General features: G+C 62.4%; 199 protein-coding genes, 5 tRNA genes, 1 other RNA gene and 2 pseudogenes (2 of these 207 cut by a window edge). 76 read left to right on the top strand and 131 right to left on the bottom strand.

Features of this window, described 5'->3' with window-relative positions; all coding sequences use genetic code 11:
- The 4 genes and pseudogenes from ATN37_RS16305 to ATN37_RS16290 form a co-directional block, all read right to left on the bottom strand.
- Window positions 1-1,375, bottom strand: a pseudogene (locus tag ATN37_RS16305) (multicopper oxidase family protein); it reaches 435 nt to the left of the window's first position.
- Window positions 1,376-1,463: 88 nt separating this feature from the next.
- On the bottom strand, window positions 1,464-3,020 hold the full coding sequence (locus ATN37_RS16300) for a hypothetical protein (protein ID WP_064443011.1): 1,557 nt from the start codon (window positions 3,018-3,020) through the stop codon (window positions 1,464-1,466).
- Window positions 3,017-9,127, bottom strand: coding sequence for a type I polyketide synthase (locus ATN37_RS16295; RefSeq protein WP_218695387.1), 6,111 nt, complete (start codon window positions 9,125-9,127; stop codon window positions 3,017-3,019). Before ATN37_RS16295 ends, ATN37_RS16300 begins: the two co-directional genes overlap by 4 nt.
- A 677-nt stretch (window positions 9,128-9,804) precedes the next feature.
- Complete coding sequence (locus ATN37_RS16290) at window positions 9,805-12,024, bottom strand: DNA polymerase III subunit gamma and tau (RefSeq protein ID WP_218695386.1); 2,220 nt, start codon at window positions 12,022-12,024, stop codon at window positions 9,805-9,807.
- 162 nt (window positions 12,025-12,186) lie between these two features.
- On the opposite strand from ATN37_RS16290, the gene ATN37_RS16285 reads away from it, so the two are divergent.
- On the top strand, window positions 12,187-13,500 hold the full coding sequence (locus ATN37_RS16285; RefSeq protein WP_003943791.1) for an ammonium transporter: 1,314 nt from the start codon (window positions 12,187-12,189) through the stop codon (window positions 13,498-13,500).
- Between the two features lie 6 nt (window positions 13,501-13,506).
- On the opposite strand, the gene ATN37_RS16280 is transcribed toward ATN37_RS16285, so the two are convergent.
- The 7 genes from ATN37_RS16280 to ATN37_RS16250 all read right to left on the bottom strand — a co-directional run bounded on the left by ATN37_RS16280 (window position 13,507) and on the right by ATN37_RS16250 (window position 20,560).
- Window positions 13,507-13,878, bottom strand: a complete 372-nt coding sequence (locus tag ATN37_RS16280; protein ID WP_020905896.1) for a carboxymuconolactone decarboxylase family protein — start codon at window positions 13,876-13,878, stop codon at window positions 13,507-13,509.
- An 8-nt stretch (window positions 13,879-13,886) separates the two neighbouring features.
- Entirely contained in the window at window positions 13,887-15,476 is a 1,590-nt protein-coding gene (locus tag ATN37_RS16275; protein WP_218695385.1) for a long-chain fatty acid--CoA ligase, read from the bottom strand.
- Window positions 15,469-16,092, bottom strand: a complete 624-nt coding sequence (locus ATN37_RS16270; RefSeq protein WP_042447831.1) for an alpha/beta hydrolase — start codon at window positions 16,090-16,092, stop codon at window positions 15,469-15,471. The genes ATN37_RS16275 and ATN37_RS16270 overlap by 8 nt, the downstream gene beginning before the upstream one ends.
- On the bottom strand, window positions 16,092-17,453 hold the full coding sequence (locus ATN37_RS16265) for an MFS transporter (protein ID WP_218695384.1): 1,362 nt from the start codon (window positions 17,451-17,453) through the stop codon (window positions 16,092-16,094). Before ATN37_RS16265 ends, ATN37_RS16270 begins: the two co-directional genes overlap by 1 nt.
- A gap of 97 nt (window positions 17,454-17,550) precedes the next feature.
- Complete coding sequence (locus ATN37_RS16260; protein ID WP_218695383.1) at window positions 17,551-18,603, bottom strand: 3-keto-5-aminohexanoate cleavage protein; 1,053 nt, start codon at window positions 18,601-18,603, stop codon at window positions 17,551-17,553.
- A gap of 52 nt (window positions 18,604-18,655) precedes the next feature.
- Entirely contained in the window at window positions 18,656-19,555 is a 900-nt protein-coding gene (locus tag ATN37_RS16255; protein ID WP_007731564.1) for a TauD/TfdA family dioxygenase, read from the bottom strand.
- Between the two features lie 30 nt (window positions 19,556-19,585).
- Entirely contained in the window at window positions 19,586-20,560 is a 975-nt protein-coding gene (locus tag ATN37_RS16250) for a quinone oxidoreductase (RefSeq protein ID WP_003943928.1), read from the bottom strand.
- Between the two features lie 200 nt (window positions 20,561-20,760).
- Here ATN37_RS16250 and ATN37_RS16245 point away from each other — a divergent pair, with 200 nt between their 5' ends.
- Window positions 20,761-21,765 (top strand): AraC family transcriptional regulator, encoded by a 1,005-nt coding sequence (locus ATN37_RS16245; RefSeq protein ID WP_007731570.1) that lies wholly within the window; start codon window positions 20,761-20,763, stop codon window positions 21,763-21,765.
- On the opposite strand, the gene ATN37_RS16240 is transcribed toward ATN37_RS16245, so the two are convergent.
- Complete coding sequence (locus ATN37_RS16240; protein WP_308125218.1) at window positions 21,758-22,804, bottom strand: putative sulfate exporter family transporter; 1,047 nt, start codon at window positions 22,802-22,804, stop codon at window positions 21,758-21,760. The two genes, ATN37_RS16245 and ATN37_RS16240, sit on opposite strands and share 8 nt — an antisense overlap.
- A gap of 101 nt (window positions 22,805-22,905) precedes the next feature.
- Between ATN37_RS16240 and ATN37_RS16235 the strand changes: the two genes are divergently transcribed.
- The gene (locus ATN37_RS16235) at window positions 22,906-23,814 is read left to right on the top strand and encodes a LysR family transcriptional regulator (RefSeq protein WP_218695382.1); all 909 of its coding nucleotides are present in this window, start codon (window positions 22,906-22,908) and stop codon (window positions 23,812-23,814) included.
- 7 nt (window positions 23,815-23,821) lie between these two features.
- Here the strand turns inward: ATN37_RS16235 and ATN37_RS16230 are convergent, their stop codons facing one another.
- The 4 genes from ATN37_RS16230 to ffs form a co-directional block, all read right to left on the bottom strand.
- Window positions 23,822-24,403 (bottom strand): HhH-GPD-type base excision DNA repair protein, encoded by a 582-nt coding sequence (locus tag ATN37_RS16230; RefSeq protein WP_003943868.1) that lies wholly within the window; start codon window positions 24,401-24,403, stop codon window positions 23,822-23,824.
- Window positions 24,404-24,421: 18 nt separating this feature from the next.
- Window positions 24,422-25,777, bottom strand: coding sequence for a glycosyltransferase 87 family protein (locus ATN37_RS16225; protein WP_058227079.1), 1,356 nt, complete (start codon window positions 25,775-25,777; stop codon window positions 24,422-24,424).
- Between the two features lie 98 nt (window positions 25,778-25,875).
- The gene (locus ATN37_RS16220) at window positions 25,876-27,168 is read right to left on the bottom strand and encodes an aminotransferase class I/II-fold pyridoxal phosphate-dependent enzyme (protein WP_003943985.1); all 1,293 of its coding nucleotides are present in this window, start codon (window positions 27,166-27,168) and stop codon (window positions 25,876-25,878) included.
- 41 nt (window positions 27,169-27,209) lie between these two features.
- Window positions 27,210-27,309, bottom strand: an RNA gene (ffs, locus tag ATN37_RS16215) — signal recognition particle sRNA small type.
- Window positions 27,310-27,445: 136 nt separating this feature from the next.
- Between ffs and ATN37_RS16210 the strand changes: the two genes are divergently transcribed.
- From ATN37_RS16210 to ATN37_RS16200, 3 genes are all read left to right on the top strand, one after another.
- Window positions 27,446-27,533: transfer RNA gene (locus tag ATN37_RS16210), tRNA-Ser, on the top strand.
- Between the two features lie 532 nt (window positions 27,534-28,065).
- Window positions 28,066-29,157: a Fic family protein gene (locus ATN37_RS16205; RefSeq protein ID WP_223304519.1), complete on the top strand. Its 1,092-nt coding sequence runs from the start codon at window positions 28,066-28,068 to the stop codon at window positions 29,155-29,157.
- A 354-nt stretch (window positions 29,158-29,511) separates the two neighbouring features.
- On the top strand, window positions 29,512-30,330 hold the full coding sequence (locus ATN37_RS16200; protein ID WP_081557239.1) for a pentapeptide repeat-containing protein: 819 nt from the start codon (window positions 29,512-29,514) through the stop codon (window positions 30,328-30,330).
- Between the two features lie 35 nt (window positions 30,331-30,365).
- Here the strand turns inward: ATN37_RS16200 and ATN37_RS16195 are convergent, their stop codons facing one another.
- The gene (locus tag ATN37_RS16195) at window positions 30,366-30,674 is read right to left on the bottom strand and encodes a DUF6191 domain-containing protein (RefSeq protein WP_081557238.1); all 309 of its coding nucleotides are present in this window, start codon (window positions 30,672-30,674) and stop codon (window positions 30,366-30,368) included.
- A gap of 134 nt (window positions 30,675-30,808) precedes the next feature.
- Here ATN37_RS16195 and ATN37_RS16190 point away from each other — a divergent pair, with 134 nt between their 5' ends.
- Both ATN37_RS16190 and ATN37_RS16185 read left to right on the top strand, forming a co-directional pair.
- Entirely contained in the window at window positions 30,809-31,480 is a 672-nt protein-coding gene (locus ATN37_RS16190) for a response regulator transcription factor (RefSeq protein WP_007731581.1), read from the top strand.
- Between the two features lie 39 nt (window positions 31,481-31,519).
- On the top strand, window positions 31,520-32,299 hold the full coding sequence (locus ATN37_RS16185; protein ID WP_003943809.1) for a helix-turn-helix domain-containing protein: 780 nt from the start codon (window positions 31,520-31,522) through the stop codon (window positions 32,297-32,299).
- Between the two features lie 22 nt (window positions 32,300-32,321).
- Here ATN37_RS16185 and ATN37_RS16180 read toward each other — a convergent pair whose 3' ends face one another.
- Complete coding sequence (locus ATN37_RS16180; RefSeq protein WP_030535736.1) at window positions 32,322-33,611, bottom strand: MFS transporter; 1,290 nt, start codon at window positions 33,609-33,611, stop codon at window positions 32,322-32,324.
- Between the two features lie 26 nt (window positions 33,612-33,637).
- Window positions 33,638-34,825, bottom strand: a complete 1,188-nt coding sequence (argE, locus tag ATN37_RS16175; protein WP_030535737.1) for an acetylornithine deacetylase — start codon at window positions 34,823-34,825, stop codon at window positions 33,638-33,640.
- Between the two features lie 111 nt (window positions 34,826-34,936).
- Between argE and ATN37_RS16170 the strand changes: the two genes are divergently transcribed.
- The 5 genes from ATN37_RS16170 to ATN37_RS16150 all read left to right on the top strand — a co-directional run bounded on the left by ATN37_RS16170 (window position 34,937) and on the right by ATN37_RS16150 (window position 39,170).
- A complete protein-coding gene (locus ATN37_RS16170) occupies window positions 34,937-36,004 on the top strand; it encodes an Lrp/AsnC family transcriptional regulator (RefSeq protein ID WP_064073653.1) in 1,068 nt (355 codons plus the stop codon).
- 51 nt (window positions 36,005-36,055) lie between these two features.
- The gene (locus tag ATN37_RS16165; protein WP_081557237.1) at window positions 36,056-36,616 is read left to right on the top strand and encodes a TIGR03086 family metal-binding protein; all 561 of its coding nucleotides are present in this window, start codon (window positions 36,056-36,058) and stop codon (window positions 36,614-36,616) included.
- A 51-nt stretch (window positions 36,617-36,667) separates the two neighbouring features.
- Window positions 36,668-37,276: a TetR/AcrR family transcriptional regulator gene (locus tag ATN37_RS16160; RefSeq protein ID WP_019746515.1), complete on the top strand. Its 609-nt coding sequence runs from the start codon at window positions 36,668-36,670 to the stop codon at window positions 37,274-37,276.
- Between the two features lies 1 nt (window position 37,277).
- On the top strand, window positions 37,278-38,174 hold the full coding sequence (gene gluQRS / locus ATN37_RS16155) for a tRNA glutamyl-Q(34) synthetase GluQRS (protein WP_064687952.1): 897 nt from the start codon (window positions 37,278-37,280) through the stop codon (window positions 38,172-38,174).
- Between the two features lie 255 nt (window positions 38,175-38,429).
- The gene (locus tag ATN37_RS16150) at window positions 38,430-39,170 is read left to right on the top strand and encodes an EAL domain-containing protein (protein WP_063315222.1); all 741 of its coding nucleotides are present in this window, start codon (window positions 38,430-38,432) and stop codon (window positions 39,168-39,170) included.
- Window positions 39,171-39,198: 28 nt separating this feature from the next.
- Here the strand turns inward: ATN37_RS16150 and ATN37_RS16145 are convergent, their stop codons facing one another.
- Entirely contained in the window at window positions 39,199-39,852 is a 654-nt protein-coding gene (locus ATN37_RS16145) for a DUF4190 domain-containing protein (protein ID WP_064687953.1), read from the bottom strand.
- A 130-nt stretch (window positions 39,853-39,982) separates the two neighbouring features.
- Between ATN37_RS16145 and ATN37_RS16140 the strand changes: the two genes are divergently transcribed.
- Together ATN37_RS16140 and ATN37_RS16135 are read left to right on the top strand one after the other, a co-directional pair.
- On the top strand, window positions 39,983-40,945 hold the full coding sequence (locus ATN37_RS16140; RefSeq protein WP_080552802.1) for a proline-rich domain-containing protein: 963 nt from the start codon (window positions 39,983-39,985) through the stop codon (window positions 40,943-40,945).
- 118 nt (window positions 40,946-41,063) lie between these two features.
- On the top strand, window positions 41,064-41,798 hold the full coding sequence (locus ATN37_RS16135; protein WP_030535741.1) for a queuosine precursor transporter: 735 nt from the start codon (window positions 41,064-41,066) through the stop codon (window positions 41,796-41,798).
- Here the strand turns inward: ATN37_RS16135 and tgt are convergent.
- Entirely contained in the window at window positions 41,789-43,078 is a 1,290-nt protein-coding gene (gene tgt / locus ATN37_RS16130; RefSeq protein WP_030535742.1) for a tRNA guanosine(34) transglycosylase Tgt, read from the bottom strand. The genes ATN37_RS16135 and tgt overlap by 10 nt on opposite strands.
- 191 nt (window positions 43,079-43,269) lie before the next feature.
- Between tgt and ATN37_RS16125 the strand changes: the two genes are divergently transcribed.
- The 5 genes from ATN37_RS16125 (at window position 43,270) to ATN37_RS16105 (ending at window position 50,052) form a co-directional block, all read left to right on the top strand.
- Window positions 43,270-44,061, top strand: a complete 792-nt coding sequence (locus tag ATN37_RS16125) for an enoyl-CoA hydratase/isomerase family protein (RefSeq protein ID WP_020723626.1) — start codon at window positions 43,270-43,272, stop codon at window positions 44,059-44,061.
- Between the two features lie 26 nt (window positions 44,062-44,087).
- Window positions 44,088-45,059 (top strand): ABC transporter substrate-binding protein, encoded by a 972-nt coding sequence (locus ATN37_RS16120; protein WP_007731596.1) that lies wholly within the window; start codon window positions 44,088-44,090, stop codon window positions 45,057-45,059.
- Between the two features lie 119 nt (window positions 45,060-45,178).
- Window positions 45,179-47,515, top strand: coding sequence for a CoA transferase (locus ATN37_RS33000; RefSeq protein WP_308125217.1), 2,337 nt, complete (start codon window positions 45,179-45,181; stop codon window positions 47,513-47,515).
- A 50-nt stretch (window positions 47,516-47,565) separates the two neighbouring features.
- Window positions 47,566-48,513 carry a zinc-binding alcohol dehydrogenase family protein gene (locus ATN37_RS16110; protein ID WP_007731598.1) on the top strand — a complete coding sequence of 316 codons (948 nt, stop codon included), beginning with the start codon at window positions 47,566-47,568 and terminating at the stop codon, window positions 48,511-48,513.
- Between the two features lie 15 nt (window positions 48,514-48,528).
- Window positions 48,529-50,052 (top strand): AMP-binding protein, encoded by a 1,524-nt coding sequence (locus ATN37_RS16105; RefSeq protein ID WP_081557235.1) that lies wholly within the window; start codon window positions 48,529-48,531, stop codon window positions 50,050-50,052.
- An 11-nt stretch (window positions 50,053-50,063) separates the two neighbouring features.
- On the opposite strand, the gene ATN37_RS16100 is transcribed toward ATN37_RS16105, so the two are convergent.
- The 15 genes from ATN37_RS16100 to ATN37_RS16030 form a co-directional block, all read right to left on the bottom strand.
- Window positions 50,064-50,966: an IclR family transcriptional regulator gene (locus ATN37_RS16100; protein WP_007731601.1), complete on the bottom strand. Its 903-nt coding sequence runs from the start codon at window positions 50,964-50,966 to the stop codon at window positions 50,064-50,066.
- A 167-nt stretch (window positions 50,967-51,133) separates the two neighbouring features.
- Window positions 51,134-51,958 carry an alpha/beta fold hydrolase gene (locus ATN37_RS16095; protein ID WP_007731603.1) on the bottom strand — a complete coding sequence of 275 codons (825 nt, stop codon included), beginning with the start codon at window positions 51,956-51,958 and terminating at the stop codon, window positions 51,134-51,136.
- On the bottom strand, window positions 51,958-52,278 hold the full coding sequence (locus tag ATN37_RS16090; RefSeq protein WP_007731605.1) for a DUF362 domain-containing protein: 321 nt from the start codon (window positions 52,276-52,278) through the stop codon (window positions 51,958-51,960). The genes ATN37_RS16095 and ATN37_RS16090 overlap by 1 nt, the downstream gene beginning before the upstream one ends.
- A 3-nt stretch (window positions 52,279-52,281) precedes the next feature.
- Entirely contained in the window at window positions 52,282-53,292 is a 1,011-nt protein-coding gene (locus ATN37_RS16085) for an NAD(P)/FAD-dependent oxidoreductase (protein ID WP_050655582.1), read from the bottom strand.
- Between the two features lie 150 nt (window positions 53,293-53,442).
- Window positions 53,443-54,228: a class II aldolase/adducin family protein gene (locus ATN37_RS16080; protein ID WP_054188628.1), complete on the bottom strand. Its 786-nt coding sequence runs from the start codon at window positions 54,226-54,228 to the stop codon at window positions 53,443-53,445.
- A 13-nt stretch (window positions 54,229-54,241) separates the two neighbouring features.
- Window positions 54,242-55,078, bottom strand: coding sequence for an ABC transporter permease (locus ATN37_RS16075; RefSeq protein ID WP_019746502.1), 837 nt, complete (start codon window positions 55,076-55,078; stop codon window positions 54,242-54,244).
- The gene (locus ATN37_RS16070; protein ID WP_007731623.1) at window positions 55,075-55,938 is read right to left on the bottom strand and encodes an ABC transporter ATP-binding protein; all 864 of its coding nucleotides are present in this window, start codon (window positions 55,936-55,938) and stop codon (window positions 55,075-55,077) included. The genes ATN37_RS16075 and ATN37_RS16070 overlap by 4 nt, the downstream gene beginning before the upstream one ends.
- Window positions 55,935-56,918 (bottom strand): ABC transporter substrate-binding protein, encoded by a 984-nt coding sequence (locus tag ATN37_RS16065; protein WP_081557234.1) that lies wholly within the window; start codon window positions 56,916-56,918, stop codon window positions 55,935-55,937. The genes ATN37_RS16070 and ATN37_RS16065 overlap by 4 nt, the downstream gene beginning before the upstream one ends.
- A 187-nt stretch (window positions 56,919-57,105) precedes the next feature.
- Window positions 57,106-58,062: an NAD(P)-dependent oxidoreductase gene (locus tag ATN37_RS16060; RefSeq protein ID WP_019746501.1), complete on the bottom strand. Its 957-nt coding sequence runs from the start codon at window positions 58,060-58,062 to the stop codon at window positions 57,106-57,108.
- A gap of 109 nt (window positions 58,063-58,171) precedes the next feature.
- Complete coding sequence (locus ATN37_RS16055) at window positions 58,172-59,044, bottom strand: alpha/beta fold hydrolase (protein WP_019746500.1); 873 nt, start codon at window positions 59,042-59,044, stop codon at window positions 58,172-58,174.
- 30 nt (window positions 59,045-59,074) lie between these two features.
- The gene (locus ATN37_RS16050; protein ID WP_007731630.1) at window positions 59,075-60,031 is read right to left on the bottom strand and encodes a 3-(2,3-dihydroxyphenyl)propionate dioxygenase; all 957 of its coding nucleotides are present in this window, start codon (window positions 60,029-60,031) and stop codon (window positions 59,075-59,077) included.
- Entirely contained in the window at window positions 60,031-61,374 is a 1,344-nt protein-coding gene (locus tag ATN37_RS16045; RefSeq protein ID WP_007731632.1) for a M20 family metallopeptidase, read from the bottom strand. Before ATN37_RS16045 ends, ATN37_RS16050 begins: the two co-directional genes overlap by 1 nt.
- A 122-nt stretch (window positions 61,375-61,496) precedes the next feature.
- Complete coding sequence (locus ATN37_RS16040; RefSeq protein ID WP_081557233.1) at window positions 61,497-62,786, bottom strand: Rieske 2Fe-2S domain-containing protein; 1,290 nt, start codon at window positions 62,784-62,786, stop codon at window positions 61,497-61,499.
- A gap of 81 nt (window positions 62,787-62,867) precedes the next feature.
- Complete coding sequence (locus ATN37_RS16035) at window positions 62,868-63,266, bottom strand: hypothetical protein (RefSeq protein ID WP_021332874.1); 399 nt, start codon at window positions 63,264-63,266, stop codon at window positions 62,868-62,870.
- The gene (locus ATN37_RS16030; protein WP_064073558.1) at window positions 63,263-63,748 is read right to left on the bottom strand and encodes a MaoC family dehydratase N-terminal domain-containing protein; all 486 of its coding nucleotides are present in this window, start codon (window positions 63,746-63,748) and stop codon (window positions 63,263-63,265) included. Before ATN37_RS16030 ends, ATN37_RS16035 begins: the two co-directional genes overlap by 4 nt.
- A 101-nt stretch (window positions 63,749-63,849) precedes the next feature.
- On the opposite strand from ATN37_RS16030, the gene ATN37_RS16025 reads away from it, so the two are divergent.
- Together ATN37_RS16025 and ATN37_RS16020 are read left to right on the top strand one after the other, a co-directional pair.
- Complete coding sequence (locus tag ATN37_RS16025) at window positions 63,850-64,701, top strand: alpha/beta fold hydrolase (protein WP_007731641.1); 852 nt, start codon at window positions 63,850-63,852, stop codon at window positions 64,699-64,701.
- Between the two features lie 7 nt (window positions 64,702-64,708).
- Window positions 64,709-65,890 (top strand): multidrug effflux MFS transporter, encoded by a 1,182-nt coding sequence (locus ATN37_RS16020; protein ID WP_058038203.1) that lies wholly within the window; start codon window positions 64,709-64,711, stop codon window positions 65,888-65,890.
- A gap of 5 nt (window positions 65,891-65,895) precedes the next feature.
- Here the strand turns inward: ATN37_RS16020 and ATN37_RS16015 are convergent, their stop codons facing one another.
- The 5 genes from ATN37_RS16015 to ATN37_RS15995 all read right to left on the bottom strand — a co-directional run bounded on the left by ATN37_RS16015 (window position 65,896) and on the right by ATN37_RS15995 (window position 73,541).
- Window positions 65,896-66,639, bottom strand: coding sequence for an IclR family transcriptional regulator (locus tag ATN37_RS16015; protein WP_007731643.1), 744 nt, complete (start codon window positions 66,637-66,639; stop codon window positions 65,896-65,898).
- A gap of 70 nt (window positions 66,640-66,709) precedes the next feature.
- Window positions 66,710-68,641 carry an ABC transporter ATP-binding protein gene (locus tag ATN37_RS16010; RefSeq protein ID WP_165638734.1) on the bottom strand — a complete coding sequence of 644 codons (1,932 nt, stop codon included), beginning with the start codon at window positions 68,639-68,641 and terminating at the stop codon, window positions 66,710-66,712.
- Window positions 68,638-70,371 (bottom strand): ABC transporter ATP-binding protein, encoded by a 1,734-nt coding sequence (locus ATN37_RS16005; protein ID WP_054188631.1) that lies wholly within the window; start codon window positions 70,369-70,371, stop codon window positions 68,638-68,640. The genes ATN37_RS16010 and ATN37_RS16005 overlap by 4 nt, the downstream gene beginning before the upstream one ends.
- Window positions 70,372-70,485: 114 nt before the next feature.
- The gene (locus ATN37_RS16000) at window positions 70,486-72,840 is read right to left on the bottom strand and encodes an MMPL family transporter (protein ID WP_042447716.1); all 2,355 of its coding nucleotides are present in this window, start codon (window positions 72,838-72,840) and stop codon (window positions 70,486-70,488) included.
- A gap of 71 nt (window positions 72,841-72,911) precedes the next feature.
- Complete coding sequence (locus ATN37_RS15995; protein ID WP_007731646.1) at window positions 72,912-73,541, bottom strand: TetR/AcrR family transcriptional regulator; 630 nt, start codon at window positions 73,539-73,541, stop codon at window positions 72,912-72,914.
- Between the two features lie 250 nt (window positions 73,542-73,791).
- Here ATN37_RS15995 and ATN37_RS15990 point away from each other — a divergent pair, with 250 nt between their 5' ends.
- A complete protein-coding gene (locus ATN37_RS15990; RefSeq protein ID WP_020968182.1) occupies window positions 73,792-74,901 on the top strand; it encodes a GGDEF domain-containing protein in 1,110 nt (369 codons plus the stop codon).
- Between the two features lie 12 nt (window positions 74,902-74,913).
- Here ATN37_RS15990 and ATN37_RS15985 read toward each other — a convergent pair whose 3' ends face one another.
- On the bottom strand, window positions 74,914-75,369 hold the full coding sequence (locus tag ATN37_RS15985; protein WP_003943908.1) for an Rrf2 family transcriptional regulator: 456 nt from the start codon (window positions 75,367-75,369) through the stop codon (window positions 74,914-74,916).
- A gap of 128 nt (window positions 75,370-75,497) precedes the next feature.
- Here ATN37_RS15985 and ATN37_RS15980 point away from each other — a divergent pair, with 128 nt between their 5' ends.
- Window positions 75,498-76,439, top strand: coding sequence for a sterol desaturase family protein (locus ATN37_RS15980; protein ID WP_047271543.1), 942 nt, complete (start codon window positions 75,498-75,500; stop codon window positions 76,437-76,439).
- Here the strand turns inward: ATN37_RS15980 and ATN37_RS15975 are convergent.
- From ATN37_RS15975 to ATN37_RS15965, 3 genes are all read right to left on the bottom strand, one after another.
- A complete protein-coding gene (locus tag ATN37_RS15975; protein ID WP_050655588.1) occupies window positions 76,405-76,743 on the bottom strand; it encodes a DUF202 domain-containing protein in 339 nt (112 codons plus the stop codon). The two genes, ATN37_RS15980 and ATN37_RS15975, sit on opposite strands and share 35 nt — an antisense overlap.
- Window positions 76,744-77,094, bottom strand: a complete 351-nt coding sequence (locus tag ATN37_RS15970; RefSeq protein ID WP_003943804.1) for a YidH family protein — start codon at window positions 77,092-77,094, stop codon at window positions 76,744-76,746. It lies immediately after the preceding gene.
- Between the two features lie 123 nt (window positions 77,095-77,217).
- Window positions 77,218-77,901, bottom strand: a complete 684-nt coding sequence (locus tag ATN37_RS15965; RefSeq protein WP_064073560.1) for a YceI family protein — start codon at window positions 77,899-77,901, stop codon at window positions 77,218-77,220.
- Window positions 77,902-78,146: 245 nt separating this feature from the next.
- Here ATN37_RS15965 and ATN37_RS15960 point away from each other — a divergent pair, with 245 nt between their 5' ends.
- Entirely contained in the window at window positions 78,147-78,320 is a 174-nt protein-coding gene (locus tag ATN37_RS15960) for a hypothetical protein (RefSeq protein ID WP_003943953.1), read from the top strand.
- A 98-nt stretch (window positions 78,321-78,418) separates the two neighbouring features.
- Window positions 78,419-79,906, top strand: coding sequence for a DUF1254 domain-containing protein (locus ATN37_RS15955; protein ID WP_256933305.1), 1,488 nt, complete (start codon window positions 78,419-78,421; stop codon window positions 79,904-79,906).
- A 52-nt stretch (window positions 79,907-79,958) separates the two neighbouring features.
- On the opposite strand, the gene ATN37_RS15950 is transcribed toward ATN37_RS15955, so the two are convergent.
- From ATN37_RS15950 to ATN37_RS15935, 4 genes are all read right to left on the bottom strand, one after another.
- A tRNA-Ser gene (locus tag ATN37_RS15950) sits at window positions 79,959-80,049 on the bottom strand.
- A 56-nt stretch (window positions 80,050-80,105) separates the two neighbouring features.
- Complete coding sequence (locus ATN37_RS15945) at window positions 80,106-80,297, bottom strand: CsbD family protein (protein ID WP_003943869.1); 192 nt, start codon at window positions 80,295-80,297, stop codon at window positions 80,106-80,108.
- Window positions 80,298-80,435: 138 nt separating this feature from the next.
- Entirely contained in the window at window positions 80,436-80,897 is a 462-nt protein-coding gene (locus ATN37_RS15940) for a nucleoside deaminase (protein ID WP_003943976.1), read from the bottom strand.
- A complete protein-coding gene (locus ATN37_RS15935) occupies window positions 80,898-81,437 on the bottom strand; it encodes a tRNA adenosine deaminase-associated protein (protein ID WP_003943823.1) in 540 nt (179 codons plus the stop codon). It abuts the gene before it with no gap.
- 48 nt (window positions 81,438-81,485) lie between these two features.
- On the opposite strand from ATN37_RS15935, the gene ATN37_RS15930 reads away from it, so the two are divergent.
- Complete coding sequence (locus ATN37_RS15930) at window positions 81,486-82,460, top strand: prephenate dehydrogenase (protein ID WP_063315232.1); 975 nt, start codon at window positions 81,486-81,488, stop codon at window positions 82,458-82,460.
- A gap of 26 nt (window positions 82,461-82,486) precedes the next feature.
- Here ATN37_RS15930 and ATN37_RS15925 read toward each other — a convergent pair whose 3' ends face one another.
- The gene (locus tag ATN37_RS15925; RefSeq protein ID WP_073512852.1) at window positions 82,487-83,074 is read right to left on the bottom strand and encodes a putative glycolipid-binding domain-containing protein; all 588 of its coding nucleotides are present in this window, start codon (window positions 83,072-83,074) and stop codon (window positions 82,487-82,489) included.
- 238 nt (window positions 83,075-83,312) lie between these two features.
- Here ATN37_RS15925 and ATN37_RS15920 point away from each other — a divergent pair, with 238 nt between their 5' ends.
- The 5 genes from ATN37_RS15920 (at window position 83,313) to ATN37_RS15900 (ending at window position 87,754) form a co-directional block, all read left to right on the top strand.
- The gene (locus tag ATN37_RS15920) at window positions 83,313-84,458 is read left to right on the top strand and encodes a DNA cytosine methyltransferase (RefSeq protein WP_030535749.1); all 1,146 of its coding nucleotides are present in this window, start codon (window positions 83,313-83,315) and stop codon (window positions 84,456-84,458) included.
- Window positions 84,455-85,315: a hypothetical protein gene (locus ATN37_RS15915; protein ID WP_003943911.1), complete on the top strand. Its 861-nt coding sequence runs from the start codon at window positions 84,455-84,457 to the stop codon at window positions 85,313-85,315. Before ATN37_RS15920 ends, ATN37_RS15915 begins: the two co-directional genes overlap by 4 nt.
- Window positions 85,316-85,325: 10 nt before the next feature.
- Window positions 85,326-85,730 carry a very short patch repair endonuclease gene (locus tag ATN37_RS15910; RefSeq protein WP_030535751.1) on the top strand — a complete coding sequence of 135 codons (405 nt, stop codon included), beginning with the start codon at window positions 85,326-85,328 and terminating at the stop codon, window positions 85,728-85,730.
- A gap of 10 nt (window positions 85,731-85,740) precedes the next feature.
- Window positions 85,741-86,430, top strand: a complete 690-nt coding sequence (locus tag ATN37_RS15905) for a DUF998 domain-containing protein (RefSeq protein WP_073512854.1) — start codon at window positions 85,741-85,743, stop codon at window positions 86,428-86,430.
- A gap of 79 nt (window positions 86,431-86,509) precedes the next feature.
- Window positions 86,510-87,754: a S9 family peptidase gene (locus ATN37_RS15900; RefSeq protein WP_218695379.1), complete on the top strand. Its 1,245-nt coding sequence runs from the start codon at window positions 86,510-86,512 to the stop codon at window positions 87,752-87,754.
- A 1-nt stretch (window position 87,755) separates the two neighbouring features.
- Here the strand turns inward: ATN37_RS15900 and ATN37_RS15895 are convergent, their stop codons facing one another.
- Entirely contained in the window at window positions 87,756-88,934 is a 1,179-nt protein-coding gene (locus ATN37_RS15895; protein WP_073512856.1) for a cation:proton antiporter, read from the bottom strand.
- Between the two features lie 357 nt (window positions 88,935-89,291).
- Between ATN37_RS15895 and ATN37_RS15890 the strand changes: the two genes are divergently transcribed.
- The gene (locus ATN37_RS15890; protein ID WP_051720817.1) at window positions 89,292-89,846 is read left to right on the top strand and encodes a DUF4352 domain-containing protein; all 555 of its coding nucleotides are present in this window, start codon (window positions 89,292-89,294) and stop codon (window positions 89,844-89,846) included.
- Window positions 89,847-89,932: 86 nt separating this feature from the next.
- Here the strand turns inward: ATN37_RS15890 and ATN37_RS15885 are convergent, their stop codons facing one another.
- The 9 genes from ATN37_RS15885 to ATN37_RS15845 form a co-directional block, all read right to left on the bottom strand.
- The gene (locus ATN37_RS15885) at window positions 89,933-90,562 is read right to left on the bottom strand and encodes a pyridoxamine 5'-phosphate oxidase family protein (RefSeq protein WP_042447707.1); all 630 of its coding nucleotides are present in this window, start codon (window positions 90,560-90,562) and stop codon (window positions 89,933-89,935) included.
- A complete protein-coding gene (locus tag ATN37_RS15880; protein WP_030535756.1) occupies window positions 90,559-91,374 on the bottom strand; it encodes an ABC transporter ATP-binding protein in 816 nt (271 codons plus the stop codon). The genes ATN37_RS15885 and ATN37_RS15880 overlap by 4 nt, the downstream gene beginning before the upstream one ends.
- Window positions 91,371-92,423 carry an iron chelate uptake ABC transporter family permease subunit gene (locus ATN37_RS15875; RefSeq protein ID WP_218695378.1) on the bottom strand — a complete coding sequence of 351 codons (1,053 nt, stop codon included), beginning with the start codon at window positions 92,421-92,423 and terminating at the stop codon, window positions 91,371-91,373. The genes ATN37_RS15880 and ATN37_RS15875 overlap by 4 nt, the downstream gene beginning before the upstream one ends.
- Window positions 92,420-93,463, bottom strand: coding sequence for an iron ABC transporter permease (locus tag ATN37_RS15870; RefSeq protein WP_218695377.1), 1,044 nt, complete (start codon window positions 93,461-93,463; stop codon window positions 92,420-92,422). Before ATN37_RS15870 ends, ATN37_RS15875 begins: the two co-directional genes overlap by 4 nt.
- Window positions 93,460-94,494, bottom strand: a complete 1,035-nt coding sequence (locus ATN37_RS15865; protein WP_218695376.1) for an iron-siderophore ABC transporter substrate-binding protein — start codon at window positions 94,492-94,494, stop codon at window positions 93,460-93,462. Before ATN37_RS15865 ends, ATN37_RS15870 begins: the two co-directional genes overlap by 4 nt.
- Before the next feature lie 156 nt (window positions 94,495-94,650).
- Entirely contained in the window at window positions 94,651-95,568 is a 918-nt protein-coding gene (locus tag ATN37_RS15860) for an AraC family transcriptional regulator (protein WP_218695375.1), read from the bottom strand.
- A gap of 46 nt (window positions 95,569-95,614) precedes the next feature.
- Window positions 95,615-95,687: transfer RNA gene (locus ATN37_RS15855), tRNA-Arg, on the bottom strand.
- Between the two features lie 82 nt (window positions 95,688-95,769).
- Window positions 95,770-95,861: transfer RNA gene (locus tag ATN37_RS15850), tRNA-Ser, on the bottom strand.
- Window positions 95,862-95,957: 96 nt separating this feature from the next.
- Window positions 95,958-96,677, bottom strand: a complete 720-nt coding sequence (locus ATN37_RS15845) for a dienelactone hydrolase family protein (protein ID WP_003943860.1) — start codon at window positions 96,675-96,677, stop codon at window positions 95,958-95,960.
- Between the two features lie 61 nt (window positions 96,678-96,738).
- Between ATN37_RS15845 and hisC the strand changes: the two genes are divergently transcribed.
- The 3 genes from hisC (at window position 96,739) to ATN37_RS15830 (ending at window position 100,517) form a co-directional block, all read left to right on the top strand.
- Entirely contained in the window at window positions 96,739-97,815 is a 1,077-nt protein-coding gene (hisC, locus tag ATN37_RS15840; RefSeq protein WP_007731684.1) for a histidinol-phosphate transaminase, read from the top strand.
- A gap of 100 nt (window positions 97,816-97,915) precedes the next feature.
- Window positions 97,916-99,610 (top strand): bifunctional UDP-sugar hydrolase/5'-nucleotidase, encoded by a 1,695-nt coding sequence (locus tag ATN37_RS15835; RefSeq protein WP_218695374.1) that lies wholly within the window; start codon window positions 97,916-97,918, stop codon window positions 99,608-99,610.
- 37 nt (window positions 99,611-99,647) lie between these two features.
- Complete coding sequence (locus ATN37_RS15830) at window positions 99,648-100,517, top strand: MYG1 family protein (protein WP_047271521.1); 870 nt, start codon at window positions 99,648-99,650, stop codon at window positions 100,515-100,517.
- Between the two features lie 8 nt (window positions 100,518-100,525).
- Here the strand turns inward: ATN37_RS15830 and ATN37_RS15825 are convergent, their stop codons facing one another.
- Window positions 100,526-101,536, bottom strand: coding sequence for an alpha/beta hydrolase family protein (locus ATN37_RS15825; protein ID WP_256933304.1), 1,011 nt, complete (start codon window positions 101,534-101,536; stop codon window positions 100,526-100,528).
- A gap of 399 nt (window positions 101,537-101,935) precedes the next feature.
- Here ATN37_RS15825 and ATN37_RS15820 point away from each other — a divergent pair, with 399 nt between their 5' ends.
- The 4 genes from ATN37_RS15820 to ATN37_RS15805 all read left to right on the top strand — a co-directional run bounded on the left by ATN37_RS15820 (window position 101,936) and on the right by ATN37_RS15805 (window position 105,049).
- Window positions 101,936-102,556 (top strand): LysE family translocator, encoded by a 621-nt coding sequence (locus tag ATN37_RS15820; protein WP_007731691.1) that lies wholly within the window; start codon window positions 101,936-101,938, stop codon window positions 102,554-102,556.
- Between the two features lie 25 nt (window positions 102,557-102,581).
- A complete protein-coding gene (locus ATN37_RS15815; RefSeq protein ID WP_165638725.1) occupies window positions 102,582-102,986 on the top strand; it encodes a DUF4259 domain-containing protein in 405 nt (134 codons plus the stop codon).
- Window positions 102,987-103,146: 160 nt separating this feature from the next.
- Window positions 103,147-104,355, top strand: coding sequence for an aspartate transaminase (locus ATN37_RS15810; RefSeq protein ID WP_218695373.1), 1,209 nt, complete (start codon window positions 103,147-103,149; stop codon window positions 104,353-104,355).
- Window positions 104,356-104,380: 25 nt separating this feature from the next.
- Window positions 104,381-105,049, top strand: coding sequence for a 4-carboxy-4-hydroxy-2-oxoadipate aldolase/oxaloacetate decarboxylase (locus ATN37_RS15805; RefSeq protein ID WP_007731695.1), 669 nt, complete (start codon window positions 104,381-104,383; stop codon window positions 105,047-105,049).
- 59 nt (window positions 105,050-105,108) lie between these two features.
- On the opposite strand, the gene ATN37_RS15800 is transcribed toward ATN37_RS15805, so the two are convergent.
- The 6 genes from ATN37_RS15800 to ATN37_RS15775 form a co-directional block, all read right to left on the bottom strand.
- Window positions 105,109-106,152, bottom strand: coding sequence for an L-idonate 5-dehydrogenase (locus tag ATN37_RS15800; RefSeq protein WP_030535776.1), 1,044 nt, complete (start codon window positions 106,150-106,152; stop codon window positions 105,109-105,111).
- Window positions 106,153-106,163: 11 nt separating this feature from the next.
- Complete coding sequence (locus ATN37_RS15795) at window positions 106,164-106,919, bottom strand: SDR family oxidoreductase (RefSeq protein WP_218695372.1); 756 nt, start codon at window positions 106,917-106,919, stop codon at window positions 106,164-106,166.
- Window positions 106,920-107,014: 95 nt separating this feature from the next.
- Window positions 107,015-108,349 carry an MFS transporter gene (locus tag ATN37_RS15790; RefSeq protein ID WP_047271513.1) on the bottom strand — a complete coding sequence of 445 codons (1,335 nt, stop codon included), beginning with the start codon at window positions 108,347-108,349 and terminating at the stop codon, window positions 107,015-107,017.
- Window positions 108,346-109,419 carry a biotin-dependent carboxyltransferase family protein gene (locus ATN37_RS15785; RefSeq protein WP_047271511.1) on the bottom strand — a complete coding sequence of 358 codons (1,074 nt, stop codon included), beginning with the start codon at window positions 109,417-109,419 and terminating at the stop codon, window positions 108,346-108,348. Before ATN37_RS15785 ends, ATN37_RS15790 begins: the two co-directional genes overlap by 4 nt.
- Entirely contained in the window at window positions 109,412-110,119 is a 708-nt protein-coding gene (locus ATN37_RS15780) for an allophanate hydrolase subunit 1 (protein WP_172403470.1), read from the bottom strand. Before ATN37_RS15780 ends, ATN37_RS15785 begins: the two co-directional genes overlap by 8 nt.
- The gene (locus ATN37_RS15775; RefSeq protein ID WP_007731705.1) at window positions 110,116-110,919 is read right to left on the bottom strand and encodes a LamB/YcsF family protein; all 804 of its coding nucleotides are present in this window, start codon (window positions 110,917-110,919) and stop codon (window positions 110,116-110,118) included. Before ATN37_RS15775 ends, ATN37_RS15780 begins: the two co-directional genes overlap by 4 nt.
- Before the next feature lie 191 nt (window positions 110,920-111,110).
- Between ATN37_RS15775 and nac the strand changes: the two genes are divergently transcribed.
- Window positions 111,111-112,034 (top strand): nitrogen assimilation transcriptional regulator NAC, encoded by a 924-nt coding sequence (nac, locus tag ATN37_RS15770; RefSeq protein ID WP_030535780.1) that lies wholly within the window; start codon window positions 111,111-111,113, stop codon window positions 112,032-112,034.
- On the opposite strand, the gene ATN37_RS15765 is transcribed toward nac, so the two are convergent.
- The 20 genes and pseudogenes from ATN37_RS15765 to ATN37_RS15670 form a co-directional block, all read right to left on the bottom strand.
- On the bottom strand, window positions 112,028-112,954 hold the full coding sequence (locus tag ATN37_RS15765; RefSeq protein ID WP_030535781.1) for a D-isomer specific 2-hydroxyacid dehydrogenase family protein: 927 nt from the start codon (window positions 112,952-112,954) through the stop codon (window positions 112,028-112,030). The two genes, nac and ATN37_RS15765, sit on opposite strands and share 7 nt — an antisense overlap.
- A 45-nt stretch (window positions 112,955-112,999) precedes the next feature.
- Window positions 113,000-113,782 (bottom strand): SDR family oxidoreductase, encoded by a 783-nt coding sequence (locus tag ATN37_RS15760; RefSeq protein WP_007731708.1) that lies wholly within the window; start codon window positions 113,780-113,782, stop codon window positions 113,000-113,002.
- Window positions 113,779-114,300: a gluconokinase gene (locus ATN37_RS15755; RefSeq protein ID WP_030535782.1), complete on the bottom strand. Its 522-nt coding sequence runs from the start codon at window positions 114,298-114,300 to the stop codon at window positions 113,779-113,781. The genes ATN37_RS15760 and ATN37_RS15755 overlap by 4 nt, the downstream gene beginning before the upstream one ends.
- Window positions 114,301-114,404: 104 nt before the next feature.
- Window positions 114,405-115,448, bottom strand: a complete 1,044-nt coding sequence (yut, locus tag ATN37_RS15750; protein ID WP_218695371.1) for an urea transporter — start codon at window positions 115,446-115,448, stop codon at window positions 114,405-114,407.
- 34 nt (window positions 115,449-115,482) lie between these two features.
- On the bottom strand, window positions 115,483-116,430 hold the full coding sequence (locus tag ATN37_RS15745; protein ID WP_218695370.1) for an urease accessory protein UreD: 948 nt from the start codon (window positions 116,428-116,430) through the stop codon (window positions 115,483-115,485).
- Window positions 116,427-117,068 carry an urease accessory protein UreG gene (gene ureG, locus ATN37_RS15740; protein ID WP_003943822.1) on the bottom strand — a complete coding sequence of 214 codons (642 nt, stop codon included), beginning with the start codon at window positions 117,066-117,068 and terminating at the stop codon, window positions 116,427-116,429. Before ureG ends, ATN37_RS15745 begins: the two co-directional genes overlap by 4 nt.
- A 10-nt stretch (window positions 117,069-117,078) precedes the next feature.
- A complete protein-coding gene (locus ATN37_RS15735) occupies window positions 117,079-117,792 on the bottom strand; it encodes an urease accessory protein UreF (RefSeq protein WP_042921156.1) in 714 nt (237 codons plus the stop codon).
- The gene (gene ureE, locus ATN37_RS15730; RefSeq protein WP_007731715.1) at window positions 117,776-118,423 is read right to left on the bottom strand and encodes an urease accessory protein UreE; all 648 of its coding nucleotides are present in this window, start codon (window positions 118,421-118,423) and stop codon (window positions 117,776-117,778) included. The genes ATN37_RS15735 and ureE overlap by 17 nt, the downstream gene beginning before the upstream one ends.
- A gap of 9 nt (window positions 118,424-118,432) precedes the next feature.
- Complete coding sequence (locus ATN37_RS15725) at window positions 118,433-120,151, bottom strand: urease subunit alpha (protein ID WP_003943847.1); 1,719 nt, start codon at window positions 120,149-120,151, stop codon at window positions 118,433-118,435.
- A 35-nt stretch (window positions 120,152-120,186) separates the two neighbouring features.
- Window positions 120,187-120,624: an urease subunit beta gene (locus tag ATN37_RS15720; protein ID WP_003943812.1), complete on the bottom strand. Its 438-nt coding sequence runs from the start codon at window positions 120,622-120,624 to the stop codon at window positions 120,187-120,189.
- A 29-nt stretch (window positions 120,625-120,653) separates the two neighbouring features.
- Window positions 120,654-120,956 carry an urease subunit gamma gene (locus ATN37_RS15715; protein WP_007731718.1) on the bottom strand — a complete coding sequence of 101 codons (303 nt, stop codon included), beginning with the start codon at window positions 120,954-120,956 and terminating at the stop codon, window positions 120,654-120,656.
- Between the two features lie 51 nt (window positions 120,957-121,007).
- Window positions 121,008-122,693 (bottom strand): ammonium transporter, encoded by a 1,686-nt coding sequence (gene amt / locus ATN37_RS15710; RefSeq protein WP_218695369.1) that lies wholly within the window; start codon window positions 122,691-122,693, stop codon window positions 121,008-121,010.
- Window positions 122,694-123,262: 569 nt separating this feature from the next.
- Complete coding sequence (locus ATN37_RS15705; protein ID WP_209448258.1) at window positions 123,263-124,258, bottom strand: squalene cyclase; 996 nt, start codon at window positions 124,256-124,258, stop codon at window positions 123,263-123,265.
- A 92-nt stretch (window positions 124,259-124,350) separates the two neighbouring features.
- Window positions 124,351-124,590: pseudogene (locus ATN37_RS15700) on the bottom strand (hypothetical protein); the annotation flags it as partial.
- Window positions 124,591-124,920: 330 nt separating this feature from the next.
- Complete coding sequence (locus ATN37_RS15695) at window positions 124,921-125,598, bottom strand: SMI1/KNR4 family protein (RefSeq protein WP_007731739.1); 678 nt, start codon at window positions 125,596-125,598, stop codon at window positions 124,921-124,923.
- A 1,022-nt stretch (window positions 125,599-126,620) separates the two neighbouring features.
- Window positions 126,621-128,789, bottom strand: coding sequence for a hypothetical protein (locus ATN37_RS15690; RefSeq protein ID WP_209448257.1), 2,169 nt, complete (start codon window positions 128,787-128,789; stop codon window positions 126,621-126,623).
- A complete protein-coding gene (locus tag ATN37_RS15685; protein WP_020968151.1) occupies window positions 128,786-129,124 on the bottom strand; it encodes a hypothetical protein in 339 nt (112 codons plus the stop codon). The genes ATN37_RS15690 and ATN37_RS15685 overlap by 4 nt, the downstream gene beginning before the upstream one ends.
- Before the next feature lie 62 nt (window positions 129,125-129,186).
- A complete protein-coding gene (locus tag ATN37_RS15680; RefSeq protein WP_209448256.1) occupies window positions 129,187-129,579 on the bottom strand; it encodes a hypothetical protein in 393 nt (130 codons plus the stop codon).
- Between the two features lie 90 nt (window positions 129,580-129,669).
- On the bottom strand, window positions 129,670-130,353 hold the full coding sequence (locus ATN37_RS15675) for an MspA family porin (protein WP_020968149.1): 684 nt from the start codon (window positions 130,351-130,353) through the stop codon (window positions 129,670-129,672).
- 590 nt (window positions 130,354-130,943) lie between these two features.
- Window positions 130,944-131,795, bottom strand: a complete 852-nt coding sequence (locus tag ATN37_RS15670) for a glycoside hydrolase family 43 protein (RefSeq protein WP_223257880.1) — start codon at window positions 131,793-131,795, stop codon at window positions 130,944-130,946.
- A 251-nt stretch (window positions 131,796-132,046) separates the two neighbouring features.
- Here ATN37_RS15670 and ATN37_RS15665 point away from each other — a divergent pair, with 251 nt between their 5' ends.
- Window positions 132,047-132,541, top strand: coding sequence for a DUF1877 family protein (locus tag ATN37_RS15665; RefSeq protein WP_209448255.1), 495 nt, complete (start codon window positions 132,047-132,049; stop codon window positions 132,539-132,541).
- A gap of 81 nt (window positions 132,542-132,622) precedes the next feature.
- Here ATN37_RS15665 and ATN37_RS15660 read toward each other — a convergent pair.
- The 3 genes from ATN37_RS15660 to ATN37_RS15650 form a co-directional block, all read right to left on the bottom strand.
- A tRNA-Ser gene (locus ATN37_RS15660) sits at window positions 132,623-132,712 on the bottom strand.
- Window positions 132,713-132,762: 50 nt separating this feature from the next.
- A complete protein-coding gene (locus ATN37_RS15655; RefSeq protein WP_020968140.1) occupies window positions 132,763-133,188 on the bottom strand; it encodes a MarR family winged helix-turn-helix transcriptional regulator in 426 nt (141 codons plus the stop codon).
- A 128-nt stretch (window positions 133,189-133,316) separates the two neighbouring features.
- Window positions 133,317-134,555: a lactate 2-monooxygenase gene (locus ATN37_RS15650; RefSeq protein ID WP_003943926.1), complete on the bottom strand. Its 1,239-nt coding sequence runs from the start codon at window positions 134,553-134,555 to the stop codon at window positions 133,317-133,319.
- Here ATN37_RS15650 and ATN37_RS15645 point away from each other — a divergent pair.
- Window positions 134,554-135,543, top strand: a complete 990-nt coding sequence (locus ATN37_RS15645; RefSeq protein WP_007731765.1) for an NAD(P)H-quinone oxidoreductase — start codon at window positions 134,554-134,556, stop codon at window positions 135,541-135,543. The two genes, ATN37_RS15650 and ATN37_RS15645, sit on opposite strands and share 2 nt — an antisense overlap.
- A gap of 15 nt (window positions 135,544-135,558) precedes the next feature.
- Here ATN37_RS15645 and ATN37_RS15640 read toward each other — a convergent pair whose 3' ends face one another.
- A complete protein-coding gene (locus ATN37_RS15640; protein WP_007731767.1) occupies window positions 135,559-136,761 on the bottom strand; it encodes a cysteine desulfurase-like protein in 1,203 nt (400 codons plus the stop codon).
- Window positions 136,762-136,893: 132 nt separating this feature from the next.
- Here ATN37_RS15640 and ATN37_RS15635 point away from each other — a divergent pair, with 132 nt between their 5' ends.
- From ATN37_RS15635 to ATN37_RS15610, 6 genes are all read left to right on the top strand, one after another.
- A complete protein-coding gene (locus tag ATN37_RS15635; RefSeq protein WP_083057908.1) occupies window positions 136,894-137,463 on the top strand; it encodes a bacterial proteasome activator family protein in 570 nt (189 codons plus the stop codon).
- Between the two features lie 64 nt (window positions 137,464-137,527).
- Complete coding sequence (locus tag ATN37_RS15630) at window positions 137,528-138,400, top strand: ABC transporter permease (protein WP_019746445.1); 873 nt, start codon at window positions 137,528-137,530, stop codon at window positions 138,398-138,400.
- Window positions 138,401-138,409: 9 nt separating this feature from the next.
- The gene (locus ATN37_RS15625) at window positions 138,410-139,216 is read left to right on the top strand and encodes an ABC transporter ATP-binding protein (RefSeq protein ID WP_007731776.1); all 807 of its coding nucleotides are present in this window, start codon (window positions 138,410-138,412) and stop codon (window positions 139,214-139,216) included.
- Window positions 139,213-140,109, top strand: coding sequence for a glycosyltransferase (locus ATN37_RS15620; RefSeq protein ID WP_007731778.1), 897 nt, complete (start codon window positions 139,213-139,215; stop codon window positions 140,107-140,109). The genes ATN37_RS15625 and ATN37_RS15620 overlap by 4 nt, the downstream gene beginning before the upstream one ends.
- Window positions 140,110-140,306: 197 nt before the next feature.
- The gene (rsgA, locus tag ATN37_RS15615) at window positions 140,307-141,377 is read left to right on the top strand and encodes a ribosome small subunit-dependent GTPase A (protein ID WP_218695368.1); all 1,071 of its coding nucleotides are present in this window, start codon (window positions 140,307-140,309) and stop codon (window positions 141,375-141,377) included.
- 46 nt (window positions 141,378-141,423) lie between these two features.
- Window positions 141,424-142,251, top strand: coding sequence for a TylF/MycF/NovP-related O-methyltransferase (locus ATN37_RS15610; protein ID WP_020968135.1), 828 nt, complete (start codon window positions 141,424-141,426; stop codon window positions 142,249-142,251).
- A 3-nt stretch (window positions 142,252-142,254) separates the two neighbouring features.
- On the opposite strand, the gene ATN37_RS15605 is transcribed toward ATN37_RS15610, so the two are convergent.
- Window positions 142,255-144,120: a glycosyltransferase gene (locus ATN37_RS15605; RefSeq protein ID WP_218695425.1), complete on the bottom strand. Its 1,866-nt coding sequence runs from the start codon at window positions 144,118-144,120 to the stop codon at window positions 142,255-142,257.
- 68 nt (window positions 144,121-144,188) lie between these two features.
- On the bottom strand, window positions 144,189-144,998 hold the full coding sequence (locus ATN37_RS15600; RefSeq protein ID WP_151097602.1) for a glycosyltransferase: 810 nt from the start codon (window positions 144,996-144,998) through the stop codon (window positions 144,189-144,191).
- A gap of 145 nt (window positions 144,999-145,143) precedes the next feature.
- On the opposite strand from ATN37_RS15600, the gene ATN37_RS15595 reads away from it, so the two are divergent.
- The gene (locus tag ATN37_RS15595) at window positions 145,144-147,354 is read left to right on the top strand and encodes a hypothetical protein (protein ID WP_218695367.1); all 2,211 of its coding nucleotides are present in this window, start codon (window positions 145,144-145,146) and stop codon (window positions 147,352-147,354) included.
- On the opposite strand, the gene ATN37_RS15590 is transcribed toward ATN37_RS15595, so the two are convergent.
- Together ATN37_RS15590 and ATN37_RS15585 are read right to left on the bottom strand one after the other, a co-directional pair.
- The gene (locus ATN37_RS15590) at window positions 147,309-148,289 is read right to left on the bottom strand and encodes a Gfo/Idh/MocA family protein (protein WP_063315249.1); all 981 of its coding nucleotides are present in this window, start codon (window positions 148,287-148,289) and stop codon (window positions 147,309-147,311) included. The genes ATN37_RS15595 and ATN37_RS15590 overlap by 46 nt on opposite strands.
- Before the next feature lie 3 nt (window positions 148,290-148,292).
- Window positions 148,293-149,393, bottom strand: a complete 1,101-nt coding sequence (locus ATN37_RS15585) for a DegT/DnrJ/EryC1/StrS aminotransferase family protein (RefSeq protein WP_042950324.1) — start codon at window positions 149,391-149,393, stop codon at window positions 148,293-148,295.
- A gap of 107 nt (window positions 149,394-149,500) precedes the next feature.
- Here ATN37_RS15585 and ATN37_RS15580 point away from each other — a divergent pair, with 107 nt between their 5' ends.
- Both ATN37_RS15580 and ATN37_RS15575 read left to right on the top strand, forming a co-directional pair.
- Window positions 149,501-150,220, top strand: a complete 720-nt coding sequence (locus tag ATN37_RS15580) for a DapH/DapD/GlmU-related protein (RefSeq protein ID WP_218695366.1) — start codon at window positions 149,501-149,503, stop codon at window positions 150,218-150,220.
- 58 nt (window positions 150,221-150,278) lie between these two features.
- Window positions 150,279-151,298: a lysylphosphatidylglycerol synthase transmembrane domain-containing protein gene (locus tag ATN37_RS15575; protein WP_151097593.1), complete on the top strand. Its 1,020-nt coding sequence runs from the start codon at window positions 150,279-150,281 to the stop codon at window positions 151,296-151,298.
- Window positions 151,299-151,305: 7 nt separating this feature from the next.
- Here the strand turns inward: ATN37_RS15575 and rfbB are convergent, their stop codons facing one another.
- Window positions 151,306-152,307, bottom strand: coding sequence for a dTDP-glucose 4,6-dehydratase (gene rfbB / locus ATN37_RS15570; RefSeq protein ID WP_063315250.1), 1,002 nt, complete (start codon window positions 152,305-152,307; stop codon window positions 151,306-151,308).
- A 96-nt stretch (window positions 152,308-152,403) separates the two neighbouring features.
- On the opposite strand from rfbB, the gene rfbA reads away from it, so the two are divergent.
- The 4 genes from rfbA to ATN37_RS15550 are packed head-to-tail and all read left to right on the top strand — an operon-like array spanning window position 152,404 to window position 155,924.
- Window positions 152,404-153,279: a glucose-1-phosphate thymidylyltransferase RfbA gene (gene rfbA / locus ATN37_RS15565; protein WP_042447804.1), complete on the top strand. Its 876-nt coding sequence runs from the start codon at window positions 152,404-152,406 to the stop codon at window positions 153,277-153,279.
- Between the two features lies 1 nt (window position 153,280).
- Window positions 153,281-153,886, top strand: coding sequence for a dTDP-4-dehydrorhamnose 3,5-epimerase family protein (locus ATN37_RS15560; RefSeq protein ID WP_042921219.1), 606 nt, complete (start codon window positions 153,281-153,283; stop codon window positions 153,884-153,886).
- Window positions 153,887-153,937: 51 nt separating this feature from the next.
- Window positions 153,938-155,029, top strand: coding sequence for a S1C family serine protease (locus ATN37_RS15555; RefSeq protein WP_218695365.1), 1,092 nt, complete (start codon window positions 153,938-153,940; stop codon window positions 155,027-155,029).
- 34 nt (window positions 155,030-155,063) lie between these two features.
- Window positions 155,064-155,924, top strand: a complete 861-nt coding sequence (locus ATN37_RS15550) for a RimK family alpha-L-glutamate ligase (protein ID WP_218695364.1) — start codon at window positions 155,064-155,066, stop codon at window positions 155,922-155,924.
- Here the strand turns inward: ATN37_RS15550 and ATN37_RS15545 are convergent.
- Genes ATN37_RS15545 through ATN37_RS15530 form a run of 4 tightly spaced genes read right to left on the bottom strand, consistent with a single transcriptional unit; the run spans window position 155,913 to window position 160,469 of the window.
- Window positions 155,913-157,460, bottom strand: a complete 1,548-nt coding sequence (locus ATN37_RS15545; RefSeq protein ID WP_058038043.1) for an AMP-binding protein — start codon at window positions 157,458-157,460, stop codon at window positions 155,913-155,915. The two genes, ATN37_RS15550 and ATN37_RS15545, sit on opposite strands and share 12 nt — an antisense overlap.
- Window positions 157,457-158,695 (bottom strand): thiolase family protein, encoded by a 1,239-nt coding sequence (locus tag ATN37_RS15540; RefSeq protein WP_030535807.1) that lies wholly within the window; start codon window positions 158,693-158,695, stop codon window positions 157,457-157,459. Before ATN37_RS15540 ends, ATN37_RS15545 begins: the two co-directional genes overlap by 4 nt.
- The gene (locus ATN37_RS15535; RefSeq protein ID WP_218695363.1) at window positions 158,692-159,624 is read right to left on the bottom strand and encodes a fumarylacetoacetate hydrolase family protein; all 933 of its coding nucleotides are present in this window, start codon (window positions 159,622-159,624) and stop codon (window positions 158,692-158,694) included. Before ATN37_RS15535 ends, ATN37_RS15540 begins: the two co-directional genes overlap by 4 nt.
- A gap of 53 nt (window positions 159,625-159,677) precedes the next feature.
- Window positions 159,678-160,469, bottom strand: coding sequence for a cyclase family protein (locus ATN37_RS15530; RefSeq protein ID WP_051649531.1), 792 nt, complete (start codon window positions 160,467-160,469; stop codon window positions 159,678-159,680).
- A 209-nt stretch (window positions 160,470-160,678) separates the two neighbouring features.
- On the opposite strand from ATN37_RS15530, the gene ATN37_RS15525 reads away from it, so the two are divergent.
- Window positions 160,679-161,287 carry a TetR/AcrR family transcriptional regulator gene (locus tag ATN37_RS15525; RefSeq protein WP_158170230.1) on the top strand — a complete coding sequence of 203 codons (609 nt, stop codon included), beginning with the start codon at window positions 160,679-160,681 and terminating at the stop codon, window positions 161,285-161,287.
- 13 nt (window positions 161,288-161,300) lie between these two features.
- Here the strand turns inward: ATN37_RS15525 and ATN37_RS15520 are convergent, their stop codons facing one another.
- Genes ATN37_RS15520 through ATN37_RS15510 form a run of 3 tightly spaced genes read right to left on the bottom strand, consistent with a single transcriptional unit; the run spans window position 161,301 to window position 163,743 of the window.
- Window positions 161,301-162,284, bottom strand: coding sequence for an alpha/beta hydrolase (locus ATN37_RS15520; protein WP_218695362.1), 984 nt, complete (start codon window positions 162,282-162,284; stop codon window positions 161,301-161,303).
- A gap of 19 nt (window positions 162,285-162,303) precedes the next feature.
- Window positions 162,304-163,212 (bottom strand): PIN domain-containing protein, encoded by a 909-nt coding sequence (locus ATN37_RS15515; protein WP_054188654.1) that lies wholly within the window; start codon window positions 163,210-163,212, stop codon window positions 162,304-162,306.
- 54 nt (window positions 163,213-163,266) lie between these two features.
- Window positions 163,267-163,743 (bottom strand): GtrA family protein, encoded by a 477-nt coding sequence (locus tag ATN37_RS15510; protein WP_078377459.1) that lies wholly within the window; start codon window positions 163,741-163,743, stop codon window positions 163,267-163,269.
- A gap of 63 nt (window positions 163,744-163,806) precedes the next feature.
- Between ATN37_RS15510 and ATN37_RS15505 the strand changes: the two genes are divergently transcribed.
- The 5 genes from ATN37_RS15505 (at window position 163,807) to ATN37_RS15485 (ending at window position 169,356) form a co-directional block, all read left to right on the top strand.
- Window positions 163,807-165,240 carry an FAD-binding oxidoreductase gene (locus ATN37_RS15505; RefSeq protein ID WP_217018238.1) on the top strand — a complete coding sequence of 478 codons (1,434 nt, stop codon included), beginning with the start codon at window positions 163,807-163,809 and terminating at the stop codon, window positions 165,238-165,240.
- Complete coding sequence (locus ATN37_RS15500) at window positions 165,237-165,998, top strand: decaprenylphospho-beta-D-erythro-pentofuranosid-2-ulose 2-reductase (RefSeq protein WP_007731800.1); 762 nt, start codon at window positions 165,237-165,239, stop codon at window positions 165,996-165,998. Before ATN37_RS15505 ends, ATN37_RS15500 begins: the two co-directional genes overlap by 4 nt.
- Before the next feature lie 90 nt (window positions 165,999-166,088).
- Window positions 166,089-167,942, top strand: coding sequence for a galactan 5-O-arabinofuranosyltransferase (locus ATN37_RS15495; protein WP_256933335.1), 1,854 nt, complete (start codon window positions 166,089-166,091; stop codon window positions 167,940-167,942).
- 73 nt (window positions 167,943-168,015) lie between these two features.
- Entirely contained in the window at window positions 168,016-168,624 is a 609-nt protein-coding gene (locus ATN37_RS15490; protein ID WP_099696815.1) for a TetR/AcrR family transcriptional regulator, read from the top strand.
- Between the two features lie 99 nt (window positions 168,625-168,723).
- On the top strand, window positions 168,724-169,356 hold the full coding sequence (locus tag ATN37_RS15485; protein ID WP_202022615.1) for a hypothetical protein: 633 nt from the start codon (window positions 168,724-168,726) through the stop codon (window positions 169,354-169,356).
- A 21-nt stretch (window positions 169,357-169,377) separates the two neighbouring features.
- On the opposite strand, the gene ATN37_RS15480 is transcribed toward ATN37_RS15485, so the two are convergent.
- The gene (locus ATN37_RS15480; protein WP_037126068.1) at window positions 169,378-170,067 is read right to left on the bottom strand and encodes an MspA family porin; all 690 of its coding nucleotides are present in this window, start codon (window positions 170,065-170,067) and stop codon (window positions 169,378-169,380) included.
- A gap of 316 nt (window positions 170,068-170,383) precedes the next feature.
- Between ATN37_RS15480 and ATN37_RS15475 the strand changes: the two genes are divergently transcribed.
- Entirely contained in the window at window positions 170,384-172,216 is a 1,833-nt protein-coding gene (locus ATN37_RS15475) for a hypothetical protein (protein ID WP_063315256.1), read from the top strand.
- Window positions 172,217-172,225: 9 nt separating this feature from the next.
- Here ATN37_RS15475 and map read toward each other — a convergent pair whose 3' ends face one another.
- The gene (map, locus tag ATN37_RS15470; RefSeq protein ID WP_029537381.1) at window positions 172,226-172,990 is read right to left on the bottom strand and encodes a type I methionyl aminopeptidase; all 765 of its coding nucleotides are present in this window, start codon (window positions 172,988-172,990) and stop codon (window positions 172,226-172,228) included.
- Window positions 172,991-173,039: 49 nt separating this feature from the next.
- Between map and ATN37_RS15465 the strand changes: the two genes are divergently transcribed.
- The 3 genes from ATN37_RS15465 to ATN37_RS15455 all read left to right on the top strand — a co-directional run bounded on the left by ATN37_RS15465 (window position 173,040) and on the right by ATN37_RS15455 (window position 180,022).
- Entirely contained in the window at window positions 173,040-173,309 is a 270-nt protein-coding gene (locus ATN37_RS15465) for a helix-turn-helix domain-containing protein (RefSeq protein ID WP_003943854.1), read from the top strand.
- Between the two features lie 82 nt (window positions 173,310-173,391).
- Entirely contained in the window at window positions 173,392-176,646 is a 3,255-nt protein-coding gene (locus ATN37_RS15460) for an arabinosyltransferase domain-containing protein (protein ID WP_218695424.1), read from the top strand.
- A gap of 73 nt (window positions 176,647-176,719) precedes the next feature.
- Window positions 176,720-180,022, top strand: a complete 3,303-nt coding sequence (locus ATN37_RS15455) for an arabinosyltransferase domain-containing protein (protein WP_063315258.1) — start codon at window positions 176,720-176,722, stop codon at window positions 180,020-180,022.
- Here the strand turns inward: ATN37_RS15455 and ATN37_RS15450 are convergent.
- Window positions 180,019-180,969 (bottom strand): DMT family transporter, encoded by a 951-nt coding sequence (locus tag ATN37_RS15450; RefSeq protein WP_218695361.1) that lies wholly within the window; start codon window positions 180,967-180,969, stop codon window positions 180,019-180,021. The genes ATN37_RS15455 and ATN37_RS15450 overlap by 4 nt on opposite strands.
- Before the next feature lie 73 nt (window positions 180,970-181,042).
- On the opposite strand from ATN37_RS15450, the gene ATN37_RS15445 reads away from it, so the two are divergent.
- On the top strand, window positions 181,043-181,954 hold the full coding sequence (locus ATN37_RS15445) for a LysR family transcriptional regulator (protein WP_007731813.1): 912 nt from the start codon (window positions 181,043-181,045) through the stop codon (window positions 181,952-181,954).
- Here ATN37_RS15445 and ATN37_RS15440 read toward each other — a convergent pair.
- The 17 genes from ATN37_RS15440 to ATN37_RS15360 form a co-directional block, all read right to left on the bottom strand.
- Window positions 181,951-183,492, bottom strand: coding sequence for an acyl-CoA carboxylase subunit beta (locus tag ATN37_RS15440; protein ID WP_218695360.1), 1,542 nt, complete (start codon window positions 183,490-183,492; stop codon window positions 181,951-181,953). The genes ATN37_RS15445 and ATN37_RS15440 overlap by 4 nt on opposite strands.
- Entirely contained in the window at window positions 183,489-188,432 is a 4,944-nt protein-coding gene (gene pks13 / locus ATN37_RS15435) for a polyketide synthase Pks13 (protein WP_218695359.1), read from the bottom strand. The genes ATN37_RS15440 and pks13 overlap by 4 nt, the downstream gene beginning before the upstream one ends.
- Window positions 188,433-188,469: 37 nt before the next feature.
- A complete protein-coding gene (fadD32, locus tag ATN37_RS15430; RefSeq protein WP_003943899.1) occupies window positions 188,470-190,359 on the bottom strand; it encodes a long-chain-fatty-acid--AMP ligase FadD32 in 1,890 nt (629 codons plus the stop codon).
- Between the two features lie 182 nt (window positions 190,360-190,541).
- Window positions 190,542-191,537 carry an LLM class F420-dependent oxidoreductase gene (locus tag ATN37_RS15425; protein ID WP_007731815.1) on the bottom strand — a complete coding sequence of 332 codons (996 nt, stop codon included), beginning with the start codon at window positions 191,535-191,537 and terminating at the stop codon, window positions 190,542-190,544.
- Window positions 191,538-191,742: 205 nt separating this feature from the next.
- Window positions 191,743-192,696, bottom strand: a complete 954-nt coding sequence (locus ATN37_RS15420; protein ID WP_003943848.1) for a cutinase family protein — start codon at window positions 192,694-192,696, stop codon at window positions 191,743-191,745.
- A gap of 9 nt (window positions 192,697-192,705) precedes the next feature.
- Entirely contained in the window at window positions 192,706-193,257 is a 552-nt protein-coding gene (locus ATN37_RS15415) for a DUF732 domain-containing protein (protein ID WP_003943980.1), read from the bottom strand.
- 106 nt (window positions 193,258-193,363) lie between these two features.
- The gene (locus ATN37_RS15410) at window positions 193,364-195,247 is read right to left on the bottom strand and encodes an alpha/beta hydrolase-fold protein (RefSeq protein WP_003943922.1); all 1,884 of its coding nucleotides are present in this window, start codon (window positions 195,245-195,247) and stop codon (window positions 193,364-193,366) included.
- 252 nt (window positions 195,248-195,499) lie between these two features.
- On the bottom strand, window positions 195,500-196,510 hold the full coding sequence (locus ATN37_RS15405) for an alpha/beta hydrolase family protein (RefSeq protein WP_007731818.1): 1,011 nt from the start codon (window positions 196,508-196,510) through the stop codon (window positions 195,500-195,502).
- A gap of 331 nt (window positions 196,511-196,841) precedes the next feature.
- Window positions 196,842-198,761, bottom strand: coding sequence for a flagellar motor control protein ZomB (gene zomB / locus ATN37_RS15400; RefSeq protein ID WP_308125215.1), 1,920 nt, complete (start codon window positions 198,759-198,761; stop codon window positions 196,842-196,844).
- Window positions 198,739-199,644, bottom strand: coding sequence for a decaprenyl-phosphate phosphoribosyltransferase (locus ATN37_RS15395; protein ID WP_003943808.1), 906 nt, complete (start codon window positions 199,642-199,644; stop codon window positions 198,739-198,741). The genes zomB and ATN37_RS15395 overlap by 23 nt, the downstream gene beginning before the upstream one ends.
- Window positions 199,641-200,174 (bottom strand): phosphatase PAP2 family protein, encoded by a 534-nt coding sequence (locus tag ATN37_RS15390; protein ID WP_003943893.1) that lies wholly within the window; start codon window positions 200,172-200,174, stop codon window positions 199,641-199,643. The genes ATN37_RS15395 and ATN37_RS15390 overlap by 4 nt, the downstream gene beginning before the upstream one ends.
- On the bottom strand, window positions 200,155-202,068 hold the full coding sequence (locus ATN37_RS15385) for a glycosyltransferase (protein ID WP_007731821.1): 1,914 nt from the start codon (window positions 202,066-202,068) through the stop codon (window positions 200,155-200,157). The genes ATN37_RS15390 and ATN37_RS15385 overlap by 20 nt, the downstream gene beginning before the upstream one ends.
- Entirely contained in the window at window positions 202,065-203,279 is a 1,215-nt protein-coding gene (gene glf, locus ATN37_RS15380; RefSeq protein ID WP_063315967.1) for a UDP-galactopyranose mutase, read from the bottom strand. Before glf ends, ATN37_RS15385 begins: the two co-directional genes overlap by 4 nt.
- 69 nt (window positions 203,280-203,348) lie before the next feature.
- Window positions 203,349-204,272 (bottom strand): MBL fold metallo-hydrolase, encoded by a 924-nt coding sequence (locus ATN37_RS15375; RefSeq protein ID WP_064687987.1) that lies wholly within the window; start codon window positions 204,270-204,272, stop codon window positions 203,349-203,351.
- 110 nt (window positions 204,273-204,382) lie between these two features.
- Entirely contained in the window at window positions 204,383-205,534 is a 1,152-nt protein-coding gene (locus tag ATN37_RS15370; protein WP_007731824.1) for an acyl-CoA dehydrogenase family protein, read from the bottom strand.
- Window positions 205,535-205,536: 2 nt separating this feature from the next.
- The gene (locus ATN37_RS15365; RefSeq protein WP_007731825.1) at window positions 205,537-206,718 is read right to left on the bottom strand and encodes a thiolase family protein; all 1,182 of its coding nucleotides are present in this window, start codon (window positions 206,716-206,718) and stop codon (window positions 205,537-205,539) included.
- 90 nt (window positions 206,719-206,808) lie between these two features.
- Entirely contained in the window at window positions 206,809-208,218 is a 1,410-nt protein-coding gene (locus ATN37_RS15360) for an amino acid permease (protein ID WP_064442963.1), read from the bottom strand.
- 171 nt (window positions 208,219-208,389) lie between these two features.
- Between ATN37_RS15360 and ATN37_RS15355 the strand changes: the two genes are divergently transcribed.
- Entirely contained in the window at window positions 208,390-209,883 is a 1,494-nt protein-coding gene (locus ATN37_RS15355) for a PucR family transcriptional regulator (RefSeq protein WP_003943944.1), read from the top strand.
- 102 nt (window positions 209,884-209,985) lie between these two features.
- Here ATN37_RS15355 and ATN37_RS15350 read toward each other — a convergent pair whose 3' ends face one another.
- On the bottom strand, window positions 209,986-211,548 hold the full coding sequence (locus ATN37_RS15350) for a SpoIID/LytB domain-containing protein (RefSeq protein ID WP_165638713.1): 1,563 nt from the start codon (window positions 211,546-211,548) through the stop codon (window positions 209,986-209,988).
- 331 nt (window positions 211,549-211,879) lie between these two features.
- On the opposite strand from ATN37_RS15350, the gene ATN37_RS15345 reads away from it, so the two are divergent.
- Complete coding sequence (locus tag ATN37_RS15345; RefSeq protein WP_058038053.1) at window positions 211,880-213,853, top strand: N-acetylmuramoyl-L-alanine amidase; 1,974 nt, start codon at window positions 211,880-211,882, stop codon at window positions 213,851-213,853.
- 37 nt (window positions 213,854-213,890) lie between these two features.
- On the opposite strand, the gene ATN37_RS15340 is transcribed toward ATN37_RS15345, so the two are convergent.
- From ATN37_RS15340 to ATN37_RS15330, 3 genes are read right to left on the bottom strand one after another with little or no spacing between them, the layout of a single operon-like run.
- Window positions 213,891-214,712 carry a Cof-type HAD-IIB family hydrolase gene (locus ATN37_RS15340; RefSeq protein WP_037131235.1) on the bottom strand — a complete coding sequence of 274 codons (822 nt, stop codon included), beginning with the start codon at window positions 214,710-214,712 and terminating at the stop codon, window positions 213,891-213,893.
- 53 nt (window positions 214,713-214,765) lie between these two features.
- Window positions 214,766-215,500: a 1-acyl-sn-glycerol-3-phosphate acyltransferase gene (locus tag ATN37_RS15335; protein WP_058038054.1), complete on the bottom strand. Its 735-nt coding sequence runs from the start codon at window positions 215,498-215,500 to the stop codon at window positions 214,766-214,768.
- A gap of 3 nt (window positions 215,501-215,503) precedes the next feature.
- Window positions 215,504-216,259, bottom strand: a complete 756-nt coding sequence (locus ATN37_RS15330; protein ID WP_003943903.1) for a 1-acyl-sn-glycerol-3-phosphate acyltransferase — start codon at window positions 216,257-216,259, stop codon at window positions 215,504-215,506.
- Window positions 216,260-216,352: 93 nt separating this feature from the next.
- On the opposite strand from ATN37_RS15330, the gene ATN37_RS15325 reads away from it, so the two are divergent.
- The gene (locus ATN37_RS15325; RefSeq protein ID WP_083057949.1) at window positions 216,353-217,192 is read left to right on the top strand and encodes a hypothetical protein; all 840 of its coding nucleotides are present in this window, start codon (window positions 216,353-216,355) and stop codon (window positions 217,190-217,192) included.
- A 10-nt stretch (window positions 217,193-217,202) separates the two neighbouring features.
- On the opposite strand, the gene ATN37_RS15320 is transcribed toward ATN37_RS15325, so the two are convergent.
- From ATN37_RS15320 to ATN37_RS15305, 4 genes are all read right to left on the bottom strand, one after another.
- The gene (locus tag ATN37_RS15320; protein WP_165638711.1) at window positions 217,203-220,385 is read right to left on the bottom strand and encodes an Ig-like domain-containing protein; all 3,183 of its coding nucleotides are present in this window, start codon (window positions 220,383-220,385) and stop codon (window positions 217,203-217,205) included.
- A 252-nt stretch (window positions 220,386-220,637) separates the two neighbouring features.
- Window positions 220,638-224,144 carry an Ig-like domain-containing protein gene (locus ATN37_RS15315; protein WP_242692525.1) on the bottom strand — a complete coding sequence of 1,169 codons (3,507 nt, stop codon included), beginning with the start codon at window positions 224,142-224,144 and terminating at the stop codon, window positions 220,638-220,640.
- Between the two features lie 363 nt (window positions 224,145-224,507).
- A complete protein-coding gene (gene serS / locus ATN37_RS15310) occupies window positions 224,508-225,761 on the bottom strand; it encodes a serine--tRNA ligase (RefSeq protein WP_007736032.1) in 1,254 nt (417 codons plus the stop codon).
- A 65-nt stretch (window positions 225,762-225,826) separates the two neighbouring features.
- Window positions 225,827-226,222: an ankyrin repeat domain-containing protein gene (locus ATN37_RS15305; protein WP_003945404.1), complete on the bottom strand. Its 396-nt coding sequence runs from the start codon at window positions 226,220-226,222 to the stop codon at window positions 225,827-225,829.
- Window positions 226,223-226,292: 70 nt separating this feature from the next.
- Here ATN37_RS15305 and ATN37_RS15300 point away from each other — a divergent pair, with 70 nt between their 5' ends.
- The 6 genes from ATN37_RS15300 to ATN37_RS15275 all read left to right on the top strand — a co-directional run.
- Window positions 226,293-227,399, top strand: a complete 1,107-nt coding sequence (locus ATN37_RS15300; RefSeq protein ID WP_003945397.1) for a septum formation family protein — start codon at window positions 226,293-226,295, stop codon at window positions 227,397-227,399.
- Window positions 227,400-227,402: 3 nt separating this feature from the next.
- Window positions 227,403-227,753: a metallopeptidase family protein gene (locus ATN37_RS15295; RefSeq protein WP_007736028.1), complete on the top strand. Its 351-nt coding sequence runs from the start codon at window positions 227,403-227,405 to the stop codon at window positions 227,751-227,753.
- Window positions 227,754-227,886: 133 nt separating this feature from the next.
- Complete coding sequence (locus ATN37_RS15290) at window positions 227,887-228,186, top strand: PE domain-containing protein (protein ID WP_063315263.1); 300 nt, start codon at window positions 227,887-227,889, stop codon at window positions 228,184-228,186.
- Between the two features lie 60 nt (window positions 228,187-228,246).
- Window positions 228,247-229,500, top strand: coding sequence for a PPE domain-containing protein (locus ATN37_RS15285; RefSeq protein ID WP_218695358.1), 1,254 nt, complete (start codon window positions 228,247-228,249; stop codon window positions 229,498-229,500).
- Window positions 229,500-230,318 carry an ESX secretion-associated protein EspG gene (locus ATN37_RS15280; protein ID WP_218695357.1) on the top strand — a complete coding sequence of 273 codons (819 nt, stop codon included), beginning with the start codon at window positions 229,500-229,502 and terminating at the stop codon, window positions 230,316-230,318. Before ATN37_RS15285 ends, ATN37_RS15280 begins: the two co-directional genes overlap by 1 nt.
- A gap of 40 nt (window positions 230,319-230,358) precedes the next feature.
- On the top strand, window positions 230,359-230,686 hold the beginning of the coding sequence (locus ATN37_RS15275) for an acyltransferase family protein (protein WP_218695356.1). It continues 1,775 nt past the right edge of the window; the window shows 328 of its 2,103 coding nt (coding positions 1-328); the start codon lies at window positions 230,359-230,361; its stop codon lies beyond the right edge, outside the window.

The raw sequence follows: 230,686 nt of genomic DNA, 5'->3' as shown, positions 1-230,686 counted from the left end.
GCGTGGTGTTGACGATGTTCCACTGCTCGACGGTGCCTTGCCGCGGCCTCTCGACGTCCGTGGTGCTGAACGTCAGGTTGTTCAACGTCATCTGAGCCGGTGGATTCCGCAGTTCCAGTTGCTGGCTCACCGTCACCGTGCGAATTACCGTCGGCTGCTCCAACGGGGCGAGAACGTCACGTTGCCGGCGCCCACCGCGCAGTTGCGACGGAACACCACCGGTGAATCCGCGCCTGGCGTCACCGCGGAACCGGCAGAACAGCGGCATAGTCACTTCACCGATGACAGCGGCGGGTAGCGGGGGCGCCTCGTCGTTGCGAAGCTCCACCGTCGAACCCTCCGACAGTCCGGTGAAATCGACGAGGAGGTCGTACCGCTCCCCCGGTGCGCAGCGGAAGGCATTGACCGCGACGGGTGCGTCGAGCATTCCGGCGTCGTTGCCGATGACCCAGAACGTCATCATGTTCGAGAAGTGAAGATTCCACACACTTGCCGACGCCGCATTGACGATGCGGAAGCGGTAAAGGCCCCGAGCCACAGACAGTTCCGGCCACACCTTGCCGTTGACCAAGCCGACGTCGCCCACCGCGCCGCCTTCCCACGATCCTTCCGGGATCAAGATGGTGGATCGGCCGTTCTGGGCGCCTGTCGGCGTGAAGATCTTCTCCTGCAGGATCAACGGGATCTCGAATTCCTCGGCCGGCAACCCCAACGGATTTCCCAGTTCGCCGGTGTCGAATTCATCCCTGATCAGATAGTTGCCGATCAGACCGGCGTAGACGTTGAGCCGGGTGATGCCCATCGCGTGATCGTGATACCAGAGGTGGGCGGCTTCCTGACCGTGCAAAAAGTGATGCATCGCAGCCTGTCCCGGCATCACCAGCAGTTCCGGGTGGCCGTCGCTCTCAGGTGAAGTGACTCCACCGTGCAAGTGCAACGACGTCGGCGGGTGCGCACGAAAGTCGGCCTGCATTCCGTGCAGCGTCATATCCATGTCCGCTGCCAACGGATGTCCGGTCAGATCGTTCTCGAACGTCAACATGATCGGCTCGCCGGAATGCGCCTCGACGGTAGGGCCCAGATAACCGCCACCGATCTCTCCGCTGCGGTACGACAGTGCTGGGGACGAGGGAAAATCCCGATGAAAGGCATGTTGCCCCACTTGCGCTGTCAGTGTGATCTCGTTTCCGGAAAGCGTTGACAACGAATGTAGTTCGTCACAGAACGGCTCGAACTCCGGCGAATGAAAAATCAACGGAGACTCGATATCCACACTCCCCGCCGGAGCAGCACCTGCCTTTGCACCCAAAGCAACAGCCGCTGTGCCGACTACCGACCCTTTCAGAACCGATCTTCTGGAAACCCCGATACCCATACATTCCCCTCCCCATCGAAACGGGTTGCGTTCTCCCGCAAGGAAAACGCAACCCGTCTCTCCACTTCGATCTCGGAAAATCCCCCGTCTACTTTCCGTCGATCGCCTCCAGCACCGAATCGATCAGCGACTGTGGAAGTTTCGACGGCGGAGAGATTTCCAGTTCTCCCGGAGCGCCCGGCATCGTCCAGACAGTTCTGTGCCGAGCGATCGCGAGCTTCTCCCGTGATCCGTCCTCATTGACCTTGAAGTACTCGAACTCGAGGTCGATCCCCCTCTCGTAGAGGGCAGACAAGGACATCGTGACCAGGACGTCGTCGAACGGCATGACCTCGCGCAGATGCTCAACCCTGGTGTGCACACAACGAAGTTCCCCGAGAGCGCCTCTGGCCGCCATGGCCTCACGCTGAGAACGGACCAGGAACTTGTCCCGAACCCTCGACTGCCAGATGTAATAGTTGCCGAAGTAGATGTTGCCCACGACGTTTCCGTCCTGCAACGTCGTCGAGAACACCTCGGATTCGAGCAGGTACGGATTGCGCGGCACCATCGGAGCCGAGCGGATCACGGAACCACGATCGACGTTCTTCGGTTCGGTGGGAACAGCGATGTTCTTCGTCCCCGTCGGAATCGTCATCGGCTCGATGAAATCGTGGAAGTACTGCGGCATCGGCCGTGCCGCCACCACACCGTGGGAGAGGATTTCCACCCACGTCGTCTGCATCGCACTCCACCCGATGTGAGTGCGCGTCTCGCCGTCGACCCGGGACCATTCGACATGCAGATTGGTGGTTGCCCGATCCGGACCGGTGAGTTCGGTGATCCAGATCGTCCCCTCGACAATGTCGTCGGTGTACAGGTTCGCATCGATGAACACCTCGGAGTTGTTGGTCACCATGCCCCAACGACCCGTCGCCATGTCCTCCACGATCTGCTTCGAGATCGGTCCGGTTCCCCTCTCTCGCAAAGCGCCCAACCACAGCGCGAAGCTCGCGAACCCCACTGATCCACCGACGTTGCACGCGTCCCGGAACCCGACGGGGAACCGGATCGTCACCGCCGGATAGCCGCTCCGGGCCACCACATGCACGTCGGAGCCGTAGGCCATCGGATCGAACTGCGCGAGAGACTTCGCCGACAACGGGCCGGAGTCGAACTGTGGTGCCGAGTCCTGCGCCGGTTCTTCCGCATCCTCCTCATGAGTCACAAACGCGAGAATCCGCTCCTCGTTGTCCGTCAACAGAGCTGGAAAAGTCAGAACCACCACGCTTCCGTCTGCGCCGCCGCGGAAGGTCACTGCGTCGTCCTCCCTGGCGCCCATCGCCAGAGAAACCGACATCTGCCCCGTGGCCTTTCGGATCGCCTCGGCCGCCGCCCACAGCCTGGTTCCCGCACGATCGAGTGATTCGCCGCCTGCGATCAACTCGTCCAGCAGCGGAATCCGCGCCGAACCCAGAAGCGCCTTCCACTGCACGGCGGTTCGGGAGCGAATCGGTTCGATGTCACACCCCTGAGGCCAGTCGCCGGCCGAACTGAGTGACTTGCTGCCGTCGTGCGAGAGCGAGACATCCACAGAGGGCGGAATATCACCGACGACGACGGGCTTTCCGGTTTCCTGCCATTCGATGGCAAAGGCATTACTCATTTGATCACCACATCCTCATCGAGATGAATGTTCACGGCCGCCTCGGCGATCGGTTTCTCCTGCTCGTGGCGTTCCGACTTGGTCAACTCGTGAATCCCCGGGGTATGCGCGACCACAACCCGCGGGCTCTTCACTCCCAACGCCCGGCTGTGTTGCGCGAGCTTGTCGAGAATGATCTGTGCGTCGCGCGCAGTCGGATTCGCGATTTCCTCAGCCGTAGGACGGCTTTCGTCGTGGGAGAGAATCTGGGAGCGATATCCCTCGAGCTGCATCACCACTCGTCCGTCCTTCACCACCGCCACGTCGGCTTGCATGTGGGTCACTGTCTGCACCTTGTCGTAGGCGTACGCGGTGAACGAACGAGCCTCGAATCGTCCGTCGTACATGTCGATTCGCGCAATGTTGACCGGAAGGCAGATCTCCCGCGGAACCATGATCTGGCCCGATTGGAGCAGGGAATCGAGGAAGTAGGGATCACCGAGGAGGTGCTGCCTACGGTCGGCTCGCGAAATAGCGCTGAAGAGGATGTGCTCGGAATCGAGGCTCGAGATCTCTTCGAGTCGGCGGAAATCTCCCTCCTGGAACAGCAACCACGAGTAGAGATCGTCCAACGGATCGATGTCGAGCACCGGTCGCGGCAACTCCTTCTCGAACTCCGGCAGTGTTTCGTCCAGCCCGAAGATGAAGTCGGCCGAGAAATGGGGCCGTCCGTACCCGGTCCGTTCGGTGCCGATCGTGACATGCACCCGCGTTCCTGCAGCATCACGATCCTGCTCCACGACGCTTGCCTTGATCTCGACTCTGGTGCCCTCGACCGTGTCGACGACGATCGGTCGATCCAGCTTGATGTCGTCGATGCGGACGCGGCCCAGAGTCACGCGTCCGGTGACATAGGCCGCCGCCTGCGACATCGCCTCGAGCCCGAACACCGTCGGAAGCAGCGCCGATCCCTTCCAGACATGGTCGAGGACAAAAGGATCTGCCGAGGTGGACAACGTCGTCCGGGTAACCAGTTCTACCTGCGGCTCGAAGGTCACCACTTGGTCGATGTAGCGCGACACCGCCGGCAGAGCCGGTGCTGCCGGTGCCCAGGTGTCCAGACCGCCGAGTCGACTGGTCACGACGATACGACTTGTCTCGGGTCCGCTGTCGACCAGGCGAAGGAAATGATCCACTCCCGCAGCCGTCGAAATCGGCATGACACCCATCTTCGCGAGGTGGTTGACACTGCCCATGCGGGCGCCCATTCCGGTCTCTCCCCACACGCTGTACGCGAGCGAGAACGTCCGAGTCTTCGGGTGCCCGGCGGCATACCGCATCACCATTTCGTCGAGAAGCTCGTTTCCGTATGCATACCAGCTGTTTCCGGGCATACCTGTGAATCCGATGATGGAAGAGAAGCCCACGAACAGCTTCAGGTCACGATCAGCGAGCGCTTCGACGAAGTTGGCTGCGCCCAGGACCTTAGGTGCAACCTCCTTGAAAGCCGCAGCGCTGTCGACTCTCTCGAACCGCCGCGGAACATTCGCCCCCGCACCGTGGACAAACCCGGTGATCGGCCCAACCTCGACCTCGATCTGGGCGACGACGCCGGCCACCGCCGCAGCATCCGTGACGTTGCAGCGATAGTAGTGAGCGCTCAAACCGGCAGACGTGAAGTCCGCAAGAGTGGAAGCGATTTCGTCACCCGCTTGTCGCTGAGAGCTTCCGATCAGCACTAGTTCGGCGCCTGTCTTTCGGCCGAGAGCCAGAGCGCATTGCGCCATGATGCCTTTCGCGCCACCGGTCACGACCACTACATCCGAACTTCCCAACCCGCTCTCGCGGACGGTGTAGTCGCTCGAGGCGAGAACCCGCGGTTGCAGTGCCGTGCGTCCCATCTCGGTGTCGTAAGTCGCGAACACATAGGATGCAACCGAATCCAACTCGGAGACGACGGTGGTTGCCACCACCGCGTCCGCAGTCGAGCCGTCGAATCCTATGACGCGGACATCCAGTTCGGGGCGCTCGTGATGCACCGAAGCGGCAAAAGCCGCCGCACTCGGTACCGGCGCCGGATTGCCCAACTCGACATCGGTGAACTGAATCACTGCCAATGTGGTTCGTGCGCCTGCACTTTGCTGTGCCGGAACCATCTTGTGCATGTGTTCGATCCCACTGCGCAAGCCGATTTCGGTGACGGAATCATCGGTCATGCGTGGCATTACGGCAACCACGTGCTGCGCATTCGCAGGAGCGCCGTCGGAGAATGTGCGAATGTCGACCTGAGCACCACGCCCTCGTAGTTCGGATTCCAACCTTCCGACCAAACCGGCGTCGTCACCGATGACGACAAACGTCGTGTCCGTGAGGTCTCGGACTCCGTGCAACGCTGTCTCGCTCCGAACCTTTTCCAGAGTGTAATCGCGAACCCAGGTGAAGCTGTCGGCTGATATACCCTTTGCCTTCATCGGCAGCGCCCGCGCAACCGGCTGCTGCTGCCCCGACTTCTCTTTCGCGGATCGATCGAGCACTTCGATCAGTTCACCCAGGCTGACGTTGACGAGTTCGGCCGGATCCAGATCACCCTGAACACCCAATCGCGTTGCCACAGTTGCTATCGCATCGGCAGCCTTGATCGAGTCCATGTTCAGGTCGTCGAGCAGGTGGAGATCCACATCGAGAGACTCCACCGGAAATCCGGTGTCCTCCGCGATTACCTCGAGCAGTATTCGCGACACGTCCGACTGCACCGAACTCGCTGCTGGAACGGCAGAACCGGAATTCGGTGATGCCGCAAGGATCAGCGATGCTGCTTCTCCGATGGTGGCGTTGGCCAACTCGGCAGGGTCGAGGTCGACAACCTCGAACTGATGCGCAACCTTCGAAATAGCCTCTGCCGCACTGATCGAGTCGAGATTCAGATCATCGAGCAGACGCAGATCCGTCGTGATCGACTCGGCGGGGAATCCCGTCGTATCGGCGAGGATCCTGATCAGCTCACTTTCCACGGACCCAGCGCCCGCGACAGCCGGCTCTTCGACTACCGGAGCCGAAACCGGCGAAGGAGCTTTCGCTGCCACGGATTCGTGGCCGTTGGTGACTGCCCGCGAAGTCGGAGCAGATGGAGAAGACGGAGAAGTCGCTCCACTGCCTACATCAGCACGAATCACGTCGACGAGGAAGGTCCCGCGTCGGCTCAGGTAATCGGCCAGCGCCGCAGCCGGATCCCCGCCGGACGTACCAAGTACGAGCGGTTCGGGAGCAGAGGTAACCGTCAGCTTCGCCTCGGCCAGGTTCTCGATGAACACCTTCTGATCGGCAGGAACGAATTCGCGCACGAACCGGCCGTCGAAAAGTTCGTTCCATCGGACCTGAGCGCCGTGTACGTACATCGCGGCCAGTGCGACATTGAAGTCCTCGTCGCGTCCGGACTTGGACGCAACGGGGAAGCAGCGCACGCCGTCGGTCCCATTGATCGCCTTGGTGAGCCCGGTCAGCACACGGCCGGGACCGACCTCGACGAGCAGGTCCACGTCCTGCGAGATTCCACTTACCGTCTTGACCCAGTCGACCGGTGAGACAACCTGTTTGGTGACCAATTCGCGAAGTGCCAGTGGCGTCTGTACGCGTTTCCCTTCGACGCAGGAATACACGGGGCAAGTCAGCGAATCGACTTGCTCGTCAACGGGCGCAGTGGACTTCAGCTCCCGCTCGGCCTCGTTCATCATCTCGGAGTGGAAAGCATTCGACACGGCAAGCGCCTGAGCCGACACTCCGCGCGTCTTCGCGATGGCAACCACATCGTCGACCGCGTCTTTGGTGCCCGAAACCACTGTCTGTGTAGGCGTATTCAGATTCGCGACGGTCGCGTAACCCTTTGTTTCCGCGATGATCGCCTCAGCCGTCGATCGGTCGCAGGTCAGGCTCGCCATCGCGCCGTTTCCACCACCACTGACAGCCATGGCCGCACCCTTCGCCGCAGCCAAGGTGATCAGCGTCTTCTGGTCGTAAGCTCCTGCCGCGTAGAGCGCGGTCAACTCGCCGAGACTGTGGCCGGCGACAGCACTGGGTGTGACACCCAATCGGCGGAGGTACTCGAACCAGAGCAGCGAAGCCAAAGCGACGGCAGGCTGGGTGAACTGCGTCTGGGCGAGATCCCGCTTCCACTTCGCCAATTCCGCAGCGTCAGCGCTCTTGACCGGGTTCCGCAGAATTCGAGGCGTGATCGCCTCCGCTCCAACTCCCTCCAACCAGCCGTCCGCCTCGGTCGCCAGTTCGCGTGCCCACTCGAAGCGCTCGATCAGCACGCGCGCCATCTCTAGTTGTTGGGATCCCTGTCCCGGGAACAGGAATCCGATGTCGTGGTGGACGGCGTTCGAGATCGAGATCTCGTTGCTCACGACCTTCACCTGACCGGATGCAGGAGCGGAGTTCTCGCAGATCACGGCAAGCTGACGCATGCGTTCGGCCAACTGCGCGGGACGTCCGGCCACCACTGCGGCACGGAAGGGCGCGGTCGGCGAGATCACTCGAGAGAGTTTCGCCGAAAAGTCCAGCAGCTCGGCAACACTCAACGGAACCGCCAGATCTGCAACATCCCGCGCTCGGGTCGCCAAGTCCACCGCGGAATCTGCAGAAAGTACGAAAACCTCGGTGTCCTGATACGACGCCATCATCGTGCGGACGTCTTGCGAGGGTGTCAGCTTGCTGGATGGTGCATCAGCCGATTCGATCGCGACGTGGCAGTTGATACCGCCGAAACCCATGGCTTGCGCACCGGCACGCATCTTCTCGGACGGATCTCTGATCTCACCGTTGACGAGCGGAAAGAGTGCCGGCGCTTCGGTTCCGAACGCCGGGTTCGGGTCGGTGCAACCGGCGAGCGGCGGAAGGATTCGTTGATTGACGGCCATGGTCGCCTTGATCAGCGCAAGGATGCCCGACGCCGCCTTCGTATGCCCGATCAACGACTTCAGTGACGTCATGCCGATGCTACGAGCCTCGACCGGCCCGTCCGTCTGAGCGGCCTGCTGGACGCCGGCCAGTTCGACGGGGTCTCCGACGGGAGTACCAGTTCCGTGTCCTTCGACGAAGGCAACCTCGCTGGCCGCGAATCCCGCTCGCGAGTATGCGCGACGGATCATCTCGGCCTGAGTTTCGGCGCGGGGCTTGGTGATTCCACCCTTGCCATCGGTGGAGATGCCCCAGCCGCGAATCGTCGCGTACACGTAGTCGCCGTCCGCCCTGGCGTCCTCGAGTCGTTTCAAGGCCACGAATCCGCAACCTTCACCCGGGATGAATCCGCTTCGGCTTGCGTCGTACACGTTCATGTCGCCACGGGTCAGTGCACCCAAACGGGCGAATCCCACCAGTTCCAAAGGATCCAAGCTGACGTCGACTCCCCCTGCCAAGACGAAGTCGGCCGCGCCGGACGCCAGCTTTTCGGCTGCAGTCGCCACCGCGAGCATTCCGGACGCGCACGCACCGTCCACGACGTACCCGCCGCCGTTGAAGTCGAGATAATTGCAGATCCGGCCGGCAATCGTATTCGACAACATGCCGGCGAGAGTGTCTTCACTCGGCTCCACCAATGGGCCCTTGTAGACATCTTCCATCGTCTCGGCGAGAGCATCAGCGACGGAACTGTCCAACTGGCGCGCTTCGGCTGCCACAGCGAGTGCGCGCTTGACGTAAGGCCAACGCAAACGCATCGACCACATCCGGGATTCTTCACCGGTGAGGGAGTTGCCGACGATTGCGGCGCTGCGTCCAGTGGGTACCGATCCTCGGCTGTAGCCCGCGTCCGTCAAAGCCCCGAGTGCTGTTTCCAGAGCCAACCAGTGTGTGAGATCTGTCGACTTGAAGGTCCGCTCCGGTATCCGGCGACCGACCCAGTCGAATTCGAAACCATCCATGAACGCGCCGCGATCGGCGTATGTCTTGTCGACGTCGTCAGGGCTCGCGCTCCAGTAGTCGTCGAGGGACATCCGTGACTCCGGAAACTTTCGGAATTGCATCCGACGCGCGAGGACGTTCTCCCAAAATCCTTGCAGATCATGTGCACCGGGGGACCACATGCTCATCCCGACTATCGCAATCGCAGGATTAGTTGAATCTTCAGTCATCTTACACTTCCTATTTTCGCGCGCATCCACGGGAGACTCAATCGACCGAAGACTAACCACGCCCTCATCGGTGTGTAAAACGCAGATTCACCTCAAGGCATAAACAAATAACAAAGGTTGTTCGGCGCAATGAACGTGTTTCAGCAATTTAACAGCAATCGAGAGTTAGCTGTAACTCGGAGTTACTTATTTGCTTCGTAACCGGTCATGCTCCTGCTTGAACATCCGTACCGGATCCCGGTTTCACGGTCGCCATTTTCTCGCGATCGGCAAATATTCAGTTGAATATGCACCGAAATGCCGCAATGCCGAATATGTGGCCAATTCGCCGAATGTCCCAAATTGGTCGATCCCCGCAAATCAAACATCCGACAACTATCAATCTGAACATTCGTGACACACCGAAATTTAACAGCAGCACTCGAATGCCCATCAGACAACGAGAAATTCCAGATATTCTTCGGCGACCATCGTCCGAATCGACGTTTCGTTACACCGGAACTGAGCGAACGAATGTGCCAGCAAACCAGCCACATACAATTCAGCTTTGCGAGGCCGAGCCGGCGCGCTTTCGAGACGCGCGCGCACAAAGGGAACGGCACTTATAACAATTCGATCACACAGTTGTGCAGCTGGATTCCGACAGCTGTTTCACGCACACGGACCGACTCGGCAACTCAGCTTTCGAGGCGGCGAGCTCCGAGGACGTCCTTGAGGAGTTCCTTTGCAACATCCTCGGGATCACGTCTGGCAGTCGGATCAGCGGGCTCAGCCGCCTCCGCAAACATCTCGTCCTCGTCCTCCGGCGTTGCAGGCGGAGGAGTTGCCTCGTAGTCGACCTCAGGAGCAGGGGCCGGTCCAGGGTCTTCCGGATAGTCGGGGGCCTCGGGCGGCGGAATGTCGTCCGAATCTCCGCGCTGGGGCTGCGGGGCCTTGGGCGTCTGCGCTGCGCGCTCCTGACTGGGCCGCGAGAAGCGGGGCGCAGCGGCAGGGCGGCTCGGAGCTTCTGTCGCCTTGGTTGCGCTCGATACTGTCGGCGCTGTAGGCGCACCTTCTTGATACTCGACTTGCCAAGTGCCACCGAACATTTCGGCAAGGACCTCGCAAATGACCGCCGCGTTGTGCGGTTGCGTCACACGAGCACCCAGGACCGGTGAGCCGTGAGCGATGACAACGACATGTCCACGCACGTCGTGAACCGTCGCAGCGGACAGCATGGCCGGAAGAACCTTGTTTCGTTCACCGACCTTGTTGCGCAAGGTGTTCCACGATTCACGGAGAGTCTCGACTGTGGGGCCTGCCGAGACCGGCGCAGCTTCGGCAACCGCCGGCTCGTCGAACTCGGGCTCGGGCTCGGGCTCGTAGTCGGGTTCCGGCTCGGCAAGCCCGATCAGCTCTTCCGCCTCGACAGAAGCAGTAACCTGTGGTTCAACCACAGGAGCTTCAACTATTGGAGCTTCGGCAACCGGAGCTTCAACCACCGGAGCTTCGGCAACCGGCGGTTCCACGATCTCGACAGTGGGAGTCTCGACGACGGGAACTGCCGCTACCGGAGGTTCGACGACAGGAGCCTCCACAACCGGCGGCGCCGCAGCTGGAGCAGGCGCGGCTGGTTCCGGCCGTGCCTCAGGCTCGGCCTTGCGTTGAGAGGGCCGTTGGAACTTGGAAGCAATCTCCGGTTCGAGCGGCGGCACGGTGGGTGCCGGCGTTGCTGCCGCGCGAGGAGCAGCCGCGACTCCGGCAGCCGGAATACCTTGTTCCAGGCGCTCCAGCCGCTGCAATACAGCTGACTCGGTGTCGGAGGCCGACGGCAGCAGCATTCGCGCGCACATCACTTCGAGCAGCAGCCGCGGCGCCGTCGCACCACGCATTTCGCTGAGTCCGGCATGGACAGTTTCGGCGAAGCGGGTGAGCGTGGCCGGGCCGACTCGTTGAATCTGCTCACGCATCGTGACCAGCTCCGCTTCCGGAGCGTCGACCAATCCTCGTTCGCTGGCGTCGGAAACAGCCTGCATCAAGATGAGATCACGCAGGCGCTCGAGAAGATCGAGCGCGAATCGGCGTGGATCGTGACCGGCGTCCATCACGCGATCGACAGTGCCGAACAACGCGGCCCCGTCACTGGCAGACAGGGCGTCTACTGCTTCGTCGATGAGCGCGACGTCGGTGACTCCGAGAAGAGAGAGCGCGCGCGGATACGTGACACCTTCTTCTCCTGCGCCCGCGAGCAGCTGATCGAGGACACTCAACGAGTCACGAGGGGAACCGCCGCCGGCCTTGATGACCAGTGGATACACCGCAGGCTCGACCGGTACGCCCTCCTGGGCGCAGATCTTTTCCAGGAGTCCGCGCATGGTCGACGGCGCCAACAGGCGGAACGGGTAATGGTGTGTACGCGAACGGATGGTCGGGAGAACCTTTTCCGGTTCCGTCGTCGCAAAGATGAAGATGAGGTGTTCCGGCGGCTCTTCGACGATCTTGAGCAGCGCATTGAAACCCGCCGCCGTCACCATGTGTGCCTCGTCGATGATGAAGACGCGGTAGCGAGATGCGGCGGGTGCGTGGAACGCCTTGTCCCGGAGTTCTCGGGTGTCGTCGACGCCACCGTGACTTGCGGCGTCGAGTTCCGTCACATCCAGGTTGCCTGTGCCGCCCGGGCCCAGCGAAACGCACGAGTCGCACACGTTGCACGGCGTCGACGTCGGTCCCTGCTCACAGTTCAGCGAACGCGCCAGGATTCGCGCCGACGACGTCTTTCCGCAGCCGCGCGGGCCGGAAAACAGGTAGGCATGGTTGATGCGTCCGGTGTCGAGGGCCGTGCTGAGCGGTGCGGTGACATGCTCCTGCCCCACCACCTCGGCGAAGGACGCGGGTCGATACTTCCGGTACAGGGCCACGCGCAAAGACTACCGGCGACCCACGACAGGTGGTCCGGTGCGGGTGCAACGCCGACTTCTCCCGAAACATGTTCGCAACACAATCGCAGTGCGGAGGAAACCGCACGCACTCATCGTGGGTTCCGTGCACGCGGGCTGGTCCGCGTGCGTGAGGAGAAAACTGTGCCCGCCACCATCGATGCCGGAGCGACTGCCTGGTTGCTCGTCAGCACTGCACTCGTACTTCTGATGACGCCAGGACTCGCACTGTTCTACGGCGGCATGGTCCGCTCGACGGGCGTACTCAACATGATCATGATGAGTTTCGTCTCGATCGCACTCGTCACGGTTGCGTGGTTGTTCGTGGGCTACAGCCTCGTGTTCGGCGACGATCACGGTGGCATCATCGGCGGACTCGAGCACATCGGCATGGCGGGCATCGACCCGTCGACGGTGCACGGGAATGTCCCGGAAGTGTTGTTCGCAACCTTCCAATTGACGTTCGCAATCCTTACTGCAGCGCTCATCAGTGGTGCGATCGCCGACCGCGCGAAGTTCTCCGCCTGGATGATCTTCGTCCCCATCTGGTCCTTGCTCGTCTATGTCCCCGTCGCTCACTGGGTGTGGAATCCGCAGGGATGGCTCGCCCAGATGGGCGCACTCGACTACGCCGGTGGCCTCGTGGTCGAAATCGTGTCCGGAGCGTCGGGTCTGGCATTGGCACTGGTCCTCGGCCAGCGGATGGGTTTCAAGGCCGAGTCGATGCGTCCGCACAACCTGCCGTTCGTCCTGCTCGGCGTAGGCCTGCTCTGGTTCGGTTGGTTCGGATTCAACGCCGGCTCGGCCCTTGCGGCCGACGGTATGGCCTCGCAGATCTTCCTCAACACACTCGTCGCCGGTTGCACCGGACTACTCGGCTGGCTGTTCGTCGAGCAGAATCGTGACGGACACCCCACCACGTTCGGCGCAGCTTCGGGCGTCGTCGCCGGTCTGGTCGCGATCACCCCGTCGTGCGGAACGGTGAACATGTTCGGTGCGCTCGTCATCGGTCTGATCGCCGGCATCGTCTGCTCGTACGCCGTGGGATGGAAGCACAAGCTCGGCTACGACGACTCCCTCGACGTCGTCGGCGTGCACCTCGTCGGCGGAATCGTCGGCTCGTTGCTGATCGGACTCCTCGCGACGGCCGTGATGACGGGCGGTCCGGAAGGTTTGTTCTTCGGCGGTGGATTCGCGCAGTTGGGCAAGCAGTTCGTCGGCGTCGTCGTGGTCGCGCTCTATGCCTTCGGTGTGACCTACGGTCTCGGAAAGCTCATCGACAAGACCTTCGGCTTCCGCATTTCGCGTGAAGACGAGGCCCGCGGAATCGACGTTGCCCTGCACGCGGAGTCGGCCTACGAGCACGGAGTACTCGGCCACGGTCCGATCGGCGGACAGAACCCGAGCCCGTTCCTCCAGCGTCAGCGGGAGGAACGGGAGAACCGCGAGCGGGACTGACCGCCCTCACCGGTTCGCGATTTCCTCCATCAGGATCGGAACGCCGACATTGCAGGAATGAATCCCGACGACGGTGGTCAGTTTCAGCACCTCGAGAATCTCCTTCGGGGTCACTCCCATGTCGAGCGCGGCGCGAATATGGCGTCGTACGCCGGGTGCGTACATGTGTGTGCTCGCCGCATCGACGGCTATGCACAGCAACTGGATCACCTGAGGTGACAGCACCCCGCTGTTCCAGGGCTGCATCGCTGTCTTCATGTACAGCTCGGTCCACTCGGGATCCAGCTCCGAAAGTCCGTCCCACAACGGATTCCAGCCACCCGAATCCTTCATGGCCTGGGTCACGGGAAAAGCTTCACTTGCTCGAACGTCAGTCATCGATCTCCTCAGACCATCGAAAATGCTTGATTCAGTTCACGTTTGAGAATCTTTCCGGTTGCCGTCATCGGCAGCGACGGCACGAACTCGATGCGACGCGGATATTTGTAGGCGGCCATCTGTTCCCGCGTCCATTCCACGAGATCCGATTCGGAGATCTCTTCACTCGGCTCTCGGATCACGAACGCGACAACTTCTTCGCCGAGGCTCGAGTCCGGCACCCCGACGACGGCGACGAGTGAGACGGCTGGGTGAGTGAGCAGAACCTCTTCGATTTCGCGTGGGTAGACGTTGAATCCGCCCCGCACGATCATGTCCTTCGCGCGATCGACGATGTAGTAATTTCCGTCGGTATCGACCCGTGCCAAATCCCCGGTGCGAAACCATCCGTCGCGCATGACTTCCGCCGTCGCCTCGGGTCGGTTGAAATAGCCCTTCATGACGTTGTGCCCGCGAATGGCCAACTCCCCCAATTCATCGGGGCCGGCGATCGTGTGCCAAGAGTCGTCGACAAGCCGCGCTTCGACGCCCCAGATCGGCACGCCGATCGAACCGGGCCGGGGGTCGCTCTCCGGGTCACTGAACAAGGCCAGCGGAGAGGTCTCGGACAACCCGTACCCTTCGAGGATCTGAACACCGAAGCGTTCCCTGAACTGTGTCAAGATTTCGACGGGAAGCGCTGCACCACCGGAGATCGCGCACCGCATGTTCTGTGCAACGGTCTCGATATCCACCCCGGATTTCACTACCTCCTCCAGCACGCCGAGCAGTCCCCAATACATGGTCGGGACGCCCGCGAAGACCGAGATCTTTTCGCGTTCCATGATCTCGAGTGCCGCGGTCGCATCGAAGCGCGGCATCAACACCAAGGTGGCACCGACGCAGATTCCCGCATTCATGGTCACTGTCTGGCCGAACGAGTGGAACAACGGCAAAGTCAGGAGATAACGCTCATGCATGGACGGAACGCTCTCGAACAACCGGTTGGTCGACAGTGCATTCAAGACCATGTTGCAGTGAGTGAGTTCGGCGCCCTTGGGCTTTCCGGTCGTGCCGCTGGTGTAGAGAATGACCGCGGTGTCCATCGGTTCACGAACAACCGCGGCTGCAGGCGTTTCCGTGCCGGACACGGATGCCAGTGCTTCGCCTAGAGTCTCGACTCCGAGGATCGACGACGGTGCACCCGACTCGGCGCTGATCACGATCAGGGCCGAACAGGTCTCGCTCTGCTCGAACCCGGCGATGGCGTACTCAGCGATCGGCAATTCGGGACTTCCCTCGAAACAGAAGTACAGCTTTGCTTCCGAATCAGCCAGGTGATAGGCGATTTCGCGCCCCTTGAGCAGAATGTTCAGAGGAACGACGACGCCGCCGGCCTTGAGAATGCCGTAGTAGACGATCGGGAACTCGAGAACGTTCGGGCAGGACAACGCCACCTTGTCACCTGGCTCGACACCCCGCGAGACGAGCAGATGGGCGATGCGATTCGCGTAGGCGTCGAACTGCGCATACGTCAGCCTCGCTTCCCCGAGAACCAGCGCATCCCGTTCCGGGTATCGCCGGGCCGAATCTTCCAGCAGAGCAGCAAGATCAAGCACGACTGTGTTCCTCCTGCGCCTCGGAATCCGTGGCATGAGACGAGGCGGCGTGCGACACCGACTCGAGCAGTTCCAACACCAACGATTCCGCCCGCGGCCAATACCCGTATCCGGACGCCGGATTGAGGTGTCCGACCTCGCCCAGATCCAGCAACCGACTCCCCCATCCTTCAGCCAAACCCACAACTCGGCGATACCCGGCGAGCGGATCGTTCCGACTCGCCGCGACCGTGCTCGGAAACGGCAGACGCTGACGCGGTATCGGTAGCCACCCGTGACGGTCGAGATCTTCGAGAGACGGATAGGACTCGGGCAGCGGAAGTTCGAGATCCGCCGGCGTGACCAGAAGTGCGCCCGCAACCTCTCGATGATGCGCCCTCGCCCAGTGAGCAACTGTCATGACTCCGGCGCTGTGCCCGACCAGGACCACCGGCCCGCAGACACTTGTCAGCACCTCGTTCAATGCCGCAACCCGCGCATCGCGGCTGAGCTTGTCGGTCTCGAGGGGAGGAACCGTCAGAACGTTGTCGAGCCTGCGCGCGAGGTGAGTCTGCCAATGATCTTCGACATGATCCCGCAGACCGGGAACCATTACTACCGTAGTTGATTCATTCATCATGAGCTCCGAACGTCTGTTACTTCAGTGGCGCCGGGGATCTCGGGCCGATTCTGCAACGTCGCCAGCCGCCTCATCCCGGCGGGATAGGCACGCTTGCCGGCTACCAACGCGAGGGCCGCGACGACATAGATGAAGGGCGAAAGCTGTAGAGCGCCGAGAAGACCCAGGTGATCGGCGAGGATGCCGACAACGAAGGGACCGAGCGCCAGCCCGAGAAGGTTGTTGGCGACGGTGAGCGTTCCCATGGCCGACGCTCGAATCGAGTGATGGGTAAGGTTCGCGACCATAGCTGCCGTCGGCCCCGACGAACCGGCGGAGAAGAATGCACCGATACCGAGCAACACGAGTTGTGCTGTCCCCGTGCCTAACCGGAGCCCGATGCTCAGCGTCACCAACGAGATGGCGCAGTAGACAATGGCGGTGGTCCATTTTCGCGCCGAATCGTCGCGGCTGAATCTATCTGTGATGAAACCGCAGACCACCATCCCGCTTCCGACCAGGAGGACGAACACGGAAGCCGTGACGCCGGCCTTGTCCGGGGCCAAATCGTAGTAACGATTGAAGAAGCTCGGCAACCACGCCAGAAGTACAGCGGCGGTGAACATCTGGAGACCACCACCGATGTAGGCGAACAACACGGCGGGATTGGTGAACAGCGAGGACACCGGCGCACGAAAACCGTCGTGTCTCACCGCTTCCCCGGCGGCATCCGGCGCGGCCTCGACGGCGTAAGCGGTGAGCTTCTTCTCGGTGACGAGGGCACGGAAGAGCGCGACCAGAATCAGACCGAAGATCGCCATGGCGGCAAAAGACCACCGCCAACTGAACTGGACTGCGATGAACCCACCGATTGCCACACCGATGACCGAACCGAACGATCCACCGGCCATGAAGGCACCTGCAAGAGCTGCGTGCACGCGGGGCGCAAACACACTGAGGACCACGGCGATACCCACGCTGCCGTACGCCGCTTCACCGACACCGACCAGGAACCGGGCGCCCAACATCTGTTCGTAGGTCTGAGCGATTGCGCACAGCAACGTCGCGACACTCCACAACACCGCCATCAAGATCAAGCTCTTGACGCGGCCCCAGCGGTCCGCGAGCAGCGACAACGGGAACGTCAACAGCCCGACCATCAATGCCACCACGCTGCTCAGGGAGGCGAGGTGCGAATCGGAGAGATCCCAGTCCGCTTTCAGGATCGGGAAGACTGCACTGAGCACCTGCCTCGACATGTAGTCCGAGAGCAGAAGACCGAAAGCCAGGGCGAAAACGATCCACGGGTATAACTTTCGTCGTCCGCCGATTCCGAGCGCGGTGTCCACACGTGGCGTGGCGGGAGCTTGCAGTCCCATGACTCTCCTAGGAAGTACTCGAGGTAGACGGGGGGATTCGGGGGTACGAACCGTCGCGGTTCGTACCCCCGGAACTGTTGTACGAGAGGGTGCGAACTCAGGCGTGCTGCGTGAATCCCGGCTGGCCGATCCGGCGGTTGGGCGCGTAACCCAGCTTCGCCAACGTCTCGTCGGTGTCGGCATACGTCTCACCGATCCGGTAGATGTCCCGAGCTTCCTTCGCGGTAGCCACCTCGCGGCCCAATTCGCCTGCAATGCGCACCAACTGCTCGATCTGCTGCACCGACGTCATCTTCTCGCCCTTGCGGCCCCAGATGGTGTCCTCGTTGCCGCAGCGAGCGTGCAAGCCCATCGCGATGGCCATCGTGTTCACCGGCAGGACGCTACGCATCAGCGTTTCCAGCGTCAGGCACGCACCGTCGGGAACACGCTGGACGAAGTTCATCATGTTGTACGGGTTGGGTCCGTCGAAGCCGCCGCCGATTGCGACCCACGTGAGGTTGACCGGACCCGTGTAGATGCCGCGTCGGATCAACCGCTCCACCGTTTCGAGCTGCGGAATACTGGACAACTGGAAATGCGGCTGGATTCCGGCGGCCTGCAACCGGCGCAGGTGCTCTGCCACCCACTCCGGACCGGCGGGCACAGTCATTTCCCGATACGTATCGGCCAATTCCGGACGCTGCATCGACGTACCCGCGATGTCGTCGTCGGTCATCAGTTCCATGATGTTCATCTGGCTGGTATTGATCGCGATCGTCACCTGATCGGGAGCCGGCTCCAATTCCGCCAGCATGTGACGCACGTCGTCGGACAACCACTTCGCATCGGCACCTTCCCCCTCCGGGGCAAACGAAATCGACCCGCCGACCTGCAGAATCATCTCGGGAACGGCCTCACGCAAGCGACCGAGAAGCTCGTTGAACTTCGACAGACGCTTCGAGCCCTTGCCGTCGAGTTCACGCACGTGGATGTGGAGAACTGTGGCACCGGCGTTGAAACAGTCGACGGCTTGCTGGACGTGCTCGTCCATCGACAGAGGGAGGTCTTCTGCAAAATCGTCCGGCTCCCACTCCGGTCCGTAGGGAGCAACGGTGATGACAAGCTTGTCCTGGGTTTCGGGGAACAGTGAATCGTCGTGGAAATGCATAGCGTGACTCCGATCGAGTGAATGAATTTATCTTCGGGGCTGGGAAGAGAGATCAGAACGGTGCGTCGCCGATGATTCCGGCGCGCTCCATCTTTCGAACCGCGGGCCAGTAGTCCTGCACCGCGTAATGCTGTGTCGAACGGTTGTCCCAGATCGCGACGCTGTTTTCGGTCCAACGCCACCGAACCTGGTACTCGGGAATCTGAGCCTGGCTCGCCAGGTAAGTGAGCAGATTCCCGGCGCCGGGGGCGTAATCGATTCCATAGCGGACGTTCTCGGGCGTGTGATAGTTCACGAGGTGTGTGGCGAACGAATTGACGAAGAGAATCTTCTCGCCGGTCTCCGGATGTGTTCGTACCACGGGATGTTCGGCGTCGGGAAAGCGTTCCTTCAGCTGGTGCCGCTGTTCGATCGGCATCCGAGCGCCGAAGGTCGACTCGATACTGTGCCTGGCACGCAGATCCTTGATCTGCTCCTTGACCCGCGCCGGCAGATTCTCGTAGGCGAGTGCCATGTTCACCCAAATCGTGTCGCCGCCGACAGGAGGTGTTTCCACACAACGCAATACACATCCCATGGGCGGGTTAACGCGCCAGGTGGCGTCGCAGTGATATGCATTCTCGAAATGCTCCGGCGGGCTGTCCAGATCCTTGTAGATGCGGACCAGGCCCGGGTGGTCGGGGTCGCTGCCCAGAGCCGGATGATCCTCGAGTTCACCGAATCGCTGGGCAAGTTCTACGTGCTCGGCTTTGGAGAAGGTCTGGTCGCGAAAGAACAGAACCTTGTGTTCGAGCAACAATGCCTTGATTTCGGCGAAGAGTGCATCATCTCGCGCGACCTCGCCGAGATCCACCCCGGACAACTCTGCCCCGATCGAACAGGTCAATTTCTCGACGCGGATCGTATTCCTCGACGAGGGAAGGTTTTCTGTGAGCGTTGCGGTGTTGGTCATGACAATTCCTCTGGGAAGTGCTGTTTCGGTTCAGACGGAGAAGACGGAGGAACCGATACTGCGACCGGACTCCATGTCGTGGTGCGCACGCACCGCATCTTCGAGGGGGTACCGCTGGTTGATCTCGATCTTGATTCGCCCGGACTCGACGTGTGAGAACAGTTCGCCCGCCAGTTCGGCACGTTCTTCGGGATCCGCGATGTAATCGGCGAGAGCCGGACGTGTGAGGAAGAGTGATCCCTTGACTGCCAACTGCATTGCCTGAATCGGCGGAGTCGGTCCGGACGCCGTTCCGAAGCACACCAGCAGCCCCCGCCTGGCAAGGCAATCGAGAGAGATGTCGAACGTGGATTGCCCGATACTGTCGTAGACAACCGGCACGCCGACGCCCCCGGTGATCTCCTTGACACGCGCGACGACGTCCTCGCGGGTGTAGATGACGACTTCATCGCACCCGTGAGCTCGGGCAACGCTCGCCTTCTCGTCGCTCGACACCGTTCCGATCACTTTGATTCCCAACAGTTTTGCCCACTGGGTGAAGATCAGTCCAACCCCGCCCGCCGCAGCATGTAGCAACACGGTGTCTCCCGCTTTCAACGGGTAGATGCGACGCAGAAGGTAGGCGGCAGTCAGTCCTCGCATGGTCATGGCGGCCGCGGTGTCGAAGGCGATGCCGTCGGGTAGCGCGATCAGGTCGGACGACGCCATGATCCGCTCGGTGGCGTACGCACCCAGCGGACTGCCGGTGTAGGTCACACGGTCCCCCACTGCAAAATCGACTACTCCCTCGCCGATCTCTTCGACCACACCGGCGCCCTCGACGCCCATCCCGGCAGGCAATTGCGCAGGATAGAGGCCACTTCGAAAGTAGGTGTCGGCGAAGTTCAACCCCACCGCTTCATGACGAACCCGAACCTCTCCAGCGCCCGGTCGTCCTACCTCGATCTCTTCCCAACGCATGACGGACGGTGTGCCGATCTCGTGGAACCGAATGGCGTTTGCCATCAATGCTCTCCAATTCTGTGGGCGGGCTCGACTCGATTACGGTCGAGCTGTATTCGTACGCAACAACTTCCAGAAGTCGGTGCTCGGCTTCGTGGTCGTGCCGAACTGATGTGAACAAAACTATGTGAGATCCGGCTCACATGCTTAACTTGACGAGACACACAACACAACATTTCGGGACATCGAGTAAAGGGGGCCCTATGAAGCCACTCGCCCGCTACGCGTCACTGAACCGATACGTCGACCTGTGCCGAACAGTGGACGTGGACGCTGTGGCCCTCATGAGAAGTGTCGGCCTGAGCCCGGCAAGCCTGGCGAACCCCGACCAATGGGTACCGGCCGCCTCCATCGCATCGCTCCTGGAGCGATCGGCAGCGGAGTCCGGACACGAAGACTTCGGGCTTCTACTCGCCGGCCTGCGTCGACTGTCCAATCTCGGCCCCCTCAGCTTGGTCATCAGGGAAGAACCAGACGTCAGGAGCGCACTCGACGTATTGATGCGATACGAGCACACGTACAACGAGTCATTACGCATTCGATTGAACGAGGTCAACGGACTCGCCACCCTGCGAATCTCGCTCGAGGTCGGCGAACCGGTCGACACCAGACAGAGCGTCGAACTCGCAGTCGGCGCGACACTGCAGATCCTGCGGAGTTTCCTGGGTTCTCGATGGCAACCGGTCAGCGTGGGATTCACGCACAATGCCCCGAAAGACACGAGCACGCATCGGCGAATCCTCGGCGAGACGGTGGAATTCGATCACGAGTTCACCGGCATCGTTTTCTTCGCCGCCGACCTGGATGCGGCTAACCAACTTTCCGACGAGTTACTCCGGCCGTACGCTCGCCAGTTCCTCGACTCACTTCCCGCATCGGAAACCTCCGATACCCTCAGCCGCACCAAGGAATTGATCGAAGTTCTGCTTCCGACCGGCCGCTGCTCTGTCGAGCAGGTGGCACGCAGTCTCGGATTCGACCGGCGGACACTGCACCGTCATCTCGCCGAATCCGGAGATACGTTCACGGCCGTTCTCAATTCGGTTCGAAGCTCCCTCGCGGAACGATTTGTCTCCAACCCTCGCTATTCGTTGACCGAAGTGGCTGTGCACCTAGGGTTTTCGACGCAGGGTAGTTTCTCGCGCTGGTTTCGCACTCAGTTCTCGATGAGCCCGAGCGCGTGGCGGACTCAGCGCTCGATCAGCTGACCAGCACGACTCCGACGTAGGCGATCGTTGCCACCCACACAGTGGAAATCGCGGCCAGCACGAATGGCCGGGCGCCAACTCCACGAATGACGCTCAACCGCACCCCCAGCCCGAGTGCGAACATCGCGGCGGCCAACAGCGCCGTCTGCACCGTCTTCGCCAGCCCCAGAAGCTCATCCGGCAAGATGCCCGTGGAGCGCAAGCCCATGCAGCCGATGAATGCCACGACGAACAACGGAATCAGCGGGGGACGCTTGGCGGCAGTGCTGTCGACCATCCTGCGTTGCCGGATACTCAGAAACGCCATGACCGGCGCCAACATCAACACGCGCGCAAGTTTAATCACGGTCGCGACGCCCAACGCGGTGGCGCCGAGAGCGCTGCCGGCAGCCACCACTTGCGCCACTTCGTGGATCGACCCACCGGCCCACATGCCTGCACCGACCTCGTTCATACCGAAAGCGTTGGCCAACAGTGGGATTGTCGGAATCATCAGAGTTCCGAAAATCACCACCAACGCAACAGCGGTGAGCAACTCTTCCTCTCGTGCATTCACCACACCGTCCGCAGCAGCCACGGCGGCAGCGCCACAGATCGAGAAGCCGCAGGCAATCAGAATTCTCTGCGACCAACTCAATCCGAGAAGTTTTCCGGCATACATGGTCCCGGCGATACCGAGGAACACAATCGCCACCACAACAGCGATCACTCCCCAGCCCAAACCGACGATGTCGGAGAACATCAATTGCAGCCCGAGCAGAGCGATACCCACCCGAAGTAGCCGCTTCGCCGAGAATGCCAGGCCAGGTTGGAATTTCGCCGGCAAAGAGACGGTATTCGCCAACACCGCACCCGCCACGATCGCAATCAGCAACGGACTCACGGCGGAGGTGAACCGACCGGCTATCAGCGCGACCGTGGCCCCCAAGGCGCACAACGCAACTCCGGGCACCAATGCAGCCACACTGGACCACCGTCGTACTTCTGACGAAGGGGCGACTGCGGGTTTCTCGGCCACGGACTTCACATCACGGTTCACTCATCCAGCGTCCTTGAGCCACCATCGCTCCGGTAGGGCGATTTCTACCATCACGGCATATCAAATCGATATGAACGTGAAGTTCGGTATAGCCTGTTTGCATGACCAGACGGTGGCCCGACCTCACCACTCTCGAGCTACTCATCGGCATCGATGATCACGGAAGTCTCAGTGCGGCAAGCCGTTCAGCAAACATTGCGCAGCCGAATGCCAGCCGCGCCGTCAAAGCACTCGAGCGGCAGCTCGGGATGCCACTCATACACCGAAGGTCGACGGGGGCGGCTTTGACTCCGCAGGGGACCGTAATCGTCCACTGGGCGCGCCGCGTCCTCGCCAACTCGAGGCAGCTTCTCGACGTCGCCGAAGGGATGCGGACCGAACGATCCGCGGAATTGACCGTGTGTGCCAGCATGACCGTCGCCGAACATCTGATTCCGGCCTGGCTCGGTATCTTTCGGTCACTACATCCTGGTGTCACCGTCCACCTTCAGGTCTACAACTCGACCCGCGTCCTCGAGGCTGTCGAGGTGGGAATGTGCGACCTCGGATTCGTCGAGTCACCGACCGTTCCGAAGAGCCTGTCCAGCGTCACCGTCGCGCGTGACTCGCTGGTCGTGGTCGTTCATCCGGATCATCCATGGGCGCGTCGACGAAAGCCGCTGACCGTCGCCGAACTGGCAGCGACGCCGCTGCTGGTGCGCGAGCCCGGATCGGGAACCAGAACGACTCTCGAGCTGGCGTTACACGAATACGAGCGCGGTGCACCGTTGTTGGAACTGGGTAGTTCGGCCGCGATTCGAACCAGCGTGCTCGGTGGCGTCGGCCCGGCGGTACTGAGCACGCTGGCCGTCGAGGACCAGGTGAAGCAGGGAGAACTTCGGGTCGTAGCCGTCGAAGGCTTGGAACTCGACCGATCCCTGCGTGCAGTGTGGCGCCCGCCGCGTCAGCTCGAGGGCCCCGCAGGCGACCTGATGAAAGTAGTGCGTGCCAGCGGGTCCCGGAAGTCCTGAAAGCGGCTTACTTCTTGTCGGCCTTCGCTGCTGCCTTTGCGGCCTTCTTGAACTCGCGGACCTCGAGCAAAGACTGTTCGTCGACCACGTCTGCAATCGAGCGCCTCGAACCTTCGAGCCCGTAGTCGCCGGCCGCTTGGCGCCAACCTTTCGGCTCGACGCCGATCTGTTTTCCGAGCAACGCCAGGAAGATCCGGGCTTTCTGATCCCCGTAACCGGGTAGGGCTTTGAGCCGCTTCAGCACTTCCTTGCCGTCGGGATTTCCCGAAGTCCAGATCGCCGCGGTGTCGCCGTCGTAGTTCTCGACGATGAACTGGCACATGAGCTGGATACGCTCACCCATCGACTTGGGGAATCGGTGCACAGCCGGAGGCTCGGCACAGACGGCGATGAACTCGTCGGTGTCCATGTCGGCGATACGCCTGACGTCGATACCGCTGAGCCGATCCGCCAGCTTCTTCGGACCGAGGAAGGCCGTTTCCATCGGAACCTGTTGATCGAGAAGCATTCCGATCAACAACGCCAACGGGTCCTCGGCGAGGAGAGCATCAGCTTCGGGGTCACCGACAAGGTTCAGTTGAAGTGCCATGAGTCCGATACTGCCACGTCAGACGGCAGTTGTGACCGGCGCCGACGCATCCGGGGCCGGAATCTTCCACTTCTTCCAGCCGAACAGAACCAACGTCGAGACCGCGGCAAGCGTGAAGACCCAGAGGTAGACGCCGACGGTCGGAATCCGCAGATACTCGGGCGGCACGAACATGAACAAGCCCATTCCGATGAAGCGATCCGTACCCGGAATGACCGACGGGTCCCACCAGGTGTGAGACCAGTTCAAGACCGGGAGCAGGAAAACGAACGGCGCCACCCACGCCCAGCGCTTCTTCGACACCATCGCGTAGTGCGCGGCGAGGACGACCAGCGGGACGAACCACACCCAGTGATGGCCCCACGAGAACGGCGAGACAGTGGTCGCAGTCAACCCCGTCATGGTGAGGCCGAGCAATTTCTGGCCGTGGCGGTGAGCAATCCACGCGGCACCGAGTCCGAGGCATACCGCTAGCGCACTGAAGACTAGGACCAGGACCCGCGACGGCGTCGGAGTGTGAGTGAGCTGAGCGATCAGACCGGACACGGACTGGTTGCTCGGAGCATCCGTCGGTCCGACGCGTTCGCTGTCGACAAGAGTGCCGGTCCAGTACTTGTACGCATCGTTGTAGATCACGACGAAGCCGATCGCAACGGTCGCAGCGAACGTCACGACGGCCGTCACCAACGCACGCCATTGACGAGTGATGAAAAGGTACGCCCAGAAGAAGGCCGGAGTGAGCTTCACGCCGGCGGCGATGCCTGCCCCGATTCCTCGGAGCCGACTCTTCTCGTCCCGACCGAGGTCCCACACGATCAAGAGCAGCAGGAAGATGTTGATCTGCCCGAGCCAGAGCGTCGTACGTATCGGTTCCATGAACAGAAAGATCGTCGTCGCCAACGCACTCACGGCGTACGCCTTCACGTCGAGCCGATAACCGAGGTACTTCCAGCACAACAAGATCACTGCGAACAACGCAGCGATGTTCAAACCCGTCCACACAACAATCGCCTGTTTGAACGAGAGCACCGCCCACACCGTGAACAGCAAAGCCGCAAACGGGGTGTACGTGAACATCATTCCGTCCAGGACTGGCCCGTCGTACAACGGAAGGCCCTGAACCACAACGCTGCCGCCGTGGCGGTAGACGTCGAGATCGAGGAAATTTTCGAAGATCCCCCAGTACCGCGTATTCATCGGCACGGCGAAAAGAACCATCAGCACGGACGCGACTGCCAGAACACCGAGTACAGAGAATCCGAGAACACCGACACGGAGGGTGCGTCGCGGTATGTCAGCTTCGATGACCGACTCTGATTTCGCGGTGTGCGCCTCGAAAGAAGGCCCATCCGAAGCGTTGATCGCGCCCGTCACTACAACCTCCGGGATTTACACCCTATGTCGGGAATTGATGCTCCGAACGGTACAAGACAAGACCGAAAAGTACCGACCGGGCACGCCGCTTCGAGAACTCAGATCTCGGAGAGACGCGATTCGGTAGCTGCGAGCAGAACACACGTAGCCACGCCGTCCATGGCAACTTCGAGTTCAGCCTTGGACGGGAAGCTCGGGGCCAACCGGATGTTCCGGTCATCCGGATCCGTGCTGTACGGGAAAGCCGACCCGGCAGCGGTGAGCGCGATACCCGCGTTCTTCGCCAGTTCGATGACCCGCTTGGCCGTGCCGTCGACCACGTCGAGGCTGATGAAGTATCCGCCCTTCGGCTCGGTCCAAGACGCGACCTTCGATGCACCGAGACGATCCTCGAGGATCCGCAGTACGAGCTCGAACTTGGGCGCGAGGAACGCGCGATGCTTCTCCATGTGCGCACGAACGCCGTCGGCATTGCCGAAGAAACGCAGGTGGCGAAGCTGATTGACCTTGTCCGGTCCGATGCTCTTCTTGCCCAGGAACTTCTGGTACCAGGCAAGGTTTTCCGCCGAGCTACCGAAGAAGCTCACACCAGCGCCGGCGAAAGTGATCTTGGACGTCGACGCGAACACGAGCGGACGGTTGGGGTGTCCGGCCTCCGCTGCCATCGAGAGAATGTCGTAGGAAGGCGCAGTCTCGCCGACAAGCGGATGTACGGCGTACGCGTTGTCCCAGTACAGGCGGAAGTCGGGCGCGGCCGTCGGCATCGACGCGAGCGTACGGACAATTTCTTCGGAGTACACGGCACCGGTGGGGTTCGCGTAAACCGGAACCGCCCACATGCCCTTGATCTGCGGATCTGACGCAACAAGTTCGGCGATCTTGACGACATCCGGGCCGTCGTGGTTCATCGGCACCGCGATCATCTCGATGCCGAGGGACTCGGTGATCGCGAAGTGGCGGTCGTAGCCCGGTGCCGGGCAGAGAAACTTGATCTTCTCTTCCTGTGCCCACGGCCGGGCCGAATCCGGTGTGCCATGAAGCAGTGAGAACACGACGTTGTCGTGCATGATCTCGAGGCTCGCGTTGTTTCCGGCGAGAAGGTTCGCAACGGGGATACCCAGCAGCTCGCCGAAGATGGCGCGCAGTTCCGGCAGACCGGTGAGTCCGCCGTAGTTACGGCAGTCGGTGCCGCTTCCGTCACGGAAATCACCGTCGCCGGGCAGCGTCAGCAGCTCTGCGGAAAGGTCGAGTTGTTCCGGGGAAGGCTTACCGCGGGTCAGATCGAGTGCGAGCTTCTGCGCCTGGAGCTGCGTGTACTTCGCGCTCTGGCTCTCATGCTCGGAGGTGAGTTCTTCATGGCTCATCAACCCGATCTGGGTTTGGATAGGCATCCGGAGCGGCCTTTCACCGACGAGGCGGGGTCGGGTATGTGAAAAAATAGAGGACCCCGCGCACCCGGCAGAGCCCGTTGACCCTTGCTGCCTTCCGGCCCTGGGGGAGTTCACAGGATGCGCGCCGCGCGGGATCCAATGAACAGTGTAGACGGCTTTCTCCGGCCGCTGCACACCACCTACCGGGGCCGAGATGCAAACCTCGAGTTCCACCGGTTCTTCGCAGGTCAGGTACCCGTTTAACGCTTCGCGCCCGCAATTGGGTATGCTGCTCCACGGAGGATTCGCCTAGTGGCCTATGGCGCTCGCCTGGAACGCGGGTTGGGTTAACGCCCTCAGGGGTTCAAATCCCCTATCCTCCGCCAAAGGAACCCCTGTGAACTGCTGAGAAGCGGTTCACAGGGGTTCTTTTCTGTCCTCATGCAACGAGTAATGCAACAGGGTCTCGGTTCAGCTCGATGTTCTGCGAGCTCAGACGGTCTGCCGACTCGTGGTGGTTTCGATCCCGCAGCGCGCCGAATCGGAATGCTGCTGCGTGATTTCGAGTGGCCCGCCGATGGCCCGAACCCGATTCGGGAAGCTATGGCCACATCTGCTCCTGCAGCCCGCGTTGGTCATGAAATGACACCCGCGCCGCAAGTCTTATTTATCCAGATCCCATTCTGGATAAGATAGGCATGGAAAGCAAGGCGGCAATATAGCGTGGATACAGGGAGAGACCAGATGGCGTACAGGACGTTGAAATCGATCTTTCACCAACGAGATCGTGCTGGTGCCGATGCTGAGGAGCGAGCGCGACGCGATTCTCCCGCCGCCGTCCACTGGGACCTACTGATCGGCGAACACTCGACGTTCGCACTGATGACACCCGAAGTCGCAGCGCTGATCGAACGGATCATGAGCTTCGAGCCGAAGATCCGGGCTGAGTGGAACGGGCTGCCGGCCCTCGCGCGCACCCACTACCTGCATCGCATGGTGATCGACGAGATCCAGGCAACGAACGAGATCGAACAGGTCCGCTCAACCCGGAAGGAGATCAGCGAGGCAATCGAGATGGTGTGGGCGGAGCAACCCCTCGCGAACAAGCGGTTCGCCGAGATGGCGCGGCTCTATCTCAATATCGGCAACGACCAGGCCGAGAGTCCGCAGACGCTCGACGACATCCGAGACGTCTACGACGCGGTAACTCGGGGCGAGATTCGCGACGAGGACGCCCCCGATGGGAAGCGGTTCCGGCAAGGGCCAGTATCGATCACGTCAGGAATCAAGGTCGTGCACACCGGTGTGGTACCCGAGTCAGCGATCGACGACGCGCTGACCCTCATGCTGAGCCAGGGGGGCGACGACTCGATTCCACGACTGATCAGGGCAGTGGTCGCGCACTTCATCTTCGAGTACACGCACCCGTTCTACGACGGCAACGGCCGAACCGGACGCTACCTTCTCGCGCTGGACCTTCGACAGGTGTTGGCTCCGTATGCGAGCCTGGCATTGTCGGCGACCGTCGCCGACAACAAGGATCGTTACTACAAAGCATTCTCTGACGCGGAGAATCCATTGAACCGCGGAGATCTGACGCCCTACCTGATCGATATGCTGGAGATCATCGCCGAGGCGCAACATCGACTGCTGCTCGACCTCTCCGAGAGGCGGCATAAGATCGACACACTCGAGGCGCGTATCCGCGTTCTGGTGGAGGATGAGGAATTTCCGCTGAACTTGGGACTCGATCGCGAGTCGACGCCGCCGGTTGATAGCAACCACATCGGCGCAGTCCTGTTCACCCTGGGTCAGGCCCACTGCTTCGAGGCGAACCGCGCCATCAAGTTGAACACCCTGGTCGAGGTGGTGGGTCGATCCAGCCAGTTCGCCCGCCCGCGACTTCAGCGCCTGGACGATGCCGGGATCATTGAGACGGTTACGAAGAGACCGCTGCGCTTCCGGCTCACGGCACGGGGGGTATCGCTCCTCGATCTGGATGGGGCGTGATTTTCGCCAGGTCGCAGATGGGCTAGGTGGCGATTGGGCGCACGATCGACGTTTCCATTCCCACTCGCGAATGGAGTGCAGTGGCCGCAACATTTGTGGTCTTCGTCGGCGCACTGGTTCTGCCGCCGGGTACCGCACGACGATTGGTTGCAGCGAGCTGGGCCGTCCACCCGATTTTCGACCTACTTCACGAGCGTGGTCCAGAATCACGTCTGCCGGATTGGTACCCCGCAATTGCGCGGGATACGACCTCGGAGCCGCTGGACTTCTTGCTGCCGAACCACGCAATTTCGTTTGACAGACTCACAAACCCGAGGACAGACTTTCCGTCCAACCCAACCATCGGGAGTACGCGTGATTGCCGGCCAGACCAATCTGCTCGCAGATTGCAGCAGTTGCTTCGGTCTGTGCTGCGTCGCACTCCCCTTTTCCAAGTCCTCCGACTTCGCGACCAACAAGAATGCCGGCGCCCCCTGCAAGAACCTGCAGCAGGATTTCCGTTGCGGCATTCACACCGGATTGCGAAAGAAGGGCTTCACCGGTTGCACCGTCTACGACTGTTTCGGTGCGGGACAGAAGGTTTCACAGCAGACCTACGACGGCGTCAGCTGGCGTGATGCCCCGGAGACCGCGTCAGACATGTTCGAAACCTTCCCTGTCATACGCCAGTTGCACGAACTGCTCTGGTATCTCGCCGAAGCCCGCTCGCTGAAGCAAACCCACTCGATACGAAAGGAACTCGACGCTGCACTCGCAGAGACGGAAAGCCTGACCAACGGCACACCTTCGCAGATTCAAACCGTCGACGTCTCAGCACACCGAGCGGCAGTCAACACACTGCTCTTGCAGACGAGTAACCTTGTGCGCTCACCGATCTCAACCAAGAAGGGTCGAAAACTCGACCACCGCGGCGCAGACCTCATCGGCGCCAAATTTCGTGGTTCCGATCTACGTGGGGCCAACTTTCGCGGGAGTTACCTGATCGGTGCAGACCTCCGCGACTGCGAACTCGATCGAGCCGATCTGATCGGTGCAGACTTGCGCGGCACCGACATTCGCGGCGCAAAACTCCGCGGCAGTATCTTTCTCACGCAGTTCCAGATCAACGCGGCGATCGGCGATTCGGCTACCACGCTGCCCGATTCACTGACCCGCCCCAGCCACTGGGCCTGAACCCGACTGTCAACTCCGTCGACTGTTGACGACTGTCAACTCCGTCGACGGAGAACGACCTTGTTAGCTTCCGGATCGACAGACACCCACGGCGGGTCACCGTCCGTTCCGTCCTCACGATGCATAAATGCGCTCTGACGCTGTTCGAATTCATGATGCTTGGACCCCTGAAACAGGGCAGCAACCTCTTCGAAGCCCGCGGCCGAGACCGGACGAGTCGTACGTCCCCGAGTCCACGGCAGTGCCCGGCCGCCGGTGAGCCGGTTCCAGAGAGTCTCGGCGAAAGCGAACAGGACCAGCAGCACGAGCAAGCCTTGCAGCGTCAACGCGAACAGAGTGCCCATGAAAGAAGTCTAGCGACGAACGCCCCCGGTCCCCTCGACTTCCGATCGGCCGCCCTATGTCTGGTCCCGCGGTCGATGATCTGCCACAATGCAAGCTGTTACGACTAGTAACACCTTCGGGGGGAGGATTTCACGTGAGCTTGATACTTGCAGCTACCGATCGTTCGGAGCTTGCCCAGACGCTTGGTACCGAATTAATACATTTCGGGCACCAGATACAGCTCGTCCGCACCGGGCGCCGCCTACTCGATGACCTGGACACCGACAGTTTCGATATCGCCGTGATCGATCTCCTTCTGCCGGACATCGACGGCTACGAGATCGCACGGCAGATCCGCTTGCGCAGTTCGATGCCGATCATGATGCTGGTGGATACCTACGAGGACATCGACGAAGCACCACATCGCGCTGTCTCGGACTTTGTGCTGAACCCGATCGATTCTCACGCGCTCGATCTTCGGGTCACCGCAATCCTTCGTGAAACCGCACATCCCGCCCCCGGCAAACACCAACGTCACGGTGACCTGCTCCTCGATCGACGTGCGATGACGGCGACGATGGGCGGAAAGCTGCTGGTCCTCAGTCGGACCGAGTGGCGGGTACTCCTGGAGCTGTCGACCGAGCCTGGGCGCGTGTACTCACGTGATCACCTGATCCGAAACGTGTGGGGTTCCGACCACGAAAGGACGCGTGTAGTCGACGCAACCATTCTCAGCCTGCGGTCCAAACTCGAATCCGATCCCGCGAAACCGAAGTACATCAAAACCATCAGGGGATTCGGATACCGCTTCGGCCCGGTCGACTGAAGTCGCCTTCGTGTCGGTGCCGCTCGATAAGCTCTCGTCATGGGTTGGTACACACCACAATCGGTCGCCCCGGATCTCTCCGACATCCTGGTGTGTGGCTGGACGGCGTGCGCAGAAGGAGAACACCTCCTCGTGCCCGATGCTTGCATGGACGTGCTGTGGATACGCGGCGTCGGCATACGCGTCTGTGGCCCCGAAACCGCTGCATGGTCATTCACTCTTCCGCCCGGAACACGCTCCGTGGGTGTTCGATTCCGCCCTGGATCGGCATCGCCGATGTTGCGAACCTCGGCGTCCGAGCTTCGGGATTCTCGCGCCGATCTCAGCGATGTAACCGACGCACGCACGGAACGAATACTGTTGAACCGCTTGGAAAATTCCGAAGACCACGAACAGGTCTCCATCCTCGAAAGCGCTGTTCGGAGTTGGGTAAGTTCGAGTTTCCGTCACGATCCGGTGATCAACCACGTTCGCACCGCACTGTCCGAACATTCGTGGAATGTCAGCTCTCTCGCCGACGCGGCGGCACTGACTTCGCGCCAACTCCAACGTCGATGCAACGACGCCTTCGGATACGGCCCGGCAACGCTGCGCTCGATCCTGCGCCTCCAGCGCTTCATGGCGCTCGCTCGCAGTCGACCCGCACTGGGACTCGCTGAATCCGCCGCCCACTGCGGATTCAGCGATCAGGCCCACTTGACCCGTGAATGCCGCCGAATCTCGTCGCTGACCCCGGCGGCTCTACTCCGCACCCAAGCCCCCGACTGGCACGGGTCGGATACCGTTGTCGCGCTGGCGGAGGGAGACGCGGTCGCGTAATCCCGACCGCGCTCCCCCGCCGTCACTTCTGGCTGAAAAGCGTCCTTGCCGACCACAGCCCACCGAGGGAAAGAACTGCGACCGTCATGTAGTAGTAACTGGGGGCGTCGAGCGAGCCTGTTGTACTGATCAACCAGGTCAAGACCAACGGCGCGATTCCGCCGAGCAAAGTCACTCCGAGGTTGTACGACAATGACATTCCGGTAGCCCGGATCTCTGCCGGGAACAGCGAACTCATCAGGGCGGGCAAGGGACCGAAGGCAAACGCCATGATGACACCCAGGACCGAAACAACCAGGACGAGGGTCAGAGTCGACGGGTGATCGACCATCAATTTGAAGAGCGGCCAGGCCAAGACGATTGCCGCAACGGCGGCCCAGGTCATAACTCTCGCCGGTCCGACCCGGTCTGCAAGATGCCCGATCAACGGCACGGTGATCAAGGTGACCAGTCCGGCGACGATGCCGCCGAGATAGCCGGCCGAGGCGGAAACTCCGAGGTTCTTCACGGCAAACGTCGGCATGTACAAGATGAGGTAGATCGAGATAGTCGCGACGCCCACTACTGCGGCACCGGTCAGCACCCGGCCGAGATGCCTGGTCAGCGTCGTCTTCAGCGGAGCCCTTTCCGGAACGCTCGTCTTGAAATCGTCCGTTTCGTCAAGCTTGGCACGGATGTAGAGTCCGACCGGCCCGACGATGATGCCGAAGAAGAACGGAACGCGCCAGCCCCACGAGTAGAGCGCTTCATGCGAAAGGTGAGTGTTGAGCACGTATCCGAACAGCGATGCCAGGAAAACCGAGGCACCCTGGCTGGCAACTTGCCAGGAAGAGTAGAACGCCTTCTTGTGTGGCGCAGTCTCCACGAGGAAGGTTGTAGCAGTACCGAATTCACCGCCGGCGGAGAATCCTTGAATGAGACGTGAGACAAGGATGACGACGCCGGCCCACGGTCCGATCATCGAGGTCGTCGGCGCCACGGCCATGATGAGCGTGCCGATCATCATCAGCATCATCGTCAACGTCAAGGCGTTCTTGCGCCCGCGACGATCGGCGTAGCTACCGAGAACCATCCCGCCAAGCGGCCGGATGACGTACGAGATCGCGAACGTCGCGAACGTCAGTATCAAACCGAGCGTGTTGTCGCCGCCGGGAAAGAAATTATGGGCGATCACCACTGCGAATGATGCGTAGACGATGACGTCGAACCATTCGAGCGCAGCGCCGAGCGAACTGCTGATCACCGCCTTGCGAGCAGCGGCCAGGCGTTCCGGGGTGACTGTTCCGGAGGTTGGCGTAGTTGCCGTGGACATGGTTTTCCTTAGGGGGTCAGGGTGGGTCAGGCGCGGGCGTGAGCGATGACGTTCCGAACGAACTGCTCGCACTGTGCCAATTGGTCAAGTGTCACGTACTCGTCAGGTGCATGCGCCTGAGTGATGCTTCCCGGCCCACACACGACAGTGGGGATACCGATAGTCGCGAACATCCCGGCCTCGGTGGCGTACGCGACCTTTTCGTCCGAGGCCCGACCACCCCATTGTTCGACCAGTGCGGCCGCCGAAGCATTCGCATCCGTCTCCAGGGGAGGAACCGAGGCCGACACGTGCATCGTCACGGAGGCTGACGGGTTTTCCTCCTGCATCAGGTTTTCGATCCGATTCGCCTCGGCGGCAAAGCGTTCGAGCAAATCTGCGGCGCCAGCTGAGCTGATGCTCCTGAATTCGAAAGTGATGGAGCAATCCTCGGGGACAGTGTTCACTGCGATCCCGCCGGATACGAGATTGACCGAACACGTCGTCCAGGCCACGTCGAATGCGTCGTCGTACGGGCCGGACGCACGGAGCTCGTCGGCCGCGCTTCTGACGAATCGAATCAACTCCGCGCCGTATTCGATCGCGTTGACTCCTTGCGGAGTAAGCGACGAGTGCGCCGAAACACCATGCAGATCAACACGTATGACGTTCATCGACTTGTGTGCGCGAATGACCCGCATCTCCGACGGCTCTCCGACGACGCACACATCAGGGCACAGGTTCCGGGAAACAACCTCCTCGACCAACCCGGCCGCACCGATGCAGCCGACTTCCTCGTCGTAGGAGAATGCAAAGTGAATAGGCTTCGCCAGCGGCCGAGCAACGATGTCGGGGATCGCAGCGACGACGATCCCGATGAACGACTTCATGTCGCACGTGCCACGTCCGTACAGGCTTCCGTCGCGAACGTCGGGCGCGAAAGGGTCGCTACTCCAGTCTTGATCGTCGACCGGCACTACGTCTGTATGGCCGGAGAACATCACACCGCCGGCAGTACTTCCGTCAGGAGGAGTGAACGTTGCCAACAAGTTGAGCTTCGTTCCCTCGTCATCGGCAACAAGTACCGGCTCGACCCCATGGCGACGTAGTTCCGCCGCAATGAGATCGATCAACGGTCGATTGCTCACGGCACTCGTCGTATCGATTCCGATGAGGCGTTGCACCCACTCGAGGCTTCTCTCTGTCGGAACAGCGGGCAACGTGGTCGATGACATCTGGTTTCTCCTTTCACAGCATGAACGCGGTGGGCACTCGCCACCGCGTTCTGCCCTTCGAGCATGAATGAAGTGATCCCAGACACAATGAAGATGCACGATACTTGCACCATGATCGAAGAAACGCAGGATTCCGCCGTACTGGACGACGTCGACCTCGCCCTGATCAATTGCCTGCAACTCGACCCGCGAGCGTCGTGGCGCACGGTTGGCGACGCGCTCAAAGTGGATCCGGTTACCGTGGCTCGCCGCTGGCAGCGGTTACAGGATTCCGGCACCGCCTGGGTCTCTGCCAGGGCAACCGGCCATGGCCGTCCGGAGTCGTGTCTGGCTTTTGTCGAAGTCGACTGCACGACTTCGAACGCGTTGACGATTGCAGAACGACTTGCCCGCTGGCCGCACGTACTGAGCGTCGAACACACAAGCGGCCCAGGCGACTTGACACTTCTCGTCGAGGTCAGAGACATGGCTTTCCTGTCGCGCTTCCTGCTTCGGTCGCTCGCGTCGGTACCCGGGATCGTCAGTTCGCGTGCACACCTCGTCACCGAGGTCTTCGCGATCGGAGACGACTGGAAATTGCAGGTACTCGATGCCGCGCAGCGAGCGACGATGACAGACCGGCCTGTGCGATACAAATACGCGCCGACGGATCAGCGCCATCACGGGAAGACGTTCGACGCTGTCGACCGCCAATTGATATTGAAACTGGGTGAGGACGGTCGATCGTCGATTGCCGAGCTCACGGTCGGTACCGGCCTCAGCGAAAGTACGGTCAGGCGGCGACTTGCCGAATTGACGTCGCGCAACCAGATCGTGTTCCGCTGCGACGTGTCTCTGCCACTGTCCGGCTGGCCCCTCGTGACCTGGGTGTGGGGATATGTCGATCCCACGGACCGGTCGACGATTCGTGCCCTGGTGGAGCGAGTGCCGGGAACGCGGGTGTGCATGCGGATATCCGGTGGACGCGCCAACACACTGCTCGCGATCGCCGCACACTCCCTTCGCGAAACTCCCATTACCGAAGTACAACTCGCACAAGAGGCACCGGGCCTGGTGGTGCTGAACAGGTCAGTGGTGCTGCGATCGATGAAGAGGGTGGGCCGACTTCTCGACGACGAGGGCAAGAGTGCCGGGGTCGTACCGATGGACATCTGGGCGGAAGCCCCGGAGATCGAGTGAATGTCCGAAATAATCAATCACGATGCGCTGTGGCGGTGAAGGATTGTTGTCATGACTTCAACAGAGATCTCCCCCGCCCAGCGTTATCGGGATCTGGCTGCCGGATTCACGGCCCGGATCGACGCCGTACCCGCCGACCGCTGGGACGACGATTCCCCCTGCGAGGGCTGGACCGCCCGCGACGTGGTGAGACACGTGCTCGACAGCGAACGAGACATGGTCAAGGTAGTCGGCCTGGAATTGGCACCCGGTCCGTCGGTCGACGACGACCCGTCGGCAGCCTGGGCGGCCGTCCGCAATTCGATGCAGGAAATTCTGGACGATCCGGCAAAGTCCACCCTGGAATACGACGGACACTTCGACAGGACCAACCTCGGGGCCACGGTCGAGGGGTTCTTGTGTTTCGATCTGGTCATCCACGGTTGGGACCTCGCGGCCGCAACCGGCACCGATACGACGATGCGAGACGCGGACGTGGAGTGGGTGTCGGAGATCGCCGCGGGCCTGGGCGAGTCGATCCGCATGAGCGGTGTGTGCGGCCCGGAAATACAGGTTCCGGACAACGCTGACAAAGCGACGAAACTCCTTGCCTTCCTCGGCCGGAAGGCGTGAAAAAGCACCCCTGACGTGGGCATTACTTCCATACGCATGTAATGTCGCGGTATGCCGGAACGCCGAAAATCCTCCACGAGTCCAGACCTGCTTGCGGCGGCATTGTTCGATGTCGCCGCGGAATCCGGACTGGAAAATGCCAGCGTTCGCGAGGTCGCAAAACGGGCGGGTGTCTCGATCGGCGCAGTGCAACATCATTTCTCGACCAAGGACGAGATGTTCGCATTCGCACTGCGAACACTCGTCGATCGATTGTTGACGCGACTGGCCGAATCGTCCGCCGACGCAGACCCGCATACCGCCCTGTTCCAGGCGCTCTCGCAACTCCTGCCCCTCGACGAGCAACGCACGCGTGAGGCGCATGTGCTCGCCGCGTTTGCCGTGCGCGCCGCAACCAGTGAGTCACTCTCCGAAATTCGCCGGACAACCCTGTTCACAATCCGCACCGGCATCTCGACAGTTCTGATCGGCATCGGAACTCCGGAAGCGGAAACCAGAGCGGCACTTCTGCTTTCAACCGTCAATGGATTGGCACTCGACGCACTCGGAAGCCCCGCCATGTATCCGCCGCAGTACCTCGATCACGCTTTGGAAACCCAGATCCGCCTCACCCTGCACGACGCCGAGAACCCGCTCGCCTCCGTCGGGCTCGCCAGCTGACGTGGAAGGAGCAGGACGCTTCGCGCCGAGCCCGTCTGGCGATCTCCATCTGGGAAACCTCCGAACCGCCCTCTTGGCTTGGCTTTTCGCCCGCACCAGCGGGCGCGACTTCCTCATTCGGGTAGAGGATCTCGACCGTGTCCGCCCCGGCGCGATGGAACGACAACTCGACGATCTGCGCAGGCTCGGCCTCACGTGGGACGGCCCAGTCGTATTGCAGTCACACCGTCTTCCCTTGTACCACAAGGCTATCGACCAATTGCGCGAGCGTGACCTGACCTATCCCTGCTTCTGCACACGCAAGGAGATCCTGCAGGCACCATCAGCGCCCCATGCTCCAGACGGCGCCTACCCCGGCACGTGTCGGAACCTTTCGGAGGCCGAACGCGCCGAGAAATCGGCAAGTGGCCGATCTCCCGCGCTGAGGCTACGGGCCGGCATCGACTCGTTCACCGTCCATGACGAACTGTTCGGCGAGGTGACGGGACCAGTCGACGACGTCGTCCTGCTCCGCGGAGACGGGGTGCCCGCTTACAACCTTGCCGTTGTCGTCGACGACGGTGCACAGAACATCGACCAGGTGGTTCGCGGCGACGACCTCCTGACCTCGGCTCCACGTCAGGCATACCTTGCCCGGCTGCTCGACATCGAACCACCGTCGTACGCCCACGTTCCTCTTGCCTTGAACAGTGAAGGCAAGCGACTCGCGAAGCGCGACGGCGCAGTGACTCTGGCAGATCAACTCGAGGCCGGACGCAGTGCCGAGCAGGTTCTGACGATGATCGCGTCGAGCATCGGTCTCGCCGAACCCGGCGAGGTTGTCACACCACCCCAATTGGCGGATCGATTCGACTCTCGCAAGATCCCCCGGACCCCGTGGATTTTCCCGGCGCAGTAAGTGACGTATCAATCGGTGCCTCGTCGGAACAAAACTACGATTGTCCGATATGACAAAGCCGTCCGCAATAGCTATTCGTTGGCAATTCTCGAATAGTGAAGTACGGTCGAGACTGGCGAAGGAAATTCAGGGCGAGTTGTTCCTGCAAAACCACGCCCGGGATCTGAACCTGGAATCCGACCACAGTACCCACTTGCAGCATCCACGCTGACACGCACGTGCGGCACGGGCGACTCAGGACGAAAAGGAATACGCATGGTCCGCGAGCTTCGCGAGGCACTCGACGACCATCAATTCGAGGTGTTGTATCAACCCCAGGTCAATCTGAACTCGTCAGCAATTATCAGCTATGAAGCTCTTTTGCGTTGGCGCCATCCGCTGCGAGGGTTGATCGAACCTCAAGATTTCATGCGCTCCGCCGAATCCTCTGGGCTCATCATTCCCATCGGGCTACAAGCTCTGGAAATGATTTGTGCCCAAACAGCGTCGTGGCCTGAGCACATGATGGTCGCGGTCAACTTTTCACCTCGCCAACTCGCTACCCCGCACGCCGCTCACGAGATCCTCGGAGCCCTCGACAGTTCACAAACGCCACTGAGCAGAATAATCGTGGAAGTCACCGAACTCGGCGTCGTAGGCCGGCATGCCGCCGAGACTCTTCACGTCTTGCACAACGAGGGAATTCGAATCGCGCTGGATGATTTCGGGGCGGGCTTCGCGTCTTTCTCCGCATTGTCGGAATTGCCGCTCGACATTCTCAAGATCGACCAATCCTTGACCTGGGCCGTCAGCGCAGCGGGTCGTGCTGGAGACCGTGCCTTCATGGTCATGGAGTCCATCGCCGACATCGCTCGGAAGCTAGGGCTTGATTCGATCGCAGAGGGCGTCGAAACCGCGGAACACGCAGCCAACGTCTTGCGGGCCGGCTGCGACATGGGCCAGGGCTATTACTTCGGCAAGCCACTTCCTGCGTCGTCCATCGTCACTCCCGTGTGAGCGCTCGCCACTTCAGCACGACGACACTTCAGTACGACGACGATGCACTCGATATGAGTGCGACCACGAGAATCACGGCAAAAATTGCCAAGAAGGCCGCGCCGACCGCAATTCCGGCTATCGCAAGCCCGCGCCCCTGTTGACCTGTCTGCTTGATCTGATTGAGCGCGACAATTCCCAGAATGATTCCGACGATTCCGCCGAGACTGTAGAAGCAACCACCCGCAAGCGATACAACCAGCGATGCAATTGCGAGACCATTGGTGCCGACCGGCTGCATCGGCGGTGCGTACCCACCCGCGAATTGATTCGGTTGACCGTACGGGTTCGGAGGTTGGCCGTACTGAGGCTGTCCGTATTGAGCCTGTCCGTATTGTCCGGGTTGCTGATATTGATTCTGCTGATATTGATTCTGCGGTCCGAAATTCTGCGGCGGCAGGTACGGGTTCGGTTCACCGATTCCGCCCGGCTGGGGGTTATTACCGGGCGGGTTGTACGACGGCGGTGGATAACCCGGGTACTGCTCGTTGGGAGTGGTATATCCGGGAACTTCAGGTGAAGACTGCGTTTCGGACGGGGACACGCCGTACCCCTCAGGAGGCAGGCTCGGAAATTCTCCGTACCCAGGTTTTGCCTGGTAATCGCTCGAAGAATCGTCGTTGTTGCCCCCGGAACTCGTCATACAACGCAGCCTAAACCACAGGTGACCTCCGAATCCAAGTGAGCAGATGTCATCCACATCGCTCTTTGATCCCAGTAGGGTCATATCCACTGTCACACTCGAGCGCGATATTTACGACTGAGGGGAACACATGACAACCGGTGGGTACGACCCCAACCAGAATCCAGAAGGCGGGAAGCAATTCCCACCCCAGGATCCATATGGCCAGCAGGGAACACCTCCTCCCGGAAGTTACCCACCACCCGCAGGCCCCCCGCAGGGAGGTAGCTACCCGCCCCCTCAGGGCGGAAACTTCCCGCCCCCTCAGGGTGGCAACTACCCGCCGCCTCCGCAGGGTGGAAGCTATCCCCCTCCCGGTGGCAACTACCCACCGCCTGGTGGGTACCCGCCTCCTCCCGGGGGCGGCAACTTCCCGCCGCCGCCCGCCAATGACTACGGCGCAGGATTCGGTGGACCACAGCTTTCCGTGGGTGCCGCGCTGAATTACGGCTGGGAACGCTTCAAGAACAATGCGTTGACGTGGATCGGCATCACTGTTGTCGCGGGCCTGATTTCGTTTGGCATCAACCTGTTGTTCGGGGGCTTCGACTTCTCGACCGACGGGTCGACTTCGGTGTCGGCGTTGAGCATCATAGGCGGATTGGTCTCGATCGTCGTCAGCATTCTGATCCAGGCTGCCTACGTTCGAGGTGCCCTTCATGAAGTCGACGGCAACAAGCCGGCTTTCGGTTCCTTCTTCCAATTCTCGAACATCGGCGCCGTTATTCTGGCGAGCATCTTGGTCGGGTTCGCGGTAGCGATCGGCCTCGTCCTGCTGATCATTCCGGGCATCGTCATCGCATTCCTGACCTATTTCACGTTGCAGTTCGTGATCGATCAGGATCAGGATCCCGTCACCGCAATCAAGTCGAGCGCCAGCGTCATCTCGAAGAATGTCGGCCCACTGCTTCTCCTGGCACTCGCGGCAATCGGCATCAACCTCGTTGGCGCACTGCTCTGCGGTCTCGGATTGCTGGTCACCGGACCGGTCACTCTCATCGCAGGCACCTATGCGTATCGCGTCATCACAGGACGCTTCGTAGCAGCACTCTGACGAGGCTTCACCCCATCACCGAAGGCCCTGCGGTTCCACGTGAAACCGCAGGGCCTTCGGTGTGTTCTGCGCAACTGGACGGTCGCCAACTCGCATCCGAGCGCCTTGTGGTGCTTGGATGACGGACGTGACAGCTCAGGATCAGCAAGACGAATCGACCCACGAAACCAAATTTGCGCACGTCAGCCGGGGTTATTACCCGACGATCGTCGCGCTCTTCACCGCAACGCTGCTGATCTCGAACGTGGCGGCGACCAAGGGGGTCGCCTTCTTTGCGGATTCCGACTTCTCGCTCGGTCCCTTGCAGATTCTGCCCATCATCACCGATGGTGGATTCTTCTTGTTCCCGCTCGCCTACGTCCTCGGTGACGTGCTCAGCGAGGTCTACGGCTTCAAAGCGACCCGACGCGCGATCTACCTGGGCTTCGGCGCACTGATTCTTGCCGCTGCGTGCTTCTGGATTGCAGTGCAACTCCCGTCGGCAGAGTTCTACGAGAACCAGGCCGCCCTCGAAACCGTGGTCGGTGTCATTCCCCGGCTACTGGTCGCGGGCTTGGCCGCCTACCTCGTCGGACAGCTACTGAACTCACTGGTTCTGGTCATGATGAAAAAGCGCATGCAGGAGAAGCATCTGTGGGCGCGGCTGATCGGCTCGACCGTCGTCGGCGAATTCGCCGATACCCTCATCTTCTGTTCCATCGCGGCCGGTGTCATCGGCATCAGCACATGGGAAGACTTCATCAACTACGTGCTGGTCGGCTTCCTGTGGAAGACGCTTGTCGAGGTTCTGGTCATGCCGATCACCTACCGCGTCATCGCATACGTGAAGAAGCGCGAACCGACCTACGCCTGAGGTGCAGGCGTCTTCGCCGCGTAGAACTTTCCGAGCATGTCCGCCTTGAAGTCGTGGAAATACCCACCTTCGATGCTGGCTCGGATATCGTCGACCAACTTCACGGTGAATCGCTCGTTGTGGATGGTGCAGAGCGTCGACGCGAGCATTTCCTTCGCCTTGAACAGGTGATGGATGTACGCGCGGGTGTAATTGGCGCACGTGTAGCAGTCGCACTCGTCGTCGATAGGCGTGAAGTCACGACGGAATCGGCTGGTGTTGATGTTGAACCTGCCGGAGCGGACGTAAATCGCAGCATTGCGAGCAACACGCGACGGGTTGACGCAGTCGAAGGTGTCCGCACCGTTCTCGATTGCGACGAAGAAGTCGTCCGGTTCACTGATGCCGAGCATATGACGCGGCTTGTTCTCGGGTAGTTCCTCGTTACACCAACGCACGATCGTTCCGAGGTTCTGCTTCTCGAGGGCGCCGCCGATGCCGTAGCCGTCGAAGCCGTATCCGTTCTCGCCTTCGATCGACTCGAGTCCGCGGCAGGCTTGACGTCGCAGATCTTCGTACTGCGCGCCTTGGATCACGCCGAAGAGAGCCTGATAGGGCTTGTCAGCGCGTTCGGCGGTGAGCTTCTCGTGTTCATTGATACAGCGGATCGCCCACGCCTGCGTGCGCTCGACCGATCGCTCCTGGTAGCCGCGGGTGTTGAGCAGCGTTGTGAGCTCGTCGAACGCGAACATGATGTCGGCGCCGAGCTGATGCTGGATCTGCATCGACACCTCGGGGGTGAAGCGATGCTTACTGCCGTCGAGGTGCGATTTGAACGTCACGCCCTCGTCGTCGACTGTCGCGAGACGCTCCTTGCCCTTCGCGATGACGTCGTCGGACTGCACACCGACGGCCTCCATCGCGAGCACCTTCTTGAACCCGACACCAAGCGACATGACTTGGAAGCCACCGCTGTCGGTGAAGGTGGGCCCGTCCCAGTTCATGAACTTGCCCAGCCCGCCGGCCTCGTCGACGATGTCGGGTCCCGGCTGCAAGTACAGGTGGTACGCATTGGCGAGCAACGACTGCGCACCGAGTTCCTTCATGGACTCGGGCAGCACGGCCTTGACCGTGGCCTTGGTTCCGACGGCCACGAACGACGGCGTCGCGATATCGCCGTGCGGTGTGTGGATGGTTCCGGTTCGTCCGAGCCGGTCCTCGAGCCTGGTCCCTATCGTGAAAATCGACTCGGGACGCTTGTCGACGACGGGCTCGGGCGGTGTCGGTACTGCAGAAGTCACGGGCTCAATCCTGTCACAGGAGCAAATATCGCCGTGATCACAGCGAAGAAAGTTCCTACGCGATCAGCATCCGCATTGGTCTACTGACCGAACCCGAGCGGTACCGCCGCGTGAGGGTCCCCACCATACTTCCCACTACACATCCCCCGGCTCGACCGGTTTACCCCGCCAACCCGCTGACAGGAGCTCACTTGACGAGACAGACCGGCCAGACCTACAACTTCGTCACCGTCGACGTCACAGACTCGATTGCCACCGTGACTATCGACAAACCTCCAGCCAACGCATTCAACCCCAGCATGATCGCCGAGCTTCTGGAGATACTGCCGGTACTCGCGTCGGACCAGACCGTCCGCGTCATTGTCGTGACGGGCACTGGACGGTTCTTCGTCGCCGGTGCGGACATCACCGTGATGCGCGAGCTGACGGAAGAAACTCAGCGCGCGATGCGCCCGTGGGTCGACGTACAGCGGATCCTCGAGTCGGCTCCCAAACCTGTCGTCGCGAAGATCAACGGGCACGCACTCGGCGGCGGAGCAGAACTGACGTTGGCCTGCGACTTCCGCATCATGGCGCAGTCGGCGACCATCGGCTTCCCCGAGATCGGACTTGGGCTTTTTCCGGGTGCCGGTGGCAGCCAGCGACTTCCACGCCTCATCGGGGCTCACCGAGCCAAAGTGCTCATGATCGAAGGCAAGCGCCTCAGCGCCGAGCATGCACTCGATATCGGCCTGGTCGACACCGTCGTTGCGGACGCCGACCTCGATGCGCATTGCGCTGACCTCGCACGCGAACTCGCGACGAAACCCACTGCCACCATCGGAATGATCAAACGCATTGTCGACGAGGGCATGTCGTTGCCGCTCGATCAAGCGCTGGATCTCGAATTCGAGGCAGTGCTCGACCTGATCAAGACGGACGACGCTGCTGAGGGACTTCAGTCTTTCCTCGACAAGCGGTCCCCCACCTTCACGGGACGCTGACAGCTCCCATTTACCGAGAGGCCATCATGCTCAACAAATTTCAGAAGAAATGGGTGGGCGCAGTCGCTTCTCTCGCCGCCCTGACGATCGCCGTCAGCGGATGCACCCGCCCCGCTACCGACAACTCCGCCGAAAGTGGTGGCCTGGTACGGATCGCGGTGGGTGTAGACCCGTCGTACGCCCCGATTTTCCTGGCCGACCACGAGGGCATGTTCGAGGCCGCCGGCCTCGACGTCCAGGTCATCCAGACGGAAGGCGGGGCGGCGGGCGCCCAGAACGTCGTAGCCGGAACTTCGGAACTCTCCGGCAATGCCGACTCGACGGCACTGTCCGTCATGGCCGCCAATCCGAGCCTGCGGGCGCTGGGCGTATTTCAGGAATCCGACCGGTACTTCCAGGTTGTACTGAGGAACGGCGTCGAACCGAAGTCGATCAAGACCATGGGCGTCTTCCCCGGCATCGGTCTCTACTTCACGAACCAGTACCTGGCCAGTCTCGGCATCGACCCCACGACGGTCACACTCGTGAGCACAAGCCCGCCCGAACAGCCTGCTTTGCTGGCGCGCGGTGACATCGACGGCTTCCTGTCCTTCGACCCCTGGGTGACGCAGAGTGTCAATACCGGCGGGCGCGTTGTTGCCACGACCGGCGACTTCGGCGCCAAGTACGCCCAATGGATCATCGCTTCGGACAACTGGTTGTCCGCGAACGAAGAAACCGCAGGCAAGGTGTTCAAGGTGATCTCGGAAGCGTCGGCAATCGTGAACTCGGATCCGGATCGGGCTGCAACCGCAATTGCCGCGTCTATACAGATGGACCCGGCCGAGGCCGCAGACCGGGTGACCCAAATCGATTTCGGTGGACGCGGATTCACCGAGGACGACGTGGAGCGCGCAAACGAACTTGTTGCATTCTTCCGCGAGCAGGGCAAGATCTCCGCGGACATCGATCCGTCCGCTGTCCTCCTCTCGGGATGGTTCGAGCAGAACGCCGCCTGAGCGGAGAGTGAGAACGGGTCCGGTGGGCAGACCGAAATCATGTCGCCCACCGGGCCGCAGAACTACGTTCGACACCAGTCGGTTCGGCGATATCTTTCGATTGAAACGGAGTAGTTGTGGTGCATCCCCCGGTACGGGTCGTAGAGATTTCCAGTCCGTTTGCGCGATTCGCCGGGCGCATCCTGGTCGGGCTGGGTTTCGAAGTCATTCTGGTAGAACCACCCACCGGTGACCCCAGTCGCACCGAGTCCCAGGGTGATTCGTACTTGCATTGGCATGCGGGCAAGAAGTCCGTTGTCCTCGATATCGACGACAGCAACGATCGCCTCGCTTTCGAAGCACTGCTGCGCAGTGCCGACGTCCTGCTCGACGGCAGCGCGACCGGCGCTCTACGCGACAACCGAGGATCTCTCGTTCACGTACGAGTGACACCCTTCGGCACAACCGGACCGCGAAGTGACTGGAAGGCAACAAATCTGACCGTCGCGGCACTCGGCGGGATGATGGCCCAGGTCGGCGATCCCGAGCACCCTCCACTGCTGCTCCCCGAACTCCAGGCTGAGCAGCTCGCCGGAATCAATGCCGCAATCGGCGTGCTTCTCGGACTGCGTTCGCGATCCAAGGGCCACAACCCGTTGCTGGAGATCAGCGCTCAGGAATGTGTTGCCGCCGCGCTGGAAGCGGGCACTCTTGCCTACATTCACGAGGACCGCGTACCACCGCGTCCGGGCCGGGTACATCCGCTCGTTCCGCACGGACTGTTCCAGGCCGCCGACGGTTATGTCGGTGGCGGCCTCGGCGGTAGCCCCCGCATGTGGGACGGCATGCTGGCCTGGCTGATCGACAACGATGCTCAGGACGATCTCGATCAACCGGAGTGGTCCGACGCGGTCTACCGAAAGACGCATCAGGAACACATTTTCGACGTTCTGTCCGCCTTCATCGCGAAGTGGCCGAAGGAAGAATTCGCGGTCAGCGCGCAGTCACGCAAGTTGCCGTGGGCAGCGGTCGACCGGCCCGAAGAACTGCTGCGTAACCCGCAACTCAACGACCGGGACTTCTTCACCGACGTGACCGGAGATCACGGTACCTACCGCGATCTCGGGTTCGGCTTCGCTTTCCCCGAAGGCCGGCGCATCGGAACGCTCGAGGCTGCCCGGTTGGGCCAGCATCAGGAACTCTTGAAGGCCACCTCGCCTGTGGCAGTGAACGAAACCCACGAGTTCAGCGGTGGCAGCACGCCCAGCCTCGAAGGTGTCCGCGTCCTGGATCTCACGTGGGTGTTGGCGGGCCCGTACGGCACCAGAATCCTTGCCGACCACGGTGCCGATGTCATCAAGGTCGAATCGATCGGACGCCCGGACCCGACTCGCTTTGCACCGTTCATGCATCTCTCGCGAGGACCGCACGACAATCCGAACACCAGCGGGTACTTCAACGACGTCAACCGCAACAAGCGCAGCATCACACTCGATACCCGATCCGCAGAGGGCCTTTCGGTACTGCGCGACCTGATCAGGAACTCCGACGTCGTGGTCGAGAATTTCAGCTCGTCGGTCATGGACAAGGTGGGGCTCGGCTACGAACAACTCCGGGAGCTCAAACCGGACATCATCTACGTGTCGATGTCCGGGATGGGTCACACCGGTCCTCGCAAGGACTGGGTGTCGTATGCCGACATCGTTTCGGCAAGTACCGGTTTGACCGCACTGACCGGCTGGAACGCCGATGACGTTGTCGGAGTCATCTACGGCCATGGCGACATCGTCGCCGGACTGCAAGCCGGCGTCGCGATGCTGGCAGCCCTCGACTACCGCGACCGGACCGGCCGGGGACAGCACGTAGACCTGTCACAACTCGAAGCCATGGCAGCGCACATGGGTACCAGCGTTCTCCGAGCCGCCCGGTCACAGTCCCCCGATCCGATCGGCAACAGCCATCACGAATTGGCACCACACGGCGTGTACCCGTGCCTCGGCAGCGACCGGTGGTGCTCGATTGCCGTTCGCGATACCACGGAATGGAATGCATTGTGCCGCATCATCGAAGCAGAGAAATGGATCGGCAATCCTGACTTCGCGAGTGCAGAAAGCCGCCAAGCCGATCACGAACGTATCGACGACGCCATCGCCGACTGGACCAGGACTCTGTCACCCGAAACCGTCATGGAACGCTTGCAATCGGCGGGTATCGCGGCCGGCACCGTCCAGGACGGACGCGACCTGGTCGAGAGCGATCCACATCTTCGGGCACGCAGTTTCTATTCGGCACAGGAACATCCCCTCGCCGGAACATTCCTCCACGAAGGCATCCCCGTTCGCCGGAACTCCGAACCCGGCTCGATCCGACGCGCTGCGCCGGTGCTGGGCGCGGACACCGACGACGTCCTCGAGTCGGTGCTCAGATACAGCGACGAACTGATCGCCGGACTTCGCGACCAGTCGATCCTGTCCTGACCGCACTCATATTCAGTACATCCATTCACAGATCGCTACTAGGAGACACAATGCGCGCGGCCCGACTCCATCAGTTCGGCACTTCACCGGTCATCGACGACATCGACATTCCCACACGTGAATCCGGTCAGACGCTCGTGCGCATCGACGCTGCCGCGCTCGGCCATCTCGACATCACCGTCGCGAGCGGAAACTTCGGAGTCAAGCCGAACCTGCCACATATCGGTGGAACAGACGGAGCGGCGACGGTAATCGAATCCGACACCTATGAGCCTGGCACCCGCCTTCTGGTCCGAGGCGGCGGAGTCGGCCTGTTCAAGAACGGTTGCTGGGCTGAGTATCTGGTAGCGGCAGACAAGGCGTTCACACCCTTTGATCCCGCACTGTCGCCGGCCGTCGCCGCAACCTTCTTCCTGCCCAGCACAACCGGCTATGTTGCCGTCAACGACATTGCAGCCGTCGCTCCCGGCGAACGAGTTGTTGTCGCCGGAGCATCCGGCGCTGTCGGATCGATGGCAGCACAGTTCGCTCTGCTTGCTGGAGCGTCCGAGGTAATCGGTGTTGTACCGCGCGAAGATCAGGCTGCCTTGCTTCCGGAGGGTGTGCGTCCCGTCGTCGGGCAAGGCGACGAACTTGCCGGAGTGGTGGGATCCGAGCCTTCCGTCGACGCCGTGATCGACACACTTGGCGGCGACGGCTTGCCGCACCTTCTGGCGAGTGTTGTCCCCGGTGGCCGGGCTGCCCTGATCGGATATACCTTGGGTAAGAGCCTCACCCTGGACTTGCCGAACTGGTTGCTCAGCGATGTCCGGATCCTGCCCGTCAACATGATTCGCAAGACTGCCCGGCAAGCCGAACTGGCACCTGAAATGATCCGGCTGCTCATCGAAGGCAAGATTTCCGTTGCAGTGCAGGAGTTTCCGCTGGATGACATCGCAACGGCACTGCAGTTGATGGGTGAGGGCAAGGTTGCCGGCCGGGCCGTCGTCGTACCCTGAGGGATACAATTACCCATGCACCACGACGCACATGCCATTCCGCGCTCGCTTCCGGATTTGATCCGGAGGCGAGCTTTGGAACGTCCGGAGCACCCGGCGCTCGTCGTCGACGGGATCACGGTCACCTACCGCGAATTGCGGGATCGTGCAGCGTCGATGGGGGCGGATCTCCGTAATCACGGTGTCGGCCGTGGGGAGCGCGTGGCGGCACTGTCCGGCAACAGGATCGAACTGGCAGACCTTGTTCTCGGATGCGCGTGGATCGGTGCGGTTGTCGTCCCACTCAATACGGCCCTCCGAGCCGACAGTGTTGCCGGCGCACTCGAACAGGCTGGTGTACAACGGATCCTGGTTTCACCCGAATACTCAGGCGCTGTAGCCGGATTCGACGGCACCGTGTGGGTCATGGGTGAACAGTGCGTCCCCACTGCCGGTTCGCATCCGGGCTGTGAGCCCGAGACCCTCGATCCGCTCGACCTGGCCGCGATACTCTTCACCTCCGGCACCACCGGTCTGCCCCGAGGCGTCCGATGCCCGCACGCGCAGTTCCTGCAGTGGGGCAAAGGCGTCGGCGCCTCACTCGGGCTCACCGGGGACGATGTGCTGCACAACTGCCTGCCGCTGTTTCACACCAATGCTCTCAATGCCTTTGTTCAGTCCCTTTGGGCCGGGTCTACTTTTTTCCTGGGACAACGCTTTTCGGTCCGCAATCATTGGCGCGAAGTTCGCGAGATCGGCGCAACTGTCGACTACCTGCTGGGTGCGATGGTGGCCATGTTGATGAACGCGGACCCATCGCCGCAAGACCGACAGCACAGCGTCCACGTGGCACTTGCCCCCGCAACGCCGGCTCATCTGATCGAACCGTTTGCCCAGAGATTCGGTGTAGAACTCGTGGACGGATTCGGAAGTACCGAAACCAATCTCGCGATCGGCACACTTCCGGGAGATCGGCGGGCCGGGTACATGGGGCGGGTGATGAGTGGCTACGACGCCGCAGTCGTCAACGACGGTACTGCGGCCGCAGACGGGGAGCCCGGCGAACTGGTGGTCCGCAGCACGATCCCCGGCGCCTGTTCACTGGGCTATCTGGGCGAGGAGATTCCGGCGACGGAGAGTTGGATACAGACCGGTGACAGGGTGATTCGGGAAGCAGACGGCTGGTTCCGATTTGTCGATCGCATCAAAGACGTGATTCGGCGCCGCGGTGAAAATATTTCCGGGGCCGAAGTGGAAACCGTTCTGGCGTTGCATCCGTCGGTCGGTCAGGTTGCCGTCTTCCCGGTACCGTCGGATCTGGCCGAGGACGACGTCATGGCAACTGTAATACTGCGCCCCGGAGTATCTTTCGACCCCATTTCGATTCTGGAGTTCTCCCAGCAACAGCTGCCGTACTTTGCACTTCCCCGGTACATCGACGTCGTGGACACGTTGCCACTCACCGAAACCGGCAAGGTACAGAAAGCAGTGCTACGTGAGAGGGGCGTCGGCCCACACACCTGGGACTGCGAGAAGAGCGTGTTCCGCGCCCGGCGATAGACCGCGCCTCGCTACTTGCCGCAACCGTTGAACGAACACATCACCGGACTGCAGATCGTGCGCAGAGCCAGCGGGTCGCTCGGCGAATGTGTGCACTTCATGGCATGAAGTTTTCGGGTGATTCCGGCGCCGGCAGTGCGCAGGGCCCCGGTGATGCGGCTGACGTTGAGGCGAGCCGTCGGCGCTGTCACAGACAACGCGCCGGCCAGAGTGCGCGGGCCGCTGAACACCGGCACTGCGACGCTCATGTACCCGAGCCGTGTCTCCTCGACCTCCACCGCGAGTTGTTCCTTACGCATCCGCTCGGTTTGCTGGCGCAGCACGCTGACGGACATCGTCGTTCGACTGGTCAAGGCGGTGAAACCCTGCTCGACTACCTCGTCGAAGACCGATTGCGGGGAGAAGGCAAGGATGATCTTGCCGGTGGCGGTGCAGTACAGCGGGAGCCGACCGGCCACCCGCGACTGCTGATTGAGCCCGCGGTGTCCGATGATCTTCTCGATGTAGAGGACGTCGATGCCGTCACGAACCGCAAAGTGAACCGTCTCCTGCGTCGCCAGTAGTAGGTCCTCCATGTACGGCAGCGCCGCGTCGCGCAGAATCCGCTGACGCGGCACCAATTGGCCCAGCTCGAACAATCGCAGGCCGAGCCGGTACTTGGTACCCGCGCGCTCGAGCAATCCCCACTCGACCAGCTCGCCGGCCAACCGGTGAACCGTCGCTTTCGCGACCCCACTGCGCCGGGTGAGCTCCGTCAGAGACAGGTCACTGTGGTCGGTGTCGAAAGCGTCCAAGATCATTCGAGCCTTGCCCAGGACCGAGGACAGTTCACCTGCAGGCTGCGATGCAGCGGTCGTTTCCGACGCGATGGGTAGTACGGATCCGAACCCGACGGATTGTTGTGGAGCGGCCATGAGTGTCCTCCTGAACGATCTGTGACAGCCTGCCGAGACCGAGTGCCACAACGACCGAGATCGGTCGGGGTCCTCGTTAGGTGCAGGTGCTTCGAGACTGACACTATGGTGACGACACGATGAGACGCACGCCACACGGTCCGCTCAGTGAACCCGTCCCGCAGAGTTTACACGGGGCGCCTACCTGCGTAATTCTCCAGAAACATGCGGACGGCGGATGCAATCTGCGGAGCGTGCTCCTCGACGAGTGCGACGGTCCCCGATTCGACGATCTCCGTTTCCACCACTGCCGCACCCGTCAGGTGTGCACGCAACGGCGCAATGTTAGGCATCGAGAAGGGATCCTTCTGCGCGCCGATCAGCAAAACCGGCGCAGTCACCGAACCGACTCTCGCCTCCATGACGTAGCGGGCGCAGGCTTTGTGCCCCTCCGCCGGATCTACCCGGTAGGCAAGCGCGTCTCGGATGAACCTGTCGAGCAGTGCGGTGCCTGGTTCGGGGTAGTAGGGGCGACGCATCTCCCACAGCCTGGTGAGATGGCTACCGTCTGCGGCCCGGTCGACGCAGTCGATCCCACCGGGTCCCGAGTGCCCCTCGCGGTAGTTGCGGTCGGTCCACGGGCACGACGAGAGCACGGCAGCGTGCACCCTCTCGGGGCGTGATGCCGCCATCTCGAGCGCCACTGCCGCACCGGTGTGGTGACCGATGACCGTGACTCGATCGACGCCCAGGGTGTCGAGCAATTCCCACGCGCCTCGCGCATAGGTCTCGATGGTCTGCGGGCCGGGTACCGGAGCACTGTTGCCGTACCCCGGCATGTCCATCGCGACAACGCGGAAGTCGTCGGCAAGGAGTGGAATGAACTCGCGGAACTCGTCCCACGACCGGGGCGCCTGATGAAGCAGGAGAATCGCCTCACCCGAACCTTGCTGCGCGTAATGCAATTGCCCGAAAGACGAATCAACGTATCCGAGTTGCAGGCCGCCAGCCATCAGAACGCCGCAACCATCGGGGTATCGACGCCGACGATGTCGATCTTTGCCGAACCACCCGGATTTCCGACGGGCTCGCTACGGGTAGGCAAGACCTCGAGGAAGAAGCGCTTGTTGTCTTCCTTGAAATCCGGGTCTGCTTTCCGGTCGACGGTGATCGCCTCCACCGGGCAAGCCAATTCGCAAGCGCCGCAATCGATGCATTCGTTCGGGTTGATGTAGAGCTTGCGATCACCCTCGTAGATGCAATCCACGGGGCATTCTTCCATGCACGATCGGTCCGTGTAGTCGATGCATGCTTCACCGATGACAAATGCCATTGCCTAGCTCTCCTGTTCGGTGGAGTGTCCAGGGAAGATTTCTGCTTCCGGATCCAGCACTGCCGCAGCGTTGTTCACCGCAGTCGCGGCCTCGCCGAAACCGACGGCGATCAAGCGGACCTTGCCGGGATAGTCCGTGATGTCCCCGGCGGCATACACACGCGGAACATTCGTCTCCATCCGTGTGTTCACCGCGATGTGGCGATTGTCGATCTCGATTCCCCACTCCATCATCGGACCGAGGTCGGCCGTGAATCCCAATGCAGCGATGACGGATTGAGCGGGCAGCGTGGACGTGCTCTTGTCTTGTTTGTGGGTGATGTCGACCTCGCCGATCCACCCGTTTCCACGTACCGCCGAGACATCGGCGTTGACGAGAACCTGGACACTGCTTTCCTGCACCTTGGCGACTGTGGATTTGTGTGCGCGGAAACGATCTCGCCGGTGAACCAGGGTGACGGACTTGGCAATCGGTTCCAGGTGAACGGCCCAGTCGAACGCGCTGTCGCCGCCACCGACGATGACAACGTCTTTCCCGGTGTGCGCCGACAAATCCGGGACGAAGTAACTCAGCCCCCGATCCATGAACTCCGAACCCTTCGCCAACGGACGCGGGGTGAAGGTTCCGATGCCGCCGGTGATGACAACCGCGCCGGCCACCACGACCTGGCCCGTGCTGGTGGTGATCCGCACCCGGCCGTCGTCGTCATGCGACAGCTCACGAGCCTGCATGCCCAGAAGGTACACCGGATCGAACGGGGCAGCCTGCGCCATCAAACCCTCGATGAGGTTGCGTCCCTTGACCGAAGGGAATCCCGCGATGTCGAGGATCGCCTTCTCCGGGTACATCGCACTGACCTGTCCCCCCGGTTCCGCAAGGGCATCGATCACGGCAACCGAGAGGCCGCGGAAGCCTGCGTAGTACGCGCCGTACAGCCCGGCGGGGCCGGCACCAATGATCAGAATATCGACGCCGATCTCGTTGTCGGTCGCCGTGGAAGACGTTTTGTTCACACTCGATACGGTATTGCGCCGACGGACTCACGCAAATGAAACCGGTCCGCTCAACAGACCTCGGTAACAGTTGCGGGACACCACGAAAAGGGCCCGCCGACCTCTCGGTCGACGGGCCCAATGCTCGCAGGAATTCAGTGCGCGAAGAATTCAGTGCGCGAATACCTCGGGCTCGTCTGCTGCGATCTTCTGGATGATGGTCGAGTACGCAAACCACCCCACCTTCTCGGTGCCGACTGCTTCGTAGGTCTGCGCCGCGATCTTCTCGTGCAGGACAACCGGATCACCGGCGGCTCGCGCCGTCAACTCCGCCTGCATCGACCGCTCCATCGACACATACCACCACACTGCGCTCTCCACGGAAGTTCCGACGGTCAGATGACCGTGGTTGGTGAGGATCACGGCCTTGTTCGATCCGAGGGCATCCGCGATGCGAATCCCCTCCTCTTCGTCCAGCGCCACCCCGTGATACTCCTCGTAGATCGAGTGATCCTCGTGAAAGGCGCACGCGTCTTGAGTGATCGGCGTGAGGCGGGTGTGCAGCGAGGAGAACGCCTTACCGTTCAAACCGTGAGCGTGAACAGCTCCGATGACGTCGGGACGAGCCTCGTGAACCTTGCTGTGGATGACAAACGCTGCTCGGTTGAGCGGTCCGTCTCCGGAAATGACCGCGCCGTCCGACGCCACATGCAGCAATTCCTCCGGCTGAACCTGGGAGAAGTGCCGCCCGAACGGCGCAGTCCAGAAAGTCTCCGGATCTTCTGGGTCTCGGGCGGTGATATGTCCCGAGATTCCCTCGTCCAAACCGAATTTCGACAAAATCCGATACCCGCCGATGACAGCGGTCTTGCGACGACGCCGCTCACTCTCGATATCGGTGAACTCGGGCGGTCCCGGAATTCCGGCCTGCTCGGCAATGCTCAGCGGGTGATTCATGCTGCGCTCCTGACTATTTGACGCCGTAACGGGCGAGGTACCGCGAGGACAGAATGCGGAGAATCCGGTCGAAGATGAAGCCCATGATGCCCAGGACGATGATGCCGACGAACGTCCAGTCGATCCGGCCGTAGTTTCGAGCCTGCCAGATCATCGAACCGATACCCTGGTCGGCGGCGACGATCTCCGCCGACACGATGGTGAGGAAGCTGTTGCCCATCGCCAGGCGAGCGCCCGTGACGATGCCGGGGATCGACGACGGCAAGACCACCGTCTTCATGATCTGAAGTTTGTTGGCACCAAGATTTGCCGCTGCCTGCAGTTTGTTCTCGCTGATCGCTACAGTCGCGGCAATCGTGCTGACCGTGACGATGAATACCGAGGTGTAGAAGATCAGAACAACCTTCGACGTCTCACCGATGCCGAACCAGACGACGGCGAGAGTGACAAACGCAATAGGCGGAATGAACCGGAAGAACTCGATGTACGGATCGAGGAGCTGTCGCACGATGGAAATGCGGCCCATCAGAATTCCGACGGGAGCACCGATCACGACACCCAGGAACCAGCCGATGAGAATTCGCTGACCCGATGCGGTGATCGACGACCACAGAACGCCGCTCTCCCACAGTTCCTGTGCCGCCGACCATACTTCGGCCGGTGATGCAATGGTGGTCGGCCCGTACCACCACGCCAGGAACGACCAGATGCCCAAACCGATTGCCGCTGAGGCTGCATACATCAGCGTCGCTTTGACAATCTTGGATCGCCGCGCCGACGAACGCTTTTTTGTCTCCGCCACCTTCGCTGTTCTCACACCGGCTGAACCACCGGTCACTACAGCCGTCACAGCTCATCCTCCTCAATGCCTTGGTTCCGCAGCGACGCAACCACTTCTGCCCGAATGTCGTCCCGCAGCTTCTCGTAGAGCTCGATCACCTCGGGATCGTTGCGGTCTCGCGGACGAGCCGCATTGACCTCGTAGACGCTCTTGATCCGGGCCCGCGGGCCGGCCGACATCACGATCACACGGTCAGCCAACGTCAGTGCCTCGTCGATATCGTGAGTCACGAATACCACGGTGCAGCGGGTGTGCCGCCAGATACGGTCGAGTTCGGTCTGCAGAACCTGACGAGTCTGAGCGTCCAACGCACCGAACGGCTCGTCCATGAGAACCAACGACGGCTGGTTGGCAAGAACTCGTGCGATCTGAACACGTTGCCGCATACCGCCGGACAGCTGCGAGGGGAACTTCGCACCCGCGTGGGGCAAGCCGACCATCGCGAGGTACTCGGCCGCGATACTCGCCTGCTCGCTGCGGTTCGCTCCACGCATCCTGGGGCCGTAGGCCACGTTCTGGCTCACGGTCATCCATTCGAACAACGCTTCGGAGCTCTGAAACACCATGCCGGCGTGGCGGTTACTGCCGGCGACGACATCTCCGTCGCACACGATCTCGCCGGCGCTGGGTTCCACGAAGCCGGCCATGGACGACAGCAGCGTCGACTTGCCGCAGCCACTCGGACCGAGCAGACAGACGAATTCACCTGGCTGCACGTGCATGTCGATTCCGGCGACGATCTCCGCCGCGCCGAAGCTGATTCCGAGGTCGACCACGTCGATGGCAACACCGGTGTTCTTCTTGCCGGGGCCGGCTGTCCCCGCGCTATTCGTCGAGCTGGTCGTTGAACCACTTGTTGCGATACTCACTGTGCACCATCCTTGTACCAATCCAGAAGCATTGCCGATTCGAGATCCGGCTGGTCGCTGAGAACACCGATCGACTTGTAGAAATCTACGATCGACTGAGCCGACTCGACATCCGCAGCTTCGAGATTCACCACGGCGAAGTCGATCTCGTCCACCGCGGCAATAGTCTGATCCTCGCTGACGTTCACAGCCGCCTTGGTCGCGGACGCTGCCACGCCCGGATCCGACTCGACCTTGCGCGTTGCCTCGTCGAGCACCTTCGCGACGGTTCGCGCTGTCTCTTCGTTGGCCGACAACCACGGAGCCGTCGTGATCGCCCAATGATGATAGAACCAGCCGTAGTCTCCGGTTACTGCCACCACGTGGCCGGTTCCCTGATCCAGGGCGGTGGCCGGCCACGGCTCCCACAGGACAAACCCGTCGATGTCGCCGCGACTGAGCAGTGCGGGCATGTCCGTCGGGGTCGCCGAGATCATCTCGACCGAACCGGGGGCAACGGAGTTGGCAGCGAGGTACTTGTCCGTCGAAATCTGGCTGAGACCCGGGACGATGCCCATCTTCTTGATCGCAGCCGGTGAGTCGACACCGTTACGCAGCACGACCTTGATGTAGTCACCCGACGCCTCGTACGAGTACATCGCGCGCAACGACGGATTCTGACGCAACTGGGCGATCGTTGTCGTATCGGAGCTACCGGCGATCTGGACCTGCCCGGTCGAGAGTGCGTCGACGGCCTCGCCACCACGACCGAACTGGACGAGTTCGACGTCCAAACCGGCAGCGTCGAACATGCCTTCCTGATCCGCTACGAAGAACGGAGCGTAGGAAGCATCGATTCCGACTGCGATACGCAGTGGTCCACTTCCGGCAGAATCAGCTGTGCTTTGCGTCGCCGGGCGGCTGCATGCGCCGGTTGCAACGGTCAGCAGCAGCGCAGCCGAAACAAGAGCAGTCCTTCCAAACTTTGACAGCGAGGCCATCTACTCACACCTTTGTTTGTGATCTGTGCCGCAGTTGCGGGTCGTGGAGAGCAAACCTAGCTGTGTGTACCTACACCCGAGAACCAACCGGGTCCACCGTGCGGACCGGGGACAGGAACTTACCTCGGCGAAACACTGCACCTGGAGGAACGTGCGGACCGAAATACTTCGGTAACACGGCCCTCGATCACAATGTCCACCGAATTGTCTGCGAGCGCAGCGCACTGGCGACATTCTGCGCCGTCATCGAATAGATCGACGCACGCGCTCCGGCGCTGCCGCCGGCGACGTGCGGGCTCAGGAGGGTCGAATCGAATCCACGGAGCGGGCTCGAAATCGGTAGTGGTTCAACGTCGAACACATCGAGGGCAGCGCCGCCGACATGCCTGGAACGCAAGGCACGCGCCAATGCCGCGTCGTCGACGACAGCGCCGCGCGCCACATTGACCACGATCGCTCCGGTGGGCAACTGCGCAACTCGATGGGAATTGATCAGTCCCCGAGTTGATTCCGTAAGCGGGACGGCCAGCACCAGGACATCCGCGAGAGGCAGTAACTCGTCGAGTGACACAAACGTCGCAGCCACAGTGTCACGCGGTCTCGAACGCGCGGTGACGTAGACGTCGCAACCGAAGGCGGCAAACAATTCTGCACACCGGCGGCCGATCGAACCAACACCTACGACGCCGACCCGGCGCTGCGCCAGATCGCGGCAATCGCGCGTCAGGATGGATTCCTGTGGCCATCGACCATCGGTAACCTCGTTGTGCGCCCAGAACATGGAGCGGCACAACACACCTGCCGCGAGCACTGCCCACTCCGCAACCGAGTTCGCGTTTGCACCGGGAGTATTCGCCACCGGAACTCCGGCGGCGCGCCAGGCTTCGGCATCGATGAAATTGGTTCCGGCACCAGGCTGTTGGACGAGGAGCACATTCCGGCCGAGCTCTGCTTCCTCCTTGCCCAGTGGCAGATCACCACTCCAGTCCCCCACCACGACGTCGCATGTCGGCAACTCCGCACGGAGCGCCCCCGTGGTGCGCTCAGGTAATCGAACTACCTCCGCCTCACCCCTGACGGCGTCACGGATTGCGGTACCGAGTCCGTTGTCGGCGTCGGCCGTCAGCAGAAGTACTTTCTTCACGAGAACTCCTTCGCTGTAAGACGATGACTGTACCTTCGAAAACGCGGAAGCCGGCCTCCCAATCGAGAGACCGGCTCCATTACGCAGCAGCATATTTGGCAGGAACTTCTCAGATAGCTGCCTTCGCGCTGGCTGATGCCTTTGCCAAGAACTCGAGGCTCAGCGGGTTGTACTTCGCTGCCTGCTCGTGCTGCGGCCAGTGACCGCACTCCGAGTAGAGTTCGAGCTGAGCGCCCGGAATATCCTCGGCCATCTTCTTCGCTTCCGGAACATCACCGAACGGATTTTCCTGACCCCAGACCACAAGAGTCGGCGCCTTGATGAGTGCCATTCGATCCGGGCGCAGCAGGTTCCGCTGGCGAACCTCCATCTCCTGCAAGGAAAGGAGGTTGTGGATGTTGGCGACAAAGTCAGGCTGATGGTAGATCCGGTGACGAGCCTGAACCAATTCCTCGGTTGCATCGGCGGGATCATGCATGAGCAACTGCATACGTGCGCGGGTCAATTCGATGTCGTCACTCTGGACGGCCTTCGCGGTCGACGTCTTGATGCGCTCCATGACTACCGGGTTCGCGACTGTTCCGCCTGCTGCCAGCAACTGCAGCGACAGAACACGTTCGGGCTGCTCGCTGGCCAGGTAGGCAGCGACCCAACCACCGAGGCTTTCACCCACCAAGTGCACACGGTCCAGTCCGACCGCGTCGAGGTAGTTCACCAAATGCTCGACGTAGCGCGGAATCTCGTACGGGTAGTCAGGCTTGCCGGTGTAACCATGGCCGAGCATGTCGATCGCGTGAACCCGGTAAGACTCGGCGTGCGGTGCAATATTGCGTGCAAATGCCTCGAGGTGTCCGCTGGTGCCGTGCAGGAAGATCACGGCCTCGTCACCGGATCCTGCCTGCAGAGAGCGCGTGGGCACACCGCCGGCGTCGACGGTCGTCAACTCGAAATCGAGCCCGGCAAGTTCGTTCCAGATTGTCATCAGAGAAACTTCCTTTACTGAAGGTGCAGATTATGTTGTTGCGCTGTCTGTTCCAGCTGGATCGAGAATCGTGACACCCATACCGGTGAGCCACTCGGGAATCGCTTCGTAGGCAAGGCGTTCACCCGGAACGTAGTCGAGCATCGCGGCCATCATGAGCCAGGTCCGCAACTCCTGCGCACCGTTGCCCGCCTCGTCTTCGATCTGCTGCGTCGTGAACTCGGCAAGCTCACTTGCCTTGCCGCTGGCAAACAGATCAAGAATTCGGTCATCGAACTCCGGAGTGATCGCGGCATCGGCTGCGCGGATGATCTGGCGTCGCCGGACGTCGTAGTCGGACCAGTTCTCCCGGCCGTCCAGCCAGGCTTGAACCATGAAATCCTCGTCCTCACCGTGCGGATCCCGCCAGTCCGGCCAGGGCAGACGATGAGACAATCCACCGGACGCGATCACCACGACCCGGGTATCCGCCGGATACGACGCAACGGCATCCCGCAGGGCCTTCGCCACTTCCTCACATCGCTTGAACGTCGGGAGGGGCGGCGCGAATACGTTGACCACCAACGGAACTATCGGAACATCGATTCCGTCGAGAAGGTACTGAATCGCGTGAGACTGACCATGATCGATCTGCAATCGCGCCGAGTAGGCAAGATCGAACCGGCCACCTTCGATCAGCTCGTTTGCAAGGTGCCTGGCGAACTCCACGTCGACCCGTTGCGGCCCCTTGGGTGTTCCTGACTCGCCACTGGAAATGCACTCTCCGACGCCGAGAGTGAACGCCGGAATCAGATCCAGCCAGAAACCGCGAAAGTGGTTGGAGCCGAGAATCAAGACAACATCGGGTTTCGACGCCGCGATCTTCTCCCGGCTCAGATACAGCGCGTCCCGGAAGCGTTCGGCCTCCGCCTTGTGCGTCGTCTCTTCCCAATGGGTGTTCATCAAGGTGCTGTGGGAGGCACCGATACCCAGAACTATCTTCGCCATCAGTCGATTCCTACTTCCTCGAGCGAGCGGGTGACGGTGTCGAGGGCCACTCGGATCAGATACTTCGTAAATCTCTCCGCCGCAGCCAGGTCCACAGTGTTCATCCCCATCGCGAAGTCCACCTCGAACGGTGCGTCGACCACCTTGGGCATACCCACCCGAATCGTCGGGATGCCGCGGCTGCGCAGGATGTTTGCGTCGGTGGCTCCACTCGCGTCGAAGAAGTCCTGATGCGGCTCTCCTTCGGCAGCTTCCCACGCGTGGACTGCGGCGCGGCGCAACCACATTCGAGGGTCGGAACCCTCACCGGGGATGGCAAGAACCTGTTCGACGTCGATCTGCAGATCCAGCGATTGTGCGATCTCCGCAACGACGGCTTTGAGTTCGCGCTTGGCCGCGGTGGGCGTCGTCCGCGGGCTGAGCCGTAGATCAACGGTAAGGCGCACCTGCTCGGGGGTGAACGACGCTGTTCGCTCCCACCCGCCGCGGATGTTGGCAACGATCCCCTGAGGCGCAACCAAACCGTCCTGATGCGCCGCCGAGTACTTCGGGAACCATTCCTCCAACTTGGCGACCACCTCGCCGGCTGCGGTAATCGCGTTGCGGTACGGCAACCGGTGGCGCGAGCCGACGTAGGTGTGCAGACCGTGCACCGTGATCTCGAACCAGGCCAGTCCCACTTCTTCCCAGGAAACCGTCCAGCCGGGCTTGGCGATCAACGCGCAGTCCGCCCACACTCCCTGTTCCAGGAGGAACGAGCAGCCGACGCCCTGGCCGGTGTTGCGTCGGGGGTTTCCGACACCGGGGCGGGCATTGGTCGGCATACCACCGGCGCCGAATCCGAGCACCAGGTCACCGCGGAGCGGAATACCGGCTGCGGCAATTGCTTCGGCCGCCGCGACAATGCAGACGGCGTGGCCTTTGGGGTTCGACGCACCCAATCCGATCACGTAGTTCTCGTCGAACTGGGCGTGCGGCGTCAGATCCGCTCGCAGCTCATTTCCCACCCACGGCAGGTCTTCCGCCGGATCGCCGGTCGTGACGGTGTCGATCGGCGCATACAGCAACAGGTCCGGTCCGGACCCGTCACCGCGGAGCCTTCCCCACGAGTTCGCCTGCCGATCATCGAGATCCATTGTGTGGGCCTCGATGCCCGACGCTGCCAGGACCGCCGTGATGTGGCGGGCCAGCGGTGCTTCGTCACCCGTCGGACTGGGAATGTTGACCACCGAAGTGGCGAGATCCCGCAATCGCGCACGATCGACATGGGCGTAGGCTCGCTCGACCCATTCCCGGCGCTCGTCGCCTAGGCCTGCGAGAGCATCGGCCCTCGCAGTGGTCATGGATTGACCTGATGTACCTGAGTATTGCTGCGCTCGCCGGCCAGCTGCCACAGCTTGGGAACTGCCACTGCAACAGCGGCACCGATAGCGACAGCCGTCAGAATCTTGAACATGTATCTCTCCTATTCGCTGGTGCCGGTGGGAATCTGAGCGTCGGCGACAGGGGCCGAGCGGGGCGTTGGCGTCCGGCGCTCTCGGGTGGGCCTGACCGGCGCCTTGGGGGTGTGCTTGGCCGCGTCGGCGATCTTCTCGGCGTACTCTTCCTCTGCCAGATTTCGCCACGTCGTCAGCGACACGTCCGGTCGGTACAGCTTCTCCGGCGGTGCGTCGGTGACCTCGACCATCCACGCATCCTGACCCGAGAACTGACCGTGGAACAGCCAGCGGATCGCGCCGAGGTACTTGGCGTAGAAGCCCAATTTTGCTGCGCCGGAGACGAAGTTGACCATGAGGCCGACGTACTTGTGGTTGTCTTCGTCCACCGGGACGTAGAACTCGTAGTGAATGAACTTGGGGTACGCGATGCGCAGGACACCCGGCATGGACAGTGAAGCAAAACCGGGGAAATTCTGAGCTGCGATCACAGGATTGACGTCCAGACCGGCGCCGACGTTTCCGATCTGCGAAATCTGGGTCTCGTCCGGCTTCTTCTTCCACCACCGCTTGTTCGTCCAGGTTCCCACGCCCGGGAATTCCGCCTCCCAGTACACCGCTTCCTGCACGCGGTAGATCCAGCGTCCCTCCGGAACGATGCTCGTGATGTTCCACGTCGGCATCGGCTTGAACAGACGCCACAATGCGGTGCGGTGCAGGTACTTCGCATGTCCCTCGTCGAAACCGTTCTCACATGCGAAGCGCCAGTTGCCTTCTCGGGGCTGAATCCGACCACCGACGATACCCTTGTTCTCCACCAGCTCACGCGGCAACTGGTCGTCGATGGACGGCGCCGGCTCGTTGGCGATCGGGATGTACACCCACACCAGACCGAGTCGCTCCTCGATCGCATAGGTCTGGACGTTCAGCTTGCCGCAGATCTTGGAATCCGGACCGTCGGTGATGACCGCGGCCAGCTTGCCGTCAGTGAGCCGGTACGTCCAGCCGTGGTACGGGCAGCTGACAGTTCCCGGGAACTGCTGATCGCCCTCGGACAACGGAACGCCGCGGTGCGGGCACCGATCGTGCAGGGCATATGCCTTGCCTGCGTCGCGGATGATCGCCAGCTTTTCACCACAGATGGTGAAGCTCTTGGGGTCTTTGGTGATGTGGTTCGACCACGTGACCGGGTACCAGTAACCGCGGTATCCGCTGCCGGCTGCGTTGTAACCCGGCCATGCCGTCCAATCCTGCCGACCGGCCGCTCGTGGCCGCTCGGGCAGCGCGAACGTGGCTTCCGACGCCTCGACACCAGTCATGTGAAGTCCTCTCGACACTGAACGTTTGAATGAAACAGATCTTGGGTGAGATTGCGATCTACGCCAATGGATTCGGTTCGCTCAGCAGACCCGGACCACCACAGCGGTTCCGACGGCACACAGCACGCCATTGTCCGAATGCTCCCGCAATGCCAAAGTTAGTTGGTCACTGTCGATTTGGGACACTTCACCCGACACCTCGAGTGTGGTTCCGACGGGCGCGGGCGCACGATTCTGCCAGGAGACGGACACAACTCCTTCGTATCCACCGGCAAAGTGTGACGCGGCACGAAAGAACAGCGTGCCCTGCAACTGGGCCATGACCACCGGTGCGGACAACCCCTCCGTCTGCGCATAGGAGGCGTCGTAGTGAATACGGTGCGAATTGTGCGTCGACGCCCCGAATCGAAGGATCCGAACCGGATCGCAGACCAAGGTCACCGATTCGATCGGCGTGCCCACGACTACTGTTTCGGTCATCGGACGATGAACTTCTCGACGACCTCGGCAAATGCGCCGGACTGCGCACCCCGGTAAGTCTTGGTGACCGAGAGCAGCAGAAACTCGTCCGGAGCCCGGCCCTTGGTCGTCACGGTATCGAGTACTCGCCCTACGACGACAGCCTCACCCAGCGGGGCCGGTCGCAAGAAAGTCACACTCTGCCCGCCGGCCATCAAGCGCACGTCGATACCGTCTGTGCCCGGCACTTCGTCACGGAACATGCCGTCTGCTCGGTACTCTCGATCGGAGCCACCTTGCGGTCCTCGCAAAAGCGAAGGCAGATACATCGGATGGACGGCAAATGCCGGGTGCTCCGGGTCGAGAAACCGGGGGTCCGTCTCGGCGGTGGCAACCGCAAACGCAACCGACTCCGCCGGACGCACCGTTCCCAACTCTCGCGTTTCCCCCGTACCGATCATCGCCTCCGCGCGATCACGCGCGTGCTCGAGTTCTGTTCTCATGCCAGCACGCTAGGCATTCGGAAGTCTCACAGCCACGAACCGGGTTCGCCTGCCGGACCGCGATACTTCCCATACCGCTCACCTCGAGGTCAGGTATAGCCATGGCTGATCAACCGAAGAGCTTGTACGCCAAAGCAGATGGCGTCACATTCCATTACTACGACCTCGGCGAGGGCGACCCCACGATTTTCCTGCACGGAGGCGGCCCCGGCTGCACTGCGTGGTCCGACTTCGGGCCGGTGGCACCGCTCTTCGCCTCGGATCGACGAGCGATTCTCGTTGATCTGCTGCAATACGGTCGGTCCGACAAGTGCACCATCGCCGGCCCAATGTGGGACTTCCACGCCGCCAAGGTGGTTGCCCTGCTCGACGAACTCGGAATCGAACGCGCAGACTTCGTCTGCAACTCGTGGGGCGGCACCATAGCGCTCAATCTTGCGGCAAAGTACCCGGAACGCGTTCGCTCCCTGGTGATCACGGGCAGCATGCCCGTCTTCTACGGTCCACTCGCGCCGCTCCCCGAGGATGGCCGTCGTGGCCGCAACGCCCGCGACGTCTACTACGGCGGCACCGGCCCCACCCTCGAAAAACTCCGCACCTTGATCACCAGTCTCGAATGGTTCGACGGATCGAAGTTGCCCGCCGAAACCCTCCAGATGCGATACGAGCAAAGTCTCGACCCCGAAGAAATGGCCCTGGCTGCCTCGGCGGACTCACCTCGTGGCGATTGGCAGGATCTCACAGCTGAACTCGGCCAGATCCAGGCGCCGACGCTCTTCGCCTGGGGCATGCACGACGCATTCCTCACCCCGGACTACCCGCTCATGCTTGCGCGGATGATTCCCCATGGCCATCTCTACATCATGGACAAGGCGTCGCATCATCTTCAGGAAGAACGACCATACGACTACTACAGTGTAGTTTCGGGTTTCCTTGACCAACAGCACAACTGAACGAACGGTGATCGCCCCGACGGGCGGTGCACGGATCCGATTGGTACTGCTTCTCGGAATTCTCACCGCCCTCGGGCCGTTCACCGTCGACATGTATCTTCCTGCGCTGCCACAGATCACGCAGGAATTCGGCACGTCGGACACGATGGTTCAGCTGACCCTGACGGGCACACTGCTGGGTCTGGCTTTCGGCCAGTTGCTCATCGGCCCACTGTCCGACATCTACGGACGTCGACGTCCCCTGCTCGTGGGCACAGTAATTCACGTCGGCGCGTCGTTGGCCTGCTTCTTTGCTCCGTCCATCGAAGTCCTCACTGCGCTGCGAACCCTTCAAGGTTTCGGCGCCGCCGCGACAGGCGTGATCGCGATGGCAATCGTTCGTGATCTATTCACCGGACACGATGCGGCAGTTGTACTTTCGCGGCTGATGTTGGTCATGGGCGTAGCGCCCATCCTGGCCCCCTCCATCGGCGGGGCACTGATGTCCGTAACACAGTGGCGCGGGGTCTTTCTCGCTCTCTTCATCCTGGGCATCGCGATGATCGCACTCGCGGCAGTATCGCTGCCGGAAACACTTCCACCCGAGAATCGGTCGGGCAAGGGCATCGGCGCCATCGCGCGAAACTACATTGCGCTCGGCAAGGATGCCCACTTCATGGTGTTGGTGCTCGTGTGCGGTCTCGGCCGCGGCGTTTTGTGGTCGTACATCGCCGCGTCGTCCTACGTGATGCAGGAACAGTTCGGACTGAGCGCCACCGCATACGGATTTGCCTTTGCCGGCGGCGCCGTCGTTCTGATCGGTTCGTCCCAGCTCAACGTCGTGCTTCTCGGCCGGTGGTCGCCGAATTCCATCACGATCTGGGCAATGTGGGGCAGTAGTGCCGTCGGCGCTGCATTTGTTGTTGTTGCCGCCACCGACTCGTGGGGATTCGTCGGGTTTGCCGTCCCCATCCTGCTGATGCTCTGCGCAACGGGTTTTGTCATGCCCAACGCACCGGCGGTTGCACTGTCCCGTCACGGAGAAGCCGCAGGCTCAGCAGCCGCGCTGATCGGATTTGCGCAGTTCGGCGCTGCAGCTGTGGTTGCGCCCATCGTCGGCCTTCTCGGCAACACCAGTCTTGCCGTGGCCATCTCCATGACCGGGGCTTCGGTTCTGGGCGTGATCGCGCTGCTCTGCGTGCGTCGATAAAACGGTTATGCCGAGCGTTCGAGGACCGATACCTTCCGGCTGATCCCTTCGGCCGCCGCGCGCAACGGTTCGGCAAAACGCTCGGTATCCATTCGATACCGCGGACTCGACACACCGATCGCGGCAACTGCTTCACCAAGTCCACCGAAGATCGGGGCAGCGATACTCGATGTTCCCAGGCGAACCTCCTCGGTCTCGACCGCCAACTGCTGCGAACGAACAGCGTCGAGTTGCCTACGTAACCCGTCTTCCGAGTTCACCGTCCGATCGGTGAACTCGACAAATCCGTTGCCTGTCACCGCTCGAAAAACGGAATCCGGTGAGTACGCGAGTATCGCTTTGCCGGTTGCCGTGGCATACATCGGCAGCCGGCCAGCCACCCGCGACGGCAGGTCCACCCCGTGATGACCGGAGATCTTGTCGATGTACAGAACATCGAGGCCGTCGCGAATCGCGAGGTGAACCGTCTCCCGGGTCGCCGCGTGAAGATCCTGCACATACGTCAAGGACACCTCGCGCAGAATACGTTGACGAGGAACCAACTGCCCCAGTTCGAAGAGCCGTAACCCCAACCTGTACTTGGTTCCGACCCGTTCCAGTAGACCAAGAGACACCAGTTCACCGGCTATTCGATGCACCGTCGCCTTCGCAACACCACTCCGATTCGCAAGTTCGGTCAGCGACAGCGCACCCGAATCCGCATCGAAGGAATCGAGTATCAGGCGCGCTTTCCCCAGCAACGAATGCATCGCCGAGCGCCTCCAGTACACAGAATGTGGTCCACCCAGCGGACCAAGTCTGCTCCAGTCTACTGAGGCATCAGTTCTCCGCGCCCACGAATTGGCTGTTGTACAGACGGAAGTACGCGCCGCGGGATTCGAGCAGAGCCTCATGGCTCCCCTGCTCCACGATCCGGCCTTCCTCCATCACCACGATCAGGTTCGCATCACGAATTGTCGAAAGACGGTGCGCGATGACAAAGCTGGTTCGGTCGTTGCGCAGAACCGCGGTGGCGCTCTGGACCAGCAGTTCGGTGCGCGTGTCCACCGAACTGGTCGCCTCGTCGAGGATCAGGATGGACGGCTGCGAGATGAAGGCGCGGGCGATAGTGATGAGCTGCTTCTCGCCCGCACTGACGTTGCTGCCTTCCTCGTCGATGACCGTGTCGTAACCCTCAGGCAGAGAGTGCACGAACTTGTCGACGTAGCTCATCTCGGCCGCACGACGAATCTCCTCGTCGGTGGCACCAGGCTTGCCGTAGGCGATGTTCTCGCGGATGGTTCCACCGAACAGCCATGCGTCCTGCAGAACCATGCCGATCCGTGAGCGCAGATCGTCTCGCGTCATGTCGGCGATGTCGATGCCGTCCAAAGTGATTCGGCCCGAATTGAGTTCGTAGAACCGCAGGATGAGGTTGACGAGGGTGGTCTTGCCTGCGCCGGTGGGTCCGACGATCGCAACCATCTGACCCGGCTCGGCAGTCAGGGACAGATCCTCGATCAGCGGCTGTTCCGGCTTGTAACTGAAGGTGACGTTCTCGAACTTGACGCGACCCTTGTCGACAGTGGGCGACTTCGCACTCTTCGGGTCCTCCGACTGCTCCTCTTGGTCGAGCAGCGCGAAGACCCGCTCGGCCGAAGCGACGCCGGACTGCAGCAGATTGGTCATCGACGCTATCTGCGTGAGCGGCTGGGTGAACTGCCGCGAGTACTGGATGAACGCTTGCACATCGCCGAGCGTCATCGTTCCGGATGCGACGCGCATGCCACCCACCACTGCGATGGCGACGTAGTTGAGGTTGCCCAGGAACATCACGGCCGGCATGACCAGACCGGAGATGAACTGCGCCTTGAAACTCGACTCGTACAGATCCTCGTTCTGCTTGCGGAAGCGCTCCTCGACCTCCTGCTGGCGACCGAACACCTTGACCAACTCGTGGCCGCTGAATGCTTCCTCGACCTGCGCGTTGATTCCGCCGGTGCTCTTCCACTGCGCCACGAAGTGCTTCTGTGAACGCTTCGCGATAAACGCCGTCACCATGATCGACAGCGGAACAGTTGCCACCGCGATCAAGGCGAGCAGAGGTGAGATCCACAGCATCATCACCAGAATGCCCAGGACGGTCATCACCGACATGACCAACTGGCTGAGCGTCTGCTGCAAGCTCTGCGCGACGTTGTCGATATCATTGGTCACGCGTGAGAGAACATCACCGCGGGCATGGGTATCGAAGTACCGCAAGGGAAGTCGGTGAATCTTCTGCTCGACGTCCTCACGCAGACGACGAACGGTTCGCTGGACCACGATGTTGAGCAGATACGCCTGCAGCCAACTGAACAGCGACGCGCAGACGAACAGCAGCAGCACGATCATCAAGACCTTGCCGACGGCGTCGAAATCGATTCCGGTTCCAGGCACAACTGCCATGCCGGACACCATGTCGGCGAGCTGACCCTGCCCCGAAGCGCGCAATCCTTCGACAGCCTGTTCCTTGGTCGTCCCCGGCTGGAGTTGCTTGCTGACGATGCCGTCGAAGATCAGGTTGGTGGCGTTTCCCAGGATCTTCGGCGCGATCGAGGAAAGTACGACGCTTGCGGTCACCAAAGCGAAGATCAGGACGACGATCGGCTTGTCGGGGCTCAAGCGACCGAGGAGACGTTTGAGCGAAGGGCCGAAGTTCATGGCCTTCTTTGTGGGATCGCCGCCGCCGGGCGGGCCGATGGGAGGCGAGGAAGTCGGTCGATTGCTCATGATGCGTCCTGTACGGCTAGCTGAGAGGCGACGATTTCGCCGTAGGTGGGACAACTGACCACGAGTTCGTCGTGCGTGCCGATCCCCACGATGGCGCCGTCGTCGAGCACGATGATCTGATCGGCTTCCACGATGGTGGAAATGCGCTGCGCGACAACGACGATGCAGGCGTCTTGCGTGACCGGCCGGAGCGCCGCACGCAGCCTCGCATCAGTAGTGAGGTCGAGTGCCGAGAAGGAATCGTCGAACAGATAGATCTGTGGCTTACGCACCAACGCTCTGGCGATGGCGAGTCTCTGACGCTGACCGCCCGATACCGTCGTACCGCCTTGTGCCACCGGTGTGTCCAGGCCTTCAGGCATGGCGCGGACGAAGTCGGCAGCTTGGGCGATCTCGAGGCACTCCCACAGCCATTCGTCGGTAGCTTCGGGGTTTCCGTAGCGGAGATTGGTGGCGACAGTGCCCGAGAACAGATACGGCTTCTGCGGGACGAGACCGATCACCGAGCAGAGCAGTTCCGTGTCGATGTCGCGGACGTCGACTCCTCCCACCGATACCGATCCGGAGGTGGAGTCGATCAAACGCGGAATCAGGTTAAGCAGAGTGGTCTTTCCCGATCCGGTGCCGCCGATGATCGCCGTCGTCTTGCCGGGTTCGGCACGGAACGTGATGTCGCGCAATACAGGTTCCTCGGCTCCGGGGAACTGGAACTGAGCGCCACGAAGTTCGACGACTCCCGGGTCCTTCAGTTCTCGGACCGGGTTCTCGGGCGGAATCACCGACGAATCCGTGTCGAGCACCTCGGAGATACGTTCGGCGCACACCGACGCACGCGGCAGCATCACCGCCATGAAGGTGGCCATCATGACGGCCATCAGGATCTGCATGATGTAGCTGAGCATCGCGGTGAGCGAGCCGATCTGCATCGAGCCCTCGTTGATCTGATGGCCACCGAACCAGATGACCGCGACGCTGGTGACATTGCTGATCAGCATCACGAGCGGGAACATCAGTGCCATGAGGCGGCCGACGCCGAGTGCAGTCTCCGTCAGCTCACGGTTGGCATCGCCGAAACGCTCTACCTCGTACGGTTCCCGTACAAACGCTCGGACGACGCGGATGCCCGTGATCTGTTCGCGAAGAACACGGTTGACGGCGTCGAGGCGGCCCTGCATGACCCTGAATCCGGGGACCATCCGGGCAATCAGGAAACCCATCGAGACTACGAGCAGCGGGACGCTGATCCCCAGGATCCAGGACAGATTCAGGTCCTGGCGCAGAGCCATGATGATGCCGCCGACGCACATGATCGGCGCCATGACGAGGATGGTGCAACTCATCACGACCATCATCTGCACTTGCTGGACGTCGTTGGTGTTGCGGGTGATCAGCGAAGGCGCACCGAAGTGCCCGACCTCTCGGGCCGAGAACGTCCCGACCTGATGCAGCACCGAAGCCCGGAGATCGCGTCCGACGCCCATGGCGACTCGCGCACCGAAGAAGACGGCACCCACCGAGCACAGGATCTGCGTGAGCGTGACCATCAGCATCATCCCGCCGGTGGAGAGGATGTAGCCGGTGTCGCCTTTCGTCACGCCGTTGTCGATGATGTCGGCGTTGAGACTCGGAAGGTAAAGGGCCGCCATAGTCGAAATAAACTGCAGGACGACAACGCCCGTGAGTTCACCCCGGTACGGCATCAGATAAGTGCGCAGCAGCCTGATCAGCATAGTGAGCGAAGGTTACCAATCCTGGCCGACATGTGCCGCTGGATATTTCGATACACAAAAACTGCTGTGCGCCTTTATTAACCGCGGGGGGTTAATAAAGGCGCACAGCAGAGATCAAGCAGATGCGGACTGAAGCTCCGCTTCCTTTTCTTCACGGAGGGCCTTGCTGAGCTTCTCGCCCTCGATGTCGACGTTCGGCAGAATCTTGTCCAGCCACTTCGGCAACCACCACGCCTTGTCGCCGAGCAGTGCCATGACGGACGGGATGATCACCATGCGCACGATGAAGGCGTCGAAGAACACCGCCGCGGCAAGCGCGAAGCCGATCGACTTGATGAACGAGTTCGGTTCCGCGATGAAGGCACCGAACACGGAGATCATGATGACCGCGGCCGCACTGACGACCCGGGCGCCATGGTTGAAGCCGATGGTCACGGCCTCCTTCGCGCTCGCGCCGTGGACGTACTCCTCACGCATACGCGTCACGAGGAACACCTGGTAGTCCATCGCGAGTCCGAACACCACACCGATCAGGAAGATCGGCATGAAACTCACGAGTGGTTGCGGGTTCGAGATGATGCCCAACCAACCGTGCTGGAAGATCGCCACCGTCGCACCGAATGTCGCGAGCACGCTGAGCAGGAAGCCGAGCGTCGCCGTCAGCGGAACCAGGATCGAACGGAACACCAAGAGCAACAAGATGAATGCAAGGCCGACGACGACGGCCAGGTAGGGCACCAATGCATCCTTCAGCGTGTCCGAGACGTCGCCTTCGAGTGCGGTCTGACCGGTGATGCCGTAGCTGACGCCGATCGAATCGTTGAGTCCGCCTTCGGCTCCACGAAGGCTGGACACCAGATCCATCGTGGCGGGGTCGGTCGGACCACTCTTCGGAGTGATCAGTACCTGCGCGGTGTCGCCGGCCTCGTTGACCCCGACGACCTGTGCGTTCTGGACGTCATCGAAGCCCGAGATGGTCGAGACGACCTCCGCAAAGGCCTCCCCGGCGGGAACGCTGGCATCCTTGGCGTCGACAACGGCGATGAGCGGTCCGTTGCGACCGTCACCGAAGCCCTCGTCGATCAGGTCGTATGCCTGACGCGCACTGGTCGCCGGGTCACCGGTGGCCTCCGACGGCAGTGCCAGGCTCAATCCCGTTGCGGGCAGAGCCAATGCGCCCAGAAGCACTACTCCACCGATCAGCGGCACCAGCGGACGACGGACGACGGCACTGATGAAGCGCAGAGCCAACTTCGGCTTGCCCGAATCTTCGTCTTCGGACTCCTCAGCGCGCTTGCTGAGGAAGGGAATCTTGCCGGCAAAAGCCTTGCGTCCGAACATACCCAGGATCGCAGGCAGCAAGGTCAAGGCGATCAGAACCGCGATCAGCACGGTAAAGGCCGCTGCCGCACCCATATCGGAGAGGAACGGGATGCCGACGACGCGCAATGCAACCAGCGCGATGATGACCGTCAAACCAGCGAATACCACTGCGGAACCGGCGGTTCCGACGGCGCGACCTGCTGCTTCGGCACGGTTGTCGGTAAGGGTGAGCTCATGCCTGAACCTGGACATGATGAACAGCGAGTAGTCGATCGCCACAGCCAGACCGATCATGATCGCCAGCGTCGGAGTCATCGAACTGAGATCCATGAATCCGGTGGCAACCGTGATTCCGAGGCTGCCGATAGCGATACCGATGATCGCGGTGAGGAGCGGAAGCCCCGCGGCCACAAGCGAACCGAACGTGATGGCCAGAACGACTGCGGCAACGGCGATACCGATCAGCTCGGTGACACCACCGGGCATCTCCGCTTCCTGAGCAGCAGAACCACTGACCTGGACGTTGAGTCCCTCGGCCCGACCGACATCGGCTGCGGAGTTGATCGAATCACGCAACGCCTGATCGAGATCGGCGAAGTCACCGCTGAACGGAACCTCGACGTACCCGACTGTGCCGTCGGCACTGAGCGGCGACAACGCACGCGCGTCGTCCACGGCCTGTGTCTCGGAAGTTCCAGCCGCAGCAGCCTTTTCCTTGAACATCGCAACCATGGAGTCGTTGCCGGTAACCGGATTGACCAACGCCTTCGCGGCCTGTTCCGGAGTGGCAGTCGCCGGGTCCACCTTGGCAGAGTCGGCGACCTTGTCGATGCCACGAATACTCGCGAGCATGTCGTCCATGGCTTTGACGTTCGCCGGATCGGCCAGCGTCGTGCCTGCCGGAGCTTGCACTACGTATCGTGCGCTCAGCGAATCCATAGGATTGGGCGCGTCGGGAAAACGCTCCGCCATCAGGTCTTGCGCCTGCTGCGCCGGGGTTCCCGGAATGGAGAACGAATCCTTGGTGGGGCCGGACAGAGTCGCTGCCCCGACGCCCATCAGGACCAGGATTATCAGCCAAACGCTGAGGACCGCGCCTTTTCGCCGGTAGGCGAACTTGCCGATCCGATAAAGATAGGTGGCCACGACGGGCTCCTTGCTGTTTCGGTGCGTGTACGTGGACAGGTATTACGTGTGGGGCTCAGAGACGAGACATCTCAGGGACGCGACATCTCAGGGGCAGGCGGCGGCGCGGGCAACCCGGCACGAATCTGCCGAAAAGCGTCGTGAACCAACTCTTCCGGACTGGAAGCCTCCGACTTTCCGCCAGTCCAGACGTCGATCACCGACTTAGCGGCTCCGCCCACCGCTCCCAGGAGGAGCGTCGGGTACAGGTCCTTCTCGGCGTCGGTACCGGTGCGCTCCGCCAATGCCTGAACGACTGCACGGTTGATCCGCTGATGCATGTCTGCGGCATCCCGGTAGAGCGCGGGACTCGAATCCGACAGCAGCCAGATACTTGCCTTCTCACTCCCACTCGGACCTGAGTCGTTCACGATTTCGACCACAAGTTCTTCGAGGACGTCGAGAATTGGTTCGTCCGCGGGCCGTGACGCAAGCGCCTCGATCCACAGGTTCACCGATTCCTCGAAACTGGCGAGCACTGCCTCCTCCTTGCTGGAGAAGTAGTTGTGGAACGTCCTCGTCGACACTCCGGCCTCGGAGGCGATTGCGTCAGCGGTGACGCATTCGATCCCCAGCGCACGAGCGAGCCGTGCTGCCGCGCCGCTGAGTGCGGCACGGGTTGCTGCCTTCTTGCGGTCACGAAGGCCTTGTTCGATGATCACCCCAACACGGTACCGAACTTGCAGAGCTCTGCAACTTTGCAGAGGTCTGCAATATTGTGCGATCGAACACACGGCACGGAAACTCGAGGCGTACCTCACACTCACGCACGGCAAATGCCTGAACAGCGCGACAGAGAGGGTTGCGAGCAACTCCACCGCCTGACGCCCCCTGCCAAGTTGACGCGTGAATCAACATGGCCTGACATACTTTGCGGTGAATTAACCGCAATTTGCTCGGCGAAGGAATCTGATGGACCCGCTCCTGCACACCTGGCCGGTTTCGTCCACGGTGATGCTGTGGGGATCAAAGTCCGGACGAGGCTCCGTACTACGTCTCGTCCGTCTCACCATCGGGTTCTGCTCACTCAATTTCTCGATCGTGGCGTTCCTGTTTCTCCTCAGCGGAGAGGGCCCGGACGGACCGTTTGCGCGCAGTTGGCTCGTCGGCATTGCGGCCGTCAACCTGATCCCTACGATTCTCTGGTTTGTCGGCCGAATCAGAGGTTCACGCATGCTCAAGCTCTACGGACTGTGGGCGGATCTCGGAACTGCCTCGGTTCTCATCACCTTCACCAGCCATAACGCCGCCCTCTTCGGCGCGGCACTCTTTGTCGCCACCGGCGCCTACTTCACCTATTTTCTCGATTACCGCTGGTTGGCCTTCCATCTCGCCTTTGCCACGACATTTGTCATCGCCCTGACGGTGCTCGGCCTGACGAACGGCGACTACTCGACAACCAGCGTGATCGCACGCACGGACGTCGTCCTGTGTGCCGTGATCTTCATTCCGGCCACAATTCAGTTCACTTGGCGGCAATTACTCGCGCGCGCAACGGGATCCAAAGTGGATGCGCTTACCGGCCTGTTGAACCGACGAGGACTGTGGGACATGTCGGAGCGCATCTGGTCGGTCGCGTCGGCAAATCGTGCCGACATTGCTGTTGCCGTCGTCGACATCGACAAGTTCAAGGCGGTGAACGACACGTTCGGCCACGAAGTCGGTGACGCCGTCATCATCCGGACCGGAACGCGCCTGCAGGCGCATGTGAACGGTTTCGGTTACGCCGCGCGCACCGGCGGCGAGGAGTTCACCGTTGTGATGATCGGTACTCCGTACGGACTTCGCAAACGAATCGCGACGCTCCCCAAAGCCGTGGTGAACGCCTCCGACGACCCCCTGGCCACGGTCAGCGTCGGCGCAGCGACGCTACCTTTCATCCCACATCAGGAAGAGTTCGATTACAACGAGTTCTCCCGAGCAATCGTTGCGGCCGATCATCTGATGTACGACGCAAAATCCGCGGGAGGCAACACCGCGAACACTGCTCCTATGGCAGTTCCGCGTCGACGGGCACACTGAAACCGGGCTGTATCAGCGCCGATTCCACGCCTCGGGATCTGCCGTCAGTTCGTGAATGAACTCGGGCAACTCTCCACCTGCAACATCGGTGAGTGTGACATTTTCGAGCACAGCACGGAGGTTGACTCGCACTGCAATCCACACCTCCTTGAGGGGCGTTGCCGGTCCCCCGTAGTCGACGTCTTCCGGTCGCTGACCCCGAATCGAAGCCAGCGGTCCCTCGACAGCTCGTATGACGTCGGCAATCGTGATCTCGTCCGCGGACCGAGCGAGCCAGTATCCCCCGTCCGGGCCTCGACGGCTGTTGACCAAGCCGCCGCGCCGCAGGTCCGAGAGCACCGCTTCCAGGAACTTGTGGGGTATTACCTGGGATTTGGCGAGAAACTCGGCCTTGGCCGGGTCAGGACCAACTGCCGCGAGCTCGACCAGAGTCCGCACGGCGTAGTCCACCTTCGCGGTGATATGCACCGGCAATTCCTACCATCGTTCTATGAATAGTCGCAACAAACCTGCGAGTTCTTCGCCGCAAAGGGTTCCCTGACGTTACATTTTAATGCATGATGTAACGATCGGAGCTAAAGAACAGGACAAATCACGTGTGGGAAACCCTTCTCGAATCATGGAAGTCACTGCTCGAACCGCTCCATGATCCCGTTACGCTCGCAATCCCCGCGTTTGTCATCTTCCTCGCAATCGAATGGTTCGCGGCCCGTGCGCTCGAAGATCATCCCGACGACGCCGACGGACGCGCACGGCCGGCACAGGGCGGCTACCGAAGCGCCGACGCCAGAACCAGCGTTCTACTCGGACTCGTGTCGATCGCAACGAGCACCTTCTGGAAAGTGCTGGCGCTGATCGGCTATTCCGCAATCTGGGTGTATCTCGCTCCGTGGCACCTCTCGCCGACTGCCTGGTACACCTGGGTGATCCTGCTGCTCGGAATCGACGTCCTCTATTACGCGTATCACCGCATCGCACACCGAGTTCGAGTCATCTGGGCCACACACCAGGCTCACCATTCGAGCGAGTACTTCAATTTCAGCACCGCACTGCGGCAGAAGTGGAACAACAGCGGTGAGATCATCATGTGGCTGCCGTTGCCGTTCCTCGGGATCCCGCCGTGGATGGTGTTCGTCGGCTTCTCCGTCAGCCTCGTCTACCAGTTCTTCGTCCACACCGAACGTGTCGGAAAACTCTGGCGGCCCATCGAATTCATCTTCAACACGCCGTCACACCATCGCGTCCACCACGGCTCCGACGCCGAGTACCTCGACCGCAACTACGCCGGAATCCTCATCATCTGGGACCGGATGTTCGGAACCTTCGCAGCCGAAACCCACCGCCCCACCTACGGACTCACGACGCCGGTCGGAACGTACAACATCTGGAAGCTCCAAACGCGCGAATATGCTGCCATTGCTCGCGATTGGAAGGCGTCGACATCGTGGCGGCAGCGAGCCGGCTACGTGTTCGGCCCGCCCGGCTGGGCGCCGAAAGCCGAGGTCACTTCAGCAGAATCCACAGCCCCGTCGCACTGAGCAGGAGCAGAGCGACCGCGAGAGTTGCTCCCATACCCAAAGCGGGCGTTGCCTTTTCGGCCGAAAACTGGGCCAACCGCCTGGGCCGCGACCGACGTTCGTAGACCGTCACCGCGACGACGAGCACGGCAGCGACGGACGGGCCGATCAGGGCCACCGACCCGAACTGCGGCAACCATCTCAGACAGGCGGCAGACAAGCCGAGGATCGACAGACTCGTACGCACGAACGAGAGCGATGTGCGCTCGGACTGCAAGCCCTTGTCCGGAGGCTTGACACCTTCCGACGGTTCCAGCGCGGTCAATCAGTTCACGACCTCGACCACCAGGACGGTCGCGCAGATCACCAGCACGATGCCGACGACCGGCGCCATGAGCGGCACCGGCAACGAGCGCTCAGTTCGCAGTGCACGCTCGGCGCTGATCCAGTGGACAAAGGAAGTGATGGCGATCAGAGCACCGCCGACGAGCAACAACGCGGCCAAGCCGGAACGAACCGTCGGGTTGAGAATGTCGCCGCCGAACGCTTCGAGTCCGACGCCCGACGCGACGAAGGCCGTTGCAGTGCGGATCCAAGCCAGATATGTCCGCTCATTGGCGAGCGTGAACCGTGGATCGGGGTCTTCGCCCGTTCGGAACGGTCTCCACCGGGGCATCACCTGTTCATTCCGTCCGGGCAGAGATCGCACACTGCCTTCGGAACGGACAAGAAGAAAGGAAGGTCATGTCCTTAATCTTCCCTGCCCGCCCCGAAGCAGTGCGAATCGGGTGGACGTAATTCAGCTCGCGGCGAGTGAGACCAGGAAGTCCACCGAGCCGCTGCCGTCGACGGTGACGAAACCGAGGGACGGAGGCTCGACTCCGAAATCGGTCCAGGTGACCGGAATCGAGCCCGATGCGATCAGCGAATCACCCGAATGCAGCACGGTCATGTCGACCGACACCGGCTTGGACTGACCCTTGAGCGTCAGCGTTCCTGACACCGTGACCGTCGCCGTTGTTCCGTCCGTCGGTACAGCAGACAAGTCCACCGGCGAGTCGATCGTGAACGTCGCCGTCTGATACGTGCTGGTATCCATCACATTGCCCGTGAACTGGCCGTCGCGCCGATCCGAGTCGGTCTTGATGCTTGCCACCTGCACCGTTACTTCGCCGGAAGTGAGCTTTTCACCCTCGACAACCGCGTTTCCGCTCACCTCGCCAGTGGTTCCGACGACGGTCACACTCGATCCGTTGAGAATCTCGTGCACGGTGTACCCAGCTGCCGTCTGGTTGTCCCCCTGCCCGGCGACGACGGTCCATTGCCCGTCGATCGATCCGGACGCCGCCTCCGCGCCCTCAGTGGACACCACGGCCGCCGGTGCATCGTCTTCAGCGATGAACTTCCCGTACGCCCACGGCCCCACGAGCAGGGCGAGTACGACCACAACTACTGCTCCGCCGATCCACCAGATCTTTTTCATGGGCTCGACGATAGTTGCAGCTTCAACAGTTGTCAGGACTTACGACCTGGGAGAACCCTGTGAAAGTGCTCCACGACCACCGAAGGCGAGCCGCGTCTACAGCCATTAGTAATCATTTGGTAAAGTCGACTGTGCATTCCGGCCCCCAGCCTGGAATGCCTGGGCCGTGCGCATCGAATCATGCATCGATCCCGATGCGCACGGTCTGCCCGAAACACGAATCACACCGATCGAGGGAGCTCGCGATGGCGGACCTGACGCTCCTGACCGACGACGAGTTACGCGAGCGTCGGATCGCCCTCAGTCGATCCCTCACTACCGCAGCAGATTTGATCCCCACCCCGCCACCCTCGTTCTTCGAGAAGCTGAAGCAGGACATCGATGCCGCCGCTGCAGAGTGGATCGCCCGCCGCTCCTGAACGTTCGAATTGCGCACACAGAACCGGTTTTCGATTTCCTCACCGGTTCACCCCGCAAGGGTGATGATGCAGCGGACGGTCACCGGCACCATGACTTCATGGACTCCCCGACCGACTCAATCGCACAAGGTTTCACGCCGGCACACGCTCAACTGGCGAGATCGGCCGGAGTTCCAGCAACGCTCGCCGCTGAGAGTTACGTGGAAGCCCTCGCCCGGATCGTCTATTACTGGGGCTATCCAGCTGTGGACACCTTCGGCCGTACAAACATGTGGGAGATCATGGATGGCAAGACCGGACTCCAACTCGGTCTTCTGCCAGGCGCCGCCAAGAATTACACAGGTGCCCTCACCGACTACATGAGCCCGGCGCAGCGGTGGGTCGTCTCACCCAACAACGACACGATCTACGGCGCAGGATTCGCCGATCTCACCGCCGAAACCGCAGTGATACAGACCCCGACCGAGGTACCCGACGGCCATTACTGGACTATCCAGATCGTCGACGTGCTGACCAATGTGACTCACCAACTTGGTTCGGCGACAGGCACTCCCGGCGGAAAGTTCCTTCTGGTCGGACCTGATTGGGATGGCGAGTTGCCGGAAGACTTCCTCGATGTGCTTCGATCACCGACGAACGTGGCTGGTGTCTTCCCTCGCAGTTTCGCAGCACGTTCCGAGGCGTCCAAGCAGCAGGCGCGGTCGGTGCTCGACCAGATCGGCATGTACCCCTTCAGCGAGGATCGACCCGGCCCGCGGTCCTTCGGCTACGAGGCCCACGCCGCGAACTCGATCTACCCTCAGGGCGTCACCGCCGAAATGTTGGCGGTCGATCCCGACGCCAGTCGACCTCAATGGGTGAAGCCGGAATCTTTCTGGACCGATCTTGCAGCAATGCTCGATTTCAACCCGACCATGGGCGCAGCAGACACCCCGATGGCTGATCAAGCCAAGACGCTTGTCGCACTGTATCGTTCGGACAAGTCGTACCGAGCGCTGCTCGACCGCGCCGCGCTCCGCGCCGACGTCGCCCTCCATCAATCGGCGAGCTACGTCCAAACCGGGGTCGACGCAGGCAACGGATGGCAACGGCAACGCAACAGTGGCCTGTGGGGCACCGACTGGTTCGGACGGGCGCTCGCGGCCGTCATCTACATTTACGTCAACGACTTTCACGAGGCTGTCTACCTCATCCGGGGTACCGACCACGACGGAGCGTTACTCCACGGCCGCGAGCGGTACACCATGACCTTCACAGAAGACGCACTCCCACCCGTCGACCGCAGTCGCGGCGGCTTCTGGTCTCTGACCATGTACGACAAGGACGCATTTATGCTCGCCGACGCACCGGGTAACCGCGTCAACCTCGGCACCGTCAATCTCGACGCGGGCGATCTCGTCTTTCGTGACGGGAAGCTCACCTTGCACCTGTCTCACGACGAGCCGACCGATCCGGATGCTCGTGCCAACTGGCTACCCGCTCCGCACGACGAATTTCGACTGATCATTCGCAGCTATGTCCCCGACAAATCAGTCCTCGATGAAACCTACCGATTCCCTGACGTCGTCCGAGCAACGGGACTATAGGCGCCACCAAGCACAAAAAAGCTCCCCACCTGCGTGAACAGGTGGGGAGCTTTGGCGGTGGCGGAGGGATTTGAACCCTCGGACGGGGGTTACCCGTCACACGCTTTCGAGGCGTGCTCCTTAGGCCGCTCGGACACGCCACCGTTGGTGACTTTACCGGATGGAGTGCCCGTGGCTGAAATCGCCAGGTGGAGCGGTATTACGTGAGCTTGTCCTTGATGCTGGACGCGGCGTCCTTGACCTTCTCGCCTGCATCCTTGACGGCCGATTTCACCTGGTCGCCCTTGCCTTCGTTTTCGAGGTCCCGGTCACCGGTAGCGCTGCCAGCAGCTTCCTTGGCCTTGCCCCCGAGGTCTTCGGCCTTGTTCTGAGCCTTGTCTGCGATTCCCATGAGTACTCCTCTGTGAACGCGAACGAATCGCCTTCCGACGATCCGCCGATGCCCTGACGGCATCTGCCTCCACCATGCCCTCGATTGATGGATCCGGCTACCCGAGTGTGCGATCACTCTCAATGGGGAATGCCGAATTCAGGCCCGCTGCTCGCGGAAGAAATCTTCCAAAAGCCCAGCGCATTCGTCCTCAAGGACCCCGCCGCGCACCTGCGGCCGATAGGTCAATCTTTTATCTCGAACTACGTCCCATAATGATCCGACGGCTCCGGTTTTCGGCTCCCACGCCCCGAAAACGACCCGAGAAACCCGGGCGAGGACCAGAGCGCCCGCACACATCGTGCATGGCTCGAGGGTCACGGCAAGCGTCGCACCTTCCAGGCGCCAGCCGTCACCATAGGTTTTTGCGGCAGCACGCAACGCGAGGATTTCGGCGTGCGCGGTCGGATCGGACGACGCTTCCCTGGCATTGGAGGCCCGAGCAACTTCGACGCCGTCTGCGTCGAACACCACTGCCCCGACCGGGACGTCTGCGTCGGAGGCGGAACGTGCGGCCACGATGGCCGCACGGATCATGCGCTGGTCGTCAGCGAGAGTCATCTAGCGCGGGAGCTTGTCGAGCGCTGCGCCGAACTCGGATGCGAACCCGAGTCGCTGCGCGATCATCCCCAACTGCTCGTCCGGATAAAGATCGGTCTCGGCCGCGATGACGGCGAGCACGGGTTCCGGCAGGCCCAGATCGGCCAGCACGGACAGATCGCCCTCTTCCCAGGGTTCGACATCGTCGAGGTCGTCCGGGTCGATGTCGGGGATCTCGATGTGCAAGGCGTCGAGGACATCGGCTGCGATGTCGTAGTCGATGGCGGCGGTCGCGTCGGAAATCAGCAACTGCGTGCCCGACGGCGCCGGACGCAACACGATGAAGAACTCGTCGTCGACGTCGAGAAGACCGAAGACGGCACCCGAACTTCGCAGCTCACGCAGCTGCGTTTCGGCGGCCGAGAGCGAGGTCAACGCGTCGGGCGTCAGTGCCTTGACCGTCCAACGCCCCTCTTCACGGACCACCGCGACACCGAAGCCTTCAAGCTCCTCCGACTGGTTCGAAGAGGCGCTCTTGTTACCCGCGCGCTGTGCACCCATGGCGCAACGGTAGCCCGCCTGGTGCCAGTGAGTGAAGTCCGAGCATCGATGTGCCAACCTGAACTCGTGTCTGCGATCGATTCCGCCCCACCAGTCTGCGTTCTCGGCCTCGGATTGATCGGCGGTTCGCTACTTCGCGCCGCCGTCCGATCCGGCCGCCGGGCGTGGGGTTACAACCGTTCCAGCGAGTCCGCCGACGCGGCCCGAGCCGACGGTTTCGACGCCGACACCGATCTGGTTTCAGTGCTGCAGAGAGCAAACGAAAGCGGCGCGATCATCGTGGTCGCCGTGCCGATGCCTGCCGTCGACGCCACCTTGGAGGCAATCGCCGCGCATGCGCCCGACAATCCGATCACGGACGTCGTCAGCGTCAAGGGTGAAGTGAAGGCCGCGGTCGAACGAGCGGGCTTGAGCGCCAAGTTCGTGGGCGGTCATCCGATGGCGGGGACGTCAGCTTCGGGTTGGGCGGTCGGGGATGCCGATCTGTTCGTCGACGCGGTATGGGTTGTTGCCACCGACAGCGGCGTCGACGCAGACGTGTGGTCGCAGGTCGCCGACCTTGCACTCGACTGCGGCTCGGTCGTCGTGCCGGCCGAATCTCTCGAGCACGATCGAGCAGTCGCGCGAATCTCGCATCTGCCTCACCTGCTCGCGGAAACGCTTGCGATCACCGGAGCTGCCGGAGGCGAACTGGCTCTCGGGCTGGCTGCCGGATCATTTCGCGACGGCACTCGCGTGGCCGGGAGCGCTCCTGGCCTGGTGCGGGCGATGTGCGAGGGCAACCGCGACGCCCTGCTGGTCGCGCTGGACGAGGCGCTCGACCTTTTGCAGGGTGCACGTACCGATCTGCTCGACAACGGCTCGACGGCACGATTGGTGGACGCAGGGTTCGCGGCGCGCGGCGCCTACGAGTCGCACGAGCGGTGGGACATCGAAGACGTTCAGGCCGGAGAACCCGACTGGATCAACCGGATGCGAGACGCCGGTCGACGCGGCGGCGTCATCCGGCGATCCGCAACCTAGAACTACGCAACCTAGAGATACGAAACCTAGATACGAGTTGCCAGACCCGGGTAGTCGAGGACAAAACCTTCGGTGTCGACGGACAGCGTCGAGCTGGACACCGGGGACAGCACACTGATTCCGTCGGCGCCGGAGCTGTAGGTGATGGTCGCACCCTCGACGCGCAGGTCGAGGAGATTGACGTAGACGACCGGGACCTCGGCGTCTTCGATGTCGTTCTGCAAGCCGACGCGGCGGATGGGCAGCGTGTTGAAGAACGGGCTGAGGATCACGTCGACATCGAGTGCGCCATCGAACGCAGAGCGCTGGTGACTGGCGCCGTTCTCGACCATCCAGGTGCCTTCTTCGTCCCGGCTGATCGACATCTGACGCTCACCGGCGGCCAGGGCGGTCCGCACGGACAACCGGCGGGTGATGCCGGCCTCGTCGGTGACCAGGTCGTACGACGCGCTGAATGCCGGGTGCTCACTGCAGGCTCCACCGATGATCCGGCCGGAAGCCTTGATGCGATTTCCGTTCAGCTGCACACGAACAGACTCCATACGAGGAGCGTTGTGGGCCTGCCAGGTCAATACCGCGGGCCAGGACGCGTCACCGGAAGGTTGGATGCTCACCCGACCACGGTAATGGACGAACGGGCACGGAGCACCGCTGGTTCGGGTTATTGCTTCGATCAGGGACCTTTTAGGGACTTCGATCGGCCCCGAAGATCTCGATGTAAGGCGTTTCACAACGGTTCTTCCGTAAGGAGCACGCCGCGGACCGAATAGTTGGCAAACGGTGTCGGAGTTCTCGAGTACCGTGCTTCTAGGTCGGTTCGTGAGGAAGGGTGCTGTGACGTCGTCGCGGAGCATGGTGGGTTTGTTTGCCGGTATCGGTGGTCTCGAGTTGGGGCTCTCGGAACATGGGTGGAACACCGAACTGCTGTGTGAAATCGATCCGGGCGCGCAGGCAGTTCTCCGTTCGCGTTTCGCCGACGTGCCGTTGCACGGTGACGTCACCAAACTTCGCGCGCTGCCCAGTGACATCGAATTGGTGGCCGCCGGTTTCCCCTGCCAGGACCTCTCTCAGGCCGGCAAAACGGCAGGCATCACCGGCGCACGCTCAGGCCTGGTGGACGAGGTGTTCCGTCTGGTCAAGCGCAAGAAGGGCCCGCGCTGGCTGTTGATCGAGAACGTTCCGTTCATGCTCCAGCTCGGCAAGGGCGCCGCCATGCGGCACATCACCGACGCCCTCGAAGACCTCGGATACACCTGGGCGTACCGGGTGGTCGACGCCCGCGCCTTCGGACTCCCCCAGCGTCGCCAGCGAGTCATCATGCTTGCCTCGCGCACAGACGATCCCCGCGAAATCCTGTTCGGCCAGGACGCCGGCGAGCGCCTGGGTGGCGATCCCGCGGACTACCCCTGCGGCTTCTACTGGACCGAAGGCACTCGCGGTCTCGGATGGGCCGTCAATGCCGTGCCGACGCTCAAGGGCGGCTCGTCCGTCGGCATCCCCAGTCAGCCGGCAGTCCGGTTGCCGTCAGGTGAGATCGTCACTCCCGGTCTAGTCGATGCCGAGCGACTGCAGGGTTTCGATCCCGACTGGACGCTGCCGTCCGTCGAGGTTCCCGGCCTACGCCACAGCCATCGCTGGAAGCTCGTCGGCAATGCCGTGAGCGTGCGGATGGCGTCGTGGGTCGGTGGCCGGTTGAGCGATCCCATCGAATACGACGCCGCGGGCGAGACGCCACTCGAACCGGGCGACGCCTGGCCGAGTGCGGCCTGGGGCCGTAACCGCCAGGCCTTCCGCGTCCATACCTCGACCTGGCCGGTCCAGTACGACTACGAGGATCTGAGCGGCTTCCTCGAAGACACGCGGTTGCTGTCGGCTCGGGCCACCGCCGGCTTCCTCAAGCGCGCGCGCATGGGCAATCTTCGGTTCATCCCCGGTTTCATCGAGGACGTCGAAAGCCATCTGGAGCGGATGGGCGGATACCCCGAGGCCGCAGCATGACGGACTCGCTGTTTCCCGAACCTGAAACGCTGTTTTCCGAGCCGGAACACGAACCACTGTGGAGTGCACTGCAACTCGCGGGCGACAAGCCCCCGGCCGACGCCGATCGCGGCGAGAAGAAGAACTACGCCCAGCGACTGTCCAATCAACTGGCACAGACGGTCGCCGACGCTCTGCGTCCGCTGTATCCCAACATCACCCCGACGGCGTCCGGAGAAGGCCAGGAGGCAACAGTCGATGTCGCCAAGGGCCGAAAGCGCTTGGACGTCAAGGCACTCGACCCCACTCTCGGCCTGATCCTCTGCGTCTCCATCAAGACGTACAACTTCCAGGACTACAGTCCCCGCAGCGGCAAGCTGGGACGGTGGACCAAGAACATCGTCCGCAACGACCACGAATTGCGTGGCGAGGCAATGGTTCTGCATCAGCGTCAGCCGTACAGCGTGTTGGTCGCCGTCATGTTCGAGCCGTACGCCACGTGCGACGACGGCGACCCGACCAAGACCAGCGACACCGGCAAATCCTCTTTTGCACACCACGTCACGACGCTCTCGAAGCGCTCGGGCCGAGGCAAGCGCGCGGTGGTCGGCGTTCCGGGAAAGGCCTGGGTGGATCTCGGCGCCGAGGACACCCGCTACGACCTCTTCGAGAAGGTCTACATCGGACTCTACGAACCCGATGGCGCAGTTCGGTTCTTCGACGTCGACGAGCCGCCGCCGCGCAACGGACGCCCCACCGAAGCTCAGACGCTCTCGTTCACCGACTTCGTGACCGTCGTGCACGGTGAAGTGGAGCGTCGCAACAGGTTTGCGCCCACCTGGTCCGATCCCGAAGACAGCGAAGATTCCGACGGCTGAGGGAACCACGGTGCCTGCGACGGATCCTGCCACCAGCGCTCGGATGAGCGCTCAGCGTCGGCGCGACACCAAACCCGAAATCGCACTTCGACGCGAGCTGCATCGACGCGGACTCCGGTACTTCGTGGATCGGGCGCCGATCAAAGGTGTTCGCCGACGGGCCGATCTGGTATTTCCACGCCGCAAAGTCGCGGTGTTCGTGGACGGATGCTTCTGGCACAGCTGCCCGCAGCATGCGACGTTTCCCAAGAACAACGCGCAGTGGTGGACGGACAAGTTGGCCGCCAACGTGGTTCGAGACCGCGACACCGATGCACGTCTGGCAGAGCAGGGTTGGACCGTCATCCGCATCTGGGAGCACGAAGATCCGCTGGTAGCGGCCGAACGCGTCCAGAAAGCCCTGCTCGGTCCGTAAGCTCGATTTCGTGAAGGAACGCAACGTTGCGCGGTGGGGTTTGGTGGCTGCGCTGGCTCTGGGCGGAATCGTCTACTCGTCGTGGATTCTCGAATTCTTCCTGGACACCGGCCTCGACCCGGTGACATCGTTCCTCAGCGAACTCGATGCCGAGAACCAGAAATACCGCGATGTCTTCGGTAACGCCGATGTCCTGTCCGCAATCTTGATGTTGATCTCCGGAGCGCTGGGCCTGCTGATCACGCCCCGGCGAAGGCTATTCGTCACGGGCTGGATTGCGCTGGCAGTGTTCGGCATCGCGACCATCGCCGACGCGTCGTTCCCCCTCGAATGCTCGGGCGAGGGTTGCCCGTCGAGCGCACCCGACGGTCTACTTCCGCAGCTCCACCATGTTCACGCGTTGACGAGCAGCGTGGCGGTCTTCGCGATCTTCACCGCGATGATCGCATTCACCGTGGGAGCGTTCAGGTATCGCGAGCACCCTTCTTTGCGGACGACGGGTCTGACCATTCTGATCCTGACTTCCCTTGCGACGGTGTGGATGTTGACGACCAACAGCATCGAAGTCTCCGGCGGCGGTAATCTCGGACTGGGTATCGCTCAACGTGCGCAGGTGCTGGGAATGTCGTTGTGGTTGTGCACCCTGGCATTTGCGATGTCGAGGCCGCCATCCACCGGGCTCCCGGCGTCGCCGCGCTGACAGGTTTTCCGGCAAGCGATTCGGGCGATCCTGGAACTACAACTGAAAATGGCTGCCCCGAACTAGCGAAGGTGTGCCCATGTCTCTCGCGTCGTCGTTCTTCGCCCATCCGCACCAGGCGTTCACTGCTGGTTTCTATCGCAACGAGTCCTTCGACTTCGAGCTACGAGTCGTTCTCGGGCAAGCCACCTTCGGCGCGGCAGACACCGGCGAAGTGCTCTCGGCCATCGCTCACGTCGGCGAGAAGGACCTCGAAGGCTGGTACGAGGCCTGGTTCGACCTCGGTACACGGGTATTCGGGCAGGCCGATGAGGCAGCCGAGGCCGGGCATTCGCGAAGCGCGTCCAACGCGTACCTGCGGGCGGCGTCGTACTTCGGTGTGGCGATCAACGCCGTCGACGGTCTCAGCGACGATTCGGTTCTGGTCCCCACTTTCAAACGTCACCGACAGGCGTGGGACCGCTTCGTCGACACCACCTCCCAGCCCGTCGAACGCGTCCGGATCCCTTACGAGGACACCTACTTTCCCGGGTACTTCTTCCGGCCGCCCGGCGACGTGCGACGGCCGACGTTGATCATGGTGAACGGTAGCGACGGCCCAATCAGCGGGCTGTGGGGCAGCGGCGGTGCCGGGGCGCTCGAGCGGGGCTACAACGTGTTGATGTTCGACGGTCCCGGTCAGCAGTCGATGCTCTTCGAGCGCAACATCCCGTTCCGTCACGACTGGGAAGCCGTCATCACGCCCGTCGTCGACTATCTCGTGGACCGGCCGGACGTCGATGCGTCGAAGCTGGCGATGTACGGGATCAGTCAGGGCGGGTACTGGGTGCCCCAGTCGTTGGCGTTCGAGCATCGGATCGCGGCAGCGATCGCCGATCCGGGGGTCGTGGACGTGGCCGCGTCGTGGCTCGCCCATATCCCCAAGAACATGCAGAAGCTACTCGACGAGGGAAAGTCGGAGGCCTTCGACCGCGACATGGCGATAGGGCTGGGAATGAAATTCTCCAAGGACAGCGCCCGAATCTGGCGTTTCCGAGCGCGTCCGTACCTCGCCGACGGCTACTACAACACTCTCGCCGAGGTTCGGAAGTACCACCTCGAACACGTCGCCGGCTCGATCTCCACTCCCCTGCTCATCACCGATCCGGAAGACGAGCAATTCTGGCCCGGTCAATCCAAGCGGCTTGCCGCCCTATCCGGCGGACCGACGACGGTGGTTCCCTTCACCGCTGCCGAGGGCGCGAACTTCCACTGCCAGCCCATGGCGAGGCGTCTGACTGATCAGCGGATGTTCGACTGGCTCGACGAGCAGTTGGATCTCTGAATCAGGACACTTTCTCCTTTTTCGTCAAGAGAGTGGCGAGCATCGGCAGCAATAGAACCGTGATCGCCCCGGCCGCGACAAGAATCGACGCGTTGTCCGAGGACATCTGATGCGCGTCGACGGCAGCGCCAGTGACCGCCACGATCATGGGCAGGCCGGTAGCCCCGTACAACGCGACTTGCGCACTTTCGCGCGTGGTGAAGGGTGGTTCGACCTTCTCGAACTTGGTCACGAAGAACACCGGCACGCCGCGGACGACAACGATCAGGATCAAAAAAGCAATCAGTATGCCGGGACTGGCGGCGACCGCCGAGACGTCGATCGCCATGCCTGAAGTGATGAAGAAAATCGGGATGAGGAACCCGAAGGCGATCCCGTCGAGCTTGATCTCGAGGCGCTCGTCGCCCTCTGGCATCAGTCGCCGCAGGATGAAGCCGGCGGCAAACGCACCGAGAATGACGTCGAGTGAGAACACAGCCGACAGCACTCCGAGGCTGACCAACAACAGAACGGTGAGGCGGACCGTCGTCTGCGCCGTCGTGTCCGCCCCTGCCCGCACCAGGCGATGTGTCCACGAGCCTTCGTGAATCAGCTTGCCGGGCAGCACCGCAACGATGACAGCGATCAAGGCGAAGACGGCAAGAACGATCAGCGACAGTACGGCACCACGGGCACTCAGCAGCACCGCCATCGCGACGACCGGCCCGAGCTCGCCGACGGCCCCGTGGTTGAGGACGGTCTTACCCAAGCGTGTGTCGAGGAGTTTGTTGTCCTTGAGGATCGGCAGCAGCGTGCCCAGAGCGGTCGACGTCATCGCGATGGCAACAGCGGCTTCGGCGGAGATCACGTTCCTCATGCCAAGCAGCGCGACCACCGTGAACGCCAGCGCGAGGCAGAACAGCCACGTGTAGAGCGCTCGACGTCCGCCGCGCCCACTGAGTTCCTGTCGGTCGATCTCGTAGCCGGCGAGCAGGAACAGCATGCCGAGGCCGAGTTCGCGCAGGATGCCGACCGCTTCGCTGTCAGCTGCGATGTTGAGGGCGAACGGCCCGACCACTGCGCCCGCGACCAGTAGCAACACCACTTCGGGAACCAGTCGACGCGGGATCAGGCCCGCGACTATCGGCGCAATGGCCGCGATCAGCGCAATCCAGAACAGCGAGGAGGCGATTGAAGGCACGGATCATTGTCGGACAAAACCGACCACTCTGCACACATTGCGACCGGTCAGTCTGGTAGAAGTATCGAATGCTCACCTAGTAATGCGTGAGCAATCCCACGTGAAGGAACGGCCATGACACAACCCCCGCAGGACCCTAACCAGCCATATGGCCAGCCGCCTCAGCAGCCGTACGGGCAGCAACCCCAGCAGCCCTACGGACAGCAACCACCGGCTCAGCAACCTTATGGACAGCCTTATCCAGATCAGTCTGGCGCGCCGTTCCCGGGCCAGTACGCTCAGCCGGCCGGTGGGGTTCAGCAACCGCCGCCTTCACCGGCGAAAAAGAAGAAGTGGCCATGGGTCGTCGGAGGCATCGTGGCGTTCTTCGTGATTGTCGCGATCGCCACTGGCGGCGGGGACAAAGACAAGGAAGAATCCGCCGCGGCCCCCACAACCACGCAAGCCGCGGCCAACGGTGCCTCCGTGGCCGCAGTTGCCCCGGCCGAAGCTCCCAAGGAAACGAAGTCTTCGAATCCCGGAATCGGCGAGGAAGTGCGAGACGGAAAGTTCGGGTTCGTCGTGACGGGTATCGAGACCGGCCTCACGACGATCGGCGACAATCCCTACTTGCAAGAGCAAGCTGAGGGTCAGTTCGTACTCGTTCACGTCGAGATCACGAACACTTCCGACAAGCCCCAGGCTTACTTCGGATCCAATCAGACCTTGATCGACACCGAAGGTCGCGAGTTCACCAACAACACGATGGCAGCGATCAATATCGACGCCGAAACCGCGATCGGCGGCGACATAAACCCCGGCATCACACGGAAGACCACCATTGTCTTCGACATCCCGACCAGTGCCACCCCCAAGGAGATCGAGGTACACGACTCGATGTTCTCCGGTGGCGCCACAATTTCGCTTCAGTAAACCCGGAACAGTAAGAACGACGGTCTCCACCAGTTGACGATCAGCTGGTGGAGACCGTTCTCCTGCGAAAGGCCAACGGACTGAGGTCAGTACAGGTACTTGCGGTACGCCTCTTGTCTGGCGGGTTCGAGGTCCTCGACGCGCAGGCTGTGTTGCTCCGCCATCATGTCGCGCAGACTCGGCACCTCATCGGATGCGGGCCACGTCGACGGATCCCACAGCTTCGCCCGCAGAATTGCTCTCGCGCAATGCAGATACGCCTCGTCGATCTGCACGATCACCGCAAGCTGTGCAGGCTTGCCATTCATCGCCATCGAATCCAACAGATCAGGATCGGTGGACAGAGTCGCCGTGCCGTTGACGCGCACGATCTCGTCGTGCCCGGGCGCGAGAAAGAGGATCCCCACGTGAGGATTCTCGATCATGTTCCGGTACGAGTCAGCGCGCCGGTTGCCCGGACGATCCGGGAGCACGAGCGTCTTCTCGTCGGGAAACAGAACCTGACTGACCAGGTCTCCACGCGGCGAGCAATCGCAATTCCCGGCCGCATCGGATGTCGCGAGCACAAAAAACCGTGCCTGCTCGATGAATTCACGGATCAACGGAGTCGTGTAAGCGGTCTGCTTCTCCATGATCGTCGGATGGGGCTGTCCGAGAATCGCATTGAGTTGTTCCACGGATTCGATCCGCCCGCCCGGGGCGTTCGACGCCGTCACGTCGACACGTCGTCGAGCACGTGGTGGCGCCCGAGCGGCAACACCAACGGCTTACCCGACATGGGGTCCGGGATGATTCGGCTCTCGAGACCGAACACGGTGCGGACGTTGTCGCTCGTGAGCACCTCGGCAGGATCACCCGCCGCGTAGACCCGGCGATCGGCCATGGCGACGAGGTAGTCGGCGTAGCGGGCGGCGAGATTGAGATCGTGCAGAACCATGACAATCGTTGTACCCCGAGTCCGGTTCAGGTCGGTGAGCAGGTCCAAGACCTCAACCTGGTGGCTCACGTCCAAGAAGGTGGTCGGCTCGTCGAGTAGAAGCAGATCGGTTTGTTGGGCGAGCGCCATCGCAATCCACACACGTTGGCGCTGACCACCGGAAAGCTCGTCCACCGATCGTTCGGCCAATCCGGTTGTGTCCGTGGCCGCAAGCGCCTCGGCGACAGCTGCGTCATCCTCGCGGCTCCACCTCGACAGCACCCGCTGATGTGGATGACGACCACGGCCGACGAGATCGGCGACAACTATCCCTTCCGGTGCGATCGGTGACTGCGGCAGCAGACCGAGCGTGCGAGCGAGCTTCTTCGCAGGCAGGCGATGAACATCCTTGCCGTCCAACAGAACATGACCGCTTCGGGGACTGAGTAGCCGCGACATCGACCGCAGCAGTGTCGATTTGCCGCACGCGTTGGCGCCCACGATGGTCGTGATCTTTCCCGGCGGCACCGCGAGGTCGAGCGATTCGACGACGGTCCGTCCTCCGTAACCGAGTTCGAGGTTTTCGACAGTCAGAGTATGGGATTCGGTCACAGCGAACCTCCCGTTCGGTTGGAGCGAATGATGAGGTAGACGAGATACGGCGCTCCCAGCGCGCCGGTCACCACGCCAACGGGGTAACGGGTGCCGAAGGCGTACTGTCCGCAGAAATCGGCAACGAGCACCAGCAGCGCTCCGACCAGCGCCGACGGAATCAAAAGTGATGTTCCCGGACCGACGATGCGGGCGGCAATGGGGCCGGACAGAAATGCGACGAAGGCGATGGGCCCCGCAGCGGCAGTGGCAAAGGCGATGAGTCCGACGGCCGCAATGATCGTCAGAATGCGCGTTCGTTCCACTCTGACGCCGAGCGCTTGTGCTGCGTCGTCACCGAGCTGGATGGTCGAAAGGTTGCGCGATTGGCTCAGCAGCACCGGCCCGAGCACGACCAGCGCCAGGAGTACGGGAACCGTCGAACCCCAGTTGGCACCGTTGAGACTGCCGGTGAGCCAACGCATCGTCTCCTGCAGATCCCACGCGGCGGCGGTACTGAGCAGGTAGGCGGTGACGCTGTCGAGCATCGCGGCGATGCCGATACCGATCAGTATGAGCCGAGTGCCCGCCACACCGTCCCGGAAAGACAGAACGTAGATCAAGACTGCGACGCCCAGACCGACAGCGATAGCAAAAACCGATACCTGTGAACCGCCGAGTGAAAGCGAGATGATCGCGAAAGCCGCTGCAGCGCTTGCGCCGGAGCTGATTCCGATGATGTCGGGGCTCGCGAGCGGGTTGCGCAGCATCGTCTGGAACGTGATGCCACCCAAGCCGAAACAGATTCCGGCGACCACAGCGAGGACAGCGCGAGGCAGCCGGAGGCGGCCGACGGTGAACGAGGCACCAGGCACGTTCTCCCCCAGCACGACCCGAAGCACATCTGACGGCGAGTAGAAGGCTTTTCCCACCATCAGAGTGACCGCGAAGGAGGCGACGACGAGGACCATCAGCACGGCAATCACGATGCGGCGGCGTCTACCTCGTCGGATACGGCTTGCTCCGACTGCGTCGACCTCGACTTCGGGAGTAACGAATGTAGTGGTCACAGCTCACGTATTTTCTGACGGCGGACTATGTAAATGAAGAAGGGCGCTCCGATGAGCGCGGTGATGATGCCGACGTCGATTTCGCTCGGCCGGGCGACAATTCGTCCGAGAATGTCGGCGGCGACCAGAAGGGCGGCACCTGTCAGCGCAGAAAACGGTAGTAGCCAACGGTTGTCAATCCCGATCAACAACCGGCACAGGTGCGGGACGACCAAACCGACGAAGCCGATCGGTCCCGCGATGGCAGTGGCCGCACCGCAGAGCAACACTGCACCGAGCGCTGCCACTGCACGAACCACCGCGACGCGTTCGCCGAGACCTGATGCAACCTCGTCGCCGAGCGCAAGAGAGTTGAGACTGCGCGCTGACAGCAGACAGATCACGAAGCCGACAATGAGGAAAGGCAGACCCTGCCGGATCACCTCGAAACTCGCGCCACCGACGCCGCCGATCTGCCACGAACGAATGTTGCCCGCAATATCGTTTCGCGGCAGCATGATCGCAGTGATGAACGAAGCAAACGCAGCCGATGTTGCGGCCCCGGCAAGAGCCAACTTGAGTGGCGTGGCTCCACCTCGCCCGAGTGACCCGACTACGTAGACGAACAATGCCGCCCCGGCTGCACCGAGTACGGCCACCCAGATCATGCTGGTCTGGGTCCACAATCCGAACCACGCCATTCCGATCACCACGGCGAGCGAAGCGCCCATGTTGACGCCCAGGATTCCGGGATCCGCCAAAGGGTTTCGGGTAATCCCCTGCATCACCGCGCCGGCAAGACCGAGCGCAGCACCCACGACGATCGCGAGCACCGTCCGCGGAATGCGCTTGGCAATCGCACCCTGACCGATATTGTCGGTGGAACCGCCAAGTGCGGCAACGATGTCGGACCAATCGACCTCACGAGAGCCGATGACGATCGAGGCGCACATGAGCACCGCGAGGACCACGAGAAGGGCGATCAGCCACAGCGAATTGCCGAACGTCGGGCTCCGCGTATCGCGAGCGCCCGACGTCGAATCCTGCGAGGTTACAGTCACTCCGACTTTCCAGCGGCCCCGGCGAGCAGATCGACGTAGTCGCCGAGTACCCACGAAATCGCGAGTGGAGTCGGGTTGGCCGCCGTTCCCATCGGCCCGGTTCCATTGAGGAACACGATCGCGTTGTTGGCGACGGCAGGCATCTGCGAGAGCAGCGGGTCAGCCTTGAGTGCGTCGACAAGTGCCTGGTCACCGTAGGTGACGATCAGTTCGACGTCGTCGAAGACGTCCACACGCTCCGCACTGACCTTCTTCGAGAACTCACCACCCGTCGAGGCGTCGGCAACGCTCTTCGGCGTCGAAAGTCCGAGGTCCTCGAAGAACGCGGCGCGCGTGTCGTTCGCCGTGTAGAAGCTGACCTGGCTCAGATCAGCGGTGTCGACGTGCGTCAGGAACATGGTTGCCTTGCCTGCAAGCTGCGGATGCGCGGCAACCTCGTCGGCGATCTCCTTCTCGATGGTGGAGATCAGTTCCTGCCCTTCGGATTCCATGCCGAGGCCCATGCTGTTGAACTTGATGACGTCACGCCACGACGTCGCCCACGGCCCCTCGGGATACGCCACAACCGGAGCGATCTCACTGAGAGTGTCGTAGTCCTCCTGCGTCAATCCGGAGTATGCGACAAGAATGACGTCAGGGTTCGTATCGGAGACGGCTTCGAAGTCGATGCCGTCGGTCTCGTCGAAGAGCACCGGCGGCTTCGCGCCAAGGTCGTCGAGCTTTTCCTCGACCCACGGCAGCATTCCGTTGCCGTTGTCGTCACCGAAAGTCGCCGCTGCCATTCCGGCGGGAACCACGCCGAGAGCAAGGGGCACTTCGTGATTGGCCCAGGCAACGGTGGCAACTCGCTCCGGCTTGGCGTCGATCGTCGTAGTTCCGAAAGCGTGCTCGATCGTGACAGGGAAGGAGCTGTATCCGCTTCCGGCGCTGCCGCCGTCGGCGGTCTCCGAGGAGTCGGAACTGCAAGCTGTCATGCCGAGGGCGACTGCGACCGCTGCTGCGGCCACCGCCAAGAAGCGTTTTGAACGCATGAAAACAGAACTCTCTCGAGAAGGGGTACGGCCCTCAACCCGGCTCAATCAGGCACTTAGGTGAGGTTTGCCTAAACCGTATACGGGAGGGCAATGTGGCGCAATCGCGTGTTTGGGACACCCCGTGTAGCGATCGAGACAAGGTGTGATGGCCGATCAGCTAGCCCGGAACATCCCTGGTGTAGCGCCTGTAGTGCGCCGGAATGCCGCCCCGAATGCGCTGGTCGAGTGGTAGCCCACACGCTCGGCAACCTCTTGTAGATCCAAGCCGTGGGCAAGAAGGGTCACCGCTCGTTGGGCGCGCACAGCCGAGACCCACTGCCCGAAACTCATCCCGGTCTCCGACCGAAATACCCGGGTGATGGTTCGCGGGCTGACACCGAGGAGCCTTGCCCAGTCGGACAGCGTTCGCATGTCACTCGGATCGTCACCGATCGCATCGACGATGGGTTGCAGAAGTGGCGAGTCCGGCACCAGCACCAGCAACTCGTTCGGCGACGGTGCCAGCACGTCGATCACCATCTGCTCCGTGAGCGAGCGTGAAGAGGTTCCGAGTGAATCGTCTGCCAGTCGCTCGAGGAGGTTCCGCAGCAGCGGAGTGACCTCGATCGCCACCGGCACGTCGGACAGAGAAGGAACCGATGCGATGTCGAGCTGAGCGGCCCGATACCAGGTTCCGGCGGGCGCGATCGCCGAGTGCAGGACGCCGGCGGGCATCCACAGACCGACGGTCGGGGTGATCGTCCACGTGCGCGATCCCACCGTGGCGCTCGACGCTCCTCGCTCGTTCCACAACAATTCGTGGGTCGGGTGCGAGTGCGCCTCCCACCGGGTCTCGCGGGAGACAAGCTCGTCCATGCCCGCGATGACAAAGGGCACCTCGACCGCCCCAGCCGAGTAGACCGGGAGCGTCCGACTGTCGACGGTCTCCAACGGGTTCTCCTCGGTTCGCGTGGCTGCTCCGCAGAAAGCATAGGTCGCGGGGATCGGTTGTTGGTTCCCACGATCGCGAGGATCACCGCCCGAAATCGCCGAGGTGACCTCACACACATTCAAGAATTGCGTATGCACCACAACAAAAAGAAGGTCACAGACCTGAAGTCTGTGACCTTCTTTCTTGTGCGCCCGAAGGGATTCGAACCCCTAACCTCTTGATCCGTAGTCAAGTGCTCTATCCGTTGAGCTACGGGCGCATGTTCTGTTGTCTTGCTGGTCTTGCGTGTCTTACCGTCGTAATTTCTATCATTTCTAACCCGCCGGTCAAAATCACCGGCTTGGCGGAGGCGAGAGGATTTGAACCTCCGGTCCCTCGTAAAAGGGACAACTCATTAGCAGTGAGTCCCATTCGGCCGCTCTGGCACGCCTCCCTGGGGGTTCCGATCCTTTCGGACCGCCGGATCGAAAGATTACACACCCTTCGCCACCAAAGGCAAAACGTGTGGTCAGCGGGCTGTTTTGTGGACTTACCGCAGGTGGCTGTCGAACCAGTCGAAGATCCGGGTCTGAGCTTCGATGATCGAGGCCGAATCAGGGTCGTCGAGGTCAGCGTCCTCGGACAGCTGTGGCGGCTCGTCCGCCCGGTGAGCCAGTCCGGCGTAGCTGACCACCAGTGTCGCGACGTCGGCCTTCGCGGTCGCTTCCCGGAGCAGAGTCACGTGTTCGCGAGGCGTGCTGGGATCGTCCTCGCCGTACAGCGCCAGCCACGGCGCCTGCAGGGAAGTGGCCGCGTCGACAAGCGCCTGAGCATCCACCGACAAGGCTTCGACGATTCCCCGGGCGGCGACGCTCACCGCGGCGCCGACGGGACGGCTGGTGGCCACGAGCATCGCGGCGGTACCGGCGTCGTCGAATCCGAGCACCCCGATGGTGTCTGCGAGAACTTCGCGTCCGACGAGCCAATCGAGGGTCGCGTCGAAGTCGGCGAAGAGGTTGTCACCGAACACCTCACCCTGCATGTGTTCGGGTTCGCGGTGAAACAGGTGAGGTGCGACGCTCACCCACCCTTCGCCGGCAAGCGCGCACATCAGATTCAGCAGAGCCGGGCTGAACTTCCGGGCTTCATGCAGGACGACGATCCCGCCCCGCGTCGGGCCGTCCGGCTCCACCACGGTCAGCGGAACAGCCGTGGCGACCTCCCCTTCAGCTCCGCGCAGATACGCGGTGGCTCGGAAGATTTCCGACATCTTCTAACTCTGACACGCAGACGGCCGCTACGCACCAAATCAGTGCGCGCATAATCGACTCGTGACCGCACACATTCGCCCTGACCTCGCCTCCATCCCCGCCTACGTTCCCGGACGCAATTTTCCGGGTGCGATCAAGCTGGCGAGCAACGAAACGACCGTAGGGCCGTTGCCCGGTGTGCGTGACGCCGTCGCCGACGCGGTCGCCAATGCCAACCGCTACCCGGACAATGCCGCGGTTGCACTCATCGAGGCGCTGGCCAGCTTCTTGAAAGTCGAGCCGGCCAACGTCGCCGCTGGTTGCGGCTCCGTGACGCTGTGCCAGGAACTCGTGCAGATCACGTGCGATCAGGGTGACGAGGTCATCTACGCGTGGCGTTCGTTCGAGGCGTACCCCGTGGTCACCCAGGTCGGCCATGCCGTCTCGGTCAAGGTTCCGCTGACCGAGGACTTCGGCCACGACCTCGACGCGATGCTGGCCGCGATCACGGATCGCACGCGGTTGATCTTCGTATGCAACCCCAACAACCCGACCGGCAATGCACTGTCGAAGGCAGAGCTCGAGAGCTTCCTCGACGCGGTCCCGGCGCACGTCGTCGTCGCACTCGACGAGGCGTACTTCGAATACTCACGCTCGGACGCCGACGGCATCGAGCTGTTCCGCAGCCGCCCCAACGTGGTTGTTCTGCGCACCTTCTCGAAGGCGTACGGCCTCGCGGGAATCCGCGTGGGTTACGCGGTCGCGGATCCGGAGATCATCGTGGCCCTCGGCAAGGTGCACACCCCGTTCACCGTGAGCGCCGTTGCGCAGGCCGCCGCAATCGCTTCCCTGGCTGCAGCAGACGAACTGCTTGCCCGCACCGAAGGTGTCATCGCCGAGCGGACGCGAGTTCGAACCGCTCTGATCGAAGCCGGGTACACCGTCCCCGAGTCGTCGGCGAACTTCGTCTATCTCCCCCTCGGAGAACTCTCTCCCGCTTTTGCCGAGGCGAGTACCGAAGCGGGCATTCTGATCCGCCAGTACGGCGTCGAGGGCGTCCGGATGACCATCGGCGATCCACACGAGAACGACGCATTCCTCGCTTTCGCGAACACCGACGTCGCGAAGCAGGCCGCGGGCATCGGCGTCACCGCGTGACACTCGATACATAACTGTTACGCCGAGGACTGGAATTCGTTTCGGCAGACGGGCACACTCAGGGAGGTTCGAGGCCGGTCCGAGTGAGGGAGCACGACGCATGACGCGACGCATGACACGAACGTGTGCCGTGCTCGCAACGACCCTTCTCGCCACCACCGCGACCTCCCTGAGTGGCGTCGCCAACGCAGAGTCCCAGGACACGGTGTCGGTACGTCTGTTGGCGTTCAACGATCTGCACGGCAGTCTCCGCCCGCCGGAAGGTGTTCGCAGCGAGATCAGGCAGGCCGACGGCTCGCTCACTCCCGCAGGTGGCGCGGCGTATCTCGCGGCCTACGTGACGCAACTTCGCAGCCAGGCCACCAACTCGCTGCTGTATTCGGTCGGTGACAACTGGGGATCGTCGGCGCTCGAGTCGGCGATGTTCAATGACGAACCGACGGTCGAACTCCTGAACCGGATGAAGATCGACGCTTCCGCGATCGGCAACCACGAACTGGACAAAGGGCTCGCCGAGTTCCGACGCATGCAGTCCGGCGGTTGCTCCGCCGTCGATGCGTGCACGTTCAGTCCGTCCTTCGGCGGCGCCAACTTCCCGCTGATGGCCGCGAACATGACGTACACCAACGGCACCCCGGCCACGCTGCCCTTCACCGTGAACATGGTCGACGGCATTCCGCTCGGAGTCATCGCGATATCCCCCGCCAACACGTCGCAGATCGTGACACCGGGTGGGATCGCCGATCTGCAGTTCGGCGACGAGGTCGAAGCGATCAACCGCACCGCCGACGTCCTCGATTTCTTCGGCGTCAAAGCCATCACCGTCCTCCTGCACCGTGGGGACGAACCGGCCGTCGAAGGTGGGCCCAACGACTGCAACGTCGAGTCCGGGCCGGCCCGCGACATCGCCCTTCGTGCGTCACCGAAGGTGGACGTCATCTTCACCGCCGACAGCCACCAGCAGTACAACTGCGAATTCCCTGATCCCGCAGGCAATCCCAGAGTCGTGATGCAGGGCGCTTCGCACGGCCGGATCGTGTCCGTCGCAGACGTCACCATCGATCGCAACACCCGCGAGGTCGTTCGCGATCAGACGTCCGCGTTCAATCAGATAGTGACACACGATATTTCGCCGGATCCCGATATTCAGGCGCTCGCCGACCGAGCCTGGTCGGAGGCATCGGAAAGCGCTCAGCGACCGGTGGGGACCATCACCGCCGATCTGACACGGGACCGGGTACCCAGCGGCGAATCGACACTCGGCAACCTGGTCGCCGACGCTCAACTCGCCGCCGGATCGACACGAGGCGCTCAACTCGCGTTGACGAACCCCGGCGGCATGCGCGAGGACTTGGACTTCGGCACTTCCGGCCAGATCACCTACCGCCAGGCCTACGGTGTGCAACCCTTCGGCAACAGTCTCGAGGTGCTCTCCGTCACAGGAGCGGTGCTGAAGGACGCTCTCGAACAGCAATTCCAGATCGACCTCGACGGCACCGCTACCGAGCGCATCCTCTCCCCGTCCGCGGGCTTCACCTACGCCCTGGACCGGCGAGCAGCGCCGGGCTCGCGAATCTCGGAAATGCGCTTGAACGGGCAGGACATCGCCCCCGACGGCGTCTACAGCGTCGTGGTGAACAAGTTCCTCGCCGAGGGCGGGGACGGTTTCACCGCACTGAAGAACTCCACCCAGATGACCGGTGCGGGCAACGACCTCGACGCCTTGACCGCCCTGTTCGCAGCCGGGTCACCGGTCTCGCCACCTGCCACCGACCGCATCCGCACCATCGGCTGACTAGGCATCCCCGCGCTCGATTGCCTAGTCTCGACGGGTGATCATCGCGACCCATAACGGCAAGTTCCATGCAGACGACGTCTTCGGCGTATCGCTGCTCAAGCAGCTGTACCCCGACGCCACCGTCGTTCGCAGCCGTGACGAGTCCGTCCTGGGCAGCGCGGACATCGTGCTCGACGTCGGCGGTCGCTACAACCCGGCCGAGGGGCGCTTCGACCATCACCAGCGTGATGCCGGCGAGCGCAGCAACGGCATCCTGTACTCCGCCTTCGGTCTGCTCTGGCAGGAATACGGCCTGCAGTTCTGTGAAGGCGACGCCTCCGTGTTCCGCCGTATCGACAGCCGACTGGTCGAGGGCATCGACGCCGTCGACAACGGCCAAGAGATCTACACCCTCAACGACTACGGCACCAAGCCTTTTGATCTGTCGTCCGTGCTGGACCTTTTCAATCCGATCTCGTCCACCGACGAGGAGTTCGACACCCAGTTCGAGCTGGCCGTCGTTCTCGCAACCCAGGTCTTGATTCGCCTGCGCGCCAAGTATGCCGGCGACGCGGCGGCCGAGCGCGAGTTCACCGAGACCTACGAAAAAGCAACGGATCCGCGCTTCGTCGTGCTGGAACGCTTCGTTCCCCACGGCCGCGCCGCGTCGGCCCAGCCAGAGCTGCTGTTCACCATCTTCCCGAACACCAACGGCGGCTGGTCGATTCAGACGGTCAAGCCTGCTGACTCCAAGTTCGGTTCACGAAAGCTGTTGCCGGAGCCGTGGCGCGGCCTGAACGGCTCGGATCTTGCCGCCCAGACGGGCGTCGACAGTTCGGTCTTCTGCCACAAGGCCGGGTTCATCGCGGCTGCGCAGACCCGTGACGGCGCCCTCCAATTGCTCGAACTGGCACTGGCCGAGTAGTTCTCAGCTCACATTCCCAGCGCCGTCTTCACCGTCGGCCAGGAATCGTGAAGCGCGTCTTGCCAGTACGGCCACGAATGGGTGCCGTCGTTCCGATACGCGAACACTGCGGGAATCGACAACTCGCCCAACCTCGCTTCGAACAGTTGTGTGCACGTATTAGCGAGCGCCTCGAGCGGTCCGCCTTCGATGGCAGTCTGCAGTCCACTCGGGGTGAAGACGTTGTCGTATTCTCCGGGCGCACCTGTACCGGAGGACACGTAGATCGTCTTCCCACGCAGCGTTTCCGCGTTGGTGGACGGGTCGTGCTTTTGCCAGTCGGGGTCCGACGCCGGGCCCCACATGTTGGTGGCGTCGCCCGCCTTGCTGGCCACGGTGAGCCGTACGGAGTCCTGCGAGGACGATTCGGAGTTGTCGAGACAGCCACTGTACGAGGCCAATCCGGTGTAGAGCGTCGGGTGATGTGTGATGAGGTTGGCCGCGCCGAGCGCACCCATGGACACCCCGCCGACCACGTTCGTCCCATTTCCGGAAAACGCAGAATCGATCAACGCCGGAAGCTCTTCAGCGAGAAACGATTCCCACTTGTTCACACCGAGGTTCGGATCGTCGTTCTTCCAGTTGGTGTAGAAACTGCCGGTACCGCCAACAGGGAGAACGACGTTGACGTTCTTGTCGGCGAAAAACGCTTCGATGTCGGTCTTTTGAGTCCAGGTGCTTTCGGAGTATCCGGATTCCGAACCGGCACTGACGCCGTCGAGTAGGTAGAAGGACGGACGCGAACCGGCACTCGACGCTGGATGCAGAACCTGCACTTGCACCTCGCGCCGCATGGCCGGCGACTCGACGAACACGGCACTGCGTGTGGGCGACAACTGCTCTATGCGATTGATGTGAGCCCCGGCCTGACCGGCCGAATCTCCTGGTGGGTTTTCAGGTGCCGGTTCGGCATACGCCACTCCGCCCACGACAAGCGCGAGCACGACCAACACAATCCCGACAAACCCAAATCTCCGCATCCGTCAAGCGCCCCCTGAGCATCGCACGACTACCGCTGACCCTCGATTGGACAGGACGAACGTCCCGGGGTCAACCCACTGGTTGGGATTTATTACTCGCGGGTATCCAATGGAGTTGGACAGTTCTCCACCGATGCACACACAGGTGTGGATAACTTCATTCACATCCGCTTCCCAGTTGTGCATAACCTGTGGACAAAAGGATGAATTACAACATAGTTATTCCTTCTACCTGCAACGATTCGTTTCCCCACAGTGTGCATAACTTTGTCGAACAGGGCTCGCGAGACGCCGGTTTCCGGGCGTGTCCATGCAGTTCACACCGCCGCGCCACTCTTTGTTCACAGGCCTGACACCACCGGCCGACAATGCTCCCCACCCCGACTTCATACTTGTTGCATGCTGACCGCTCTGCTCGCCGCCACAGCTGTGCTCGCCCTACTGACTCTGGTCCCCGGGCCCGACATGGCCGTCGTGACGCAGGCTGCTCTCGGCGCGGGCAGATCTGCCGGTTTCCGGGTAGCGGCCGGCATCGTCTCGGGCCTTCTGGTGTGGGGTCTGTTGACCGTCCTCGGGCTTTCGGCGATCCTCGCCGCGTCGGCCGAGGCGTACACGGTGGTCAAGCTCGCCGGCGCGGCTTACCTGATCTATCTCGGTGTGCGAGCACTGTGGGAGAGCCGGACGTCGCGGATGCAACACAATGCCGACGCTCCACGATCGCAGAAGGCCGGGACATGGAAGACGGGCTTCACCACCAACCTGCTCAACCCCAAGATCGCCGTCTTCTACACCGGACTGTTGCCGCAGTTGGTTCCGGCCGGGTGGCCGACGGGACCGTCGCTTGCATTGCTGGTGCTCATCCACGCAGCCATCACCATCGTGTGGCTCAGTGGCTACGTGGTCCTTCTCTCGCGAGCGCGTAGCACCTTCGAGAAGCCCCGAGTGCGACAGGCACTCGAGCGCATAACCGGAACAGTTCTTCTAGGATTCGGAGCGAAGATCGCGCTCGAAGCGCGCTGAGACGGCAATAGGAAAAGAGTAGACAGTGGGCGCGTGGGGATCGGGACCGTTCGAGAACGACGGTGCAGGGGATTTGATCGCGTCCATCGGGCACGGTGACTTCACCTTCGAATCGGTGGAGTGGGCATTCGAGGACGACTACCTCGAGGTGGACGGCGGCCAAATCGCCATCGCCTTGCTCGAATTGGTGCTGATCGTGCGCGCCGATCGCAAGCGCGACCCCGCCACCCAAGACCTCGATCTCGATTCCTTCACCGCGGCCCTGACCAGCGAGCGGCTCACCTGGCTGATCGAAATGGTGGAGCGCACCATCGCATCGACCGATTCGGAACTGTTCGAATTGTGGGACGAGCAGGGACCGGAAGAGCTTGCGTCGTGGCGAGTTCCCGTCGTGGACGGTCTCGAGGATCTGCGCGTTCTGTCGGTCTGATTCCGTCGCCGCTCCATCACGTTTGCTTATCGGGCCACAACGGTTCGGTCTTGGTCAGATGCCCTGGTAGGACCCTATGGTCGAACGGATCACCGAGTGAGAACTGTGGCTCGTCGACGACGGGAATCCACGCTCACCCCGGACCCAGGAGCAGACCATCATGGCGACTTTCGTTCCGGCTGCGCGCGTCGACAGAATCAGGGAGTCGCCGAGTGTGGCTGCCGCACAACGAGTGCGCGAGCTGAAGGCCCAGGGCCGTGAAATACTCGACCTGACCGTCGGGGAGCCCGATTTCGACACACCCGACAACATCAAGTCTGCGGCGATCACTGCGATCAACACGGGTCAGACCAAGTACACCGCAGTCAACGGCATCCCGGCTCTACGCGAGGCAATCGCAGCACGCGCGGCTTCGCGAACCGGAATCCAGTACGCGGACAACCAGATCACCGTCGGCGGCGGCGCGAAACAGGTCATCTTCCTCGCTCTCATGGCGACGGTCGAAGCCGGCGTCGAGGTTATCGTTCCCGCCCCTTACTGGGTTTCGTACCCGGATATGGTCCTCGCTCACGACGGAACTCCGGTGATCGTTCAGTGCGAGGAGTCCGACAGCTTTCTTCTCACAGCCGAATCACTATCCGCTGCAATCACTTCGAACACCAAGTGGGTCATCCTCAATGCCCCGGGCAACCCCACCGGATCTGTGTACACCCGCGAGCAGCTGCAGGCCCTCGCCGAAGTGATCGAGGCCAATCCCCATGTCAGTGTGTTGGTCGACGAGATCTACGACGAGATCAACTTCGGCGACGCTCCGATCCCGAGTCTGCTGCAGGTCGCTCCGCACCTCCGTGACCAGGTACTGGTCACCAACGGAGTCTCCAAGTCTCATGCCATGACCGGGTGGCGACTCGGATACGGACTCGGAAATTCCGGATTGATCGGCGCCGTCAACAAACTGCAGGGTCAGAGTTCTTCCTGCCCGTCCTCGATCAGCCAGGCCGCAGCCGTGGAAGCCCTTACCGGCGACCAGAGTTTCCTCACCGAATCCGTACGAAGTTACCGACGACGACGCGACCTCTCGGCTCACCTCCTCAGTGTTGTCCCCGGGCTCGAGCCCGTCGTGCCGCAGGGTGCGTTCTACCTGTTCGTCAACTGTGCCGGCTTGATCGGCAAGCAGACCCCGGATGGCACCGTGATCGAGTCCGACCAGGATCTCGTCCTCTATCTCCTCGACGAGGCGTCGGTTGCCACCATTCAGGGTTCGGCTTACGGCGCATCGCCGTACTTCCGTATCTCCTTCGCCACCTCCGAGGCCGTCCTCGAAAAGGCCGCGGCACAGATCGCCGCGGCAGTCGAACGCCTTTCCTGATCTTTCATACTTTCTGGAGTACAAGATGATTCACGTCAAGACGAAAATTGATCGCGCGGACAAGGACCTGATTGCCGAACTGGGGACGTTCTCCGCGGCCACGATTCACGAGGCACAGGGACGTAAGGGGTCGCTGCATCCGGCGATCAAACCGATCGACCGCGACATGAAGTTCTGCGGCTCCGCCTTCACAGTCAAGTGCCATCCCCGTGACAACCTCATGCTGCAGGTTGCGATCAGCTACGCACAGCCGGGTGACGTCCTGATCGTCTCTTCAGGTGATCAAGCCGCCGGCCAGTTCGGCGATGTCCTCGCCAATGCCTGTGTTGCGCGCGGCATTACCGCACTGGTCACCGACGGCGGAGTGCGCGATACCCGGGAGATCCGCGAACTCGGATTCCCCGTCTTCTCCAAGCACGTGTACATCGAGGGAACCGTCAAGGAATCTCTCGGCCCGATCAACCATCCCCTGGTCTTCGGAGAACAGGTCATTTATCCCGGTGACGTCGTCAAGGGTGACTGCGACGGCGTTGTCGTGGTCCGCCGCGAGGAGGTTGCCGAGGCAATCGAACTCTCGCGTGCCCGTGACGAAGCCGAAGCCGGGTATATCGAGCGTTACAAGCGGGGAGAGACCCCACTCGAGGTGAGCAATCTGACTGCTCTGCTGGAAGCCAAGGGCCTGGTGGTCGAATAACCTGCTGTGCGCCTTTATTAACCGCCCGCGGTTAATAAAGGCGCACAGGGTCGAAGGACTCAGAACCGCAACAGCACCTTCCCCGACACCGAAGCATCCTTGGCGACTGCGAAGGCTTCCAGAGCTTCCTCGACCGGATATTCGTGTGTGAGAACAGCATCGACAGCAAGCGAACCGTCGGCGAGGGCGAGCAGCACCTCGTCGATTTCGTCGTTGAAGCGGAATGAGCCCACCAACTCCAACTCTCGCGTGATCGCCAGCGAAATGTGTACCGGTTGAGGTCCGGACGGAAGAAGCCCGAGCATGACCACCCGTCCACCGCGCGTCGCCCCGCGAATAGCGGATTCGAGCCCGCGATGATTGCCGGTGCACTCGACGACCACGTCGGCATCGGATGCGGCGACTGCCTCGGCGTCGGTGGCCTCGAGAACCCGATCCGCACCGAGCGTCGACGCGATCTGCAGCGGAACGTCGTGCACGTCGACCGCGGTGATCGACTGCGCGCCTGCTCGTCTGAGCACAGCCACGACCAGTGCGCCGATGGGTCCGCAGCCGACGACCAGCGCCTTCTTCCCGCGTACGTCTCCCGCTCGCGAAACAGCGTGCCAGGCAACGCTTGCCGGTTCGGCTACCGACGCAGTCCGCAGGTCCAACCCCTCGGGCAGTTCCCGGAGCATGCGTGTCGGGAGCACTGCGTATTTCACGAAGGCGCCCTCGGTGTGTGGGTACTGCGCTGCACTTCCCAGGTATGTGCAGCAGGGCGAGAGGTTGGGCCGATCGCTCGGGAACCGAGGCGCGGTCCCACCGGGCGTTGCGGGGTGTACGGCCACGGAAGTTCCAACTGCCGGCCCCGTTCCGTCCGCCGCGGCCGTCACGACCGTGCCGACCACCTCGTGACCGAGCAGCATCGGTGCCTTCAGAATCGACTCCCCCGCCGCGCCGTGCGTCCAGTAGTGCAGATCTGATCCACACACACCGCCGTAAGCGATCTCGATCACTGCCTGCTCGGCGGTCGGCGCAGTCAACGCAACATGCTCGACCCGCAGGTCACCTGCCGCATGGGCCACCACTCCGAGCGTCGTTTCCGGTAGTACAAAACTCATGATGCGCTCTCTCAGTCGTTGCGACGGATGAAGTCGAGGCCACCAGGCACCTGGAAGGTGGGGAGCACCTCGATGAGACCAAGATTGACGTGACCAGGGGCGTCGATCGCGAACTCGATGGTATCCGCGATGTCCTTGGTAGTGATGGATTCGTAGCCTTCGTAGAAGGTCTCCCACGCTTCCTTCATGGCTTCGGGCGTGCCGCCGAGGTTGCGACCGAAGATCTCGGTCTCGACCCGGCCGGGGCAGATCTCGGTCACTCGAATCCGCTTGCCGATGCAGTCGTTTCGCAGCTGGCGCGAAATCTGGTGCACCGCAGCCTTGGTCGCGTGGTAGGCAGTGTGGCCGTAGAAGTTGTACAGGCCGGCGATGGAGCTGATGTTGACGACATGACCTAGATCGCTCTCCACCATTCCCGGCAGCAGAATGCGGCACAGGTGCAGCACTGCACGAAGATTCACGTCCACCATCGCGTCGACCGATGCTTCTTCGGCGTCGAGAATGTTTCCGGTTGCGGACACCCCCGCGTTGTTGACGAGGACGTCGATCTCCAGTCCGCCGACAGCTTCGGCGAGCGCGGCGGTGTCGGTGATGTCCACGGGCAGAGGGATCATTCCGGTGCGATCGGCAACCTCACCGAGCTTGTCGGCATTGCGGGCGACGCCGTAGACCGTCAGTCCGCGCTTGGTGAACATCTCGGTGACGGCGGCACCCATTCCGGTGTTGGCGCCGGTGACGAGAGCTGTGCGGTAATCGGAGAAAGGCATTGTGTGCTCCTACAGGAAGAAATTGGTATGACCCGGCGGCCGCCGCGGACTGCAGGCGGCCACCGGGCCGGATCAGGAGTGACTCACGCGAGAAGTCACAGAGTGTCGCGTAGCGGAACGTGGGCGCGATCGGTGATGGTGCTGACCGCGATCAGCGTGCCGATTGCAGTGATGACCGCGTAGAAGGCGGGAACGTAGATACCGAATTCGGGGATCAACCAGGTCATCAACAACGGTGCGGTACCACCGAAGAGTGCGGACGAGATGTTGTAACCCAAACCGTAGGCGGAGTAGCGAACCCGCGTGGGGAACAGTTCGACGATCAGGATGTGGATGACGGCTGTGTGCCCGGCGAAGATCACTGCCATGAGGCAGGCACCGAGAACGGCGAGGCCGACGTTGCCGGTCACGATCATGGCATAGCAGGGGATCGCTCCGATCGCCATTGCCGCAGCTGCACCGGCGATGACCTTCTTGCGACCGATCCGGTCGGAGAGAGCACCCATGAACGGAATCGCGAAGCAGATCGCGACCAGGCTGGATGCGGTGACGAGAAGCGCTGTCCCGGTCGAGAATCCGATCTGATCGCCTTTGAGGAACGTGGGCATGTACGAGAACAGAACGTAGTAGCCGGAACCATTCATCAAGGGGATGAACAGGGCGAGGATCATGGCGCGACGGTGTTCGGGAGTGGAGAATGCTTCCTTGAGCGGATTGCGCGACAAACCGCCGGATTCCTTGAGCCGCTCGAAGTTCGGGGTATCGGAGATCGCGCGGCGGATGTACCAGCCGATGATTCCCATCGGAATGGCCATGAGGAACGGGATGCGCCACGCCCACGATGCGAGTCCGCCGCCGTTGATCGCGTCGGCGTTGAGCCACGGCGACATGGCAAACGCAATCATCGTTCCGGTCAGCAGTGCGAGGAACGACGCGATCTGCGCGTAGCTCGTGATCAAGCCGCGCTTGCCTTCCGGGGCGTGTTCGGCGAGGAACGTCATGGCGCCGGCAGCTTCACCACCGACGGAGAATCCCTGCACGATCCGCAGAAAGATCAGCAGTGCCGGTGCCGCGATACCGATGGCCGCGTAGGTGGGCAGCAAGCCGATACCGGCGGTCGCCACGCTGATCAGCATGATGACGAACACCAACATCTTCTGTCGACCGATCCGGTCGCCGAGGATGCCGCAGACCACCGCGCCGAGGGGTCGAACGAAGAACGAGACCGCGTAGCCGGCGAACACCAGCATCAGCGCGTCGCTCGACTTCGATACGTCGAAGAACACGATGGCCAGTGCCGTCGCCATGAACGCGAAGACACCGTTGTCGTAGAGCTCGACGAAGATGCCGACGCAGCCCGCTGCGACGACTTTCCGGACCTTGCGCGGGTCGGCTACCTGGCCGTCTACCGCTTCGATGGTGTTGGTCATGCTGTCTCCAAAATAGACGCGCGGCGCGGAGCGCTCGCGGGGCGTGTGGTGCCGACGTGGCTCGGTACTCGGGCTTCCGAGGTGTGAAGAGGTATCCGGAGGGTGGTGAATACGTTCTCCACACGCCGCCTCAGCAAGGCGATGCGGTGCTGCTGTTCGCGGTGCTCTGCAACCGCCGTTGCGACGCTGCAGTTCCGGAATCGGACGCGGTGCCCGGGTCGGGCCTGTCCCAGCTGTGAGAGTGAAACGGTGGTGACGACTGCCAGCACCGGATAACCGGCGGTGACGCCTCTACCTCGATGCAGGACCAGAAGTTCGTTGCCAGCGGGTACTTCGACGGCACCGATGGGGACGCCGCGCGAGAGGACCTCGCCGGTGCCGGTGCGCTGTGGGAGCGGCTGCTCATCGGTAGATGCCAGCCGAAGCCCGATGTGATTGCTCTGATCGCCCACCACGAATTCGGTGCCGAACAGCGCGGCTGCACTCTCCCCGAAGTCGTCGATGTCGGGGCCGTCGGTCACGTCGAGCGTCCACACGTTGCCGAAGGACGGTCGGTCGGGCAACAACCGGAACAGCGGTAGCCGGAAGACCGGGTGGTCGATCGGCGGGCAGTCGGTGTCGACGACCAGCATCTCCCCCGCGGTCAAGTGACGGCCGAATCCGAGGACCTGGTCGGGAGCGCAGCTGCCCAGGAGGTAGTCGGCCGTCAGCTCTCCGTGGACGGCGACGTAGACGCGCAATCCGTCGTGGATTCCGGTGACGGCAAGCCGCTGACCCGCTCGCCAGACGATCGGTTCCCACTGCGGTTGCCGATGTCCGTCCACCGTCACCGTTGCGGGTGCACCCGTGACGGCGATCAGCAGATCCGTGGACGCCGACGCTGAAAAGTCGAGGGCCGTCAACTCCAGTAGCGGGGCCTCGCGCCTACTACCCACCAACGCGTTGGCGATCTCCGCGCTGATCTGGTCGGCTGCGCCGCCCGTCGCCTGACCGAACTGTGACGCCGATCCACGCCCCAAATCCTGGACGGAGCTGATACCGGGAGTCAGGACGGTGACGGTCTCAGCCATGGGGATCACCCCCTACGGGCAGGAGCGAGCGTCCGTCGAAGTCGTCCCAGCGATCGGCGTCGATCGCACGGAAGACGAACAGATCGCCCGGGCGGTAGGCAGAAATCTGCTCCGACGCCGGATCGACCAAGATGAGCGGGGTCCGGCCGATCACTGCCCAACCGCCGGGCGCAGGCCTGGCCGAAACGACTGCCTGACGTCCGGCCACCGCAACGGAACCGGCCGCGACGTGCGGTCGCGGGCTCGATCGGCGCGGGATGGGAAGGCCGAACGCCGGGCCGTCGAGCATCGGGGCGCCGCCGGGTGAGCCGTAGCAACGCATGACCAACGGGGCTGCGGAGTGAAGGCGCACCACTTCGGCTTCGGTGACGCCGAGAAACCGCGCTGTATCACCCAGGTCCGGGCCGTGTTCGCCCCCGTAGACGACGGGGATCTCGAACGTCCTAGGTTCACCTTCCAGCGGTCGGGGGATAGTCGTTGCTTCGCGAACCAGGCCGCGGACGGCGTCGTGGTCCGTGAGGAGGTTGTCGAACTCGACCAGCAGGGCGTCGTATGTCGGGATGACGCTGACGATGCCGTCGGCACCGAGATCGAAACGTGCAGCGATCGATCGAACGGTGTTCCAGTTCTGCTCGGCGGTCCCGCCGCTGACACTGACGCGAACGGCGGCGTCACCGCAGTCGGCGACGTAGGTCTTCACGCGGAACACCCGACATCACGGGCCCGCCGTGACGCCACGACCCGGGTCAGCGGCGCAATGGTGACACCGGCGGCCTCGAGCGCGGCGCGAATCGCCTTCGCGTTCGCGACGGCACCGGGGTTGTCACCGTGCACGAGGACCGTATCGGCGACAACCGGGATCAACGTGCCGTCCACAGCTTCGACGACTTCCTCGACCACCATCCGAACGGTCCGCTCGACCAGAACGTCGACGTCGTGAATCACCGCTCCCGGCTCGCTGCGGGGCACGAGAGTTCCGTCGGAGTTGTATGCGCGATCCGCGATTCCGACGATGCCGACGCTCAATCCGCGGGCAGTCGCCTCGTCGGCCAACGCCCCGTCCTGGGCGAGCACGATCAACGACGGATCGAAGGCCGCGACCGCATCGACGACGGCGCGCGCGTAATCTTGGCGTACGGCAACAAGATTCCCGAGCTTGCCGTGGGGAGCGATGTGCGACAACGACGTTCCGCTCGCGACCGCAAAGGCGTGAAGGGCGCCGAGTTGGAACAGCACGTCGGTTCGGACCTCGTTCTCACTGAGATCCATCGCGCGACGTCCGAATCCGGCGAGGTCCGGAAAACTCGGATGCGCGCCGATGCCGATACCGCGCGATACGCACCCCCGCACGGTCGCATCCATGGTTCGTGGATCGCCTGCATGGAATCCGCAAGCGATGTTGGCCGAAGTCAGCGTGTCGAGCAGAGCATCGTCGGCGCCCATGGTCCACGTGCCGAAACCTTCGCCGAGATCGGCGACAAGATCGATGCTGGTTGCCATTTCGGTCCTTCCGGTTCGTTTACTTGTTCGTACGGGCGCCGTTGCCCGTGGTTGGTCCGACTGTCGAAGTTCTGTGTGTCGACTTCGGTGTTTCTGGGACGCTACTCAGGAACGCCAAAGGGTTGTTAATACCGTTTCGCGTTGGGGTGATCGGAATTCGATATGTCCGTTGAGCTGGTAGTTTGCACAGCATGGACACGAGAAGGCTCTACTCGTTCGTACGAATTGTCGATGCCGGCAGCATCACCCGAGCCGCCGACATCCTGCACATCGCACAACCCGCCCTGAGCCAACAGATGACGTCGCTGGAAACGCAGTTCGGTCAGCAACTTCTGATCCGCAGCAAACAGGGTGTCGAGCCGACCGATGCGGGGCACGCACTCTATCGGCATGCTCAGGTGATTCTGCGTCAGGTGGAGAGTGCCCAGGCCGAGGTGTCCGTGGTCGGACGGGCGCTGGCGGGTGGCGTCTCGGTCGGCCTCGCCCCGTACAGCACCGCGACGGCAATCGCCTTGCCGCTCTTGGCCCGTGTGCGCGAGCAGCACCCGAATATCTTGTTGCACATCAACGAGAACTTCGGTGGCGTGCTCAGCGAAGCGATGATGACCGGTCGCATGGATCTGGCGTTGTTGTACGACGCCGGCCCGATCAAGGGTGTGACGTTCGAACGCTTGCTCACCGAGGAGCTGGTGGTGGTTGCCCCGTTCGGTACCGGACTGGCAGGCGAATCGGGATCCGACATCTCCCTGCCCGAGATCGCCGAACTGCCACTATTGCTTCCGGGTCGGATGCACACCATCCGCAAGGTGGTGGAGCAGGCTTTCGACCGTGCAGAGCAGCAACCGAACGTCGTGGCCGAAGTGGAATCGGTGATGACGCTGTCCGAGGCCGTACGCACCGGATTGGGCGCGACGGTTCTGCCGTGGTCGGTGGCCCGCAGGGTCATGGACGTCGAAGCGCTCGAGCTACGACGCATCGAGCCGGGCATCGAAGTGCATGTCTCCCTTGGCACCCCGGCCAATCAGCCCCTCTCCAAACCGGCCGAGGCGGTGCGCGATGTTCTGCGCACCGTCGTTGCCGATTACGTGAAGGGAACCAACGCGAGCGGTCAGTAGCCCGCCGACGGATCGATCACGGCGGCGAGGTCCTCACCTGCGGCGAATCGGGCGACGTTGGCTGCAACGTGATCTGCCAGGACGCGGGTGAGCGTCGTAGCCGGGTTGGCGACGTGTGGAGTGATGATCGCGTTGGGCAGCTTCCACAACCGATGCCCGTCCGGCAACGGCTCGGGATCGGTGACGTCCAGTGCCGCCCCGCCGATCGAACCGGCTTCCAGTGCGTCGACCAATGCGTCCGTGTCGACGAGGGTGCCACGCGCGATGTTCACGATCCAGCTCGACTCCGACATCTGGTCCAGTTCGGCCTTGCCGACCAGATGCCGCGTCGCGGATGTCGACGGTGCTGCGATCACGAAGTGATCTGCCTTGGACCAGATTTCGCCGGTGCGGTCGGCCGAGAGCGTTTCGGAAGCACCCTCGACAGGGGTCCCGGAGCGGGTGATCGCGATGACCTTGACTTTGGACGCGGCGAGGTACGGGATCAACGCACGGCCGATTCCGCCGCAACCGATGATCGCCACTGTCGAGCCCTGCAAAGTGCCCACCCGCGGGTCGAACTCTTCCTTGCGCCACGACTGCGCCGCCAATTGTTCGGGGAGAGAACGAACTCCGGCGAGGAGAAGCATCATCGTATGTTCGGCAACATTGCCCGCGTACGCTCCGGCAGCAGACGTCCAGACCCGCTTGTCGTCGATCACCTTGGCGTCGAACCAGGGCTCGATGCCGGCGAACGGCAACTGCACCCAGCGAACCGAATCGGGTAGCGACGACGGGAACGTCTCCGGCCCGTGTACCCACACGACGCCCTCGGCGTCTGCCAGTGGAACGAGAACTCCACCGGCTCGGCGTATTCCGTCGGCGACGTGAGGATCCTCGACGGGACCGAGGTGGATGCGAGGGGCGCTGGCGTCTGTCATGTGGGTGCTTTCTGTTCGAGTAGCGGACGATCTAACAGCGGACAATCAGACGACGGCCGTCATTCCGCCGTCGACGTAGAGGATCTGACCGTTGACGAAATCCGAAGCCGGGGAGGCCAAGAACAGTAGCGACCCGATCAGCTCCTCCGTACGGCCCCAACGTCCGGCGGGTGTCCGCTTGGCGAGCCACGCGGTGAACTCCGGATCGTTGACCAGCGCAGAGGTCAGTTCGGTGTCGAAGTATCCCGGTGCGATCGCGTTGATCTGCAAACCGAAGGGTGCCCAGTCGGCGCACATCCCGCGGGTGAGCATCTTGAGCCCGCCCTTGCTGGCTGCGTACGGTGCGATTCCCGCTCGGCCGAGTTCGCTCTGCACCGAGCAGATGTTGACGATCTTCCCGTGTCCGCGCTCGACCATGCCGCGGGCGAATTCACGTCCGACGTAGAACGCACTGGTCAGGTTGGTGTCCATGACACGCCGGAAGTCGTCGTCGCCGAACTCGAGAAGCGGGGCGCGGTGCTGCACGCCGGTGTTGTTGACAACGATCTCGACCGGGCCGACCTCCGCCTCGATGCGTGTCGCCGCATCCCGGACGGCGGCCGAATCGGTGACGTCGAACGCGTATGCGTGCACCGTTGCGCCGGTCGCGTCGGCGATGCGTCGACGCTCGGCTTCGAGCACGTCGGAATTTCGGCTGTTGAGCACCACCACCGCACCCGCCTCGGCGAGACCAGTCGCGAGGGCCGAGCCGATGCCTCGGCTCGAACCCGTCACCAGCGCGACCTTCCCGGAAATGTCGAACGGGCCGGGGCTTGCGGTGCTACTCACGCTGTGACGCTCCTCTGAGATGTATGGATGTAGTCGACTGCCTCGCCCACCAGTGTGCTCGGTTCGGAGACGACATTCAGCGTGATGCCGCGCTCGTCGTCTGTAAGCGGTTCGAGAGCCTCGAACTGGGAGATGAGCAGACTCTCCGGCATGAAGTGCCCGGCGCGGAAACGCATACGTGCGGAGATAGTCTCGAAATCACCGGCCAGGTGGACGAACTGCACGTCGAGACCGTCCGGGCGCAACCGGCCCCGATAGTCCTTTCGCAGAGCCGAACAGGCAACGACGCCTGTTCGTCCCGCATCGGCACGCTCGGAAAGCCAGGCCGCGATCGCGTCGAGCCACGGCACACGGTCTTCGTCGGTCAACGGTGTCCCCGAACGCATTTTGGCGACATTGGACTCGGGGTGCAGATCGTCACCGTCGACGAAGTCTGCCCCGAGAGACGTGGCGAGACCCACTGCCACGGTGCTTTTTCCAGCACCGGCCACACCCATCACAACTACCTGCACGGTCATGCTTCGACCATGCCCGACTACCGAAGGCCAGACAATACTCGAGTGATACCGGTTCGCGAGGGTGCCATAGCGGAACGATCTAGGAACTTCTGCCCGTTCGAGCCCTATCCGTTCGCCTTCGCGATCGAATCCTTGCCCTCGGCCGCTCCACCCTCGATGGTGTCGTGCTGGACAGGAACGAACTTCTTCTTCGGCAGCAGGAACAGCCACGTCGCGAAGACGAACGGGCCCGTTCCGGCCGGCAGGCTGATCGGAGCAAAGGCAGACACCAGCGTGCCGTGGATGACAACAGTCACCAGTACTCCGAAGACGGTGTAGACGAACACACGCCACGACGGGTTGTAGAACACCGATCCGAGAGCAATTGCCGTCAGCACCGAACTGAGCCCGTAGAGACCATTGCCGATGTCGACGGTGTTTGCGCCCAGCGCCAGTACCGAACCCATCGCTATCGCGGAACCGATGAGCGCGAACAACGCCGCCCAACGCGACGCGACCAGCAGCGCGATCACGAAGATAATGCCGGTGACGGTGTTGTTGATCAGAAAGATCTGGGAGACGTTGCGGAACAGCGTGTCCCACAGGAAGCTGAAAGTGATGTCGGCATGGACTGACGCGTCCCCGATGTGCTGGGGAAACTGGCCCGCGCTGAGGTCTGACGTTTCGATCCGCAGGAACTGGAACGCCGCAAGAAGGAAGAACCAGTTGACGAGGTTGAACGGAAAGGTCAGCGCCGGTACGCCCCACGTCTTGAAGACATTGGCAACGGCCAGGAACGCGATCGTCGACGCGGCAGCTCCCACCACGAGGTAGATCCACAGCATCACGCCCCCGGCAAGGAACGTCGGAAATGCAGCTCCCACAAGAATTCCGTTGTATCCGTACAGGCCGATACGCATCGAATCGTCGTCGGAGTGCAGCATCATGCCGGTGACGGTGGATACCACCAGACCCACCACGGCACCAATTGCGACGGTGATCGTGTCCGCGGCTATCGCTCCCCAGAAGATACCGACCAGAAACAGCAGGCCCGTCAGCGCATTGCCCTGGAACATCACCTGCCCGGAGCCTTTGAGATTGGTGTCGATGAATCTGAGCACGACGTTCTTGTCCGCGACGTCGTCCCAGGGTTTGGTGATGGTGGTCATCGCACGTCCCTCGATCCTTCTCCGACGATCCGCGTCATCCCCACAGCGGGACGGGCGGAATGGTGGTGTCCAGAACTGCCTTTCGCACCAGAGCCCAGAAATCACGAACCTTCGCCTTGACGGGTTCGCTCTCCGGACCGAGGACTTTGAAGATGAGACCGGCGTCGTTCGGTAGCCGACTCGCTCCGGAAACGACCTTGCAGTCACGGCCCGGAACTACCTCTTCGAGAATCGCGTCGGCGTGCTCCTTCGGTGTCAGCAGGATGACATTGCCGAACACGTCGTGGTCGCCCATGATTCCGCCGTATCGCACGGGGAAGCGTGCCGGTTCGATCACCAACTTCTCGGTGAAGAGATTCTTCCCGTCCGGGCGCTTCGCCTTGATCAAGGTGGAGTACAGGTCGTAGACGAACATCTCTCCGCCGTCGTGATACTTGCGACCCGGCATCACGATCTCCGAGAACAACAGCGTTGCAGTCGGATCCACCGTGATGTCGGTGCGCGCGTAGTACCTCGCGCTGCGGTGTGGGATCGTCACTCCCGGCATCAGTTCGAGATACGAATTCTCGGCCAGCACCACTTTCTGGAGTTGTGACGCGTGATTGGCATCCATCCGGTGGACTTTGGTAGCCGACTGGGTGGTCACGTGTGCAAGGGAACCTGGCTCCATTTCGATGGTCAGGAACAACCGATCACCTTGCAGCACACTGCCGGACGTCGAGATCATGTAGACGCACGGCATGGTCGGCAACGCTTCGTCCCAGTACAGCGCCTGCTGAACCAGCAGCGGTGTCTTGCGGTACATGTCCCGCAGGATCGTCTTGTCGCCGCGGTCGACAAATCGCATCTCGAGAACCCCGGTCTTACCGACCTTGCCGGCCGGCGCCTGCTTCGGCTGGTCCTGGTACTGATCGAGTTCCGGGATGGTCGGGATCGGCCCCGGGAGCGACCGCGATGCTCCCGGGACGGGCGGTGCACTCACGGTACGCTCGCTCCCACTTCCTCTTCGTCGAAGAGGACTCCGTGCACGATGAGGTCCACCACTTCCTTGATGCCTTCCCCGGTCATGCAATTGGTGAAGACGAACGGCTTGTCGCCGCGCATTCCCTTGGAGTCGCGATCCATGACTCCGAGATCAGCGTTGACGTACGGTGCGAGGTCGGTCTTGTTGATGACCAGGATGTCGGACTGCGAAATTCCCGGACCGTTCTTGCGCGGAATCTTGTCGCCTGCGGCCACATCGATGACATAGATGAAGAAGTCGACCAGAGCCGGACTGAACGTCAGTGTGAGGTTGTCGCCACCACTTTCGATGAAGACCACATCGGTGTCCGGGAACGTCTTCTCCATGTCCTCGACGGCCGCGAGATTCATACTCGGGTCTTCGCGGACGGCGGTGTGTGGGCAGGCACCCGTCTCGACGCCGACGATACGTTCTTCCACGAGAACACCTTTGAGAGCCTTGCGCACATGCTTGGCATCTTCGGTGGTGACCACGTCGTTGGTGATGATCAGAACGCTGGTGCCCCGCTTGATGAACTCCGGTGTGATCGCCTCGATGAGCGCGGTCTTACCCGAACCCACGGGTCCGCCGATTCCGATGCGCGTTGTCTTCTTCATCGTTCTCCTTCTAGTTCATGAACATTCGGACGTGCGCCTTGACGTGCACCGCAGCCAGAATGTCGATCATCGGGGCGAAATTGGACATGTCGTCGAGTCCGTAATCACGCACTGCGGCGTACTCATGGCCGGCAGTCTGATTGACCTCGAACAGAATCTCTTGCGTCGCAAGGTGATCGACTCGGACGATACGAAGGGCAGCGCCGAGCAACGTCATCGCGACACCGTACTGATTGACCGTGAAAGCGTCCTCTTCCGGAGAACCCATCTCCGCGAAAGCAATTCCGAGGCCGACGGGGTAGGTACCCGGTGTCTCCCCCGATGCGATCGCGGCCAACCACTTGTTGAACAGGGTCTCACCGGCCAAGCGCCCGCCGAGTTCGGCCAACTTCTTACCCATGCGGGTACTCATCGTGCGTGCTTCTTCGTTGAGTTTGCGTTCGATCACTGCATGATCAGCGGCGAGGATCGCCGAGAAATCACCGGCTGCCGCACCCCGGTGCGCCGCGAGTACGGCGATACCGTCGCACGTCGCGCCCTGATGGGCGGCCGAGAGCACAAACTCCCGCAGCGACGGACCACCCGTGACAATTCCCTGCGCCACGGCCGATTCCAAACCGTTGGAGAACGAGAAGGAACCGACCGGGAACATGGAATCGGAAAACTGCATCATCCGCATCGCGCGGTTGATGCTGAGCCCGGATCCCTCAGACGAGAGGGTCATGGGTATGCCCCTCGCCCTCACGCGCGGCCGCACCGAACAAACGGCGTGCCTCGTGTGGAGCGATGTAGGGAATGACCTCGGCGCCCGGGATGAAGGTGTACTCGATGCCCTCGAAAGCATGTGTCCGCATCACCGAGCCCATGACCGCCTTGTCGACGGTCAACGGAACGTAGACCTTCATTCCCTTCACCACCGCAGGCCAGTGCTGGTTACCCACGGCATGTCCCAACTCCAGGCACGTCTGAATCATCTTCTCGGGCGTGACGTCGACCAGCGCGCTCAGGTCGATCTCCAACACGTCCTTGAGGTTGATCCTGGCCACGACCACGGTGTTCGCCGGCTCGTCCCACAGCAGAATGTCGCCGTCCTGCAACTGAATACCCCGATCGAGCGAGACGGCCAATTCACGGCCACCGATCGTGGTGCGTCGTAACCGACTCTTCTGCGCTTCCCACTGATCGAGCGACAAGACGTCGACTACCGCATTGTCGAGTCGACCGGCCCACTCCTCGTCGGTCTCCTTCCCGAGCAGCGCGTCGACTCGCGTCGGCTTTCCGCTCGGCGCGGTCATCTCGCCGTGCGTGTGTGGCGTCGCATCGGCGCCGTGCGTGTGTGTGATTGTTCCCGACACTGGAGACCCCTAACTGAAGAAGTAAAGTTGGTTCAAGCGAATGGATTCGGCAGGTTCGACGTATGCGTGGACGCCGTCCGCAGTCACCGCGAAGGTCTCCGGGTCCACCTTGATTTCCGGAGTGGCCGAGTTGCGAACCAGATCACGCTTGGTGACTGTTCTGGTCCCCTCGACAGCAACAACCTGACGTTCGAGACCGAGCCGATCCTTGATACCGTCGTCGAGTGCCGCTCGCGAGACGAACGAGACCGAACTCTGCGGCAACGCCTTGCCGAATCCACCGAACATCGGCCGGTAGATCACCGGCTGTGGTGTCGGGAGCGACGCATTCGGATCTCCCATGGCGTGCCAGCTGATCAGACCGTTCTTGATGATCGTCTTCGGCTTCGCGCCGAAGAATGCGGGCTCCCAGAGAACAAGATCCGCCATCTTCCCGACACCGATCGACCCGACCACATGCGAAAGACCGAACGTCAACGCTGGATTGATCGTGACCTTCGCGACGTAGCGCAACACGCGGAAGTTGTCGTGTGTCGGTGAATCCTCTGGCAGCTTTCCGCGGGACCGCTTCATGCAGTCCGCTGTTTGGATCGCGCGAAGCCAGTTTTCTCCGACGCGGCCCATCGCCTGCGAGTCACTCGAGAACATCGAGATGACGCCCATGTCCTGCAGTACGTTCTCGGCACCGATCGTCTCCGCGCGAACGCGAGACTCGGCAAACGAAACATCCGAGGGCACTTTGGGATTGAGGTTGTGACAGACCATGATCATGTCGAAGAGCTCGGCCTGAGTGTTGATGCCGTACGGCAACGTCGGATTGGTCGACGCCGGAAGTACGTTGTCCTCGCCCGTCACCCGCAGAATGTCGGGTGCGTGACCGCCGCCCGCACCCTCGCTGTGATAGGTGTGAATGGTACGGCCTTCGAAGGCCGCGATGGTGTCCTCGACGTATCCGGCCTCATTGAGGGTATCCGTGTGAATGGCGACCTGAACGTCCATTTCGTCTGCCACCCGAAGAGACTCACGAATTGTGGCCGGTGTCGCGCCCCAGTCCTCGTGGACCTTCAGACCGGCCGCACCGGCCTTGATCTGTTCGACCAGCGACTGATGCCCGGACGAGTTCCCCTTGCCCAACATGCAGACGTTGACCGGCAAACCCTCGTTGGCCTTGAGCATCATCTCCATGTTCCAGATACCGGAAGTGATGGTGGTGCCGTTGGTTCCGTCGGTCGGGCCGATACCACCACCGATCAGCGTCGTCACTCCCCCACTGAGTGCGTGGTACGCCTGCTGTGGTGACACGAGGTGAACGTGTGGATCGATGCCGGCGGCAGTGAGGATCATCTGCTCACCGGAAATCGCGTCGGTCGCCGGACCGGTGGTCAGCCCCGGGGTGACACCTTCCATCGTGCTGGAGTTTCCCGCCTTGCCCCAGCCAACGATCTTGCCGTCCTTGATTCCCACGTCTGCCTTGACGACGCCGATGGTTGCATCGACGATGACCACGTTGGTGATCACGAGGTCGAGGGCACCGTCGATGCTGCACGACTCCGGATCCTGGCCCATGCCGTCGCGCAGCGTCTTGCCGCCGCCGTAGATCGACTCGTCGCCGATCGTTCGAAGATCTTCCTCGACCTCGATGTACAGGTCGGTATTACCCAGCCTGATCTGGTCACCCGTGGTGACCCCGAACAGACCCGAATACTCTTGTCTCGAAATGCTTGTCATGGGTGTTGCTCTCCTTCGTCCGCCGTGAACGAGAATCAGTCGGTTTGAGGTTCGGACAGGAAGCCGAGTTCTTCGGCACGCTGGACGGCTCCGGGAAGCCTCGGCCGGTAGGCGGCGTGGGTCGGCGCCCAACCGTCGACAAGTCCGTTGAAGCCTTGCACTCGTTGCTTGCCGCCGAACGGCACCAACGTCACTTCCTTCTCGTCGCCCGGCTCGAACCTGACCGCCGTGCCCGCGGGAATGTCGAGGCGCCAGCCGAAGGACTGTTCACGATCGAAGGACAACGCGCGATTGACTTCCATGAAGTGGTAGTGCGAACCCACCTGGATGGGACGGTCACCGGTGTTTCGGACTCGCAACTTCAAACGTGGACGGCCCTCGTTGAGTTCGATCGGCTCGTCCCGCAACACGTATCCGCCGACCGGCACTTTCTTCTCGCCGCCGGAATCCTTCTTCGTCGATTTGCTTGCCATCTTGGAGTGCTCCTGACATCTCGGTCGGGCTACTGGATCGGAGAGTGCACGGTGACGAGCCGGCTACCGTCGAGGAACACCGCCTCGACCTGCACACGTGGAATCATCTCCGCCACACCGTCCATCACGTCGTCGACCGTCAAGGCGTGCGATGCGTCGGCCATGACCTCCTCGAGAGTCTTGCCCTCCCGAGCTCCCTCCAGGGCGGCTGCAGTGATAACTGCGACGGACTCCGGGTGATTGAGTTTGAGCCCCTTTGCCTTTCGCCTCAGTGCGACATCCGCCAACATGAGGATTGTCAGCTTGTCGAGTTCTCGCGGTGTCAGATGCATTCTGAACGCTCCTTGTCGATCATGCGGTAACTCCCTGTCGTCGAATACATGTCAGCTCCCCTGTTCCGTCGCTTCGGTGAGAGGTTCGGCCGCTTGCTGGACGAAACCGCTCCTCCTGCCGCCCGAGTACTCGTTGATCGCGTCCAGAACCGCCTGTGCATGTTCCGAGGCGACCAGCACCTCGACACGCAACCGCTCGGTGAACACGACGTCGTTGCGTTGTCCGCGGAACTTGAGCGAGGCCGAGTCACTCGCGGAGACATGCGCTTCCGATACGACTATCGACTCCGCTCCGGCGGCCAGCAGCGCCTCCCGTAGCTTCTCGGACTCGATGGTCTGCAATACCGCGGTGATGAGTTCGTGCTTCGGGGCGCCGAGGTTCGGAACAAGTTTTGCCCCCTCGACCAGGACCCCCGAGTCGAACCCGCTGGTCTGCGGCGCACCACCCGCGTCCACGAATGCGGCGTTGTAGCGGTATGCGTCCATGCCTTGCTGACGACGGTCGATGTCCACCTGGTCTTTCGGGGCCAGCTTGAGACCGATGGTCTTCTCGATGCCCGTGGCGATCAGCCAGGTCACCACGAACGAGAAAGCGATGACGACGATCAACGCCAGCGCCTGCTCGCCGAGTAGTCCTGCCCCGCCGCCGAAGAAGAGTCCGTCGCGGCCGATCGAATTGATGGCTTTTTCGCCGAACAAACCGAGAAGGAGTGAACCGAGGATGCCGCCGATGAAGTGGACCGCGATGACGTCGAGCGCGTCGTCGAACTTGAAGATCGACTTGAGCGCGAGCGCGAAGTGGCAGACCAGTCCGGCAAGCGCGCCGATCGCCAACGCGGAGAAGGTGCTGACGAAGCCGGCGCAAGGGGTGACGGTCGCGAGACCGGCTACCGCGCCGGTGATTCCGCCGATCGCCGTGGCCTTGCCCTCGGTGTACCTTTCGATGACGAGCCAGACGACCATACCGCCCGCTGCGGCGATGTGAGTGTTCATCAAGGCTTGTGCCGCAACACCATCGGCGGCCAATCCGTCGCCTGCGTTGAATCCGAACCAGCCGAACCACAGGATGCCTGCGCCGATCAACGCCAGAGGCACCGAGTGCGGGACTGCCTCGGCGTTGGGCCATCCCGGACGTTTACCGACCACCAGCAAGATTGCCAGGGCGGCGGCGCCGGCGGATGCGTGGACGACAATTCCGCCGGCCCAGTCCTGAGCTCCGCGGAGCGCCAACCAGCCTTCGGGATTGAAGAGCCAGTGCGCAATCGGGGGGTAGACGATGATCGACCACAGCATGAGCAGAACGGCCCAGCCCAAGGGCTTGAGCCGGTTTGCGGTCGCACCGGTGATCAGCGCGGGCGTGATGATCGCGAACATCATCTGATAGACCACGAACGCCAGAGTCGGTACCGCGACTGCACCTTCGATCAGGTGGAAGCCCGGGGCGGCGGCTGTGTGTATGTCCTGCAAGCCGAACAATTTGAGGTCACCGAGGAAGCCGGAACCCCAGTCTCCACTGAACGCGAAGCTGTATCCGAACACGACCCAGGTAATCGAGACGAGTCCGAGTGGGACGAGGTTCTGCTGCAACATGACGAGCGCACTGCTACCACGCACCAGACCGGCGTAGAAGAAGGCGAGTCCGGGAACCATGAAGAGAACCAGACCCGCGGAGATCAGCACCCACGCCGTGTCCCCACTATCTATCACTGCTTCGGCTAACACCATTTCCATCGACATCGACGACCTCCGAGCATTATTCGGACCTGAACAAAGTCATTGGTTAGAGCAGCAATTCGCGATGTTCCGGTTCGCTGCGACAGTTACGCTACGCCCCATAGTTGCACCTTCTCAGCAAAATCGGGGGAACATCCGGTTTTCACGTTTAGTAGAGCATTGTTCTGGGAAAAGATGGGACTTTGCCTAAACATTGCGGACGCTCCACAACCTACAATTGCGAGACTAAATCTCGCCGAAAGTGGTTTAAGTCCTGCAAAATGGGGAACTTAGCCGCAGGTGAGCGCCACTTTCGGAGCAGAAATGCCGTTTCCAGCTCGGGACTTAGCTCCCTAACCAAGACAATCGCGAGCACCTTATGCGATTACCAACGTCGGTGACCCGCCTATCCAATCGGGTAGGTAATTTCACCGAACATCTTCTCACCTGTTCAGATGATTAACCTTCACCGCACTGAGGGCAATCCTGTCGTTAATATGTTCTTCATCCGTACTGGATATTTCGACCGGAAAGTCGAAGATCACCTTTCGATAACCTTTAAAGGTGAAATAATTTTCGCTGTAACTATTTTGTTATGCAGAACCTAGAGGGGAGGATTGATCCCACCAGGCGAGCACTCGGATGCCGGACAAAGTCAGCCACTTCGACGGCTCCCCCGCCTTTGTGTCGACCTCGAACCACACCCGCCCCGGTTGGCGACCGGCCTGGAGCCACGTCCCATCCGAGGCTCGAGCGGCCCGGATCATCTCGATCGCGTCCGCCATTCGCGGATCAGGCTCATTTCCATCCGACAACGACGCTTCGCGGAAGTAGTCGGCTGCGTTGAGCACGTTGTAACGCCACCGGAACGGGTACGCGAACCGGCCGATCCAGTCCCCCACCGGTTCCCCGGTCGAGAGTCTCCGGAACAGACCGCGCTGCAGCAAGAATTCCTCACCGGATCGTCGAGCCGCGCGCGTCTCAATTGTTCCCCCGGTCGCGATCTCGTACGCGAGAAGCCCTTTGAGTGAATTGAGGGTCGAATGGAACGACGATCGGGTCGAACCTTCGATCCACTCGCAGTTCCAACCACCATCCGGAAGTTGATGCCGCACAAACCAATCAGCCAGTTCATCAACGCGCATGTCGAGCCACACACCGTTTGCCACCGTCCAGGCGTTGATGCAGCAATCGACCTCACCGTCCCAGTACGGCCGGCCCTCGTACTCCCAGCGACAGTTCTCCGCGAGCAGTTCTGCGGTACGACGCTCCCGCAGAACACTGGCGTCGAGGCCCCACTCCCGCAATGAGTTGAGCGTCCAGGTTGTTGCCGTCCAGGGTTGCGAACTTTGTTCTGCTGCTTCGGGTCCCGCAAAGTCGAATTCAGCCGGGAAGAACGCCCCACCCGCCCATTGGCCGTCTCGGTCCTGCAATGAAAGCAGGCGTGCACCAAATCCTTCGGTGGCGATCGACGCGCGCGTCGCCGCCCACACAGTGGGCGCTTCGTTCACCAGGTCGCGCTCCACCTGCCACCGAATCGCTGGATCCGAATCGAGGAGCCACGCGAGCAAGTCGATTCGGGATGCCATCTGGCAATACTATCGAAAGGCGAAGCAGGCCATCCGGTTAACACATTTCTCGCCGTCTGATGCAATGGTGAACTCCGGACCCGTTGCGTGGCCTACACCGGATAACCCAACGCCGCCCGCACCGCCACGATGTCGGCGGCAGCGACCTCCATTGGCTTGTCCCCCAACCGAACCAACGTGCCAATGGGCAGTTCCTCCACCACCGCAGATTGGGGGAGTTTGCTGCGATCGAACGTAACTCCTGAATGGAAGTATGTTTCCCATCCCACCTCCACCTCACCTTTCGACCGATTCTGAAGGTGCCGGTAGTCGCCGATGCTCCACCGAGCCCGAACTGCCCACGATCGCGTCGCCGGGTACGTTGCGCTGAGGCGATGATTCGGTCCGGTGGTAGAGCACGGTGACACGAGAGGCCCAGATATCGGCCTGCCCCCGTACGACCCTTAACGCCAGCGCAATCAGCGATTCGTCGGCAATGGTGCAGGAAAACGAGTCGATGCGTGAGGTACCCCCGAAACCGATCATGACCTCGAGATCCCTTTTGGTCAGACAAATTGATCATCTGCTCTTTGGAGACTGGATCCGAGGCACGTGCCACGTGGGGCAAGACCGCACACAAATTGCTTAGACTGTCTCCAGTCTGGCTATCCAAGGCGCAGGCTCTAGGCACCGAGTCCGACGTTGGTCCAGATATCAAGGTAAGTGGAGTAATCGACCAGTTCAGGGGGTTCCGTCAATGACCACACAACACCCCTTGTCGATTCCTCACCAAAGTACAAGCAAAGATAACCGCCGCCGCCCGATCTGAATGTCGCGATGCAACGAGCCGGATCTGGGTACTCTTCAGGGGACAGCCCGTCCAGAATAGACCATTCAAAGCTGTCAATTCGAAACATATCTTCAAGAGGCAGTGGCCCGACAGTCTTACCGGCAATATAGTACCAACCGTTGTGCAAATTTGAATAGAAATTCTTTAGACTGGAGGGGAATTTACTCCAATACCCTGAAAGTTCATCACCATCCACTACCGGTGGCGTACCCAAATAGTAGAGATCGGTCCCGTCTGCCATTTTAATTTTATATAGAAGAAAGAACCTATTTTCAGACCTGAGCAACCGCACATCAGATAGATTATCTTTAATGTTTCTGTAAGTGTCGCCCAATATCGGTCGCCCAAATACGTCCCATTGGTCCAATATCCCAGAAATTCGAGCTGCAACGTCACCATTTAGTGCATCCAACCAATAATTCGGAAGCGCCATACGTTCAAGTGGTGTCAAGTCGTCAATCTCCGCAAGCACGGGCGAGTCGACACACCGCGAAATCTTGACCAGATCCACTACTGAACTCCATTCAATATATTAGATATCATTAACTATCCAGACGAGGCGGATGCTCGAAAAATGGGATGAGCTGCAGGGACTAGGGGAAGAGGACTACCGCTCGCGATGGCGCTGACAGCTACTGAATTGGGCTGCGCGAAGAGCAGCTTCGAGCCATCGATCATCCTGGTTACTGTACAGCTTGCGCAAACCGGGCAGGTGTACGCCGCCATGTGGAAAGTACTGTTTCCCACGGCATCTCACTACAAGCTGTTCGGGTACGCGCGAGGGTGGTATCAAGGACAAAGCGCTCTACGCGCCGGCTCAGGTGTTGACCTGATTTCCGTCAGAATCGGTATCTCGTGCTTGGCGGTCAGTGTCTTTGTAGTGCAATTTGTCGTACCTGTTTACCGGAGGTGCATCCTTCTGCTCGCGGTAGAGCGCCCGTGTCAGCCAAGCACCGAAAACATCGTTGAATCCGGTGGGATGCCTTCGCGTGAGGAAGGGGGTCCACCACCACGCCACGAACACAGCAGCGAAACCGCACAAGAGGACAGGTCCGAGAATCGACCGCTGTGGAGCGGTGAGCCAAGCGAAAACGATGGTAAGGATCGACGAACTCCAGTAAATCGTTCTCGCATGACTGCGGTACATCACGTAGGGCGTAGATACGATCAACGCCACAGCCCCTGCAGCAATCGCACAAATCGCATAAAAGGTGGTCATGGTGCCGGTTCCGCTTGAGGAACGGTGTGTCGTCGGTATATGGAACTCTTCGGGAGAAAACGCAAAACGAGGACCGCCGCAGTGCCCGCGACAGCGCCGATCCGGGTGGTCGAATTGTCAGTCACGAGGAACACCATCCCACTCGCAGCCGTCAACGAAACGGCCAAGGTTATCGCGCCCCGCATCGGATTGCCTGCTGCGGCATCAAGCGCCGACAGCACCCCCGAGGCTAGGCAGAATGCAATGGCAGCGATCAGCAGGTAATGCACGGTCTCAGTCCCTTCTCTTGGAGCGATCGATCATTGTCTAAGGCTTCAATCAAATGATCGGCCTGCCCGGGTACCCAAGTATGCCCCGAGTAGCGATCCTCCGATTGCACCGATTCCGCCCCCGACTGCGGCACCTATCGGGCCGCCGAGAAACCCGCCGAGTGCGGCGCCACCTTTGCCGCCTGCCCATCCCAATGCGATTGCGCCACCGGAATTTCCCACAGTTTCGCCACGTGGCGCGCCTTCGCGCCACTTGATGACACCCGAGGCAACCTCAACTGCCACCGATAATCTGCTTAAAACAGTACCCACTGCCGCCGACCGAGCGGCCTGCGCAGCGCTCGGGAGCGAACCAGCATGATGCACACCGGTGTTCGCAAGGGCGCCCGCAGATTGCAAGCCCGAGGCGGGGCCACCGAGCGCGGTGCTGCCTTTACTCAAGACAGTTGCGATCTCGGAATCTGTATAGCCGCGGTCCCGCATCTGATCCACCTGCCATTGCAGGTCGTCAAGTTGTTGCTGTGCGGTCAGAGGGACGTTGCCAGTGAAGTCAGCAGGTACGTCGCCATGGGCGAGCGCCCGTTGGTTCGCGGCCCTCTGCGCGGGGCCGATCAAACCGTTGTTGGGATCAGAGTCAAAGATCCCGAATGGTAATTCCATTGGAGGATCTGGCTGCGTCTGCGTTTCCATGTCGAGGTTGTCGAGTGGGTTCCACGGAGGCTCGCTCGCTGTACCCCCGGGTGTATCGGTGCCCGAGTCGGTCGGCGATCCGATATCGAACGGCAGTGGTGTTGTCGGTGCCGGCTGCGTCGGGGCGTCCATGTCGAGGTTGTCGAGTGGGTTCCACGGAGGCTCGCTCGTATCGGTGCCCGAGTCGGTCGGCGATCCGATATCGAACGGCAGAGGCGTTGTCGGTGCCGGCTGCGTCGGCGGATCCATGTCGAGATTGCCCAGTGGGTCGATCCCGCCGACGTCGTTGTAGGGGGAGTCTGTCGGGACGTTGACCATGACCGGTCCGCCGGACTGGTTGACGACCTCACCGCCGCCTTGAAGGGGTGTAGCGGTGACGTCTCGTCCGGTGACCGGGTCGCTGCCGCCGTAGGGGCCGTCAGCAGTGACCGGGTAGATGACGCCCGGGGTCGGGATAACGACTTGGTAGAGCTTGCCGTCACGGATCTCGTAGTAGGTGGGAACCGGATCGCCGTTGACGTCGTACGCCCACGCAGCGGCAACGGTGCCCTGCAAGTCTCCGTTCGCGTCGTAGACACCGACGGACCCGTCGTCGTTGATGCTCATGTGTCCGCCGGGTGGTAGGTCGACCACCATTTCAGCTTCATGCGAGGAGGTTTCGTCGTGAATGAGGAAGATGGTGCGTTGTCCGCCACCTGGGTCGGGGATGACCACGACGTCCTGACCGCCGACGAAATACGGCATGAACGGTTTCGCGACCGTACCGACTACCTGGGAGAGAACCGACTCCCACGGACGCGCGCTCACACGCGCACTGAACGGTCCCGGCCGCCCCCTCACTCTCATACCCGCAGCGGTGAACGCCGCGGCCCCGACGAGGACCAGTTCGAGATACCGGTCACGGCCCGAGTCCTCCCCGGCGGTGGAAACATCTGCTGCCGGGTCCGGAACCGTTTGGGCCGGTGCGATATTCGAATCCGAATCCGCGGGGATCGGTCCGGGACCACGATCGGTGGTGGTTCCCTCACCCGGGGTGGGTGTGGGTGAGGGAACCGCTGATGCCGATGCATTGGGGAATGCACCGACACCAGTTTCCGAGGCCGGGGCCTCGGAAGCAATGGGCGGAACCTCGATCGTCGGAACCGGGACGATGGGGGTGCCGTTGTAGGTGGGAAAGTTCGTCGGAGCATTGGCCCCGACATTCGGGCCACCGCCTGGAGCCTGCACACCGGGGAGCCCGACCGTGGTCGTCGGCGCAGCTGTCGACGTCGTGGACGGCGCGCTCAGGCACGGGTTGATGATCTCTGGCGGGATGGGCGCGCCAGGTGGCAGCGACGCAATGAGATTCAGGTAGATCTGATGATCACGTGCCCGCACCGCCGCGCAGTCTTCTTCCGGCGTCGCGTTCGCCGGAGCGGCGGAGAGTGCGATTCCCGCACCGATCACTCCGGCCGCTCCGGTCAACAGCGCCCCGGCGGCAAGCACTCCCGCGAGAGTCCGGCGAAGTCGTCTACCGGACTTCACCGGTGCGCACCACGATTGTCACTCTTCTTCGTTCGGAGTAGCGCGATGAGTTTGTCTGCGCCCCAACAGAACAACCGTCCGGAGATCGACATCCACAAGAAGAATGCCAGGTAAACCAGGATCGTCCCGTAGTCGTTCGCCCAGCCGGCGAGCTTCCCGATCACCGCGAATGCCGCGATCAGCAACCCCAGTCCGACTGCGGTGGCGATCACAGCCTTGGAAAGTGGACTGAGTTCGCTGTCCGGATCCCAGTCATCAACGTCTGCAACGTCTTTACTATCGACCGCAGTGGATTCCGACTGGACACTGCGGCGTTCGGCGTTGTTGACGGTCATGGCTGGAACTCCAAATAGGAAGGGAGAGCGGGGACAACGGGTCGCCGACGTTCGGCCTGGTATCAGTTCCAGTACTGCTCCGTCAGCACTATGTGCCCCTCACTGGCGGGGTGATTCGGGTCGGAGACAAAGACATTGGCATGCCCACCACGCGCGGCTGCTTCACCGAGCACAGCTCCTTCGAGGGCGTCGACCTTGCCATCGGTAACAGTTATCGCGGAACCAGGCGCCAACCAGACCCCCCTCAGCGAACCTGGAACGATGTTCGCAATCGCATCAGGAATCGGGCTCGCCGCCAATGCCGCGGTTTCCGCATTCGAGAGCGACAGACCGATCCGGCCATGTTCCGGTTCGACGATCGGAGTTGCGGCAGATGCCACGCCGGCGCCGAGAACACCGAACAGGGCGATACCTGCGGTGAGAGTTCCGGCAGTGGCCAAGGTACGAATCTTCATGATTTCTCCTTTGTGGGCGTGATGAGTAACCACCCCTGGACGGGGCGGATCGGGAATAGTCGCCAGCAGCGCTGACGACGGCTGCGTGGGTTAGAGCCAGGTGGGATCGGAGTACACGAACAACGTGTTGTCGGACGTCGCCGTCGACACCGAGAGTTGTGCGTACGAGCGGATCGTCACCGGCCCCATGCACGCATCAACCTTCACGTGCACGTTCTCTGCCGTGATCGACGCCTTCGACGACTCGAGATCCTTCTTCCCCAACGGAATCGTCGTGATCGTGCCCGGCGCAATCGTCGACTGAATACTCGGATTCACCGACGCATTCACACCCACGTTCGCCGACGGGACACCCGAAATGCTCACACCGACAGACGGGCCGAGCGAAAAGCCAAGCCCCAAGCCAAGTCCGGAGGAAACATCGATCTGGCAGCCGATCTGCAATCCCTGCTCGACATAACCGGTCTTCACCGCCGAATCGCCCGCACCACCGATCGTGCCGGTCACCTTCGCCGACACGAACCCCTCACGAGTGAACGCCGTCGTCGCCAGATTCGGCACCGGATTCGCCGACAGTTTCGTGGCGGCAAGATCCAACGACCAGCCGTCATCGGTGACCGTACTCGCGAATTTGTCCGCCAACGCCGTCGGCGTTGCCGATGCGCTCCCTGCGAAGACCACACCCGACGACAGCGCGGCAACCGCACACGCCGCGAGCCCTACCGCGGCCCTCGATCGACGGTGGGATACGCCGTTTTGCGATTCGATCGACATGAACTGCTCCTCCACGTGACACAGCAACCAGAGCGGTAGCCGACAACTAACTGAATTAGTTACCGGACGGTACCAATCGTCCTGTTTGCCCGCCAGCGCGCCATCTCCCCCATCTTGGATTTAGGGTGAACTTTCGGTAACAGATATATATCGACAGGCTTATCAGCAGCGAAAAGGACCTAGGTCCTACTATGAGCAAGGTCACCGTTTACGGACGAGAAGATCCCTCAGAAACAGTGCGGCAAATCGAATTGAATCCGCATTTCGCGGGCCTCAGAGCAGTTGGAGACCGAAAGTGCGGGCATCAAGCCAGTGCGCGTACTTGAATATGAAACCAACAGGCATTACTTGGCAATCAATCGTGAAGTACGGCGCCCGAGCGGGGCCTGGGAGCGCAACTCTGCACAGCTCACGCGGAGATACTCACTTCGTGGTCGGCGCGAACTCGTCGGACCCACTGGCATCGCATCGTTAGCTTGTCAATCACTGATTAGCGCAGGCGACGCACACAAGTAGTACGCAAGTACGAGAAAAGGCTCTGACCAAGACCGGAGTCCTTGATCAGAGCCTTACCAACTCGGGGTCGAAAGTTATGCCGGTTCTCTCATGATGCCGAGATGCCGTGCAGTCCCGGACACCCCAGGAACCTCTTGCACAGGAGACCAGGTGTTCAGCCCGTCCGTGCTGTCGGAGTAGAGATACTTACCTTCGGTATAGGCGTCGAGATAGATCCGCCAGTCGCCGCTCGGCAACTGAACCACGGCCGGACCTTCGACAAGCGAACCCCAATTCCCTGGCGGGACAAACGAATAAGGTCCCGTCACCGAAGGAGCGACCGCATGCTCGACGACCTTCTTCGTCTCGTTCTTGGTGAACGCATGATAGGTCGATCCGACTTTGACCACGGTGGTGTCGATGTGGTCCGCACCGATCCCGGCGAGCGGAACAGGCGGGCTCCACAACCGGAGCGACGGTTCCAACGCCGTCATCAGATACGGCACAAATCCTCCACCGGTCGACATCGACAGGATGACGTTGACGCGATCGCCGTCCACAAACCATTCAGGCGCCCAGGCCTTGGTGACGAATGGTGACAGCGACGGTCCGTCGCTGAAACCAGCCGAACCCGAGAAGCCCGGGGGGCTCGCAGAACCGGTGCCATCTCCCGTACCAGGCATCAAGGCGCAGCAAAACGGAACCGGATAGTTCCCCAGCGGCGTCCAGTTGATGCGGTCGCTGCTGCGTGCAAACCCGATGTTCGCCCCACCACCCGTCGTGTAGGTGAGGTAGTACAACCCGTCCGTGTTCCGGAAGATGCTCGGATCACGCACGAGCCCAGATGGCGGCCTGTACGCCGACTGCTGGACGAGTTGAAAGCCGGTGCCGTCAGCCGACTCGTAGACATCCATGTCACGGTCGCTGGCATTGCTGAACGCCACCATTGTGTATTTCCAGTCAGGCGGCGGCGCGGCGCTGCTGGCAGGGGCTGCGACCAGCAACCCCGCGACGACGAGGATCACCAGCGATACAACAGAAAGGCCGGTCCGTTTTGTCGGAATCACCGATGAAGTATGTATGACAGCAGGCCCTCCATGGGTAACTTCGGTCGGAGGCAGAGCAGGATCGTTACCTAAGTCGATTCGTCTTGTAGTGACGGCGGGACGGCGGCAAGGTCGGCCGTTAGCATCACGCCATGGAACTTGGAGTGCATTTCGCGCTGTCAGACAGCGTGGCAGCGGAACTTCTGGACGCGCGCGGCGACGACGACAAACTCGGCGCTGTGGTCGAGGACATCGAGGAGACGGGCCGATCCGAGTTCTCGAGCGACACGGACAAGGCGTGGGATCCGATCCTGTGCGCCCTCTCCAGCACGGGGTACGAGCGCGTGTCCGAGAACTGGCCGGCCTACGGCGTGATCTTGGGGGACGAAGACCTCAACACCGACACCGACGACCAACTCGTCACCTACCTGGCACCCGATCGGGTCGCCGAAGTCTCCTCGTACCTGGCGGAAATCACCGAATCCGAGTTCGGCGTGCGCTACGACGCGATGCCGCTCGACGACCGCAACCCGGAGTACGGCTCCGACGAGCGCGGGTACGCCTGGGGCTGGCTTCAGGAAGTGGCGGACTTTTTCCAGCGCGCGGCCCGAGAGCGTCGCCACGTGGTATTCACCGTGCGGTTCTGACGCCCACTACCCAAGCAGTGTGACTCCGAAAACAGTAAAGGCTCTGACCTGGACCGAAGTCCGAGGTCAGAGCCTTTGCTTTGGCGGAAGCGGAGGGATTTGAACCCCCGGTGGGTTTAACGCCACGCTCGCTTTCAAGGCGAGTGCATTCGGCCGCTCTGCCACGCTTCCGTGGGCGATCCTATCGGGTGTTCCCACGGACCGCGAAAACGGCTCCGGAGTCAGCGCTCGCCGATGGCTTTGTCGACCTTCTCGAAGACGTCTGCCAGCACGTCCAGTTCCTGGGGAGTCAGCAGATCGACCAGATTGTTCCGCACTCCGGCCACGTGAGTAGGCGCTGCCTCGGCGAGGCGACGCCTACCCTCTTCCGTGATCCGAGCGAGCACGCCGCGACCATCTTCGACGCAAGTGTCTCGCACGACGATGCCCTGAGATTCCATCCGCCTGATCTGGTGCGTGAGGCGACTCCGCGAAGACAGCACGCCGTCTGCCAGGTCACTCATCCGCAACGACCCGTCAGCTGACTCCGAGAGCATGACCAAAATGCGGTAATCGGCCAACGACAGGTCGTGTGAATCCTGCAGTTCGCGGTTGAGAACCTCCATGAGGCGCTGATTACCGTCCATGTAGCCGCGCCATGCACGCATCTCGCATGGCGTCAGCCACGGTGTCTCACCGTGCGCCGCCTGCGATGTCTCCTCGGTTGTCGCTTCAGCTGTCACAGGTTCCAAGTTTAGACCTGTGTCCGCCCGTCACAGTAAGACTCACCCTAAAGTCACGAATTGGACATCAGGATCGAACGGTCGATTTCGGCAACCGATGCCAGCCCCGCCAGTCCCATAGTGAGATCCAGGTCGGCCAGGAGACTGCGCAATGCATGACGCACTCCGTCCGCTCCGGCCAATCCCAACCCGTACACCCACGGCCGCCCGTACAGCACTGCGTCGGCACCCAAGGCCAGAGCCTTGATTACGTCTGCGCCACAACGAATTCCGGAGTCCATCAGGATGTCCACCTCATGCCCCACCGCATCAGCGACGGGACCGAGAGCGTCGAGTGCCGAAATCGACCCGTCGACCTGACGCCCACCATGGTTGCTCACCACAATGCCGTTGGCGCCGGCCGCGACGGCCTCACGTGCGTCGTCGGGATGGACAATTCCCTTCACTGCGATCGGAAGTGTCGTCCACTGGCGAAGTTTCGCGATATCCGCGATCCGCACCGCATGGTTACCGAACAACGACACCCACGTGAGAACCGCGATCTGCAGCGCTTCTGCGCTCTCCTCGGGCGGCGTCGCCAGTTTGGCGCGGAACACCGGATCCGACAGATAGTTGGCAATACCCTTCGCCTGCAGGAACGGAAGGTGGCCGAGCTCGAGATCCCTTGGACGCCAACCCATACCGGGAGTGTCGGCAGTCAGGACGATAGCCTTCGCGCCCGCCGTCTCCGCTCGGCGGACAAACGACTCCGCAAGTTCGTCGTCGGCCGGCCAGTACAGCTGGTACCACCAGTTCTCGCCGGAGGCCGCCGCTACGTCTTCGATGGTCGAGGATGCCGCCGTCGAGAGAATCGATCCGATCCCCAACTCGGCAGTGACCGAACCGACCGCAACCTCGGCGTCGTCGTGGACCAAGCCGAGCACGCCCACCGGAGCCGTCAGGATCGGTGCAGCCAACCGCGTCCCCAACACCTCGACGCTCAGATCGCGTGCGTCCGGCGCCGCAGTCCCCCGCAACATCCGCGGCACGATCGCATGCTTGTCGAACGCACGCAGATTCGACTCCGCGGTTCGTTCGGTCGACGCGCTACCAGCGATGTACCCGAAGGCCTCCGGTGAGAGTTGCTCGCGCGCGGCATCTTCCAAGCCTGCCGCAGTCATCGGCAAAGCCGGCTTCGCGCCGCTCAGTCCCGTCAGATAGATCTCGTTCTGCATGTTCCCGAAGTAAGTCACGTCCGCGACGGTAGCGGCAAAACACCCGTCAGCGGGGAGATTCGCTAGCGTCGTATCCATGTACGCCATAACGATCGATCAGCCCGGCGGTCCCGAGGTCATGAAATGGGCGCAGCAGCCCGATCCTGAACTACCTCGCGGGCACGTACTCGTCGAGGTCGCCGCAACCGCGGTCAACCGCGCCGACCTGCTCCAACGTCAAGGCTTCTACCCGCCGCCGCCCGGCGCGAGTGACATCCTCGGCCTCGAATGCTCGGGTGTGATCACCGAACTCGGCGAAGACGTCACCGGTTGGTCCGTCGGCGACGAAGTCTGCGCATTGCTGGCCGGCGGCGGCTACGCCGAGAAGGTTGCGGTCCCGGCAACACAACTTCTCCCGGTTCCCGCGGGCGTCGATCTCCGGGTCGCAGCGTCCCTGCCGGAAGTTGCGTGCACGGTGTGGTCCAACGTCGTGATGCGCGGCGGACTACGACGCGGACAGGTACTACTCGTCCATGGCGGTGGCGGCGGAATCGGCACCCACGCCATCCAGGTCGGCAAAGCCCTCGGCGCCCGCGTCGCAGTTACCGCGGGTTCGGAGGACAAATTGAACCGCTGCCGCGAATTGGGCGCGGATATTCTCATCAACTATCGCGACAGCGACTTCGTAGCATCACTCGCCGAAGCCACCGACAACCACGGCGCCGACGTGGTTCTGGACAACATGGGAGCGTCGTACCTCGGGCGCAACGTCGACGCACTCGCCATGGACGGCCACGTCGTGATCATCGGAATGCAGGGTGGCCGCAAGGGCGAAGTCGACATCGCCAAGCTGATGGGAAAGCGCGGAAACATCACGTCGACGGGCCTGCGCGGGCGTCCGCTCACCGGCCCCGGCGGTAAAGCGGACATCGTCGCCGACGTCCGCGCGAAGTTGTGGCCGTTGATCGCAGACGGATCGGTTCAACCGATCGTGTCGACCGAACTTCCGATCACCGAGGCGCCATTAGCCCATCAGTTGCTGGATTCGCCGGAAACCGTAGGCAAGGTCATCCTCACCGTGAAGTGAGCCGAGCGGGATCGATCAGCCCAGGGCGCCGAGTTCGGCGACCAGCTGATTGATCTCGTACCGCGTCGTGTACGGCGCAAGGCCGACGGTGACCGCGCCGCCTTCGTCGTTGACACCGAGGGCGTCGAGCAGCCTGGAACCACCATGCGTACCGCTGACCGTCGCGATGCGCTTGTCGGCCAGGTGCGCCGCGACCTTGTCTGCCGCCATCCCCTCGAGTGTGAAGCTGAGCGTCGGCACCCGCGTGGGTGCGCCGCCGATCACCATCACGTTGGGCAGGGCTGCGAGAGAACGCATGAGGTGATCGAACAGACCGTCCTGGTAGTCCTGCAGCGAGCTGATCGAGGTTTCGAGGCGCTCACGCCTGGTTCCCGTTGCCGATTCGTCCAAGCCCGCCAGGAAATCGATCGACGACGTGAGACCGGACAGCAGCGCGAACTGATGACCGCCCACCTCGAGTCGCTCGGCGCCACGCGCGTACGGGTTGAGCGACACGGCCGGAATCCGGTCGAGCAGTCCGGGATCGCGGAAGACGAGTGCGCCCACCTGTGGACCGCCCCACGACGGCGCGCTGACGGCAACGATGTCCGCCCCGAGATCAGCCATGTCCACATGCGCATATGGCGCTGCACCGACGGCGTCGACCACCATCAGTCCGCCGAATTCGTGCAGACGATCAGCTGCGGCACGGACGTTCGGAGCCGAACCGACGACCGGCGATGCGGCCGTCAAGGCCACCAAGCGAGTGGTCGAGGTGATGAGATCGTTGAACTGCCAACTCGGGAGCTCACACGTTTCGATTTCGACCTCTGCCCATCGCACCTGAGCGCCGTAGCGACTGGCCACACGAAGCCAGGGCGCGACGTTCGCCTCTTCGTCGAGGCGCGAGAGTACGAGACCGGTTCCGAGGCCCAACCGCGAACTGAGCGACTCGGCGAGCCAAGCCAACAACACCGCTCGGTCTGATCCGAGAACGACTCCCGCAGGATCTCCGCCGACCAGATCCGCGACCGCGGTGCGCGCACTCTCGAGAATGGCAGCACTACGACGGTTCGAGACGTGGCGACCGGAGGAAGAAGATGCAGAGGCACGGAACGCGGTGGAGACCGTCCGCGAGACGGCGTCCGGGATCTGCATTCCGGCCTGCGGATCGAGGTGGATCCAGCCGTCACCGAGTGAGGGAATCAACCCCCGTACGCGGGCAACGTCGTAAGCCATGCTCGACACTCTAGGTGCAGACGCCCGCTTAGTCGAAGGCAGTCACCCAATTACCCGTCAGTACAGTTATTCGGTAGCTAACTTTTTGGGGGTTACGCGGCGTTTGTCGCCCACACACGACAAGATGGAAGCATGACGAACCCCGACAAAGAGCAGGTACTCGTTATCGGACCCGACGGTCGACCCGTCGCGATGCCGGCGGCCGAGGCAGAGGCCCCCACATCCGGCACCACCGAAGGCGCGGAATCCGAAGCCGAGTCCGTCGCCGAGATGGTCGAGCAGCCGGCGAAGGTCATGCGAATCGGCACGATGATCAAACAACTCTTGGAAGAAGTGCGCGCCGCGCCGCTCGACGACGCCAGCCGCAAGCGCCTCAAGGACATCCACACCTCGTCCATCCGAGAACTGGAACAGGGCCTGGCACCCGAACTCCGTGAAGAACTCGAGCGACTGAGCCTCCCGTTCACCGACGACTCCATTCCCTCGGACGCCGAACTGCGCATCGCACAGGCCCAACTCGTCGGCTGGCTCGAAGGACTGTTCCACGGAATTCAAACCGCACTGTTCGCGCAGCAGATGGCAGCGCGCGCTCAGCTCGAACAAATGCGTCAGGGCGCACTGCCTCCCGGCATGAGCATCGGGGCTCCGCATTCGCCTGCACATCCAGACCAACAGAGCCCAGGAACCGGCCAGTATCTGTAACTCGGACCACCGCTAGGTCCGAGGGAAATCCGGCGCCGACGCCAGGCCGGTAGGCTCGACCTCCGTGTCAGCATCCGCAATCGAATCCGAGACGCCGGACGCACCTGCGCCCGTGTCCGACTCCCAGACGTTCCGTCGTGCGTTCAAAGACCTTCGCGACGGTCTGAATCAGCGTGAGTTGTGGCTCAGCCTCGGCTGGCAGGACATCAAACAGCGCTACCGCCGGTCGGTGATCGGTCCGTTCTGGATCACGATCGCCACCGGCGTTCAGGCCGCCGCGATGGGTCTTCTGTACTCCGCGTTGCTGAACATTCCGCTCAAGGAGTTCCTGCCGTACGTCACGGTCGGGCTGATCGTGTGGAACCTGATCAGTGCAAGCATCCTCGAAGGCTCCGAGGTCTTCATCGCCAACGAGGGCCTGATCAAGCAGTTGCCGTCGGCATTGAGCGTGCATGTGTATCGCCTGGTGTGGCGTCAGGTGCTGTTCTTCGCGCACAACTTCGCGATCTACATAGTTCTGCTGTTCGCGTTCAGTATCTGGCAGAACATGAGCTGGACAGCACTCGCGGCAATACCGGCATTCGTGCTGATCGTCGCGAACACGCTGTGGGTCTCGATCGTCTTCGGTATCTTCTCCACCCGGTACCGCGACATCGCCCCCATCCTCGGCAGCCTCACCCTGCTGCTGTTCGTGCTGACGCCGATCATGTGGACGACGCAGGCTCTCAAGGATCAAAGTCCAGAAGCCGCAGGGCGCGTGCGACTCGCCGAGCTCAACCCGCTGTACCACTACCTCGAGATCATCCGAGCACCACTCATCGGGGCCGACCAGCAGGCATACCACTGGTACATCGTCATCGCCTTCACCGTCGTCGGCTGGGCCGTCGCGATTCTGGCACTCCGCAAGTACCGGGCACGCGTGCCCTACTGGGTCTAGAGGAAACACATGAGTCAGCCAGTCAGCATCCACACGCAGAACGCGTGCGTCGACTTCCCGATCTTCGACGCGAAATCCCGCTCGCTCAAGAAGGCCTTCCTCGGCAAGGCCGGAGGATCCATCGGCCGCAACGACTCCGATGTCGTCGTCGTCGAAGCGCTCCGCGACATCACGATGACGCTCAAGGAAGGCGACCGCATCGGGCTCGTCGGCCACAACGGCGCCGGCAAATCCACCCTGCTGCGCCTGCTCTCCGGAATCTACGAACCGACCCGGGGATCCGCCAGCATTCGCGGACGCGTCGCACCCGTCTTCGACCTCGGTGTCGGCATGGACCCGGAAATCTCCGGGTACGAGAACATCATCATCCGCGGCCTGTTCCTTGGTCAGACCCGCAAGCAGATGCTCGCGAAGATGGACGAGATCGCCGAATTCACCGAACTCGGTGAATACCTCTCCATGCCACTGCGTACCTACTCCACCGGTATGCGCGTTCGCGTTGCCATGGGCGTCGTGACCAGTATCGATCCCGAGATCTTGCTTCTCGACGAGGGCATCGGTGCCGTCGACGCGGAATTCATGAAGAAGGCCCGCATCCGGCTGCAGAAGCTGGTGGAACGCTCCGGCATCCTGGTATTCGCCAGCCACTCCAACGAATTCCTCGCTCAGCTGTGCAACAGTGCGATGTGGATCGACCACGGCCAGATCCGCATGCAAGGCGACATCGAAGACGTCGTGCGCGCCTACGAAGGTGACGACGCCGCCGAACATGTGCGCCACGTGATCAAGGAAATGGAACGGGAGAACACCCCGTGAGCGCACCCGAGAAAATCATCGGGGTCGTCGTCACTCACAAGCGTCGTGAACTGCTGGCCGAATCCTTGAAGGTTCTCAGCACCCAGTCGCGTCCGCTCGATCATCTGGTTGTCGTCGACAATGCCGACGAAGCCGATGTGAAAGAGCTCGTCGACAACGCTCCACTGCCGACCAGTTACATCGGTTCTCAGCACAACCTCGGCGGTGCCGGAGGATTTGCTCTTGGCATTCTCTACGCGCTTTCACTCGGCGCCGACCGCGTCTGGCTCGCCGACGACGACGGCCGCCCGGAGGGGCCTGAGGTCCTGGAAACACTGCTCGACTGTGCAATTCGGAACGACCTGGCCGAGGTCTCCCCCGTCGTCTGCGACATCGACGACCCCGACCGCCTCGCTTTCCCACTTCGCCGCGGTACGTCGTGGCGCCGGTTGCGTTCCGAGCTCGGCGACGAGGATCTCCTGCCCGGTATCGCGTCCCTCTTCAACGGCGCACTGTTCACCGCCGACGCGATCGATGCCGTCGGAGTTCCGGATCTACGCCTGTTCGTCCGCGGCGACGAGGTCGAGGTACACCGTCGCCTCGTGCGCTCCGGCCTGAAGTTCGGTACCTGCCTGCAAACTGCTTACGTCCACCCCAACGGCGCGGACGAGTTCAAGCCGATCCTCGGCGGACGCATGCACACGCAGTACCCCGACAACGACACGAAGCGCTACTTCACGTACCGCAACCGTGGATACATCCTCTCCCAACCGGGAATGCGGAAACTGCTTCCGCAGGAATGGGTTCGGTTCGGCTGGTACTTCCTGATCACACGCCGCGATCCGGCCGGACTGCGCGAGTGGATGCGATTGCGCAAGCTCGGCCGGGAAGAGAAGTTCGAACGTCCGAGTTAAGTCAGTCGGCCTGAGTTGAATCAGTTAGCCGATCTCTTTTAAATCAGTTGCACAGTCGCGACCGCGGCTGAGACGATTCTGATCCGACGCATGGTGCGTCCTGAGATTTTCGAGGAGTGAGTATTGATGACTGTCGTGTTCCGCAGTTTCAGCGCCGTCAAAATTCACACTTCTTCGCACTCGAGGACACACTCACCATGTCGGAAAACAGCACGCCCCTGACCGAATACGGTTGGAACGCAACACTCTCGAACACATTCACTGACCTGGCCCCACCGGACTCCGCACCCGGGCGCGTTCTTCGCGTCGACCGGGGGCGGTGTGACGTGGCCGTCGCCGAAGGCACAGTTCGCGCACTCAGCGGCAGCGATCCACTCTGTACGGGTGACTGGGTCGCCGTGGCCGAGTTGCGGGACTCACGCGAACCCGAGATGCACACGGTCACTTCGATACTCCCTCGATCAAGCAGCATCGTTCGATCCTCGGCATCCGGAAAATCGGAAGGCCAGATTCTGGCGGCCAATGTCGACACCGTCGTCATCGCCACGGCTTCGGACGGCGACGTCGATCTCGGGCGCATCGAGCGACTACTCGCACTCGCCTGGGAAAGTGGTGCAACCCCTGTCGTCGCACTCACCAAATCGGATGCAGCTCACTATATCTCCGACACTCTCGCCGAGGTCACTGCCATTGCGCCCGGCGCAACAGTGCTGGCCGTCAGTGCCGAGACCAACGAAGGAATGGATGTACTCGATGCAGTTCTGGACGGCACCGTGGCGATACTCGGTCCATCAGGCGCCGGTAAGTCGACGCTCGCGAACGCCCTCCTCGCGGACACCACAGACGCCGATCGACTCGAGACCGGTCGCGTTCGGACCGGTGACGGAAAGGGACGCCACACCACCGTCACCAGAGAGTTGATCTCATTCTCCGGCGGCCGGACACTGATCGACACACCCGGCCTGCGAGGGGTCGGCATGTGGAACGCGGCGGAGGGGATCGACAAGACGTTCCCCGAGATCGAGGAGCTGATTGCAGAGTGCCGGTTCTCCGATTGCGCACACAACTCCGAGCCGGGATGCGCAGTCCTGAGCGCACTCGGGCGTGGCGATATCGATGAGCGGAGGCTCGCGAGCTACCGGAAACTACAGCGAGAGAATGCATGTAACGCCGCGCGAAGCGATGCTCGTCTGCAGGCAGAGAGGACGCGGGAGATCAAGGTGATCTCCCGACAACTCAAGAGTCACTACCGCGGTCGGGACCGGTAGCGAACAAAGCCTGGCAGCATGGGGGTGATCCCGACGAGAGGTTGCCATGTTCGAGCAGTTCCGTTCCAGCGCCAGAACCAAGCTTCAGCGTGCGGTATCCGAGGTGGTCGAGGCCGCCGACCGGCGCAACGCAGATCGCACGCAACAGATCCTCGACGCGCTGGCACTCTCACGTGACGAACTGGCCGAGGCCCGCGGTGACATCGCGGGCCTCCGGTCCAGGATCGACGAGCTGGAATTTCGCCAGCGTCGGGATCTGGCCTACGCCGTGGATCTGGAAGCGACAGCGTCGACTGCCGAGTTCATCCTCGAACACCTTCGAGTCGCGGAGACATTCGGCCACCCGCACGACACGCTGCGCCACGCATTGGGCTTGATCGAAATACCCGGCATGGCACTCGAATTCGGCGTCGCCAGCGGAACCACACTCAGGATCGTCGCGGAGGCTTTCACCGAACGCGAGGGGACCGTCGCAGGTTTCGACGTGTTCTCCGGCCTTCCGGAGACCTGGCGCACCGGGTTCCCGGTCGGCGAGTTCGCACAGGAATCCATCCCCGAAGTGCCTGGAGCGCAACTTGTTCCGGGCCTCTTCGAGGACACCTTGCCCTCGTTCCTGAACGACGAACCCGGCCCCGTTGCGTTCCTGCACCTCGACGCCGATCTCTACTCGTCCACCAAGACGGTGCTCGATCTCCTCGGCGACCGCCTGGTACCCGGGTCGATCGTCGTCTTCGACGAATTCTTCAACTATCCCGGGTGGCAGCAGCACGAGTACCGGGCGTGGACGGAGTTCGTCACACGCACCGGCATCTCGTTCGAATACCTCGGGTACACCGTCGACAACGAGCAGGTCATCGCCAAGATAGTGCGCTGAGGCTCACTTTTCGTACAGACGGGCCCAGTTCTCGCGGCTGGTGAGCTGCGGGAACTCGCGAGCGAATGCTTCAGCCACACTTGGTGCTTCGGCGAGGAACCTCTTCATGACGCCGGCGAGGCGGCCGCTCATCTCGGCGGCCTTCTCGCTGTCGAAGCGGCGTTCACGCACGCCTCCCTGCGAAGCATCGGTGACGAAGACGTGATCGAAACGTCCGACGTGCCACCACTGCGCATCTTCGTACGAGATCGCCACCGGGCCCCGCTCCAGATGATTGCGCGCCTGCATCACAGCACGTTTCGCGAGAACCAGGTCTGTCCACAAACCGGGTTTCGGGCTGGGCGCAACACGACGGATCGGCAGCCTTCCCGGCAACTCCGACGCCGGGCGAGTTACCGTCTCGGGGAAGCGCTTACGTTCCTGGTTGATCGCGGCAAGCGCCTCCTGCCCACCGTCCGCCAAACCTTCCGGCCCCTCGAGGAATCCCTCGATCGCCCGGAGTTGCGTGTGTGCAAGGCCGTACTGCAAACCCACGATCGAATGCGAAATGTCGCGGGAGAGCTGCTTCGCGAGGGTTTTGGGTGCAAACCCTGGGTCAAGCGCAGCGGTGATCAGTCCGTTGCGCGTACTGAAGTAGTGCGCAAAACCGTCGACGTCCTTCCAATAGAAGTCCGCATGCCAGACAGCAGCCGACGGCAACGTGATGGTGGGAATCCCGGCCCGCCCAGCCCGCAAGCTGTACTCGACGTCGTCCCACTGGAAGAAGACCGGCAGTGGCAAGCCGATCCGCTCGATGGCTTCAGCAGGGATCAGGCAAGACCACCAGCCGTTGTATTCGGCATCCACGCGGCGTTCCGGCAGCTTCTCGAGCACACTCCGGTTGCGAACACCGTGCTCATCGGTCGGTACACCACGCTGCAGGGTGCCCAGATCGACGCGTTCACCCGAAGCCAACAGGAAGTCGGGGTTGAACAGAAAGAGCATCTGGGCGCCGATCAAAGCCGGCTCCGTCGTCATGTTCGCGAACGCACTCAGTCGAAGAACCGATTCGGGCTCGCACAGAATGTCATCGTCCATCAAGATCACGTCGGCGTGCGGTCCGGCCGCCGAAGCTTCGTACAAGCCCCGCGTGAACCCGCCCGCACCACCTAGGTTCGCCTGCCGCAGATACTGCAACCGCGAACCGAACTTCTTCGACACTTCCTGGAACAGCTCACGGCTCTCTACCGGATCCGTTCCCTGATCGACGACGTACAGAGCGTCGAGCAACGCGAGTACACGCTCGTCGGACGCGAGGGCCTCGACCGTGCGCGCACAGTCGTCCGCACGATTGAACGTGCAGATCGCCACGGCTACCGGGCGAATCGACTCCGGCGAGACGACGGTCCATTGCACATCGTCGACCACTGCGCCGCCACCCTGCGCTTCGAACTGCAGCCACAGTGCCCCGCCGTCGACGAAAGTATCGAGCGGGGCGGTCATGGACACTCGCTCGTCGCCGGTCACGACGACGTTCGTCACGATCCGGCGGTGACCACCGATGTCCGAGGCCTGGATCTGGATGCGGCAAGCGGTATCGGCCACGACATGCGCGGTGACAGTGACCTCGGTGACGTTGGTCCAGCGCTGCCAGTAGCTGGCCGGAAAACGACCGAAGAAGGTGTTGGTGTGTGCGACGGCCCCGGGCTGAAGCCGCAACTCGAATCGCGATCGCGTCGACATTCCGACCTTGGTCACCGCATACAGTTCGTCACTGGCGACGGGCGAAGTTCCGGTGAACAACGTCCGCTGCGCCAGCAGTCGATCCGACGTCGCGCTGCGTTCGATCAACTCGACTCCGGAATCGGACTGGTCATCGGTCGTGTTCACGGTATCCACGCCCCGCAGGGTATCGCGAATCCGCACCTCGGCGCCCCGGGCACCGAGTCACACCAGGTCTACCCGTGATTACTCACTGCAGCGGCGGAGCGCAGCTCGGTCTTTCGCCGACGAAGCGACAACAGACCCTTCGCCATCTGGACCACGTCCTTGGGCGAGATACGGCTCGCGTGCGCCAGATGATCGTCGCTGAGTCGGATCGGGACCTCGACCGGGCGCACCCCAGCCAATTCGAGCGCGTAGTCCAATTCGGTGGTGAAAAGGAATCCACGCTCGGTCAGCGAGGGTGCGATTCGACGCAGCAAAACGCCGTCGACGATGAATGTCCCCTGGGGGTCGCCCGTGCGGGTGCCCAGCACCACCCGTCGTAGCGTCGCGAATCCACCCGTCATCACCGAACGCAGCAAGCCACGTTCCACCTCTGATTCCGAATGAGCCTTTGAACCGATGACCACCGGCGGGACGGACCCTAGATCCGCCATCACGCGGTCGGCGCCTTCGATGTCACCGAAACCGAACGGAAGGTCGTCCGCGGTGAGCAACACGCGTCGTCCACGAGAAGCAAGCGTCCCGGCGCGAAGCGCTGCGCCCATCCCTTTGTCGCTGCTCATCGGCAGGAAGGTCACTCCAGGCCAAGACCAGGAAGCTGCCAGAGCAGCACACACGTCGGCAGTGTTGTCCGTCGAACCGTTCTCCACGACGATGATCTCGACCTGACCGGCGCTCTCGGCCGGGCGGCTGGTGAAGTACTCGGCGAATTGACGCACCGTCGACTCCAGCACCTCGCCTGAGTTGTATGCGGGGATGATCACCGAGAGTTCCGGCGTAGCTGGTTCCCCACGAACGGGTTCCGTTCGCGATGTCGCCACGTCCCGATCTCCTTACTTCCCCGACTGCAGTTCGAACTCGTCGGAATACTACGCTCCGAGAAACAAGGCGCAGCCCAGGCTCCGAGAAAAAGAGCACGACCCAGGCTCCGAACAACAGCCATCGACTCGAAGACGAAAGCACATCGTGAAATCTGACTTACCGCTCGCACAACGCGTGGTGCCGCCAATTCTTCTCGCCGCTCTGGTGTCGATCGTCGCCGCCATCCCACTGATCTCCAATCGGTGGTTCTACTACTGGGACGACAGCGCAGCAGCTTTCACGCCTGGTTGGCACACGATCGGCGAGCGAATCCTGTCCGGGTCATGGCCGACGCTCATTCCCGAATTGTGGGCCGGCGGCAATGTCACAGCCGAAGCCCTTTACGGGACATACAATCCCGTGATCCTTCTGGATTCGGTTGCCATTGCACTCATTCCGAACCTGGGAATCGGAATCACCCTGGTCAAGATGCAATTCATGGCGATTCTCGCGGTAGGCGTTTATCTGGTGGCCCGCCAGTACGGCGCCAATCGGTCGATGGCTTTCATCGCCGGATTTGCCATGCCGTTCGCCGGATACACGCTCTATTTCGACGCCTCCAGTTGGGCGTCCGGGCTGATCGCCTTCGCCTGGATCCCCCACGTCTGGTGGTCTACCCGCGCCAGCGCCCTCGGCCGAGTGAACCCCCTGGTACCGATCGTTTTCGGCTATCTTGCGATGACCACCGGAAACCCGTACGGCGCTGTCGGTGTCGCGGTCGTCTACCTCGCTGTCATAGCGGAATGCATCGCAATCAAACGCGCAGGCAGCATCAAATCACTGATGATCAGCGCGGCAGCGATCATCATGATGTCGCTGATCGTGTATCTACCGTTGCTCTTCACCACCGGCGTGTCGGTGCGTACTCAGTCCGGAATCGCGAACGACGGTTCGCTTCGACCCGATCTCGGTGACCTGCTCAACCTCTCCGGCCCGTCGAACCAACCGTACGTCACCGCTTTCGCTTCGCCTGCCATGACGATTCCGCTGGTGTACCTGGCTTGGTTCCTCATACCGCTCGCACCGTGGATTCAGTGGAAGTCATTGAAGAAGTTGGGCCGCCACAGCGTCTCGCTGTTCGTCTTCGGCGGAATCTACGTCGTACTTCTTCTGGGACCGTCGAATCTGTGGCTGTTCCGTTGGCCGGCGCGACTGCTCGAGTACGGCCAACTGCCTGCCATCGTGGTCACGGCGGTCGCCCTCTCTGCCGGACTGCATCGTGATCGAATCCGGACAAGATCAATCATCACTGCGGGATTGTTGGCACTTCAGTTCTATCTTGCCTGGTCGAATGTCCCGGAAGACATCGGCATTCACTCGGCATCACTGATCATCACCGTGCTTCTCACCGTTTTCGCGTTGGTCGTGGCCTACCGAAAGCCCCGCTACCTCGCCGGTGCACTCGCTGTCGGCATCGTCGTCGTGCTCAGTGCTCAGACCAATTTCTGGTTCACCGGAAACTACAACGTGACACCGTGGAAGTTCCCCAGGCAGGTGGCATTCCTGGAGTCCAAGTTCGAGGACCGTTACCAGGGAACCACTTTCGCGATTGCCGACCCCGTCAACATCCCGCCGGACAACGAAACCGGGCAGTGGGGTGACCTCCTGTTCGGCAACGCCTGGCAGCCCGCCGGAGTCAATGCCGTCAACAGCTACGCCGGAATCAGCTACAACGATTTCGTTCAAGCACTGTGCTTGAACTACTACGGCGGCGTCCAGTGTCCGGACGGCGTCGACCGACTGCTCGCTGAATCGCCGGGAACGGGTGTGTCCTGGCTCGACGCGATGCGAGTCGACACGGTCGTCGTTCAGAATTCCGGACCGTACGGCGGAAAACGCGCCCTCGACGCCCTACCCGAGGGCGAGTGGACCGTATCGCCGGATCGGGTGGTCACGGTCGGCCATCGCACCACCGAGCATCAGTGGCCCGACGGTCGCGTATCCGCAGCGACGCCTGGTCTCGACGTACGTGGCGATGCCGCCGCTACGGACACCAGGGAAACCGTCGAGTACACCGGGTCCGGCACGGTTACATTCGCCCTACTGGCCTGGCCGGGCTGGACGGCGACTGTCGATGGTCAGACGGTCGAGACGAAGGCGAGCCCCGGCGGGTTGTTGCAGGTCGATCTACCGCCGAGTGCCACGTCCGGATCCGCCCTCACCATCGAATTCAGTCCACCCGGAAGCACTTTCGGCTGGACTGTCGCCGGCGTCGGATTACTCCTGGCACTGTCTCAAGGTGCCTGGGCCTTCCGACGCCGACGCAGCGGTCAGGACGACAACGCTGCAGCCAACGCAGATTCCGTCACCTCGTGAACCGCGCGGTGAGCGGGCAGAATCGACGCTCGCTCACCGTCCGCGTCACCGGTGCCCTGCACCAATCCGAGGAAATGCGTCAGCTGCGCGGCAAGCGGTTCCTCGCTGTAGCGGATCGTCGGAATTTCGATGACCGTCTGCTGCTGGTAGCCGTCCCGATCGGTGGGCATGTTGTCGTCGATGTGCCGGTAGATCGTGATGTCGCGACGCAGGAGATCGATCTCGATGAGTCGATCGGCCTCGAGCAACGACAGCTGGCGAATCTTGCGCTGACTGATCCGGCTCGCGGAAATCGTTGCAACAGCACCTGATCCGAAGCGCAATACGGCGTCGGCGCAATCTTCCGACCGGTTCTGCACGGACGTCGGGTGGAAGTAGCCGAACTCCCCTTTTGCCAAACTGGGTTCCGAGCCGGCAAATCCGATGGCAAGGTCGATATCGTGAATCAGCAGGTCCGTCGCGACACCCGTCGGAATGCGGGAAACGAACGGCGAGTGGCGGATACCGTTCACCTGCCACACATCGCCGGAGAACTCACGGGCGGTGCGGACAGCGGGATTGAACCGTTCGAGCAGTCCACACATCAGGGGAACACCGGACGCGCGCGAACGATCGACCAGGTCGACGCTCTGCTCGTACGTCGCAGCCAACGGCTTCTCCACCAGGACGGGCTTCCCCAGATCGAGAACCCGCCCGGCCAACTCGTAGTGCGCCGGCGTAGCGGCAGCGATCACGACGGCATCGATCTCGTCGAGGGAGTCGAAATCGGCGGCCCAACGCGTATCGAACCGCGCAGCAACAGCTTTGCCCTGCTCCTCGCGCGGCTCGATCAGCAGATCCAACTCGCACAGCGCCGACTGCGCGATGACCCGCGCATGCAGCGAGCCCATCTGACCGGATCCGACAAGAGCGATACGTGGCTTGCTAGCAGTCATTTTTCAGGCCTCCATGGCGCCGCGTACCGCGGCAACGATCTGATCGACGTCGCCGGCGGACAACGCAGCGTGGACGGGGATGCTCAGGCACCGGGACGCAACCGAAGTGGCCACCGGCGTCTCGTCGATGACGACGCGCGGATGTTCGCGGTAGCACTCGTAGTCGTAGACGGCCTTCGGGTAGTAGATGCCGCTACCGATGTCCTTCGCGGCCAGACGCTCACTCAACTGGTCGCGAGTGATCGGTGCGTCTTCGGCCAGCAGCAAGGTGAACTGATGCCAGACATGTCCACGACCGGACAGTTCGCTCGGCAGGATCAGTCCTTCGACGTCCTTCAGGCCGACACGCAAGGCCTCCGCATTCCGGCGGCGCGCCTCGACCTGCTGCATGTACGTCGCCATCTGGGGCAGAGCCAAGCTCGCCTGGAGGTCAGTCATCCGGTAGTTCTGGCCGACCATCTCGTACTGGTAGCGCGCCCGCATGCCCTGGTTGCGCAGGACCCGAAGTCGATCGGCGATCGCGTCGTCGTCGGTCGTGATCATTCCGCCCTCGGCGGTCGTGAGGTTCTTCGTTGCATAGAACGAGAAGCAACCCACACCGAAACTGCCGGCGCCTCGCCCGTCGTACGTCGCTCCGTGGGCCTGAGCGGCGTCCTCGACGACAGTCAGACCGTTTTTCGATGCCAGCGGCATCAATGCGCCCATGTCCGCCGACTGTCCGTACAGATGAACCGGCATCAGCACCTTCGTGCGGTCACCGATTCGATCGGCAGCGACTGCCGGGTCGATGTTGAAATCGGACTCGGAGATATCGGCAAACCTCGCGGTCGCGCCTGCCTCGAGAATCGCATTGAGGGTGGCCACGAACGTGAACGGCGTGGTCAGAACCTCGTCACCTGGCTGAAGATCCTGGACCTGAAGAGCCGCGATCAATGCGGTCGTGCCGTTGTTCACCGCCACCGCGTGTCGCGTTCCGACCAGCGCCGCGAACTCGTCCTCGAGCCGCTTCACCTTGGGTCCCTGCGCGACGATCCCCGATCGCAGAGTGTCCAGCACCTCGCGCTCGACTTCTTCCCCGAACGAGATACTGGATATCGCGATCACTGAGTTACCTCCGATAGGTTGCATTCATTCAGCACCGACGGTGTCGGTGCCGACCAACTGAGGGTAACGAAGCAGTCGAATGCTCTACGAAAGGATTCCCGTACATCATGCCAATCGGTAAGAATTGCCAGATTCATCCCACCGTTGTGATCGGAGACGAAGTCACCATCGGCGACGGGGTCAGCATCGGGCCCTACGCGGTCCTGACGGGATCGCTCGAGATCGGCGACAACTGCTGGATCGGTTCGAGCGTCAGCCTCGGCGCCCCTCCCGAATGGATAGGCAAAGAGCACCCTCTGACATGGACCGAACGCAGCCCTCACCAGGGCATCGTCATTGGCTCAGGTACCACGATCCGCGAACTGACCACGGTTCATCAAGGCGGCGAGCGACCGACGATCATCGGGCGCAACTGCTTCATCATGAACCGCACTTCTGTAGGGCATGACGTCCAGATGGGTGATGGATGCACCGTCGCTCCGTCGACCACTTTCGGAGGCCACGTCACGATGGGAGATGACGTCAACTTGGGAATCAACACTGTCATCCATCAGCGGCGTGTCATCGGAACCCGCGCGATGGTGGGGATGGGTTCAATAGTTCCGAAGGACGTTCCTCCGTACGCAACGGTGTTCGGCAATCCAGCGAAACTTCACGGGACCAACCGGGTCGGAATGAGTCGGTCGGGAATCGCGGAGGAGGACATCGCCGCGATCGAAGCCGTGTACGCCGCGGGCAGCTTCGGCACGTCACCGGCCATTCCGGACGCGCTGTCGGAGGCCTTCACCTGGTGGCGGGAACGCGCCGACAAACCGCTCGTGGTTTAGCGAGACAAATCCTGGTTGGTATCGTCTGCGAAATGACGAACGGGCGGGATGCAGGCGCGTGAGTACCTCTCCCGAATCTGAACAACCGGTCGAAGACGTCGAACCGGCCGCAGAGCCGAACGCTCTACGCAGCCTTCTCGTCAACGCATTCAAGGTCCTCGTCACCCTCGCGATCGTCGTCGCGATCATCTTCGCGGTGAAGTCCCAATGGTCCGAGGTCAAGAACACGATCACCGAGCTGAACTGGTGGACGCTTGCCGCCTCGTCGGTGTTCATCTTCCTCGGTATGGGTGCCGCAGTGCGGGCCTGGCAGCACGCACTCGGCGCCCTCGAACAACCGATTCCGGCCTTCGACGCCGCTCGCGCTTATCTGGTCGGCCAACTCGGCAAGTACCTTCCCGGCAGTGTCTGGGCCTTCGTTCTGCAAACGGAACTCGTGAGGCGCGCCGGTGTGTCCCGTGCCGCAGGCTTTGTCGCAGTGCTGGTCACGGTGGGGTTGAGCACAACTTCGGCGCTGGTCGTCGGCCTCTTCGGTCTACCTGCCCTGTTCGAGGTCAGCACGGCGGCAGCGGTCGGCGTGATCATCCTCGTACCGATCGCATTGGTCTGCGCCTACCCGCCGGTGCTCACACGCCTGGTGAACCTTGCGCTGAAACTGCTCCGCCGCACGCCGCTGCACAAGCCGCTCACGATGCACAAGATTGCGCTCGCATTGGGCTGGTGCGCAGCAAGCTGGGTGCTCTACGGCATCCAGTTGTGGTTGCTCGCGTCCAGTTCGGCGGGCTTCGAAATCCGTGGGCTCGTCCAGTGCATCGGCGCTCTCGCCCTCGGTATGTGCGCGGGCGTCCTCGTGTTCGTCGTCCCGTCCGGAATCGGTGTCCGCGAAGCCGTCATCGTCGCAGCGCTTTCACCGTTCATGGATGCCGGCGTCGCGCTCGGCCTCGCACTGGCGTCGAGGCTGCTGTTCACCCTCTGTGAGGTCTTTGCCGGCGTCGTGGCTGCACTGTCGGGATCACGAGGCCTGCGCAATGCACTCGTGCACGAGCGCTCGCGGGTGCCGGACCCCACCAAAGCCTGACGTTCGGTCAGATCACTTTCTCGGCCGCTGAATACTGCGTCTCGACGCCGGCCTTCTGCGGACGCCACCACTGCTCGTTGTCGCGATACCACTCGACGGTGGCTTCCAGTCCGCTTCGAAAATCGCGGTACTGCGGCTTCCACCCAAGTTCCTGCTGTAGTCGCGTCGAATCGATCGCATACCGCAGATCGTGACCAGGGCGGTCGGTGACGAAGTCGAAATCGTCCGGCTTGCGTCCGAAAATTTCGAGCAGAGCCGCAATCACCCTCCGGTTGTCGGTTTCACCGTCGGCGCCGATCAGATAAGTCTCGCCGGACTTTCCGCGGTCCAGAATGTCCCAGACGGCGCGGTTGTGGTCCTCGACGTGAATCCAGTCGCGGACGTTGCGGCCTTCCCCGTACAACCGTGGACGCACTCCGTCGAGCAGATTGGTGATCTGGCGTGGGATGAACTTCTCCACATGCTGGTACGGGCCGTAATTGTTGGAGCAGTTCGAGATGGTCGCCGCGATCCCGAACGAGCGCACCCAGGCGCGCACGAACAGATCACTCGACGCCTTGGACGCGGAGTACGGGCTCGACGGGTTGTACGGTGTCGTCTCCGTGAACTTCGCCGGATCATCCAGTTCGAGGTCGCCGTACACCTCGTCGGTCGAAATGTGGTGATAACGGACCCCGTGCGAACGCACAGCCTGCAGGAGCGAGAAGGTTCCCATGACGTTGGTGCGCAAAAACGGTTCGGGGTCGGCGATGGAATTGTCGTTGTGGCTTTCGGCCGCGAAGTGCACGACTGCGTCGGAGCGCGAGACAAGATCGTCGACCAGCGACTCGTCGGCCACGTCGCCGTGGACAAACGTGATCCGGTCCTCGACGGACGCCAGGGACTGGCGATTTCCGGCGTAGGTCAGAGCGTCGAGAACCGTGACTTCCACGTCGGGACGCGTCGCCACCGTCTGATGAACGAAATTGGCACCGATGAAGCCGGCACCCCCGGTGACCAGTAGTCGCACGTCATCTCCTCAGGCTCATCGGACGAACCCCACTTTAGCGGCCGGGCGTGTCATGTCCGTTTGCGTCGGCAGGCAGGAGTGCAGGACACTGCACGCATGCGCGGAATCATTCTGGCCGGTGGCACCGGGTCGCGGTTGCACCCGATCACCCTCGGAGTGAGCAAGCAACTCTTGCCTGTCTACGACAAGCCGATGATCTACTACCCGCTCTCCACTCTCATGCTCGCCGACATTCGCGACATCTTGATCATCACGACCCCACACGACGCCGAACAATTCCGCCGGGTTCTCGGCGACGGCTCACAATTCGGCGTCAACCTCACCTATGCAGTGCAACACGAACCGAACGGCCTCGCAACGGCATTCACCCTCGGCGCAGAGCACATCGGATCCGACTCCGTGGCGCTCGTCCTCGGCGACAACATCTTCTACGGCCCCGGCCTCGGAACCCAACTCAGGCGTTTCTCCGACATCGACGGCGGAGCCGTATTCGCTTACTGGGTCTCGAATCCGACCGCCTACGGCGTCGTCGAATTCGACGACTCGGGTCGCGCCGTGTCCATCGAGGAAAAGCCGACGTCACCGAAATCCAATTACGCAGTCCCCGGCCTCTATTTCTACGACAGCGACGTCGTGGACATCGCACGCACTCTGAAGCCCTCTGCGCGTGGCGAATACGAAATCAGCGACATCAATCAGCACTATCTCGAAGCTGGCAAACTTTCTGTCGATGTCCTCCCCCGCGGAACCGCGTGGCTCGACACCGGCACACCCGATTCCCTGCTCGAGGCAGCGAACTACGTGCGGACCATCGAACACCGCCAAGGCCTCAAGATCGGTTCCCCTGAAGAGGTTGCGTGGCGTCAAGGATTCATCAGCTCCAACCAATTACGCACTCAGGCAGAAGCATTGGGCAAATCCGGGTACGGCAACTACCTACTCGAGCTGCTCGAGCACGGCAAGGAATGGTGACGTGGAAATCCGTCCACTGAAGATCGCCGGAGCTTGGGAAATTACACCGAAGCAGTTCGGCGACAACCGCGGTGTCTTTCTCGAATGGTTCAAAAGCTCCGCCTTCACCGCCGCGACGGGCCGCACTCTCGACCTCGCGCAGGCCAACTGCTCGGTCTCCGAAGCCGGTAGCCTCCGCGGGATCCACTTCACCGACAATCCGCCCGGACAGGCGAAGTACATCACCTGCGTGAAAGGTGCCTTCCTCGACGTTGTCGTAGACCTGCGCGTCGGATCACCGACCTTCGGCGAGTGGGATGCAGTGGTGATCGACGACGTCGATCGACGAGCGGTGTTCCTGGAGGAAGGCCTCGGCCACGCGATCCTTTCACTCGAAGACGGATCGACAGTGATGTACCTGTGCAGCATCGAATACTCGCCCCACCTGGACCGCGACCTCGATCCCTTCGATCCGGAACTCGCGATCGAATGGCCGAGAACAGACCGTAAGGGCAACCCTCTGACCTACGAGCTCTCCGCAAAGGACGCTGCCGCGCCGTCCCTGGCAACGCTCCGCGCGGACGGCATGTTGCCCGGTTTTGTGGCCGAAGATTCGCCGAATCGGTAATCTTCACCTTTCACGACTCGATGGCATGACACCGGCGGGACGGACGGCTGGATGACCAAACGTGCGAGCAGACGCGGCCTGTGGACGGCCGTCGTTCTCGCAGCCGGCCTCGGTGGTATCGCGCTGGTCGCACCGCCCCTGACTCCGGGAACGATCGAGTCCGCACCGGTCACCGTCATCACGACCACCCCACCCGCGCCGGTTGTTCCACTCACGCCGGAGGAGCTCTCGGCCCGGGTGGTCCCCACCATCGTCACCATCACGGCGCCGGCCGGATTCACCACCACTGCTGGGACCGGGATCGTGCTCTCCCCTGACGGAGTGGTGCTCACGAATCACCACGTCATCAGCGGAGCTTCGGACGTCACTGCCGTCAGCATGTCCAACGGGCTGATCTACGACGCCGAGATCCTCGGGTACGACAGCGTCAGCGATCTTGCCGTCCTTCGACTCGCGGGCGCTGACGATCTCCCGGTGGCTGTGGTCGGCAAATCAGCAGAAGCCGCTCGCGGGGACTCCGTCACCGCAATCGGAAATGCGGAAGGCGGCGGAGTACCCGTCCCTGCTCCCGGCGTCATCACCAACCTCGGTGTCACCGTCAACACCCGCAACGTGTCCGACGGATCGCGAAACCAGTTGAAGGGCCTCATCGAGGTCGACGCGGACATCCGGCCTGGCGATTCCGGTGGCCCCCTGGTCAACGCCGTTGGCGAGCTGATCGGCGTCAGCAGCGCGGGCAACGCCGTCACCGACCGCACCGAAACCTCACCGGCGCCTCAGTCCTACGCGATACCGATCGACACCGCACTACCGATCGTCGAGCAGGTACTCGGTGGCCGCTCCTCCGAGACCGTGCGTGTGGGACCGACACCCGTACTCGGTGTCGCGGTGAAGGATCACGCGGACATGCCGGCCGGCGCCGAAGTTGTTGCCGTGAGCTTCGATTCGCCGGCCGAGCGGGTGGGGCTGACCAAAGGTGCGGTCATCACCGAGTTCGGTGGCAGCCGGATCGCGTCGTCCGCTGATCTCAACGCGGCGATGAGCTCGCGCCGCCCCGGCGACACCGTCGCGGTGACGTGGGTGGACGCAACCGGGCAACCCGGGACCGGTTCGCTGGTCCTCGACGAGGGGCCACCTCGCTAGTCGTACAGGGCGCCAGCCGTGAAAGCATCGTGGCATGACCACGGTTCTCCTGCTCACCTGTGACGGCGCCGCCCGCGAGGCGGATGTCGAAAGCAAACTCGTCATGGATGCTCTCACCTCCTACGGCATCGCGTCGACGATGGCGCCGTGGTCGAGCCCGTCCCTCCTCGATATCGACGCCGACCTGGTTCTGATCCGGTCGACCTGGGACTACACCCAGCGCCTCGACGAATTTCTTGCCGTTCTCGATCAGCTGACCGCTCCGATCGCCAATCCACTCTCGATCGTGAAGTGGAACGCACACAAGGGATACCTCACCGAACTTGCCGCGGCCGGCGTACCTATCGTCCCCACCGCTGTGATCGCTGCCGGAAAGAGCGAAACACTCACCCTCCCTTCGTTCGAGGGTGCCGACGTCATCGTCAAGCCGGCAGTCTCCGCCGGCGCTGTCGGAGTGGGAAAGTTTGCCGCCGGGTCCGCGCAGGCCCACGCTCACCTCAGATCAATCCTCGAGAGTGGCAACGACGCGTTGGTCCAGCCATTCGTCTCGGACGTCGTCGACGGTGAGCGCTCGATCATCCACATCGGCGGACGCTACTCGCACGCTGTCCAGAAGATCCCGGCCGCCCACGACTTCCGCGTGCAGGAATTTCACGGCGGAACCAACCACCTCCACCAACCGTCCGCCGCCGAACTCGCGGTGGCCGACGCAGCACTGGCCGCGACCCCATGCGGCCCCGGCGAATTGCTTTATGCACGTGTGGACGTCGTGGGCCCGGTGGATCAACCACTGCTCATGGAAGTGGAATTGATCGAGCCAGAACTCTTTCTGCCATTCGCCCCTGGATCTGCCGACGCCCTCGCACGGGCAGTTGTCGCGTCACTAGGTCGGTGACGCGCCACGGAGTGCCTTCTTGTCGATCTTCCCCAAAGCAGTGAGCGGCAGCGCTTCCAGAATCGAAATCTCCTTGGGCGCCCAGATCGGACCCTTGTGCGATCTCACGTGCGCGATGAGTTGATCGGGTGTGACCGACCATCCCGTCTTCAGTACGACTGCGGCGGTAACAGCTTCTCCCCATTGAGAATCGGGGACACCGAATACCGCACATGCTGCCACCGCGGGATGATGTCCGAGTGAGTCCTCGACTTCGCGCGGGTAGACGTTGAATCCACCACTGATGATCGTGTCTTTGATGCGGTCGACGATCGAGATGAGCCCACTTTCGTCGATTCGAGCAACGTCGCCGGTGTGCAACCACCCATTCGCGAGCGCTGCAGCGGTTTGTTCAGGTTTGTTCCAATAGCCGTCCATCACGAGCGGACCTCGCACACAAAGCTCGCCGGGTACGCCCGTCGCCGTCTCGTTTCCCTGCTCGTCAAGCAACACCACTTCGACACCTGGCATCGCGCGCCCACAACTCCCCAAAACTGCGGGATCGTCCGTGTGCTCACGTGTATCGAGTACCGTCAACGCATTCGGGGCTTCGGCCTGACCGTAATGCTGGCTCAGGATCGGCCCGAACACCGCCCCTGCCTGCTCGAGCCTGGTGGGGTCGATGGGTGCAGCACCGTAAAGCATCCAGTTCAGCCCAGACAGATTCGCATCCGACAGGCGTGGATGGTCGAGTAAGGCATAGAGCATCGTGGGAACCACGAATGTAGCTGTGACTCCGCCATTTTCGATGGCGTCGACAACTCTGTCCGGGTCGAACGACCTGTGCAACTCGAAGCTTGCACCTCGCAGCAGACCGGGTGCGACGAGCAGACCGGCAGCATGAGACATCGGCGTAGTGAGCAGCATGGTGGTTTCAGCCGGCCACTCCCACGTGGTGCAGGCCCAGGCATTGGCGACCAAGGATCGGTCCCTGAGCATGACGCCTTTCGGCTCACCGGTGGTTCCACCGGTGTAGAAGAGATACAAAGCTCGACCCTGACCGCCTAAGCCTGAACCTATTCCCGCCGTACCCAATTCACACGCTGATTCGAGGGCTGACAGTGACATCACTCGAGTCTGTGCCGCTTCGGCGCGTACCTGGAACTGTCCGTCGGCAACCAACAGGAGATCGGTACCACTGTCTTTCAGCACCATCCTGTCGTTCTCTTCGGTCGCGAGCGGATGGAGTGCCGTGTAGCGCACGCCCGCCAGACACGCCGCGGCCATGACCGTGAATGCTTCAGGACACGGCCCCGCAAGCAGGGCGACCCCGGCTCCGTCCGGCAGAGCGAAGCTACTGAGGACACCTGCAATCCGCTCGATCTGTTCCGCAGTCTGCCAATATGTCAGCTCGGCCCGATCACCGTTCCGATCCGTGAATCGAAACGCGATGTGGTCTGGTCGGCGTCGCAGCGCCGACAGAATCAGATCCGCATATCCCGCTTGCACCTGCAAGCCTGGCGCCATCGGTTCATCGTTCATGATGTCCGCGTTCATCGTGGCCCTCCCAAGATCGTGACCGCGGCGACGGCTTCCTCGATGCCGTAGAGACCTCCGCCGTTCTCTGCGACCGCGATTCGAGCACCCGGAACTTGTCGCCGCCCTGCTTGTCCACGCAACTGCGTGACAAGTTCGAAGACCTGCGCCAGTCCCGTTGCCGAGACCGGATGACCACGGGACTCGAGCCCACCTGACGGATTGACCGGACGCACGCCTCCCAACGAACTCGCACCGGACGCCGACCACGCGCCGCCCTCACCGATCGGGCAGAACCCCAGATTCTCGACCTGCTGCACTTCACCGAAGGCCGTGGCGTCGTGGACCTCTGCCACATCCACATCGCCTGGCCCGACTCCGGCTTCCTCGTATGCGCTCATTGCTGCACGGCGACCGATGTGACTCTCCACGTCATCTGCGGTCCGATCCGTGCCTGACACCAAGCTGCAACCGAGTACCTGCGCCGCCCGCCGAGAGGAATCGTGCCTTCGAGCAAAGTCCGCACTGGTCACAATGACCGCCGCTGCACCGTCACTGACGGGCGAGCACATCGGAACTGTCAGAGGCCACGCGACTCGCCTTGCGGCAAGCACCTCTTCGACGCTGAAGAGTTTGCGAAAGTGCGACCGCGGATTGTGCACGGAATGCGCATGATTTTTGGCTGCTACGGACGCGAGCTCGAACTCGGTGGTTCCGAATCTCTCCATGTGCGCCCGGGCAAGAGAAGCGTAGATCTCCATGAACACCGACCGCTCACCCTGCGATCCGAGTGCATCCGGCAGCGGAGCGGACAGCGAAGCAAGGCCCGCGAGCGTCTCGTCGCGATGCGCAACGTCGAGTGCACCGTCGAACACCTCCAGACTTCGAGCCGGATCCGAGCACACCAGCTTGTCCACCCCGACCGCCAACGCGACCTCGGACAGACCGGCGCGAACGTGGGCGATCGCCAGCCAGAGTGCAGTCGCGCCGCCGGCGCAGGCATTTTCGACATTGACGACCGGGACTCCCCCGAAACCGTATGGCCTCAAGGCAATCTGGCCTGGGATCATGTGCTGCCGGTCGATCGCCTTCTGGCTGACTGTCGCGTAGAAGACCGCACCGACGTCACCGCGGGTCAGGCCCGCGTCTTCGACGGCATCGATCGCCGCACGCCCCGCCAATTCCGAGGCCGCGGTATCCGCGTGCCGCCCGAAGAGAGTCGCGCCGACACCGAGAACCATGACTTCGCCGCTCACGCCACCACTCGATTCCTCAATACACCGAGGCCGGTGACCTCGAGTTCGACTACGTCTCCCGGTTCCAGGAACCGCCCGTGCTCCAAGCCGCATCCACTCGGCACGGTGCCGGAACAGAAGACTTCACCCGGGTACAGCCGCGTGGAAGTCGAAGCGAACGAAATCACGTCCTCGAAACGATGGTCCATGTCGGCGCTGGTTCCTCGGCTCACCTCGTCTCCGTTGATTCTCGCGGTCATCTCGAGTTGGTAGGGGTCACCGACTTCGTCGGCCGTCACGATCCAGGGCCCGAGGACATTCGCGTTCGAAAAGTCCTTGCTCTTACTGAGACCGAGTCCGGTGGAGATCTCCTCGAGCTGAGTATCGCGGGCGCTGAAATCGTTGAAGATGGTGTAACCGAAGATATGCGCAGGGGCATCCGCGCGTGAGATGTCGGTTCCACCGCGCCCCAGCACACAGGCGAATTCGAGTTCGTAATCGCGCAGGCTCGAGTACTCGGGCCACACGACGTCAGATTTGTGTCCGGTCACCGCCAATCGGTTCGCTATGTAATACAGCGGGCGCTCCAACTGGATCTTCGGCAGTTCGACGTCCTCGAGTGCGACCCCTTGAATTCGGGCGCGAGCGTTGCGGAAGTGATCCATGAAGCAGCCGAAGTCTCGGATCTGGACCGGCTGAGGAAGCGGCGACATCCAGCGCACATCACCTGCGTCGACGATTGCACTTGCCGGCGTCTCGTCTGCGAGCCGATCCAGGGTCTCCCGTGCCGCCGGACCACCTTCGATGATGGTTTGCATGGTTTCCAGTTCTGGAGCCGGTTTTCCCGTCACATCATGATGAGCTCGCTCGAGTAACAACAGTTGCTCGCCGCTGCCCGTCACCAGAGCCGTCTGCTGAGTCTTTTCGTATTCGACGGTCGCAAGTTTCACTGTGAGTCAATACCTTTCACTGAATTGTTCGTTAGGTGAGGCAGGAATTTTGCTCAGACGAACGCGACCACACGAGCCGGGGCAGCGCTGGCTCGCGCAAGCTTGATCGGGAAAAACGCCACGTGAAATCCCGAGGGCGGAAGCGCGGCGAGGTTCGCCAGTTGCTGAACGATGAATACTTCACGTTCGCGTCCGGCCCGGTGCCCGTCCCAGAGAACCGAGTTGTCCCCGGTGTCACGAAATTTCTGCGCCATGACTGCAAAGCTCAAGTCCCAGCCGGCAGCGTCGGTGCCCAGCACCTTCGCGCCTTGCTCGGCGAGAAACAGCGTGCCTTCGCGACTCATCCCTGGATACTGAAAGAACCCTGGATCAGCCAAGGTGAAGCTCTCTTGTCCGGTACGGAGCAACACGGCACCACCCTGGGGAACGGACGCACCGTTTTCCGCCAGGGCAGCTTTCAGCGCGTCCACCGAGATCGGCTGATTCGCCTCGCACCGGCCGCGCAGGTCGAGCACCACTGTCTCGCAGAACAATTCATCCAACGCGATGTCTGTGATCGTGCGAGAAGGCTTACCCTCCGAGGTTGATCCGTAGTGCAACGGCGCGTCGACGTGTGTGCCCAGATGGCTGTTGAACTCACTCAACATCTCCGATCCCCACCCCTCACCGTCCGGAAGATCATGAACTCCGCACTGCAGTGCTGCCGCGAACTCGTCGCGTCCGGCACCTGCGGGGTGCGAGTAGGTCACCGAGGGGGCAACGACGGAAGCCAGTGCCTTCAAACCCTCGGGGAGCAATTCCCGATCGGCCGGATCGAGAGTTCTAGTCAGATCGATGAGTTCCATGTCCGCCCATTCCGTTAAGTTATTGGACGCTCAGCATAGAACTGGACGATCAACATAGGCAAGAGGGTGTCGCGAGAGGAATACGGCCGGCCGATGGCCGGCCTCGTAGCATGAGTGCGGTGCGCAGGTCTCGGCCCCGACGGGCGCATCGACGTCACCGCGTGCCGGAATTGGCTGCACTCGAGAACGAAAGAAGGCAGGAACACCGAATGGCGTCGACACGCAAGCAGGAGATTTCCGAGGAAACCAGACGGCGACTGGTGAAAGCCGCGGCCGAACTGGCTGCCGAAGGCGGGTCGACCGCGATGTCCGTACAAGCCGTGGCAGAAAGATCCGGTATCAGCAGAGGGTCCGTGGCCTGGCACTTCGGATCGAAGGACGGGCTTCTACGAGCCGTCGTCGAGGACGCATTCCGTTGGGGCATGGAAAAGCTACGCGCAGAGTTGGCATCATCCTCCGCGACTGGAATCGAAGCATTGATCGAAGCCAACTTCGTACTGATGTCATACCCCGAGGCACGAATTTTCTCGACCATCTTGATCGAAGCCGTGATTCCCGGGTCCACCATCCGCGAGACCTACGCAGAGCAGTACGTCGCAATGCGAACGCTGTACGCGGACTACCTGCGTTCGATCGACACCCCGGTCACCAATCCGGAGTTGGTTGCCGTCACCCTTCTGGCCGGCACTCTCGGGATCAACCTCCAACATCGCCTCGATCCCGACAACGTCGATCGACGTTCAGCAGTAACCGAGCTCGAATCGATCTATGCCCGCGCGATGGCACCTACCACAACGTCAGGACACGAGAATCCCTAACCGGACCGGAAGTTCAACTTCCCGAACAACTTTCGCCCGCGACCTGGGGCGGGACCGCATCCAGCCTGGCGCGAATGAACCTGGCAACGTCACGTAGCGCAGCCCGGCTCTCCGGCAAGCCAGGCCAGACGGCGGGAAACGCGTGAACCTGGCCGTTCCAGATCTGCAGCGAGCACGGCACCCCCGCGGCGGCGAGCCGTTGCGCCATCACCTCCGAATCGACTCTGAGCACCTCGGATTCGACGGCGATCAGCAACGACGGCGGCAGAGCGGCCAGATCGCCGTCGACGGGTGAGTTCGTCTGTCCGCCAAGCTTTCCGATCGCCATCAATGCCGACACCGGGGCGATCACGTCGCGTCGAGCGTTGGCGTGGACTGATTTGGTTGTGCAATCGAGATCGAGGAGAGGTGAGAGCCCGACAAGACCGGCCGGAACCTCGAGCCCCGCGGAAACAGCTGCAAGTGCCGTCGCGAAGACCAGAAAGCCTCCGGCCGAATCGCCAACGAAGACAACCTTTTCCGGCAAGGCTCCCTGTTCGAGGAGCCACCGGTATGCATCGAGACAGTCGTCGACGGACCCGCTGATGCTCGTGCTCGGCAACTGTCGATATGCGATGTGCAGGACCGGAAGGCCGGTTCGCTTGGCGATGCTTGCAACGACCGGCCGATGCGTGTTGAGCCCGCAGCACATGAACCCGCCGCCGTGCAGGTAGAGAACAACACCGTCGCGCAGATCAGCCGTCGAGCCTGCCGTCCGCACGAGTTCACCGTCGAAACCTGGAAAGCGAATCGCTTCCCGATCGATCCCGGACGGAATGCGTACACCCGCGGCCGAGTCCAGCACTGCGGCGCGGCGCATGGCGCCAGGCGTCAGCGGCGCGATCCCGACCACGGGCCGAAGCATCCATCGGCACGCGTTGTAGAGGACCTGCGATTCGATACTCGGCCTGCCGTATCGAGTTCCGGTCCTTCGACTGACTGTCGGCAACAGAGACATCTGTCCAGATTAGAAGCGATCAGGCACCGAAGAGGTCGACTTCGTCGAGATCGTCGACGATCGTGACCTTTCGTTTCCGCCCGCCGATGACCTTACCCAGACCGCGCAGTCCACCGGACTGAGCTTTCGGGGCGGGTTCGATGCGCTGCGGCGCAACTCTCGTCCGCGCTGCGCGCTGAACAGGCTTGGGGGCGGGGGCTGCTGCAGGTGCCGCGGGTTCGGGAACCTCGGCTGGAACCACCGCTTCCGGCTCCACGAAGCCCTGAGCAACCGGGGCCTCGGGCGCGACCTCAGCGGCTTCCTCGACCTCCGCCACCTGCTCCACCTGCACCGGTCCGTCGATCACCGGGATGTCCGACGCCCAGCGGACCCGATACTCGAGGCCGCGCGACGCCAGTTCACGTGCGAGATCGCCATGCCAGACCCCGTCCTCGCCGTCGCCGTATGCCCGTGCGTCCGAACTGACCCAGATCACGTCGACGCCCGGGTTCCGGTCGGCGAGATCGAGCACGGTCAGCCAGTTCAGCGTCGCCGGATATCCGTCTCGCTTCTTCTTGTCGGTATAGGGCCGACGCAGCGAGATCGCCCTCTCGGCCACCTCGAGATGCGAAACGTCGACTGGATCGACCACTTCGACGCCGATCGCCACGAGGTCTTCGATCACGTCGTCGACGTAGCCGTCGGCCTTGTCGTGAGCCGCGTCGACGAACCTCGTAAGGTCGCGCCGCAACCCCAGTCGGTCGTACATGCGCGCCTGGACGCTCAGGGCCGCGATCATCTCCGCCGATTCCTCGCGGTAGCGGCTCGCAACCTCGAGGACGACCAATCGGGGCACGACGACGCGGTGTCCGAGTGCGCGAGCGTCGGCGACGGCGGTGTCGAACCGTGCACCCCTGGTCAGGGCCGAAGAATCGAGAACGATGATCATGGGCTCGATTCTCTCTCGAGAAACCGGACGAATGCGCTAATCCACCCCGAACCGTTACTTGATCTTGAAGATCACTGCCCGCTGAACGATGAAGTTGATAACCGTCGCGGTGCCCTGCGCGATGACGAAGGCCAGCGGCATGCGCCACCACTCGTCGGCGAGCACATGCACCATCAGCGCGTTGAGCCCGACCTGAACCGCAAAAGTGACCGCGTACAGCACGACAACAGCGATGAAGCGGGCGCGAGAAGGCTCGGCCTTGAACGTCCACCGCCGGTTGATCAGATACGCCGTCGTAGTGCCGGCGATAAAGCTGATCGACTTGGCCACGCTCAGATCGAGGCCGACGACCTTGAACAGGAATGCGTACAGCCCGTAGTCCACGACCGCCGACAGCCCACCCGTCGCGACGAACCGGACGATCTGCGTTTTCAAGTCCATCGCGTCGTCGGCGATGTCCGTCGTGACAGGAATCTCGACGGGCAGCGGGACGTGGGGTTCGTGCTGGTGACTTGCAGGTGTTTCGGGCACGACGACGAGAGTAACCACTCGAGTCGGAGCCGTCGGCACTACTCCCAGGTAACCTCTACCTTGATGTCCACGACAGCAGAAGAGACGCCGCAGCCGGCTCTCCACACCCAAGCCCGCACCCTCACCGGTTGGGGACGCACCGCCGCCACCACTGCACAGGTGCTGTCCACCCCCGACGTGGAAGTGATCGCCAACGCGGTCGCCCAGGTTGCGGAACAGAACGATTCCAAGCCCTCGCATCTGCGACGCGGCGTCATCGCGCGCGGCCTCGGCCGCTCGTACGGTGACCCAGCGCAGAACGCCGGCGGCCTGGTCATCGACATGAATGCCCTCAGCCGCATTCACCGCATCGATCGCGACACCGCTCTGGTGGACGTCGACGCCGGCGTGAATCTGGATCAGCTGATGAAGGCTGCTCTGCCGTTCGGCCTGTGGGTTCCGGTCCTGCCGGGTACTCGTCAGGTCACGATCGGCGGCGCCATCGGCTCGGATATCCACGGCAAGAACCACCACAGCGCGGGCAGCTTCGGCAACCACGTCGTGTCGATGGATCTGCTGACGGCCGACGGCAAGGTTCGCACGCTCACCCCCAAGGGCGGGCGCAACGACCCGAAGGCCGCACTGTTCTGGGCCACGATCGGCGGCATGGGCCTGACGGGCATCATCTTGCGGGCAACCATCAAGATGACACCGACCGAGACGGCGTACTTCATCGCCGACGGCGACGTCACCAACAGCCTCGACGAGACCATCGCGCTGCACAGCGACGGCAGCGAGGCCAACTACGAGTATTCGAGCGCCTGGTTCGACGCGATTTCCGCGCCCCCGAAGCTCGGCCGGGCGGCAGTCTCGCGCGGATCTCTGGCGAAGCTCGACCAGCTTCCGGCCAAGCTGCAGAAGAACCCGCTCGCCTTCGACGCACCGCAGTTGCTGACGTTCCCCGACGTCTTCCCCAACGGGCTGGCCAACAAGTTCAACTTCACCGCGATCGGTGAGGTCTGGTTCCGCAAGTCCGGCAAGTACCGCGGCAAGGTCCAGAATCTGACGCAGTTCTACCACCCGCTCGACATGTTCGGTGAGTGGAACCGCGCGTACGGATCCAACGGATTCCTGCAGTACCAGTTCGTGGTTCCGCCGGAGGCCGTCGACGAGTTCAAGAAGATCATCGTCGACATCCAGCGCAGCGGGCACTACTCGTTCCTCAACGTGTTCAAGCTCTTCGGCGAAGGCAATCAGGCGCCGCTGAGCTTCCCGATCCCGGGCTGGAACATCTGCGTCGACTTCCGCATCAAGCCGGGCCTGAACGAGTTCGTCACCGAACTCGACAAGCGTGTCCTCGAATTCGGCGGACGCCTGTACACGGCCAAGGACTCGCGGACGTCCGCGGAAACCTTCCACGCCATGTACCCGCGCATCGACGAGTGGATCGCGACGCGCCGCAAGTACGACCCCACAGGCGTTTTCGCCTCCGATATGTCCAGAAGGCTGGAACTGTGATCAACGCTGTAGGTAACCCGCAAACCGTTTTGCTTCTCGGTGGAACCTCCGAGATCGGCCTCGCCATCTGTGAGGAATACCTGAAGAAGGCGCCGCTCCGCGTCGTTCTGGCGGCACTCCCTGGCGATCCGGGACGCGAAGCTGCGGTCAAGCAGCTCGAAGCGAAGGGTGCCACCTCGGTGGAGCTCATCGACTTCGACGCCGTTGATTTCGAATCGCACCCGAAGGTGATCGACCAGGCGTTCTCGAACGGTGACGTCGACGTCGCCATCGTCGCCTTCGCACTGGACGGTGACTCCGAAGAGCTGTGGCAGAACCAGCGCAAGGCCGTTCTGGTGGCAAACGTCAACTACACCGCTTCCGTCTCGGTCGGTGTTCTTCTCGGCGAGAAGATGAAGGCTCAGGGCTTCGGCAAGATCATCGCGATGTCGTCGGTTGCGGGCGAGCGCGTCAAGCGTGCCAACTTCGTCTACGGATCCACCAAGGCGGGCCTCGACGGTTTCTACCTCGGACTCGGCGAGGCTCTCGCGGAATTCGGACCGCAGGTCACCGTCGTTCGCCCCGGCATGGTGCGCACGCAGTTCAGTGCTCACGTCAAGGAAGCTCCGCTGACGGTCAACAAGGACATCGTCGCGAAGCTCGCTGTTGCCGCCTCGGACAAGGGCAAGGAAATCGTCTGGACTCCCGGCCCGTGGCGCTTCGTCATGATGGGTCTTCGCCACGTGCCGCGCCCGATCTTCCGGAAGTTGCCGGTTTAAGCTCCTCCCGTGCCAGAAACAACAACTGCTCCGAGTACAGACCTTTCGACCCCGTCGCCGTGGCGTAATGCCGCGGCGACGGTGGTGGAAATGGCCCTCGGAGCGCTGGTCGCCGCTGTTGTAGCCGCTGTCGGGCTCTTTGCTTTCGGCCGAGTGCAGTGGCCGGCGTTCACCTCTTCCAACGTCACGCAGGCCGTCACGACAGTGCTGCAGGTGCTCTGCATCGCAGTGGTCGGTGTTGCGGTTCTGATGTTCCGCGCCCGCAAGGCCGAGCGGGTCGCAAAACTCCTCTCGTGGGCCGGGCTCTCCGGCTTCGTCACCACGACGCTCGGACTTCCCCTGGCCGCGACGAGTCTGTATCTGCACGGCGTCTCGGTCGATCAGCAGTTCCGGACCGAGTACCTGACCCGGCTGACGGATTCTGCTGCGCTGCAGGACATGACGTACGTGGATCTGCCGCCGTTCTACCCGGCCGGCTGGTTCTGGATCGGTGGACGCGTCGCGAACCTGCTGGGAATGGACGGCTGGGAAGCCTTCAAGCCTTATGCGATCGGCTCGTTGGCTGTCGTCGCCGTCGTTGCACTCGTGTTGTGGACCAAGCTGATTCGACGCGATTGGGCCGTCGTCGCGGCATTGGCCGTCACTGCCGTCGTGTTGGCGTACAACTCCCCCGAGGCGTACGGCGCCGTCATCAACCTCCTGATCCCGCCGGTGCTGATCCTCGCGTGGGGCGCATTGGACCGGCCGGGGGCATCTCGATTTGCCGGAGCCGGCGCAATACTCGGAACCGGCCTGTTCCTCGGTTTCGCCGCAACGGTCTACACGCTCTATCTCGGATTCGCCGCGTTCGCAGTGACTCTGATGGCCTTGGTTGCCGCAGTACTTGCCGCACGCGCCCAGAACACGTGGAAAGCCGCACTGGGACCCCTCGTCAGGCTCGCCGTGATCGCGGTGATCTCCGGCCTGGTGGCTCTGACCGTCTGGACGCCGTACCTGCTGAAGGCACTCTCCGGTGCCACCGCAGAGTCCGGCACCGCAATGCACTACCTCCCCGATTCCGGTGCGGTACTGCCCTTCCCGATGCTGAGCTTCACCCTCGTCGGTGGACTGTGCCTACTCGGCACGATCTGGCTGATTTCGCGGTTCCTGTTCTCCCGCCGCGCCCGAGCACTCGGTATCGGTGTCATTGCCGTGTACCTGTGGGCATTGCTGTCCATGACGTTCACCGTCGCCGGCAGTACGCTCCTCGGTTTCCGACTGGAGCCGGTCCTGATCGGACTCCTTGCAGCCGCCGGTGTGTTCGGTTTCTTCGAGTTCGCCGGTTGGATCGTGCTGGCCACCAGCGAAAATCCTCGCGTCAAAGCGGTACTGGTTGCACTCGGTGTCATCGGAGCCATCGCCTTCGCGCAGAACATCCCGCAGGTGCTGGCGCCGGATATCGCTGTGGCATACAGCGATACCGACGGCAACGGCGAACGCGGCGACAAGCGACCCCCGGGTGCCGAAGCCAATTACGCCGACATCGACCGGATCATTCGCGAGCAGTTGGGACGCGAACCCCATGACACGGTGGTCCTCACTGCCGACATCGGCTTCCTGAGCTTCTACCCGTACTTCGGCTTTCAAGGACTGACGTCGCACTACGCGAACCCGCTCGCCGATTTCCGTGCGCGCGCTGCGCTGATCGAGCAGTGGTCGGAACTGAAGACGCCTGACGAACTGATAGCTGCGCTGGACTCGGCGCCGTGGCGCAGCCCCGACGCCTTCGTCTTCCGCCAGGGCGCCGACGGGTACACGCTGCGGTTGGCAGAGGACGTCTACCCCAACGACCCGAACGTCCGCCGCTACACGGTCACGTTCCCCAAGGAACTGTTCGACGATCCTCGTTTCACCGTGACCGAGCAGGGGCCGTTTGTGGTCGTTACCCGCTCTGACGCAATCTAACCAGGAGATACGTCACAAAAGGCTTACCGTCGGGGTCGTTGACGCGACCCCGACGCACCCCTAACTTCATACCGTGCCCCGAACCGATGCCCGAGCGGCGATGATCGATGCAGCCGAGCGTCTGGTTGCCGAGCGAGGTCTGGCCGCTCTGACTCTTCGTGATGTTCAGACCGAAGCCGGGCAGGCCAACAAATCGGCTGCGCAGTATCACTTCGGGTCACGTGAAGGTTTGCTGGCGGCCGTCGTCGAGTCCAGAATGCGACCTGCCGGTGAGCGTCGTCGTGAGTTGCTCGACGCGATCGATCTCGACGCGAATCCACCGATGATGCGTGCCCTCATCGAGGCTCTCGTCCTGCCGTTGGCGGAACAGACCATCTACCGCGAGGGCACGTTGTACGCACGGTTCCTGGTGCAGTCGATCTTCGACCCGGCGATGTCGTCGACTATCCGTGACCACATGCAGGCCGAGAGTTTCCGCGAAGTTCAGCGGCGGATAGTCGCTGCGTCCTCGTTACCGGCAGAGATCGCCGAACTTCGGGCGGGAACTCTGACCGTGCTCACCGTCGTCACTTTTGCCACGTGGGAAGGCCGCGTCGACAGCCGCGAACGTGCTCACGTGATCGTTGCCGACCTGATCGAAAGTTGCCTCGGAGCACTCTCGGCCCCGGCTGCGCAAATCTGACACGCTGTCCGGCGAGTTTGTTTCCGAAACTGCCGGGGTACTCAGCCCCTCCAAGCGCAGTCGAGCAAACGGCCGCATCAACCACCGGCGGGGTAGGTGATGACAGTGAGCGAACTCGTTGCGCAAAGCCGCGAGCTTGTACCGCATCGTGCAGTTCTCGATTCCGCAGAGCATGTTCTGGTCATTGCGCGCGGCAAACCGTTCGGGCGCGAACAGGCTTTCCATGAAGTGTTGAGCGTCGCGATTCGCAATCGCATCGAAGTACTCACTCTGGCAAGGGCTCTCATCGACGTGTCCGAGTCCCGCGACTACCGCGCGATCCCGACCGACACCGCGCACACCGTTGCGGTGCTCGAATGGGGCGAGCTACTCGAGATCCCCACCGAACACCACGAGAAGTCCAGGGCCGAGTCATCCGAGGACGTCGATGAATCGAGTGAACCCGACGATCCGATCGAACCCGAGTATCTGGTCGAGACCGACGTGGGCGGACGGGTCGTCTTCGTCGCCCTCGCGTTCACGATCGGCGGGATAGTCGGATTCTTCGCGCACGACTGGGCACTTCTGCTTCTGATCACCGCCGTGTACCTCGTGTGGATCGCGGCACGGTTGGTCGCGAAACTCGTCAGTGTTTCCCGTAGTGCCCACTGGGCGGACGCTTCGCCGATTCGTGGCGCCGATTCGACCACACGGAACGCGGAAAACTCCCACCATCACGCTGTTGCAGCGTGACGGCGGGAGCATCCGCTTTCGCTAAAGCCTCTGCGGTACACCGTAAGTGACGACGGTATCGCCATTCGACGTGACAGCCTTCGCGTACGGCCTGATGGTCACCGGACCGATTGCTCCCTGTACGTAACCGTGAACTCCGGACAGACGGACAGCGGCTTCGGGACCGTCGAACTCCTGATCTTCGAGCAGCGCGACGTCGGTGATACCGCCCGGCGCCAGGTCGACGTCCAGTTCCTGCGACGGAATGATGTCGCCGCCGATGACGAACCCATTGGAAATATCCAGGCCCAGTTCGAAATCCGGAACCAGACCGATCCCGAGGTTCGTTCCACTCTCGACTGCCCAGTCGAGACCAGGACTGTTGAGAACGACCGTCGCGCCGGTCAGCGCGATCGGGTAACCGATCTGATAACCGATCGTCAGCTTCGTTCCGGTGAAGCTTGCCGCGTCCGGCCCGTCGATCTTCACGCCGGCAACCCCGTCGTGGAAGAACTCGACACTCAGCGGTGAGCTGTCGAGAGGCGGAAAGACGTGGATAGCGGTATCAGCCTGGAAGACTTCTATCCGATTCCCTTTGACGTCGGTGATCGAACTGGTGTTGTCAACGCCTGCCGACGCCGTCCCACCCCCCAGGACAACGGCCAACAAGGCCACTGCTCCTACTGCGCTACTACGAACTGCTGTCTTCGACATGCACAAGCACCATCCCATCCGGTATAGGCCCCGGACGTAGGTTCCAACTCTTCGTCGAGGATGGGATTCGTCGGGGCTGCCTGAACAAACGCGAGCAAGATCCTTGTTGCGATACCCCGGTCACGAACCCGTCAAACGGTGCACGAAAACATTACTTTCCGGACAAGTCGGGCGGACCGGTTTGTCCCGCTGACTGCGCCCGCTCGCGGACGCGAACCGTTTTGTTCGTTACTCTGACAGTGGAAGTTATCGAATCGAGACCTAAGTAGGCCACCCCGAACTTCTGAGATCGCCACTTCAGGGATGGGCGCCAGAACCGAAAGGCACCGACTGCATGACCGAGACCTTGCCCGACGTCCAACTGCTCGAAGAAGCACGTCCAGGGCGAGTCCGTTCAGCAGTGCGGCGCTCGGTCGTCCAGCGCGGTCGTCTGGTCGATTTCGCGATCATGGCGACGTTCACCGTCGCGGCGATCTACGTGATGTCCAACCTGTGGAGCGATCTGCAGTCCGGCTATCTGTTCAACGCGGGCCGCGACCAGGCCATGTGGGAATGGTTCTTCGCCGATACCGCTCACGCCCTCGCCCAGTTCCGCAGCCCACTGTTCAGTGACCTGCAGAATTATCCACTCGGCGTGAACCTGATGGCCAATACCGCGATGTTCGGCATCAGTATCCCGTTGGCCCCGATCACGCTGATCTTCGGACCGACCGCCACGTATGCGATCGGGCTGACCGCCGGCCTCGGCGGCACCGCCATCGCTTGGTACTGGGCATTCTCGCGGCACGTACTGACCGGAGTCTCCGTCCGCTCCAAGGTCGCCGCCGCCGTCGGAGCGGGGTTCTGCGGATTTGCGCCCGCCATGATCTCGCATGCCAACGGCCACCCGAACTTCGTCGCGTTCTTCGTACTTCCGTTCATATTCTTGCAGGTAGTGCGCATTTCGAACGGCAAGCGTCCGGTTCGCGACGGTGTCGTGCTCGGCCTACTCGTCGCCTGGCAGATCTTCCTCGGCGAAGAACCGCTCCTCATCTTCACGATGTCAGCCATGGTGTTCGGCGCCGCCTATGCACTGCCCGACCTGGCCAAGTCGCGCCAGGCGATCAAGCGCGCGATGCCCGGCCTCGTGATCGGCGGCGCGGTCACACTCCTGATCACCGCGGTGCCGCTGTGGTCGCAGTTCTTCGGCCCAGCGAGCTACGACGGCGTCTCACACGGTCAGGCAGGCAACGACACCGCTGCCCTCACCACGTTCCCGACCGAGTCGGTTGCGGGAGATCCTGAGGGCGCCGAGTTCCGAATGAACCCGACCGAGGAGAACGCGTACTTCGGATGGCCGTTGGTGCTCCTGCTTCTCGGTGCAACGGTGTGGCTGTGGCGCATCCGTCTGACCCGCGCTGCCGCCGCCGTGATCGTGGTGATGGGTGTGCTCTCGCTCGGTTCCGAACTGACCATCGACGGTGACAAGACCGGCATCACCCTGCCGTGGAAACTCCTCGCAGACCTGCCGTTGTTCGAATCGGTGCTCGAATCCCGATTCGCGATGGGCGCGATTCCGGCGATCGGACTGTTGCTCACCCTCGGCACCTACCGCGCTTTTGTCGAACTTCGTGGACCGCGCCGCACGGCCGCCGGTGTCTGGCTGGTGGCACTCGCCGTCGCGATGATTCCCCTGATCCCGACCCCCATCGACGCCGATCAGCGATCTGCGACGCCCGAATTCATCACCAGCGGCTCGTGGGAGAACTACGTCAGCGACGGCACCCTGGTGACGGTTCCCGTCGCGAGCGCCGAAGACGCCCGCGCACTGAGCTGGCAGGTCGACGCCGACTTCGGCTTCCCCATCGCCGGCGGGTACTTCGTCGGCCCGGATTCGAAGACCCGCGCCGGAATCTACGGCGCCGAGTCCCGGCCCACCTCGACCCTGCTGGTCAATGCCAAACAAACCGGCAAGGTCCCGTTGATCGACGTGGGCACCAGAGCGAACGCACTGACCGACCTGCGGTACTGGCACGCCGACGTACTGGTGCTTCCCCGATTCTCCGGCGACGACGCCCTGCGCCACACGGTCGACGAGCTGGTCGGCTTCGACGCCAAGCGCGTCGACGACGTGTGGGTGTGGGACGTACGAGACCTCGTGAGCGGCAAGACCTCCAACCAGAGCTGAGCGGGTTGATCAGCGGGTCATGATCACCGGACCGTCTTCGGTGATCGCGACCGTGTGCTCACTGTGCGCAGCCCTGGCGCCCGAAACGGTGCGAAGGGTCCACCCGTCGGCGTCGTGCCGGTAGTCGTCGGTTCCGTCGGCGATGAGCATCGGTTCGATGGCGATGACCAGGCCGGGCCGTAGCCGGAAGCCTTTGCCTGCTCGGCCTTCGTTGGGCACGTCCGGGCCTTCGTGCATCTCGCGGCCGATGCCGTGCCCACCGTGATCGGCGAGCATTCCGTATCCGAGGCCGCGCGCGTACTGTCCGATCGCGGCACCGATGTCGCCCAATCGGTTTCCGGGCTGGGCGGCGGCAATGCCACGGGCTAGTGCCTCATCGGTCGCGTCGATCAGTGCCTGATCCTCACTACTTCCCTGTCCGACGGTGAAGCTGATGGCGGAGTCGCCGCACCAGCCGTCGAGTCTCGCACCGCAGTCGATACTGATCAGGTCACCGTCACGGAGTCGGTACCCATTCGGGATACCGTGCACCACAGCATCGTTCACGCTGATACAGGCCACACCGGGAAAGGGTATCGGCGCCGTCGCCGGCCGATAATTCAAGAACAGCGCCGAGGCGCCGGCAGCCGAAATGACCTCCGCGGCAACGGCGTCCAATTCGAGCAACGTCACTCCGACGCTCGCCGCCTCACGCGCCGCAGCCAGCGCCTGCGCGGTGATTCTCCCCGCCGCCGCCATCGCGTCGATTTCCCCTGCGGTCTTGATTTCGACCATCTCGAACACCTTCCTTGTCGAATAACTATACCGGTATTACTATAAGCACATGGTGCGCGTGCCGCTGACGGCGGAAGAACTCGAACGAGGACTACGACTGGGTGAACTCCTGCGATCGGCGCGGGGGGACCGAAGCATGGTTCAGGTAGCGCTCGACGCCGGCATCTCGGTCGAAACTCTGCGCAAGATCGAAACCGGCCGCATCGCGACACCTGCCTTCTTCACCATCAGCGCGGTCGCGGAAGTGTTGGGTATTTCACTCGACACCATCGCCCGAACACTTGAAACACCACAATCCGAACAGGAAGTTGCATCCTGAGTAGTTCTCTCAGGATGTGCGGGCCCGCACTCGCCTAACATCGTTCCTTGTGCCGTCTGAAGTAGTAGTGCCCCCGAAACCCGTGCCCACTGGCCCCGAAGCTCCCCGAGAATCGGATTCCCAGCGAGTCCGGACGGCACGACTCATCGCGATAGTCACCGGCCTTCTGGGCCTGCTTCTTGCACTCGCGACGCCCTTCCTGCCCGTCAAGCAGGAAGCCGCGAGCATCGACTGGCCGCAGGGTAGGACCGTCAACAGCGTTTCGTCGCCGCTGATCTCCTACTCGCCCACATCGCTCGACATCACCATCCCGTGTTCCACCCTCGGCCAGTTGGGCGGCAGCGGCGGCACACTGCTCTCGACCATGCCGAACGGGGCGCCGGACCGAAACGCCCGCGGCCTCACCGTCCGCACCACTGCCGACCGCCTCGAAGCACTCACCCGCGATTCGGTATTGATCTCGACCCCGCTCGATCAACTGAGCGGGTGCACGGCGATCACCATCACGACCAACTCCGAGCAGACCGTCGCGGCGGTCACCGGAATCGACGGCGTCGGCACCACCCTGACCGGTGACTACCGCCCACAGGTTGTCGGCATCTTCACCGACCTGCAGGGCGCAGCGCCCGCCGGACTGTCCGCCCACATGGACGTCGACTCGCGGTTCTCGTCCAGCCCCACACTTCTCAAACTGTTCGCGATGATCGTGGCGGCACTCTCGACCATCGTCTCGCTGTACGCACTGCACCGGATCGACGGCGTCGACGGCCGTCGTGCGCGGCGGTTCCTGCCGGCGCGATGGTGGAAGTTCACCGGCATCGACGCCCTGGTTATCGGCACGCTGGCGCTGTGGCATGTGTTCGGCGCCAACACTTCCGACGACGGTTACCTGCTCGGCATGGCCCGAGTCTCGGAGCACTCCGGGTACATGGCCAATTACTTCCGTTGGTTCGGCGTCCCCGAAGCGCCGTTCGGTTGGTACTACGACGTGCTGGCGCTGTTCGCGAAGGTCAGCACCGCGAGCATGTGGATGCGCCTGCCCGCGCTGATCGCCGGCATTCTGTGTTGGATGGTGATCAGCCGCGAGGTGATCCCGCGACTCGGTGTTGCGGTGCGCCGCAACAAGGTTGCCATCTGGACCGGCGGGCTCGTGTTCCTCGCCTTCTGGTTGCCGTACAACAACGGCCTGCGCCCCGAGCCCATCATCGCCCTCGGCGCTCTGCTCACGTGGTGCTCCATCGAACGCGCCATCGCTACCGGACGTCTGTTGCCCGCCGCGATGGCCGTGCTGATCGCCGCATTCTCGTTGGCCGCCGGGCCTTCCGGGCTGATCGCGATCGGCGCGTTGATCGCCGGCGCCCGGCCGATTCTGCAGATCCTGATCGCCCGCGGCAAGCGCGTCGGCTTCCTGTCCCAGATCATGCCGATTCTCGCCGCCGGAACCGTGGTGCTCGTCGCGGTCTTCGCAGATCAAACCCTCGCGACAGTTCTCGAATCGACCAGAGTGCGAACGGCCGTCGGGCCGAATGTTCCGTGGTTCGAGGAACGGTTGCGTTGGGACGCACTGATGACCATCTCCCCCGACGGCTCACTCGCACGCCGCTTCGGCATGTTCGTCATGCTCGTCGGACTCGTCTTCTGCGTCATGATGATCCTGCGCAAGGGCCGGATCCCGGGCACCGCTATCGGGCCCTCCCGCCGAATCCTCGGCATCGTGTTCGCGTCGCTGCTCCTGATGCAGTTCACCCCCACCAAGTGGACTCACCACTTCGGTGTGTACGCCGGTCTGGCCGCCACGGTGGCCGTCCTCGCCGCCGTCGGTGTGAGTGCGTCGAGCATGCGTTCCAAACGAAACCGCGCGCTGTTCGCCGCGGGCATCCTGTTCATCCTCGCTGTGGCGTTCACGAGCTCCAACGGCTGGTGGTACGTCTCGAGTTACGGCGTCCCGTGGTGGGACAAGCCGCCGTCAATCGCCGGCAAGGGATTCTCGACGGCCTTCCTCGGCCTCACGATTCTCGCGCTGCTGCTGGCCGCGTGGTACCACGTCATGGAGCCGCGCCGGCGAAACGGCACAGAGGACAGCGTCAAGAAGACCAGGCGACTCCGCCTTCTCGCCCCGTCACCGTTGACCATCGCGGCCGGAGCGGTCGTGCTGTTCGAGGTGCTGTCCCTGCTCAAGGGCGCGGTCGCGCAGTACCCCGCGTATTCGATCGGCAAGTCCAACATCGAATCCGTCTTCGGCGGAAGCTGCGGTCTCGCGGGTGAGGTACTCGTCGAGTCCGATCCGAACGCCGGCGTTCTGCAATTGACGGATCGGCCCACCGATCTCGCCGGCGCGGGTGCATTCGGTGCGAGCGAATCAACCGGGTTCTCGCCGGACGGGGTTGCAGGCGACCTCACGGCCGACGCAGAAGACTCGACGGCAGGCAGTGCAAACAGCCTCGACACCTCGACCTCGCAGTCCGGCACCACCACGCCGGGAACCGGATCCGGCACCGCCGGTGGCTCGCAGTCGACGGCCGGCGTCAACGGCAGCAACGTCGCGCTCCCGTTCGGGCTCGACCCCGCAAAAACCCCGGTGCTCGGTAGTTACGGAGCACCTCAGAACGCGTCACTGACCACCGGTTGGTATTCACTCCCCGAGCGCAACGACGCCGCACCGCTCCTGACCGTCGCGGCCGCCGGACGCATCCGCTACGTCAACTCCGACGGCATCGTCACCCCCGGCGCAGTGCTGCAGGTCGAGTACGGCAAGAAGCAGGCCGACGGGAGCGTCGACGCACTGGGACGTGTCGATCCGATCGACATCGGTCCGTCGCCGTCGTGGCGCAACCTGCGCGTTCCGATCGATCAGCTGCCCGCCGACGCCGACACCGTGCGTCTGGTGGCCAGTGACACCGACATCAGCGCCGACCAGTGGCTGGCGGTCACACCGCCACGAGTGCCGACCATGCGCACGCTGCAGGACGTCGTCGGATCCACCGATCCCGTGCTGATGGACTGGGCTGTCGGTCTGGCCTTCCCGTGCCAGCGTCCGGTCGATCACCTGTACGGCGTCGCCGAGATCCCCGACTGGCGCATCCTGCCCGACCGCATCGGCGCGGAGTCCACCAACGCCTGGCAGGACCACTACGGCGGCGGACCGCTCGGCTGGACTACCGAACTGCTCTCGGCCAGGGCATTGCCGACCTATCTGGACAACGACTGGGATCGTGACTGGGGTTCGCTCGAGCAGTACACACCGCTCGATCCGGACGCGATTCCCGCGCAAATGAACGTCACCACCGAGACCCGGTCGGGCACCTGGACACCGGGCCCGATTCGTTACCAGTCGTAACTGTTACGCGTGGACCTACCAACCACCTGGGCACGGTAGGTCCACGCTCAGCCCTGACATACCATCGGTAGCCGTGCCCGACGCCGTGACAGCTTCACCCCAGACTTCGAGTTCGCCGCCTCCTGCTGGTCAGGATGCCCGCGAGCGTTTCCATCGCACGCGATGGGTCGCGATCATCGCCGGCTTGCTCGGCTTCGTGCTCGCACTGGCGACTCCGCTGCTTCCCGTCGTGCAGACGACGGCTTCGGTCAACTGGCCGCAGAACGGCGTGATCGGCGACGTCGAGGCACCGCTGATGGCGCAGGTTCCCATCGACGTCAACGCATCGATCCCCTGTACCGCGGTCAGCTCGTTGCCGGAGGGCGGCGGCATCTTGCTGTCGACGGCACCTGCACAGGGCGACGGCGCGGCACTGTCGTCGATGTTCGTCCGGGTGTCCGCGACGAGCGTCGACGTGCTCGATCGCAACGTCGTCGTCGCTTCGGCGGCACGCGAGGACGTCGAGTCCAGTCGCTGTGGCGCCATCGCGTTCAGCTCTGACGTCAACCGAACCACGGCAGAGTTCGTCGGACTGACCTATCCCGACGGCAACCCGATTCGTGGCCAACTCGACGGTGACTTCCGCCCGCAGGTGGTCGGCGTCTTCAGCGACCTGCCCGACGGCGCTGCCCCCGAGGGCCTCGGCTTCTCGATGACGATCGACTCACGTTTCTCGTCGAGCCCAAGCGTCTTGAAGCTGGTCGCGATGATCGTGGCCGTCCTCTCGACCATCGTCGCGCTGGTCGCCCTGGCTCGCCTCGACGGCACCGACGGCCGCAAGCACCGACGCTTCCTGCCCGCACGCTGGTGGAAGTTCTCCGGTATCGACGGAGTGGTGGTCGGCACGCTCGTCGTGTGGCACTTCATCGGTGCGAACACCGCCGACGACGGCTACCTCCTCACCATGGCTCGAGTCTCACCGGACGCGGGATACATGGCCAACTACTTCCGTTGGTTCGGCGTTCCCGAGGCCCCGTTCGGTTGGTATTACGAAGTGCTGGCCGTGATGGCGAAGATCTCGACCGCGAGCCCGTTCATGCGTCTGCCCGCTCTGCTCGCCGGAATCCTGTGCTGGATGGTCATCAGCCGCGAGGTCGTCCCGCGTCTCGGCCGGGCGGTTCGCCGGAGCAACGTCGCCCTCTGGACCGGCGGTCTGGTATTCCTGTCCTTCTGGCTGGCGTACAACAACGGTCTTCGCCCCGAGCCCATCGTGGCTCTCGGCGCACTGCTCACCTGGTGCTCCATCGAGCGCGCCATCGCCACCGGACGTCTGCTGCCCGCGGCCACGGCAATCTTGATCGGCGCCTTCACTCTTGCCGCCGCACCCACCGGATTGATGTGTATCGCAGCCCTTCTCGCCGGTGTGCGCCCGTTGGTGCGCATCGTCGTCAAGCGTCACCGACTGGTCGGCACCCTGCCGCTTCTCGCTCCGATCGCCGCTGCCGGAACCATCGTGCTGGTGGTCATCTTCGCCGACCAGACCTTTGCCGGCGTCATGGAAGCCACGCGCGTCCGAACGATCATCGGCCCCAATCTCGAGTGGTACCAGGACTTCCTGCGCTACTACTACCTCTTCGTCCAGACGGTCGACGGCTCGGTTGCCCGACGCTTCGCGTTCTTGACGATGATCCTGTGCCTCTTCACGACGCTCTTCGTGTTGTTGCGCCGCGGCCGCGTCCCCGGCGCGGCAACCGGTCCGTCGTGGCGCCTGGTCGGCGTCGTCTTCGGCACGATGTTCCTGATGATGTTCAACCCCACCAAGTGGACTCACCACTTCGGTGCGTACGCGGGCATCGCCGGTTCTCTCGCCGCGCTGACCGCCGTGGCCGTGTCCGCGTCCGCCCTGCGCTCGCGTCGTAACCGATCGGTGTTCGTGGCCGGACTGCTCCTGATGCTCGCGTTGACGTTCGCCGGCATCAACGGCTACTGGTACGTCTCGAGTTACGGCGTGCCGTGGTTCGACAAGACCATCTCCTACGACGGCCGTGAATCCAACACCCTGTTCCTCGCGCTCTTTGCTCTCGCCTTGGCCTTTGCCGCCTGGCAGTACCTGCGTGAGGGATTTGCCGCCCCGCCCGAGAAGCCGAACACGGCCAAGGGCAGACGAATTCGCAAGTTCGCGGCCGCTCCCCTCACCGTGATTGCCGGTCTGATGGTCCTGTTCGAGGTGCTCTCGCTACTCAAGGGTGCAGTGTCGCAGTACCCGGCGTACTCGCTGGGCCGAAGCAACATCGAGGCACTCGCGGGAAAGACCTGCGGCATGGCCGATGACGTTCTGGTCGAGACCGACGTCAATTCCGGGAATCTGCGGCCTCTGACCGCTCCCGGATTCAACGCCGAGGATCCGTTGTCCGGAGTTGATTCGAAGGGCTTCTCCCCCAATGGGGTTCCCAGCGATCTGACTGCGGATTACATCGAAGTCAAGCAGGGCATGGGCAATACCGACAGCCAGAGTGTCGGTCCCACCTTCGCCACCGGTTCCGGTGCCGGAACCAGCGGCGGCACCGGCAACGTCGGCGTCAACGGCAGCACGGCCAAGCTCCCCTTCGGCCTCGATCCGTCGAAGACGCCGGTCATGGGCAGCTACCAGCCCGGCGTGCAGGAACCTGCTTCCCTCATCTCGAGTTGGTACGGATTGCCCACTCGCAGTGAAGAATCACCGCTGGTGGTCATGTCCGTCGCCGGGCGTGTGTGGTCCGTCGACAACACGGGTGCGATCACGTACGGCCAGTCACTTCTGGTCGAGTACGGCAAGACTCAGCCCGACGGAACCGTGCAGGTTCAGGGTTCGTACATGCCGCGAGACATCGGACCCGCGCCGTCGTGGCGCAACGTCCGTATCCCGATCGACGAACTCGCGCCGGACGCCGACGCCGTTCGGGTGGTCGCGTTCGATCCCAACCTCACGGGCGATCAGTGGATGGCATTCACGCCGCCGCGCGTGCCCAAGCTCGAGTCCCTGAACTCGTACATCGGCAACGAGCAGCCGGTCCTCCTGGACTGGGCTGTCGGCCTTCAGTTCCCGTGCCAACGTCCGTTCACACATCAGAACGGCGTGGCCGAGATGCCGAACTTCCGCATCCTCCCGGACCGTCCTCTTGCGGTCAGTTCCACCGACACCTGGCAGTCCGCGGACAACGGTGGCCCGCTCGGATTCACCGAGGTTCTTGCCGGTGCGACGACGGTTCCTACATATCTGAAGGACGACTGGGCGCGGGACTGGGGATCACTCGAGCGGTACGACCGGTACTTCCCCAATGCGGTTCCGGCAGAGGTGGAGACGGGCACCGCAACCCGCTCGGGCATGTGGATGCCCGGCGAGATGCGAGTGCACTAGCCTGCGCTACCTACTCGGGTGACTGCTCGGGTGCGACGCACGGAGACGGCAGAGACTGCTCCGACAACGACGACGCACCCGAGTAGTTGCCCAACGCCTGGCCGTTCGCCGAGCAGCACGACCGCCAGCAGTACGGCAAGTACCGGTTGCATGAGCAGGAGCGTCGCGCCCACCTCGGCGGGAAGCCGAGGGAGCGAGTGCCCCATCAGCATCCAGCCGAACACCTGGCCGACCAGTGCCAGTGCCGCGAGCCAGCCGAAGGCTTCCCAGCCCGGGACGAAATCGATCCGGCCCCACAGTGATCCGATGACGGACCCGGCAATGCCCGCGGACGTCGTCGAGATCAACACCTGGCTCGCTGCCCGATCCGCCTCGCCCGTCCGGCCGACCACGAAGATGTAGCCGCCGTAGGCGATTCCGGAGACGAGCGAGAGCGCCGTTCCCCACAGCAAGTCGTCGCCGGTTCCCCCACCCCCGAACACGCCGCCCGCCAAGGCGATTCCCGTGAACATGAACGGCAGGGCGAAGACGAACCGCATCGGCACCCGATTGCCGAACACCAACCAGGACAGTGCGGGCACCACGACCACCTGCACGTTCACGACGACGCTCGCCATCCCCGCGCCGATCATCAGAATCGACTGCGACCACAACGCGAAATCCAGTCCGAGCAGCAGACCGCCGAGCACCTGCAGAACGACTGCCCGCCGGCTCGGCTTGCCCACCCGGCGGTACTCCCGCCACGCCAACCACAACAGCGGCGGCAAGGCCAGGAAGCAACGGAAGAAGACCGCGGTCGAGGGCCCCACATCGGCCAGCTTGATGAGGAGCGAACTGATCGAGATCGCAGCTGCGCCTCCGACGACGAGCAATCGAGGGTCGATGCGCCCCCGAGGAGTTCGGGTGGGTGTCGGTGTCTGCGCGGTCGCGGGGGTCAGTGTGGTCACTCGACAATGTTCCTGCCGCTAACTATTCAGCACAAGCAAATATTCAGACCGTATATTCGGTAGCATTACTACTGTGTTGAATCTCGAAAGACTTCGCGCCCTGCACGCCGTCGCCGAGAACGGATCAGTGGCGGCTGCCGCCCGCACCTTGCATGTCACACCGTCCGGGATTTCGCAGCAGTTGAACAAGCTCGAGCGCGAGGTCGGTGTTCCGCTCCTCGAACCGCAGGGCCGCGGTGTGCGACTCACAGAAGCGGGCCGAATCCTCGCGCGCCGAACCGCAGAGGTTCTCTCGACGCTCGCCCAGGCCGAGGCGGAAATCGCGTCGCTGCAGAGCGAGGTGACGGGCCGCGTACGTATCGGCGCCCTGGTCTCCCCCAGCAGGACGGTGCTGCCGCGAGCCATCGCCGAAATCAGGCACGCGCACCCCCAGCTCGAAATCACCTTCAACGAAGGCGAATCCGAAGAACTGCTCCCCGCACTGATTCGCCGCGACCTCGATGTCGTGGTGGTCGACAGTTGGAGCACTCTGCCCGTCGAACTTCCCGACGGACTCTCCTTCACGCCCGTGTACGACGACGTGGCGCTGCTCGCTCTCCCGGCGTCACATCCGCTGGCGGAGAACAAGGTCGTCGCGCTCAGCGAGCTGTCCGAGCATGCCTGGGCGACGTGGACACGGGGAACGGACTTTCACACCTTCACCGTCCGGACCCTGCGCGCGCAGGGGTTCGACCCACGAATCGAGTACGAGGTCGCCGAGTTTCCCACCCAGGTCGAATTCGTCGCTCAGGGCCTCGCCGTCGCATTGATTCCACGTCTGGCGAGAGTTGTACCGCCGGAAGGTGTTCGAATGCTCGACACGGTTCCGCCGCTCGGCCGAGACATCTACCTCGCCTGGCGGACAGACAGCGAAAGGCCGGCCGTCCTGGCGGCGATAGAAGCGCTACGCCGCCAGTTCGACGCCCTCGGTGACAAAAAGAACTAGAGCGGCATCAAGTTGTGCTTGCGCGGGTTCTTGAAGATCGTCTTGTCCGCGAGCAACTTCAGAGCCTTGCGGATTTCGAGACGCGTCTGCGAAGGCTCGATCACCGCGTCGATGTATCCTCGCTCGGCCGCGATGTACGGCGTCGCGACGAATTCGTTGTAGAAGTTGATCAGCTGAGCACGCACCGCGGGTGCATTCTCGCCGGCCTCGGCGAGCTGACGCCGCCCCATGATGTTGACGGCACCCTCGGCGCCCATCACGGCGATACGAGCGGTCGGCCACGCGAGGTTGATGTCGGCACCGAGCTGCTTGCAGCCCATGACGGCATAACCGCCGCCGTACGCCTTACGAACCACCACAGTCACCTTCGGCACAGTGGCTTCGATGTACGAGAACAGGAAACGCCCGCCGCGCTTGATGACGCCGACCTTTTCCTGATCGACGCCGGGAAGGAAGCCCGGTGTGTCGACGACGAAGACGAGCGGGATGTTGAAAGCGTCGCACAGGCGCACAAAATGGGCAGCCTTGTCGGAGCTGTCTGCATCGAGGGCGCCACTGAGGTACGTGGGCTGGTTGGCCACGACACCGACGGGCAGGCCGTCGACGCGGGAGAACCCGGTGATCACGTTGTGCGCGACCTGGGCTCCGATTTCATGGAAGGTTCCGTCGTCGAAGATCCGCAGAATGATGTCGTGCATGTCGTAGCCGGCGTTGTCGGCATCCGGCATGAACGCATTGAGTTCGAGATCCGACTCGGTGATCTCGGGTTCGAGACCCGGGTTGATCAGCGGCGTCTTCTCCGTGCACGAGGACGGCATGAAGCTCAGGTACTCACGCACCCAGTCGAAGGCAGCCTTCTCGTCGGGAGCGACGTGATGGATGTTTCCGTACTCCGCCTGCTTGCGCGCCCCGCCCAGATCCTCGAGGCTGACCTCTTCGCCGGTGACCGACTTGATGACGTCGGGTCCGGTGACGAACATGTACGACTCTTCAGTCGCGACCACGACGTCGGTGTTGATCGGTGCGTACACGGCACCGCCGGCGCACTTACCGAGGATAACCGAGATCTGCGGGCAGACACCGGACAAGGGCTCCTGACGTGAACCCATGTTGGCGTACCAGGCCAATGAGGAAACGGCGTCCTGGATTCGAGCTCCACCGGAATCGTTGATACCGACGACCGGGCAGCCCACCTTCAGTGCAAAATCGTTGACGGCTGCGACCTTACGGCCGAACATCTCTCCGGCGGCACCGCCGAACACCGTCTGATCGTGCGCGAACACGGCTACCGGACGCCCGTCGACGGTTCCGTGACCGGTCATGACGCCGTCGCTGTACGGGTTGCCCTCGCCCGCCATCTTCACCAGGGCACCGATCTCGATGAAGCTACCGGGGTCGAGCAACATGTCGATGCGCTGGCGCGGCGTGCTGTGCCCTGCTGCATCGCGCTTGGCAATGGCCCGAGCCGAGCCGGGTTCCTTTGCCTTCTCCAACTTTTCGCGGAGTTCAGCGAGCTTCTCCGCGGTGGTTGTCGTCACTTCTGAACTCCGGTTTCCGCTGCTTTGGTCTGAGCTGTCTCGATCTGGGCCAGCTTGGTGGTGAGGTCTGCCGCAACCTTCGCGATGTACGGCTCGTCGACGATCTGCAGGTGGTCCCCGCCGATGTAGACGACCTCGAGGTTCTTCACGTAGTCACCCCAGCCACCATCCGCCTTGCGGGTCTTGAATGCAGGCTCGAGCGTCATCAGCTCGTCGTGGTACTTGTCAGCCATGTAGAGCACGACGTCGCCGTCGTAACTGCTGAACTCGGCCGTCTGGATGGCGCGATTGTCCAACCACGACGTCCGCTGATGCTCGATGATGCCGCCGGGAATCTTGGCGCCGCTCATCTTGATCATGTCCATCAAGATCTGGATCTGATCCTCGTCGGCTTCGGTGGAAGCCAGAACGTCAAGCGGCAGCGGCACATCCAGGTTGTAGGTGCGCTTGGCGAACTTGCCGTAGCGCTCCCAACGCTTGCGTCGTTCCGCCTCGGTGTCCGGCACGACCTCGCCGGCCATGACGGTGTCGAGCAGCCCGACCACACGCACGTCGGCGCCCTGCTCGCGCAGCAACTTCGCGACCGCATACGACATCACGCCACCGAACGACCAGCCACACAGCACGTACGGCCCGTCGCCCTGGATCTCACGCAGCAGCGGAACGTAAGCAGCAGCGCGGGTTTCGATCGAGCCCTCGACCCGCTCGAATCCGTACATCGGCGTGCCGGCGGGCAGGCGCTTGAGCAGAGGCTCGTACGTCACCGTCGAACCACCGGCAGCATGGAAGACGAATACCGGTACGGCAGTGGAACCTTCGGGGCGGGCACGCAGAGTACGTACGAGTCCGTCGATCTTGCCGTCGTCCTCGAGGTACTGGCGAACGACGTCCGCAAGCTCTTCGATGGTGGTGGAGTCGAGAACGTCGTCGAGAGTGATCTCGCCACCGGCACGCTCGGAAAGCCGAGCAGCAAGCTTCTCGGCGACCTCGTCACCGACGATCGGCAGATCGTTGAAGATGCCCTTGGCCGACTTCCCGGTGACAACCGCCCACGTCGCAAACGTCAAGCGCTCGGCCGCATCTCGCGGCGGAACGTCCGAGCCTGCGTCGTCGGCAGTTCCGGCTCGAGAAGGATCGGAAGGCGCAGCAGCAACCGGAGCAGTGGTAGGTAGTTCCACTGCCACCTCGGCGGGAGCAACGTCCTCGTCAGCAGCGTCGGCCGCCAACTTCTCCGCGGCCTGCTTGTCGGCCATCGCCTGAACCTCTTCGCGATTGTCGATCGCGTAGCGCAGGTACTTGTTGACCTCGTTGAGGCTCGCGTCCTTGACTGCCTGGAGCTGGAGCTGCGGAATGTCGAACTCGTACTCGACGCGGTTCTTGATACGCATCGCCATGAGCGAGTCGAGACCCAGTTCGATGAGCGGAACCTCGGCCGGCAGATCCTCCGGCGAGTACCCCATCGACTCGGCTACCACGATCTTGAGGCGGTCGTCGAGGCTCTGCGAACCGTTCGGATCCCACTTGTCTCCGGCGTCTTCGACGACCTCGGCCAGGGATTCCATCGGCGCACTGGTCTTGACCGGCGCGCTGACGACCAGCTCGGGCAGCGGCTCACCCGACGTGACGACGGCGTCGAAGAGCAGACGGAACGTAGCACCCTCACGAGCGTGCACCTGCACCGACGCTCCACCCGGATGCGGGTTGAGTGTCGTGGTCAGGGTCGCAGCGCCGGCCAGCTCACCATGGGGAACGGCAGCGGTGAGAGCGACATCCGAGAGCACCTGTCCGGCAGCAGCGCTCACGAGCACAGCCAGATCGGTGACGGCGGATGCGTCGACCTCCCACACGTGGCGGCCGTCGGGCAGAGCGACGTGCGAACCGGGTACGCGAGCCGAACCGCCGGCACTGACGCGAATGTCGAGCCAATACGGCTTACGCAGGAATGCGGTACGCGGAACCGAAGCGAAATCGCCTGCGGGAAGCAGAGACTCGAGGTTCACGGCATGGCCGTGCACGTACAGCTGCGCGAGAGCGGCAAGAACACCCGCGGACTCGTCTTCCTTACGCTTGAGCGTCTGGATGAGCTCCATGTCGTGCAGGCCCGAATCGAAAGCGGTAGCCGCCACCGACATCAGCGTCACCGGGTTGGGTGCAAGCTCGACAAAAGTGGTGTGGCCGTGGGCAACTGCACCGCGTACCGCATTGGTGAAGTACACGCTGTGGCGAAGACCCTTGACCCAGTACGCCTCTTGATGGATCGGCTCGTGACCGGGACGGTAGAAAGTGTCCTTGTCGACGGACGAGTAGACGCCGAGCTTCAACGTGGTCGGCTCGATACCGGCCAACTCCGCGGCAAGCTCGCCGAGCAACGGATCGACCTGTGAGGTGTGGCTGGCACCCTTGGTCTGCAGGACACGCGCCATCTTGCCGTCGGCCTCGGCGGCCGCGACGATCGCCTCGATGTCCGGCTGTGGTCCACCGATCACCGTGTGCGTCGGAGCTGCGTAAACACAGACCTCGAGCTTGGGGTACGTGGGCAGTAGCGCCTCGATCTCGGATGCGCTGTACTCGAGCAGAGCCATCAGACGGATGTCGTCACCGACAAGTGCGCCCTCGGCCTCACCCATCAGCCGTGAACGTGAACAGATCACGCGGACAGCGTCTTCCAGGTTCAGGCCGCCGGAAACGTACGCGGCAGCGGCCTCACCCATCGAGTGCGGAACCACGGCTTCGGCCTCGGCGCCGTGGTGACGCAGCAACGCGGCCAGACCGACCTGGATGGTGAAGATTCCCACCTGCGCGGTCTCGACGTTGTACTCGATCGAATCGTCGAGGAACATCTCGACCATCGAGTAACCGGCCTCGTCCTGGATCAGCGCGTCGACCTCGTCGACGGCCGCCTTGAAGGCCGAGTTCTCCGTGTAGAGCTGCTTGGCCATCTTGCGGTGCTGCGAGCCGAAGCCCGAGAACACCCACACCGCGCCCTTGGGCGACGGCGAGTCGGCGGAGAAGACTCCTTGAGCAGGCTTGCCTGCGGCGACGGCGCGCAGCGAGCTGATGGCCTCGGAGCGCGTCTTCGCCAGAACAGCGGCGCGCGAGCGTCCGTGGTTGCGACGCGCGAGTGTGCGGGCGACGTCGGCGAGGGGCGTCTTGCTTCCCTCTTCGGTTTCGAGCCAGTCGGCCAGATCAGCGGCTGCGCGGCGACGACGCGACGGCAGCGCACCGGAAACGGCCAGCACAACGGTGCTCTCGTTCTCTGCTGCCGGTTCGTCGACCACCGGGGCATCCACAACCGGTTCATCGACTACCGTCTCGGCAGGCACGTATTCCTTGACCACGACGTGCGCGTTGGTTCCGCCGAAACCGAAACCGGAAACACCGGCGACAGCCTTGCCGGTGTAGCGCGGCCAGTCGGTGGCCTCGGGCGTCACCTGCAGGTGCGACTTCTCGAAGTCGATGTGCGGGTTCGGGCCCAGGTAGTTGATCGTCGCGGGAATCTTGTTTTCCTGCATCGCCAGAACGACCTTGATCAGGCCGGCGGCGCCCGCAGCTGCTTCCAGGTGCCCGAAGTTGGTCTTCGCGCTACCGAGCAGTGCCGGCTTGTCGTCGTCACGACCACGACCGACGACACGACTGAGCGCGTCGGCCTCGATGGGATCACCGAGATCGGTACCCGTTCCGTGCGCCTCGATGTAGTCGACGGTGGTCGGCAAGATTCCGGCGTCGCGGTACGCGAAACGCAACACGTCGGCCTGGGCATCGGGATTGGGTGCGAGCAGACCGTTGGAACGGCCGTCCTGGTTGACCGCGGATCCGGCGATCACCGCGAGGATGGAATCTCCGTCACGCTCGGCGTCTTCGAGGCGCTTGAGCACGACGAGTCCGCCGCCCTCACTGCGAACGATTCCCTGAGCCTGAGCGGAGAAGGCACGCAGTTTTCCGTCGGGAGCGAGCATCCCGGTCTGATCGAAACCGAGGGTTCCGGGAGGGGCCAGCAGCATGTTGACGCCACCGGCCAGCGCGATGTTGGAGTCACCGCTGCGCAGCGAGCGCACAGCCTCGTGAACGGCAACCAGCGAAGACGAACACGCGGTGTCCAGAGCGATGGACGGTCCACGGAAGTCGAAGAAGTACGAGACCCGGTTCGCGACGATGGCAGTCGACGTTCCGGTCAACGCGTACGGATGCGCCGTCGTCGGATCACTGACCGCGAGCAGCTGGTAGTCGTTGGCGGAACTGCCGATGAAAACACCGACCTGCTTGCCCTTGAGCCCACTGGCCGGAATGCGAGCGTGCTCGAGTGCTTCCCACGCGAGTTCGAGTGCGAGGCGCTGCTGCGGATCGACGTTGACGACCTCGAGCGGAGACATCGCGAAGAACTCGGCGTCGAAGCCCTTGACGTCGTCGAGGTACCCGCCCTTGGTGTTCGCGTTCTCGACCGCGGCCTTGATGGCGGGATCCGACATGAACTCGGCCCAGCGATCCTCGGGGAGGTCGCTGATGCCGTCGCGTCCGTCCGCCAGCATTTCCCACATGTCCGAAGGCGTGTGCCCGGCACCGGGGAATCGTGTGGACAGTCCGACGATGGCGATGTCGTGAGCGTCCGTCGCGCCGCCTGAGACGTAGTACGAGGCGTCGACGGTCTCCTCCGGCGCCTCGGGCTCACCTTCGATGATCCGAGTAGCCAGCGAAGCGATGGTGGGGTGTTGATAGGCAACCGTGGCGGTCAGCGTGACGCCGAGCAGATCCTCGATGTCTCCGCTCAGAGCGACTGCGTCCCGCGAGGCGAGCCCGAACTCTTCCATCGGGCGATCGTCCGTGATCGAACCCGCCGGCTGACCGGTCGCGTTGGCGATCCAATTGCGAAGCCACTCACGCAGCTGCGCGACACTCATCTCGCTCACAACGTCTTTGCTCTGCGCACCATCTTGTTCAACCATCAACTCACCAAGCCACCGATCATGAAGGGACTGCTCCTCAAACGCTATCGGGGAATGCGGTCTGCTGATAGCCGCCTCGCAACGTTCCCTCGATATAGCTCGCCTTACACGCGCGGCGAGCGATCTTGCCGCTGGACGTACGCGGAATCGAACCCGCGGGGACGAGCAGGATGTCTCGGGCCGTAACACCGTGACGGGAAGAAATCGCCGCACGCACGGTGTCCGCGATCGGCTGCGGATCGGCCTTGCCTGCGCCGGGAGCACGCTCGGCCACGATGACCAACTGCTCCGAGGAATCGTCGTCGTCGAACTTCAGACCCGAGTGCGTGTTGGAGAACACGACGGACGGCAGCTGGTTGGCCGGTACGGCAAACGCAGCGATGAAGCCGGGGCGCAGAGCCGGGCTGGCTTCCTGAGCCGAAGCCTCGAGGTCCTGCGGGTAATGATTGCGACCGTCGACGATCACGAGGTCCTTGACGCGCCCGGTGATGTACAGCTCGCCGTCGACGTAGACGCCGAAGTCGCCGGTACGCATCCAGTTGGCATCCGCCGGCGTGCCCTCGGTGTGGCTGTCTTCGCTCAACCGATTGTCCAGCTTGTTGTGGAAGGTCTCCGCCGTCTCGTCGGGGCGACCCCAGTAGCCGATACCGATGTTCTCGCCGTGCAACCAGATCTCGCCGACGTGATTGTCGGGGACCTCGGTCAGCGTCTCGGGATCGACGATCGCCGCCCACTGACTGCGCGAGACGTACCCACAGGAGACCTGCGCGATTGCGTTCTCGGAGTACTGGTCGACGATGACCATGCGTCCCTTGTTGAGTTCCGTGCGGTCGACGTAGATGACCTTGGCCTCGTCGGAATGCTTGGTCGAGGAGACGAAGAGCGTCGCCTCGGCCATGCCGTACGACGGCTTGATCGCAGTCTTGGGCAGACCGTACTGAGCAAAAGCGTCGTTGAACTTGCGCATCGACGACGTCGTGACCGGCTCACTGCCGTTGATCAGACCGATGACGTTGCTCAGGTCCAGGGTCTCGCCGTCCTTCGGCAGGCCACGCGCGGCAGCGTGCTCGAAAGCGAAGTTGGGAGCGGCAGCAAAGGTGCCGGCGCCGTCGGAAACCGCAGCAAGTTCCTTGATCCACCGGTACGGCCGCTGCACGAAAGCACGCGGGCTCATGATGGTGATGTACTTGCCGCCCAGAGCAGGCAGGATGACCGTCAGCAGGCCCATGTCGTGGAACAGCGGCAGCCACGTGACGCCCCGAGAGTCCTCGTTGAGTTCGATGGAGTCGACCATCTGGAGCGCGTTCGTTCCGACAGCACGATGGGTGATCTCCACGCCGGCGGGAACTCGGGTCGAACCCGAGGTGTACTGCAGGTACGCGATGTCGTCGAGTTCGATGTCGGGGCGAACCCACGTTTCACCGACGGTGTCGGGAATCGCGTCGACGGCGATGATGCGCGGACGCTCGGCAGCGGGAAGCGAGCGGAACAACTGTCGAACACCGGCCGCCGACGATGCGGCAGTCAGAATCGCAGTCGGCTTGCAGTCACCGAGAACAGCGTGAAGACGGTCGGTGTGACCGGGCTCGTCCGGATCGAAGAGCGGCACCGCGATGGAACCGGCCTGAATGGCCGCGAAGAACGAAATGACGTAGTCGAGTCCCTGCGGAGCAAGAATCGCGACACGGTCGCCACGCTTGGTGACCTGCTGCAGACGGGCTGCAACAGCGCGCAGACGCACACCGAACTGCTCCCAGGTCAGCTCCAGGGCTTCACCGTCACGCTCGCGTGAGTAGTCGATGTACCGATACGCGAGCTCGTCCGCGTTGACACGCGAGTGTTGCTCGACGTAGTCGACCAGCGTGAAGCCTGGTTGCAGGCGGATCTGGCCCTTCTCGTCGAGAAAGCCATCGAACAGCGCGTTCATTCCATCTCCTCCGAAGCGATCACACAAGCACTGTCTTTCATGCCTGCGCCCCAGACTTCCTTCGCTCTCTCGGGTCCATCTTCGATCAATCGAATCGCACTTTGTGCGCAACTCACCTGAATCACTTCATCGATCCCAAACCATCGATATGTTACAGATTCGCATCGTCCGTATTCTCCGGCCTACTCGCCCGCCAGTAACGGGATGATCGGGGCGAACGCTTCCATCTGCGTCGGGAAGACCCCGACGTACGACATCGACGTCTTCTCGCGGACCAGTCGAATCTGGTCTGCGATTTCCTCGAAAGTGCCCACAGCCAGGTATGGAGAGTTCAACAGCTCCTCCACGCTCAGCTTACGATCCACTTCGATGTTCGGCGGAAAACCTTGGTCCAGAGCGGCGATTGCCATTTCGGCAGCCTGCTCTCGATCGTCGGTGATCATGATCATGGTGATGGTCCAGTTGAGTTCGATCTCATCGAAACGCTCGCCGGCAGCTTCGCGGATCCGCTCGACACGTTCGATGGTCTTTTCCATCGTGATTCCGGAGAGCAGAAGCCGCCCGTCACGGTTGGTCGGTGTGGCGACCGAGATGATGTCCGCGTACTTCGCCGCGAGAGCAAGCATCTTCGGGCCTCCGCCGCCCACGATGATCGGTGGCCGCGGGCCCTGCCGCGGTCGCGGGCTGCCCTTGAGGCCGCGCACCTGATAGTGCTTGCCTTCGAAAGTGCATTCCTGCCCGCGCAGAAGAACGTCGAGAATCTGCAGAGACTCCTCGAGCTTCTCGATGCGAACGCCCGGGCTCTCGTAGGCGATGCCGCCCTTGTCGAACTCTTCCTTCATCCAGCCCGCACCGATACCGAGTTCGAGTCGACCACCGGACAGCACGTCGATTGTCGCCGCGTCCTTCGCGAGCACAGCAGGATGACGGAAGCCGTTGGCCAACACGGCGGTGCCGAGACGAATCTTGTCGGTGGCCACCGCGAGCGCTCCGAGAGCGGCGATCGGGCCGACCTGATTACCCAGGTGATCCGGAATCATGAACGAGTCGTAGCCGAGTTCCTCGGCCTTCTGCGCAAGCTTGACGAAGCGTCGCGCACCACCCTCTTCGGCGTTGCCCTCGCCACCGGCCGCAAACCGAAATTTGCGTAGGGCATCGCTGCCGTGGGTGGAACTCATATATCGATCTCCTGTGATGGACACGTACGTCGTACTCGAACTACAAACTCGGACAAATCGAACCTACTCGCCAGTCACTTACGTGACAGCACTGTAGAGGAAGCCCCCGGACCGTGCAGCACTCTACCGGGACCAAACGAGCAGATTACCCGCGAGCGAACTCCCGAGACGCCCGATTGTGACGAATCAACAGTGCGGCGGTGACTCAACTGTGGGGCGGCGTCGGTGCAGCGTCGATCTTCTCCGCAGCCCACTGTGCCATCCATTGGGTGGCCGTCGTGCCGTTCGGATCGACTTGGAAGGAGTTGTACATCGCGTGCACAGGGTTGTTGTAGTACTCGAGCAGTCGCGGCGCCGAACTCAGCCAGTTGGTCGGGTTGAGAGCGGCTGCCGGCGCGTCGCAGATACCGTCGCTCGGCGCGCAGATCTGATAGGTCCGATCGTTGAGGTCACCGAACCCGCCGGGCCTCGGGCCGGTCATCGTCAGACCGGGCAGCTTCAGCCCGTTCAGCGACAGCTCGGCGCCGACACCGGCAACGCTCGGGCCAACGGTGTTCCCGAACGCCGGATCGCGCCGACCGTCGGCGATCAAGCCGACGCCCAGAACCAGATCGGCAGGCACCGCGCCGGTACCGTCGCCGATACTCGCGGCGACGTCACCCGCAATCACCGCGCCCTGGGAAAATCCGGTCAGGACGTAACTCGTGAGCGGGCACTCGGCGTGCCGCTTCATCAGAAAGTCGTTAGTGGCAGCAGTTCCCGCGGCCCGACTGTTGTTGTAGGACTGCTGTCCGTCCGGCGGGATCGCCACCGGATTCGAAAACTGTGCGACATACGGAACGGTGTAGACGTCGGCCCGGGAAGTATCGAACTTCTCCTGCAGAGGACGGGTCACGTTCAGCATCAACGACGCCGGATTGGCCGTCGGGTTGTACGGGTCGTCGGTAGCGCTCGACTCCCACGTACCCGGTATGGCTACTACCTGGACATCGGGGCAACTGGCCGGCTGAGACACCGGAGGCTCCGGGCTCGGCGGGATCGGAGTCGGCGAAGGCACCCGCCCGGCCAGGATGTACCAACCGCCGATCACGACCGCTGCGACCACGAGAATGATCAGCAGCGGGATCAGGCACCCACGACGCTTTCCAGACCTCGCCATGACCCGCGCCTACTTGCAGTAGGTGGCGTTGGCGACGTCGATGTAGATCTGAGCGTTCGCACCTGCCTGCTCGGGAGTGATCTGCTTGCCTTCCGCCGACGCTTCCTGGCCGACGAAGGCGGTCACGAAGGTCAGGACCTCGTCGTCGGTCTGAGGACCGGCAGCGCAGATGTAATTGGCCGTGTTGACGGCGATGCTTCCGTCACCGGCTGGGGTGATGCCCTTCGCCTTCAGTCCGTCGAGGAACTTCTGTGCCTCGGGACTGACCTCGACGACTGTGGGACCCGGGAAGCCCTCGATGCTCTGCGGCTGCTCCGGCGGCGCGGTGGCCGCGGCTCCCGGGCTGGTGGGCGCAGCCGACGCCGTCGTGGTCGCAGAGGCGGACGCAGATGCCGAACCGCTCGAGGACGAAGCCGCCGCGGACGTCGTGGTGACCGGATTGGAGGTTGCAGTGGAGTCGTCACTACCGCACGCGACAAGCGCGCCACCGGTGGCGAGCGCCAGGGCGCCGACCGCGATCGCGCGTGCACAAGTGTTTCGGTTACCCGAGAAAAGCGACATCAATGTCCGTCCTTGCCTTCAGTCGAAAGTCCATCAACAGGTTACGCAACGCACGCGGGCGGGCACCGATCCGTGATCGGGCCCGCCCGTCGTGCACCACTGTGAGTTAGTGAACTTCTGTCTTGTCACCGATCACCGTGATGTAGCCGAACTGGAAGTTCTGCTGGACACCACCGGGAATGTCGAACTTGTCACTGATCGGGAATCCGAGTCGTCCACCTTCGTATCCGACGCTCTTCCAACCGTCGAACAGCGGACCGTTCTCGACGGACCATGCACCGGTGCCGGGGCTCCAGTAGATGTTGCCGCCCTCGAACTCGGTGAAGCGTCCGTTGTCCTTGATCGGAACCTCGTTCGACTTCGGGAATCCGAGCCAGCCGTTTTCCCAGCCGAGTTCGCCGTACTTGCCCATGATCATTCCGAGAACCGCGTGAGTTCCGTTGGCGCTGCTGTACATTGCGCCGATCTCGAATCCCTGGACCTTGCCCGGCTTGCCGGGGGTCGCGATCTCGTCGGCAGTCGGGTAGCCGAGCGGGCCACCTTCCCAACCCTGTGCGGACCACTCGGCGAGGATGTCGCCGCTGACGGGGTGAGCGCCGGTCTGCGGGGTCCAGTAGATGGAGCCGTTCTGGAAGTGGTTGAAGCGTCCGCGTCCGTCGGGGGTACCGAGTTCGGGGGTACGCGGGAAGCCGAGCGGGCCGGCTGCTGCTCCGGTGTTCATGTACGCGCCGGCGATGCGACCGGCGACGGGCTGGGCGCCCGTTCCACTGGTGAAGTAGATGCGACCGTTGCGGAAGTCCTGTGCCAGGCCACCCGCGACGCTGTACTCGGGGGTGATGCAGTCACCGATCCAGCCGTTGGCTGCGGCCGTCGCACCGATCTCACCCGAAGTGCCGCAAGCCGGCTTCTCGACCTCGACGCCGATGGCGTTGGCCAACTGCGGCCACAGCTGATGAAGCTCGAACTGCCAGTACGGCCACGAGTGGGTTCCGGACGGGCGGTAGTTGACCTGCGCGGGGATTCCGAGCTGGTTGAGCTTGGTCGCGAAGGTCTGCGAGGTCAGGCGAGCGAGGATCTCGAGGCCCATGCCTGCGTAGTTGGTGCTCACGCCGGGAATTCCCGACGGCTGGTCGTACGGGCCGGTCGTACCGCTACCACTCGAGACGTACAGGCTGACGCCCTTGAGCTTCTCGGCGAGCGCGTACGGATCGTGTGCAGCCCACTGCGGGTTGGACGGCGGTCCCCACATCGCGGCGGAGTTGTATCCACCGGCGTCGGTCATCGCGAACTGGATTGCCTGAGGCATGCCGAGCGAGGTGGTGGTGAGGATGCCGGAGAGCGAAGCGGCGAACTTGAAGAAGCCGGGGTTGCGCGCCGTGAGGAACATGGCGGACGTGCCGCCCATCGACAGTCCGACGACACCGCGTGTCTGCGTGGTCCGCCAGTCCTTTTCGAGGATGGGGGGCAGTTCCTTGGTCAGGAACGTCTCCCACTGGTAGTTCTTGCCGTTGTCGGGCTGGAGCCAGTCGGAGTAGAAGCTGGACTGACCGCCGACCGGGAGGATGACGTTGACGTTCTTGTCCGCGTAGAAAGACTCGGCGTCGGTCTCGTAGGTCCAGGCGTTCTCGTTGTCGGTCGCGCGAAGACCGTCGAGCATCCAGACCGAGGGGAAGCTGGCCGACGGATTGACGTTCCAATCGCGGGCCAAGAGGATCTGCACCTGAATCGGGGTGCCCATCGCGGGAGAGTTCACCCACAGCGCGACGCGACGCTCGCTGAGCCAGTCGACCTTCGTGACCGCTGCTCCGGTGGGGTTCTGGGTGGCGGCCGGTGCGGCCTGAGCAGGTGCCGGCGCGGCTGCCGCGGTTCCGGCCGTCGTCAAGCCCGCGGCGATCGGCAGAACCAGCATCGCTGCCAGTGCGCCGACGACCTTTGTCCGGAAGGTTGCCCGGGACCGGCGACGGTCCTCCGTGGCAAGGCCTACTCGCATGAGCTCACTCTCTTTCCTTACGTTCGGTCCGCGCGTCGATCGTGTGGCCGCCTGAGCAGCCAGACCCCCGTTGAAACTATTTCTACACGCAAACGATCCCCGCTTGGGGTAGCCGCGCTGTTACTGGTGGTGCAATTGTTACTGACATCGGGCGCTTGTGCAGCACCTGAATACACAAGTGCCGTCCCGGTTCTCCTTCGAGGAGTCCGGAACGGCACTGGTGAAGTGACTAGGTCACGGGATCGCGCACGATCACCAAGCGTTCATGGTGTCGAGGATCTGGCCGCGAGCCTTCCACAGCTCTGCCGACCAGTACGGCCACGAGTGCGTGCCGTTGGACGGGAAGCTGTAGGTGGCCGGGATACCCAGCGAGTTCATGCGGATCTGGAATGCACGGGTGTTGACCAGGGCGAGAGCCTCGAGGCCCATGCCGTTAGCCGTGTTGTAGTAGTCGATCGGTGCGCGCGGGTGGTCGTATTCACCGGGCAGGCCGCTTGCCGACGAGATGTACATCGACAGGCCCTGCAGACGCGGTGCGAAGACGAACGGGTCGTTGCGCAGCCAGGACGGGCTCCACGGCGGTCCCCACATGGAGTCGACGTTGAAGCGACCGGCATCGAGCATTGCGACGCGGATTGCCTCGCGCATGCCCGGAGCCGAGATGTTCAGGTAGCCCGACAGCGAGCCGGCGAACTTGAACTGGTCACGGTGGTAAGCAGCCAGCGTCAGAGCAGCGCTGCCACCCATCGAGAGGCCGAGGACCGCGTTGTTGGTGGGCGAGACGCCGTAGTTCGCGAGGAAGTTGGGCAGTTCTTCGGTGAGGAAGGTTTCCCACTTGTACGTGATCTGCTGGCCGTTGAAGTTCGACGGTGCATACCAGTCGCTGTAGAAGCTGGACTCGCCGCCGACGGGCATCACGAGGGTGATGTTGTCGTTGCGATACTGGTCCATCGCATTGGTCTCGAAGCTCCACGCGTTGGCGTCGTTACGCGCACGCAGGCCGTCGAGGAGGTAAAGGGCAGCGTTTCCGCCGCGAGCGGCCCACTGGACCTGGACCTTGATGTTGCCCATCGAGGAGGGCACCCACAGCTCGTCGTATCCGCCGGAGGGGGCGGTGTGGCTGGGAGCAGTGTGCGCAGGCGCAGCAGAGGCGACAGCACTACCGGCAACTCCTGCAGCAAGGGGGAGCACAAGTGCTGCGGCACCGATGGCCAACGCTCGGTGCTTGAGGCGCTGGGTCAGCCTCTTTCTGGCAAAACGCATGGATACTGCTCTCTCTCTTCGTCTGCGGAACCCACTCGGTGGAGTGGTTCCGGCGGATTCCGTCGGGGAACAGGCTTTTCTGCCAGCCCGAACGAGTTCGGGTCGGCAGCGGACCTCTTCCAAGTCACACTGCGCTCGCTGGACTTTATGTCACAGGTTCAGCTGTGACAAATAGGTGGACCGTTACGTCCCAATCCGCGAGCAACACCGTCATCACCCCTCGGGGGTGATTCAGGTTAGGTGAATCGTCTTCGAGTACATCGTGGCCAATCAATTCGGTGTTACTGAATCGAAATATTCAAACCCTCAACAGTCGGTGATGCTGATCACATCACCTGGGTGACTCCGGTGGAACGAGACCGCAGCGTTCCAATTCGTAGGCCGGAACCCGGTCGAATCGGTACTTCGCGAAGTCGAATGCCTGCTGGAAGTTCTGTTTGAATCTGGCCCAGGTCAGCTCGGAGCGGTACGACGTGAGCAACTCCTGCGTTTCCGGGCAGGTGATGGCCAGCTTTGCGTCCGCAACCCAGTCTTCGTCGAGGAAGAACGGCAGCCACGGTCGAACGTCGATCATTCCCGTGTCCGCGACCACCCAGTCCGGATAGAGATTCTTGTCGTGCCCGATCCGGCCGTCCTCGAGTCGCTCGGTGTGAGCTGCCAGGGGGTACGCCAGCCCCATCTGATCGAGCACCCGAACGTCGAGGCCGACGTTCATGCTCGTCATTCCGAGGTTGAGGAAGAAGACGACGTGCTCGGCCGGCTCTTCGATCGGTCCGGGTGGTGGGACGACGAACCAGGAGTCGTAGCTCGCGGACGGCAGCAACAGCCCACCCTCCGGAGTCCGCGCGATGGTCTCGACCATGGCACGCATTCGCGGATAGTCGAGGTAGTCCTCGGCCAGGATCGGATGCTTGTGACCGGTGTTGAGTGCGTAGAACGCTCGCTCGTCGACGATTCCCGAGCGACCCACCACGGATCCTTCGGGCATACCCGTCGTGTTCGCGGCGAAGAAGGCCCAGATGATCGTGCCGATCCACAGCACCGCCGAGACTCCGAAGATCGCGGTGTCGCGATTACTTCCGAACGCTGCCCGCGCCGGCACCCGCAACGGAATGACCGCCACCGGGATGAGCAGGCAGAACAGCACCGGCAACAGGACGCGGCCGTGCATGAAGTCGCCGCCGACGCGCAGAGAGTAGATCCCGAGGATCAGCCCACTGCCGAGAATGAAGGTGACAATCGACCGCGGCGTGCGCAGAAACTGCTGAAAGCGCTGCCACAGCGGGCGTGCGGGTTGATCTGCGGTAGCGGTAGGTGTGTCCGCTCGGCTTCGCCACACGAGCAGCAGCGCACCGATGAGCAGGAACAGCAACGGCAACCAGAGCAGGTACGGCCCGACCAGGTTCCACAGGTACGCAAAACCCTGCGCCCACTTCGCGCCACCGGCGTCCTTCGACACCGCGGTGTTCGGGTACGGCAAGGCGTAGTAGCCCATTCGCCAGATCTGATAGGCCACCGGGACAAGTCCGGCGACGACGACGATCAGTGTGCGAATCTTCCAGGTCAGGCCTGCGGAGAGAACGATCATCATCAACGCGGCAGCACCGGGAATCGCCATCTCGGGTCGAACCAGTGGTCCGAGTCCGGCCACGAACGAGAGAGTCAGGATCGACGCCGTGGACGGCGTCGACGCCTGCGCCCACCGAACGAGCAGTACCCACAGGAGCGCGATCCAGAAGATCACCAAGCATGTCTCGAGCCCGGAAGTGGCGAAATCTCGCGCAGGCGGAACCGCGATGTAGACGAGAACACCCGCCGGTACCAGCAGGATCGTTCCGCCCGCCGACGGCCGAACGCCGCGGTACAGACGACCGGTGCCGAGCATCGCCAACACGACGGCAGCAGTCGAGAGTACGAGCGCGATCGTCAGAACAACGTATTCGAGACGGATCTGCGTGAGCCAACTGAACGCGTAGACGATGTACGTCCACGCGGTACTCGTGTTCGCCTCGACACGCTCACCCGCGTTGAAGACCGGGCCGTTCCCCGCGAGCAGGTTGCGGACGGTTCGCAAGACGATGAGTCCGTCGTCGGCGATCCAGCGACGCTCCCACGCACCCCAGAACATGAGGGCAGCAGCAAGCACCACCCCGCCGAGAAAAACTCCTCGACTGAGGGTGGTGCGATTCGCCGCAGTGTCGACGTGCGGGTCAGCCTCGGTGCGTGGCTCAGACGAGGTAGACAGCGACACCCACTACTCCGATCCACGCAATCGCGAGGAGTTGCAGCACCCGGTCACCGAGCGCGATCTCCTCAGGCTCTCCGGCTTCGCCGCCGTCGACGTCCACCGCGTATCGCAGCACCGCGATGGTGAACGGCACCATCGAGATGGCGTACCAGTTGGTGCCCTTGATGGCGTCCTGTTGGAACGCCCACAGTCCGTAGCAGAGGACCAGCGTCGTCGCTGCCATCGTCCACACGAAACGCAGGTACGTCATCGTGTAGCTCTCGAGGGACTTACGGATCTTGGCGCCGGTCTTCTCGGCCAACTGCAGTTCGGCGTAGCGCTTGCCTGCCGCCATGAAGAGTGATCCGAACGCCATCATCAGCAGGAACCACTGCGAGAGATCGATCTCGGCGGCAACGCCACCGGCGATCGCTCGAAGCAGGAAGCCGGACGAGACGATGCAGATGTCGATGACGGCCTGATGCTTGAGACCGAAGCAGTAGGCGAGCTGGATGACGATGTACACGCCCATGACCACGGCGAGTTGCCAGTTGGCCAGGAAGGACAGCCCGATCGCACCGGCAAGCAGCACGACGGCCATGCCGTAGGCGATGTTGACGGGTAGAACGCCGGCCGCGATGGGACGGAATCGCTTCGTGGGGTGAGCACGGTCGGCTTCGACATCCATCGCGTCGTTGACGAGATAGATGCCTGATGCCGCCATACAGAACACGACGAACGCCAGCGCGACGGGCAACAGCACGTCGGCTTCGGTGGCGGTTCCGGCCGCGATGGGCGCTGCCAGCACAAGGACGTTCTTGACCCACTGACGTGGGCGAAGCGCCTTGACGATGCCGGCGGGCAGGGACTTCGGGGGTCCGCTGACCGTAGCCGGTTCCTCGCTCATTTATCTCCACATTTCTGTTCGGCTCTGGCTTCTTCGACCCGGCGAACTACCGCCGCGGATGCGGCTCCCAGTGCCGCTCCGGCGAGTACGTCGGTCGGGTAGTGAACTCCCAGGACCAGACGCGAGAGCATCATCGGGGGCACCAGCAACGCCGGTAAGGGTAGCCCGGTGAGCCGACCGATCAGCACAGCCGCCGCCGTCGTCGACGTCGCGTGTGATGACGGGAAGCTGAGCTTGCTCGGTGTCGAGACGTTGACCTGCACCGAAGGATCGGAAGGTCGCTTGCGCCTGACCACTCGTTTGATCACCACGGAGGCGGCGTGTGCACCGAATGCTCCGACGGCCGCTCCGGCCCATTCCCGTCGACGCGGCTTGTCCACAGCAGCTCCGACGGCAGCGATCGCGATCCACCCGAGGGAGTGCTCACCGAAGTGAGACATACCGCGGGCGACCTTGACGGCTCCCGGCAGCTGCCCGACGGTCGACTGAATCCCGGCCAGAATCTGTACTTCAGGAGATGCCGAAGACACGTTCCCACCTTTCCGTGCTGGTCAGTGAAGGAACGGCGTCCTGGTACTGCTTCTTGAGCTCGGGGAAACGGGCGGCGAGTTCGCGGCGCAACCGTGTTGCTTCCTTGAGCAGTTCGAGCGCGAGTTTCGGGTTTCGCTTGCGGTAGACGACGCCGCGACCGTCGGCCGTGGTGACGGTGACGCCGTCGACCTGCGAGAGCAGGAACCAACGGGCGTCGATGGTCGGAACGTTGAGCTGAGGGCGCTCGAGGTGTTCCGGCTTGGCCGGCTTCACGTTGTGCACTCCGGCCCTGAGGACCCGGGTGATCTTCGCGACGGTCGACAGCGGCAGGCTCACGTCTCCGACATCCGCACCGGAGGGCAGCGGCAACGCAGTCGACGACGGCAGTACGACGGCGTCGGAGAATTCCTTGCGCTGGGCGTGGACCTCACCGAGTGCCGTCGGCAGCATGTTCGCGACGTGCTCGGGTCCGGCGAGGAAGTCCGCGATGGCCTTGTTCTGGATCGCGACGGTGGAGTACTCGAGGCACAGCAGGTGCTTGAGCGTTGCCTTCACCGTGTTGACCACGAGGCCACGGCCGTTGCCCGGCATGTGGAGCGCGGCCACCACCAGACGGTTACGGAGGTGGAAGTACGCCTGCCAGTCGATGGCGTCGTCCTTGTCGCTCCACGCCATGTGCCAGATCGCGGCACCGGGCAGCGTGACGGTCGGGTATCCGGCTTTCTTTGCGCGCAAACCGTATTCGCAGTCGTCCCACTTGATGAAAAGCGGTAGCGGCTGCTTGATTTCTTCGGCGACCTGGCGCGGGATCATGCACATCCACCAGCCGTTGAAGTCGACGTCGATGCGGCGGTGCAGGAGTTTCGATTCGCGCAGCGGCTTCTTCGAGAAATCGTGGTCGTATTCGACGTTCGGTGCCGCGGTCCACATGAAGATGCCGCGGTCGACCACTTCACCCATCACGTGGAGGTGGCTTCGTTCCTGCAGGTTGAGCATCTGCCCACCCACCAGCATCGGCGACTTCGCGAAACGCGAGAACGAAAGCGCACGCAGAATCGAGTCCGGTTCGATCTCGATGTCGTCGTCCATGAACAGGATGTGCTGGCACTGCGTCGTCTTGAGTGCCTCGTACATGATTCGGCTGTATCCGCCCGAGCCGCCGAGGTTGCCCTGATCGTGAATGGCGAGCCGATCACCGAGCGCTGCAGCAGCTTCGGCGAATCCGGGTTCGTCACGCACCTTGCGGGTGCCCTGATCCGGCATGATGACGGCCTTGATCACGTCCGACACCAGCGGATCCGAAGCCAGTGCAGCAAGCGCCTTGACCGCGTCGGTCGGACGGTTGAACGTCGGAATACCAACGGCGACAGTCGCTTCGCCTGGAGCCTCGACGGGCGCGTACCAGCCGCCGCTCTCGACGACCACTGCCGTATCGGTGGTGATGTCGAACCAGATCCAGCCACCGTCCTCGAACGGCGCCAGTTCCACCTCGAACTCGACCGCGGCATCGCCGTCGGCAAATTCCTTACCTTCCACGTGAATTCGCGAGGAATCCGCCTTGGAACGGTAGATGTCGACGCGGCCGTGGCCGGACAGCTCGAGACGAAGGACCACCGATTTCAGGATGGACCATCGACGCCAGTAGCTGGCAGGGAACGCGTTGAAGTACGTGGCGAACGAGACCTCGGTCTCGGCGCCGAGCGCTACCGACGTGCGCGAGGTCGAGTGCGCCCGCCGACTATTGGACCAGGACTCTTCCAAGTACAACGTGCGGACGTCGAGCGGCTCACCGGCGCGGGGCAGGATGATCCGCTGAAGCAGGGACTTGCCGAGGTAGGTCACCTCGTCGCCGCTGACGGCATCTTCGCCTTCGAGTAGATGACGTGCGTTCATTCGCTCTCCCCTGCCAATTCCGCACCCGTTTCGAGATGCGGGCGCAGGGTGTTCTCGAACATCGTCAGCGCGCTGGCGATCGCCATGTGCATGTCCAGGTACTGGTAGGTGCCGAGACGCCCACCGAAGAGGACCTTGTTCTCCACGGTCTCCTTCTTGGCGCGTGAGCGGTACGCGGAGAGCTTCTCGCGATCCTCGGGAGTGTTGATCGGGTAGTACGGCTCGTCCTTCGCCTCCGCGGCACGTGAGAACTCACGCATGATGACGGTCTTGTCGGTCGGGTACTCGCGCTCCGGATGGAAGTGACGGAACTCGTGGATACGGGTGAACGGCACGTCGGCGTCGTTGTAGTTCATGACCGGGGTGCCCTGGAAGTCTCCGGTGGGCAGAACCTCGGTCTCGAAATCGAGGGTGCGCCATCCCAGTGCACCTTCGGAGTAGTCGAAGTAGCGGTCGAGCGGGCCCGTGTAGATGACAGGGGCGTCGGGGCTGGCGGTGCGCAGTTCGTCGCGGACGTCGAAGTAATCGGTGTCGAGGCGGACCTCGATCTTCGGATCCTTCGCCATGTTCTCGAGCCACGCCGTGTAGCCGTCGACAGGCAGGCCCTCGTACGTGTCGTTGAAGTAGCGGTTGTCGAAGTTGTAGCGGACCGGCAGGCGGCTGATGTTCGCGGCGGGCAACTCGGTGGGGTCGGTCTGCCACTGCTTAGCTGTGTAGTCACGCACGAACGCTTCGTAGAGCGGGCGTCCGATCAGGGAGATCGCCTTCTCTTCGAGATTGGAGGCGTCCTTCGAATCGATCTCGCTGGACTGTTCGGCGATGAGGGCGCGTGCTTCTTCGGGAGTGAAGTACCGACCGAAGAACTGCGACACGAGACCGAGTCCCATTGGGAACTGATACGCCTGTCCCTTGTGCAGCGCGAAGACGCGGTGCTGGTAGTTCGTGAACTCCGTGAACTGGGTGACGTAGTCCCAGACCTTCTTGTTGGAGGTGTGGAACAGGTGGGCACCGTACTTGTGGACCTCGATGCCGGTCTCCGGCTCTGCCTCCGAGTATGCGTTTCCCCCCAGGTGGTGACGGCGATCCAGCACCAGCACGCGCTTACCCAGCTGGGTAGCGGCACGCTCGGCGATGGTCAGCCCGAAGAATCCCGAACCGACGACGATCAGGTCGTACTGGGCACGGGCGGTCTCTGAATTTGCAGCGGTCACGATGAACCAGGGTATCGGACCTGTTCGGAAGCCGAGGGTTGGATGCGTCACCAGGGCCGATGCGGCAAGTCAGGACGTTGCAAGACCGATTAGACCGGAAGCACTCGGTGCACCGCTCGACTCGAATTCGATCACGATCGGTTCGTCGACGGGGAAGTGTGCGGGAAGTAGAAGTAGTCCCTCCGACGCGCAGCGTTCGAGAAGTTCGCGGCGGGTGACCCTCGCGATCTCGGGATCCGCGTCGCCGCCCTGGCTGAGGTCCGGGTACAGAAACTGGATCGGATGGTGGATCACATCGCCGGAGATGACGGCGCCGCCGTCGGCAGTGCGAATCTCGATCACGATATGGCCCGGCGTGTGGCCGGGCGCGCTGCGAACGACGACGCGTGTGCCTTCGGACTCGACCAGGACGTGGCCGTCGTCGACCGCCTCCCACTTCGCCCCGTCCAGAACGGGACGGACGCTGTCCTCGAAGGTCTGCGCCAGATCCGAGACCACTCCTTCGTGTGGACCGTCGGCGGCGAGTTGTTGGAGCGCGGCCAGTTCGGTGCGATCGAAAATGTAGGTCGCGCGGGGGAAGGTAGGCCGCCAGGTTTCGGCGTCGAGGGCGGTGTTCCAGCCACAGTGGTCAGGGTGCAGATGTGTGCTGACCACCAGATCGACGTCGTCGACGGACACACCGGTGGCTGCGAAGCGTGAGAGGTAGTCGGTGCCGAACATGTGATGCGGCAAGAGGTTCGGCCGGTGCTTGCTGTTTCCGTTGCCGGTGTCGACGACGACGGCCTTGCCGCCGATCTCCACCAGGTAGGTGTGGATGGCAAGCACGAGGTCACCACTACCCTCGTCGAAGAACTCCGGTGTCAGCCGCGCCGACGCTTCACTGATCTCGGCCTCACTCGCCTGGGGAAAGAGCTCTCGCGGCGGAAACGGCCAGTGCGCCAGCTCTGTCAGTTGGGTGACGCGTGCCGACCCGACGTCGATGGTGAAGCTCATCAGTGTTTGCCTTCCGAACAGCTCGATACCGCTTGTGGGCACACACAAAGGCACCCACCGAAATGCTCGGTGGGTGCCTGGTCGGTGTCAATGGTTTTCGACGCCGGTGATCAAAGACTCTTCGCGATGATGCCCTTCATCACTTCGTTGGCGCCGGCGTAGATCTTCTGGACGCGGGAGTCCTCGTACATGCGCGCGATCGGGTATTCACGCATGTAGCCGTATCCGCCGTAGAGCTGCACGCACCGGTCGACGACGGCGCATTGCTGCTCGGTGAGCCAGTACTTGACCATCGCGGCGTCTGCGCCGTCCAGCTCGCCGTTGAGGTGATCCTCGATGCAGTTGTCGAGGAAGACACGGCAGGTGCGTGCGATCGTCTGGCACTCGGCCAGCTCGAAGGCGGTGTTCTGGAACTCGAAGAGGCTGTGCCCGAACGCTTGACGCGCCTTGGTGTATGCAACGGTCTCCTCGACTGCACGCTCGATGGTGCCGATGGCCTGCGCGCCGATGATGAGGCGTTCCTGCACCAGCTGCGCCATCAACTGACCGAAGCCGAGCCCCTCGGACTCACCGAGGAGGTTCGAGACGGGAACGCGAACGTCGGTGAAGGACAGCTCCGACGTATCGGCGCCGTGCTGACCGACCTTGTCGAGCACGCGGCCGACCGCAAAGCCTTCGCAGTCACGAAGATCCACGATCAGGAGCGAGACACCCTTGGCGCCCGCCTTGGGGTCGGTCTTGACGGCAAGCACGATCATGTCTGCGCTGCCACCATTGGTGATGAAGGTCTTCGACCCGTTCACGACGTAGTGGTCACCGTCACGGATCGCGGACGTGGTGATTGCCTTGAGGTCGGAACCTGTTCCTGGCTCGGTCATTCCGATGGCGCCGAGGATTTCGCCCGTCGCCATACCTGGCAGCCAGGCCTTCTTCTGCTCTTCGCTTCCGTACTCGAGCACGTAGTGGGCGACGATGCCACTGTGCACGGAGTTACCGAGCGCATAGTCACCGCAGTAGCCCTGCGCCTCGAAGACAGCGAGATCGTGCGCGAAAGTTCCACCGCCCCCGCCGTATTCCTCGGGAATCGAGCAGCACAGCAGGCCGAGCTTGCCGGCTTCGAGCCACACGGACCGGTCGACGCGATGCTGAGCGTCCCACTGCTCACGCTTGGCGATCAGTTCACGATCGAAGAAACCACGGGCCAGTTCGGCTACTGCGGTGATCTCGTCGTCGTGCCACGACGGCTTGCGCTTGGTCGCCATGATCAGACCCGCTTCAGCAGGGCAGCGAGTGCCTGACCGCCGCCGATGCACATGGTGACGATGCCGAATTCGAGGTCGCGGCGAACCATGTCGCGCGCGGCACGCAGGGTCAGGATGGCTCCGGTGGCGCCGACCGGGTGTCCGAGGGCGATCGCTCCGCCGTACGGGTTGGTCTTCTCCGGATCCAGGCCACTGTCACGGATGACGGCGATGGCCTGCGAAGCGAACGCCTCGTTGACCTCGGCGGTGCCGATGTCGGAAGGCTTCAATCCTGTTTGTGCAAAGAGCTTTTCGAGAGCGAGCACGGGAGCGTAGCCCATCAGACCGGGCTCCATGGCTGCCGTCGTGACGGTTTCGAGCGTGACCAGTCCGGTGAGACCGCGCTTGGCTGCCTCGGTGCCCGTCGCGAGGACGAGTGCGCCGGCGCCGTCGTTGATCCCCGACGCGTTACCGGCGGTGACGGATCCGCCCTCTTCGAATGCGGGGCGCAGCTTGGCGAGGGTTTCGACGGTGGTTCCGGGCTTGGGATGCTCGTCCTCGGTGACGGTGACGGAGCGCCGACCACCGGTCTCGACGGGAGTGATTTCCTCGGCGAATGCCGCCTTCGCTGCGTCGGTAGCGGCGCGGCGCTGAGATTCGACGGCGAACTCGTCCTGCTGCTCGCGACTGACGCCGTACTTACGGGCGACGGCTTCGGCAGTGCGGCCCATGTGAGCCTTGCTGAACGGGTCGGTGAGCATCGCGACGGTGCCGTCGACGAGGCTGCGATCGCCGAGCTTGTAGCCCGAGCGGGCGGCGAAGTCGTAGAAGGGCATGCGAGACATGCTCTCGTCACCGCCGGCGAGCGTGATGGCAGCTGCGCCCCATCGCATCTGCATCGCCGCAGACCACACAGCCTGCAGACCGCTGCCACAGAGGCGGTTGACGGTGTAGGCGGGGACGTTCTCGGGCAGTCCGGCGGCGATGCCGACGCGGCGTGCGTTGTAGGCGTCCGGGCCGACCTGGCCGATGCAGCCCATGACGACCTCGTCGATGTCTTCGGGCGCAACGCCGGCGCGGCTCAGCGCGGCCTTGGCTGCTGCGGCGCCCAGCTCGTGTGCGGGTACGTCCTTGAAGACGCCGCCGAAGCTACCGACGGGGGTCCTGGCCCCGTCGACGATGACGATCGGTTCGGGTGTGGTCATGATTGTCCCCATCTGCTGTGCTCACGTCGATTTCTCTGTCCGTGGCCGATACTAGGACATCGAAGTATCTCGCAGATGGGGACGTTGGTGTCAGGGTGTGGGAGCGCTCTCGGCGACGGGCACGACCTCGGCGTCGGCGTCGGTGTCTTTGTGGTTCCGGTAGCGGTAGAGCCCGATACCCACGAGGATCGCTGCAAGTCCCAGGGACACGATCATCTGGCTGCGCGTCGAGTCCAGGGTGAGCATTCCGATGCAGAGCGCGATGATGGCGGCGATCGTGGCGTAGGTCAGGTACGGGAAGAACCACATCTTGAGTTCCAGCTCCTGGCCCGAAGCTTCGAGCTTGCGGCGGGTGCGCAGCTGGGACACCGAGATGACCAGCCAGACGAACAGCGCGATCGCACCGGAGGAGTTGACCAGGAACAGGAAGACCTTGTCCGGGGAGAGGTAGTTCATGCCGACGGTGAGGAAGCCGACGATCGTCGAGACCAGGACAGCGCGCATCGGGACGCCGGTCTTCTCGATACGTGAGAGCGACTTGGGGGCGTCGCCGCGGCCGGCGAGGGAGAAGATCATGCGGCTCGCGGTGTAGAGACCCGAGTTGAGGCAGGACAGAACCGACGTGAGGACGACGACGTCCATGATGTTGCCCGCGGCCGGAATGCCGTAGGAGTCCATGACGGCGACGTACGGGCTGAGTGCAACCGACGCGCTGTCCCAGGGAAGCAGAGTGACGACCACCGCGATCGAGCCGATGTAGAAGATGAGAATTCGCCAGACGACGGATTTGACGGCTGCGCGAACAGCTTCGAGCGGGTTGGCCGATTCACCGGCGGCGATCGTGGCGATTTCGGCCCCGAAGAACGAGAACACGACCACAAGGACTGCGGCGAGCATCGCTCCTGTTCCGTTCGGCAGGAAGCCGCCGTGACCGGTCAGGTTTGTCATTCCGGGTGCTTCGACGCCGGGCATCCATCCGCAGATCGCCACGATGCCCATGCCGAGGAACGCGATGATGGCGACGACCTTGATGGAGGCGAACCAGAACTCGAACTCGCCGAACGACTTGACCGAGATGATGTTGGTCAGCGTCAGCACGATCATCAGAATCAATGCCCAGGTCCACTGGGGAACCCCCGGAACCCAGCGATTCATGATGAGGGCACCGGCGGTGGCCTCGATGCCGAGCACGATGATCCAGAACCAGGCGTACAGCCAGCCGATCGAGAAGCCCGCCCAGCGGCCGATGGCCTTGTCGGCGTACGAGGAGAACGAGCCGGTTTCCGGCGACGCTGCCGACATCTCACCGAGCATGCGCATCACGAGGATGACGACGACGCCGGCAAGCGCGTAGGAAATCAGGACACCGGGTCCCGTCTCCTGGATCGCCACACCGGAGCCGACGAACAGTCCGGCGCCGATGACGCCTGCGATCGCAATCATCGACAGATGCCGCTTCTTCAGCGTGTGCTGAAGTGCCGGCTGGTCTGTACTGGACATCAGTACTCCTTGTGGGCTGTTCGGAACGTGGATCTCGGTGGCGCTCTATCCGGAGCGCATTTTCGATAGCGCCAGTGTCGGACCTTCGGCAAGCTCGCGTCAGGCTCCACTTTGTACAAACGTGACCGCAGGCACTACAAAGTGGCGAGTTCGAGGTGTCAGACTGGACTCATGCCCATCACGCTCCGCCAGCTTTGTGCGACCGAACAGTTCGGCCTTCGCGTCCTGGCTGGGCACGACCAGCTCGATCGCACCCTGACCTGGGCACATGTCTCCGAACTACCCGACCCGACGCCCTTCCTCGACGGCGGTGAACTACTACTCATCACCGGGGTGTCACTACCGACGACGGCCGCGGAAACGACCCGATTCGTACGGACCCTGGTGGCGGCCGGAATTGCCGGAATCGGTTTCGGAACCGGCCTCGGATACGAGCAGGCGCCACAGACTCTGGTGGATGCGGCCACCCGTTTCAGTGTGCCCCTTCTCGACGTCCCATTGCGAACACCTTTCATCGCCCTGACCAAAGCGGTGTCGAAGGCGCAATCCGACGACGACATGAAAGCGCTGCGCAGCAATTACCAGAGCCTGCGGCGACTGCTTCAAGCTGCGGTGACGGTCAACGGCACCCGGGCAGTCGTACGACGGGTGGCGGAATTGATCGGCGGATGGGCGGCTCTGCTGGACTCGGCCGGACATACCGTCGAGATCTCACACACCGCCGCGGCCGCCGGAATCGAGCGAACTGCCCCCGAGCGCGACGCCCGCCCGATGGAAGTCAGTTTCCTCACGAGTGAGAACGAGGACGTCATCTCCCATCCGCTGCTGACGTCGAGGGGAAAGCTGATGGGGTACCTCGTCGCCGGCTGCCCCGGCGCCGTCGGTTCACTGAATCAGGGCATCGTCATCGCAGCCGCGTCTCTGCTCACGTTGATGACGGCTCGAACCCGAGACGCACAGCTGACGATGAACCACCTTCGTACCGTTGCGATGCATCAGCTGTTCGAGGGACAGAATGCGCTCGCCCGCAACATCTCCGGGGAACTGTGGGGAGGATTTCCGGTCGAGCCTTTCCAGGTCTTCCACGTAGCGGGCCCGAGTGGCCTGCTCGAGAGCGTGTCCGTCTCACTGCTCGATGGTCTCAGCCGCGATCTGGCGTTCGGCATCACCGACGGTGCACTGATTGCCGTCGTCTCGGCTACCGACAGCGGGCGAATCCTCGCCCGTGTCAACGAAATCGACGTCACCGTCGGCGTGTCGGACATGCTGTGGTGGGACGATCTCTCGCGCGCCAGACGCCAAGCCGCGCAGGCAGCAGCCGAGGCCGGTGCCCGCAACCTGCCTTCGATGCGGTTCGCCGAACTCTCGGAGAGCGGATTGTCCGCATTTCTCGACCAGGATCGCTCGACGGCATTCGCGGCGGCACACTTGCGCCCGCTTCTGGAAGCGAAGGGCGGTAGCGATCTCTACCGGACCTTGGCCATGTGGTTGGCACACAACGGGGTGGGCGACGCCGCAGCCACAGCGCTGAATATTCATCGGCATACGTTGCGCAGCAGACTCGCTCGGATCGAGAGCCTTCTCCAGCTCGACCTCGGCTCCCCCACGGAACGTGCGGAGTTGTGGCTCGAGTACCGCCTGCTCGGCGACGCCCCGACCATCTGACCGACAACCAACGAACCCTGAACGACCTGAAGGGCCTCCGCCGGGTTACGGCAGAGACCCTTCAGAGTCGATACGTGCGAGTCGCTACCGACCGACCTTCCCCTAGCTTCCGCCCGTCGGTATCCACTCGCGGAGCACGTTGGCATCAACTACCTGCGCGCCCAAAACCTTTGTCCAGATGATGGTTCCGTTTTCGTAGACACGGAAAGTGCCTGCTTCGGAGGGCAACTGCATCTCCGGGCCGGCAGGAGCACCGAGAGAGCCGCTTTCACCGCCGAGCTCCCGATACTTCTTCTCGATCTGCGTCTCCGTAACCGTACCCGATGGATCGTCGGATGGCGAATTGGATTCCGGCACTGTCGATTCCGAATCCGGCGCCACTACCACACCCGCACCGTCACCGATGGTGAACCAGTCGGATTTCAGGCCGAGTTTCTGGCGGAACTGAATTCCGGTGGCGCCAACAGTTGCATCTGTTCCGACTACCTCGACTGCCGTCACTCGCCCGCCGTCGGTACCGAATCCGTTGCGCGAGAGAATCTTGAGCGATTGCAGCTCACCCACATCGAAGGCGTCCGCAATCTGCCCTGCGGTCAGATTCACTGTCCAGTCATGATTCGGAGAAAGGGCGTCACCGAGATCCTCGACGGCCGGGAATTCACCGCCGGAGCTGTAACCTCCTGTGGACGAGGAGAATTCGGTGGCAACAATCTTGCCGTCACGCGACAGAACGGCGCCGGCGGTGGACCGGACGGCTTCGGTGGTGCGGGGATCTTCCTTGCCCGCTCCGCCGTAGACCTGGCAGTCCTGAGTGTCGCAGGTGTCGGCGTACGAGCTGCGATGCTCGGTCGCAGCGTACGAGCGTGCTGCCACGGCTTGCGCCCGTAGCGCTTCGGCCCCACCGGAATCGGCCCATTCGGCCTTCGCTTCGACCGGCACCACGCCGAGCAGGTAGTCCTCCATGTCGAGGAGATTGACTGTCCGAGCCGAGCCGTTGTCGAGCACTACGCCGAGGGCGCCTCGATAGGGCGCATCGTTGTTGCACAGCTTCAGGAACTGGTCGGCGGGTCGATCCGGACCGAGGTCCACCGGGTCCACCCACGGATGCTCGGTGACCGCTTCCCAGACAACCCCGCCACCGCACCCGCTGGTGACCACTACCTGCGCACCGCCACCGGGCAGTGCAGTGAGATGGGCAGCCTCGCCGGGCGCGGTGCGCTGACCGTTGACCACGAGGCCGGCGTCGGAGTAGACGTCGAGCGTCGAGTTGTCCTGGGCCGTGAGCCGCACACTCATCTGGGCGGGCGGCATCGAGTCCAGGACGGTTCCCCCATAGTAGTGACTGAGGATTCGCTCGCCGGACCAGCCGTCGTTCTTGGCGTAGCCGTAAGCGCCCCACTGGCCCATTCCACGGCCATGTCCGTTGCCGTGCCCGGAGAGCGTGAATTGCGTGTCGGCAGCGACGGCGTGCAGGATCGACGGCTCGTCAGCGCGGATTTGCGTGAAACCTCCGATCGCGACGCCGAGCGCAAGAGCCGGAACGAGACCGAGGACCGAGATCCGCATCAGCGAGGTTCGCCTCCCGGGTCCGCCCACCAGAAAGCGACCTGCGCGACCGGACACAGGCCTCTTACCTGCAGTTCCGCTTCTTCCGCTTCTCGCCATCAATGCTCTCCTCATCGCTACCGGCCTCACGAGTCCGCGAAGTCGGTACTTCGCGCGCAGGCCAGTCCACAACGATTTAACTAAAGTCTCACCCTAAGGTTGAGCGTTATGGACTTTTGTGACTAGTGTGGCAAGAGTGTTTGGAGTTAGCAACACCAGTCACACGAGTCACATCAGCATCACGAGTTGCAGACGTACGCGTCCGAAAACTGGAGTTCAACCCCAGAACATGGCATCCGACCTGCTCGGATCCGGTTTTGAAGGATTCCGTTCACGGCCGTCATCGGCCCTGAAGTTCGCTCGCAAGTAACTACAACCGAGGAGTAATCCCTTGCCACACCGTCGACCGAAGCCCTCGCTCGTACTCGGGGCTGTAGCCGCAGTGGCTGTCGCAAGTCCTTTTGCGGTCTACGGCTTCACGAGCACTACGTCCGATGTACGTTCCGCGAACGAGACGACGTCAGTAGCAGTGCCGACCCAGATCGCAGAGGTGCTCCTCGCGTCGGTGCCCGACATCATCATTCCGGTCAAGGAGCTGACCGGTCTCGATCTCCCCGACATCAACCTCGGTGATCTGAGAAACCTCAAGCTCCCGACCGAAATCCCGCTACCTCCCGGGATCACGCTGCCGACCGAGCTGTTCCCGGCACCCGCTGCTCCCGGCGCCCCGACCGAAACCGCTCCGGTTCCTTCCGAGGAAGAGCCAGGTGCCGTGGTCAAGGAAGTCACCCGCGACACTCCGTTCAGCATGGTCGCGTTGACCTCGGACACCATCGCCTCGGCGCAGTCCAAGGTCCGCGCCCTGGCCGAAGACGGCACCTGGGGCCCGTGGTTCACCCCTGACGCCATCGACTCCGCCAGCTCGGATCAGGCCACCAACTCCGGTACCGCCACCGAACCGGTCTTCGTCGGCGCCACCAAGTCCATCCAGATCCTCACGCCGCAGGGCGCCGCTGCTCCCGCAGCCGAGGTTGTGCCGGCCCCGGCTCCGGAAGCTGCCCCCGCGCCCGCTCCGGAAGCTGCCCCCACTGAAGCACCCGCAGCCACCGGCGAACTCGGGTACACACCCGCTTCGGTGTCCAAGCCGCTTCGCCAGGTGACGACGGCAGCAGATGCCGTCACCGCCGTGTTGATCGACCCGGGTGCCAGCGAGGCAGACAGCAATCTGCAGGCCGTCGCAGCGCCGCTCGGCGGCAGCGGACCGTCCGTCATCACCCGTGCTCAGTGGGGAGCAGACGAGTCACTTCGCTGCGACTCCCCCACCTACGACGACTTCATCGGTGGCGCGACCGTTCACCACACCGCAGGTAGCAACAACTACACGAAGGCCGAATCGGCCGGCATCGTCCGCTCGATCTATGCCTACCACGCACAGACGCTCGGCTGGTGCGACGTCGGATACAACGTCCTCGTCGACAAGTACGGTCAGACCTTCGAAGGCCGCGCAGGCGGACTCGACAAGGCAGTTCAGGGTGCACACGCGGGTGGATTCAACGAGAACACCACCGGTATCGCGATGATGGGCGACTACTCCACCGTCGAGCCTTCGCAGGCGACGCTCAACGCCGTCGGCAAGTTCCTCGGTTGGAAGCTCGGCATGGCCGGACTCGATCCCAAGGGCCGAACGACGATGTACTCCGAGGGCACCGAGTTCACGCCGTACCCGCAGGGCGCAGCAGTCGATCTGCCGATCATCTTCGCCCACCGCGACGTCGGAAACACCGCGTGCCCGGGTGATGCCGCATACGCACACATGAACGACATCCGGAACATCGCGGCCGCGAACATCGGGGGGACGTTGAACCCCTCGAACCCTTCCAATCCGTCGACGCCTGCGCCCAAGCCGACCACTCCGGTCGACACGGTCACCGGTGGCACCGGTTCGTCGATCCCGGATCTGGTCACCCAGATTCTGCAGATCACCGACAATTCACCGCTCGCGCAGAAGTGGATCGCCGAAGGTGGCGAGATCGGACGCCTCGGCCAGGCACTGTCCGGAATTCTGCAGGCGAAGCTCGGCAACCAGGGTGCGCTGTTCCAGAACGGCGCTGTCTACACCTCGCCGAACGGCGGAGTGTTCACCGTGCTCGGCGAGATCTTCAAGTCGTGGCAGAGTTTCGGTTCCGACGCGGGTGAACTGGGATTGCCGATCTCGGACGAGTACTCGATCCCGGACGGCCTGCGCAGCGACTTCGAGAACGGTTCGCTGATCTTCAACCAGATCACCGGCATGGTCACGAAGGTCCTCAAGACCTACAACGAGACCTTTGCCCAGGAAATGGCCAACAGCGCGCCTGTCGGCTGACACTCGCGCAGTACACGTCCTCGGGCGCTGGTGGGTTCTACGACCACCAGCGCTCGAGGACTTTTGCGACCCCGTGCGCCGAATTGGTGTCGGTGACCTCGTCGGCTGCGGCTTTGGCTTCGGGGTGAGCGTTGCCCATGGCAACGCCGAGGCGTGCCATCCCCAGCATCGGGATGTCGTTGGGCATGTCCCCGAAGGCAACCAGACCCGACAGGTCGAAGCCGAACCTCTCCGCGGCGGCAACCAGGCCCGACGCCTTCGTGATTCCCGGCGCCGAGAGTTCGATCAGTCCGTTCTCGGTGGAGTACGTCATGTCGGCGAGCGCACCGACGTGCGGAGCGAGCGTGTCGTACATCGCCGTGCTGGTCATGCCTGGACGGCGAATCAGGAGTTTGACGGCCGGCGCCGCAAGCACTTCGTCCTCGGACATCTCGGTGTTGTCCGGGTTGAGCCAGGCATGTTCGTAGTCCGGTGAGCTGACGAACTGTGGGGTGGCGGCGTCATGTGCGCTCTCCCCCACTCGTTCCGCGGCCAAACCTGCGCCCGGGAGTGCAACCAGTGCCAGCTCGGAGAGTTCGGTGAGTGCGTCGACCGACAAGGTCGCGGCGCTGAGGACGCGGTCGGCGTAGCTGTCGTAGACAACGGCTCCATTGGCGCAGACGGCGAGTGGCGCGTATCCCAAGCCCTCGACGACGGGCGAAATCCATCGCGGAGGACGCCCGGTTGCCAGCAGGAACGGCGTGCCGGATTCGACGACGGCATGCACGGCGGCGCGGGTGCGGGCACTGACCAACTCGTCGTGATCGATGAGGGTGCCGTCGACATCGGTCGCAACCAAGGTTGGGCGGTCAGGGCTGATACGACGGTCTGGGCTCACACCGCCATTGTGCCTGCCCGGTACGACGGTCTCGCTCAGCGCGCCCGCTTCGCGCGTTCCTGTGCGTCCATGGCCGCAGCTTCCTCCGGCGTCGGTGCGCCACCGCCGAGTCGACGAGGCACCCAGTACGCCCCGGGCTCGTGCACGAACCCGTCCTGCACGTGGCGCAGGATTGCATCCATCTCGATGCGCAGAATCTCGCTCAACGCTTCGGCGGGCTCGACCGGATCGATCGGTGCACCCACCTCCACCGAGATCGGGAAATGATTGCGGCCCAGATTTTTCGGTCCGCCCTTGGTGACGATCCGCTGGGCGCCCCAGACGATCAGCGGAATTATCGGAACGCCGGCGTCGATGGCCATCCGAGCTGCTCCGGATTTCATTTCCTTGATCTCGAAGCTCCGGCTGATCGTCGCCTCCGGGTAGACGCCCACCAGTTCGCCCCGTTTCAGGGCGTCGACTCCGGCTCGATACGCCTGCGCTCCGGCAGAGCGATCGACTTCGATGACACCGCATCCACGCATGAGGAAGCCGAGGACCTTGTTGTCCGCCAACTCGGCCTTTGCCATCACCCTGAGCTTGCGTTTCGCGGTGCCGACCGCCAGGGCCGCCGGTATGAAATCGAGGTAGCTCGTGTGGTTGATCGCGATGACGGCACCGCCGGACACCGGGACGTGCTCCGTCCCGGTGCGGGTGACTTTCACGCCCTGGAAACCGCTCAGACCACGCGCGACTACCTCGACAGCGGTGTAAACGGGTTCGAAGGACATCGGTCAGCCTTCGGACTTCCGCGCCTCGCGAGCCTTGGCTTTCGCCTCGGCCTCATCGGCATCCATCTTGTCGGCCTGCTCGAGCGTCGGCGCGCTGCCACCGAGGCGAGCCGGCACCCAGTACTCGCCGGCGGGATGGTCGTAGTTCTTCTGCAGATCGAGCAGCAACTCCTGCATCGTCGACCGCAGCTTCGCCGTCAGCTCACTCGCCGGCTCGAAAGGTGCAATCGGCTCGCCGACGGCAATGGAGATGGGAGTGTTGGTGCGGCCCAAACGCTTCGGATAACCCTTCGTCCACACGCGCTGAGCGCCCCAGATGACGACGGGAACGATCGGGACGCCCGCCTCGATCGCCATCCGAGCGGCGCCGGACTTGAATTCCTTGATCTCGAAGCTCCGACTGATCGTGGCTTCGGGGTACACGCCCACCAATTCGCCGCGCTTCAGGAAATCTACGGCCGCCTTGTAGGAGTCGGCGCCCGCGCCGCGGTCGACCGGGATGTGCTTGAGGGCCCGCATGATCGGTCCGGAGATCTTGTTGTCGAAGACCTCTTTCTTGGCCATGAACCGGATGTAGCGCTTCGGGGTCCGTGCCGGCAGTCCCGCATACGTGAAGTCCATGTACCCGGTGTGGTTGATCGCGATCACGGCGCCACCGGACGCCGGGATGTTCTGCTCTCCCTTGACGGAGAACTTCAGGCCCTCGAAAGCGAAGACGGTACGGGCGATGCCGATGACTGTTCTGTAAACGGGATCCACAGTTCGCTAGCGTAGACGGGAATCCGTGATCTGACCCGCAGCAGTTCTGGGGTGGATGTTGGTCAGAATGTCGCAAAAGGGGCGTACGAACGAATGAAGTCGGCAGGACGAGCGGCAGTGGGGGCAGTCGCACTCGCCATGACGTTGGCGATAACCGCATGTGAGGACGACGGACGGACGGGAATCCTGACGGACGAACCGTCTCCGCCGACGACTGAAACCACGACGACAACCACTCTCGCACCCACGACGACAATTGCGCCCGCTGCGCCGGTCGCGCCACCTCCGGTTGGTGACGTGCCCGGCAATCCGGCTGCTGCGCCGGCCTTGGCAGCTTGGGCAACGGACCTGGTGTCCTTGGACGTGGACGCGCTCACGAACGCATGCTGGACGATGCCGCCCACAACGATCGCCGACCGATACTCGGATGTTCCCGCCATCTTGGCGGCCATCGCCGCACCAGGCGTCGACGGCCAGTACGCGGTCACCTGGAGCGGCGGCGGACTCTCCGTCGCCGCCAAGCGCTCGGAGATCGCTTCCGGCTATGCGTGCCCGTTCGTCTTCCCTGCGGGGCAATCAAACTTCTACACCGCGGCCGACGCTTCCCACGCCGTCGTCAGGTTTCTCTCACGCGCCACGGGACGGCCGGTCAATACCCGCGACGTCGAGACGTTCTATCCACTGATCTGCCCCGGCAACAGCCCGTGGGATCCGGACGGCACCGGCGCAACCGGCCAGCCGCCTCTCAAGCTCGATCCGAATCAGCTGGCCGGTATCAAGTCTTTCGACGCCGACGCTGCAACAGTCAGTCCGGTTCGCGGCGACTACGTCCGTGTCACCCTGCCCGTCAGCGACGGAACCGGTAACTCGCGCTCGATGCAGTTCACCCTGTCGATCGGCCCCGAGGGATATTGCCTCGGGGCCGCGACCTGAACTGCTTCGGTCAGGAACCGAAGGGAAGGAAATCGCTCGAGCCAGCGCTGCCTGAACCGAGGCTGCCCGTGCCACCACCGGTTGCAGCCTTGACCTGAATTGCGTGGGCCGCCGAGGTGGAGCCTGTGAATCCGGCTGCGCCACTGTAGATTGCCGAAATCGAATGCGCGCCAGTTGTGGTGAAGGTGTGGTTCAGCGCCGCGATCCCGTTGACCACTGCAACAGCGTCACCGATCGGAGTATCCCCATCCATGAACTGCACCGTTCCACCGTTCTGCACCGAACTGACAGTCGCCGACAGGGTCACCGACTTGTTCACCACGGCATCACCAGGCACCGTCACCACAGTCTCCGTGGTGACATCCGAAGGCGCAGGGTCCGTTACATTCACCGTCCGCGCCTGGGCCGAGGATCCGACTACACCGGCTCCTCCCGAATAGACCGCAGTGATGCTGTGCGCACCCGCAGAGGTAAACGAATGCGTCAGGCCCGCAGCGCCGGCCGTAACCGCTTCAGGACCGCCGATCGCGACGCCACCGTCGTAGAACTGCACGGTTCCGACGCCGACAGCATCATCCGACGACGTTCGGACGGTTGCCCACAAGTCGGTCGCCACACCAGTTTTGGCGTCGGTCGGAATATTCAGTTCGACGACGGAATCCTGGTCGGCAACACTGACCTGAACTGACTTCGCACTCGCAACCGAGTTCTTGAATCCGGCACCAGCCGTGAAATCCGCGGTAATGCTCTGCGCGCCAGCGGCATCGAAGGAATGCGAGAGCGTCGCGGTCCCACCGGAAACCGTTACCGGGGAACCGATCGCCGCACCGTTCGACTTGAACTGCACCGAACCCACAACGTTGTTCGGAGCCACGGTAGCGGTCAGATCTACCGCCGTACCCGTAACCGCCGTAGCCGGAACCGAGAGCGACGTCGTCGTCTCGACATCCACTGGAGCCGGATCAGAGACCGTCACCGTGTGAGCCGACGCCGACGAACTCACAAACCCTGCACCGGCAGTGAAGTCAGCCGTAACACTCTGAGCACCAGCAGTATCGAAGGAATGCGAGAGCGTCGCAACACCCGACGTGACTGCCACCGGAGTGCCGATCGCAGTGCCATTCGACTTGAACTGCACCGTACCGACAGCGCTGTTCGGAGCAACCGTCGCGGTCAGATCAACCGCCGCACCCGTGATCGCCGTAGCCGGAACCGACAACGACGTCGTCGTCACCACATCCACCGGAGCCGGATCCGACACCGTCACCGTCTGAGCGGGCGCCGACGAGCTGACAAACCCTGCGCCAGCAGTGAAGTCAGCCGTAACACTCTGAGCACCAGCAGTATCGAAGGAATGCGAGAGCGTCGCGGTGCCACCGGACACCGTCACCGGTGAACCGATCGCCGTGCCATTCGACTTGAACTGCACAGTGCCCACCGCATTGTTCGGAGCCACCGTCGCAGTCAGATCAACAGCCGTACCCGTGATGGCAGTCGCGGGAACCGACAACGACGTCGTCGTCTCCACATCGACCGGAGCCGGATCAGACACCGTCACCGTCTGAGCAGGCGCCGACGAACTCACAAACCCTGCACCAGCTGTGAAGTCAGCCGTAACACTCTGAGCACCAGCAGTATCGAACGTATGGCTCAATGTCGCAACACCGCCAGTCACCGTCACCGGTGAACCGATCGCAGTGCCATTCGACTTGAACTGCACCGAACCCACAGCGTTGTTCGGAGCAACCGTCGCCGTCAGATCAACAACCGTACCCGTGACCGCCGTAGCCGGAACTTGAAGCGTTGTAGTCGTACTCAGCGCTGAGCTCGAGATCTCGATGGTCTGAGCTTGCGCGGTCGAACCACCAAAACCTGCAGTACCTGAGTAGACCGCAGTGATCGAGTGTGATCCCGTCGTGGTGAACGTGTGATCCAGGGTCGCCGCTCCGCCAGTCACCGCGATCGGTCCGCCGATGTCGATGCCACCGTCCTTGAACTGGACCGTTCCGCCGTTAGCTGCCGGTGAGATGTTTGCGGTCAGCGCGACCGAGGTCTGCTCGACGGCACTACTCGGGACTGTCAACGACGCAGTCGTCTGTACATCGGCAGCGGCCACGCTCACTGTGCGTGCTGGTGACGTGGATGTCAGAAACTCGAGAACACCGTCGTATACAGCGGTGATGGAGTGATCGCCTGCCGCGGTGAATGTATGTGGCAGTGTGGCAACGCCATTGACGACGGCCACCGGGGCGCCGATGTCAGTTCCGCCATCCTTGAACTGAACGGTGCCGCCTGTCGGTGCCGGGGAGACCTGCGCAACCAAATTGGTCGACTGACCGACCGTTGCAGCCGCGCCGGATGTCACTGTGGTCGAGGTCGCCGCCTGCGAGACGACGTTGACGGTGGCCAATGTCTGACCACCCGCATTCAACCCACCACCACTCGAATCGCGCGGAGAGCAGTTGTAGCGCTCCCAGTACCCCGGCCAAAGGGTCTCGTACTGCAAGAACGTGAACGCATTCTTCGGCGAATTGAACGCACCCGAATCACCATCTGTGGCACGCAACTTCGGCTGCACCGTACTACCCGCGGCACCGGCAACCACCGTCACGTCGATCGCGGGCAACCGGAAGGTCTTCCCTGCCCCTGCCTCGATTCCACCGTCACTGTTCTTGCTCGTGCTCGGGCCGTTACCGCCCTTGTTGTTCGAGTCAGCAGTCTGATTGTTCCCCGAAATACGCAGATGCGTACCCGCGCCATCCGGCGAACCGCCGTCGTTGATCCGAATCACCGACGGAGTTACACCGGACAAATTCGACGAAGTACCTGCCACGACCTGAGCATCCACCAACGACACCCCTGCAGGTATATCGAAGTCGTACTTGAGCCGCGTCCATTTACCGACACTGCGGCCTGCATGCCCACCCGTCGGCACCGACATCACGTTCGGCTGAACCCGATAGGTGAACGTCGACCCCGCCACCACCTTCTCCGGTGCAGACACCGTCACACCCGTCGAATGAAACACATCCGCGATATCAACAGCCAGATGTTCATAACCATCGCAACCCAGCTTGAACCCGATCGAGTTCTCCACCGCGGGAGATGACGTCGGAGCTGCCGAAGCAACGCCACCTGCCACCAGCACGCCACCGACCAACGCCGCCACCACGACCGCGGAACTTCTTCTCACCAACACGAACTCTCCTCAGCTAGCAACAGACGTGGATCGGGAACCGCACGGAAGGAGGTCACTCGAACAGAGCGGAAATCGGAATGGAGCTGGACGCTCGTACAGTACCCGTCAAAAGTAGTACTTGTATCAGTTATTTCAGACAAATATTCACGAACTGCCAATAGTTCAGCTAACGACCGATCAGCGATTCCCGAAGAGCAATGCCCCCTTGCACCTATGGGCGCAAGGGGGCATCACATCATCGGAGAATCATGAACCGAACGGCAGCGACAGTGAACCGAGCGAACCGGAGCCACCACCCCCGTTACCGACGTTCACAACCGATGCAGTCGACGTGGAACCCGTGACGCCCTGGGCTCCGCTGTAGACCGCGGTGATCGAATGGTTGCCGGTCGTGGTGAAGGTGTGACTCAGCACGGCCTGCCCACCGACAACATCAACGGCAGTTCCGATCGGAGTCGTTCCGTCGAAGAACTGGACGGTTCCCGACGTCGCGCCGGAAGAACTGACCACAGCCTTCAGCTGCACCGCCGTGCCGACCTTTGCCGAGGACGGAGCCGTCAACGACGTAGAGCTTTCGACATCCGACGGGGTCGGAACCGTGACATTGACTTCGACAGACTCCGCAGTGGACGACGTGAACACACCGGATCCACTGAATACAGCCGAGACTGCAAAGGTGCCTTCTGCTCCGAAGACGTGCGGGAGCTTGGCAACTCCGTCAACAACCGCGACCGGGGCGCCCAGATCGACTCCACCGATCTTGAACTGGACCGTTCCGCCGGAAGGCACCAGGGCGTCCGAGGGATCTTCGGACACTGTCGCGAAGAGATCAACAGGCAGTCCGACCTTGGCTTCACCCTGAACACTCAGCACCGTCTTTGTCGCCTTGTCGACCGGAGCCGGATCCGACACCGTCACCGTCTGAGCAGGCGCCGACGAACTCACAAACCCAGCACCAGCGGTGAAGTCAGCGGTAACACTTTGTGCGCCAGCAGCATCGAACGTGTGGCTCAATGTCGCAACACCAGCAGCCACCGTGACCGGTGAACCAATGGCCGTGCCGTTCGACTTGAACTGCACCGTGCCGACAGCGTTGTTCGGAGCCACGGTCGCGGTCAGATCTACCGCCGTACCTGTGATCGCCGTAGCCGGAACCGAGAGCGACGTCGTGGTCTCGACATCGACCGGAGCCGGATCGGACACCGTCACCGTCTGAGCCGATGCCGACGAGCTGACGAACCCTCCACCAGCGGTGAAGTCAGCCGTAACGCTCTGCGCGCCAGCAGTATCGAACGCATGACTCAATGTCGCAACACCCGCGGAGACTGTCACCGGAGTGCCGATCGCCGCGCCGTTCGACTTGAATTGCACCGTACCCACAGCATTGTTCGGAGCCACCGTCGCGGTCAGATCAACCGCGCTGCCCGTGATCGCCGTAGCAGGAACCGACAACGACGTCGTCGTTTCCACATCCACCGGAGCAGGATCAGAGACCGTCACCGTCTGAGCCGACGCCGACGAGCTGACAAAGCCAGCACCGGCGGTGAAGTCAGCGGTAACACTTTGTGCACCAGCAGCATCGAACGCATGCGACAGCGTCGCAACACCGCCACTCACCGTGACCGGAGTGCCGATTGCAGTGCCGTTCGACTTGAACTGCACCGTACCGACAGCAGTATTCGGAGCAACCGTCGCCGTCAGATCAACCGCCGTACCCGTGATCGCCGTCGCCGGAACCGAGAGCGACGTCGTGGTCTCGACATCCACCGGAGCCGGATCAGAAACGGTCACCGTCTGAGCAGGCGCCGACGAACTCACAAAGCCAGCACCAGCGGTGAAGTCAGCCGTAACACTCTGCGCACCAGCAGCATCGAACGCATGCGACAGCGTCGCAACACCGCCACTCACCGTCACCGGCGAACCGATCGCAGCGCCGTTCGACTTGAACTGCACCGTACCGACAGCAGTATTCGGAACCACGGTAGCGGTCAGATCAACCGCCGTACCCGTGATCGCAGTCGCCGGAACCGAGAGCGCCGTCGTGGTCTCGACATCCACCGGAGCCGGATCAGAAACGGTCACCGTCTGAGCAGGCGCCGACGAACTCACAAAGCCAGCACCAGCAGTGAAGTCAGCCGTAACACTCTGAGCACCAGCAACATCGAACGCATGGCTCAATGTCGCAACACCACCAGTCACCGTGACCGGAGTGCCGATTGCAGTGCCGTTCGACTTGAACTGCACCGAACCGACAGCATTGTTCGGAGCAACCGTCGCCGTCAGATCAACCGCCGTACCCGTAACCGCCGTCGGGGGAACCGAGAGTGACGTCGTGGTCTCGACATCCACCGGAGCCGGATCAGAAACGGTCACCGTCTGAGCAGGCGCCGAGGAACTCACAAAGCCAGCACCAGCGGTGAAGTCAGCCGTAACACTCTGCGCACCAGCAACATCGAACGCATGGCTCAATGTCGCAACACCACCAGTCACCGTGACCGGAGTGCCGATTGCAGTGCCGTTCGACTTGAACTGCACCGTACCGACAGCAGTATTCGGAACCACGGTAGCGGTCAGATCAACCGCCGTACCCGTGATTGCCGTCGCCGGAACCGAGAGCGACGTCGTGGTCTCGACATCCACCGGAGCCGGATCAGAAACGGTCACCGTCTGAGCAGGCGCCGACGAACTCACAAAGCCAGCACCAGCAGTGAAATCAGCCGTAACACTCTGAGCACCAGCAACATCGAACGCATGGCTCAATGTCGCAACACCACCAGTCACCGTGACCGGAGTGCCGATTGCAGTGCCGTTCGACTTGAACTGCACCGTACCGACAGCATTGTTCGGAGCAACCGTCGCCGTCAGATCAACCGCCGTACCCGTGATCGCCGTCGCCGGAACCGAGAGTGACGTCGTGGTCTCGACATCCACCGGAGCCGAAGCAATGCTGATCGTCGCGAGTGGACCTGCACCAGCGTTGAGAGGCGCGGTGTCCTTGTTCTCGCGAGGCGAGCACCGGGTCGGAGCCCACTGTGTACCAAGGAAACTCGCCTTTGCGAGCTGAGTGCTGAAGTTTTCGCTGGCACCGAGGTTGCCGGCCGCACCCGCGGTCCTCACCTTCGGCTGGATCACTCCCGTCGCACCAGCGACCATTGTTACGTCGACTGCGGGAAGTCGGAACCACGTGTCTCCGTTGCCGTTTGTCGAGCCATCGAGGTTCTTCTTGGACTTCGGTACTCGAATTCCACCCTCCGAGTTCGTGCTCGTCGTCGGACTGTTGCCGATCACCTGGTTGTTTCCTGACAACCGCAGGATCCCGCCGCTGCCGTCGACATTGCCAGAATCGTTGACTCTGAGAACATTCGGTGCGACATTGTCGAGTCCGATGGAGGTACCTGCGACGACGGTAGCGGAAACGTACGTCGCATTGCTCGGGATGGCATAGTCGATTTTCAGACGTGACAAGTTCGTAGTAGTCGCTCCGGAGTCCTTGTCCGGATATGACGTTCCGCTCGGCTGAATTCGGTAGGTGAAAGTCTCGCCGGGCTGGACAGAAGCCGGGGCGTCGACCGTGATGAGGTTGTCGGTGACCTTGTGGACGTCTCCGATAATCGATCCGGCAACGCACGCTGTTTTGAAACCGGTGGTCGAGATAGCAGCTGACGCGGGCGTGCCGACCAGCAGCATTCCGGCGACCATGGCGGTTCCGGTTATGGGCACGGCGAATCGCCGCAACTGAGAGATTTGGGGCATGGGCACTTCCTTCGGAAGGGCAAACATGAGCAGTGGATTCGGACAAAACGTGTGCGCGCCGTCACAACATAACGAAAAAACTAGTACGTGTACTACTTTTGGCAAGACACTTGTCCAATTCACCCCGGACTCACCCTCGTATCACCAGACGCGGGATGGAAAAGCAGGGTATGGAAACTCGATTGAACGCAAAACTATCGACAAAGCGGCCCATCGACAACGCTTTTGGTGGTCACCGCGCCAATCGGCGGGAAAAAGTTGATATTTCGTCAGTTCAGAAAAAGTTCCAAACCTACCAGTACGAAAGTACGAAAAGGGCCGCGACGGAGTCCGTCGCGGCCCTGATTGTGTTGGTTCAGCGTGTCAGCGAAGCACATCCGTGCCGACAAACGGCACCAATGCCTCGGGCACTCGCACCGAGCCGTCGGCCTGCTGATGGTTCTCGAGAATCGACACGATCCAGCGCGTCGTAGCCAAGGTGCCGTTGAGAGTGGCGGCCGTCTGCGGCTTGCCGTTCTCGTCGCGGTACCGAACTCCGAGGCGGCGGGCCTGGAACGTCGTACAGTTGGACGTCGATGTCAGCTCGCGGTAAGTGCCCTGCGTCGGGACCCATGCCTCGCAGTCGAACTTACGCGCAGCCGAAGAACCGAGGTCTCCGCCGGCGACGTCGATCACGCGGTACGGAACGTCGATGGCTGCCAACATGTCTCGCTCCCACCCTAGGAGACGCTGGTGTTCGGCGTCGGCGTCCTCGGGACGGCAGTACGTGAACATCTCGACCTTGTCGAACTGATGGACACGGATAATGCCGCGGGTGTCCTTGCCGTAGCTTCCGGCCTCGCGGCGGAAGCACGAGGACCAACCGGCGTAGCGCTTCGGGCCTTCGTTCAGTTCGAGGATCTCGCCCGAGTGGTAGCCGGCCATGGGTACCTCGGAAGTTCCGACGAGGTACAGGTCGTCATCCTGCAAGTGGTAGATCTCGTCCGAGTGAGCACCGAGGAAGCCGGTACCGGCCATGATTTCCGGGCGTACGAGCACCGGCGGAATCATCATCGTGAATCCGTTGGCGATCGCCTTCTGCGCAGCCAACTGCAGCAGTCCGAGCTGGAGCATGGCCCCGTAGCCGGTCATGAAGTAGAAGCGCGAACCCGAAACCTTGGCGCCGCGTTCCATGTCGATCAGGCCGAGCGACTCGCCCAGCTCGAGGTGATCCTTCGGCTCGAAGTCGAACTTCGGAATCTCACCGACGTGTTCGAGAACGATGTAATCGTCCTCGCCGCCCGCCGGCGCACCTTCTTGTACGACGTTGGAAATCGCGCGGTGTGCGGCGTCGAGCGCGGCCTGCGCCTCGTGCTGCGCGGCCTCGGCTTCCTTGACCTTTGCCGCCAGTTCCTTGGAACCTTCGAGCAGTGCGGGACGCTCCTCCGGAGATGCCTGTCCGACCTTCTTGCCGAAGGCCTTCTGCTCTGCACGGAGGTTGTCTCCGGTCAGAACGGCAGCGCGTCGGGACGCGTCGGCTTCGAGCAGAGCGTCGACCAGTCCTGGATCTTCTCCACGGGTGCGCTGCGACTCGCGGACGATTTCGGGGTTCTCACGGAGAAACTTGAGGTCAATCACGACTTCGAACTTTACCCACTCACTGCAGCTCTCCGACGGTCACGTCCACGTCGGAGAGGGAGAGATCACGATTCGAGCAGACTCAGGTAGTCCTCGCGTCCGAACATCCGAGCCGCGTCGACCGCCGTCGGGTGTCCACCTTTCGGGTCGGCTCCCCCGCTCACCAGCGCTTTCACCACCGCATCCTCGCCCTTGAAGACCGCCCCGGCAAGGGGCGTCTGGTTCTTGTCGTTGGGTCGGTTGACGTCGGCACCGCGCTCGATCAGTGCAACGACGGCGTCAGCGTGACCGTGGTACGCCGCCAACATGACGAGCGTGTCGCCACTCTCGTTGGTCAGATTGACGGGAACTCCGGCATCGACGTACGACGCCAGCCCGGCTGCGTCACCGGTTCGTGCCATGTCGAAGAGCCGGCCCGCCAGCTCGACAGCCTCGGGATCGAGTGGGGTGTTTTCGCTCATGACTACAAAATACTCACAGACGCGATTGTGAGTTTTGTAGTGAAGGTTCGATATCGCCACGGCAACAGGCATGATGGAATCGATGTCCGAAGACAAGATCGAGAAGTCGCCAGATCCGGCCGATCCCCAGGGGACGCCGGCGAAGAAAACTGTCTCCGCGAGTCGCACCCGTCGGGTCCTGGCTGCTGTGGCGGTAGGTGCGGTGGTCGCCGCGATCGCAACGATCGCGATTTCCGGTGGATTGAACAAGGACGACTCGTCCTCGGTCAGTGTCAGTGGCGGCGGTCCCGCAGCGACGGGATCGACTCGCGACGACGCCTTCACCGCGGCTGCGGCCGGCGACTGTCTCAACTGGACGCCTGCGACCGAGTCGGGCGGGGACCGCACGGACATGTCGAAGGTTCAGTGCGGAACTGAACACCGCTTCGAGGTTGCCGGACCACTCGACCTCTCGGTGTTCCCCGGCGCCGAGTTCGGCCCCGGTTCCCGGTACCCGGGCGCCCTTCGGTTCGCCGAACTCCGCGACGAGCACTGCACACCCATCGTCATGTCCTACCTCGATTCGAAATTCGATCCCAAGGGCAAGTTCAGCGTCGGCTTGATGTTCCCGAGTGAATCGGGTTGGGCTTCGGGTGAACGCGCACTGCGTTGCGGGTTGCAGTTCTCGACCACGACCGGCGAGCTACAACCGTTCGTAGGCCGCGTGGCGGACCAGGACCAGTCGAACGTGTGGGACGTCGGCACGTGCATCGGCATCAACCAGAACCTCCCGACCGATCCGGTCGATTGCGCGAAACCGCATGCATACGAGGTTATTTCGGTGATAGACCTCGGCACTCAATTCCCGGGCGCAATGCCGTCGGTCGAAGATCAGGACCGCTATCTCGAGGGCGTCTGCACTCAGGCGTCCAACGAGTACCTTGGTTCCGCAGACGCGCTTCGCGACAAGACGCTGACACTGTTCTGGGACAACATTTCACTGGAAAGCTGGTTGGCCGGCAGCCGCCGAGTCAATTGTTCGATCGGCAAAGAGGTCGAAACCGGCGGGTTTGCCGCGATCACCGGAAGCGCCAAGGGCGACATCCTGATCAACGGCGCCGCTCCGGTCCCGCCACCCGCTGCACCGGAAGGTCGGTCGTTGCCGACGCCGTTGCCCGGCGCAGCTCCGCCGTCGTAAGCCATGACGGTGACTATGACGCCCGACCGGTTCGAGGAACTGGTCGGCGAGGCGCTCGATCTGATTCCGCCCGAACTTGCCAAGGCAATCGACAATGTCGTGGTGCTTGTCGAAGCACGTGACGAGGAAGAACCGGGGCTGCTCGGTTTGTATCAGGGCGTCGCTCTGACCGAGCGGGATTCTCATTACGGTGGGTACCTGCCGGACACGGTCACTATTTTCCGCGATTCGATACTCGACATCTGCGCATCCGAGGACGAGGTTGTTCACGAGGTCGCCGTGACCGTCATCCACGAGATCGCGCACTACTTCGGCATCGAAGAAGACAGATTGCACGAACTCGGCTGGGGCTGAGGGCAAAGTCGTCCGATTTCGGGGGAACCAAAAGCGGGCGGTATGCATCAAAGTATGTGCGGGGGGATATCGACGGCTGTGCGCACGGCCTCCCGACCACTTATCCGCCCTGGTCAGGAAGGAGTTCGGCACTATGCACGTCGACCCTCAAGCCCTAGTTGCCGCCGCACTGGAACTCGAGTCTGCGGCGACGCGATTGCGCGGAATCGTCTCTACTGCGCAGCCGACGCTACGCGTTCTCCCGGCCGGATCCGAGGAAGTGTCCGGTAGCGCGGCAAATTACTTCAACACCATCTCGGGCAGCCTTGCCTCGTCCACCGATCGGGCAATCGAGGAGCTCACCGCGGCTGCGGCAGCTCTGCGCAAGAATGCAGCTGCCTACGAGCTCGAAGACCAGCTCACCAAGTCCAGCCTGGCAGCCGCACCGATCTGATCGACAGAAATCGAGCTCGGTAACTCGGCAACACAGTCACACTTCCTGGGGGGAAGAACAATGGTCGGCATCACCGGCGTCATCTGGTATCCACGGGGCGCAGCACCCAACTCCGCAGCACTGGTCGCCGGAGCCGGGCCGGTCCCTCTCGGCGTGGCGGCCGGGGCCTGGTCCACCGTGTCGTCCGGACTGACCGACACCGCTGCGTCCATCTCCCGCGTGATGGCGGACCTTCGCACCGGGTGGTCCGGAGAAGCCGCGGATGCCGCGTTGAGCAAGTTCGCGCCGTTTCAGGAATGGGCTGCTGCTGCCGCGTTGCTCGCGGGAGAAACTGCAGGTAAAGCCCAGGTGCAGTCCGGTTCGTACACGGTTGCCACCCTCGCCATGCCGTCCCTGGCCGAGATTGCAGCAGTTCAAGCGGCCAAGGTCGCCGCGTATTCCATCGGCGGGGCGCTGGTAGGCGGAGCCGCTGCCGCCGAGGCTGCCGAAGAAGCTCTCAAAATTCGAGCGGCGGTGACAATGGAAACGTACGACGCCGCAACGGCCCATCTGGCCGTGCAGCAGAACTTCGACTCACCACCGTCCATCGCGGAACCCACAGCTGGGGCATCCGCTTCGGCCGAAAGCCCAGGCAGCGCCGCACGACAGTCCGTCGTGCAAGCGGCATCCACGCTCGCTGACGCAATCGCGGATCCCGTGCGCGCCGCCACCGCTGCTGTCGCATCCGTAGTTTCCAACCCGGTATTTGCCGCCGCTGCCTCACAAGCCGGTGCCATCTCCGGTGGAGTTGCCACCGCAGCCAGCGCCACCACCACCGCAGTCACAGGCGCCACCACTGCCGCATCAGCTCTCGCGACGGCAGGAGCAAGACTCACCGGACTGGGCGGCGCGGGACTCGGCGGCGCAAGACTCGGCGCTTCCACACCATCACTGTTCGGCACCCCTTCGGCAAGCCGGGCACCGGCACAGGTCAGCGCAGCTTCCGCGACTACCGGAGCCGGAGCAATCGCGGGCTCGTCGTCGAGCAGCAGCACCGGTCGGCACGCTCTTCCTGATCCCTCCACCGGCCAGAGCGCCACACGCCAGAACCCCGTGACCTCGCCGGTTCAGGGCACCGCGGATACCGTCAAGGTGGATCCGGCCCGAACCGCAGGCGGATCTGCGCCGATCGCCGGCGGCCGTCATGCGGCCCAATCTGAAGACGAGACCGAGCACGACACACCCGATTACCTGAAGCACTTCGAGCACTTCGCCGACGGCCGAACAGTCATCCCGTCCGTGATCGGTGGCGCACTCGAAACTGCAGAGCATTGATGGTGGACCTCGGCACCTCACCTGAGGGGTGTAATTTACCTGTCGTCGCCCTGTCACAGGACGAAATCGACTATGTACGTGAGCGACTCGGACTCGATGCGCTTCCGGTAGTTCTCGGTGGCGCGACGGTTCACGGCAGTGCGAGCGCTCACCGTACGGCGATGCAGTCCGCGGCAGATTCACTCTCCGAGCGCGATCTCCTCCCCAGCGGGGAGATCCATCACGACCTCAGCGCCCGCCTGCGCGTCCTGACCCACCCCAAATGGGAGTTGGCGCTGCGTCGGCATGTCGGCGGAAGCATTTCACGCCTCTGCGTCGCGCAGGGCGAGTTCCTTTGTGTCGAAGCGACTTCAACTGATTCTTCGTTCGCATTGCGCAGCGTCACCGCCGAACCGACTGCACCCGTTGTCACCGCGCTCGGCAGCGCCGAAGCAATGCCGATTGCCGTGATCAACGCACCGACCGAGATGCTCAGCCTGGCATTCGGCGCCGGCCCGGATGCAGGCAGCGTAACCTCGGCCTTGATCAACGCCGGAATACCCGAAGACGACGCGCGCCAACTGGGTAGCGCAATCGTCACATGCACCGCCTTCGCCGAATTGGTCGGAATACCACACAGTTTGGGAGCGACGACGCTCATGACCGGCGCAGTGACTGTGTACGACACCTTGTCGGGTCGGCTGGTCGGTTCGACCACTCGGGCCGCCGACGGCACCGAATGGACGTCCATCAGTTCCGGAACATCCCATCGCCTCCGACAAGCCGTGAACGCTCTGGTAACGGAACTCGAGGAATCGGCGCCGGAGACTTCCGGGTAACCTCGGGGCGTCCCTTCAACGCCCGGAGCCTTACTTCAGCATGCAGTTCTCGCGTCAACCGTCGTCACCGGGCGAACAAGGCTCGGTCGCCACGATCGACCGGCCGAACGATGAACGGGCAACAACACCGCACCGACAAGACCTGAACGGACTGCGTGGCCTCGCCATCGGTTTGGTGGTCGTGTTCCACGTGTGGTTCGGACGGGTATCGGGCGGGGTGGACGTCTTCCTGGTTCTGTCCGGATACTTCTTCGTCGGCTCACTGGTTCGACGCGCCGAAGCCGGGGGTTCACTCAACCCGGTCCCGGCACTGCGGCGGGTGTTTCTGCGGCTGTTCCCCCTGATCGCGGTGGTCAGCATTTTGACCG

It is taken from the genome of Rhodococcus sp. MH15 (assembly GCF_019266045.1).
GTDB lineage: Bacteria > Actinomycetota > Actinomycetes > Mycobacteriales > Mycobacteriaceae > Rhodococcus_F > Rhodococcus_F qingshengii.
Note: the sequence above shows the minus strand (reverse complement) of the source record. Positions and strands in the feature narration are given on the sequence as shown.

Bases quoted from the DNA above. Each gene is read 5' to 3' on its own strand.
- ATN37_RS16055 (WP_019746500.1), bottom strand. From the start codon at position 59,044: ATGACAATCTGGAACGAACTTGCCGGGCTCGATTTCGAGTTGACGACC.
- ATN37_RS15805 (WP_007731695.1), top strand. From the start codon at position 104,381: ATGATTCACGTCAAGACGAAAATTGATCGCGCGGACAAGGACCTGATT.
- ATN37_RS16250 (WP_003943928.1), bottom strand. From the start codon at position 20,560: ATGGCAAACGCCATTCGGTTCCACGAGATCGGCACACCGTCCGTCATG.
- ATN37_RS16050 (WP_007731630.1), bottom strand. From the start codon at position 60,031: ATGGCGAAGATAGTTCTGGGTATCGGTGCCTCCCACAGCACCTTGATG.
- map (WP_029537381.1), bottom strand. From the start codon at position 172,990: ATGGTCGAAATCAAGACCGCAGGGGAAATCGACGCGATGGCGGCGGCG.
- nac (WP_030535780.1), top strand. From the start codon at position 111,111: ATGGACACGAGAAGGCTCTACTCGTTCGTACGAATTGTCGATGCCGGC.
- ATN37_RS16120 (WP_007731596.1), top strand. From the start codon at position 44,088: ATGCTCAACAAATTTCAGAAGAAATGGGTGGGCGCAGTCGCTTCTCTC.
- ATN37_RS15715 (WP_007731718.1), bottom strand. From the start codon at position 120,956: ATGCATCTGACACCGCGAGAACTCGACAAGCTGACAATCCTCATGTTG.
- ATN37_RS16270 (WP_042447831.1), bottom strand. From the start codon at position 16,092: ATGAATGAATCAACTACGGTAGTAATGGTTCCCGGTCTGCGGGATCAT.
- ATN37_RS15315 (WP_242692525.1), bottom strand. From the start codon at position 224,144: ATGCCCCAAATCTCTCAGTTGCGGCGATTCGCCGTGCCCATAACCGGA.
- ATN37_RS15835 (WP_218695374.1), top strand. From the start codon at position 97,916: ATGACGCGACGCATGACACGAACGTGTGCCGTGCTCGCAACGACCCTT.
- ATN37_RS15355 (WP_003943944.1), top strand. From the start codon at position 208,390: ATGCCCATCACGCTCCGCCAGCTTTGTGCGACCGAACAGTTCGGCCTT.
- ATN37_RS16265 (WP_218695384.1), bottom strand. From the start codon at position 17,453: ATGGGACTGCAAGCTCCCGCCACGCCACGTGTGGACACCGCGCTCGGA.
- ATN37_RS16025 (WP_007731641.1), top strand. From the start codon at position 63,850: ATGGCTGATCAACCGAAGAGCTTGTACGCCAAAGCAGATGGCGTCACA.
- ATN37_RS15795 (WP_218695372.1), bottom strand. From the start codon at position 106,919: ATGCCTTTCTCCGATTACCGCACAGCTCTCGTCACCGGCGCCAACACC.
- ATN37_RS15935 (WP_003943823.1), bottom strand. From the start codon at position 81,437: ATGGGTGCACAGCGCGCGGGTAACAAGAGCGCCTCTTCGAACCAGTCG.
- ATN37_RS16295 (WP_218695387.1), bottom strand. From the start codon at position 9,127: ATGACTGAAGATTCAACTAATCCTGCGATTGCGATAGTCGGGATGAGC.
- ATN37_RS15965 (WP_064073560.1), bottom strand. From the start codon at position 77,901: ATGAAAAAGATCTGGTGGATCGGCGGAGCAGTAGTTGTGGTCGTACTC.
- ATN37_RS15385 (WP_007731821.1), bottom strand. From the start codon at position 202,068: ATGAACGCACGTCATCTACTCGAAGGCGAAGATGCCGTCAGCGGCGAC.
- ATN37_RS15475 (WP_063315256.1), top strand. From the start codon at position 170,384: ATGACCGAGACCTTGCCCGACGTCCAACTGCTCGAAGAAGCACGTCCA.
- ATN37_RS15635 (WP_083057908.1), top strand. From the start codon at position 136,894: ATGACGAACCCCGACAAAGAGCAGGTACTCGTTATCGGACCCGACGGT.
- ATN37_RS15720 (WP_003943812.1), bottom strand. From the start codon at position 120,624: ATGGCAAGCAAATCGACGAAGAAGGATTCCGGCGGCGAGAAGAAAGTG.
- ATN37_RS15325 (WP_083057949.1), top strand. From the start codon at position 216,353: ATGAAGTCGGCAGGACGAGCGGCAGTGGGGGCAGTCGCACTCGCCATG.
- ATN37_RS16030 (WP_064073558.1), bottom strand. From the start codon at position 63,748: ATGAGAACAGAACTCGAGCACGCGCGTGATCGCGCGGAGGCGATGATC.
- ATN37_RS15505 (WP_217018238.1), top strand. From the start codon at position 163,807: ATGTCCACGACAGCAGAAGAGACGCCGCAGCCGGCTCTCCACACCCAA.
- ATN37_RS16010 (WP_165638734.1), bottom strand. From the start codon at position 68,641: ATGAGCAATCGACCGACTTCCTCGCCTCCCATCGGCCCGCCCGGCGGC.
- ATN37_RS16180 (WP_030535736.1), bottom strand. From the start codon at position 33,611: ATGTCCACGGCAACTACGCCAACCTCCGGAACAGTCACCCCGGAACGC.
- ATN37_RS15375 (WP_064687987.1), bottom strand. From the start codon at position 204,272: ATGAGCTTCACCATCGACGTCGGGTCGGCACGCGTCACCCAACTGACA.
- ATN37_RS16100 (WP_007731601.1), bottom strand. From the start codon at position 50,966: ATGGCCGCTCCACAACAATCCGTCGGGTTCGGATCCGTACTACCCATC.
- ureG (WP_003943822.1), bottom strand. From the start codon at position 117,068: ATGAAGAAGACAACGCGCATCGGAATCGGCGGACCCGTGGGTTCGGGT.
- ATN37_RS15365 (WP_007731825.1), bottom strand. From the start codon at position 206,718: ATGACCACACCCGAACCGATCGTCATCGTCGACGGGGCCAGGACCCCC.
- argE (WP_030535737.1), bottom strand. From the start codon at position 34,825: ATGTCATCGACCACGTTGCCCGCTGTTCCGACAGAGAGAAGCCTCGAG.
- ATN37_RS16045 (WP_007731632.1), bottom strand. From the start codon at position 61,374: ATGACCACTGCGAGGGCCGATGCTCTCGCAGGCCTAGGCGACGAGCGC.
- ATN37_RS15680 (WP_209448256.1), bottom strand. From the start codon at position 129,579: ATGAAGATTCGTACCTTGGCCACTGCCGGAACTCTCACCGCAGGTATC.
- ATN37_RS15930 (WP_063315232.1), top strand. From the start codon at position 81,486: ATGTGCCAACCTGAACTCGTGTCTGCGATCGATTCCGCCCCACCAGTC.
- ATN37_RS15590 (WP_063315249.1), bottom strand. From the start codon at position 148,289: ATGACTGCTAGCAAGCCACGTATCGCTCTTGTCGGATCCGGTCAGATG.
- ATN37_RS15920 (WP_030535749.1), top strand. From the start codon at position 83,313: ATGGTGGGTTTGTTTGCCGGTATCGGTGGTCTCGAGTTGGGGCTCTCG.
- ATN37_RS15305 (WP_003945404.1), bottom strand. From the start codon at position 226,222: ATGAGCGAAAACACCCCACTCGATCCCGAGGCTGTCGAGCTGGCGGGC.
- ATN37_RS15665 (WP_209448255.1), top strand. From the start codon at position 132,047: ATGGAACTTGGAGTGCATTTCGCGCTGTCAGACAGCGTGGCAGCGGAA.
- ATN37_RS15685 (WP_020968151.1), bottom strand. From the start codon at position 129,124: ATGACCGTCAACAACGCCGAACGCCGCAGTGTCCAGTCGGAATCCACT.
- ATN37_RS16035 (WP_021332874.1), bottom strand. From the start codon at position 63,266: ATGACCGAAACAGTAGTCGTGGGCACGCCGATCGAATCGGTGACCTTG.
- ATN37_RS15655 (WP_020968140.1), bottom strand. From the start codon at position 133,188: ATGCGTGCATGGCGCGGCTACATGGACGGTAATCAGCGCCTCATGGAG.
- ATN37_RS16185 (WP_003943809.1), top strand. From the start codon at position 31,520: ATGGGTTGGTACACACCACAATCGGTCGCCCCGGATCTCTCCGACATC.
- ATN37_RS16235 (WP_218695382.1), top strand. From the start codon at position 22,906: ATGACCAGACGGTGGCCCGACCTCACCACTCTCGAGCTACTCATCGGC.
- ATN37_RS16105 (WP_081557235.1), top strand. From the start codon at position 48,529: ATGCACCACGACGCACATGCCATTCCGCGCTCGCTTCCGGATTTGATC.
- ATN37_RS15530 (WP_051649531.1), bottom strand. From the start codon at position 160,469: ATGGAACTCATCGATCTGACTAGAACTCTCGATCCGGCCGATCGGGAA.
- ATN37_RS15990 (WP_020968182.1), top strand. From the start codon at position 73,792: ATGGACCCGCTCCTGCACACCTGGCCGGTTTCGTCCACGGTGATGCTG.
- ATN37_RS15650 (WP_003943926.1), bottom strand. From the start codon at position 134,555: ATGGATACGACGCTAGCGAATCTCCCCGCTGACGGGTGTTTTGCCGCT.
- ATN37_RS15405 (WP_007731818.1), bottom strand. From the start codon at position 196,510: ATGCGTTTTGCCAGAAAGAGGCTGACCCAGCGCCTCAAGCACCGAGCG.
- ATN37_RS16260 (WP_218695383.1), bottom strand. From the start codon at position 18,603: ATGCATTTCCACGACGATTCACTGTTCCCCGAAACCCAGGACAAGCTT.
- ATN37_RS16160 (WP_019746515.1), top strand. From the start codon at position 36,668: ATGCCGGAACGCCGAAAATCCTCCACGAGTCCAGACCTGCTTGCGGCG.
- ATN37_RS15735 (WP_042921156.1), bottom strand. From the start codon at position 117,792: ATGACCCTCTCGTCTGAGGGATCCGGGCTCAGCATCAACCGCGCGATG.
- ATN37_RS15395 (WP_003943808.1), bottom strand. From the start codon at position 199,644: ATGAGCGAGGAACCGGCTACGGTCAGCGGACCCCCGAAGTCCCTGCCC.
- ATN37_RS16135 (WP_030535741.1), top strand. From the start codon at position 41,064: ATGACGGACGTGACAGCTCAGGATCAGCAAGACGAATCGACCCACGAA.
- ATN37_RS15705 (WP_209448258.1), bottom strand. From the start codon at position 124,258: ATGGCATCCCGAATCGACTTGCTCGCGTGGCTCCTCGATTCGGATCCA.
- ATN37_RS15290 (WP_063315263.1), top strand. From the start codon at position 227,887: ATGCACGTCGACCCTCAAGCCCTAGTTGCCGCCGCACTGGAACTCGAG.
- amt (WP_218695369.1), bottom strand. From the start codon at position 122,693: ATGTCGATGGAAATGGTGTTAGCCGAAGCAGTGATAGATAGTGGGGAC.
- ATN37_RS15800 (WP_030535776.1), bottom strand. From the start codon at position 106,152: ATGAGTTTTGTACTACCGGAAACGACGCTCGGAGTGGTGGCCCATGCG.
- ATN37_RS15940 (WP_003943976.1), bottom strand. From the start codon at position 80,897: ATGACTCTCGCTGACGACCAGCGCATGATCCGTGCGGCCATCGTGGCC.
- ATN37_RS16255 (WP_007731564.1), bottom strand. From the start codon at position 19,555: ATGACCAACACCGCAACGCTCACAGAAAACCTTCCCTCGTCGAGGAAT.
- ATN37_RS15790 (WP_047271513.1), bottom strand. From the start codon at position 108,349: ATGACCAACACCATCGAAGCGGTAGACGGCCAGGTAGCCGACCCGCGC.
- ATN37_RS16165 (WP_081557237.1), top strand. From the start codon at position 36,056: ATGACTTCAACAGAGATCTCCCCCGCCCAGCGTTATCGGGATCTGGCT.
- ATN37_RS15755 (WP_030535782.1), bottom strand. From the start codon at position 114,300: ATGACCGTGCAGGTAGTTGTGATGGGTGTGGCCGGTGCTGGAAAAAGC.
- ATN37_RS16110 (WP_007731598.1), top strand. From the start codon at position 47,566: ATGCGCGCGGCCCGACTCCATCAGTTCGGCACTTCACCGGTCATCGAC.
- ATN37_RS16230 (WP_003943868.1), bottom strand. From the start codon at position 24,403: ATGGCACTTCAACTGAACCTTGTCGGTGACCCCGAAGCTGATGCTCTC.
- ATN37_RS16220 (WP_003943985.1), bottom strand. From the start codon at position 27,168: ATGCCTATCCAAACCCAGATCGGGTTGATGAGCCATGAAGAACTCACC.
- ATN37_RS15300 (WP_003945397.1), top strand. From the start codon at position 226,293: ATGATGGAATCGATGTCCGAAGACAAGATCGAGAAGTCGCCAGATCCG.
- ATN37_RS15465 (WP_003943854.1), top strand. From the start codon at position 173,040: ATGGTGCGCGTGCCGCTGACGGCGGAAGAACTCGAACGAGGACTACGA.
- ATN37_RS15645 (WP_007731765.1), top strand. From the start codon at position 134,554: ATGTACGCCATAACGATCGATCAGCCCGGCGGTCCCGAGGTCATGAAA.
- ATN37_RS15845 (WP_003943860.1), bottom strand. From the start codon at position 96,677: ATGTCGGAAATCTTCCGAGCCACCGCGTATCTGCGCGGAGCTGAAGGG.
- ATN37_RS15810 (WP_218695373.1), top strand. From the start codon at position 103,147: ATGGCGACTTTCGTTCCGGCTGCGCGCGTCGACAGAATCAGGGAGTCG.
- ATN37_RS15970 (WP_003943804.1), bottom strand. From the start codon at position 77,094: ATGCCCCGGTGGAGACCGTTCCGAACGGGCGAAGACCCCGATCCACGG.
- ATN37_RS16195 (WP_081557238.1), bottom strand. From the start codon at position 30,674: ATGGGCACTCTGTTCGCGTTGACGCTGCAAGGCTTGCTCGTGCTGCTG.
- ATN37_RS15545 (WP_058038043.1), bottom strand. From the start codon at position 157,460: ATGAACGCGGACATCATGAACGATGAACCGATGGCGCCAGGCTTGCAG.
- ATN37_RS15420 (WP_003943848.1), bottom strand. From the start codon at position 192,696: ATGGCGAGGTCTGGAAAGCGTCGTGGGTGCCTGATCCCGCTGCTGATC.
- ATN37_RS15960 (WP_003943953.1), top strand. From the start codon at position 78,147: ATGGCGGACCTGACGCTCCTGACCGACGACGAGTTACGCGAGCGTCGG.
- ATN37_RS15425 (WP_007731815.1), bottom strand. From the start codon at position 191,537: ATGAGTTCCACCCACGGCAGCGATGCCCTACGCAAATTTCGGTTTGCG.
- ATN37_RS16280 (WP_020905896.1), bottom strand. From the start codon at position 13,878: ATGACTGACGTTCGAGCAAGTGAAGCTTTTCCCGTGACCCAGGCCATG.
- ATN37_RS15410 (WP_003943922.1), bottom strand. From the start codon at position 195,247: ATGCGAGTAGGCCTTGCCACGGAGGACCGTCGCCGGTCCCGGGCAACC.
- ATN37_RS16095 (WP_007731603.1), bottom strand. From the start codon at position 51,958: ATGGCTGGCGGCCTGCAACTCGGATACGTTGATTCGTCTTTCGGGCAA.
- ATN37_RS16005 (WP_054188631.1), bottom strand. From the start codon at position 70,371: ATGCTGATCAGGCTGCTGCGCACTTATCTGATGCCGTACCGGGGTGAA.
- yut (WP_218695371.1), bottom strand. From the start codon at position 115,448: ATGACCACCATCACCAAACCCTGGGACGACGTCGCGGACAAGAACGTC.
- ATN37_RS15360 (WP_064442963.1), bottom strand. From the start codon at position 208,218: ATGTCCAGTACAGACCAGCCGGCACTTCAGCACACGCTGAAGAAGCGG.
- rfbA (WP_042447804.1), top strand. From the start codon at position 152,404: ATGCGCGGAATCATTCTGGCCGGTGGCACCGGGTCGCGGTTGCACCCG.
- ATN37_RS15865 (WP_218695376.1), bottom strand. From the start codon at position 94,494: ATGCGTTCAAAACGCTTCTTGGCGGTGGCCGCAGCAGCGGTCGCAGTC.
- ATN37_RS15725 (WP_003943847.1), bottom strand. From the start codon at position 120,151: ATGACAAGCATTTCGAGACAAGAGTATTCGGGTCTGTTCGGGGTCACC.
- ATN37_RS16205 (WP_223304519.1), top strand. From the start codon at position 28,066: ATGAGCTTCGAGCCGAAGATCCGGGCTGAGTGGAACGGGCTGCCGGCC.
- pks13 (WP_218695359.1), bottom strand. From the start codon at position 188,432: ATGGTTGAACAAGATGGTGCGCAGAGCAAAGACGTTGTGAGCGAGATG.
- ATN37_RS16145 (WP_064687953.1), bottom strand. From the start codon at position 39,852: ATGACGAGTTCCGGGGGCAACAACGACGATTCTTCGAGCGATTACCAG.
- ATN37_RS15825 (WP_256933304.1), bottom strand. From the start codon at position 101,536: ATGCGGAGATTTGGGTTTGTCGGGATTGTGTTGGTCGTGCTCGCGCTT.
- ATN37_RS15550 (WP_218695364.1), top strand. From the start codon at position 155,064: ATGACCACGGTTCTCCTGCTCACCTGTGACGGCGCCGCCCGCGAGGCG.
- ATN37_RS15555 (WP_218695365.1), top strand. From the start codon at position 153,938: ATGACCAAACGTGCGAGCAGACGCGGCCTGTGGACGGCCGTCGTTCTC.
- ATN37_RS16090 (WP_007731605.1), bottom strand. From the start codon at position 52,278: ATGGCATTTGTCATCGGTGAAGCATGCATCGACTACACGGACCGATCG.
- ATN37_RS16080 (WP_054188628.1), bottom strand. From the start codon at position 54,228: ATGAATCACCCGCTGAGCATTGCCGAGCAGGCCGGAATTCCGGGACCG.
- ATN37_RS15335 (WP_058038054.1), bottom strand. From the start codon at position 215,500: ATGTCCTTCGAACCCGTTTACACCGCTGTCGAGGTAGTCGCGCGTGGT.
- ATN37_RS15520 (WP_218695362.1), bottom strand. From the start codon at position 162,284: ATGTCTCTGTTGCCGACAGTCAGTCGAAGGACCGGAACTCGATACGGC.
- rsgA (WP_218695368.1), top strand. From the start codon at position 140,307: ATGTCGGAAAACAGCACGCCCCTGACCGAATACGGTTGGAACGCAACA.
- ATN37_RS16015 (WP_007731643.1), bottom strand. From the start codon at position 66,639: ATGCATTCGTTGCTGGGGAAAGCGCGCCTGATACTCGATTCCTTCGAT.
- fadD32 (WP_003943899.1), bottom strand. From the start codon at position 190,359: ATGAACGCGCTGTTCGATGGCTTTCTCGACGAGAAGGGCCAGATCCGC.
- ATN37_RS15765 (WP_030535781.1), bottom strand. From the start codon at position 112,954: ATGACAGACGCCAGCGCCCCTCGCATCCACCTCGGTCCCGTCGAGGAT.
- ATN37_RS16300 (WP_064443011.1), bottom strand. From the start codon at position 3,020: ATGAGTAATGCCTTTGCCATCGAATGGCAGGAAACCGGAAAGCCCGTC.
- ATN37_RS15915 (WP_003943911.1), top strand. From the start codon at position 84,455: ATGACGGACTCGCTGTTTCCCGAACCTGAAACGCTGTTTTCCGAGCCG.
- ATN37_RS15955 (WP_256933305.1), top strand. From the start codon at position 78,419: ATGGACTCCCCGACCGACTCAATCGCACAAGGTTTCACGCCGGCACAC.
- ATN37_RS15675 (WP_020968149.1), bottom strand. From the start codon at position 130,353: ATGTCGATCGAATCGCAAAACGGCGTATCCCACCGTCGATCGAGGGCC.
- ATN37_RS15280 (WP_218695357.1), top strand. From the start codon at position 229,500: ATGGTGGACCTCGGCACCTCACCTGAGGGGTGTAATTTACCTGTCGTC.
- ATN37_RS16170 (WP_064073653.1), top strand. From the start codon at position 34,937: ATGATCGAAGAAACGCAGGATTCCGCCGTACTGGACGACGTCGACCTC.
- ATN37_RS15785 (WP_047271511.1), bottom strand. From the start codon at position 109,419: ATGGCTGAGACCGTCACCGTCCTGACTCCCGGTATCAGCTCCGTCCAG.
- ATN37_RS16245 (WP_007731570.1), top strand. From the start codon at position 20,761: ATGAAGCCACTCGCCCGCTACGCGTCACTGAACCGATACGTCGACCTG.
- ATN37_RS15640 (WP_007731767.1), bottom strand. From the start codon at position 136,761: ATGGCTTACGACGTTGCCCGCGTACGGGGGTTGATTCCCTCACTCGGT.
- ATN37_RS15415 (WP_003943980.1), bottom strand. From the start codon at position 193,257: ATGTCGCTTTTCTCGGGTAACCGAAACACTTGTGCACGCGCGATCGCG.
- ATN37_RS16150 (WP_063315222.1), top strand. From the start codon at position 38,430: ATGGTCCGCGAGCTTCGCGAGGCACTCGACGACCATCAATTCGAGGTG.
- ATN37_RS16140 (WP_080552802.1), top strand. From the start codon at position 39,983: ATGACAACCGGTGGGTACGACCCCAACCAGAATCCAGAAGGCGGGAAG.
- ATN37_RS15945 (WP_003943869.1), bottom strand. From the start codon at position 80,297: ATGGGAATCGCAGACAAGGCTCAGAACAAGGCCGAAGACCTCGGGGGC.
- ATN37_RS15775 (WP_007731705.1), bottom strand. From the start codon at position 110,919: ATGGCAACCAGCATCGATCTTGTCGCCGATCTCGGCGAAGGTTTCGGC.
- ATN37_RS15485 (WP_202022615.1), top strand. From the start codon at position 168,724: ATGACAGTGAGCGAACTCGTTGCGCAAAGCCGCGAGCTTGTACCGCAT.
- ATN37_RS15670 (WP_223257880.1), bottom strand. From the start codon at position 131,795: ATGGTGGCGTTCAGCAATGCCAGCGACCGTGACATGGATGTCTACGAG.
- ATN37_RS16040 (WP_081557233.1), bottom strand. From the start codon at position 62,786: ATGACTGGTGTCGAGGCGTCGGAAGCCACGTTCGCGCTGCCCGAGCGG.
- ATN37_RS15480 (WP_037126068.1), bottom strand. From the start codon at position 170,067: ATGGGATGGTGCTTGTGCATGTCGAAGACAGCAGTTCGTAGTAGCGCA.
- ATN37_RS15495 (WP_256933335.1), top strand. From the start codon at position 166,089: ATGGCCCTCGGAGCGCTGGTCGCCGCTGTTGTAGCCGCTGTCGGGCTC.
- ATN37_RS15350 (WP_165638713.1), bottom strand. From the start codon at position 211,548: ATGGCGAGAAGCGGAAGAAGCGGAACTGCAGGTAAGAGGCCTGTGTCC.
- ATN37_RS15580 (WP_218695366.1), top strand. From the start codon at position 149,501: ATGCCAATCGGTAAGAATTGCCAGATTCATCCCACCGTTGTGATCGGA.
- ATN37_RS16065 (WP_081557234.1), bottom strand. From the start codon at position 56,918: ATGGCCTCGCTGTCAAAGTTTGGAAGGACTGCTCTTGTTTCGGCTGCG.
- ATN37_RS15610 (WP_020968135.1), top strand. From the start codon at position 141,424: ATGTTCGAGCAGTTCCGTTCCAGCGCCAGAACCAAGCTTCAGCGTGCG.
- ATN37_RS15525 (WP_158170230.1), top strand. From the start codon at position 160,679: ATGGCGTCGACACGCAAGCAGGAGATTTCCGAGGAAACCAGACGGCGA.
- ATN37_RS15370 (WP_007731824.1), bottom strand. From the start codon at position 205,534: ATGGCGACCAAGCGCAAGCCGTCGTGGCACGACGACGAGATCACCGCA.
- ATN37_RS15625 (WP_007731776.1), top strand. From the start codon at position 138,410: ATGAGTCAGCCAGTCAGCATCCACACGCAGAACGCGTGCGTCGACTTC.
- ATN37_RS15295 (WP_007736028.1), top strand. From the start codon at position 227,403: ATGACGGTGACTATGACGCCCGACCGGTTCGAGGAACTGGTCGGCGAG.
- ATN37_RS15820 (WP_007731691.1), top strand. From the start codon at position 101,936: ATGCTGACCGCTCTGCTCGCCGCCACAGCTGTGCTCGCCCTACTGACT.
- ATN37_RS15285 (WP_218695358.1), top strand. From the start codon at position 228,247: ATGGTCGGCATCACCGGCGTCATCTGGTATCCACGGGGCGCAGCACCC.
- ATN37_RS15900 (WP_218695379.1), top strand. From the start codon at position 86,510: ATGTCTCTCGCGTCGTCGTTCTTCGCCCATCCGCACCAGGCGTTCACT.
- ATN37_RS15515 (WP_054188654.1), bottom strand. From the start codon at position 163,212: ATGATCATCGTTCTCGATTCTTCGGCCCTGACCAGGGGTGCACGGTTC.